This is a genomic window from Caballeronia sp. dw_19 (assembly GCF_018449515.1).
Taxonomy (GTDB): domain Bacteria; phylum Pseudomonadota; class Gammaproteobacteria; order Burkholderiales; family Burkholderiaceae; genus Caballeronia.
The window spans coordinates 1-193,240 of record NZ_JAAVUQ010000013.1; the positions used below are offsets into that span (position 1 = coordinate 1).

The following is a 193,240-nucleotide window of genomic DNA, read 5'->3' on the forward strand; positions in this document are numbered from 1 at the left end:
CCCCGGCATAGACCCAACCACTAACCCCAGAACCGACCACCTCAAACCCAAAGGCCCTAAACCCCGCCGGCGGCCCTCACATGCCTTGACGCCAACCTCCCGGCAATACCCATCGCGTCATAGATCAGCACGGCAAGCAATCCAACAATAACTCCACCCTGCAGGATAAAAGCAGTATTCGAGGTCTGCAGACCCGCAATAATGACATCACCCAACCCCTTCGCCGCCACGGTCGACCCGATAGTCGCAGTCCCCAGATTGATCACAACGGAAAGGCGCAGGCCCGCGAGAATAACCGGCAGCGCGAGCGGCAGTTCGACCGCGAACAACTGCCGCGCCGCGCTCATGCCCATGCCTCGCGCCGCGTCGATAGTCACAGACGGAATCTCTTTCAGACCCGTGATAGTGCTCTCGAATATCGGCAGGAGACCATAAAGAATCAACGCGACCAAGGTCGGCTTGACACCAAACCCGACCACGGGCACCGCAAGCGCCAGCACAACCACCGGCGGAAACGTCTGCCCGATATTCACTACGCTGCGCGCGAGCGGCAGGAATTCCACACCCGCCTCGCGCGTGACAAAAATCCCGGCAAGCAACGCAATCACCGCACCCACCAGACTGGCGGCGGCCACGATCGCGAGATGTGCAAGCGTGAGGTCCAGCAGGCTCGCCCGGTCATAAAGCACCGGCGCGCCGTTTTCAGCCAGCGGGGCAAGGAGCGGCTGGAACACATGCGGCTTGAACAGCAACGTGAGCAGTACGGCAAGTGCCAACGTACGCGCTATCCAGGCAGCTGATTTCATGCGGACCTCTCGGCACGCGCCAGGATCGATGCAAGCGATATACGGCCCTGCACTGCACCGTCCGCCGATGCAACCGGCAAGCTCTGCGCGCCACGCCAAAGCAACTCGGACAAGGCATCGCGAAGGCTCTGCGTGCCAGCAATCGCACTGCCCTCGGCGGCGCCCGCTTCGGCGATTTCACTAACAGGAATCAGCGACAGCAGCCGGAACGGCCGGTCGACGCCCGCCACCAATCGCTCGACAAAACCCGGCGCAGGGCGCCTCAATATCTCGGCAGGCGTAGCCGCCTGAAGCACGCGGCCACCGTCCATCACCACAATACGGTCACCCAGATGCAACGCCTCTTCCATATCATGCGTAACAATCACGACCGTGATCCCCAGACGCCGCTGAAGCGCAAGCAAGTCTTCCTGCGCCTTGGCGCGAATGATGGGATCGAGTGCACCGAACGGCTCGTCCATCAGCAAGATTGCAGGCTCCGCCGCCAGCGCCCGCGCCACTCCCACGCGCTGCTGCTGACCACCGGAAAGCTGATGGGGATACTTGTCCAGGTAGGCATCGGCGTCCAGATTGAAGAGTGCCAGCAACTCGCGCACACGCAGGTCGATCCTCGCCGCGCTCCACCCCAGCAAGCGCGGAACCGTCGCGATATTGCGAGCCACCGTCCAATGCGGAAACAAGCCGTTACCCTGGATCACATAACCAATCCCGCGTCGCAATGCCTCAGCCGACACGGTTGCGGTGTCGCTTCCGTCAATGCGGATCGTGCCGCTCGTGGGCGCGATCAGACGATTGATCATGCGCAGGAGCGTGGACTTGCCGCTGCCGGATGTGCCGACAAACGCGGTGATGGTGCCTCGTTCGATGGTGAGCGAGACGTCATCGACAGCGACGATATCGCCGAAACGCCGACTGATTTTTTCGATTTCGATCATACGTGGCGTCCTTGCGTCCTTTAGTGACGTCCTTTAGCGAGTTCGGTCACGGCGTTGAACACGATTGCCGCAGCGAGACCGAGCGCGATGGTCGGCACGGCGCCGAGCAGCACGAGATCAGTCGCCGCTTGCCCAAGACCCTGGAATACGAAAGTACCGAAGCCACCTCCGCCGATCAGCGCAGCCACGGTCGCCAGACCAATGTTTTGGACCAGCACGATCCGCACGCCCGTCAGGATGACCGGCAACGCAAGCGGCAGTTCAATCGCAAAGAGCCGCTGGCGCGGGGTCATGCCCATCGCCACTGCAGCTTCAACGCTCTCGTGCGGAAGCTGCGCAAATCCCACCACAACGCTTGCCGCGACCGGCAGCAGCGAATAGAGAAACAACGCAATTCCCGCAGGCGCGACGCCGATACCGCGAATGCCAAGTGCATCGAGCAGCGGGAACCGGGTGGCAAGAAGCCCTAGCGGAACCATCATCAAACCGTACATCGCGATACTCGGGATGGTTTGAATAATGTTGAGTACAGGTAACGCGACGGCACGCAGCGCCGACCACTTTGCGCACGCAACGCCCAGTGGCACACCGATCAGGACCGCCGCCGCAACCGACCCCGTGACGAGTTCAACATGGCGGGCCGCTTCGAGCCAGAAGGTATCGGCGTGATTCGCATACTCCTGCATCACCGACAACCCGCTCCATAAGCCACTGCCAAGAATGGCTGCAATAACGGCCGCGGCCAGTGCAAGCGCAAGAAGATGTTGCACCGGTCCGAACGAGAGCTTGGCGATAGCGTCGGTTACCAGCACCGAGAACGCGAAGAACAAGATCCAGAAACCACCCGCGGGCGACACCCGCGCCAACGGGTTATCGGCAGTGACGAGATGCGCAGGCACAAGGCCGAGCAGCACGCACAGCGTCAGGAGCAGGACAACGCCGACCACGAACCGAAGCGTCGGACGGCTGCGCAGCAACGCGAACAGCGCCCCTGCGGCCAGCACCGCAAGAAATGCCCATGCCTGCCCGGCTGTGAAGATGTCGGTCAACCCGAGACCTTTGCCGGACACAATCCGGTTCGCCCGAAACGTCACGAACGGTTCGAACACCAGCGCGAGCAAGGCTATCGCTGCGATCAGCGAACCGACCTTGTCGATACGCAAGGCGCTTGCACCCTGCTGCGCGCCGGCCGTGGCCGGCGTTTCATCGGTGCGTGCGTCGGCCCGTGTCCCGGCAATCATTTAACGAAGCCCTTCGATTTCAGATAGCTCGCCGCGACCGTTGCGGCCGGCTCGCCGTTGACCTGAATGCGGCTGTTCAACGTCTGCAAGGTCTTCAGATCGAGACTGGCAAATACCGGCTTGAGATAGCCGGCAATCTCGGGGTGCGCCTTCAGTACGCTCTCGCGAATCAGCGGTGTGGGTGCGTAGACGGGCTGCACGTCCTTGTTGTCCTCCAGCACGACCAGTCCCGCGGCCGCTATGCCGCCGTCCGTGCCGTAGACCATGGCTGCGTTGACCTTGTCGGTTTGCTCGGCGGCCGCCTTGATCGTCGCCGATGTATCGCCGCCCGAGAGCACGAGGAGTTGTTCAGGTTTCAGCTTGAATGCATAGGTCTTTTCGAACGACGGCAGTGCGGCCGCGGTATTGACGAACTCAGCCGATGCCGCGAGCTTGACCTGGCCGCCCGCCGACACCCACTTGCCGAAGTCCTCGAAGGTCTTGATCTTGTTGGCCTTCGCGACGGTTCCCAGCAGGGCTACGGCCCAGGTGTTGTTGGCCGGCGCGGGCGTCAGCCAGACAATCTTGTTGGCCGCGTAATCGAGCTTGGCGGCTTCCTCATAGCCTTTGGCCGCATTCTTCCAGAGCGGGTCATCGGCCTTGTTGAAGAAGAACGCGGCGTTGCCGGTGTATTCCGGATAGATGTCGATTTCACCTGTCGTGATGGCCTTGCGCACGATTGGCGTGGTCCCGAGGCCGATCTTGTCGGAGACCGCAATGCCATGCGACTTCAGCACCTGCGCAATGATGTTCCCAAGCAGATTGCCCTCGGTGTCGATCTTCGATGCCACGGTGACCGAGTCCGCTGCATAAGCGGTGGAAGCAGTGGACATGGTCAGGACGAGCGCGGCGGCGCCCCATGCCTTGATTGATTTTGCGATTCCCATGGGGATGTGGCCTCGGTTGAATAGTCGTTTTTTAAGGGGAACGGTTTCTTGGTCGCTTAAGCGCGGGTCGACATTATCGACCAAGTAGCAGTGAATCGGCTGCAATAGCTGAGGAGAGTAACGGTGCGCGAAACCATCACAAACCAAGAAATCCCGATTTGCAAATAGGTATCGATGGAAATGGTCTCGCTTTCCGCGCTTAGCCAAGCGCGCAACCCTCTGCATGCACCCGGCCATGAGAGAGCTGATAGGCGAGCGGCCAAGCAACGCGTTAAAGGTGATAACCAGGCGAGAAGCGAGACCTACTCTGTTGCTTGCCAGGCACGCAAGGTTTTCCGAGCGGCAATCTACCGGAACGACAAGCCCGTAATTAATTGCCTTGCTAACTATTTTGTGATTTAATCGATTCATGTTCGATCACTGCCTTTACTTCAACTCGGCTGCCCTCGCCCGTCTCGTGGAGCGGGAGTGGACTGTTGTCTATGCAGAATTCGGGCTGACGCCACCACAAGGATTTGTGCTTCGTGTCGTGCTGGCTACGCCCGGCTGCCTCAGCAGTCAGGTGGCGGAGATCCTGGGTATAGCGCGCCCTACCGCAACCCGGCTTATCGACAGTCTCTGCGAAAAGCAATTAGTCGAACGCCGTCAAGCCAAGGAAGATGGCCGGGAGTGGACAGTCCATCCAACTCCAACCGGTCTGGCGCTCGATCGGCCAATCAACAATGCCAGCGCCAGGATTGCACGGACCTTGCGCGCAAAGATCGGCCCGGAGTTGTTCGAGTCGGCGGTCGCGTCCATGCACGACGTGAGGAAGGCATTGGTGTAAGTTCAACGGCTTTTTTTAAAAGCAAATAGTTGTCTTGCTAATCATAATGGAGGCAAGCAAATGGATAACGAGTTGCATCGAATGGCCGTGGTCAAGAAGCGCATGGGGTGGCGATGGTTTCCGGCACGAGCCACCAGCGCCGCTGTAGCGGTCCTTGGATCAGCAGCGCTGATGGTCGCGCTTGCCTGTTCTGTCTCGAGCAGCCGTGCAAACAATGCGCGGTGCCTTCAGGCGTTCGCAAACGATGAGCACCGTAGTCTCGACGCTTTTTTCCAGGATCCGTCGATGCAGGATTCGCTTGTGCAAGCGATCGATCAATGTTCGCGTTGAACGTCGATCGATCACCCTCTTTGGCATGGAAGCGGCGCCGCGTACGTCAGACGCCGCTTCAGATGCTTTGCATATAGTCGCGGTCTTCGGCGGGTAGCGACGAAAGCCAGTTTTGTTCAGAACCGGGTTCCGGTAGAACATGGCCGTATTCGATCATCTGAGCCGGGGGCAGTTCGGATATGTAGGCCCAGACGTATCGCTTGGCAACCGCGGTGGTTTTCGAAATTGCGTCGACAATGCCCTCAAGCAACTCACGCTTGCGCTCTGCGCTGCGACCGGCGCGGATATGTCCGTGCACGAAAATCTGCTCCGAGCGAAGCGGACTTCCACCCACGAAGTGATTACCTTCCGGCACTTCGTTGAAAATCACCTGAGCGAAGAAAGACTGCGCGCCGGTGGCCTGATTGTGAATCCGGGTGATCTCTTCCGCGATGCGTTGTTTTGCATCGGCAGACAGGCGGCCGTTCGCAGCGGAAACAATATAGGTAGGCATATAGCCCCTCCTTGAGCAATAAAACCGGCTTTCGTTATTTCATCTTATCTATTGCATATACAACCATTTTGCAGAAGATAAAATTCAACGCCATACAGTTGCAGCTACAACTAATCTAACAAATAAAAACCCGACAAACTAGTTGTAGCTACATCTTATGGTTTGCAGTACCCGTCAGATACACGTGTTTACCCGGCAGTCGATGCAACAAACCGTCAGCCGGAACCACAAGCGTCACACCTGTCGCCCCACACCTTGAAGCGTTTCGAGCGCCTCCAACAGTCGCTTGCTGGCTGGCCCCTTCATGAATTTTTGAACTTCGCTTTCAACTTGCTTCTGCGCAACCTGCCAATGAGGCTCCGCACGCCGCAGCATTTTCAGCCCCTCCTTGCTTAAGGTAGCGACCTTGAAGCGGGCGTCTTCTTCGCTGCCGACCTTGACCCAGCCGGCATCGATCAGAACCTTGAGGTTTCTCGAGATAGTGGTCTTATCCAGCGCCGCTTCCACCGCGATTTCAGTGAAGGTCGCCGATCCAAGCCGCTCGAGCGCCCGGAGAAGGGAGAACTGCGTGATTTTTAATCCGATCGGCCGGAGCGCGTCGTCGTAGACGCTCGTCAAGGCGTTCGCCGAGCGGCGGAATTGTGTGCAGTAGCAGTCCGTGAACATGACACTCCAGAATCGATTAGCGGCGAATAATCACAAGCCGTTGCACCACCGCAATTAAGCACCCTCTTAGCACCGGGAAAACGCGGTTAGCGCCAAAATCAGATGCATATGCAACTTCTTTAGTATAGCTCGCATCTCGCGTGGTGCGTCAATGCGAGATTACAGGAGGTGTTTCGTCGATCAGAACGCGCGACGCCCGACCCGCCCGCTTATCGACATCGGGCGAAGGCGTCAATTCGTCTTCAGTGGGTTCTTACGTGTTGCTCAAGTTTTTCGCGCGGCCTTTGGGATCTTTCGAATTCCGCGAGCGAGGCTTGCTCGCGTTGCGCAATCGCATGCTTCATCGTCGATGCGTCGATGCGTCGATGCCTAAATGCGTCGATGCTCCACATCAAAGTACTGGTTCAAGCAGTTACCAGGAACTCGTCACGGTTCTTGTCTACGATCCAATGAGGCGCTCGACCGCGGCCAGACCAGGTCGCACCGCTCACCACGTCACGATATTTTGGCGCGCCCGTTGTAGCGGCCACCGCGGCAGTCGCCTTGACTTGAGTGTTGTGTCCCATGAGCTCGGCAAGCGAGATCTTATATTCGCCCATCTTGGCGACTATTTCAGCGAGGACGATTTCGGCCTGGCGCTGTCGAGCGATGTTCAATTGATCTTGAAGTGCTTCGCGTTGCGCGAGCAGTTCTTTAAGGGTGGGCATTTCCGTTTGCATTATAAAAAGTCGTTCTTTGAAGTTGTTTGGGTGTTCGACAGCGTATTGATCAACAAAGGTAAGCGCAGAGGCAATCGCATTTTGCTAACGGGTCACCGCTGCGTCTCGGCCGGTCTGGCCGCTGGGCGAACAGACCAAGCCTGCCAGACCGACGGTTGCCGGACTAAAGGCATACCGGCCTGCGAACTTCGTCGGGGTTTTCAGTAGTCATCACACCGTGAACGGCGGCACGCCGTATCAGCCGGCGACGAAAGAGGTGTTGCCTGCACGCAGGGGTGGTTCCCCAGGGGCCTCTTCGCTGAAACAGCGGCTAGTGTACGCGCATCACGCCGAGTCGCAGCGAAAACAACCACGTTGCGGGGCAATAAAATATAAATACCACGCCCGGCCCAACTGATCTAGCCATTGATATTAACGATATCTTACACGCGGCGTCAGACTCTGAATCGGGTGAAACAATTCGTTCGCGGCCATTCCGACTCGTTAAGAAACGTGGATTCGCAACGCGCGATCTTTCAGTTTGCCGAGCACAACGTATTGCAGGAGCAATACGCGCGCGGCAATATTCCGGGCCATTTCACGCTTCTGATCCGCCTTGATGTTCGTTACACCGGAAGCTTATTGAAAGCATACGGTGGCCGAATTAAATCGGCGGGACTACTGGATTCACACATTCGCTAATCGCTCGATAACCAGGTCAAGCAGCGCCCGCAGTCTTCCGAGCCGGCGCAGGTCGCGATGGTAACCGAACCAGACGTCGCGGCCAGGCGGTGTCTCTCCCAGATCGATGCGGTGTATGCCGGTCGTATTGTCCCCGAGCGCGCACGGGAGTACGGCGAGTCCGCCCCCCTCCGCACACATCCTGGCTTGTGCGCCGCGGTTGTTGCTGCCGAACGCCACGTGCGCTTTCGGCAGCACGCGTCTCGCCCAGTCGACGTCCGGCAGCGTTCCAAAAGCGCTGTCCATGGTGACGAGGCTATACCCGTCACCGTCGCCGGCCTGCGGCGGAACCATGTCGACCGGAGAGTACAGCGCGTAGTCCATGTGCATGAACTTCCGCTGAATCACATCTGCCTCGTCAAACTGCGTGATGCGAAACAGCAGATCCGCGTCGCGCCTTGCCAGATTGAACCGGCGGGAATCCGTCACGAGCTCGATGCTCACGCGCGGATTAGCCTTAAGGAATTCAGCGAAGAGCGGCGTCAGGACATGAATGCCAAACCAGTCCGACGATGACACCCGCAGCACGCCAGTAAGATGCGGCTCCTTGCCGGCCAAAGAGCGCTCGAACGCGAGTGCGTCCTCCTCCATACGCTCCGCGTGCATCAGTACGGCCGCTCCTTCGTCTGTCAGGACAAAACCGTCCGTGGTGCGTTGAAACAGGGTTTGGCCGACTGCTGATTCGAGGGCTCGCAGCCGCCGACCCATTGTCGGTTGTGTTTGACCGGTCTGCTTTGCGGCCGCGCCAAGCGAACCCGTGCGGGCAATCGCCAGAAAAATCCGAACATCGCCCCAGTCCATTTTTCCTCATGCATAAACGTTTGGTCGTCGTGCAATAACGTCGATTGTCGTAATTTCCCGCATGGACGAAGATGAATCAAGCAAATTCGATCAATCACCGGGATAAACACCATGAACATGCAAGCGTTGGTTCTGAGCCGCTATAACGGTCCGCTTGAACTGACGGAAGTCCCTCGCCCAAGCGCGCAACCCGGCCAGGTGCTGGTCCGTATTAAAGCGAGCGGCTTGAATCCGCTGGACATCAAGATTCGCGCGGGCAGCGCCGCGCATGCCAGACATCCGCTGCCGCTGGTGCTGGGTATCGATATGGCAGGCGTGGTCGAAGCGGTCGGGCAAGGCGTCGATCAGTTCAAGGTAGGTCATGAGGTGTACGGAATGACTGGCGGCGTCGGCGGTCTCCAGGGCTCACTCGCTCAGTTCGCAGCAGTAGATGCTCGACTGATCGCGTTGAAGCCTTCCAACCTGTCGATGAAAGAAGCCGCAGCGCTGCCGCTCAGCTTTATCACTTCTTATCAGGGAATCGTGGACAGAGCGCAGTTGAACGCTGGGCAAACGGTGCTTGTACAAGGTGGTGCGGGCGGTGTCGGGCACGTTTCGGTGCAACTCGCGCGAGCGTTAGGCGGTCACGTTTTTGCAACGGTGAGCAAGGGTGACGTCGAACTCATGGCGAGTTATGGCGCGACTGCTATCGACTATCGTGAACACACGGTCGAGCAATACGTTCAGGAACACACGGGAGGGGAAGGTTTTGATCTCGTGGCCGACACCGTAGGTGGGGCAACGTTAGACGCGTCGTTTTCGGCGGTCAGGCAATTCGGGCATGTCGTGAGCGCGCTAGGCTGGGGGACACACGCCCTCGCGCCGTTGTCATTCCGCGAAGCAACATACTCTGGCGTATTCACGCTCTCACCGCTGCTAACCGGCAAGCACCGTGAGCATCACGGAGAAATTCTGCAGGTAGCGACACGGCTGGTTGAGGCCGGAAAGCTCTCGCCCCGAGTGGACCCACGCAGTTTCGATCTGGCTAGCGCCGACCTCGCTTATCAGGCTATTGCGGCGGGAACCACCAAGGGAAAAATAGTCGTCGACGTTCAATAGCGGCATTGGATCAGGATGGATTGCCACGGCCGCGTAAAGACAAAACAGACTGTCGGGGTCGGCCGCTGAGTTCGTCTGAAGCTTAACCTGCACCGGGCCGCGCTCATGGGGCAGCCAAAAAAAATGCACTACCGCGATAACGTGACATCGACCGGTCGCGCGAATCGCTTGGCGCCGACCACGCACAGCACCACGGCCGTTGCGACAGCCACCATCGGCCAGCCGACCGGCTCGTGCAACAACGTCGCGGCAAGCACGAGCCCGAAGAACGGTTGCAGCAATTGCAACTGCCCCACAGCCGCAATACCGCCCTGAGCCAGGCCTCGATACCAGAACATGAAACCGATCAACATACTGAACAAGGAGACGTAGGCAAGCCCCATCCATGCCGAGCCACCCACATCGGCCCAGGACGATGGCATGGTGGCAAGCGCCAGCGGCGCCATGATAGGCAGCGACAACACCAGCGCCCACGAGATCACCTGCCAGCCGCCAAGCTTGCGCGACAGCCTGCCGCCTTCCGCATAACCAAGCCCGCAGACAACGATGGCCGCGAACATCAGGACATCGCCGACCGGTGACGCCCCCGTCCCCTGTGCCAGCGCAAATCCGGCGACAAGCAAGGCGCCAAAACCAGAAAACAGCCAGAACGCAGGGCGCGGACGCTCACCTCCGCGCAGCACGCCGAAGATCGCCGTCGAAAGCGGCAGCAAGGCAACAAAGACAACCGAATGAGCGGCGGTGATGTGTTTGAGCGCAAGGGCGGTGAGCAGCGGAAAGCCGATGACGACGCCGCACGCCACCACTGCGAGCGAAATCAGATCGCCTCTTTCGGGCCGCTTTTGCCGGAACATCAGCAAGAGCGCCAGTCCCAGCAAGCCAGCAATGCCAGCACGCGCGACCGTGAGAAAGACCGGGTCGAACGCCGCGACCGCTACACGTGTCGCGGGCAATGAGCCGCTGAAAATCAGCATCCCGAGGAAACCGTTCGTCCATCCGCTTGCCGTCTTGTCCATCATGTTCCCCTATTTTCAGCTAGCCAGTATCGGCCCTCAAGGCATGGATTTTCCAGAGACAGTGCACTACAGTTATGGAAAACTGTATGGGTTAAAAATCAGTACACATGGAAGACACCACCTTTTTTGCCACAGACGGCACGCTGGTCGAGCGTGTCATGCAGGCCATCCGGCAGCGGATTGCCGGACGCACCCTGGCGCCGGGCGCCAAGGTTCCGTCCATCCGGGGCTTCGCCGAAACCTTGCAAGTCTCGAAGTCCACCGTGGTGGAAGCCTACGATCGCCTCGCTGCCGAAGGGGTCATTCAGTCGCGCCGCGGTTCCGGCTTTTACGTCGCCGGCCACCTGCCGCCGCTGTCGCTCGCTGAGCTGGGCCCGCGCCTGGACCGCGTTGTCGATCCGTTCTGGGTGTCGCGGCAATCGCTGGAGGCCGGCGCGAATGCCCTTAAACCCGGTTGCGGCTGGCTGCCTGCATCGTGGCTGCCCGAGGCGGGGCTGCGTCGCGCATTGCGATCCGTCGCGCGCACCGACGCGGCCGTGCTGGCCGATTACGGCACATCCCTCGGGCTCCCGGCGCTGCGGCAATTGCTCGCCCGCCGCATGGCGGATCGCGGCATTGAAGCGGCACCCGATCAGATCATCCTCACCGAATCCGGCACGCAGGCCATCGACCTGTTATGCCGTCTGCTGCTCGAACCGGGCGATACGGTACTCGTCGATGACCCTTGCTATTTCAATTTCCTCGCCCTGCTGCGTGCTCACCGGGCCAAGGTCGTGAGCGTTCCCTATACGCCCGCAGGTCCCGATATCGACCTGTTCGCGCAGGCGCTCGCGGAGCATCGGCCGCGCTTGTACATCACCAATTCCGCGCTTCACAATCCGACGGGCGCAACGCTCTCGCCGGTCGTCGCGCATCGGCTTCTAAAGCTCGCGGACCAGTCAGGTCTCACGATTATCGAAGACGATATCTTCGGCGACTTCGAGCACGAATCCGCCCCCCGTCTGGCAGCTTTCGACGGCCTGGAGCGAGTCGTCCATATCGGCAGCTTTTCCAAGAGTCTCTCGGCGTCAGTACGTTGCGGTTTTATCGCGGTGCGGCGCGACTGGGTCGAACGATTGATCGATTTAAAGATTGCCACCTCATTCGGCGGCGGACGGCTTTCGGGCGAACTCATTCTCGGCGTGCTGAAAGACGGCACGTACAGAAAGCACATGGAGAACTTACGGGAGCGCTTGTCCCGTACGATGGGACAAACAAGCGCGCGGCTGGAAGCACTTGGTATAGAACCATGGATCGAGCCACGAGGCGGCATGTTTCTCTGGTGCAAGCTGCCCGAAGGACTGGATGCAACGGACGTTGCCCGCCGGGCGCTGGCAGACAACGTCATTCTTGCGCCGGGCAATGCGTTTAGCGTTGCGCAGTCCGCAAGCCAGTTCCTGCGTTTTAATGTCGCCCAATCGACAGACCCGCGCGTTTTTACTGTGCTCGAGGCAGCGATGCATGGGTGACGTTCGGGCGCTTTTAACGCATGCAATGCGAAGGGTGAACGTCACCGGCAACGCGTCAAGCCTGCGCCATCTTCGCCAGCGCTTCGCTGATCAACACGCGCGTCAATTCGCCTGCGGGCAGTTCACGCCCAAGCCGCGCCGCCTGCCCTGACCACAGGCTCGTGAAGTCGCCCTTGCCTGCCTGCTCGGCCTTGGCCTTGAGCGGTGCAAGCGCGGCGCCGGCAAGCGGAAAGGCGGGTGCCACAGCGGACAGCGGACCTAGTTCACGGATAGCCCGATTGATAATGCCGCGCGCCGGCCGGCCCGTGAATATGTTCGTCAACACAGTGGAATCATCCTGCGACTCGCGCAGCGCTATTCGATGCACCTCCGGCAGTTTCGCCTCGGGACAAAACAGATACGCGGTCCCCATCTGCACGGCCGACGCGCCCAGTGCGAACGCAGCGACAATTCCCCGTGCGTCGGTTATGCCGCCCGCGGCGATCACGGGAACAGAGACGGCATCAACGACTTGCGGCACCAGCGCGAACGTGCCGACCTGAGCGGCATAGTCCTGCGTCAGGAAATTTCCGCGATGCCCGCCTGCCTCAACGCCCATCGCAATCACGGCGTCACACCCATGCGCCTCAAGCCAGCGCGCTTCCGCGACAGTCGTTGCCGACGCGATGACTTTCGCGCCGGTCGCCTTCACGCGATCGAACAGTATTTTATCTGGCAGTCCGAAATGAAAACTCACGACCTCAGGTTTGAATTCTTCCACGACCGCGCAGAAGTCACTGTCGAATGGACGACGGCCTGCCGCGGGCGGTGTCACTTCGGGATCGAGTCCATACTCGACGTAATACTCCGCCAGACGCGCGCGCCATGCCATGCTGCGCGATACATCGGCTTGCGGCGGAACGTGACAAAAGAAATTGACGTTGATCGGGGAGCGCGTTTTCGACCGGATCAACGCGATGCCGTCACGCGCTTGCTCCACGGTGAGTAGCGCGCAAGGCAGCGATCCCAGGCCGCCTGCTTCGCATACCGCTATGGCCAATTCGGGCGTGCCGGGGCCCGCCATGGGCGCGAGAATAATAGGTGCGTCAATACCAAACAAGTCGAGAATCCGACGATTGCGCCAAGTACTCATGCTTCTTTTCTCCTTGATCATTGCGGTGCCTGAGTGCCTTGGATCCATCCATTGCACTCGGCTTGACCCACGCGCGGGCCGGCTCCATTACCGCGAAAAACGCGCTCCCAATGCCCGCTTTACTTTTCAATAGAACCTTTTGCTTTCCGCTTAAGGACGGCCTTTAGCCCACGCCGTCAGCAGCGCAAAGCTTAGCAAGCTTTCAAGGAGCGAGCGGCGCTTTGATGTGATAATTGCTATCACTTTTCCCGATATCGAGAGTCGACATGGACGCCGCCGATTTACGCATATTCGAGTCGGTCGCGCGAAACGGCAGCATGAATCGTGCAGCCCTGGAACTTCATACTGTTCAGTCGAACGTGACGGCGCGGGTTCGCTTGCTGGAAGAGGAATTGGGTGCACCCCTCTTTCACCGGCACCACCGAGGCGTAGAACTGACGGCTGCGGGGCGCAGGCTATTGCCTTTCTCCAGACAGATGGCGCGGTTACTCGACGACGCACGCAGCGCCGTCAAAGATGACGGCGTCCCGCGTGGACCGCTGGTTCTTGGCACGCTGGAAACCACTGCTGCACTGCGCATGCCCGACGTCCTCGCTTCGTTTGCGCTGGCTTATCCGCATGTGGACATGGTGGTGCGCACCGGGACCACGGCGAGCCTGATCGACGACGTGCTGCAGTACCGGCTCGACGGCGCGTTTGTCGCGGGTCCCGTGCGTCATGAGGACCTGTCCACCGAGGTCATCTTTCGAGAGGAAATGGTGCTCGTGACCGCGCGTCATATTCGCTCTATCGCTGAGCTTGCGGAGTCGGGCAGCGTGAAGACCATCGTATTCCGGATTGGATGTTCGTATAGAGCACGGCTGGACAGCGTCCTCACGCGGCATGGCTTGCAGGTCAGCACGCCACTGAAATTCGGCTCACTCGATGCCATGCTCGGTTGTGTGGCTGCAGGCGTCGGCGTGACGCTGCTGCCGAGAGGCGTAGTCGCCACGGCGTGGCGCGAGGGCCGCGTGGCAGTGCATGATATTGCGCCCGAAGAGGCTCGCGTTGACACGCTGTTCGTGCGTCGCCGCGAAGTATATTCGAGCACCGCGCTTAACGCCTTTCTCGCGATTGCGCGTCCGGTTGCAACCCCCACGCTCGTGCTTGCTTGAACGATATGGACGCGAGCGATCAGATAGCGGCTTCGCGTAGATGCGCTTTCAAGTGACCCCGCTCAGACGTGATTGCTGAAAACTTCCTTCGCAGCGAACAGGCCGTTGAGCGCAGCCGGGAATCCCGCATACACCGCCATTTGCATGATGGTCTCGACTATCTCGTCGCGGCTAAGACCCACGTTAAGCCCCGCGGCAATATGAACCTTAAGCTGGGGCGTTGCATTGCCCAACGCGGTGAGTGCTGCAATGGTGGCAATTTCACGAGCACGGATGTCCAGGCCCGGTCGCGAATAGATATCGCCGAATGGAAATTCAAACAGGTACTTCGCAAAGTCCGGGGCGATATCGGCAAGCGATTGGATGACCTTCTCCCCGGCTTCCCCGTCGATCTCCGACAACACCCGTTTGCCTCGTTCTAGGCGACTTTCCTGATCCGCTTGGCGTTCGATCGTGTTTTGCATTTTTCGGTCCTCAGTTGAGCATTGGCATAACCATCTATCTTGTTGTCGAGGACGAGAAGGCATGCCTGAAGTTCCGCCACCCTGAGTTGAACCTGATCGCGATGCTCCGTCAGCAGCTTGCACCGCGCTTCCTCAGTCACTGCACCCTGGGCGCGAAGCCCGGCATAACGCAGCATTTCCTGAATCGGCATGCCAGTCGTTTTTAGCCGGCCAAGGAACTCGATCCATGTAAGGATTGAAGCGTCATACATACGTTGACCGGCGCTGTCTCGCGGCGCGAACGGGAGCAATCCAATCCGTTCATAGTAGCGAATCGTATGGGCCGTGAGGCCCGTCTGCCCGGCGATGTCACCTATCTTCATGGCTTCGTTCTCGTTTCGACATAGAGCATGGTAGGACTTAGAGCGCACTCTAAGTCAAGCGCTTTCGGGCATTGTGCCGCTAACGCGGAATACAGGGCACTGGCGTTGCGTTAGGTGTGCGGGCTTAGTCCCGGAAAATCTCGAAAGCTCGCTTTGTCCTCGTCGGCCGCTCGTCACGAGGCGCAGAAAGTTCACGTACCATACGTCGTGCGCCGTACTGGCTGGTCCCGTTTCAATGTCGCTTTTTCGAATAATCTCTACAAAGACGCGCGCTATGGAATACGTCCTTGTTTTAATCGTCGGCGTGGCAGCCGGCATGTTGAGCGGCATTATCGGCACGGGATCGTCCATGATGCTGATGCCGGTCCTCGTGATCCTGTTTGGTCCCCAGCAGGCCGTCCCCATCATGGCAATCGGCGCGATCATGGGGAATTTCGGCAAGATCGTCGCGTGGTGGAGAGAGATTGACTGGCGTGCTTGCGGCGCCTATTGCCTGACCGCTGTTCCGGGCGCAGCGCTGGGGGTTCACACGCTGTTATTGTTGCCCGCCCGCGCAGTTGAAATAGCCCTCGGCGTATTTTTTGTAGCCATGATTCCCACGCGGCGATGGCTCGCGCGACGGTCGGTGAAGTTCAGCCTCTTGCACCTCGCGCTGATCGGCGGCCCAGTCGGATTTTTGACTGGCATTGTCGTCTCAACGGGTCCGATCACGGTGCCTGTTTTTACGTCTTACGGACTTGAACGAGGCGCTTTTCTCGCTACTGAAGCCGCCGGTTCGCTCGCCGTGTACGGGACCAAGATCGCTGCGTTCAAGGAGTTTGGTGCCCTGCCGGCGGGCGTCGTGTTTCAAGGTTTGATCGCGGGAACGGCGCTCATGACCGGATCGTTTTTCGCAAAGTCGATCGTCGTCCGCATGGCGCCGTCGACGTTCAAATTGCTGGTCGACGGACTCATGTTGTCGTCTGGCCTCTCCTTACTCCGGGCAGCGGCCGGCCAATAGCCCCCAAGCCAGCTTGGCTGGCTTGAAAACCGCACAAATAATGACGCTACTGACCTTATCTCGTCTTCGAACCGCTGCGGCGCTCACGTCCATGCTTACCGTCTATGGATGCGCCGCAGTACAGGAGACTCAGTGCGCTCCCGGCGAAGAGCGCGCGGTCAACGACGTAATGATCTTCGGCACGGCCAAGCCCGTCGGTATCGTTACGCCCGGAGAGTGGACGGAATTCCTGCGAACCTCAGTGACGCCCCGGTTTCCTCAAGGGCTGACGGTGTGGCAAGCCTCCGGACAATGGAAGGGCGCTAATACCACGATCGTTCACGAAGCCTCGTTTGTACTTAGCCTGGTCCATCCCGACAACGAGCCTAGCGAAGCTGCGGTAAAAGCGATCGGCAACGAATACAAAGCACGCTTTAGCCAGGAGTCCGTGCTCAGGATCAAGAGCCACGCTTGCGTTTCTTTTTAAGCCTTTTTAAGTGTCCCCTTAAGCGACAGCACGCAGTTGCGCTCCCAGGATCTTCAGCGATCTTACGAACTGCTACCTCAACTTAAAAATAGACCGCGTTCCGAGCTAGTCAAGATGGACATTCGGTCCCGCAGTTTCTGCGGCTCCGACGCGCGAGCGACTTGTTCAACCGGTATCGGTCTTATACAAGTTTCGCGAAACCGTCCGCGCTCCAGCGTTCGCTCCCTACGCCGTGATGAACGAAGAACAAGCCATCGGGATCATACTGATCTCCGCTCGAGATGTGCCGTCTTCACTTTTGAGAGTCATTTCAACGATGCCATTCAATACCACGCAGTCGTCATCCGATGAGGCATACGAGCCTGGGGCACCGCATCGCCGGCTGGCGCTGGGTGAAAACCGCCATGTCGTCACGCATGGCCTCAAGACCTACTTCTGGCAGGACATCTATCACATAGCACTGACAGTCGGATGGCCGCTCTTCTTCGCGGTCGCCGCGCTGCTCTTTCTCCTGCTCAACTTCGGGTTCGCGTTGCTATACCTGCTGGGACATCACGCCATTGCAAACCAGTCTCCTCCAGGTCTGCTAGGCGCGTTCTTCTTCAGCGTGGAGACACTTGCAACGGTCGGTTATGGCGACATGCATCCGGATACCATCTACGGCCACAGCGTCGCCACGTTCGAGATCTTCGTTGGGATGTCAGGCATTGCGTTGACGACCGGCATGATCTTCGCGCGGTTTTCACGGCCCCATGCACGTATTCTTTTCGCGAAACGCGCCGTGGTTCGTCCTATCGACGGTCGCATGACACTCATGGTCCGCGCCGCCAATGCGCGGCAAAACGTGATTGTGGAAGCGAAGGCCAAGATGCGCCTGATGCGTTCGGAGACCACTCCCGAAGGATTCTATTTTCGCAAGGTGCTTGACCTTCCGCTGATCCGCGAACAGCATCCGATCTTCCTGCTCGGCTGGAGCCTGATGCATGTCATCGATGAAGAAAGCCCGCTCTTTGGCCAGACGCTCGAGTCGCTCAAAGCGAGCAACGCCGAGTTGATGCTGATGGTGGAAGGCCTGGACGAAACCACGGCGCAGCCCATGCAGGCGCGTTATGCATGGCCGCCTGAATTGATTCTTTGGCAGCATCAGTACGTCGACCTGATGGTCGAGCGGGACGGTGAGACGCATCTCGACTACGGCAAGTTTCACGATGTCGTGCCGCTCTGACACGGATTGAGGTTCGCGACGCTTGAGCATCAACTGACCCGGTGGTTCATACGGTCACTGTCTCTGTCGCACCGATTTCCTGGCGGATAAGCTAATGCACGCTATTCCGCTTGATGGATCGCCATCTGATTTTTGCCACGGAAGGAACCGATGACTGCCGCTAACAAGACCGTCCGAATGTTGACCCGCTATAAAGCCTGGGCCAATGATCTCACCTTCTCCATGCTGAGGAACATGCCGTACGAAGAAGTTGTCCGGCCACGGCAGACACGCTTCGGAAATATGGTCCACACGCTGAACCATATCTACGTCATAGACGCCGTGTTCCAGGCCCATCTGCAGGGACGCGAACATGGTTACTCCGCACGCAATACGCCGAGTCATCCGTCTCTGGAAGAACTGTGGCAAGCGGTCCGGATACTGGACTAGTGGTATGTCGATTTCGCCGAGGGTCTATCGGCCGACGATCTCGACCGGTCAATTCACTTCAAGTTTATTGGCGGCGGCGAGGGTGTCATGACCTGCAACGAAATGATCCTGCATGTGGTCAACCACGGCACCTATCACCGCGGCTTTGTCGGCGACCTGATGTATCAGGCAGGGGTCACCCCATCCGCTACCGATCTTCCCGTGTTCCTGCGCGACGTGGCGCAAGAGGATTAACGCTGCCCGGTTTCCGGATAAGCGCCGGCGCATGGTTTATGAGCGGTCGGGACCCATCGTTCCCGCAGTTGCTTGCCGGTCTTCGCGCCGCGACCGTTCCTTCGATCAGGCGAGCGGGAAGCGCTTCCTGCGAGGCTGTTACATGGACCGCGATGAACTGCTTTCGCGCATTCTCGTATTGCAGCGTGGTAATGCATACCCTTCAATCCACGCCGCTTAGCGATCGCTAAGGCCGTCACTCGGCTTGCTTAGAGGATGCAGCGGCCCATCGTCGCTGCATCGCTTCTACAAGATGCCGCCACAAGAATTCAGCAGCCGGAGATAGCCGCCGGCCGACGCGCCGTATTGCCTGGCTGCTGAATTCGCGTGCGATCGGATGCTCCAGTTCGAGTGCAACCAGGCGCCCCGCTTCAAGGTATTGCCGCGCCGCATCCGTCGACATGAACGCCACGCCCAGTCCCGCTGCGGCAATGGCCTGGGCAGCCGAGAAAAGATCGCAGCGGTACGACGGCGTCAGGTTCAGCCGCTCTGCCCGAATGATGGCATCGAGATATTGCTGGGCGCCGAAGCGCTCGGGCATGAAGATAAGCCGCTGATCGCGCAACTGTTCAAAGCGAATGCGCCGCTCACCCGCCAACGCATGGCGTGGACTGACGAGCGCACAGAACTGCGCCGCGCGGAACGTGCGAGCGCGTATGGCGGGGTCGCTGCCGCCGCCCGCGCATAAGCCAAGATCGACGTCGTCATTGCGGACCATCGCGATGATTTCCGACGTCGCACCGCTACGCAGTTCCACCACGATGTCAGGAAACTGCAAGCTGAAGCGCTCCAGCACAGTGGCCAGCAGATTCTCGACGAACCCTTCGCCCACGCCAATGCCCAGCCGTCCGCGTCGCGGGCTCCTGAAATCTTCCAGTTGCGCCAGCATGTCGGCATCGCGGCGGCAGCTCTCGCGGAAATGTTCGACGAGGCTTAGCCCGATCTCGGTGAGCACTGCGCGCCTGCCGCGGCGCTCCAGCAGTACAACCCCGTGGTCGCGTTCGAGTTGCGCCACTTGCCTGCTGATCACGGAACCGTTAATGGCTAGCGCGTCGGCCGCGGCACGCACTCCGCCATGCAAGTCGATTTCATGCAGATAACGCAAGCTCCGGGCGCTAAGCAAATTCTCGCGGGCAGGCGTATTGTCTTTAGCCATATCGCTGTCTGTTGACATGCAGGTCAACATTATCGGTCAACGAACGTCATTGATTAGCGGATTTTGCAGCAGAATACTCCCCCATTAGATTTCTTACAGAGAGACACTCACGACCATGGAAAATACCAAGGGCTTTTGCTCACTAGACGACACGATGGATCTGCGCGATGAACTAAGCGATATCCGTCATCGCCTGCATCAGAATCCGGAGCTTGCGTACAAGGAGTTTCAAACCTCCGACCTCGTTGCGCAAAGCCTGGAAAGCTGGGGTTACAAGGTGACGCGGGGCCTGGGTGGAACTGGCATGGTCGCGTCGCTCACGGCGGGTACGGGGACCCGTGCCGTGGCCGTGCGCGCCGACATGGACGCGTTGCCGATTGCCGAGGAAACGGGTTTGCCGTACGCCAGTCGCAACGCGGGCCTGATGCACGCGTGCGGCCACGATGGCCACACCACCATGGTCCTGGGCGCAGCACGCCACCTCGCGCGCACTCGAGCATTCAACGGCACGGTTCATCTCGTGTTCCAGCCTGCCGAAGAGATCGGCGCGGACAGCGGCGCCATGCGAATGATTGCCGACGGTTTGTTCGAGCGCTTCCCCTGCGAGGCAATCTTCGGCTTGCACAATCATCCCGGCTATCCGACAGGCACGTTCATGTTCCGCAGCGGCCCCTTCATGGCGGCATCGGATACGGTCAACATCACCATTCACGGCCGAGGCGGCCACGCAGCGCGCCCGCATCTTGCCGTGGACCCGGTGGTAATCGGCGCGGGACTGGTGACTGCCTTGCAAACGGTGGTCGCGCGCAGTATCGACCCGATGCAAACGGCCGTCGTCACGGTCGGCGCTTTCAACGCGGGTCATGCCGCCAACGTGATTCCTGAGTCCGCGCGTTTGCAGATCAGCGTTCGTTCGTTCGACCCCGCTGTGCGCAAGCTGCTCGAAGCGCGTATTCGCGCGCTGACGGACGCTCAGGCAAGCGCCTATGGCGCACGCGTGGAGATTGAGTACGTCCCGGGTTATCCGGTCGTGATCAACAGCCAGGCCGAGACGGAATTCGCATTGCAAGTGGCGCGCGAACTGGTTGGCGACGACCGGGTTGTCGATAACTTCGGCCCGATCGCAGGCAGCGAAGATTTCGCTTATTACCTGCAGAAGAAGCCGGGGTGTTTCCTGCGCTTGGGCAATGGTGAAGGCGCGCCGATGCTGCATAACGCGTCCTACGATTTCAACGACGACAACCTCACCGTCGGCGCCGCCTACTGGACTCGTCTGGTCGAGCGTTTCCTCGCGCAGTAGGCTTCTCTCGGGTGAATCGGTAGCACTTCGGTAGCAATATCGGTAGTAACGCAAAGCTTGTGCACTGTGCGGTGCTTCGGCATCGCGCTTGGCCGTGCGCAAGACCCAAGCATTCACGGGACTTCCATGTCAGTCATTACAGCCCAGCCTGCTAAAGCGGGGTTGCTGCTTTCGGCGTTAGTGGTCTGCGAGAGTCGGATTTTCTCTTTATCACTATTAGCCACTGTGCGTGGCGGCACGTCATTTCTTTGTCCAAAGCGACAAAGAAACGAAGCAAAGAAAGCGCTTTCAACCACGCTACCCTAAGTGTCCACAGCGTGCAGTTTTCATTCATAGGTGCCCCAAAAGCACGGTGCTCGCCAGAACCACGGATGTGTGAAACCCTCTTTCTCGCGAATCCTGACACGAACACGCTTCGCCCCGTACGCTCTCGGGCAAGCACCATTGCTAAGGAACCCGCACGGCCTTACAGGTATTTACGGCTGCGGTTTTTTGACAGGTTACCTACCTGGTCTGTGCGACCGTATTCATTAGCCACAGCTTCATGCGTGTTTGTGTTTACTGCTTCAGTTTTTGTGAATTGGCTGCGCGTTCTGCACAGCTATTTTCGTCGGTTACGGCCACCCGCATCTTCGCGACCTCGTTTCCAGCAGGGTTGGCGACGTGGTTCGACATGCGTGAAAATTCGGTGGTTGGTCGTCCGCGGATAGCGCGGGGTGTCCCTTGGGCAGGTTCAATCACTGGTGGCGAAGCGTGTGGGTATCGGTGTTCGGAGAAAGAGGGGTTCACACATCCTGCGCTCTGGCGAGCACCGTGCTTTTGGGGCACCTATGAATAGAAACTGCACGCTGTGGACACTTAGGGTAGCGTGGTTGAAAGCGCTTTCTTTGCTTCGTTTCTTTGTCGCTTTGGACAAAGAAATGACGTGCCGCCACGCACAGTGGCTAACAGTGATAAAGAGAAAATCCGACTCACGCGGACCACCACGGCCGAAAGCAGCAACCCGGCATAGACCCCGACCACTAACCCCAGAACCGACCACCCCAGCATCAACCCAGACCGCCAACCCCTACCCCCAAAAAACCCGTCCACCGGCGCGAGCGAAAACCAATCCTCGTATGTGGATTCGTTGCGATCCTCTCCGATCGAGGTATCCAGACAAATGCTATCTGAGAAGATCGAGCCCCGCCACACCGGCTAAAGGCTCGCACACCAGAACAACCGAAGCTTAGTTCGAGGCCGGCGCCGGAGCCGACGCTGCCGGCTTATGCTTGCGCGGTATTGCGTGCTTCTTCGCTTGCTCATTTCGGAACAGCGGATCAGCAATCTTCTTCTGCTCATCGGACAGCGTAGCGTAAAGGGCACTGAACGACGCAGCCAGCTTCTGCATATTGTCCGCGTGCAACTGGGCCAACTCGGCGTAGGACTTCATGGCGTCGTCCGCATTCTCCGAAGGCAGCTTGTGCGCACGATCGCGGAAGGCATGATCGGTCCTGGCCGCGTTGTCGCGCATCGTTTGCGCAAAAGCGTCCCACTGTGGCGCTTGCTGGCTCGTGATCTTCATCTGCGCGTGCAGGTCGTCAATTCGTTTTTCCACAAAATCTGCGTGCTTCTGTGCATGGCTAAGGGGCGCCGAAGCGGCCGAAGAAGGCGCTGCGGTTGAATCGCTTGCCGCCGTGGTCTGCGCCCACGCGGAAGTCGTGAAGCAGGCAAGCGCCAGCAATGCAGGCGCAACAGCAATACGAATGGATGGTTTCATGTTGGGAGGCTTGAATTGAGTTGTTAGATTCGCGACGTTTTTATCAGAACGCGTTGTGGTCTTGTTGCCGGCCAAAGTACTCGATAAGCTCAGGTGCGCTCAACGAGGTTGGCGGGCTCGAGGCGGCGAGCTCAGTAACCAGGAGGATAACTATTCGGATAATAAGCAACACCCGGCGGCGGTGGGGGCGGCGGTGAGGAATACACCACCGGAGGAGGCGCCTGTGTGGCGGCCCCCACGATAGCCGCCCCCGCGACAACACCCAGCAACGCGCCGACGAGCAAGCCACCACCACCGCCCCCGCCACCGCCTCGATAACCGCCACGGTCACCTCCGTGACCACCATGGTATCCACCGCGACCGCCGCCGTTGCCACGGTGTTGCGCTTGCGCCGGTAGCACGGACGTTGCAGCGGCAATCGCAATAGCGACCGTCGCCAACCGGCGATACAACAAACTTCGGGAACGCTGCATCATTAAGCTCGTCTCCTTTCATTTAAGAGGTGAAGTGTCTGCATCGACAACCGCGGCAAGATCACCGATGAACGACGATCGGGGCCAAGACGACCGGCGATCAAATGCAGAGGAGGAATGAGTCCACCGTCATTGCGCGACCAGCTTAACCCCCATTACTTACAGTTCCATCGCGCTAAACCACCGGCAGCCCTCGTGCATCTGATAACCCGCGGTTCAAAAAAGTTTCCGAAGTACAGGCAATTGGCCGATCCATACACACTGAATCTCAAGGCCTGGTACGGATTCAATCTCACCATAAGCGCAAGAACCAAGCCAGCCCTCCTATAAAGGCGAACGGGCGTTCGTCCGCTCTTTTAACTCGCTAAGGAAATAAAAATTTCCACCTGAACTGCGGCGCTTTGCACCGTCCGGCGTAACGATGAATGAGTTCGCAAGCCCCTGTCAGCGACCTATAATCCTCGCAAGCGCTTGTTCGTTACAAGACGCGTCGGGCCGCCCCGGCCCTTCCTTGTCACTTAACTCCGTACTACGTAATTGGGGGGTAACGCCATGACCCGCAAATACATCGACTGCCGCGAGTTTCCTAGCGAAATGAACTGCACCATCGCGCTGTCTGCAGACTCCGACCAGGAACTTCTGGATGCCGCCGTCCAGCATGCCGTGTCCGTTCATAAACACACCGACTCTCCCGAACTGCGTACCCAGTTAAGTGCGCTGTTTCACCCAGGCACTCCGCCGGTCGAGTCCCCGCGAACCGCATGACTCTGCGTTGATCGATCAGAACCTCATTTCCGCTCGGCGCAATCAATACATTAATAAGTATGGCGAACAAGTTATAACCGGGCGCCGCGCATTTTAAGGGAGCACGTCATGGCAATCGACCAGTCAAAACTCGATGCATTCATGGGAGCGTTTGTCCATGATCTCGGCGCGGTGATGCATGCGGCCACCGTAGTAGTCGGTGATCAGCTCGGGCTTTATAAGGCGCTAGCCGCCAAGCCGCTAAGTGCGGAAGAACTCGCGCAGGCGACCGAGACGGACGCGCGTTATGTTCGCGAGTGGCTAAGCGCACAGGCTGCGAGCGGCTACGTCAACTACGATCCTGCCTCGGAACGCTTCAGCTTGAGCGAAGAACAGTCCTTTGCGCTCGCCGAGGAAGGCAGCCCGGCGTTCATACCCGGCGCGTTCCAGATCGCCGTCGCGCAGTTCAAGATCATCCCGAAGATGGTGAAGTCGTTCAAGACCGGACTGGGCGTTGGATGGCATGAGCACGATGTCTCGCTCTTTCACGGCACCGAGCGCTTCTTCCGTCCGGGCTATGCGGCGTATCTCGTGAGCAACTGGATACCGTCGCTTGGCGACGTGGAGACGAAACTCAAAAGCGGCGCACGTGTAGCCGATGTTGGCTGCGGACACGGCGCTTCCACCATCATCATGGCGCAGGCTTATCCGCAATCGACATTCGTGGGTTACGACTACCACGAAGGGTCTATCGAGCATGCCAGAGAGTCGGCGTCGACGGCAGGCGTGAGTGACCGCGTGAGTTTCGAAGTCGCGTCAGCCAGTGATTATCCGGGACGTAACTACGACTTTGTCGCCATGTTCGACTGCCTTCACGACATGGGCGATCCACTCGGGGCATCGCGTCACGTCTATGAAACCCTGGGAGATGATGGCACGTGGATGATCGTCGAACCCTTTGCCAACGATACGCTTGAAGAAAACCTGAATCCCGTTGGGAGAATCTTTTACTCGGCATCTACCTTGATCTGTACGCCGGCTTCCAGGGCTCAAGCGGGCGCCATGTGTCTGGGCGCGCAAGCTGGCGAGCGGCGGATTCACGACGTGGTCACAGAGGGAGGTTTCCGGCAGTTTCGCCGGGCGACGGCGACGCCGTTCAATCTCGTGTTCGAGGCGCGGCGATAAACCGTGCGCAGGGTTCCCGGCTTAGTGTGGCGAGAACCCTCTCGCATAGTCTTCTTTACTACTTTTTTGCGCCAGCCTTCGCGCCCTTGAGGGCAGCACGTTTCCTGGCCGCCGATTTCGCAACGGGCTTCTTTCGTGCACTCGATTCCGGCTTCTTTGCCAAACCCTCCCTGCTCCATTGCTCAAGCAGGATCTGCGTTTGCGTGCGCACGGTCGCCTTGAGCAAGTCGCCCTTCTCGGTGTCTATATCCTTCCATCCGAGTAACGCAAGCGTCGTGCGCGGCGCGACATGGAACATCAACAGTTGTCCGTGCAAGCTCAGCATCCGGATCAACGTAAGCTCATCGTCGGGTTTCGCGCCGGTGATGCGCGCGATCAACCTTGAGCCAACATCGTTCAAAGGCTGCCGCACGCGCCGCATCATGATCTCCGACGCAATGGTCGGCTCATGTCCTGCCTGTTCACGCGTAAAGAAAAGCCGCTGGTTGGACGTACCGCAAGCCTTCACGAACATACGGTCTGCAATGGCTTCCTGAATCCGAATGAAAGCATCGATGAGCACCGCAATATCACTGTCCTTGCTCAACACATCTGCTGCGTGCGTCACCACCGGCTCAAGCGTGACCCAGGACGAGTCGGCGAGATATTCCGCACACGCCCGATACACCCCTTCTTTATTCTCGAAGTAATACTGCAACGCGGGTGCATTGACCCCGGCGCGCGCGGCGATGTCACGCGTGGACGCGCCCTCGAAACCATGCTCCCCAAATGACTCGATCGCCGCTTCGATGATTCGCAGCCTTGTCTCGTCGCCTCGCACATATCCGCCGGCCGACGGACGGCGTAGCCGTTTTGTGTCGTTCATTCGTCCTTCTCCCTTCAACGAAACAAATATATCACTTGACACAATTCTACCAACTGGAATAATTGTTCCGATTGGAATAATTTGGATTAAAGATGTCAACAACCGCAGGCTCGCCTCCGCACGAAGTGCCGCAAGATTCCACCGCTGCGCCCACGCGGCGATCTGGAAAACGCCTGATCCTGGTGGTGCTTGGGATAGTCGTGCTTGTCCTCGCGGGAATCTGGCTTGCACGCTGGTGGACAGTCGGACGCTTTATTGAAAGCACTGACGACGCCTATTTGCAAGCCGACAGCGTCACTGTAGCGCCCAAGGTCAGCGGCTACGTGACCGATGTCTACGTAGGTGACAACGCCACGATCAAGGCCGGCGACCCGCTGGTCCGGCTCGATACCCGCCAGTACCAGGTCGCGCTCGACCAGGCACAGGCGACCATCGCTGCACGCGCCGCAGATATCCAGCGCGCGCAAGCTGACATCCTCCAGCAGCATGCCAACATCGAACAGGCCAAAGCGCAGCAGCAAGTCGCACGAGTAAGCGCCCAGCATGCACGCGACGAAGTCCAGCGCTACGCACCGCTCGCAGCCACCGGCGCTGAAACCAGCGAACGGCTGTCCGAGTTGACCAGCACACGCGATCAGGCACTGGCAACGCTGGCAGCCAATAAGGCCGCGGTCGACGCCGCCGAGACACAGATCGCCGCCACCACCGCGCAGATCGCCCAGGCGCGTGCCCAGCTTGACGCAGCAGAGGCAAGCGCGCGGCAAGCGCACCTCGACCTGCAGGACACTGTCGTGCGCAGCGTACTGGCCGGCAAGGTTGGCGACCGCTCGGTTCGAGTCGGTCAGTACGTGCAGCCGGGCACGCGGATGCTGTCGGTGGTTCCGGTGCAAAGCACCTATCTGACGGCCAACTTCAAGGAAACGCAGGTCGGCCACATGCGCGTCGGCCAGCCCGTGACCCTGCACGTGGATGCGCTGCCGGGCACCGATCTGCACGGCGTGGTGGACAGCTTTGCGCCCGGCACGGGTGCGCAGTTCGCGCTGCTGCCGCCTGAAAACGCCACGGGCAATTTCACCAAGATCGTCCAGCGAATTCCCGTGCGCATTCGCATTGAAACTGGGCCGGAGACACGCAGCGTGCTGCTACCCGGCCTGTCGGTTACCGCCGATGTCGATACGCGCTCCTCCCAAGAGGGCGACAAGCGCATCAAAGCCGAGAACGATCATGGCTGATGTGACCACGGCAGCCGCTTCCTCGCCCGCGGCGCCCGCGCCGGAAGCGGAGCGCGCGAGCGCGGCGGACTGGCTCGCGGTTGCGGCCGGCTCGCTGGGCGCGCTGATGGCCACGCTGGATATCTCTATCACCAACTCGGCCTTGCCGCAGATCCAGGGCGAGATTGGCGCAACCGGCACCGAAGGTACGTGGATCTCGACCGGCTACTTGATGTCCGAGATCGTGATGATCCCGCTTGCCGCATGGCTCACGCGTGTGTTCGGCTTGCGTAACTTCCTGCTCGTCAATGCCACGCTGTTCATCGCGTTCTCCATGATGTGCGGATGGTCGCACAGCTTGCCCATGATGATCGCCGGCCGCATTGGCCAGGGCTTCGCGGGCGGCGCGATGATCCCGACGGCGCAGACCATCATTCGCACCCGGTTACCGCGCTCACAGATGCCCGTCGGCATGACGATGTTCGGCCTGATCGTGTTGCTCGGTCCCCTGCTGGGACCGGTGCTCGGTGGATGGCTGGCGGAGAACATCAGCTGGAGCTGGTGCTTCTTTATCAACCTGCCTGTATGCATTGCGCTGATCACGTTGCTGATTGTCGGGCTGCCGTCGGACCGGCCGCACTGGAGCACTTTTTTCAAGGCGGATTGGGTCGGCATTATCGGCCTCACGATCGGCCTGAGCTCGTTGACCGTCGTGCTCGAAGAAGGTCAACGCGAACGCTGGTTCGAATCCAGCTTGATTGTCTCGCTGACCTGCGTGTCGCTGGCCGGCATGGTGCTGATCGCCATTTCGCAACTCACCGCGCAGCGGCCGATCATGCGTCTGAACCTGATGCGCAACCCGCGTTATGCAAGCGTGATTGTCATTGTGTTTGCGGTCGGCGCGGGGTTGTATGGCGTGTCGTATCTGCTGCCGCAGTTCCTTGGCATAGTGTCCGGATACAACGCGCAGCAATCGGGCGCCATCATGCTGATATCGGGCGTGCCCGCCTTTCTGATCATGCCCGTCCTGCCGCGCATTCTTGGCAAGCTCGACTTCCGCATGCTGGTGATCGCCGGACTGTTGTTGTTTGCGTTGAGCTGCATGCTCGATATCGACCTGACCGCCCAGAGCGTCGGCCACGACTTCTTCTGGTCCCAGTTGATCCGCGGCTTTGCGCAAATCCTGGCGCTGATGCCGTTGAATCAAGCGTCGATGGCAGCGGTGTCGCGCGAGGATTCAGGTGATGCCGCCGGTCTCTACAACATGGCCCGCAATCTTGGCGGCTCGGTTGGGCTCGCAATCATCGGGACCGTGATCGACCGGCGCACCACCTTCCATACCGCGATGATCCGCGAATCGCTCACGGCCAACTCGCTGGTCGGCCAGGAGCGCTTGGCGTCGAGCGCTGCGAGCTGGTTCGCACAAACCGGCGACATGGCCTACTCCAAAATGCGCGCGCTCGGCCAGATAGCTGCGCAGATCCATATGCAGGCTACCGTCATCACGTACTCCGAAACGTTCTATCTGCTCGGTCTCGCGCTGCTTGCCTGCGTGCCGCTCGCGCTCCTCCTGAAGACTCCACGCGGCCCCGTTTCGACGTCCGCCGGCCATTGACGGCAAAGACACTATCCACGATGTTCCCTCGCCCTACCGCTCCTCTGTTTCTTACGTTGCCGCTTACGCTGCTTGCGTCCGTCTGCGCCCTCTCGGCCTGCACCGTCGGCCCCGACTACGCCGGTGCACCCCAGGTCGCGCCCGACGCGGCGCATGCCTCCAACTTCGTGCGTACGCCCACGGTCGGCATTGTTTCGACACGCGCACCCAGTCAGTGGTGGCTGTCGCTCAACGACCCGCAATTGAACGCATTGATCGACGCCGCGCTCGCCCATAACCCGGACGTTCACGCGGCGCAAGCGCGTCTGCGCGAAGCCCGCGCGCAGTTGCAGCACCAAAAGGCGAACGGTATGCCCAACGCGTCTTTCGACGCCGCCGCGTTGCGTATGCGTGAGCCTAACCTGAGTTCGCTGTCATCGTCTCAGGGCAGCTCGGGCAGTTCATCTTCGTCCGGAGGAGGACCGCTACAGCTCTATACAGCGGGCTTCGATGCGACGTGGGAAATTGATCTGTTCGGCGGCACGCGCCGCGCGGTGGAAGCGGCTACGGCGGAAGCGGACGCGGTGGACGCCGACCTCGCCGACACGCAAGTGTCGCTTGCCGCGGAAGTCGCGCAGGCCTATGTGGATCTGCGCGATGAGCAGCAGCGCCTGACGCTTGCACAACGCTCGGCTGAACTCGAGCAGCAGATGCTCACGCTGACGCAGCAGCGCCGCGAGCATGGCACGGCGGCCGACGTCGATGTGGAACGCCTGACCACGCAGGTCGAGAACACCCGGGCAACACTGACGCCGTTGGACGCGCAAGTCGCCGAGTCGCTCGATCAGCTTGCCGTCTTGACGGGCCAGGCTCCAGGGGCGCTCGATCAGGAGTTGTCTGCGCTACGCCCGTTGCCGGCTTTGCCGGCGTCCGTGGCTATCGGCGACCCTGCTTCAATGTTGCAGCAACGGCCCGATATTCGCGCCGCGGAACGGCGGCTCGCTTCCAGTAACGCTCAGATCGGCGAGCACAAGGCTGACTTCTTCCCGAAGGTAACGTTGTTCGGCGACATCGGCTATACCGCCGCCGATCCCGGCCACCTTGTCCGCAAGAACAACTTCAGCTGGATTGGCGCGCCTTATCTGCAGTGGAACATACTGGACTTCGGCCGCACGCTCTCGAGCGTCCACAGCGCCGAAGCGTCGCGCGACGAGGCCGATGCGAAATACACGCATGCCGTGCTAGCCGCGTTGCAGGACGCGAATACTTCATTGTCGCGTTATGGGCATCAGCGCGAACATCTGGCAACGCTGCAGCAAGTGCAGGCGTCGGCGGACCGCTCGGCTACGTTGATGCGTCAACGTTATAGGGCGGGTGCATCGAGCCTGATCGACCTGCTCGATACCCAACGCACGCAGTTCAGCGCGCAGCAGAATGTAGTCTCTGGACAAGCTGAATTGCTGAAGGATTTTGTCTCTTTGCAGAAGAGCCTGGGACTCGGCTGGCGCGTACAGGGGTGACGCGAGCGCGTTGAGAACACCGCCTCTCCCTTACGCGGCTTTGGCGCGCCGGCCTCGATAGAATCGGGCCGGCGCTGCGCGGACCTAATCCTGGACGATGCCGGGAATGTCCACCTTGAGATTGACATCGGCTTCATAGTTGACCCCCTCGATCTCGAATCCGAACAGCCGCAGAAATTCGCGCTTATAGCCGGCGAAATCGGTGAGTTCGTAAAGGTTGTCGCTGGAGACCTGATCCCAGAGTTCCTCTACGCGAGCCTGGACTGCCGGACTGAGTTCCTTGTAATCCGCCCGCAACCGGCCCTCCTGATCCATGCACGGCGAGTCGCCATACAAGCTGTCTTTGTAGAGGCTATAGACCTGTTCGATGCAACCCTCGTGCGTCCCCTCTTCTTTCATGACCTTGAACAGCAAGGACAAGTACAACGGCATCATGGGGATGGCTGAGCTTGCCTGCGTGACAACCGCTTTCAATACCGAGACGCGCGCATCGCCACCATGATTCGAGAGGCTGTCGCGGATAGCCAGGACCTTTTGATCCAGGTCTTTCTTGGCAGCGCCTATGGAACCGTTCCAATAGATGTCATGAGTTATCTTCTCGCCCAGGTATGTGAACGCAGTGGTCTTCGCTCCCTTTGCCAGAACGCCCGCTGCACGCAGTGCATCAATCCACATCTGCCAGTCTTCACCGCCCATCACGGCCACGGTGTTGTCGATCTCGCTTTGCGTCGCCGGTTCCAGGCTGCTTTCCTTGACAACTTCCTTATCGGTATCGAGGCCGCGCAGCGTAATGGCCTTACCGACAGGTTTCAGCGTCGAGCTGAAGACCTCCCCGGTCTTAGGGTGCGTCCGCCGCGGTGACGCGAGGCTATACACGACCAGGTCAACCTGCCCGAGATCTCGCTTGATGGCATCGATTGTCTTCTGCTTGATCTCATCGGAAAAAGCGTCGCCATTGATGCTCTTTGCGTACAGCCCCTTCGCCGCCGCGAATCGAGTGAAAGCTGCGGTGTTGTACCAGCCGGGCGTGCCCGGCTTACTGTCTTCACCGGGACGTTCGAAGAAGACACCGAGGGTATCGGCGCCGCAACCAAACGCCGCCGTGATCCGGGCGGCAAGACCGTATCCCGTCGATGCACCGATCACCAAGACTTTCCGGGGTCCCCCCGAAATAGGACCTTGTGCCGCCACATAGTCGATCTGTTTTTCGACGTTCGCTTCGCAGCCGACGGGATGAGTAGTCACGCAGATGAAACCGCGCACGCGTGGTTTGACGATCATGAAGACCTCGCTTGTGGGGACGCCGGGATTGCGGTCGGGCGGCACGAAAAATTTCGAGTATTGTAAATGACGGGCGTCATGTCGGTACCCGCGCGCTTCATTACATGGTGGCCCATCGGGTTAAGATAGCGCTTCGTCCAAGCGGCGACAGGTGCGGCTTTCTACGGTATCCATGCAATGCATTCCAAAATATCGCGTCACTTGCGGCCTTCGTGAAAGCGTAACGCTTACATCATGATCTCTACCCAGTACATCAGCCGGATCAGCTTGCAGCGCGACAAGGTCGAGTCATTCGATCGCTACCCGTTCTCGCTGCCGGCGGTCCGGTCGCTGGAAACGCTTGAGCTGCATCCAAAGATGACTTTCTTCGTCGGCGAAAACGGCTCCGGCAAATCAACGCTCCTCGAAGCCATCGCTGTATCGATGGGATTCAACCCGGAAGGCGGCACGAAGAACTTTAACTTTGGTACCCGGGCATCGCACTCGGTGCTTGACGAATACCTGCGCATTGCCAAAGGAGTGAGACGGCCGAAGGACGGGTTCTTTCTGCGAGCGGAAAGCTTCTTCAACGTGGCCACCGAGATCGAAAACCTCGATGCTGAACCGTCGTTCGGTCCTCCGGTCATCAATTCCTACGGCGGGAATTCCTTGCACGAGCGCTCGCACGGCGAGTCTTTTTTGGCGCTGCTGATGAACCGCTTCTGCGGCAAAGGTCTTTACCTCCTCGACGAGCCTGAAGCCGCGTTGTCTCCACAACGGCAACTCACTGCACTTGCCAGGCTTCACGACCTGGCCCGCGACGAATCGCAGTTCATCATTGCAACTCACTCGCCCATTCTGATGGCGTATCCGGACGCGTGGATCTATGAATTCACTACGGAAGGCGTAACGCGCGTCAGCTACGAAGAAACAGAACACTTCCAGGTCATGCGGTCGTTCCTGGCCAACCCCGAACGCATGCTGCGCACGCTTCTGGGTGACGAGGAATGACATGGCCCGTCGAACGTTGCGGTTCGTCGATCGCGGCGCCCCGGGTTCGTATTCTTCAACTCCTGAGCTTATGAGGTTCTAACGTGGAACACATCATTTTCCGGACCGCTCTCTTGGTCGATATCCCTGCAATCGTCGCCTTGTTAGCTGACGATGAACTGGGTAGCCAGAGAGAAATCACTGGCACGCCGCTCGACCAAAGATATGTCGACGCATTCCAGGCTATAGAAGCCGATGTGAACCAGCGACTGGTCGTGGTTGCCGACGGCGACGAGACAATAGGCACGTTGCAAATTTCATTTATCCCCGGCATTGCACGCATGGGGTCGTGGAGAGGACAAATCGAAGCGGTTCGAATCGCCGCGCATCGCCGTGATTCCGGGCTGGGCCAGAAGATGTTCGACTGGGCGATCTCCGAATGCAGGTCGCGAGGTTGCAGCCTGGTCCAGCTCACGACCGACAAGAGCCGCACCGACGCCCACCGCTTCTATGAAAAGCTCGGCTTCAAGGCAAGCCACGAGGGTTACAAGCTCAGCTTGTAGAGCCTCCGGCAGCCCCGCCGCCTGAAACACCCACGCGCCTTCCGCACTCCTCCTGAACACAAACGCACGGGTATCCGTGCGTCTTCATTTCCGCTAAGACGGGGTCTTATCACGTATAGGCACGCAACAGAATTTGCTTGCCTAAATTGCTGCACGCGATAATATATTGGCATATGCAACTACATTCAATGTACTTGCAACGGGTCGATTCGCCCAGCCCGGCCGCCGTTATCCTATCAAGGCAAAGATATGCAGAAAAGATTTCTCTTGTTGTTGTGCGTGTCGGTACCGTCATTCATGATCAACCTGGACGCCAATATTGTGGCGGTGTCGCTGTCGTCGATTGCGCGTTCGCTCCATGCGGATTTCGCCGCCATTGAATGGGTGATCTCGGCTTACACGCTGGCGTTTGCCACGTTGGTGATGCCCGCTGGCGCGCTCGCCGACCGCTTCGGCAGAAAGCGCCTGTTGATCATCGGCTTGTTCGTCTTTACCACCGCGTCTTTCATCTGCGGCGCCGCTACATCAACGGTGGTGTTGAACAGCGCACGCGCGTTGCAAGGCGTCGGTGCCGCATTGCAGCTCAGCGCGGCGCTCGCGGTCCTCGCGCATGGATTCCAAGGGAAGGAGCGCGCCAAGGCGTTCGCATTCTGGGGCTCGGTGATCGGCGTGGCCATCATGCTCGGGCCCGTGGCAGGCGGATTGATCACGCAGTCACTGGGCTGGCAGTGGGCTTTCTATGTCAACCTGCCCGTTGGCGCAATCATGATTGCCCTGACGTATTTCGTAGTCGATGAATCCAAAGACCCGCACGCAATCGCCATCGACGTTTGGGGCGTGGTAACGTTCAGCGCGTTTCTAGGACTGCTGACCTGGGCGCTGATTTCAGGCAATCGCGAGGGATGGCTTAGTACTTCCGTCAGGGCGCGGCTGGTGGGCTCAGTCATGTTCCTTATAGCGTTCGTGATCGTCGAACTTAAGCAGGCGCGGCCCATGGTCGAGCTTGGCTATTTCATCAAGCGGACCTATCTCGGCGCGAATCTCGCCGGTGTGTCGTATGCGGTCGCGTTCCTGACCATGCTGACCTATCTGCCCTTCTTTTTCCAGAGCGCGCTCGGCTATTCGCCGCTCAACGCCGGCCTGCTGATGCTGCCGCTCGCTGTGCCCTTGTTCGGTGTGCCGCGCATTGTGTCCGTGTATCTCGATCATCGGATGTCGGGACGCATGCTGCTTGTTTGCGGCTTGTTGCTGGTCGCGGCCGGCTTGTTCGGAACCGCGCTGCAGATCCAGGCGTTCAGCTTTAGCGCGATCTTCCTCCCCATGCTGGTCGCCTCCACGGGCGCCGGGATTCTCAACGGTCAGATCGCCAAGGTCAGCATGACGGTAATCCCCGTGGAACGGGCGGGCATGGCGTCCGGTGTATCGGGGACCATGCGGTTCAGCGGCATTGTGGTGGGGTTCGCGGCGCTCGGCGCATTATTGTTTTATCGAATCCAGGCGAGCATTGAGAGAGAGTTGCCGGCACTTGGCGGTCACGACAAGCTGGAGATTACGCGCTCTATCGCGAATGGGAACCTGGCTTCCGCTGCGTCGCTGATTTCAGCGCATCAGGGCCTTGGATCGATCGCAAGAGCCAGCCTTGGCTACGGATACGAGGGTGTGCTGTTCGCGGCGTCCGCTGTTGCATTCGTGGCGAGCGCGTTGTGCTGGCTGTTGATTCGCGCCGATGAAACTGCGCCTCATCAGGATCGGCAGTCGGCTATGCGCCTGGATGTGTCAATAGACTAAGATAGCCTGACGATCTTTGAACCGTTATTTTCACGCGAGCCATGAACACTTCGAATAAACAGCACTCGTCTGCCGCCGTTTCGTTATGCAACGGCGCCGCGTTGCGCAAGGCCACGCGCAGGCTCTCGCAACTCTACGACAGCGTGCTTGCGCCTTGCGGCCTCAAGCTGTCGCAACATTCCACACTGGCGCATATCGATCGCGCAGGCGCGCCGAACATGAGCGATCTAGCCAGAGACATGGTGCTTGACCGCTCCGCGCTTTCACACAATCTCAAGCCGCTCGAGCGCGACGGTTTTATCGAATCACTTGCCGATGAAACCGATAAACGCGGTCGTTGCGTTGCCTTGACCCCCGCAGGAAAAAAGAAACTGGCCGAGTCCAAAGCGCTTTGGAATGAAGCGCAAATGCGCTTCGAAAACGCCTATGGCGCAGCCAGGGCGTCGAAGCTGCGCGCGCTGCTTGCGGAGGTTTATTCCGACGAACTGGAGCAATCATTCCTCGACGAATGATTGCAACGCGTCCGCTTGGGCGAAGCGCAAATGCCCTTCGCCCAAGCGGGCGCCATTATCGCGGAGAGAAAAAAACGAAGTCCGTTGAATCGATTAAACGGTTGGCAGATCTTCCAACGTTTTTTCAATCCGGCCCTCTTCAAAAGAGGTTTCAATGCCAATGTGCCCGTTAGCGTAAGGGATGGAGCTAACCTGCGGACCCAGATAGCTTCGCCCCCCGAGCTTGAACACCGTGCGCACCAGCTCGCCTTTCTCCAGGACCTTCACCACGCGGTCCACATCCACGACTTTGGGCGCCGAGGTCCAGTTGGCCGTCAATTCATCGATGTTGCCCCAACGTACGTGGGTAACGCGATCATTGGTCCAACGAACACCATCAATAGCAACAATAGACATGGCTGACTCCGTCTATTAATGAAGTACCTTAATGAAACGGCGACCGCGTCCGATAGCGCTTTTTCTTCTTGTATAGACCCTGGGGACGAACGGCTCGCGTGACACGGCTCACCGCGTTGCGGGCTTCGACAGGGAATCGCTATTGATCGATTCTTTCAATGCAGGCACCGCACGGCGAATGGGAAATAGATTGACATGGTTCAAGCGAATGTACAAGCGAGCGCCGGGGCAGCGCACCTGAGAATCGCGGACCCGGAAAAGGGGCTCGATAGCGCGGTTCAACAGCATCGTGCATTTCCCACCCGCCCTCATTATTCAATCGTCTGTTGAAGTTCAAGCCTGGCGCTGCGCGTATGTGTTTCCGGCATCTTCAGATAGACGAGCAAGGAGATGGCAGACCATGCCGTGACGTACCAGTAAAAATAGTGCTCGTGCCCGATCGACTTGAACTTCAGCGCGACAAATTCCGTGGTGCCGCCGAGGATGGCCGTGGTCAAGGCATAAGGCAGGCCCACAGCCAGCGCTCGAATGCGCACGGGAAACAGTTCGGTTTTAGCCAGCATGTGGACCGACGTAAAGCCGCTCAGCATGAAGAGCCCGCAAAAAGACAAGACAAACGCAACCAGCGGATCGTGCGTGGTTGCAAGCGTGCTGAAAATGGGCACGGAAAATAGCGTACAACTCAGCCCGAAAAAGATCAGAACGGGCCGGCGTCCGAGAATGTCGGAGGCGAGGCCAAAAAGCGGCTGCAACGGCATATACAGCAGCAGCGCCGCGGCTGAGACGAGCGTGGCCGTTTCCCTGCCGAGCCCGACGGTATTAACAAGGAACTTCTGCATATACACGGTGTAGGTGTAGAAACCCACCGTCCCGCCCACCGTAATTCCGACAGCCAATAAAAGTTGCCGCCAGTGAAGCAGCATTTCGCGGCTGATGGGTGGACCGTGCCGTGTTCCGCTGTGTTGGAACGCCTCGCTCTCCACCACGTTGCGTCGCATGTAGAGCGCAAACAATGCAAGTACGCCGCCAATCACAAACGGGATTCTCCACGCCCACCGGTCGATCTGCCCGACGGTGAACAGCAAGTGCTGCATGACCAGCAGCAGACCGAGCGCCAGCAACTGACCCGCCACCACGCTGACCTGCAGGAATCCAAGGTAAAAGCCCCGACGGTTCGCCGGCGCGATCTCACTGAGATAGGTGGCGCTCGTGCCGTATTCGCCACCCATGCTCAAACCTTGCAACAGCCGCGCAAGGATCAGGATGGCGGGAGCGAAAGCCCCGATAGTCGCGTAGCCCGGCGTAACAGCAATGATCAGCGATCCAATGCACATCACCGATACCGACCAGGTCAACGCCGACTTACGGCCACGGCGATCCGCATACAACCCGATCAACCAACTGCCGACCGGACGGGCCACATACCCTACTGCCGCGATTGCCGCGGCGTTCATCAACTGGACCGTGGCGTTGTCGCTGGGAAAAAACGCCTTGGCGAAGTAGATGGAAAAGATGCTGTACGCGAGAAAGTCGTACCACTCGATCAGGTTACCGGCCAGGCCCCCTGCAATGGATCTCAACAGCGCGGGCCGAGCCGAAGCTCCTTCCATTCGAGGGGCGCTCATAGTCAGTCTCCTTTTGTTTGTTATGCGGTGAAGCTCGCGTGTCCGCTGTCTTTGCGTCTTTACGGCGCGGCCGGCTTAGTCATCATGCGCGGCGTATTTTTTGTCGAGCTGGTCGTAGAACGGTTTGTCGACCAGCCGCTGGCGCTCGCTGAACGGCACCACGAGGTCCGGATCTTCGTCGAGCCTTCCTTGATCCTTGAGCACGTTCAAAGCCCGCTGCATGCCGCGTACGGCGCTCTGTAGCGGTGCGTTCGCGTAGAGCGCTATCCCGAAGCCAAGTTCCGCCAGTCTGGATTGCGGCAAGGTCGGCGTCTTGCCGCCAATCACGATGTTGATAAGCTGAGGCGCGTCGAACATCGCGGGCAGGCGTTGGATCTCCTCGATCGTTTCAACCGCCTCAATGAAAAGAACATCTGCACCCGCTTCGGCGAAACGGTGCCCGCGTTCGATGGCGGCATCGAATCCATGGGTCGCGCAGGCATCGGTACGGGCAACGATCAGCAGATTGGGGTCCTCGCGAGCATCAACCGCAGCGTGCAGTTTGCCGACCATCTCGCTCGTCGATATAACCGCCTTGCCGGCGAAGTGCCCGCACTTCTTGGGGCTCACCTGGTCTTCTAACTGGATGGCGTCGGCGCCCGCGCGTTCCAGGGTACGAACTGCATGACGCACGTTGAGCGCGTTGCCGTAGCCGGTATCGGCATCGACGATAAGCGGCAGGTCCACCGCGTCGCGGATACGCGCGGTATGGTCAGCCATTTCGTGCAGGCCGACAAACCCCAGATCCGGAAGTCCAAGAAACATGTTGGTCACACCGGCGCCGGTGATATACAACGCGCCGAAACCGGTATCGGCAGCAACGCGCGCGCTCAGCGCGTTGAACGCACCGGGCACGAGCAACGCGTGCCGGCTTTCGACCAGCGAGCGGAAGGCGCTACGACGTTCAGCAGATAGAAGCGACATGGTTGAACTCTCCGTGTTGAAGTTAGTGACGTTAGTGACATTGGCGATGTAAGGGGCAATTTATTCAAAATAATTAGCATGGCTGATCACTTACCGAGATCCGCAAACGTTAGCTGTTGTGGAGCACGACGTACGCAGTGGGCCGGTATACATCTTCAGTAGTCGCCACGGCAATAACTCGACCTTCAACGCTCAAAAACGATTGACTATATTGTCGCAAGAATGGTAGCAGGTACACTAGCGCTGCCCGTGTATTCCGCGCCATGCAACACCTGTTCCGTCCGTTCAATGTAGTACTGTCTGGCAATCGCTTTTGCACGTAACTGCTGCAACGAAATGACTGCAAAGCGACTGCAAAGCAACTGCTGCAGAGCATTTCGGTGTGACCCAAAAGTGATGGGTTTTGTGATGAATGACGGTCGCCTTGCCCCGCAACTGCTTCAAATTATTTTTTCGTAAAGATTTAGCATCCATTAAAAGACTGAGCCAGATTTATGCATGCCAGAAAATTTAAATTTTACGCAAAAAATGTTATTTTCGATCTTTTTCCATCATTGATTTTTGAAAAAAGATATGACCGCATGTTCAGGAATCTGGACGAACAGCAATGGACTTACATCCGCTCACGCGCCAATTATTATAATAAGCTTGAGCAGCAATTTGTCCTGAATGAAACGGCGAGTCGCAGCAGCGCGTTGCCTTTGCGCGGCAATCCAAGCGCCTACTACTATGATTTCAAAGAGATATCCCGGTACTTCGCGCGCTCCTTAAAATTTAACTATGTTTTCACGGACATTAAAGAAGCAGTAGATGAACCGACGCTTCTTAAAACCAGGCCACTCACTGAAGCCAATGAAAATTCCGTCATATTGAAGCTGGACAAAATGAGGCACTTCAATTTTATTGAAGACACGCGATCATTCGAAAGCAAAATCGACATGGCCGTTTTTCGAGGTGCGTGCTACCAGGAGCACCGAAAATCATTTGTCGCCAAGTATCACGATTTACCAATGGCCGACATTGGCGACACTGACGACTCCAGAAAAGGTCAACACGGTCATCGACCTTATATGAGTATTTCTGACCAGTTGAAGTACAAGTTCGTGATCAGTCTGGAAGGTAATGACGTCGCAACCAACTTGAAATGGATCATGCTTTCAAATTCCGTCTGCTTTATGCGCAGGCCGCGGGTGGAAAGCTGGTTTATGGAAGGTTCCCTGATCCCCGACCACCACTATGTACTTCTGGACGATGAATTTTCCGACCTGGAAGACAAAATAAATTATTACACCAAGCATACAGACAAGGCCATGGCGATAATCAAAAACGCCAATCGGTACGCCATGCAGTTTCTTGACACACGACGGGAAAAGCTTATTTCACTGCTGGTACTCAGAAAGTATTTCGATCTTTCCGGTCAGTGAAGGATCTGTCATATCGCAGACATGTTCGCCGCATGTCCATGCCGTGCATGCTCCGTCGGTCAGGACAGACGTTCTTCCAGTGAGACCCTGAGTCTGCCGGGCGTCACGCCGTAGACTTCCTTGAAGCCACGGATGAAATGCGCGGAGTCGGCAAAACCGCATTCATAGGCAATTACCGTGATGCGTTTTTCCGTATTGAGCAGTAGCCAGCGCGCGTATCGAAGCCGCATCGTCCGGTAAAACTCCTTGGGGGACACCCCCATTTCAGTCAGGAAATTACGTTCGAGTTGCCTGACGCTTGTACCCGTCATCTTCGCGATCACTGTGACGTTGAGCGGCGCCTCCAGGTTTTCCTCCATCAGCACAATAGCGTGCCGTACCAGCAGATCACCGACTGCCAGATAGCCCAGTGCCTTGCGGCGCTCCACAAACGACGTACCGCCGTGACGGCTCACTGTCATTTGATGAATCACCTTGGAGGCTCTGTCCGAGCCGCAGTGCAAGCTGATCAAACGCGTTGCCAACTCAATGACGGACACGCCGCCGGCGCACGTAATACGGTTGCCGTCGATCAGGTAGTCTGAATTGGCGATGACCCGCAAGTCCGGGAACATCGTCTTGTAGTCCTCCAGATGGAACGTGTGGACGCAAGCAACACGGTCCCGCATCAAGCCAGCTTTCGCCAGCACGAAACTGCCGGTGCACATACCGATCAGCGGCACGCCTTCGGCGTCAGCCTGGCGCAAATAATCCCAGTAGCGCCGGTCGACCTGTTCAAGTTTCGGCAGGAGGCCACCAATCACCACGAGGTAATCGAATTGCCGCGGCGAGCCCTGTACGGCATGCACCGGCACGGCTACTCCGCAACTCGCTTCCACGGTTTCATCGGCCATGCCGAGCAGCATCCATGCGCAACGCAGCGGACGGCTCTGGTCGCCGAGATCGGCTGCATGGCGCAACGCATCGCAGAAGCCCGCCAGCGAGAGCAGGGGGAAGGTGGGCCAGAGAAGAAATCCGATGTTGAGCTCGGCACCCGAGCGCGACGCGTTGGCCTCTCGTTTGACGCTGGCGCGATCGAGCCGATCGACGAGATCCCGGCCAAGCGACGGCTCCCGGCCATCGGGCAGTGTTTTTTCGCGTGCCATGACGTTCCCGCAAGGCGTTGGTGAGCCCGAGTATATAAGTCAAAAAATAGCCTTGCCCGCCATGTCGCATTTCTTCTATTTTTTTGCGAGTCGGTGCAATGCCAGCCATTTTTTCCTCCCTAAAGTCGCTCCTGTCACCTGTCCCCGATCGATCACTGGCAAGCGTCAGTGCACCATCGTCCAGCAAGCTGCATAACGAGGAGAGTCTCATGTCGGCTAGATTTCACGGCGCGCTATATGCCAATATCGGAGTAGGTCTGGTCATGCTCGGCTCGGCCAGCGCGTTCGCAGACGAAGTTGTCAAAATTGGACATGCGGCGCCGTTGACCGGCGCAAATGCCGAGTGGGGAAAAGACACCGAGAACGGCGCCCGCCTGGCGGTGGAGGAAATCAACGCGAAGGGCCTCGTGATCGGCGGCCAGAAGGTAACGCTTGAGCTGGATGCACAAGATGACGCGTCGGACCCGCGCCAGGGCACGCAGGTGGCGCAGAAGCTCGTCGACGACCACGTCGTTGCCGTGGTGGGCCACATGAATTCGGGGACCACGATCCCCGCGTCGAAGATCTACAGCGATGCGGGGATCGTCGAGGTCTCCCCTTCAGCGACCAATCCGGTTTATACGCAACAAGGCTTCAAGACCGCCTACCGGGTTGTCGCAACCGACGCCCAGCAGGGTCCGGCGCTGGCCGACTATGCGAAGAAAACGCTCGGGGCGAAGTCGGTGGCAATCGTGGACGACGCGACGGCCTACGGCCAGGGGCTGGCCAATGAGTTCGAGAAGCAGGCGAAGGCGGACGGATTGACCGTGCTCTCACACGATGCAACCAACGACAAGGCGGTCGACTTCCGTTCGATTCTCACCAAGATCAAAGGCGAGCATCCGGACATCATCATGTACGGGGGAATGGACGCCACGGGCGGTCCGTTCGCGAAGCAGGCGCAACAGCTCGCCATTGCAGCACGCGTGCTGGGTGGTGACGGCCTGTGCGCCGATTCGCTCGCGAAACTGGCCGGCGGGGCAGCAGACAACGTCGTGTGTTCGATCGCCGGCATGCCGCTTCAGGAAATGCCAAACGGGCCCGCTTTTGAGCAACGCTACGAAGCACGCTTTCATCAGCACGTGCAGCTCAATGCCCCGTTCGCCTACGACGCGGTGTACATCATCGTCGACGCAATGAAGCGCGCCAACTCGACCAAAGCCCCGGACATTCTTGCAGCGATGCCGAGCGCAGATTTCGTCGGCGTACTGGGCCGCACGCAGTTCGACGCGCACGGCGATCTGAAGCAGGGTGCGATCTCGCTGTATGACTACAAACGCGGCAAGCAAACGCTGCTCACCGTCGTGAAGATGTAGTGCTCGTGGACGTCCCTGTTCCAGGTGCGGGCGTAGTCGCCCTGACCGCCCCGCCGAAAGCGCGGATTGTACTGATTGGCACCGGCGGCACGATCGCAGGCCGCGGTGCATCGCCAGTCAACACGTCGGCGTACGACTGCTCCGTGCTGTCCATCGACCAGATTATTGGCGGTCTTCCTGACGCGGCATCAGTTGCCGACATCCGCACCGAACAGCTATTTCAGTGCGGCTCGGAGAATTTCGGCAGCGGGCAACTGCTGCAGCTGGGCAAGCGGATTTCGGCGTTGCTGAAACGGGATGACGTGGATGGCGTTGTCGTCACGCACGGCACCGATACAATCGATGAAACCGCTTATTTCCTGCATCTGACGCTCAAAAGCGCGAAGCCGGTAGTCGTGGTGGGCGCGATGCGTCCCCCCTCCGCGCTCAGTTCGGACGGACCGCTTAACCTCTATAACGCGATAGTCGTGGCGGCGAGTCCGTCAGCCCACGGCAAAGGCACGCTGGTTGTTGCAAACGATGAGATTCACACGGCGCGTGATGTTGCGAAGACCAATACGTTCAAGCAAGAAGCGTTCAGATCCCCCTATGGTCCCTTGGGATATATCGTCGACGGCAAGCCGGTCTTTTATCGATTGCCGGCGCGTCGGCATACGGTGCAAAGCGAATGGTCGATCGACGAGATCGACGAGTTGCCGGAGGTCGGTATCCTCTATGCACACGGCGGCATGAACGTCGCAATGGTCCGCGCCATGCTCGACTCTGGTGTTAAGGCGATCATCTATGCGGCGACCGGCAACGGCAATGTGGCGACCTCGGTAGTAGCCTCGCTGGTCGACGCGAGATTACGCGGCATTCACATCGTCCGGGGTTCGCGCACGGGAAGCGGCGTGGTCATCCGTAATGCCGCGCAGCCCGATGACCGCTACGACTGGCTGGTAACGGACGATCAGGTTCCGCACAAGGCGCGCATCCTGATGATGCTGGCGCTCACCGGAGAACAATGCACACGAAAACTTCAGAACGCGTTTTTGACGTATTGATTCGGTTTCCTACTGATTCCATAAGACCCTGACTACTGCACTATTCATAAGGTCTTGACCCAGCCAAGCGCATCATCCGCGAACTTTCGAAGCAGTCGGACAAGCTCGCCGACGTCTTTTTCTTCCCAGCCGGCAAGCAATTCTTCGATGATCTTCTGACGCGCCGCGTCCAGTGCGTCCGTCATGACCCGCCCCTGATCCGTAATGACAGCCGCGCGAACCCGGCCGTCATTCGGGCTTGCACACCGCGAAACAAGTCCGAGGCTTTCCAGCTTCGTGATCTGCCTGCTGACCGTGCTGTAATCGCGCCCCGCGAGTTCCGCCAACTCGACAATACCAAGCGGCCCCCGCCGCTCGATCCTTGCAAGCAGAGGGAAAAGTGCACGATCCAGATCGATCCCTGCCGCTTCAATAAGGGCAGCGTCCGGTTGCGGCCGATTAAGCACGCCCGTCAGGTCCAATAGTGCTTCCCGCAACTCGCGTATCTCTTTCCCCATCGCGATTCGATTCCTTGTCAATGTCTTTATATGTGTATAATACACATATATTGGATGATCCAATCCCAGATAAAGCGTACGCTCGGATACTTGGAAAAGGAGAGCAGATATGAAAGCAGCACTCGTTAAAGAACTCGGCGCGACGCCGGTTTATGCCGACTTCACCGAGCCGGCTGTCACCGAAGGCATGGCCCGTGTCGCGGTTGTAGCATCCGCGCTGAGTCATGTCACCAAGAGCCGGGCCTCGGGCAAGCACTATAGCGCCTCCGCGACGTTCCCTTTCGTGCCTGGGGTCGACGGCACCGGTGTTCTAGAAGACGGCACGCGTGTCTATTTCGTGCTCCCCGAAGCCCCCTTCGGCGGCATGGCCGACTATTGCATCGTCGAAAAGGCGCGTTGTATTCCCTTGCCGGCGGCGCTTGATGATGTGACTGCGGCGGCAATCGCCATTCCGGGCATGTCGTCATGGGCGGCGTTGGCTGAACGTGCAAAGCTGGTGAAGGGAGAGACCGTACTGATCAATGGTGCAACAGGCGTATCGGGGCTGCTCGCCGTGCAGGTCGCCAAGTATCTGGGCGCAGGCAAGGTCATCGCGACCGGGCGGAACGCGGCAACCCTTCAGTCTCTGAAAGCGCTCGGCGCTGATGAGACGATCAGTCTCATGCAGGATAACGATGCACTCGAAAGCGCGTTCCAGCAGCAGTTTCAGCAGGGCGTTGGCGTCGTGCTCGACTATCTTTGGGGACAAAGCGCGGAGCTGTTGCTGGCGGCCGGCGCCAAAGCTTTGCCGGAGGCGATGCCGCTCCGGTTTGTTCAGATCGGAGCCATGAGCGCGGCAACCATCACGCTGCCTGGCGCAGCGCTTCGATCATCGGCCATCGAACTCATGGGCAGCGGTATTGGCAGCATTCCAATGCCGCGCCTCCTTGGTTCGATCCAGCACTTGTTGAACGCCACGGTCCCCGGCGGTTTCAAGATCGCGACGAACGCGGTGCCCTTGTCTCAGGTCGAGGATCACTGGGCCAACGAAAACCAGGCGCGCACCGTATTTACGACCGGGTTTCAACCGTGACGCACGTGAGGCCGGCGTGAAGCGCAGACCACCAACCAAGAGATAGATGCGGCCACCCGACCCGGATCACCGGGAGCCGCTGGCCAGGCAAAACCTGCTTAATGCGCCGCGCCAACACCTGAGTAATGACCATGCCGCTGGTGTGCGTGGCGCCCCATAGCAAGGCGATGCTCGCATGGACTTCGCCGGCGCTGCGCATTCGCGGCGATTTCGCCACTCCCACGTTGCGTCGCGTCTCGGCGCGTATGGCGCCAGAGCCATCTGCAATCTCGTCCAGCGTCGTCATCATGCGTGCCGGGCGTAACATTTTAAGAAGGTCGGATTATTAGAAAGGATTCCTACTATTTCAGTACCAATCCGCCTGACGCTCGTTCAAAAACACGTCTCGCCGTGCACGACTTCCCCAATCCTCCAGACATTCGACCCGCGTCGATCATCCACATGCGATCTTCGCGCTCCAATAGAAAGGTGCGTCAGTAAGATCCCGCTCGCACGGTACGGGCACATTAACTGCTGCTCTGTCGGCTTGCCGCCGCCCAACGGAGGTACATTCTTTAAGCTGCTTTACCCTCAAAATTCTGCGCAATCGTACGAACTAATTTCGTCAAAAAATCAGACGAAATGACCGGAGAGTATTGTGATGTCCAAGCATACCGAGTTGCCATCGGAGACCGACAGAACCGATACAGACTTCAGCCTTGACGCCGACCCGGCGTTTGCACAACCGCCCGTAAGATTCGGACGGCTTGCGCTCTGGATTGCCTCGGCAAGCGCGCTGGCAATCGGAATCATGGGTACGGTCGCGTATGGTGTCTGGTTCAATCAGGATCAGCACGCCTACGCCGAAGCCATGGAACACGCGCGGCAGACGCTCTGGATCGTGGAACCGGCGCCAGAAGCGACTCCGTTGGTGCAACCAACGGCCTCATCCGGTTTCGTCGCGTCGCCCCTGGCTCCTTCTCGTCCGGTCACCGTCGCCAGCGCCGATCTGATCGCGCCCGTGTCCGCCACTCAGTTCAATCGCCGCACAGTGCCTTCCGACTCGGCCGCGCCCAAGCTCGCTGTCACCCGCCCTCTTCGAGCGAGTTGCTCTGCAAACGTGGAACACCGCCGTGCGATGTCGCGCGCCAAGTCCAACGGCAACCTGTTCACCCGCATGAGTTCATTTTTTCATCGCGTAAGCTACCGGCAGCATGGCACCGAAAGCCAGCGAGATATCTACGCCCATCCGTGAGCGGCAGCGGGCTTACAAACCTGTCCAACCGATGCGTTTCAGGCCAGGTCCGGCTACGATCGCCTGCGTTTCCTTCCTCTGCCTGCTGATAGGTCTGCTGTTCCTTGCCTTACAAATCCGCACGATCTTCTCGGACCAGCTGAAGCAGGAATACAGCGGGCTCGTTCTCGAAGGCATCGAACGGGCGGAAAGCGCCCGCAACCTGGTCCGCGTCTGGCAACAACAAGCCGACGACAGCATCGCGAGATCGGGACAATCGAAACACCCGGGACACCCGGAACAACCCGACGACTACCGGCGTGCGCGAATTGATCTCGCCGCCCGCATCGCGTCGCTCGCGGCGCTGGTGAACGCGAGCCCGTCGGCGGCACCGCGCGTCCCTCAATCCGCCCTGTTGCCCGACGCCAATCTCGACGATACCGACGCGCTGCTCGCCGTGGAATCCGTGTACTGGCGAGCGCAGCGCAACAACGACAGCGCCGACGCACGCACCCGCATAACGCGCGTGGCGAGTACGTTGATCGTGTTGTCGGCATGTGTATTCGGCGCGCTGATCACCGCTTTGGGTATGTATGCAAAGCGCACGCGCCAACTGGCGGGCGAGTCGCACAAGTTCGAGCATGCAGCGCTGCACGACGCAATGACCGGCCTGCCCAACCGGCGGAAATTGTTCGCCACGCTGGCGGAAACAGCAGCGGGCTTATCGAGCTCAGCGGGCAATCCGACGCTCCCCAAAATTGCCGTGATTTATATCGACCTGGACGGGTTCAAGCAGGTCAACGACTCGCTCGGCCATCGCGTCGGCGACGAATTCCTGATTGCCGTTTCAAAGCGCTTTCGCAAGACTGTGCGTCTGGTTGATGTGGTCGCCCGCTTTGGCGGCGACGAGTTCGTTGTGCTGGTCCGCGAGTTTTCGACCAATGCCGAATTAGAAGCGATTGCACAGCGCCTGATCGACTGCGTGCTTCAGACGGACGAGCAGATGGGCATTGGATTTGTCCGCGCCAGCGTCGGCATAGCGAGCTTCCCGAATCCGGTCAGGGACTACCATCAGCTTGTTGCCGCCGCCGACGCAACCATGTACCAGGTAAAGCGCAACGGCAAGAACGGCTACGCGTTCGCGACACGGGTGAGCTGAGCAGGATCGTGTCGGTCCCAACACCCCCGCACTTCGCGCGCGGCATCCCCCCGCTTATCGGCAGGAACACGCAGAATCTGAAGGCGCACATTTCCCGATGGCGCTTGTCGCGTGCCCTGCATGAGAATCGCGTAACGAGCGCTATCGACTAGCCTGCCCGTTCTGGCGATCAGCTTGGCTCGCCTGAGTAAAAACCGGCATCGTCCGCTGTTTATTCAAGAAAACTAAACGATACCGGCCAAAGACCCAACCGAGGAAACCCACGCGTGCCGTGTTCGCCGCGACCCAGACCATGCTCAAGAACTTTACGATTCGCCGCGGACTCACGATTACCATCGCCGGTTACACGCTCGCGCTCGTGGCGGTGCTGCTTGCAGCCGCTGCGTGCCTGCGCCAGAGCAACCAGGCGCTGGAACAGATGGTCGCCACCGATACCGTCGCCATCACGCATCTCAAGACGAGTTCGCAACGGCTGCTGCAAGTGCGCCTTGCGCTCGGCAGCTTCGAGACGCTGTTCATGCTCGGCAAGGCTGGCGACGACTTGCTGCCCAACGCGCGCAAGACGCTGAAAGCAAGCGATACCGAGTTCGATGCATACCTCGCCAAGCCGCGCGACCGCCAGGAAGAGCCGCTGGTGCAAGCCGCCAGGACCGCGCGCGATGCGTTGATCGCCAAGGCGCTCAACCTTGAATTCGATGCCCTCGCGCAGAACGACTTCACGACGTTCCGCACGCTCCAGGTTCAGACGGCGGACGGTTTATACGCCACCTACGATCACGCGATGTCCGCGCTGGAAGCGTTCCAGATCGCGCATCAGCAAGACCGTTATGCGCAGGCACAGGCTCAGTTCCACATGATGGCGACAGCAGCCGTAATTGTCGCGGCGTTGGCGCTGGTGCTGGGGTTCATCGCACGAGCTGCGTTGAGCGCAGCGGTGATGAAGCCGATTGAGTCGGCAATTCACCACTTCGAACAGATCGCCGCGGGCGATCTGACAGCGAGTATCGATGCCTCGCGCGACAACGAAATGGGCCGCTTGTTTGCGGCACTCGGCAAGATGCAGCAGGGGCTTGTAGGGACGGTGCAACAGGTGCGCGGCGGCACGGGCGCGATCTCGCACGGCGCGCGTGAGATTGCGGCGGGCAATATCGATTTGTCGCAACGCACGGAAGAACAGGCGGCATCGTTGCAGCAAACGGCATCGAGCATGGAGCAGTTAACAGCCACCGTCCGCCAGAACGCCGATAACGCGCGGCAGGCGAGCGAACTGGCCGTCGATGCATCGGCGACAGCTGTGCGTGGCGGCACCGTCGTGGGCAAAGTCGTTCATACGATGGACGACATCGCGACGAGTTCGACGAGGATTGCGGACATCATCGGGGTGATCGAAGGGATTGCGTTCCAGACGAATATTCTCGCGCTCAACGCGGCGGTGGAAGCCGCGCGTGCGGGTGAACAAGGGCGGGGTTTTGCGGTGGTCGCGGCCGAAGTGCGCAACCTCGCGCAACGCAGCGCCGGAGCCGCGAAAGAGATCAAGGAGTTGATCAATGCATCGGCGGACAAGGTGCAGGCCGGCAACGTGCTGGCGGGACAAGCGGGCCAGACCATGAGCGAAGTGGTCGCGGCGGTGAAGCGGGTGTCGGACATCATTAGCGAGATCAGCGCGGCATCGAATGAGCAGACCGGCGGCATTGAACAGATCAACCGCGCGGTCGCGCAGATGGACGAGGTGACACAGCAAAATGCGGCGCTGGTGGAAGAAGCGGCTGCGGCTGCGGCGTCGCTTGAGCAGCAGGCGGAAAAGCTGGATGTCGCGGTGGCGGTGTTTCGGGTTTAAGGGCTTTCACCTGCTACCGCAGCCACCGCAAACACCGTGCGGTAATAAGCACGCCCTTGCGCCAGGTGCGATTCAAAAGCGAATCCGCGGCTCAACATGTCGTTCATATCGGCGCGGGTGATTTTCATCACATAACTGTGCTCAGTCGTGACCAACCGGCAACTCCCCGACGCCTCCGATGCGCTGAACCACTTGCCCGCATCAGCATGACCCGCCGGGTAGGTGTGGCTGTCACGTTCCACTTGCCAGCGGCCATCGAGCAGGATCCAGAAGTCATCGCTCTTATCCGCCACTGAACAATCCGCGACCACCGTGCCCGCCTCCGCTTCCCACTCGCGCGAGTGATCGATGGTCCAGCGCAACTGTTCAGTATTGAGCCCCGTAAAAAACGGCGTCTTCCTGAGCAGATACAAATACGTCGTCGATGCTTTCATGGTCTTGCCCTCCGGTTCCGCGTGGCCCTGCTGACCGCACGCAGCGGTCAGCATAAGAAGCCCAAGCCAGGCGCCGCGAACAATACGCCCGGCCCTTGTCACGCTTATCATCGTGACACCTTCGCCTCAAGCAGATCGCCCATGCCGATGCGCTTCGCGAATTCAATCCGCACCCGCTCGGACACCTCCAGCACCTGCGCCGCGCCATCGCCGACAAAATCGATCACTGAGCGCATCGGCCGTGTGCCTTTCGCAAGCCCGACAATGCGCACGACTTCATCCGCGACCGCACAGGGATCAGCGTCAGGCGGTGTCAAAGACGTCAAGCGCTCGCCGATCTGGTCCATCACGCCGTCGTATCGGGCATAGGCTACGGCCGTGGCAGTGTCCGCTGGTTTGCCTGCGCTCGGGAAGTGGTCGGTGCCGCTGGTGAATGCGCCCGGCACGACAATCGATGTCTCCACGCCAAAGCGTGCAAGTTCATAAGCAAGCGTGACAGCGAGCGAATCCATGGCCGCCTTCGCCGCGCCATAAGGGCCCATGAACGGCGGGAAACCACCCTTGGTCGTGGTGCTGCTGATCCACAGCACCAGCCCGGATTCCTGCTTGCGCATATAAGGCAGCACCGCACGGTTGACGCGCTGCGCGCCGAACAGATTGGTGTCGAACACCTTCATCATTTCTTCCGGCGTGAATGCTTCCGTCGGACCGACCACCAGATGCCCCGCGTTCTGCATCACCACGTCAATCCTGCCTTGCTCGCGGATGATAGTCGCGGCGGCGGCATCGGCGGAATCCTGCGAGAGGACATCGAGTTCCAGCGGGATCAACGTGATCCCCTTTTCCGCCGATACGGCGCGCAGTTCATCGGCACGACCGCGATTGCGGCCCTCCACATCGCGCATGGTCGCGTACACAATGTGCCCCGCTTCGGCCAGCGCCAACGCGCTCAACTTGCCAATGCCCGTGCCTGCGCCCGTTACCAAAATGACTGATTTCATGGTGATTCTCCAAAACGTTTAGCTAAGCTGATGTTCTCAATTTATTAAGCAATACCGCCATTGGCGCGCAGGATCTGGCCGTTGACCCAGCCCGCATCCGGACCGGCGAGGAACGACACGACTGAAGCAATGTCTTCGGGCTGACCGAGGCGTTGCAGCGGCGGCATTTTCGCGAAGGTCTGGATCTGTTCTTCGGTCTTGCCATCGAGGAAAAGCGAGGTTGCGATCGGGCCGGGAGCAACCGCGTTCACCGTGATATTGCGGCCGCGCAGTTCCTTCGCGAACACATGCGTGAACGCTTCAACGGCTGCTTTCGTCGCGTTGTAGACGGCGTAGCCGGGCATGTTCAGGGCGAGCGTCGTGCTCGAAAAATTGATGATGCGGCCGCCGTCGTTCATCCGCGCCGCCGCTTCGCGCAGCGTGTTGAAGGTGCCGCGAACGTTGATGCCGAAGGTCTGCTCGTAAAGCGCGTCGGAGGTTTCGGCCAGCGGGACCGTCTTCAGCACGCCGGCGTTGTTCACCAGTACATCGACCTTGCCGAGTTGCTGCTCGGTCGCCTCGAACATGGCGCGGACTTCGTCGGCGTTCGCTACGTCGGCCTTGACCGCGATCGCTTTCGTGCCCTGCGTGGCGAGCTCCGCGACAAGCGCGTCGGCTTCTTTCGAACTCGATGCGTAGTTGATGACTACTGCAAAACCGTCGTTGGCGAGACGCCGCGCCACTGCTGCGCCAATGCCGCGCGATGCGCCCGTGACAATGGCTACCTGGCTGTTCTTGACCGTGTTCATGATTCGCTCCTTTGGGTGGTGAGTGCGTGGAATGAAGTATCGATCATTCACATTGATTGATAATTACTTTGAATTTGGTAATATCGTTCCATTTACTTTAACAATCACTGCTCGCGAGTCGCCCATGGACCGGTTTCAGGAAATGCAGGTGTTTATTCGTATCGCGGAGCGGAGCAGCTTTACGCACGCCGCCGACGACCTGCAGATACCGCGCGCCACTGTCACCAACCTGCTCAAGCGCATGGAGGAGCGGCTTGGGACGCGGCTGCTTGAGCGCACGACGCGCACGGTGCGCCTCACGCACGACGGCGAGGCGTTCTACCGGCGCTGCGTGCGACTGGTCGCGGACATGGAGGAAGCGGAGGGATCGTTCCGCAATGTCGCGCCGAAGGGTCTGCTGCGCGTGAATTTGCAGGGAACGCTTGCGCGGCATTTCGTGGTGCCGGCGCTGCCTGATTTCGTCGCGCAGTATCCGGACATCGAATTGCAGATTGGCGAGGACGACCGGTTGGTGGATCTGGTGCGCGAGGGTATCGACTGCGTGTTGCGCGCCGGAACGCTCCAGGATTCGTCGATGGTCGGACGCCGCGTCGCGCTGATGGAGCAGGTGACGGTGGCGAGTCCCGCTTATCTCCAGCAGTTCGGGGAGCCGGAGACGCTTGAGGCGCTGGGCGCGCATCGGGCGGTTAACTATCTGTCGAGTGGATCGGGGCGGGTGTTGCCCATGGAATTTTCCGTCGATGGCCACGTGATCGAGATTCAGCTCGCCGCGGTGGTGTCGGTCACTGGCGCGGATTTATACACGGGGTCAGCAGTCGCGGGATTGGGACTGGTCCAAGTGCCGCGGTATCGGGTGATAGGGGAATTATCGGCGGGGACGCTGAAGGTCGTGCTTGATGCGTTTCCGCCGCCCCCTATGCCGGTTTCGGTTTTGTATCCGCAGAACCGGCAGTTATCGGCGAGAGTCCGGGTGTTTGCGCAATGGGTCCGGGAGATTTTTGAAGCGGCGGGTTGAAGGGGTTGATTTGATTCGAACGATCGCGCAAACGCACCTCTTCCATGGCATGTAGACCGGCGGATGCGCGGTGGTCACGTTGAGCTGGTATTCCTCGTAGAAATCCGACAGCGCGGTATGCGGGGGTATGCAGCACGAACGGCTTCGGCTCGCTCAGCACGCTCGGCATGCGCGCCGCCGCCAATTCCAGCAACGCCACCGCCTGTCGCCATGACCTGTCGTAGCGGTCGCGCTCGGTCCTCACCGACGCTATCGGACATATTGGTACATTCGATTGAGAGTTGTCATTGCAAACTGGTATCGTAACTATCCGCCAAAAAGACGAACGGAGTCCGTATGAGCACGCCAATCGACACCCCCACACCTGAAGCCGCCAAATGCCCGTTCCACGGCGCCCCGAAGCAGGCCGCCGGCGGCGGCACCGGAAACCGCGACTGGTGGCCCACCCAGCTGCGCGTGGATCTGCTGAATCAGCATTCCAACCGCTCCACCCCCCTGGGCGAACGCTTCAACTATCGCGAAGAGTTCAAGAAACTCGACTACACCGCACTCAAGGCCGACCTCAAGACGGTGCTGAAAGATTCGCAGGAATGGTGGCCGGCCGACTGGGGCAGCTACGCGGGCCTGTTCATCCGCATGGCCTGGCATAGCGCCGGCACCTATCGGATGGTCGATGGCCGTGGCGGTGCGGGTCGCGGGCAGCAACGCTTCGCTCCGCTCAACTCCTGGCCGGACAACGTCAGCCTCGACAAGGCGCGCCGCCTGCTGTGGCCGATCAAGCAAAAGTATGGGCAGAAGATATCCTGGGCCGATCTGATCGTGCTGGCCGGCAACGTGGCGCTGGAGAACGCGAGCTTCCGCACATTCGGTTTCGGCGCCGGCCGCGAGGACGTGTGGGAACCGGACCTCGACGTGAACTGGGGCGATGAAAAGACCTGGCTGGTCCACCGTAACCCCGAAACCCTGGCGCAGAACCCGCTGTCCGCCACCGAGATGGGCCTGATCTACGTCAATCCCGAAGGCCCGAACGCCAGTGGCGATCCGGTGACGGCTGCGCCCGCCATCCGTGCAACGTTCGGCAACATGGCGATGAACGATGAGGAAATCGTCGCGCTGATCGCCGGCGGCCACACACTTGGCAAAACCCACGGCGCCGGTTCGGCTGAGCAGGTGGGCGACAACCCGGAAGCCGCGTCGCTCGAAGCACAAGGTCTCGGCTGGGCCAGCAGTTACGGCAAGGGTGCCGGCGCGGATGCGATCACGTCGGGCCTCGAAGTGATCTGGACCCAGACGCCGACCCAGTGGAGCAACCACTTTTTCGAGAACCTGTTCAAGTACGAATGGGTGCAGACGCACAGCCCCGCCGGCGCTATCCAGTTCGAGGCCAAGGACGCGCCGGACATCATCCCCGATCCGTTCGACCCGTCGAAAAAGCGCAAGCCGACGATGCTGGTCACCGACCTGACGCTGCGCTACGACCCGGAATTCGAGAAGATTTCGCGCCGCTTCCTCAACGATCCGCAAGCCTTCAATGAAGCGTTCGCGCGCGCGTGGTTCAAGCTGACCCACCGCGACATGGGTCCGAAGGCGCGCTACCTCGGCCCGGAAGTGCCGAAAGAAGACCTGATCTGGCAAGACCCGCTGCCGGCACCCGTTCACAACCCGAGCGCCGCCGACATCGCCGGCCTGAAGGCAAAGCTCGCCGAGTCTGGCCTGTCGGTCAGCGAGCTGGTCTCGGTCGCGTGGGCCTCGGCTTCGACCTTCCGCGGCGGCGACAAGCGCGGAGGGGCCAACGGAGCGCGGCTCGCGCTGGCGCCACAGAAGGACTGGGAGGTCAACAAGATCGCCGCCGGCGTGCTGCCGAAGCTGCAGGCCATCCAGCAGGCATCCGGCAAGGCGTCGCTGGCCGACGTGATCGTGCTGGCGGGCGTAGTCGGCGTCGAGCAGGCAGTCGCTGCGGCGGGCGTCAAGATCGACGTGCCGTTCGCGGCGGGCCGGGTCGATGCGCGCCAGGAGCAGACCGATGTGGAATCGGTGGCCGTGCTCGAACCGATCGCCGATGGCTTGCGCAACTACCGCCGCTTGCAGGGCGGTCCCACGACCGAGACGCTGTTGATCGACAAGGCCCAGCAGTTGACGCTGACCGCGCCGGAACTGACCGTGTTGGTCGGTGGACTGCGTGTGCTTGGAGCCAACTTCGACGGCAGCCGTCACGGCGTGTTCACCGAGCGCGTCGGCGCGCTCAGCAACGACTTCTTCGTCAACCTGCTGGACATGGGTACCGCATGGAAGGCTGTCGATGCCGCCGCCGAGTTGTTCGAGGGACGTGACCGCAAGAGTGGCGAAGTGAAATACACCGGTACCCGCGTCGACCTGGTGTTCGGCTCCAACGCCGTGCTGCGCGCGCTGGCCGAGGTCTATGCGAGCAGCGATGCGAAGCAGAAGTTCGTCGAGGATTTCGTCGCGGCCTGGACAAAGGTGATGAATCTGGATCGCTTTGATCTGGCCTGAGTCTTGACTTGTGTTCGGCCCTGGCGAGCCGTTGGCCGGGGCCGGATAGATCCCGGTGGTATCTGATCTATCGTGTCTACCTGTCCGCTACTGAATGGCGGGACTAACTCGAAGAGCGGCCGTCGAATGCGGCGCCGCGTGGGCGCACACGCCGTGGGGCCAGTACCAGTACTTACGCAACCTGGCTATGTTTGCGGGCACTCGTTCTCGTACCAGATATCGACCTGATGCTGCGCGGCCTCAAGATCGGCTGGGTAGTAAGGATCAAAAAACCATCCCGGATGGTAGCCCGCTTTTTCCAAGGCCGCCAGCTCACTCATATTGCGCTCGTGCGTAACGGGCGCCCTGTTCTTGATCTCGGTCAGATCGCGGCATTCCGTGGCGCTAAGGTGTGTCCCCGTGCCTGCCTGCATGCCCCCTGTGGCACATGCAGCGAGCAGGAGCACCAACGCGGGAAGCATCGGCCAAGCCCTGTTTGCGTTCGTCATTTTGCGTTTCCCTCCAATGAAGCAACGCTTATCACGCATGGTTTATTCCCGGCCGCAGGCTGGGGTGTCGAGCCGAGGCGCTTCCCACCCCTCCGCCTTCGCGAGCCTGTGATTGCAGGCAAGGGTCGACGACCGGCCAGTTGCGGCCTTCGACAGCGCCCCTAAATTGCCGACAATATAGCCCACGATCGCATCTTGCAGCGCGTGAAGCTACTGCGCCGTGGTCAATACGATGACGTGCCCGGCGAGGTCAGTCACTGATTGGCAGTCCGGCGACTAACGCGATTCCATTCGCTGCCTGCTTAGCTTGACGAACCGGCCTTTACTTCACATCGACTATCGGCGGGTCATCGGCCTTTGCCACCGTTCACGTGCCCGAATCTTGCGGGGATACCGAATTCATTGGACTGCGCCTCTCTAATAATCAATGACTTGCCAATTTATTTGGTCACGCGCCAGATGACGCGGTACCGAATAAATTGGACTTGCCGGATTTGTGACGCAAATTCGTTGGATTAGTCGGAAGGCGAGATTGCACCGGTTGCGAAAGGCTGCGGCGGCCGTGAAGCGACATTTGATGGGTTGATAGTCCCGTAGGAACCGCATGTAAATCAACGCCCGGCCGCACGCGTCGGACTGCTCTTCATTTTATGATTCTCGTGCGACCATTCTGCCACCCAATCGGCTCTTCGAATAAGGATAAACATGGCTGACCTCAATGCGGCTCTTATCGGCCTTCTCGGACTAATGGCGGGCGGATACGTCAATAACTTCCTCGCTGAGGACTACAGGCGCTTTCGCGACGGTCAAGCGCTCGCCGGCGCGCTCGCTGGCGAACTCGAATCGCATGCTGAGGCGTTCGATTTTATAAAGCGCGGCCTTGAGAACATGATTCCGGTCGCGGCCGATAAGGGGCTGGACCTGACCGAATGGCCGATTCCGCCAAGTCCACTGTTTGACGAGAACGCCGCGAAGATCGGTCTATTGGGTCCGCAATCAGCGAGGGACGTTGCTTACGTCTATGAGAACATTCGTGCGTTTCGCCAGAATTTCCATATGCTATCTAAGGACCATCGCAAGATGCCGAAAGAATGGGGTCCTGCGATGATCGGGGGGTGCCTCGCGGCAATACAGCGGGCTGAGACGAGAGGAAGGCCGCTGATCGAGACGTTAAAGAGCCACGCCGCAGAGGAGTACCGGAACCGTCCTGAGACGCGCGACCAAGTTAGATTCGCACTCAAATTCGGCGCGGCGGCGGTGTTCGTCCTCTTCGTGTTGTCTAGAATTTTCGGTTGATGAAGTCCTGCTCGCGTCCCGTGTATAGCTATGACCTTGCCGAACGGGACGCGGACTGCCGGAGCTAGAAGGCTGCGGGTGTCCGCGAACCTTCGTTACCGGCCCCTCTGGAAGAAGACCCGAAGCGCCCCGGATGGATCGAATCGTATGGCATCAATGGTCAACTCGTGCGGGTAAGTATGTACGGACCGGCGCGGCAGTCCAACTAATTTCGTGCGTTCGAGTCCAGCCGTTCATCCAGAAAAGATTGAACCGTAGTGCCGCTCTCGATGGCAGTTCGGACACAAGGCAATCGCATTCGCAACAGTATCCGTTCCGCCTTGTGCAAGCGGCGTCAGGTGATGCACTTCCAGATATGGCGTCCCGTCCAGACGCCTGAACGGCGCTTCGCGACCGCATTCCTGACAGACGCCCGCCGCCTGGACGAGCACTTCTGCAATCACATCGGCGTTTCGTCTAAAGGCACGCGTGGCGACCAGTACGGCTTCCGGATAGACAGGCGCTACATCGAGTCTGCGCCTGCGCGCCTCATCGCCGTCTCTCAAGGACGCCGCAATCTGTTCCGCAAGTGTCGCCGCTGGATCGCCTTCGATATGCTGCGCAACCTTGCCGATATAGTCAGCGTGAACCTTGCGGAGCTTCGGCTCAGGTCCAGGCAGATATTCAATGTGTTCCCAGAGCACAGACAGCGCACGTTGCAACGCTAACATTCCTTCCTTCTCAAATTGATCAAGCAAGAAACGCCAACCGTCCGCTGCAATCGTCGATCTTACCTTCGGTGCGCCGCGTTTCATCGAAAGGTAGTTGCCAATGTAGCCGAGGGCAACACGGTCGCCAAGGTCATAGCGTGCGGTCAGAGCCTTCTCAGCTTCCGCCTGGCTTAGCGAGCCCTGCAAGACTTGTTGTGCGAGCGCATAGGCGTCGGCGTAAGCCTCGGGAGAAACCGGCTTCGGCGCGCGCCGCTGTCGCTTTAGAGTCTCTTTTTCTGATTCGGCCATTCCATTCTTCCGGGGCATCTATCGACCAGATGCACTTTAAAGTGGGGACGGGGGCGGAAGATAGTCGGGGTGCCCCTCGGTGCGCTCACCACGCGCTGAAGCCCAGAAGTATTTCGCGTGATGCTTGTAAACGTCGGTGGCTTCTGATAGGTCGAATGCCAAACCTTGAACCAGACTCAACAGTAGGCGCATGATTTCGAGATTATCTTGATAGAACGTCTCAATCTCGTCATCGGTCGCCCACACAGGCGGCTCGCCTTCCTCGCTTTGTTGCTCCGGGGTATCCGCGCCCTCCGGCGTCACCGGTGCTTTTGGCAACTGCCGGTGCGCCAGATGTTGATGACGCATCGTCTTTAGCTTCTCCAGAACAGCAAAGGCTGGGCCGTTCACGCTGTACTTGCCGATCAATTCCAGTATCTGATCACGCTTTGGCGTGAGTGCTTCCCTCATGGCGTCGGGCGCGAACTTGGAGCAAAGGCCTGTGCGTCCCGCCCTGTATTGAATTAGTGCTTCGAAGAATTTCTTGTCCCGTAGACGATCCGCTATCAGGCTCATCCTCACAGCTTGTTTGTTGGTATCCCATACCCGGGTCAACGCCAGTAATAACTCACGACGCAGCGACAACCGAATGATCTGAAAGGCATGTGCCGCATAGGAAGTGCCGATACGTGCATGAAGGCCGATATCATATGCAGTGGGACGCCAAGTCTCATGGAACATGACCGCCAGTTCGATCTCCTGTCGAGCGGTGTCAACCATGTTCTTCAATCCTTCGATCTCTTGCTGGGCATCGTCCATCAGCGTCGTGTGCGAGTTAAATTCTGTTGATCATAGCTCGCAGACGCTCGCGCCGGTCGCCGCCAAGTGATTTGCGCGTTATCAGTGTTATTTGCCCTTCGCGGCGATGATGGCCCTAGCTGTGTCTCTCAACCTCGTTGTGTCTTTGGGATATAGCACTTCCAACGCATGCTCCACCAGCTCCAAGACATCCAAAACACGTTCATGCGTAACTTCGCCTTCGTGGCTACCAACATTGCCAACCCATTTTGCAGCCTCTAGGAATTCGCCTGTCTCGGGATGCGACCTATCAAAGATTCCAATGCGGTGGTGAAGTTTCCCTGGAGCGATGTCTTGCTCATCCATCAAACGCTCTAACGCAATGCGCATGGAGTTTGCCGCATTTCCCGGTGACGACCAGTAGGCGGAAAACGCTTGAGTGAGCGCATTGCGAACGCCTGGGGGGCACGTAGACGGAACCTCGATTATGGGAAGGGCGGGGAAGAAGAACTTTGGGTACAGCATTTCCTCGTGTTCAAATCTGTCCGGCAGTTCCACCTCTTCGTTACCGTACGCTCCGGCAACAACTACCCGATCATCACATCGGGTGCACCGCAGGGCCATCACATAGCGGCCGTACTCCATTTCGGGGTGATACGACTGATAGTCCATTGCCTGCACAGAATCGTAGGCGCCTTCGTGCCTCAAGCTGCCCTCCACAGCGTCCAGTGAGCCACCGCATTCCATACGAGTACACGGCCAACCAGGTGCTTTGCCCTGCGAGTGATAGGTTCGGAATAGATGTTTTTTCATGCAACCGCCGCGTTTGGTGGTGTCTATATGCACCTACGCTGGGCATTCTCCCATGATCTGCTGTAAGCGACGGTTTCATATCCACTTCCACGTGCGTAATTTTGCCCCGTGGGCGGCATCACAATCGCTGGCCGAAGCTGCCTGCTTAGCTGCCTCGATACTTCGCCGAGAATATGGCGTGTGTTCGCCGTGAACTAGCTTGTTGCCGCCGATTCCGGGAAATCCAATCAATTCCGTACTTTCGAGTCTAACTAACTCCGCGCCAGTCTAAGTAATTCCGTTTCCCGACAATCTGCACCGCTGCGAATGTCGGTTGACGAGAAAATCGAATGAGTCTTGCCGATCCGTGTCGGACCTTCGATGCGGCACGAAGACAACGGCAACTTTCAAGTTGCACGAGCATTCGCTCGACCGCTACCTCAAGCTCCGGGCGCCTTACCGGTGTGCCCGCTATCGCCTTCGCGCCCCGTGGCGGGCGGCGTTTCAGCCCCGGTTCGTTCGCCGACGTGGAGCAACGCGGGTGCAAAGAAGCAGCCCACGACTGCGGACAGGATAATGAAAATCGAGGCTGCATCAACCAGCAGTCCGAAACGAATAAAAATAAAGAAGCAGCATAAAAGATTCAGCAGATGCAGCAAGACGCCCAGAATGGCGGAACCCTTGGGGACCGTTCTTATGAACACCGCAAACCGCGATTGCGTGCGGGGCGCGTACCAGATGATCAGTAGACCGAACGCCATGATGAAAGCGCTCTCTGCCCATTTCAGCCAGGCGGGCCGGCGCAGGAAACGTCCCTCGACAATAGTCTCTATCACCTGCGCTTGAATTTCGATACCCGGCACCAGTTCCCCCAACGCGGTCGTGCGCATGTCAGTCACGCCGGTGCCGGTCAGCCCGACCAGCACCAGTTTGTTCCGGAACCGTTCCGGATCGACTGTCCCCTGCAGGACGTCGCGTGCCGACACATAGCGATTCAGCGTCGACCGGATGGACGCGAAATGCAACCAGATGTCACCGCCCGGCTGCGTAGGCACCTGCACATCCGCGACACCCACCGCCTGCACGCCCGACGTGTCGGCATAGACGTCGATTGCCGATGAACCCGTGGCGAGGCGGAGCATTTCCATCGGCAGACTGGGGACCAGTTTCTCCCCCAAGCCCATGATGAGCGGAATATGCCGGACGACGCCTTGTTCCAGCGCCACGCTCAGCATCGCCTGCCCGTGAGCCGCCGCCTGCAATTCCGGCAGGCTGGCGAGCACATAGTCGAACCGTTGCACGCGGCCTAGCGGGTCGGCGCCATGCACGAGGATCGGAGCGCTTCGCAGATCGGTGCTGGCGGCGAAGGTGGGATGATCGAGTGCCGCAGCACCCAGTATGGTCGGCGCCGCGCGCAACGAACGGGCGAGAATGGCTTCGTGACTGGGAAGCGCCCGCAAGCCGGCGGCGAGAGCCGCAGCCGTTTTCGGCAGATTGCCGGCCACCTTGTCGGGAGAGGTCTGATCCGGCTCCGGCATGTAGATGTCGAGACCGATAGCCAGTGGTTTCAGTGCCGCAATGGCATCGATCAGGCTCGCGAGCCTGTTCCGCGGCCAGGGCCATTGACCGACGGTTGCAAGCGTCTCATCGTCAATCTCGACAATGGTCACGGGCTGGGCAGCCGGAATTCGCGGGAACCGACGTTGATACTGGTCGAACAGAAGTTGCCGGGCCGTTTTAAAGGAATCAGGAAGCGCCTCGTCAAGCGCGGGCACGAAGGCCGGACGTGCTATGTCGCCAGGCCATTCGCTGGACAGGTTGACGAGGCTCAGGCCGAACAACATCGCCAGTGCAACCGGACGCCCCTGGGCCGCCTTAAGCAGATTCCTGATCCTGGCTAGCCATAGGTCGTAGTAGCGTTTCATCAGGGGAAAGGCCGTTCACCGTCGATGACTGACGCGGATCATTGGATGGTAATGACGACGCGCCGGTTCATGTGGTTGGGAACGCCATCTGCGGTGTGGACCAGTGGCTCGCGCTTGCCCCGGGCAGCGGTCTCTATCTGTTGGGCGGGAATGCCTTGCTTGATCAGGAACGCCGCAACAGTCTGCGCTCGCCGCCTGGACAGGTTGTCGTCGAATTCCTGCGAGCCCGCCAGATCTGTGTGACCGACTACCACGAGCTGTGGCGCAGGCCAGGTAGCCAGGACCGCTTTTAGCTGTTTAACCGTGGCGAACGACTCCGGAGCCAGGTCGGTGGCAGAGTCGAAGAGAAAGAAAATCGTAAATGTCATGGGCCGCGGAGGCCGGGCCGCCAGTAGCTCGGCATATCGTGTCTCCACCACGGATTGGCTATCCATCGTTTTTTCGATGGCACCGCCCTGGGTGACATCGACCCCGGCGTAAGCCTTGTTGATTGTTTGCTCTCCCGTGGCGCTGTGGACGATGACGGCTCCGACCTTGCCCTCCGGATCTGGCAATAAAATAATCTTGTCCGGCGGCGTGCTGCACCCGGACAGGAAAGCCAGCGTGACGAATGCCGCTGCAACTGCCTGGCCGTGACGCCGGATGACGGCCTTCACCGGGCACGCTCCCCGTTCCCGCCAACCTCGATGATAAATGCGGTGCCGCGTACGCCCAGCGTGGTAGTCGGCGTGCTGAAACGGACGGCATCCGGATTCGCCTTTGCCAGCTTTCCGGAAATCACTGACAGGGAGCCGCGTTTGATCGTGGCGTCGAGCACCCCGTCATGGGTCGTGGTATTGAAGGCGAATTTGTTGAGGTCGAGGATGGAATTGGCGCCGGCCGAGAGCTGGGTATCGTCACGCAGCGTGATACCCACGGAGGATTCCGGGCCGGTCACTATCCGATCGCTACCGTAAACCTCGCTGCCGATGGCCGCGCCCGAACTTGCTCCCGCCCGCTCGATCTGCACCGTGCCCTTGAGGGTCTTGACGACGCCGGCAGCATCGGCGGCAAGTGCATCGGTGACGGCCATGCACCCGCAGGCAAGAATCAAGGCATATTTGATGGCTTGGAGACGCATCGGTGGCACCTGATTGCTTGAACGTGCTTGAACGTACCTATGCGCTGCTTTGCGCGAGGAAGCGTGGCTCCCCCATGTCGACCCGGTATGGCGGGGGATCATTCCCCCGGCTGCTCGTAAAGTTGGGGCTTATGAAGGACCTGCAGAAATACTGCTCGTGGAAATCAGGTGAAGACTTTGTGCGGTATCGAACAGAGTATGGCCTCCAAGCCAAATGACTCTGTGCGCTTGCGCGCATATTGCCACCAGACACTTCTTTGGAGTAGCCGGTTTGCGGCTGCCACTTCACCGCGCACCAGCGCTATCACCCTACTACGCTACAGGCCAGACAACAGGGAAAAGCGGGTGCTCCATCGTCGCGCCTTCTGGCAGCGTCTGCGCGAGACCCGGAAATTCCGGCGAAGTACGCCAACGTCGCGGCGCATGCCGAACATCGTCTCCAATAAAGCGAATCGAGAACGCGCGCCGCCGTGTCTGCCCACTCACACCGCCAGACGCATGCAGCGTCAGCATGTTGAAACACACCATATCCCCCGGTTCCAGCGCCCACCCAATGATCGGATACGCCCCCCGGTCAGCTTCAATATCCGGCAGGTCTGCCAGACTGCCCTCTGGAAACCACTTCGCCTGATTGTCCATGAACGTACGCGGCATCAGCCACGGCCCAAGATGCGACCCCGCAACAAACTCCAGCCTCGATTCCTGCGAGACAGGATCGACTGGAATCCACATGCTGACGTTATCGCGGCCGGTGATGTTGTAGTAAGGCTGGTCCTGATGCCAAGGCGTACGCTGCCGGGTATTCGGCTCCTTCACCAGCAGATGATCGTGGTAAAGCCGTATCGTCTCGCTCCCCAACAGCGCCGCGGCAACCGCGGGTGCCGCCGAATGAAAAATAAACTGGCGATACGCATCGTTCTCCTGCCAATTGCAGAAGTCTTCGAAGAACCAGCCCGGATCGTCGGGACGGCTGGCAACCTTCGCACGCGGACTAGGCGCTTGCAGATTGCTATCGATACCGCCACGCAGCAAGGCGACTTCTTCCTGCGTGAATATCTGGCGGATACAAACCGCGCCATCGCGGTGAAAGTCTTCCACCAATTGCGGCGTGACGGCCCGCTCAAGACGGGCGGTTACGGTCTCCAACATGTCTGACTCCCTACGAGAAAAAATGGGCTGAGTCCTGACGCTCAATCGCCGTAAATATCGAAATTGAAGTACTTTGCAGCCACCTTTTGATACACACCGTCCTGACGTATCGCGGCAATGGCCTGGTTGATCTGCGTTTCCATCGGCGTGTCGCCCTTTCGTATGCCAATGGCAACATCGCCCGCTACGCGGCTGTCCCCCACCGGCTTGCCCACCAGCGCGAAGCCCTTGCCTTGCGGCGTCTTCAGAAAGCCAAAGTCGGCTTGCACGGCGGCCTGAAATGCTGCATCGAGACGATTCGTCACGAGGTCCTGATAGATCAGATCCTGCGTCTGATACGACACCACCGTCACATTCTTCGGCGCCCACTCCGCATTCGCATAGCTCTCCTGTGTCGAGCCCTGCACAACTCCCACGCGTTTGCCCTGCAACGCCTGCGCGGTAGGTTGAAGATTCGAGCCCGCGCGCGCAATCAATGCCGAGCTGCTGCTGTAAAGACGGTGGCTGAAGTCAATCTGCTGACGCCGCGCCGGCGTAGCCGACATCGCGGAGAGTATGGCGTCGAACTTGCGCGCCTTGAGCGCCGGGATCATGCCGTCGAAGTTCTGCTCGACCCACACGCATTTCTGATGGAGCTGCGCGCAGATCGCGTTGCCCAGGTCGATATCGAAACCCGTGAACGTTCCATCGGGCGCCTTCGACTCGAACGGCGGATAGCTGGGATCAACGCCGAAGCGAATAGCCTCTTTATCCTGTGCGAGAACAGCAAGGGGCAACATCGCCAGTGCGCAAAAGGCTGAAAGCGTTACGTGTTTCATGGAGTTCCCCGTCGGTGTTGAATCAATTTGAGCGGTCGGTGATCCGGCTTGCGTTCTATGCGATGTCGAGCGGTGCAGCGTTGCGCGAGACGATCATCCCCCGCAGCGCGAACACGAATGTGCCACACGGATGCTTCGCCAACACCGGATACCCGTGGGGGCGATGACGCGACTGGATCAGTTCGGCGCGGCTGGCGAGCATGTCGATGGAAGCAGTCATTCTCGTAAGTCCGTGATGAGCGTTGGAACTTGATCGGGTGACGCTACCGTAGCGCGACAGAAAACGGGACGGGAGAGCTAGAATCGTGAACATGGCAACCAGAGGTGAACACCCCGCGCAAACCCGTCTTTTATCATTGAGGCCGTATGAAACTTCATCAAATCCGCACGCTTATCGCCATTGCCGAAGCAGGCGGGGTGCGCGGTGCGGCGCGCGTTTTGAAAGCCTCCCCGGCGGCTATCACCAAGAGCCTGCGCCAACTTGAGGAAACGGTGCAGATGTCGCTGGTGGTGCGCACGTCGTCAGGCGTCACGCTCACGGAGAGCGGCCAGGCGCTCCTCGTTCACGCCCGATTGATCTACGGACAGATGACCCGCGCCCAGGAAGCCATGAACGCCCTGCGGGGCGCCACGCAGGGCAAGCTCACCGTAGCGGTCACCCCGTGGATCGCCATGACGTTCCTGGCGGACACGGTCACGCGCTTTTGCGAGCGCATGCCCGATATCCGCCTGGAATTCTTCGAGGGATTGTTGTCGATCGCCAATCCGCGCCTGCGCGACGGCAGCCTCGACTTCTTTATCGGCCGGCCGGAGCCTGGGGCGTTCGGTGTTGAATTTCAGTATCGGCCACTGTTTTCGTCGACTTGCGCGCTCGTCGCTCGCGAGGGACATCCGCGAGCGAATTGCCATTCATTGGCGGATCTCAGCGATCTGGACTGGGTGTTGACGTGGGATCCGTTGAGCGAAAATGCGCTTGTCGATAACATGTTCACCCGATACAACGTACCCGTGCCGCGAAAGATTCATCTGACGCATTCTCTTTCGATTGCCATTGCGTTGCTCAAAAAGACCGACATGGTCAGCGTATTTCCGTGGCCGCTCGTCGAGGTCAGCGCGGCCAAGGAAGGCCTGTGCGCCATTCCGTTGCGCGAGCAACTGGACGACGCAATGGTCAGCGTCATCTCGCGCAGCGGTCATCCCGCGAGCGCCGCAGCCGAGTGCTTTATAGAATGCATGATCGAAACGATTCGCGAGGGATGCGAATCGAGTTTGCCGGAAACACGCCACGTGCTGCAGTCAGTCGAACTGTTGATCTGATGGCGTGCCGGCAATTTGCGAATGGTTTGCAGGTCGACTGTCCGCTTCGGCCGGCCATTCGCAGACGCAACCAACGTCACGCAAAAAACGGCGCGCACCGTTAAGTGCGCGCCGTTGGTTCGGACGTGTCATGCCCGGCGGCAAACCGGGCAGCTCACATCAGAATATGTTGCGAAGACCGATTGCAACGCCGGTCTGGTTGTTGCGTCCCGGAAAGTCTGCTTGCGCCGCGCCGGTGCCACGGATGAAGTCGACCGTGCCATACACTTCTGTCCGCTTGGACAGCGAGTATTCGGCAAGCAGCACGCCTGAGTAGCGCACGCCGCGGCTAAGCGTGGTTCCGTCCGCGTCCAGCGCATTGCGTGAGTGGTCGTAGTAGGCCGCCGCGGTCAGCAGCAACGGCGGGGTGACCTGCCACGTGGCGCCTGTGTAGAAGCCATCGTCAATGCGGTTGGTATTCGTCACGGGCGCCGCGAAGTTGGCCGCCGGCGAGTTTGCAGCCGACATGAAGATGTCGACCATGCCGGTGTTGTCCTGCGAATGCAGCCAGCCCGCAAAGGTCTTGACCGTGCTGAATGCATAGACCGCGCTCACGTTGACAACATTGAACTTGTTGTTGTGTATGTCGCTGTTCTGCTGGAAGCCCGCATCCAGCGACAAGCCGCTGTAGGTGTACGAAGCAGTCACGCCGTACATGTTGCTCGCGCCAGTGCTGCCGGCCACGTTGCCGAAGCCGTACATGGCTTCAACATTCAGGCCGCCGAACTGGCCGTTGTACTTGACGGAGTTGTTCTGGCGCAGGCCGTAGCCGAGTGCGCCGGGCAACCAGCCGTCCTGATCGTAGTTACCCACGGTCAACGGGTCGTAGACGTTCCCTAACTGATCGAACAGCGGCGTGTTCTGGCGACCCACGGTGACGGTGCCATACTGGTTACTCGATAGCCCGACATAAGCCATCCGGTTGAAGAGCGTATTCGCGCTCGCAAACTGGCCGTTCCAGAGGTTGAAGCCGTCCTCCAGCCGGAATACCGCGGACAAACCACCGCCCAGATCCTCAGATCCCTTCAAGCCCCAACGACTGCCGGTGATCGGGCCGACGCCCATCGCTACCTGGCTGTTGTTGTTTGCATCGGCGTTGGTGAGATAGCGGACGCTTGTGTCGACGATGCCATATAGCGTGACCGAGCTTTGCGCGAAAGCGGACTGAGCAGCGATGGCGAGCAGCGCGCCGCCGATTGCACCGATTGCGCTGGTAGTTTTCTTCACAGAGTGTCTCCCCTATTGATTTGTTGGGCCAACTGACGGTATATGTGACGCCAGCAGTTCATGCGCGATTTTTGATCGCAAGCGCGATAATATTTCCTTCAAATTAAATCGGGATCTGTTTTCGAATGTTGTGTCTCCCGTTCACAACATCCGATTGACTTTTACTGGAACGCTCTTGAATACCGTTTCGTCCTGCAGCCATGGAATCACCCATAGGCATCTGACGCATCGCAGCACCAATTGACATTGATCTCAAAGCTACTGTTTCCGGTCGCCGTTAAAATGCGCTGTTAGCGCACGGACTTGCGTCGTGCGCCCGAATCTTTATGAGGTTGTCTGCGCGGTCGCGATGCAACTCAATATATGAAACACATGTCGACAAGACCGCCGGCTTGCATCAAGGTCCCCCGAAAGACGGGTCAGTCGACAATCAGTTTTAATCCGACAGGCAGTGACTCTCCGAACACGCGCCCGGTGTCCGCGTTATCGAGCATCACGACTTCGCGAACCATATTGACCCACGCCGGCGGTGCGTTCGCGGCTTCGAGTCGCCGCACGACAGTCTCGCGGACCGGCTCCGCCAGATCCCTTGAACGGTCGCCCGTCATACGCGCGATTTGCGCGGCGGCAAACACGGCGGGCTCAACCTTTCTCCAGTCCAGCGCGAGGATTGCGTCCAGCCATCGGGTCACCACGTCCGCCGGCACGACACCATGCGCGCTGCCATAGAACGGCCGGCGTGCACCGATGCGTCCAATTGCCCACCAGCCCTGGTGATTTTCCGAGGGCCGCTGAAGCCGGACCAGAAGCTCTTCCGCAATTTCAATCTTGCGATCAACGGGGATGCGTTCAAGCGACGCGGAAAGACGAAGCATGTCCGCATGGCCGACCTTCGCAGGATCGAAGGGCAGCTTGTGCCGCTTCGTGCCCGCAGCAGCCTGAAGCCAGGCCATTGCATCGAGCACCTGAAGCTGTGCATCCTCACGCAGGCCACCTGCCGCGCGACGCCATAACGTCCACCATTCGGACCACACCTGGCCCTCGTTGACGTACTGGATGCCGTCATCGAACAGCGACCAAAGCTGTTCGATGCGCCATTCATCGAGCGGATAGCCAAATCCCGGCCGCACGCAGTATCCCGCCAGATTCAACCATAGGCGCTCATGATCTGCGGAACGACGCCGCCGGCTAGCGCGCTCCCAGAGCGCCCCGAACAGTTCGCGAAGCAGTGCGCTATCCCAACTCTGACGCGGCCCCAGTAGCTGTTCTAGTCCTGCACGCAGACGCTTCACTTCCTTGGGATCGACATTCGCCGAGCGAGCGCCGAACGTGCGGTCGATGAGTTCAATCGCTTTGTCGAGTGACGGATTTCGACTAGCCGCGGAGATGTCGTGTTCAGCATCGTCACGGCGCAACTGGAACTCGAGCAGCCATCGTTGCGAAGCGTCATCGGTTGCGATGCAGTGCATCTCCAGCCGGCCGAGTTCCGTCAGCGACGTCGTGAGTCTGACCCGTCGCTCGCGAGGTCCGCTTGCGTCCTGCTGCTGCACCACCGTTGCGACCGGCGGCAAGCGGACGAAGTCGCCCGTCGTGAGGTCGACAAGGTCGCCTGGCTTCCAAGCCGTGTCGGCGACGGTGGAAACCAGATGGAAGCGCACCGGTGCCCCAAGCCGCAGTGCAAACACACGATCCTCGAGATGGACCTCGTGGCCTTCTTCGGTTCCGCGTGACAACAGGCACACGCCTCGCAATGCCTGCGCGTTGTCCTGCGCGTCGTTATCAAGGACGAGGAAGTAGCTGCGTGGCGAGCCGCCGCCAATACGCGGCGCGTGTCCCGCGCGGGCCAGGCCGTAAGCGACCGCGCCACGCGCGACAGCAACGTCGGGATGGTCGTTTTGCAACACATGCAGAGGCTGCCCGCGCCACGTACCCAGCGCGCTCGCCAGACGCCCGGAGAGCGCTTCAGCCCGGAAGACGCCACCATTGAGCAGCAAGGTATCGGGCATCGACGTTTGCACAGTATCCGATGCACCCAATGCATCGCGCGACTGCGCGTCGAGTCTTTTCAGAAACGCTGCGATGTGCCGCGTGATCGCCGCATCGGCCGCGTAGGGCAAGCCGAACTCGACGAGCGCGGCCCGCGACCGGCGGGGCAGTTCGTCCAGGCTGCCCATCGGAAAGAACCCTTCCACGATGATCTGCTCGACTTCCTGCCGGCTCAGCTCCGTCGTGCGTGCGCCGCCGACAAGCCGGGCCCCCGCACTAAGCAGCGTGATTGCGACGGAGTCGGGCGGCTGTGCGCCAAGCAATTGCTCCTTCGCGGCGCGGCATCGTTCGACGAGCTGGGACAGGCTCGCCGCCGACAGCCGCGTTTGCTCCTTGGCCAAACGCGTCTCGACCAGATGCGCGAGCGCAAGATCCATGTTGTCGCCGCCGAGCATCAAATGATTGCCGACGCCAATGCGAGTCAGTTGCGGCTCGCCGTCCTCAAAATGCACCTTGATGAGCGTGAGGTCTGTCGTGCCGCCGCCCACATCGCAGACCAGCACGAGGCGCGTCTGCGCGAGTTCGGCGCCAAGCGTCGCGCGATGATGAAACAGCCAGTCGTAAAAAGCAGCCTGAGGCTCTTCGAGCAGGCGCAGAGCGGGCAGTTTCGCAATACGCGCGGCCTCAAGCGTGAGCGCGCGCGCGCCGTCATCGAACGATGCGGGAACGGTTAGCACTACGTCCTGATCTTCGAGCAACGCGTGCGGAAAACGGCGGTTCCACGCGGCACGCACGTGAGCCAGATAGCTGGCGCTCGCGGTCACCGGCGAGACCTTGCCGGCTTCATCGTCCGCGCCCCACGGCAGAATCGGTGCAAGACGGTCGACCGACGCATGCGAGAGCCAACTTTTCGCGCTGGTCACGAGGCGTCCCGGCACCTGCGCGCCGAGCGTGCGAGCCAGATGTCCAATCACGGCCGGCTGCGTATCGTGCTTGTTGGCTCCGCTCCACGGTAATTGCAGATCGCCAGGCGCAAGCTCGCCCGGCGCCGGGTGATAGCGCACGGACGGCAACAGCTCGCGCGCGCCGACCTCGCCAAGACCCACAAGCTGATCGATATCGAAGATGCTGATTTCGTCAGACCCCGCCTCGACGTACGCAACGACCGTATTGCTCGTGCCGAGATCGATGCCGACGATGGTTCGCTTCATCGCGCTCAGGCGTTCGCGCTGCCGCGCACATCGAATTCGACTTTCCAGCGCTCGTTCGTGCCGCGCGGCACGGCTTCGAGTTCCAGTGTGCCGGCTTCAGTGATCCGTGCATGCAGCTTCACCGGCACGACTTCGCCGGGCGTACGTCCTTCGGGCGGCAGCGTAGCGTGGATTTCCTCCAGCTCCTGCAACTCGTCGGGCGACCAGTAGTCGAGCATCGTGCCGACCTGATCTTGCCGGCGTACCGACGAACCGAAGAAGCGGAAGTGCACGGGCTCCCCGACCACGAGGCCGAATTCCTGAGCCGGCAAGGCCGCGTCCGTGCCTTCTTCCATACCGAAGGGCGCGAGGCACAATGCCTGGACAGGTGGCTCCATACCGGGCACGGCCGGCATGGCTGACTCGATCGCAATATAGTAAGCGCGCGCCGTGCCGCCACGAATGCGCACGCCCTTGCCGCGTTTCACGTAGCCGTAGTACGCCGCGCCGCGCGCGACCGCGAGGTCGAGATCGGCGCCGCCCAAAAGGCGTGCTGGCGCCGCGCCTTCGGCTGCGAGCCAGCCGTTAAGGCCATCGAGAATGCGTTCGACGAGCAGCGTCGACTTGAACACGCCGCCGTTGAACAAGACCGCCGTGGGATGCAGGAAGCTCGCGTTCTCGACCGGCACGTGCTGCAGTCCGTCGAGATCGGCGAGCGCTGCGACCTGTCGGCCGAGGAATGCAGCGAGATGCCGCGTAATGCCCGCATCCTGCGCATACGGGAGGCCGAGCTGCGTCAGGCCGCCTCGTGCTCGGGTCACCGGCCGCGCCGATGCATCGACTTGTGGGAAGAAGCCATCGAGAATCGTCTGCGTGAGCTCGGCTCGGGTCAGTTCGGTGCGGATCGAGCCGCCAATGAGTTTCGATCCACGGCTCGGCACGATCAGCGGCACGGTATCTGTACTGCGGTCGGTTAACAGCGTTTCCTTGGCTGCCCGGCACGCATAGGTGAGCGCGCGCAACTGCCACGGATCGGCCTGCGTTCCCTGGGCAGCCAGCTTGCGCGCAACCCCATGCGCCAGCGCCAGATCCATGTTGTCGCCGCCCAGCAGGATGTGTTCGCCAACCGCGACACGATGCAACTCAAGATTGCCCTCACGTTCGATAACCGCGATCAACGACAGGTCGGTCGTGCCGCCGCCCACGTCCACGACCAGGATGATGTCGCCGACCTTCACTTGCTTGCGCCAGGCGCCGTCGCTTTTCTGGATCCAGCTATAGAGCGCTGCTTGCGGTTCTTCCAGCAGCGTCATGCGGGCGTAGCCAGCCGCTTGCGCTGCCTCGGCGGTCAATTCCCTCGCGGCCGGATCGAAGGAAGCGGGAATGGTGACCGTGATTTCCTGTTCGCTGAACGGTGCATCGGGATGCGCGTAGTCCCATGCTTCACGCAAATGCGTGAGATAGCGAACCGAGCTTTCAAGCGGTGAGACACGCGTGACTTCAGGCGGCGCGTCGCTTGGCAGGATCGCCGCGCGACGGTCCACGCCCGAATGACCGAGCCAGCTCTTGGCGCTCGACACCAAACGAATCGGCGTCCCTGCGCCTCGGCTGCGTGCCATTTCACCGACTGCGAAGTCGCGTTCGGCGGTCCACGGCAAGGCCAGGTCACCCGGCGCCAGTTCGCTCGGATGCGGCAGGTAGAGAAACGAGGGCAGCAGGTCCGGTGATTCGATGGCCCCCGGTGCGGTGAGCTGCGTGATCGGCAGCACGCCCTGACTGGTTCTCTCGCCGTCACTGGCGGAGAGGTCGACATACGAGAGGGCACAATGGGTAGTGCCCAGATCGATGCCGATCGAATAGCGCGCCTCCGTCATAGTTCCACCTCGGCCTGTGCGATCACGGTTGCGTCGTGGGTCTTTGTCAACATCGGGAGCCGGACATCTTCTACTCGCCAGCCGCGGTGACTGAGGTTGCCGCTGAACGGCGGCTTGCCGACCACGTTGCCTGTCAGCCTGATTGCAGTTGCGTCGAAGCCATCGGCGAGCGTCACGCGGCTGCCTTCGGCCTCTTCGCGCACCGGACGAATCGTGAAATGCTCGCGCAGCGTCGCGCGGCAACCGTCGTGCACAAGCCTCGCGGCGGCGCCGATGTCCGCATCGGAATAACCTGCAATGTCCTCTTCGACAAAGTCAACAAAGCGCGCGCCGCGCTGGAGAAGTCCGAGAAGCTGAAGCGCTGCGTCCGGGCTTGCCGCCTTGATCGTGGGAGCGGCCGCTGCTGCGGGTTGGGGCGCGGTGACTGGCGCCGCCACTACTGCCCCGTCGCGCAGCCGACGCACTTGGGCTGCGAATTCGCGGTCACCCAGGACAGCGAAAAATGTTCCGACGGCTAGGGAAAGTCTGCCGAAGAAAGACAGGTTTGATTCGGTCATACAAAATTGCTCCTGTAGGCTCGCTTGAACAACGAGCTATCCTGCCGGCCGCTGGACAAGGCGTATTGAAAGCCTTGAAGGGCGAACGCCGGCATTTAATTCGTCAGCCCGATGGGGGCTAAAACCCGTATTTTGCCTTGATGTGGCCGAGAGCCGTTCAATATGCGAATGGTGGCCGTCTATTGTCGCCATTGCGACGCGCCGCATGAAGGGCCATACGGGGTTGGGATTTGGTGCATGCGTAAGGCCGGCAGGGCGCGGTTTCGGTCGCTGGAAACGAACGATCGACTGATGCCCGGTTTGGCGGCTAGTCGCCTTCGAAATCATCGGCCGCCTTACGATTCCGGCGCTCTTCGTTGGCACGGCGAGCGCGCACGCGCTGGCGCCACAGGACGGTAATGACCTCCCCCGTGGTCGCGCCAGCGGGGATTTCGTTGCGGATGAGATTCGGCACCATCGGCAGGCCAAGCCGCTGCCTTCGCAGAGCCCGGGCTATGGCCGTGCGGCACTCCTGCCCGTGGCAATCCCATTCGTCACGCATTTTTCTGCAGTAACGGCACTCGTTCATGGCAAATAGTTTAACTGTAAACCCTGATGGCCGGGACCGTCAGGAGTTGCAGACGGTCAGGGCCATCACGTGCCAGGCCTTCGCATACAAAGATTTACCGCGGATCGACAGACACGTATTCGCGTCGGCGACTCCCCGTCATGCCGGGGAAATCCGGGTTAGCGTTAGTTAAAGTATTGACTCCCGTTGCCGATATTCAATCTAAGCACTGCCCCCGTTCAATTCGCCTTGTCTTTGCGACTTTCCGCTTCAGAGCCGCCACCATGGTTATGCCATTGGCTCTTTCGCGATGCAGGTTCCAACGGTTAGCTTTCAGGTGCGTCCAAAGTGCCCATTGACGCCGGGTCGTTCCATCCCGCAACCAAAAAGTAAACCTCAAGTGCGACGAATTGAGCTTGCCTCCCTTCTATCTGTCCTGCTCAGCGTCATTCTCATGTCGTTGTATGGTTGTCACCAGCAAGACCACACCTCTTCGAACCCGACCGTGCCGCCCCGGACCACCATCACTGCGCTGATATGGGCTCCAGATTGGCCAGAAGAAATGCTTCAGATTGCCGCCGAGTTCAGCAAGCTCAATCCGGACATACGCGTGAATGTGCAGTTCATGATTGGCAATTCAGTCGAAGAAAATATCAAGCCCCGGATCGCCTCCGGTAACTTGCCGGATCTGGTCAGTGTCAACCCTAACGCCTATGCGGCTGAATTGGCCGATCAAGGCATCCTGGCGGACGTCGGCGAAACGTCAGCATGGAACAACATGCTCGACCCTCTCAAGGGAGACTGGACGAGTCGCCAATCCAGAAAGTTTGGAATCTCCGGCGGAGTGGCGACGACGCTGATTTATTACAACCAGGACATGTTCGCGAAGGCCGGGATCACGGAACTGCCGACCAATTTCCGCGAATTCCTGATGGTTTGCGATAAGCTCAAACGTGCGGGTTTTACACCTATCATGTGGAACGGCGGCTTCCCGAACATGCTCGGCAACGGTCCCTTCAGTTTCGGCTTTGCCAACAATGTGGTGGCACGCGACCCGGATTGGAAGATGAAAATCTCTGACGGCACGCTCGATTTGAACACGCCTCAGGTAGCCGATATCTTTGCGAAGATTCTGCTGATTGCAGACCGCGGATACGTACAAGAGGGGTTCATGGCGACGGACTACGATGAAGGCATACGTCTGTTCAAGGAAGGCAAGGTTGCGATGGCTTTCCACGGCAGTTGGGCAGCCGGCCTTTTGTTGCGCGGCAACCCCTTCGAGGTTGGCGTGTTTATTCCCCCCTGGAACGCGCCTGGCAAGCGGGTGGTGCCTGTGATTGGCAGTGAAACCGGGTTTGCGGTGTGTGAGACGCCCAACAAAGTCGCCGCCACTCGCTTTCTGGAATTCATCACCGGGAAGGGATTCTCCATTCTCCAAAGAAAACGTCAGAACATTCCGCCATTCAAGCAAGTCGACGAAACAATGGTGAGCAATCCAAAGATTGCCGACTACACGAATAGGGTCAGCCATTTTTCCGTGACCGCCAGCCCGTACTATTCTGTCCTACCCTCCAACTCGATCGAGCGGTTGCATCAGTTGATGCAGGATGTGTTGTTCAAGAAGATCACGCCCAGGCAGGCGGCAAAACTCCTGGACGAATCTGTCAAGAACGAAGCAAAGATGCACTACAAATGAGCTCAATCATCGGTTCGCTGCGAAGCGTTTTCGAATACCTCTCCCTGGATCTGCTGCGCCGGGTCGAAATTCGCTACCGGCTAATCACCGCATTCATTTTGCTCTCGCTGCTGCCCATACTTCTTTCGGGATACTTATCGTATGTCGAGTCGAGTGCGGCGATTAGGGAGAAGGCAGAGATATTTTCGAAAGAGGTGGTCAGGCAGCTATCCAAGAACGTCTTGTTGCGGATGGAGCAGATCGAGACGGAAAGCAGCTTCCTTGTGCTCTCCGATCGGGTTCAAGGTGCGTTGACAAGGGTCGCAAACGGCAGCGCAAAAGAGCAGAGCGAGGCTCGCCGGGATATGACCCGGCTACTCCTGGAGCACTACGGATCGATTGATTTCATCAACCAGAAATACCTGCTCGACAAGAACAACCGCATCATGGACACCCAGGCGTTCGCGCAACTGACCCAGGGTGTGACGCATTTGGTCAAGCAGGCGCCCGATCATAATGGACACCCCTATTGGGGCAGTTACGACAACGGTGTTGGGCAACAAAACCTGGGGATGGTGCGGGCTATCATTGGCAAGAGCAACAATCGGCAGATCGGCAATCTGGTTCTGGTCGTTCGCCCCGAATATTTCTCGACAATTTTTAATGACGTCGCCTTGGGGAGTGGAACGGAAATCTACGTTCTCGATGCCAGCAGCAACAAGCTGATTGTCCGTGCCGACGACACATCCGCGACTACCAGTGAGACGGCTGAACCTGGCCTGATCGATCAAATCGCGCATAACGAACCCTATGGCCAGCCGAGTGGTTTCGTCGCCTTCGAGGGCAAGCGCCGCGCGCGCTACTTTGCCGCGTACTCAAGGATTCCCGGCACGACCTGGTTTGTGGTCAGCACAATTCCCGAAACAAAGCTGACGGCACAGGCACAGTCGGTGCGCGACCAGATCGTGCTGGTCGGCATCTCGGGCTTCTTGCTTTCGATCTTCCTCGCCTACTTTATCTCCCACAGCATTTCGGCACCGCTTAAGGAACTGGTGCGAAAGATGCACGATACAGGCAACGATGCGGGAGCCCAGGCTGAAGAAGACGCACAGGCGCTCACCGATGCCGACAGTCAAGATGAGTTAGGCAGACTGGCGCAGCGGTTTGAAAGAATGCGCGAGGCAATCAAGCAGAAGATCCAGAAGATCAACGAGATCAACTCCTCCCTTGAACAGACCGTCATCGAGCGAACGGCGGAACTCGTTACCAAGGAGCACGAGTCGCGCACGTTGATCGAGAATTCGCCTGACACGATTACCCGCTACGACCGGGACCTCCACCGCATTTATGCCAATCCCGCGTTCTGTACCTCGGCGGGGTGCAGCCTCGGCGAAGCGCTCGGCAAGCGCCCTTCAGAAAACCCCGGCGGCGCTAATGCGCTGATCTACGAGATGAAGATTCTAGACGTCATTTCAAGCGGGGAAAGTTCGCAGTTCGAACTGAAATGGGTCAGTCGCGACGGACAGGAACAGTGCACCCATATCCGCCTGACTCCGGAGATTGACCGGTCAGGCAAGGTGAGTTCCGTGCTGGCCGTTGGTCGCGATTTATCGGACCGGATGGCATTCGAGGCAACGATCTGGAAACAGGCCAATTTTGATGCGCTGACCCACCTTCCGAACCGTCAGATGTTTCATGACCGTCTCGACCATGAAGCCAGAATGGCGCGTCGCTCCGGAAAACGTATGGCCTTGATGCTGATCGACCTGGATCGATTCAAAGAGGTCAATGACTCCCTGGGACACGACACCGGGGACATCCTGCTGATCGAGGCGGCCAGACGCATCACGTCGAGCGTGCGCGAATCGGACACTGTTGCTCGTCTCGGCGGTGACGAATTTACTGTCATCCTGCCCAACCTGGACGACATCGAAAGCATTGACCGGATCGCAAAGACTATCATCGACAAGCTGGCCGAACCCTTCAAGCTCGGCCCGGACGAGGCTTTCATATCGGCCAGCGTCGGCATCACGCTTTACCCCGACGACACCAGCGAACTCGATGTCCTTTTCAAGAATGCTGACCAGGCCATGTATGCGGCCAAAAACGCCGGGCGCAATCGTTTCAGCTACTTCACGCCCGACTTGCAAGTGGCGGCAGAAAAGCGCCGGCGTCTCATGAGTGATCTACGCGCCGCCCTGCCCGGCGAGCAGTTCCAGATCTATTACCAGCCCATCGTCGATCTGGCGACTGGGGAAGTCTACAAAGCCGAGGCACTGATCCGCTGGCTGCACCCTGAACGCGGCACGATCAGCCCGCTGGATTTCATTCCATTGGCCGAAGACACCGGACTCATCGTTCCGGTCGGAGACTGGATGTTTAAACAGGCTGTGCAGCAGGCCCGGCAATGGCGCAGCCGATTCCATCCGTCTTTCCAGATCAGCGTCAACGTGTCACCGGTGCAGATTCGTCAAGACAGCCTCCTGTGTACCCAATGGCCCGACTATCTGAATCAGGAAGGGATGCCGGGGCAGAGTGTTGCGATTGAAATAACCGAGGGGCTGTTACTGCATGCCGAATCGAAGATCGACGAGAAGCTGCTGACCTTCCGCGATGCGGGGATCCGGATCTCGATCGACGACTTCGGGACGGGTTACTCGTCGCTGGCATATCTCAGGCGCTTCGATATCGATTACCTCAAGATCGATCGTTCATTCGTGCAGAACCTCGCGTTTGATGGAGACAATCAGGCGCTTTGCGAGGCGATGGTCGTACTCGCTCACAAACTGGGATTGAAAGTCATTGCGGAAGGGGTGGAGACGACAGAGCAACGGGATTTCCTCTTCGCCGTGGGTTGTGATTTTGCCCAAGGTTTTTTATATTCCGAGCCCGTTCCACCTGATCAATTTGAGGCGTTGGTATGGCCGGCTCTCACGGAGAGGCCTACCCATCATACGGCTGCTGCGAGCAGCATAGCCGACGCATGAAACACACGTGCCCGGCAACAATCGATAAAGAATCGCCCCCCGCCGGGCACGCCTGACGTTCCGTTGCAAAGCGTCAGTTACAACCTGCCATCACGACAAATGATGCACCTCTTGCAAGCCGAATACCGGCGTTGGAATCCCCTCCATCCGCGCCTTGAGTTGCAGCGATAAATACTGCGAGTAGTGGCGCGATTGATGCAGGTTACCGCCATGGAACCACAACGCCTGCTGCTGCGTAGGTTTCCACATGTTGCGCTGCTCGCCTTCCCACGGCCCCGGGTCCTTGGTCGTATTCGATCCCAGTCCCCACACCTTGCCCACCTTGTCCGCCACCTCACGCGATATAAGATCCGCGGCCCAGCCGTTCATCGACCCATAACCGGTCGCGTACACGACCAGATCCGCTTCCAGTTCGCTGCCGTCGCTGAGCACGACCGAATGCTCTTTCAACTCGACTACATCCACGCCGCTCTTCAGCTTGATCTTGCCGTCCGCGACGAGGTCCGCCGCGCCCACATCAATGTAATAGCCCGATCCGCGCCGCAGATATTTCATGAAGAGGCCTGAGCCGTCATCGCCGAAATCAAGCATGAAACCGCGTTTCTCCAGCCGGTCATAAAACTCGGCATCACGCTCCTTGATCGCGTTGTACACCGGGATCTGGAACTCGTGCAGGATCTTGTATGGAATCGATGCAAACGTCAGGTCGGCCTTCATCGTGGTCATGCCCGCCGCCACTGCGCGCTCGGAGTAAAGATCGCCCAGCGCCAGGTCCATCAGCGTGTTCGACTTGACTATGTGCGTGGACGAACGCTGAACCATGGTCACATCCACGCCCGCTTCCCACAGCGCCCCGCAAATATCGTGCGAAGAATTATTCGCGCCAATCACCACGACCTTCTTGCCCTTGTAAGCATCCGGTCCCGGATGTTTCGACGAATGATGCTGCTCGCCCTTGAACACATCCATGCCCTTGAACTTCGGCAGATTCGGTTTGCCCGACATGCCGGTGGCGAGCACGAGTTGCTTCGGCCGCAGCGTCAGTTTTTCGCCGTCGCGCTCGACTTCCACGATCCATTCGCCGGCGGCTTCGTCGTATCGGGCAGATGTACAGGTCGTCGATCCCCAGTAGTTCAGCTCCATCACCTTTGTGTACATCTCCAGCCAGTCGCCTATCTTGTCCTTCGGCGAAAACACCGGCCAGTTGTCCGGGAAAGGCAGATACGGCATATGGTCGTACCAGACCGGATCATGCAGGCACAGCGTTTTATAACGAGCACGCCAGGCGTCCCCGGGGCGCTCGTTCTTATCGATAATGATCGCCGGCACACCCAGTTGCCGCAGCCGCGCTCCCAACGCAATGCCACCCTGCCCGCCGCCGACGATCAGGCAATACGGCTGCTTCTCATAACCCAGCGTCTCCAGTTCAGCCTCGCGATTCTCCTTCCAGCTGGTGCGGTCCGTACGCGCGCCGTGTTCAGCGCCCATCGACCGCCTGAACCCTTTCGGTTCTTCGTGGCCTTTGAGTTCAGTCATGGTCGTGAGCAACGTCCAGATCTGCCCGTCCTTCACGCGGATAAAACCCGTGCCGCGCGCGACTCCCGTCTCGAACGTGATCCACGCTTGCGTCACGCCGTCCGCTTCGGTCGCCGTTTCGTTATCGGCAATCTTCAGCTTTGATGGCTTGACCGTGTTCAACTGCGAATCGAGCATCGCGGCAATCTGCTCGCGGCCTTCCATCGTCTTGATGTTCCAGGTGAACGCGACAAGGTCGCGCCAATAACCATCGGGCTGGAATAGCGCAATGGCCGCCGCGGTGTCGCCGCTTTTTAACGCGGCTTCGAATGTCTCCAGGATGTTGCTGATGGTTTGATTCGGATTCTGTTCAGACATGGTCGCTCCTCCATGAGATACGGATCACTAAGTATCGGTTAAGAAAGACGGGTCTGTGCCCGCTAAAATGAAAGCGCTTATCTACTGCTAACGCCTGTGCGGCGCCACTATTCCAAACTTCGCTATCCGCCGATACAACGTCGCCCGCGATAAACCCAGCGCCTGCGCCGCCATGACGGGCCGCCACTTTGCATCGGTCATCGCAGCAAGTATGCGGGCGCGTTCCAGTGTTTCGCTTTCAGACAACGCGGGTTGCGTTACCGGTTTAGCGGCTTCGCGGGGTGTAGGCACCGGGCTTCTGGAAGCGCGTAGAACAGGCGGCCTCACACGCGCATGCAGCGGTGATCCCGAGCCCGCCAACCTGAACGAGATGAGATCGCGTCCGGGGCGTGCATCGAGCAGGCGTTCGGCGCGGATATCGAAGAGTTCGGAGACGTGGCGCGGCAACTGATCCAGCGCCGGCACACATTCCTTCGCGCGCCGGTTAGCGGCGATCGCGTAGCCGCGTACATCGAAGGCGATGAGTATTTCCGGCTGCGCCTCAACGTAATGCCGGCTGCGGTGCGCGAGCAACACCCAGCAATGCGTGGTCGCGTTAAGGAAGAAACCGTCCTCGATCAACAGCGCACTTTGCCGCACGATATGGTTGACCAGCCGCTGACTCTCGCGCTCTTCGGGCGAGCGCACCGCCGACGCATCCAGCACGCCGATCAACTCGCCTTGCACGCCGAAGATAGGCGATGCGCTACAGGTCAGCGTGGTGAACGCCGCGCGAAAATGGTCGGTCTTGTGGACGGTGATCGCCTCGGCGTCGAGCAACACCGACGCAACGCCGCATGTCCCCTCTTCACGCTCGGACCAGCACGAACCGGGATACAGACCCGCGCGCTTGAATTCGTGGCGGCGATCACGATCCACCCGGTAGTCGATGGTCACGCCCGCTGCATCGGTCAGCATCACGCAGTAGTCGGCTTCGCGCACCGTTTCATGCAGTCGCGAAAGACATTGGCCCGATGCCCGCAGCACGGTTTCTTCACGTTGTTGAATGTCGCGCAATTCGGGAACGGTCAGGATGCGCGGACCAACAGTCGCCCCCGGATCGAGATGATATTGCTCCAGCGATCGCCGGTACGATGACGCCAGCCGCGACGCATCGGCACCCGGGCTGATCATGCGGCCTTCTATCACGTTGCGCACGCGATCGATGTGTCTGGTCTGCGAAACATACGGCATGAAGAGCCTCCGGCGGATTCGGTGCGCTCGCGTCATTCACGACACGCTGCAACCCGAAAACTTAAACGCATGATGACGTTTTAGCATGCGTATTCGGGGAGATCACACCGCAGTGCACCATCGAGGTTGATGAGACATTTGTCTCAATCGACGGCGACGTTATCGACGTCGCGTTTCGTCGAGCGCAGCCATCTTCCGGTAGAGCGTGTTACGCGATACGCCAAGCATTCGCGCCGCCGCCGAGACGTTACCGGCGTGTGTCTCAAGCGCTGCCGCGACGGCCGACAACGCGAGATCGTCCAGGCGCGCGCTGTCCTTCACCGGCCTCGACAATGTCCTGGTGTCGCGTTCGTCATCGAAGAAATCTTGCGGCAGATGATCAAGGCCGATGCACGTTTCATGGTCATCGAGCATCGCACACGCGGTCCTCAGCACGTTCGCCAGTTGCCGAAAGTTTCCTGGCCACGAGTGGCGGGTGAACGCGGCCAGCACCTCGGGTGAAACCCTGATGGGCGTGCCGCTCGGACGCTCGGCACGAAGGATCTTTTCAACGGTCACGGCGAGATCGGTACGCTGGCGCAACGGCGGCAACGTCACAAGCAGACCGTTGATCCGGTAATAGAGATCCTCGCGGAATTCGCCAGCACTGACGCGCTCGCGCAGATTGCGATTGGTCGCGCAGATCAACGCGAAATCCACGGGCACTGCGCGCGTGCTGCCGAGCGGCGTCACCGTGCGCTCCTGCAGCACACGGAGCAAACGACTTTGCAATGAGAACGGCATATCGCCGATTTCATCGAGGAACAAGGTGCCGCCATCGGCTTGCAAAATCTTGCCGCACGCACCACGCTTCGATGCGCCCGTGAACGCCCCTTCCTCATAACCGAACAACTCCGCTTCTATCAGCGTGTCCGGGATCGACGCACAATTCAACGCAACGAATGGCCCGTCGCAACGCGGCGAGTCACGATGCACCGCGCTCGCCAGGACGTCTTTGCCAGTACCCGTCTCGCCGCCAATCAGGATCGGAATATTTTTACCAATCACCTTGCGCACCCGTTCAACGAGCGCCGCAACCTGAGCATCGCCGGTCATCAGGTAACGCAGGTCGGAGAGTTTGGGTTGGGGTTCGGGGACGCGTTTGCGAGGGACGACGTCGGTGACATCGCGGCTATCTGTCGAGAGCGAAACGGCGGTCGAGCGCCGCAGATCCGCGCTGGCAAATACGTTGACGCCGCTGTGCAGGCAGAGCGAAATCGTGCGCTCGACGGGCGTGCCCACACCGCTGCGCATCCGGTCGAACAACTCGCCGCACGAGACGTTGAACAACGATGACAAGGTATGCGCGCGCAACGAGGCCAGCGGCAAGCCAAACTGAAATTGTGCGCTGCGATTAGCCGATAGAAAGCGCCCATCGGCCCTGAACGCAGCAATGCCTTCCATCAACGTGCCGATAAACTCGGGCCGCCCGTGAAAATGGATTCGCAATGCTTCAGGAAAGGCGCTGGTGAACAAATGGTTCTCGATCATCTGCGCGGACATCTTGGCAAGCGCCATGGTATGACGGCTGTGGCCGCGGCAATCGCCGGTAACGTCGAGAACACCTAGCAACTCTCCGAATGGATCAAGAATCGGCACGCTGGAGCACGCAAGAAACCGGTTCGCGCGCAGGTAATGCTGGTCGCCGAGCACCATGGTGGCGTCGCCTGCGGCAATGGCTGTGCCAATTGCGTTGGTGCCCTGCTGCTGTTCGCTCCATAGGGCGCCCGGACGCAACGCGACGCGATCGGCACGAGCGAGGAAATCGTCGTCGCCGAGCGAATGCAGGATCAGCCCTTCGGAGTCGGTCAGTACGACCATGCTGTGCGTATTGGCGATCTGCCCGTAGAGCGTTTCTATGACGGGCAGCGCATGCGTGGAGAGCGCGCGATTCTGCTCGCGCTTGAGCCGGAGCTCCGCTTCGCCGAGCACGCCGTAGTCGGGCCGCATGGTGTCCGACAGGCCGAAGCTGCGGGAACGTTCGTGCGATTGCCTGATGATATCCAGCCCTTCCATACGGCCGGCATGATTGCCGGCCAGCAGCGCGGATCGGCTTGATCCGCTTGAACGGTCGATAGAAACCGGGTTCATAACCATTGTCTCCTCCGCCAGCATTCGCGGAAGGAGTCGGTCGTCAGCTCCGCCCGTCGCGTGGTCGATCGAGACAATGTACCACTGCTACAGCGTTCAATCCCGCGTTTAACCCGTCACGCGCTCGACCGGATGATGCTCGAGCCAGGCAGATTCGGTGTCGTCGAAAAGGCGCGACCGTGTGAGAAAACGCAACCCGCTGGGGCGTTCCAGCGAAAACATGCCGCCATTCCCCGGCACGCAATCGATGATCAACTGCGTGTGCTGCCAGTATTCGAATTGCGATTCGCTCATGTAGAACGGCACGCCGGCTAGCTCGCCGAGCTTGACGTCCGACGAACCGACCATGAATTCGGCGACCGGGAAACACATGGGGGCACTGCCGTCGCAACAACCGCCCGATTGATGGAACAACACCTGCCCGTGTTCGGCCTTCAGCTTATCGATCAATTCGATCGCCGCCGGCGTGGCGACCACGCGCGAAACTTCTTCTTCGGTCATAAGGGTTTCCACTGAACACACACTATGGCGAGCCGCAGCGCGGCCCGCCATTCAGATCACGCAACAACCGCTTTGATCAGAAGAAACCGAGCGGCTTTTCGCTATAACTCACCAACAGGTTTTTCGTCTGCTGATAGTGGTCGAGCATCATCTTGTGATTCTCCCGGCCAATACCCGATTGCTTGTAACCACCGAACGCCGCATGCGCCGGATAGGCGTGATAGCAGTTCGTCCACACACGTCCGGCCTGGATGTCGCGGCCGAAACGGTAGGCTCGCGTACCATCGCGCGTCCACACGCCCGCACCGAGGCCATAAAGCGTGTCATTGGCGATTTCCAGCGCCTGCGCTTCGTCCTTGAACGTCGTTACCGACACCACCGGCCCGAAGATTTCCTCCTGGAAGATGCGCATCTTGTTGTGACCGCGGAAGACGGTCGGCTTAACGTAGTAGCCGTTCTTCAACTCACCATCGAGCGCGTTGCGTTCTCCGCCGATCAGGCATTCCGCGCCTTCCTGCTTGCCGAGATCGATATACGACAGGATCTTTTCAAGCTGCTCCTGCGAGGCTTGCGCGCCGATCATCGTCTTCGAGTCGAGCGGATGTCCCTGGCTGATTGCCGCTACGCGCTTGAGCGCGCGTTCCATGAAGCGATCGTAGATCGACTCTTCAATCAGCACGCGCGACGGGCACGTGCAGACCTCGCCCTGATTCAGCGCAAACATGGCGAACCCTTCGAGCGCCTTGTCGAAATAGCTGTCGTCCGCGTTCATGACATCGGCGAAGAAAATGTTCGGGCTCTTTCCGCCGAGTTCGAGCGTCACCGGAATCAGGTTCTGGCTGGCGTACTGCATGATCAGGCGGCCAGTCGTGGTCTCGCCGGTGAACGCGATCTTGGCAATCCGCTTGTTCGATGCCAGCGGTTTGCCCGCCTCCAGCCCAAAGCCGTTGACCACGTTCAGCACGCCGGCCGGCAATAGATCCTCGATCAACTCGATCACCACCAGCAGCGAAGCGGGCGTTTGTTCGGCGGGCTTCAGCACGACGCAATTGCCGGCAGCCAGCGCGGGCGCCAGTTTCCATACCGCCATCAGGATCGGGAAATTCCACGGAATGATCTGTCCCACCACGCCTAGCGGCTCGTGGAAGTGGTATGCGACCGTGTCCTCATCGATTTGCGAAATCGAGCCTTCCTGGGCACGCACGCAACCGGCGAAATAGCGGAAATGGTCGATGGCCAACGGAATGTCGGCGGCCATTGTTTCGCGTAGCGGCTTGCCGTTGTCGATGGTTTCCGCCACCGCGATGCGCGTCAGGTTCGCTTCCATCCGGTCGGCGATTTTGTTCAGGATGTTCGCTCGCTCGGCGGGCGAGGTCTTGCCCCAGGCGGTCTTGGCTTTGTGCGCTGCATCGAGCGCGAGTTCGATATCGGCTTCGCGCGAGCGCGGGATGGATGTGAACGCTTCGCCCGTGATTGGCGAAATATTATCGAAATACTCACCACCTACCGGCTTGACCCATTGACCACCGATGAAGTTGCCATACTGTTTTTTATACGGGAAGTCGGTGTTCAAAAATTGCATCTCGGCGTGATTCATGTGCGTGCTCCTCGCATGTCGGTGAGAATGACCGCCGCGACCATGATTGCCGCGACCGGTGGGACCATGCTTGCGAGATGCGTGCCAATGGCTGTCTTGCACGTGGGCACGGGCGGTGCGGGTTTTCCGCTTGTGCACGAGGATGACCGGGCGTTCCGTTTTGGAACACCTGCGTCGGGATTCGTGTTGAAACGGAACAGTGACGCGCAGCGGATTTGTTGTGCAAACTATGGACGGGCCGTTCATTACGAGTGGTCGGGGTCAGTGCTGGGGCGGTGGTTTCGGCGGTAGTGGTCGGGGTCAGTGCCGGGGTGGTGCTTTCAGCGGTAGTGGTCGGGGTCAATGCCGGGTTGGTGCTTTCGGCCGTGGTGGTCTGCGAGAGTCGGATTTTCTCTTTATCACTATTAGCCACTGTGCGTGGCGGCACGTCATTTCTTTGTCCAAAGCGACAAAGAAACGAAGCAAAGAAAGCGCTTTAACCGCTCTACCCTAAGTGTCCACAGCGTGCAGTTTCTATTCATAGGTGCCCCAAAAGCACGGTGCTCGCCAGAGCGAAGGATGTTTGAACCCCTCCTTCTCGCGAATCCTGACACGAACACGCTTCGCCCCCAACGCTCTCGGGCAAGCACCATTGCCAAGGAACCCGCACGGCCTTACGGGTATTTACGGCTGCGGTTTTTTGACAGGTTAGCTACCTGGTCCGTGCGACCGTATTCATAGGCCACAGCTTTATGCGTGTTTGTGTTTACTGCTTCAGTTTTTGTAAATTGGCTGTGCATTCTGTACAGCTATCTTCGTCGGTTACGGCCGCCCGCATCTTCGCGGCCTCGTTTCCTGGCGGGTTGGCGGCGTGGTTCGAGGCGCGTACACATTTGGAGGGAGGTCGTCCGCGGATAGCGCGGGGTGTCCCTTGGGCAGGTTCAATCACTGGTGGCGAAGCGTGTGGGTATCGGTGTTCGGAGAAGGAGGGGTTCACACATCCGGCGCTCTGGCGAGCACCGTGCTTTTGGGGCACCTATGAATAGAAACTGCACGCTGTGGACACTTAGGGTAGCGTGGTTGAAAGCGCTTTCTTTGCTTCGTTTCTTTGTCGCTTTGGACAAAGAAATGACGTGCCGCCACGCACAGTGGCTAATAGTGATAAAGAGAAAATCCGACTCTCGCAGACCACTAACGCCGAAAGCACCAACCCGGCATTGACCCCGACCGCTAACCCAGAACCGACCATCCCCGGCATCAACCCTGCCCACTAACCCCCGCTCCCAAACACCATCAGCCCCTCCCCAGTGCGAACGAAAGCCAACTTCCAAATTCACCCCGTCTGCCGCTCAACAATATGAAACCCAACATCGACCACGTTCGCTTCCTTCTCGCCTTTCAACCGCGCTAACAAACAGTGCGCCGCGCTCACGCCAATGTGCGTGCCGTCCACGCCCACGGTCGTCAACTGCGGACTCGTTTCCGACGCAAACTCCAGATCGCCGAAACCGCAGATGGCCAGTTGCGACGGCACCTCGATACCCCTGCGTTTTGCCTCGCCAAGCACGCCGATAGCAAGCAGATCCGAGCCGCAGAAAACCGCATCGAGCGCGGGCACCCGCTCAAGAAGCTTCGGCAATGCGGCCTTGCCGATCAATACAGAACTGGGCGGCGCGACAATCACATCCGCTATATCGTGAATTCCCGCGCGCGCCAGCCGCTCGCGAAAACCGGTGATACGTGCGATCGCGCGATCATCATTGGCCGACACCAGGCCCGGATGCAAAACCCCTCGCGCGAGGAACCGCTCCGCAACCGCAACGCCCACCTGGTAATGCGAGAAACCGACAAGCATATCAATCGGCGTTTCCGTCATGTCCCACGTTTCCACAATCGGAATGCCAACATTGCGCAACCGTTCACGCAACGAATCCGTATGCGCCACGCCCGTCAACAACACCCCTTCAGGACGCCGGCTCAAAACGGCATCAAGCAGCGTTTCCTCACTAGAATCGCTGTAACCGCTCAACGCAAGCAGCACCTGATAACCGGCCTTCGACATGGTCTCGCTGAACACCTGAATGGTCTGGGAGAACAACGAGTGCGCGATGGTCGGGACAATCGCCGCAATCAACCGCGACTTCGACGATGACAACCCGCCCGCCAGCCGGTTAGGCACGTAACCAAGCTTCTGCACAACCTGACGTACGCGCTCGAGCGTTTCCGGCGCGACTGATTCCGGATTGTTGAAAACACGCGAAACCGTAATGGGCGAGACGCCAGCGGCGGCCGCGACGTCGGTGATGCGCAGCCCTTTCGGACCGCCGCGCGACCGCTTGACGGGCACGGCCGGCGCTTCGTCCTGAGCATCGATGGAATAAGCTGTCGGCTTGTCGTCCGGCATGGTTCGCTTGGTTGCAGTAGGGCCTGACACCGGTATCGTAGTCAACGCCGATCGAGCCTTGTCATAAGAACGATACCGCTGAGCCCTACGCCGCTTCCGCCCTCCGCCCATTGGCCACCCCCTGCATACCGTCATGGCGATCGCGCCGAATCAAAACCAGCGTGACGACGCCGAACGTAAAGAGACACGCAGCGGGAATCAGCATGGGCGTCTTCGTGCTGCCGCTCACCTGCCGGACCCATGGCACCAGATTCTGCGCGATAAAACCGCCCACATTACCAAGCGAATTGATCGCCGCGATCCCGGCTGCCGCACGCGCACCGGTCAGGAACTTCGACGGCAGCGTCCAGAAACACGGCAGGAGCAAATACATGCAGGGCGCGCCAAGACTCAACGCAATGAAACGCAACGTGTTGGTCGGCAGGAACACGCTACCGAGAAAGAACACCACGCCGAGTACCGACGCACAAAGCATCGCGATCATCGTGCGGTCGGCAGCGCGCAACTTCGACGGCAACCACGCGAGCACGATAGTCGCGAGCAGCCACGGCACGATATTGATCAGGCCGTTGACGGTATTGCTCACACCGAACCCCTTGACCAGTGTCGGCAACCAGTAGCTCACACCATACACCGACATGGACAGCATCATGTAATACAGCGCCATGCCAATCACGCGTGGTTCCGTCAACACGCTCAGAAACCTTGTCTTGCCCGCTTCGGTTTGTGCCGCGAGGGCGCGTTCGTTATCGAGGGTATCGGCCAGCCATTTCTTTTCGGCATCCGAAATGAATTTCGCTTTGAGCGGAGACGCAGGCAAATACAACAGCACGACAGCGGTCAGAAGAAGAGAGGGTATGCCCGTGACAATGAACACAAGCTGCCAGCCTTGCAGACCAAGGAGTCCACCCTTGTCCAACAGCCAGCCGCAAATAGGCGCGCCCACCATGTTCCCCAGACTGCTGCCCACTGTGAAATACCCCAGCATCCGCACCCGATGCCGCGATGGAAACCACAAGGTCAGGTAATAAATCACGCCAGGATAAAGCCCGGCTTCGGAAGCACCGAGCAGGAAACGCAGCACGTAGAACGTGGTGGCGTTTTTCGTGAATGCGAGGAGTACGGTGACAATGCCCCACGTCAGCATGATCCGCGCGATCCAGCGGGGCGCGCCGTACTTGTGCAGCAGCACGTTGCTCGGCACTTCGAAGATCAGATAGCCGATGAAAAACAAGGACGCGCCAAGCCCATACGCCACTTCGCTCAAACCGAGAGTGCCCAGCATCTGCAGCTTGGCAAAACTGATATTCGAACGGTCGATATACGCGATCAGATAGAGCAGGCCAAGCAGCGGCATCAGCCTGAATGCCAGCCGGTTGATCAATGGCATTTCATCTACCGCATGCGGAACAGTACTCACCGTGTCTCCTGCGCTCGCTGCGTGCCGGCGAGCCGTTATAGGTCCGACGTCGATACGTTGTTATTTTTTTGCCCGCCATTGCGCGTAGGCCGCCAGCGTTTCCTCATTCGGCGGATAGGTCCCGCGCAGCGGCCTGCCTTCATCGATACGTTGCGAGATGAAGATTTCCAGTTGCTCCTGTTCGCTCGCATCGCGCGCCACGTCTTCCGCCATTTCGCGCGGCACGATCACGACACCGTCCACATCAGCGACAACAATATCGCCCGGATACACCGCCACGCCGCCGCACGCGATCGGCACGTTCATATCCACCGCGTGATGTTTCGCCAGATTCAGCGGCGCGCTCGCACCCGCACACCACAGCGGCAAGCCCAGTTCCGAAATCGTGCCGCTATCACGCACCGGTCCATCGGAAACCATGCCCGCCACGCCGCGCTTCGCCAGCCGCAGCGCGAGAATCGATCCCACCGATGCCACCGTGCGGTCCCCGCGACAATCCTGAACCAGCACGCTGCCTGGCGGCGCACTCTCCACCGCCTTGCGCTGCGGATGGTCGGGGTCCTGGAACACACCCACGTGATCGAGGTCTTCACGCGCCGGAATATTGCGCAGCGTGAATGCCGGTCCAACCAGGTTCGGTGCGCCCGGCGCAGGTTTGACGAGCGGCGCGACGCCTTGCAAAAATACGTTGCGCAAGCCGCGTTTGAACAACTGTGTGGTGAGCGTAGCCGTGCTGACGTGGCGCAACAGTTCCAGCGCGGCGGCGCTGACGGGGGTATCGGATGGGTTCATAAGGCGTGCTCTGAATAAGGTTAGTGGATCTCGGGTTCGTCGCGATGCGCGCCCGTCGTTGCGGCCACGGTCTCTGACGATGCAGCTACCGGCTCTTCCAGGAAATCGAAGTCGCAGCCCTTGTTCGCCTGCGTGACGTGAAGCTGATGCATCACGCCAAAACCGCGTTCGAACGGGCGCTTCGGGGCCTTCCACGACGCCTTGCGGGTGGCGAGTTCTTCATCGCTGACATCGAGATGCAGGCGTCGGTTCGGCACATCGAGTTCGATCATGTCGCCGTCCTTCACCAGCGCAAGCGGACCACCAACGAACGATTCCGGCGCCACATGCAACACGCACGCGCCGTAGCTCGTGCCGCTCATGCGAGCGTCCGAGATCCGCACCATGTCTCTCACCCCCTGCTTCAGCAGCTTCTGCGGAATCGGCAACTGGCCCCACTCCGGCATGCCGGGCGCGCCCACCGGACCTGCGTGTTGCAGCACGATCACGGACTCGGCGGTGATATCGAGTTCGTCACTGTCGATGCGCGCCGCCATATCCGCGTAATCCTTGAATACGACGGCCGGTCCGCGCGCCTTCAGCAGATGTTGCTCCATCGCGGCCGGCTTGATGACCGCGCCATCCGGTGCGAGATTGCCGGTCAGCACCGCGAGGCCATCGCGTTCCACCAGCGGATTGGCGCGCTTGCGGATCACGTCTTCGTCGAAGATCTCCGCGCCCGCGATGTTCTCGCCGAGCGTCGTCCCGCTCACCGTCATCTGCGTGCCGTCGATCAGGCCGCCCAGTTCCACGAGCAATGCGCGCAAACCGCCTGCGTAGAAGAAGTCTTCCATCAGGTATTTGCCGGCCGGGCGCAGGTTGGCGAGCACCGGCGTGATGCGCGCGAGTTCATCGAAGCGCGCGGTTGTCAGGTCGATACCCGCCCGGCGTGCCACCGCCACCAGATGCACGATCGCGTTCGTGGAACCGGACATGGCGAGCACGGTGGTGATGGCGTTATCGAAGGATTTCGCGCTCAGGATGTCCGACGGTTTCTGGTCGGTCCAGACCATCTCCACAATCCGCTGTCCGGTCAGCGATGCAAACTGCGCGTGGCGCGAATCGACTGCGGGTATCGATGAAAAGCCGGGCAGAATCAGGCCGAGCGATTCAGTGGCCGTGGTCATGGTCGATGCGGTGCCCATGGTCATGCAGTGACCGGGCGAGCGCGCAATCCCGCTTTCGATGCCCTTCCACTCCTCTTCCGTGATCTTGCCCGCACGCAGTTCGGCCCAGTATTTCCACGTGTCCGAGCCGCTGCCGAGCGTGCGGCCGTTCCAGTTGCCGCGCAGCATCGGACCAGCCGGCAGAAAGATGGTGGGTAAATTCATGCTAATTGCGCCCATCAGCAGGCCGGGTGTGGTCTTGTCGCAGCCGCCCATGAGCACGCAGCCGTCGAACTGATATGACTTCAGCAACTCCTCGGTTTCCATCGCGAGGAAGTTTCGGTAGAGCATGGTGGTGGGCTTCTGGAACGGCTCGGCGAGCGTCATCACCGGCATCTCGACCGGGAAGCCGCCAGCCTGCCACACGCCGCGCTTGACCTCTTCAACGCGCTGCTTGAAGTGCGTATGGCACGAGTTGAGCTCGCTCCACGTGTTGACGATGGCAATCACCGGCTTGCCCATGTAATCGGATGGGTGATAGCCCATTTGCGCGGTGCGCGAACGATGTCCGAACGAGCGCAGGTCGTTCACGCCATACCAGCGGAAGCTGCGTAATTGCTCAGGGGTCTTGCGGGGGACCGTGGGGTTCGACGACACGCTTATTCTCCTTGGTAGCGTTACCAAACGCTTTTGCATGAGCGAATGGTAGCGCTATCATTCAAGAACATCCGTAGGGGATTACACCAATAAGCGGATAGTTCTTCGCAAATGAAATCTGGGCCGGTGCAAAGAAACCTGTCCTCGGCTTTTCGGGCAAATAATCTGGCCCGGAGAGATACCGGGCTCGAAAAAACGGTGCGACGTATGCTTCTTCGCACCCTGTTTTAGCTTCCTTGATTCCTTCCGGTCCCAGGCGGCTCAGGTCACTGTCGAAGCCGCTAAAAGCGCCTGCGTATAACCATGCGCAGGCGCTTGCAACACTTGCAGCGTGTCGCCGCTTTCCACTATTTCCCCTGACTTCATGACCACCACCCGATGAGCCATTGCGCGCATCACGGCGAGATCGTGCGTAATGAATAAATAGCTCAGCGTGTACTTCTTTTGCAGCCGCGTGAGCAACGCGAGGACTTGCTGCTGGATCGATACATCGAGCGCGCTGGTGGGTTCGTCGAGGACCAGCAATTCCGGTTCGACCGCCAGCGCCCGTGCAATTGCAATCCGTTGACGCTGCCCGCCGGAGAATTCGTGCGGATAACGCGGCATGACGTCGGCGGGCATGCCTACCTCTTCCAGCAACGCAGCCACGCGCTGCCGCCGCTCGGCGGGCGTCACTTCCGGACGATGCAAAGCGATCCCTTCGCCCACCACTTGTTCAATCGTCATTCGCGGCGAGAGCGAGCCGAACGGGTCCTGAAAGACAACTTGCAAGCGCTTCGATGCCATGCGCCGCGAGCTTGTGCTTTTCAGTGTGGAAAGCGGCTGCCCGTCGATATGAATAAACCCTTCGGCCGGCTGTTGCAAGCCGAGAATAGTGGCGGCGAGTGTCGATTTTCCGGAACCCGATTCGCCCACGATGCCAAGCGTTTCGCCGCGCTTTAACGTAATGTCGATATTTTTCAGCGCGCGAAACGACGACCGCGTGAACGTCGACTTCCAGCCCTTCGACGGCATCCGGTAATCGACCGCAAGCCCCTGCACTTCGAGCAGGCGTCGCGCATTCGATGCAACCGGCTCGACATCGCGCGCAGGCTCGCTATCGAGCAAGCGTTGCGTATAAGGATGCTGCGGATTCGCGAACAGTTCAGCGGTCGAATTGGTTTCCACCAGCACGCCCTTCTCCATCACCGCCACGCGCTGCGCGAAGCGCTTCACGAGGTTCAAGTCGTGCGTGATCAGCAGTACCGCCATGCCTCTGTCCGCCGCTTCCTGCTCCTGCAACTCAATCAGCAAATCCACAATTTGCTGCCGCACGGTGACGTCGAGCGCGGTCGTGGCTTCGTCGGCGAGCAGCAAACGCGGACGGCATGCAAGCGCCATGGCGATCATCGCGCGTTGCCGCTGGCCGCCGGAAAGCTGATGCGGAAAACTGTCGATACGTCGTTCCGGTTCGGGAATTCCGGTACGGCGCAAGAGCTCGATACCTCGCTCGCGCGCCGCGTTCGGCCGCATGCCCTCATGCAGCCGCAAGCTTTCGGCAATCTGCTTGCCGATGGTAAATAGCGGATTGAGCGCGGTCATCGGCTCCTGGAAGACCATGGCGACGTCGCGGCCGCGAATGCCGCGCCATTGCTGCTCGCTTTTACGCAGCAGGTCGTCGCCGTCGAGCAGGATCCGGCCGCTCTGCCGTGCGTCTTCGACCAGTCCGAGAATCGACAAAGCCGTCACGCTCTTGCCCGATCCGGACTCACCGACCAGTGCAACACGCTCACCGCGTGCAATAGAAAGATTCAAATCCTGGACGACGGTTTTATCGCCGAAGCGGATGGAGAGGTGGTCTAGTTGCAGTAGGGCCTGAGTCACTTTTGCGCGCCTCCGAATGCAGAACCGCGCTTGCGGGTATCGAGCGCATTGCGTAACGCATCGCCCATGAAGGTCAGCAATAACAACGTCACCACGAGCGTCCCGAACGCCGCGCCGGATATCCACCACGCGTCCAGATTGTTCTTGCCCTGTGCAAGCAGTTCGCCCAGGCTCGGCGTGGGCGCGGGCACACCCAGCCCCAGAAAATCGAGGCTGGTCAGCGCAAGAATGGCCGCGCTCATGCGAAACGGCAGGAAGGTGATCACCGGCGTAAGACTGTTCGGCAACACGTGACGCCACATGATCTGCGCATTCGACAAACCCATTGTGCGAGCCGCCTTCACATAATCGAGCGACCGGTTACGCAGGAATTCGGCGCGTACGTAGTCCGACAGCGTGAGCCATCCGAACATTGAAAGGAGGATAAATAACAGCCAGAGCGTAGGTTCGAATATCGAGGCGAAAATGATCAGCAAATAAAGATCCGGCATGGAGCTCCATATTTCGATCAGCCGCTGCCCGATCAGATCGGTCCGTCCGCCGTAGAAACCCTGCACTGCGCCCGTCAGGACGCCCAGCAAGACGCCCGAGACGGTGAGTGCGAGCGCCATGAGCACAGAGAGCCGGAAGCCGTACAGCAAGCGCGAAAGGACGTCGCGGCCGAATTGATCGGTGCCTAGCCAGTTCGCCGCTGAAGGCCTCGCCGGATTCGGAGAATTGGCGAAATAATCGACCGTGTCGTAGTGAAAACGGACCGGTGGAAAGATTGCGAAATTGCCGTTCGATTCAAGGCGCTCGCGTATGTAGGGATCGAGATAGTTTGCGCGCGCGGGAAAATCTCCGCCGAAGGTCTTCTCCGAATAGTTCTTGAAAATGGGAAAATAATATTGACCCTCGTACTGGATCACGAGGGGCTTGTCGTTCGCAATCACCTCGCCGAGCAAGCTGATCAGGAACAGGGACGCGAACAGGATCGTGCTCCAGTAGCCCAGGCGTTGAGCCTTGAAGCGCAACCATATGCGCTTGCCGGGGGAAATCGACGGCGGCTGGGCTTGCGAGGCGAGCCCGCCGGCTGTCTCAGCGGTCCAGGCGGTCGAACTGGATACGGGGGTCGACGAGGACATAGCAGACGTCCGTAATTAGCTTGGTCACGAGACCAATCAGGGTGAATAAATAGAGCGAACCCAGCACGACGGGGTAGTCGCGGCGGATCACCGAGTCGTAGGAAAGCTGGCCCATGCCGTCGAGCGAGAACAGCGTCTCGATCAGCAGATTGCCGTTCAGGAACGCGCCGATAAACGCAGCGGGCAAGCCAGTCAGCAGCGGGATCATTGCGTTGCGCAGCACGTGTTTCCACAGTACGTCGCGTTGCGGCGCGCCTTTTGCGCGCGCGGTCAGCACGTACTGCCGGCTGATTTCCTCAAGGAACGTGTTCTTCGTGAGGAAGGTGACGATCGCAAAATGGCCGACCACGGCCGCCGTGACCGGCATCGCGATATGCCACAAGTAGTCGAGTACCTTGCCCGCGATACTGAGTTGGTCGAAGTCATCGGAGGTGAGGCCGCGCATGGGAAAGACTTGCCACAAGGTGCCTCCGCCAAACAACATCAGCAGCAGCACGCCGAGCACGAAACCGGGTATGGCGTAGCCGGTCAGCACCAGAATGGTCGTGACGGTATCGAAGCGTGAACCGTTGCGCACGGCCTTCGAGATCCCCAGCGGCACTGCAATGAGGTAGGTCAGCAGCACGGTCCAGAGGCCGAGCGTGATGGACACCGGCAGCTTCGACCGGATCACGTCCCATACGCTTTGATGCTGGTAATAAGACTGCCCCAGGTTGAAGCTCGCATAGTTTCTCAGCATGAGGAAATAGCGGACTAGCGGCGGTTTATCAAAGCCGAACTCTTTCTTCAATTGCTCGACTTGCTGCGGGTCTACGCCCTGGCTGCCGTGATACCCACCCCCTCCGCCGGCTTCGCCGCCTTGATTTCCGCCGTGGCGCATTTGCACCATCACCTGTTCAACCGGTCCGCCCGGCACGAACTGCGTGACAACAAACGTAAGCGTGAGCACGCCGATCAGCGTGGGGATCATCAACAATAAACGTCTGAGAATATAGGTTGTCATGGTGCTTGGGTCGATGTGAACTGAGCAGAGTTTGGCTTCACGAACCAGTAACTGATCAACCAGTCCTCGGTACCGTACGAGCGCGGAATGACCTCCGGATGTCCCATGCGCGACCGGTAGCCGACACGCGAATTTGGCGCGTAATACTCCGGCACGAGGTAGTAATCGTTGATCATTACCCGGTCAAGTGCGCGGGTTGCCGTTTCGAGTTCGCCCAGCGTTTGAGCCTTGAGCGCCGCATCGATCATGGCGTCGACGGCTTTCGACTTCGCACCGGGATAATTCTCCGAGCCGGTCTCCGATGCCGCTGCACTGCCAAAACGCCGCGTCAGTTCATTGCCGGGAATCGTGACCGGATCATATATATGGGTGATCATGTCGTAGTCGAACGTGCTCACGCGCTTTTCAAAGAGCGCGCTGTCGAGTTCCCGCATGCGCGCCTGAATGCCGAGCGTTTGCAACTGCCGCACGTACGGCATGATGATCCCGTCCATGCCCGGCTGGTTGTCGATAATTTCTATGGTCATGGGCGTGCCCGCTGCATTGCGCAACGCCCCGTCGCGATAATGCCAACCTGCCTTATTCAGCAACGCTTGAGCTGCGCGCAAATTGCCGCGCAGCGAGTTCGGCGGCAACGTGTTGGGTGGCTGGATCATTGGACCGAATACAGCGGGCGGGAGGCTCGATCTATACGGTTCGAGAAGCGCGAGTTGCTTCGCGTCGGGCAGACCGGTCGCGCCAAAAGGACTGTCCTGGAAATAGCTGCCCGTACGACGGTATTGATTGTAGAAGTAGAGGCGGTTCAGCCAGTCGTAATCGAACGCCATGGTCAGCGCCTGACGCACGCGACGGTCCGCGAACTGCGGCTTGCGCATGTTGAAAATCAGGCCTTGCATTCGCGCCGGACCATTCGGAAAAGCTTCTTTCCTGAGCGTCCCGTTATTGAAATTCTTGCCGACATATTTGCGCGCCCACGAGGACGACGAATACTCCACGCGCATATCCACGCGGCCCGCCTTGAAGTCTTCGCGAGACGAATACGCGTCTGCGAACAAGCGAAACGTAATGCGCTTGAAACGATACATGCCGCGCCGCGAAGGCAGGTCCGCCGCCCAATAATCCGGATTGCGCGTGTAGGTAATCTGCTTGTCGTTCTTGCGCTGTTCGATCAGATACGGGCCGCTGGCGATCGGCGGCACGTTCGCAATCTGATCGAACGGCGGGCGCGTGCCGTCCGCTTTCATGCCCCACTTCGGCGAGAAAACGGGCAGGTCGCCCGCGATCAACGGGGCATCGCGGCGCGCTTCCTTGAAGTCGAAGCGCACGCTCAGTTTATCAACCACGGTAGCGCTCGAAATATTTGCGAACTGCGAGTTGAAGATTGGCGAAACCTTCGGGCTTAGCAGCGTGTCCAGCGAATACTTGACGTCAGCGGCGGTAATCGGATCGCCGTTGGAAAAGCGCGCGCCGGGATTGATATGGAACGTCGCGGACTTGCCATCGGCGGCCACTTCAACGTCGTCGGCAATCAATGCATATTGCGAGGCCAGCTCGTCCCAGCTCCGCTGCATCAGCGTGTCGAACATCAGGTTCTTCAGGTCGGGCGCAGGGGCGCCGCGGATGAGAAACGGGTTCATCGAATCGTAGCTTTGCGCTGCATCGTAGTTCTGAAAAATCATGTCCCCGTCATTCGGCGCACCGGGATCGGCATAGTCGAAATGCGTGAAATTCTCCGGGTATTTAGGCGCGTCGTACTGCGCGATCGATGCCTTTCCGAACGCCGGACTCGCGAGCACAAGTCCGGCCAGCAACATCAAACGGAACAGCGGTCCTGCGTCAGTCATCGTCGCTCGCTTGGGTCTTGAACGAGAACTCCACTTCACCCACGTAGGGCTGCGGGTTTTTCTCACATTTATATTGTTTTCCCGCGGTCATGACCGCTTCGTTGAAAACAGTCGTAGGCGGTGTCACGCGAACGATCTGCACGCCGCTCACCTGGCCATCGGTTCCTATGGATAGGCGCGCGATCACGCTGGCCGAAATACCCTGCTCCAGCGCCCGACGCGGAATCTGTGGCTGCACCGACTGGCAATGGCCCCGGCCATCGACTACGCCATGCAAGCCGGGAGCCGGCGCGGGCGCAGCACCGGTTGCAGCAGTCGGTGTGGATGGCGTGGCGTTCGCCGGTCCGGTCGCCAATGCGGGCGCATTCGCTGACGGATCGGCCGCTGCGGGAATCTCGGCTTCCTTCGGCGTCGCTGCAGGCTTCGCGGGCGGTGGCTTGGGCACAGGCTGCGGCCTGGGCGTGGGCTGCGGCTTCTCGACAGGTTTCGGCGCGGGCGGCGGTTCGATCTTCTTAACCTCGGGCGGCGGCGGTGGCGGTGGTGGCGGCGGAGCCATGCGCACGCGCATCTCCTTCGGCGGCGGCGGCGCGTCGGGTGTGAAGTTCACGTGCGAGATGCCCGCGATCATCAGCAACTCGACGACGAGCGCCGCGCCGACGGCCAGCTTCATCGGAATGTGATGCTCGCGCGCGACGCTCTTCGACGCCCACAGCGCTCCGCTCAACGGCTCGCGCGGCGTGTTTATCAGGTGGACTGGCGCGTTCATGCTGCTGGATTCGTCGCCAGTGCCACAGAGCTGATGCCGGCTGCGCGCACCAGGTCCATGACATGAATGATGTTCTTGTAGCTCGTGCCTTCATCGCCGGAAATTGCCACATCGACCTTCGTGGAGTCGCCCAGCAAGCCCTTCAAATGCGCCGTGAGTTCGTCCTCGGTGACCTGCCTGGCGTCGAGGTAAAGCTCGTCCGTCTTGGTGATGCCGATCGTGACCTTGATGGTCTGCTGCAACTGCTCGGCGGTGCTCGATTGCGGCAAGTCCAGCTTGATGCCCGCGCCCTGAATCATCTTGAGCGTGGCGAGCATGAAGAAAACCAGCAGGAACATCATGATGTCGATCATCGGAATGATCTCGATGCGTGCCTTCTCTTCCGCGCCCAGGTAATGACTGCGGTGATTTCTACTCATCTCAAACCTCTTCTAATTCGATACAGCGGCACACAGCCGGCAGCGCAGGCAACGCTTACGCAGCGATCTCAGGACGGATGTCAGCCGTGCGGCTAACCGGCGCGGAAAAACGCGACACCAGCAGCGACTTGATCAGATCGAACTGATTCACCGTCATGCGAATGCGCTTGTTGAAGTAGTTGAGGAAGATCACGCAAATAATCGCGATCACCAGACCGCAGGCCGTTGCCGTCAGTGCATGGCCGATACCGCCGGTCACGCCGTTCGGGTTGGACGCACCGCTTTCGCCCAGCACATTGAACGACTCCACCATGCCGATGATCGTGCCGAGCAGACCGAGCAGCGGCCCGAGCGTCACGGCCGTGTCGAGGACCCACAGGTTGCGGTCGAGGCGCGGCATCTGGAACATGATCGTTTCTTCGATCTCGCGTTCGACCACGGCTTCGGCGCGGCCATTGACCTTCATCGCGCTGCGCACAAGTTCAGCCTGCACCGTGGTTTCGTAGTGCTTCACGACCTTCGCTGCGTCCTCAGGATGATTCGCCTTGAGCAGCTTGAGATCGTGCTCGATGGTCTTGCCGGCGCGCACGGCTTTCGTGAAGAACACCAGACGCTCAATGATGACGGCCATGCCGAGCAAGAAGATGACTCCCAGAAGAGGGATAAGGCCCATCGACTGGACGGAATAGTTGATCAGGGTTTGCAGCACTGCGGTCTCCGGTTGAGGACAAAAAAATGCTAATCAGTTTGGGAATAACGGTGTTTTCTCTTTACCGCCGCCGACATTGAACGTTGGCGAAAAGCGCAAGGCACTAAGCAACCGCCATGCCAACCGAAACTGAATTTTTGTCCAACCTGATCTTAGGATTGCAATAACGCCTTGATTTTACGGCGCATTAAGAAATCATCGAATCGCACCCATGCAGCTGAAAATAGAGCGTGCCATTCGCCGCTCTTAATAACACAAAGCCACACGACTGCAATCACGGTTTTTTTAGCTGCTCCCAAAGACGGGATCACGTTATTCGTGCAAACAACTCCCCAATTTTGGGCGAACGAAAGCAATTTGTAATATTATATTATTGCATATATGCTTATTCTGATCACCAGAAATACCATTCAATTTCCGCGCTCGGCCCGTAGACGCTTATCCCTTTAGGGGTGGGCCTTCTACGGCACTATCACATAAGCGTATAGGTTATGCTTATACTCTGCACCGGCAACAAGATTTAGCCGATTTATTCCGCATCACGTCCCAATGCACTACACATTCTTACTTTTCCCTTTCTAGGTGCATTTAATGCACCATTAGTATAAATCTCGATAATAAAAATATCTTCAATACATCAACACGAAACAGTAATTTTGTGGTAATAAAATTGAAATGTTCATAACTTGATAATGATTTGGCACAATTTTTAAAATAACAAAAAAGTGCATCATTTCAATTTCTTACAGCAGAATTAAATAGCAAAATCCTGCCTTCATCGATTATCTCTTGCGCAAATTGGCACAACTCGTGCTCTTGATGCTGCCGCTTCATCAACGGCGTTATTCAACACCTATTTAGATTGCGCCTTGACTGCCGATGCTCACCGGCGTGCACCAGCGACGGACCTCAAACGAAGTGCGAAGCAACACGCCGGCGATATCGCGTGACCGTTCGGGCAATCCGCCGGGAACGACATGGTTCATTCGATCAAATATGCTCACTGACAAGAGGGAGAGCACGTGAAACAGAAGAGATTGGTAACGGCGATCAAGGGCATTATTGGCGCCGAACTCGTGCTGAGCGCCGCGTTTATTCCGATGGCGTACGCACAAAGCAGCGACCAGAGCACAGCAGCAGGTACTACGGGCACCACTACGGTCGGAGCGCCTGCCGCTGCGACCAAGCTGGAGAAAGTCGAAGTCACGGGCTCGTTGATCCGCACCTCGGACAAGGTCGGCACGGCTGAAGTCCAGACGATAACTACTAAGGATATCGAACAAAGTGGCTACACGACCGTGGCCGATTTCCTGCGCGGCATTTCCGCCAACTCAGGCAGCAGCTGGTCACAATCGACCACCAACACGACCGCGCCTGGCGGTGCAGGCATCGCGCTGCGCGGCCTCAGCGAAAAATACACGCTGGTGCTGGTCGACGGCCAGCGCGTGGCCAACTACGCGAACGCGGTGAACTTCACCGACACCTTCTTCGACGTCAACTCGATCCCGCTGAACATCATCGACCGCGTTGAAGTCGTGAAGTCGGGCGCCGTGTCGCAATACGGCTCCGACGCCATTGCGGGCGTGGTCAACATCATTACGAAGAAGACGTATCAAGGTCTTCAGATCGACGGACAGCTCGGCAAGGCGCAACACCCGGGCGACGGACAAGGCAACTTCAGCGTGCTCGGCGGCTTCGGCAATCTCGGCACCGACCGCTACAACATTACGGGCGCGGTGAGCTGGTACCGCGACACGGGTTCGAAATTCGGCGACCGCGACGCCACGAGCGATCAGTCCTTCGCCGGCCGCGATGGCGGCCCGACCGCGCCGCTGACCAACCAGCAATCGTTCTGGACCACGCCGGGCGGCAAAGTTCCCCTGACTCCTTGCCTGCCGGGACAAACCACTGACCGTACGGGCAACACTTGTGTGATCAGCACCGCTAACGCCTTGTCGCTCATGCCGGCCACCACACGCCTTAACGCCAAGCTGCGCGGCACGGTTCAGGTCACCGACGACATCCAGGCCTATGCCGACTTGTGGGCAAGCCGCAATGAAACGGTCCAGGCGCTCGGCTATACCGGGATGACCTCGTCGTCGAACGTATGGGATCCGACGACCAATTCGATCCTGCCACTGAACCGCACCGTGCCGGCTTCCAACCCGTACAACCCGTTCGGCGTTGCGACCCCGCTCAGCTACATCTTCCCGACCTCAATGGTCGGCGTGGATGCGGTATCGACGTACTGGAAGGCATCGACAGGCGTGAAGGGCTCGTTCACCACGCCGAAGTTCGGCGACTGGGACTGGAAACTCGATGCAGGCCACTCGCAAAGCACGGTCAGCAGCACGTACTTCAACTCGCTCAACGTAGCAGGCATCCAGAACGTGCTGAACAACGGCACGTATAACTTCGCCAACCCGTCTGCTACGCCGAACGGTTTGAACGGCCTGTTCCAGAACGACTACCAGTTGTCCATTTCGAAGCTCGATGCTGTGTCGGCACAAGCTTCCACGGGCAATCTGTTCACGCTGCCCGCAGGCAACGTAGGTCTTGGTCTGGGTACGGAGTTCCGCCACGAAAGTTCGGTGATCAATCCCCGCACGTATTCGAGCCTGGGCATTGTGGCGCCGGCCAACATCCAATCGGTCGACGGCTCGCGCAACGTGGCAGCCGTGTTCTATCAGGTTGATATTCCGATCTTTCGCGCGCTGACGTTCACGCAATCGGGACGCTACGACCACTACAGCGACTTCGGCGGCGCGTTCTCCCCAAGCTTCGCGCTGCGATACCAGCCGGTTCAGGCACTGACCGGATTCGCTTCGTACAGCCGCGGTTTCCGCGCGCCGACGCTGGTTGAAAACTCGCAAGCGTCGTATATCGGTCGTCAGACGCTGAACGATCCGTTCGCACCGGGTGGTCCGGCTAACATCGCGGCCACCGAATTGTCGAACGGCAATCCGAACCTGCAACCGGAACGCACGAAGAACTTCAACCTTGGCTTCGCGTTGTCGCCGGACAGCACGACGGATATCGGCGGCGGCTTCTACAAGATCACCATCGACGGCGTGATCGGCACGTCAGATCCGCAAGCGCTGCTCAACGCGAACAATCCGGCCAGCGTGGTGCGCAATCCGGACGGGTCGCTGGGCTATATCAAGATGCCTTTCGTGAACCTCGGCTCGCTCGATACCGATGGCTTCGACTTCAACTGGCGCAAGACGCTCGGCACCGCGTTCGGCAACTTCACGCTGGCCGGCGACTGGCAATACGTGTGGCACTACAAGCTGCGCTCGCCGGGTGCCGACACGCAAGATCTCGCGGGCAACAACCTGGCTCTGAACCAGCCGTTCGGCGCATCGAATCCGCGCTGGAAGGGCAACACGAGCTTGTCGTGGGACTATCGCCGCTTCCTCACGACGCTCTCGTGGCAGTACACGGGTCCGTACGCGAACACGATTGCGTCGTCCAACGACGACCGCGGTTCGTACGGCGTGGGTTCGTATAGTCAGTTCAACTTGTACACAAGCTATCGCGGCTTCAAGAACTGGACCGTTTATGGCGGCATCAACAACGTGTTCGACAAGCGTCCGCCGTTCGACGTCGTATGGACGGAAGGCCAGAACCAGAGCGGTTATGACTCGTCGCTGTACAGCGCAATTGGCCGCACGTTCCAGATCGGCGCTACATACCGCTTCAAATAAGCTCTAGCTTTTTATAGCGCTTGAATCTGTCCGGGGCACGAAGGTTTTCGTGTCCCGGACAGTGCGTTTATGCCCCTGCTTTTTGCTCAACCGCAATCCCAAGTACGCTTGAACGAGCGAAACCCATGGCTTCTTCAGCTTAGCCCTGGGCAGGCTCGAACGGTACGGCCTCCCGGCTGGCCATCATCGTGATCCATTGCTCAAATGCCATGACGGCGTCATCGCCGGCGCGATCGGCATTGATCACTAGCGCGTAGTCGGCGGCGCGCCATGTTGGCGCTGCAATCGGACACACGAGGCGCCCCGCGGCAAGGTCGCGCCCTATCAGCGGCAGCGATGCCAGTGTTACACCCAGACCCTCCACGGCTGCGGCAAGCTGGAGGTTCACGTGGTCGAACTCGGCATGACGGGCAGCCCGCAGGTCGGGCGCACCGGCTTCCTGAAGCCAGTGCGCCCAGGCTGTGCGCGTACTGGCGGAATGCAGCAGGGTGTGATGGCGAAGATCTGTCACTTCCTGTATCGGATGCTGGCGCAGCAGTGCAGGGCTGCAGGCGGGCAGACGCAAGTCGGCCATCAGCGTGCGCGACACGACGCCAGCGCCTTGTTCGGGTCCGGAGCGAACCCCGATGTCGAAGGCGTCGCCGATATAGCGCAACTTGCGCGATGTGGTCGACACCCGCACGTCGATGTCGGGGTAACGCGTCTGAAAGTCGGCCAGACGCGGCAGTAGCCAGCACAGCGCGAAACTCGCCGGCACATTCACACGCACGATGCCCGATACCCGGCGCGTAAATTCATCGTGGCGCAGCCGCGCCGCCGCGGCGCCCAGGCGCTCGAACGCGTTGCTCACATCGTTCAGCAGCGCAGCGCCTTCATCGGTAAGCACAACGCCGCGCGGGCGGCGCTCGAACAACGGCAAGCCGAACCAGTCTTCCAGCAACCTGATCTGCTTTCCGACGGCCCAGTGGGTGACATGCAAATCGGTTGCGGCGCCGGCGAAGCTGCCGTGACGGGCTACCGCTTCGAAATTGCGCAACGCGTTAAGTGGCGGCAGCTTGTCGCGATCCTTTTCAGTGCCTTTGTCTCTATTCATGGCGTGACTTTTTTTCTCCGTTGACGCGATATTAGCTCAATTGAACTGCATCGTCGTCCGGTCATAAAATTGCCACATGGAGCCTGAACGCGCCACGGCGACTTGCCTTTCCGGGTTGCCTCGTGAGAAGAGAATTTATATGCCCTTGCCACTTCTTTCCCTATTGCCCGCACAGCAGGTCGATTCCGCCGGCCTGCCGGTCGCCCCGTCACGCTCTCGCGTGCTCTGGCTTTCATGCGTCGCGCACGCGATGCACGATGGCTACACAGACATGATCTATGCGTTGTTACCCGTTTGGCAGGCCGACTTCGGTCTTGATTTTGCCGCCCTGGCTATCCTGCGCGGTATCTATGCCGGCACGATGGCCACGCTCCAACTGCCTGCCGGGCGCCTGGCGCAATGGCTGGGCAGTCGGGCCACGCTGGCCCTCGGCACCCTGTTGGCTGCGCTCGGCTATGCGGTTGCGGGGATGTCAGGCGGCCTGCTCGGCCTGTGCGTGGCCTTGGCTATTTCGGGCAGCGGTTCGAGCACGCAACACCCCATCGCCTCGGGCGCCGTCTCTCGTATCTACGGGCGCAATGCCAGAGGACCTCTAAGCATCTACAATTTTTCCGGAGACCTCGGTAAATCCGCACTGCCAGCTGCCATTTCGCTGCTCGTGACCATGATGCCGTGGCGTCATGCGTTGTGGATTGTGTCTGCATTGGGCTGCGTAATTGCCGCGGTCATCGCGCTATTTTTCCCGTCAATACCGCGCGACGCACCGGTGGACGTAAATGCGCCTGGCCACGGTCGCAGCACCGTGGGAACAGGTTTTTCCCTTCTGTTCGCGATTGGCGTGCTCGACACAGCCGTGCGTATGGGGCTGCTCACCTTCTTGCCGTTCTTGCTCAAGACAAAAGGCGTCTCGCTGCCGATGGTGGGGACCGCGCTGGCGCTGGTCTTTATCGGTGGTGCGGCCGGCAAGTTCGCTTGCGGCTGGCTTGGCGCACGCATGGGAGTGATAGGCACGGTGCTGGTCACCGAGGGCGGCACGGCGGCCTGCATCGTCGCCGTGATGTTTCTGCCACTGGCGCTCACCATGGTGCTGCTGCCGCTCCTGGGCATGATGCTCAACGGCACCTCCTCCGTGCTTTATGGAACAGTTCCGGAAATGGCGGCCCCCGAGCGTACTGAGCGCGCATTCGCGTTGTTTTACACGGGGACGATAGCGTCGGGTGCGATCTCACCGGTCATCTATGGCTTTCTTGGCGACCGGATCGGCGTACACGGCGCTACTTTTGCCACGGCTCTGACCGCGTTGGCGATCTTTCCGCTGGCGATCGCACTGCGCTCGCATCTGGCACCCGAGGAAAGACCGTGAGCACAGGCCGCGATAATTATCAGGTACATCCTCAGCATGACAACCATTCAACAAGGAAATACTCCACCCATGGCAAATACATTGGTTATCACCGGAGCGAGCCGCGGGATCGGCGCAGCGACCGCGAAGCTTGCAGCCAGGCACGGCTTTGCGGTGTGCGTCGGTTATCGAGCCGACGTGGAGGCTGCTGAGCGCGTGGTAGCCGACATCAAGGCTGCGGGGGGCAGCGCGATCGCCGTCCACGTGGATGTCGCAAATGAGGAGGACGTGATCGCACTCTTCGAAACAGCGGAGCGCAACTTAGGCCCTATCGTTGGGCTGGTCAACAATGCGGCCATGAACGAGCGCCACAGCCGGGTAGAGGATTACTCACACGCCCGGTTACAACGCATATTCGCGGTGAATGCAATAGGTCCATTCCTGTGTTCGCGAGAGGCGGTTCGCCGGATGGCAACGAGCCACGGAGGGGCGGGCGGCGCCATCGTCAATGTATCTTCCTCCTCAGCCCAGATGGGCTCCCCCAACGAATACGTCGATTACGCCGCGACCAAGGGCGCACTGGAAACAATGACGATCGGCTTGTCAAAGGAGGTCGCGCGCGACGGCATTCGTGTGAATGGCGTGCGTCCCGGCCATATCTACACCGACATACATGCCAGCGGCGGCGAGCCGGGGCGGGTCGATCGCCTGAAGAGCACCATCCCGATGGGTCGCGGCGGCCAGCCGGAGGAAGTGGCTGAGGCCATCGTCTGGTTGTTAAGTGACAAAGCGTCGTTCGTGACAGGCGGCTTTGTTAATGTTAATGGAGGGAAATGAACAAGGCATCAGTGCTGCAGAAGCATCGCCATGTTCTGATGCCGTGGCCGGTCCAGGCGAACCACGGCTCGAACTCGATCTGGGGACCAGCGAGCATCCGTTTCGAAACAGAATGCTACTCATGGTCTGGCTCCCGACTGAAGCTGATGTCTGAATTCATTTGATATCCTCAGCGCGATGACACGAGAGCTCGCGGCCATCCACCACCCGCAGCTTTGGTTCTTCGGCTCGGCAGCGGCCGATGGCATACGGACAGCGCTGATGAAACGCGCAGCCTGACGGCCGCGCCTGCGTTGTGCTCGGGAATTTCCGCTAGCAACGCTTCGGTGTACGGATGATGTGGCGCAGCGAAGATATCGGGCACGCGATTGGTTTCAATGACCTTGCCCGCATACATCACCGCGACACGTCGAGCGACTTCCGACACGACGGCGAGGTCGTGCGAAATCAGTACAAGCGCCATGCCCCGCTCCTTCTGCAAACTGACGAGCAGTGCATTGCCTGCAAGAGATAAATCCTCGCCGAAACAGCGGTCAAGACGTCCATCTGGGCCACCGTCGAAACGGCTATTCGAGCGCGGCTCCAATCGCCTCGGAACGACGAGCTTTGCCGGCAGAAGTCGCTGGTGTCAGCCTCGAAACGCTCGAAGATGACACTCCCGCTATACACTGACACCCTTTCAATGCCGCCAACGCCATGTCTGCAGAACAACCAACTGACGAGCAGCACAAGAACGCGACCCCATTTAAACGCGAGCCGGTGCCTGATTTACCCCGAAAACTGCCGACCGGGTCTAACGGCATCGAACCGGCGGTCGCCACCGGCTTTTGCGGGTTGATGCTTGATGCCGGTGCCTGGGCTTTCACGCGTGACAAAAGCGGAGACTTCTTCCCCGCGCTCACGCCCATTTGCATGGTTGCGGGCGCTATCCTTACCACGATCAGTGTCGTATTGTTCGGTCTTGTCTGGCTCAGGCGCCAACGCGCTTTGCGCTCAAAATGATCGTACTTGGCTGGTGTGGCGGGCTCACCTTGTCTGGAATAAATCGATCGTGCCGGTTCATGACACGTCCAGCGCGGTGCCGCGACATCGACATTCGGTAGTTGCGCAGGTTTGTCCCCAGCCGCTTGCCGCGCGCCAGAGCGTGCTTCGTCACGAAGCTGCCAAGCGAGGTTCGCGGTGCCGGCCGCCGGGTTCGAATCCGGAAGATGACAAACGGCAATACCCCGCAGTATTTTGCGCTGCTATCCTTCGCCGCATCCTCTTCATGCCGGGCCGGCGCCTTCCCGACCGCGTTCCACGACGCGCATCAATCTCAAAGCCGGCGAGAGGTATGACACCCGTTTCATATCTCGTGGGAGTACCGCCATGCTGCGATCGTTCGACCAACTCTGTCAGCCGGCCGACAAGGACCTGCTGGTCGCGGCCGACGGCGGGCACGCGACGCTCACCGGCGGCGGCACCTACTCGATGCCGTGGCACTGGCACGATTGTCTGATGTTCATCCTGCCGAGTCACGGCGCCGTCGAGCTTCGGCATGAAGACCAGCGCGCGGGCACCTGGCTGTCGCAGGATCGCTTCGCAGTCGTGCCCCCGGGGCGGGCGCATCAGACCCGGGCGGGATGCGCGACACACACGCACGTCGCTGTCTACGTGACCGAGGACGCGCTGCGTAAGCTCGATGCCGGGGTCGGCTCACTCGGTGAATTCCGCCGTCGCACGCGCATCCCTCTCCTCATGCGCCGAACCTCCTCGATCCGTGCGCTACAGGAACTATCGCTGCGCAACGACATGGGGACCTATGGCGGCCCAACCATGCGCCAGGCACTGTCGTCGGCCTTGCTGATGCAGTGCATCGGCGAGGTCATTGCCGGCAAGACGGTGCCGGGGGCTTCGCCGGGAGAGCACGGCATGGCGCTGGTTGCCGACCTCGAAGCCTTCGTGACCCGCCATGCCGATCAGGACATTCCGCTCGACGCCCTGGAAGAACGCTTCGGCATCTCCCGCCGTCACATTACGCGTCTGTTTCGCGAAGGCACCGGCCTCTCGATCGGCGAGTTCCAGCAGCGCATGCGTTACGAGAATGCCTGCCGGCTGCTCGCCGAAACGGACCTGCCGGTCGGCGAGGTGGCGTTCCGAGTCGGCTTCGAAAGCGGTGCGGCCCTGGCGCGCGCAATGCGCCGCATCGGCGGCCATTCGCCCTCTGACCTGCGCACGAGAATGGCCCGTTCGGTCAAAAGCTAGGGCCCGCTCGAGCGCGCGGCGCGCCGCCGATCCCCGTAATCTGACCGGATGGAAACACACTCCCCGGTCGGCGGGGCTCATACCGTCATGCCCCAGCGCCACACAGTCGAACTCGTCAGCGTGTTCGCCGCCGGTCCCGGAGGCGGAAACCCGGCGCCCATCGTGGTCGATGCCGCCGGCATGTCCGACGCGCAAATGCAGGAGGTGGCCCGGCACTACGGCCACGAAAGCGGCTTCGTCTTCCCGGCGCCGCCCGGCTCCGAGTGCGATTTCGAGTTTCGTTTCTGGGTTCCTAACCACGAGATGTCGATGTGCGGACACGCCACGGTCGGCGCGGTCTGGCTGCTCCATCAAAGTGGGCGATTGCAGCGCGACCGGCTGACCATCCACACCCTCAGCGGCCAGGTCGGGATCCGCATCACCGGACACACGGCCGAGGGCGCCGCGGTCGAGATTTCCCAGCCCGTGGGCCGTATCGAGCCATTGGAGGAGGCGCAACTCGGCCGGGACGAAATCCTCGACGTGCTCGGCCTCAGCGGCGCGCAACTGGCGCCCCTGCCGATCCAGAACGCCTGCACAAGCCGGGTCAAGACGCTGATTCCGCTCGCCAGCACCACCGATCTCGACGCCCTTCAGCCGCGCTTCGAGAAAATCGAGGCACTGTGCGAGCGGATCGGCTCGACTGGCCTCTATCCCTATGCCACCTTCGACGCGGGCCGGCAAATCTTCGACGCCCGGCAGTTTCCGCGCGCCTCGGGTTATCCGGAAGACGCGGCCACCGGGATCGCGGCCTCCGCGCTGTCTTTCGGTCTCCTCGCCAATGGCATGGTGGAAGCGTCCGCGCGGACCATCACGATCCGCCAGGGACGCGCGATGAAACGCCCGTCGCAGATCTCGATACGCTTCAGTCTCGACCACGGCCGCCCGGATGGCTGCTGGCTGGGCGGTCCGGTTCGCTTCGAAGCGCACGGCGGAGCCCCATCATGACGATCGATATCGCCAGCCGGCTGGCGCAACTGGGCATGACGCTGCCGCCTGCGCCGTCGCCGCGAGGCGCCTACGTCGGTGCGGTGATCCACGATGGCATCGCTTACATCAGCGGCCAGGTCAGCCGTGTCGGCGAGGAGGTTATCGCCGGACCGGTCGATCGCGATACGCCGCCCGAGCTCATCCGGCGCGCGGCACGGGTCTGCGTGCTGCGCGCCCTGAGCGTGCTCGTCGCGACGCTGCCGGTCACGGCGGCGGCCGACCGCATCCTGTTCCTGCGCGGCTTCGTCAATGCCGTGCCCGGCTTCGTGAACCACAGCCAGGTCATGGATGAAGCCTCGACCCTGCTCCACGAAATCTTCGGCGAAAACGGCCGGCATGCGAGATCGGCACTCGGCGTTGCCAGCCTGCCGGGCAACGGCTTGCTCGAAATCGAACTCACTGTCGCGTTGACGCCTGTGTCTGGTCCAGGTGACGCGGGAACGCTCCGGCATCCGCATCAACGCCGGTCATAACGAAACGCCAGGCCATAACAAACACCGGACCGCCGTGGAAACGCCAGGCCCGGCACGATTCCCTTACCGTGGAGGAAGAACCATGAATCGCCGTCAACTGCTGCAACTCAGCCTGGCAGCCGCGCCTGCCATCCTGCTGTCCCGTTCCGTCCGGGCTGCCGACGCCGAACTGGTCGTCGGCTCCAACGTAGGCGCGCCGCCGTTCGCGTTCAAGCAGGGCGACACCTATACCGGCTTCGACGTCGAAGTCTGGAACGAGATCGCGAAGGGGCTGAACCGCCGATGGCGCCTGCAACCGATGGAGTTCGGCGCGCTGATCCCGGCGCTTCAGACTCGCAACATCGACGTAATCGTGTCTCAGCTATTCATCAAGCCGGAGCGCCAGCAAGTTATCGATTTTTCCGATCCGTACTATAAAAGCGGCCTGATCGCGCTGACCCGCATCGACAATGACACCATCCACACGCCGGCCGATCTTGCCGGCAAACACATCGGCACCGAAACGGGCACGCTCGCGGTCGGCTACGTCAAGGAGCACATCAAGGACGCGACGCTCGAGCAGTTGCCCAGCATCAACAACGCGCTGCTTGCGCTGGAGGCCGGCCGCACCGATGCAGTCATCTACGACAAACCCCTGTTGCTCTACTACGCCAACAACGCCGGCAAGAACAAGGTAAGGGTCGTGCTGCCGGCTCTGGAGGGCCTCGACGTCGGCATCGGCTTCCAGAAAGGCAGCCCGCTGGTCGCCGCGGCCAACCTTCAGCTCGCCGCCATGAAGGCCGACGGACGGCTCCAGGCGCTCAACCGGAAATGGTTCGGCGAGGCGTCGTCATGAGCTTTGACTGGGCGGCGGTCATTGCCGCGCTGCCGGACCTGCTGCAAGGCCTTCGGCTCACCCTCCTGATCGCGCTGGCCGGGCTGGCCGGGGGCGTCGTGCTCGGCATGCTCGCGGGCGTGGCGCTGACCTACGGCGGCCGGCTAGCCGTCGTCCCGGCCCAGATCTACGTTGCCTTGATTCGCGGCACGCCGATCGTGGTCCAGGTGATGTTCGTCTACTTCGCACTGCCGATCATGATGGATATCCGTATCAGTGCGACCAGCGCCGCCATCATCACCCTGATCGTCAACGCGGGCGCGTACAACGCGGAGATCATCCGCGGCGCGCTCGACGGCGTGCCGGCCGGACTGCGCGAGGCCGGTCTCGCGATGGGGCTTCCGTTTCACAGCGTGCTGGTTCACGTCATCACCCCTATCGCCTTTCGGCGCGCACTGCCGGCAATGGGCAACCAGTTCGTCAACCTGGTCAAGGACACGTCGATCTTTCTCGTCATCGGCGTCGGCGAACTGACCCGGCGAGGGCAGGAAATCATGGCCGAGAATTTTCGGGCGGTCGAGATCTGGACTGCGGTCGCGGTCATCTACCTGCTCGTGATCAGCATGCTCGCGCTGGGTCTGCAAGTGCTCGAACGGAGAGTACGCCTGCCATGAGCATGATCGAATTTCAGCAAGCCTCGAAGCGCTTCGGCTCCCACGTCGTTCTGCATCCGCTCGACCTCGCGATTGAACGGGGAGAAGTCGCGGTTATCGTCGGGCCGTCCGGGTCTGGCAAGTCGACGATGCTACGTTGCATCAACGGACTCGAAAAAATCAGCGACGGCGACCTGCGCGTCGACGACATCAGTGTGCTGGGTTCCGCGCGCGACGTCAGGCGCATCAGGCTCGAAGCCGGTATGGTGTTCCAGCAGTTCAATCTCTTTCCGAACCTGACGGCGATGCAGAACGTCATGTTCGGACCGATCCGGGCGCGCGGCCAAACGCGGGCGGAAGCGCGCGAGATCGCCACCGCGCTTCTGCAGAAAGTCGGTCTGTCCGAGCGGATGCATCACTATCCGTCGCAGCTTTCCGGCGGTCAGCAGCAACGCGTCGCAATTGCGCGGGCACTCGCCGTCCAGCCCAAGCTGATGCTGTTCGACGAGCCGACTTCGGCGCTCGATCCGGAATTGCGCCAGGAAGTCCTCAAGGTCATGCAGACGCTCGCCAGCGAGGGCATGACGATGGTCGTCGTCACTCACGAAATGGGCTTTGCGCAACGCGTCGGTTCCCGCCTGCTCTTCATGGAAGCCGGCCGCGTGGTGCACGACGGCAATCCCGTCGAGATGCTGTCGGCGTCGCCGGGAGAACGCTTCCGCGAGTTCCTGCAGCACGTTCATTGATCCCCTCGCTTTTTCACAACCGCACGCCATGGGAGTCTGCAGCCAAGATGATCTCTTCACATTTCGAAAGCGACTACGGCTTTCGCAGGGACAGCGTCCGGCACGGCAACTGGCGCGAGGCGCCCTGGAATGTGTGGGCCTTTCGCCATGTCCACGAGTTGATCCCGACGGCGCGAATCCCGGCCGCGCCCGGTCTTCCCGAAGAACCCAAGGTCGATGCCGGCGCGCTGACCGAACATGAATTCGTGCTCGACGGCGAACGCCGCACGGTAGCGGCGATTCTGCGGCAGACCTCGACCGATGCCATCACGGTAATGCGAGCCGGGCGTTTCGTCGCTGATTTTCACGCGCCGCACTTTACCCTGCAGAGCCGCCACATCCTGTTTTCGGCTAGCAAGTCAGTCGCGGGCCTGCTCGCCGGTGTGCTCGTCGGCGACGGTCTTCTGGACCCTGAAGCCCCGGTCGCGCATTACGTGCCGGAGCTCGCGCATTCAGCGTTTGGCGACGCCCGCGTAAGGCACGTACTGGATATGCGCACCAGCCTCGCGTTCAACGAAGACTATCTCGATCCAACCGGCGTTTATGCCCGCTACCGCCGGGCAGGCCTGCTGGATCCACGGCGAGACGGTGAGCAACCGGAGACCGTGATCGGCTTCCTCGCTTCGCTGCCCAAAGGTGCGGGGGAGCACGGCGGTCCTTTCCATTATTGCTCCCCCAACTCGGACGTGCTCGGCCTTGTGATCGAGCGTGCCTCGGGCGAACGCTACGCGGACTTCGCGTCCAAGCGTCTGTGGCAGCCACTGGGGTTACGGCAGGACGGCTGCGTGACGGTGGACCTCGCCGGCACCGCGCGCTCGGGCGGCGGCCTGTGCATGACGGTGCGCGATCTGGCGAGAATCGGCGAGTTGGTACGCCTCGGCGGTACCGTCGGCAAGCGCAGGCTGATACCCGCGGACTGGATGAAAGATACGCTCTCGGGCGGGAGCGCCGAGGCATGGCGACGGGGAACCTTCTCAGCCTGGCTGCCGAACGGCAAGTACCGCAACAAGTGGCATCAGGTCGGCAACGCCAGCGGAGCCTGCTTCGCGATCGGCATCCATGGCCAGTGGCTATACGTCGACCCGTCACGGGAGACGGTGATCGCCAAGTTCTCGTCACAACCGGAACCGGCCAATAACGATGTCAAACTGCTGAACCTCGCCTTGTTCGAAGCGATCGCGGCGATGAAGTGAGGCCGCGGCGCAGGCTGTCGTATCGGCGCGCGAGCAAGTAAGCAAATTGGGGTGCAGAAGCGGGAGCGTCTGTTGTCGCATCAGTACACACCTCGCTCGCCAGGCACCTTGGATCGCCAGCATAGAGCCGACACATCGTTCCGCTGGACGGATCGGAGTTAGCCATGACGAGCCCTGGCATGACAGTGTCCGAGGCCAGCCAAGTCACTGGCATCGACGCGATGATCGACGTCTTACCGACCCAGCGCTCGGCTCGACCTAGCCCGGGTCCACTCAAGCAAGGTGTTCCACGACAAAGTCGACGAAGCTTCGCAGCTTGGGTGTCATGTAACGATCCGGAAGATAAACCAGTTGCAGTGGCGCTCTCGAAAAGTCCTCTTCCGGGAACAGTTGGACTAGTCGGCCTGACGCTATGTCGTTCGCCACCAGGAAGTCCGGCAGCATGACAATGCCAATGCCGCCCAGCGCGGCCATCAGGAGCGCCGGACCGTTATTTACCGTCAGTTGCCCCGACACCGAGATAGTGCAGCTCTTGGGCTTGTCGAAGCGCCATTCACGCTCTGGCTGAATGTAGTGGAAGCAGAGACAATTGTGCGAGGCTAATTCCTCGGGACTGCTTGGCGTGCCCTGTTCCGCGAGATAGGCTGGGGACGCGCAAACGATCCGGCCGAGGCCCCGCAGTGGCCGCGCAACCAACCCTACATCGCCAAGTTTGCCGAAGCGAAACACGGCATCGAATCCTTCATCCGCCAGATCGACCAGCCTGTCGTTTAGCATCAGTTCGACTTCCACCCGTGGATACGCCTTGAAGTAGTCCGCGAGCAAAGGCAAAAGCAGATGAGATCCCAGGGACACAGGTGCGCTTACCCGCAAGCGACCTCGCGGCTCTGAGCGCATTTCACGAGCTTCCGTTTCCGCACCATCGATTCTAGTAAGGATATCTATGCATTGGTCATAAAATGCCTTGCCTATCTCGGTCAAGCTGTGACGCCGTGTCGTGCGATTCAGCAGCCGTGCGCCGAGCCGTCGCTCCAGTTCCTGGATGTGGTTGCTGACCATCGTCGTCGACATACCACTTGCTTCAGCCGCTGCGGTAAATCCCCCCTTATCAACGACCCGCACAAAGACTTCCATACCCGTCAGACGATCCATTAACAACCTCTGCTTGATAAGCCCTAATCCATAGTGCCATTTTACCCAGTCTGGAAGTTAAATTAACCGTCAATAGTCGCCGGGTTCGTTCCTTCAACATTGCGCACCCGGCCCTCTCGCATTCAACGGCTGCTCCCGGCGAGACGCGGCAGCGACACTCTGGAACGGCCAATCCTAAGCGATTATCAAGCGAGGGCGGATAGTCCTTGAACCAGAGCCCTCTTTATCTCAAGCCGTCAAAGTCATTAAATGCAATCCATCAAGCGCCGCCACATCGGCGGCGGCAGGTTAACGACAAAGGATGGATTCATGGCCGTTTACACAATCATGGGAATGACCGGGAATGTCGGCACAACGGCAGCGACCAAGCTGCTCGCCGATGGAAGCGAAGTTCGAGCCATCGTTCGCCGCGAGGAAAAGGCGGCAGCGTGGCGCGCGCGAGGCGCGCAGGTCGTCGTAGGAAACCCCTACGACGGTGATGCGTTGAAAACCGCTTTTGACGGCGTGGACGGCATCTTCATCATGACGCCGACCTGGTTCGAGTCCGAAGACATGTTCGCAGAAAACACTGCTGCACTGAAGGCATTGAACGAAGCCCTGCGTGCGGTATCCCCCACGAAGGTCGTGCTGCTTTCTTCAATTGGGGCTCAACATTCCCACGGCACCGGCGCAATTTTAAAGCTGCACCACATGGAGCGCGCCTTCGCAGACTTGCCCGCCGTCACCTCGATCCGGGCGGGATGGTTCATGGAGAACTACGCTGGATTGATCACCTCTGTGCAGGAGACCGGCGTGCTGCCGAGCATGCTCAACCCGCTCGACCGCGAGGTGCCGATGATTGCCACCGCCGATATCGGTATGACTGTCGCTGCCGTTCTGCAGGCCGACTGGAGCGGGCAACGCATCGTCGAACTCGAGGGCCCTCGGCGATACTCTCCTCAAGATATCGCTGCCGCTTTGGCGACGGTCCTTGGAAGACCTGTAACAGCCCAGGTACAGCCCGAGTCGCAATGGCTTTCGACCTATCGCTCGTGGGGACTCACTTCCCGATCGGCCGACGCGATGGCCGAGATGCTAAATGGTTTCAACACCGGCTGGATTGCCTTTGAACGCCCTGCTACCGAAACCACGCGCGGAGGCACCTCGCTCGAAACTGCGCTCGCCGGAATGATTAGTAAGTCCATCGCATGAACACGATACGCAACGTCGGCCGTATGCCTGTACACCACGCGTGCTGCGCCATGCGGATTCCGTCCCGGTTCCTTTCGCGCGGGTGTGGCGACATCGATTTACACAAGGATTTCAGATGACAATTGGCAAACGCTTGATTAGTGCCGCCCTTGCAGCCCTGATAGCTTCATTCGTGTCCTCTCCGCTGCTCGCCCAGCAGTCGAAGGGAAAGATTCTTATCGTACTTTCAAGCGAGCATGTACTGCCGCTGAAAGATGGCAAGACGTTCGAGACCGGGTATTACCTCAACGAACTTACCGTACCGGCTCAAAAGTTCGCTGAGGCCGGATACGAACTTGTCTTCGCCAATCCCAAAGGTAACGTCCCGGCAGTGGACCAGTCGTCCGTCACCACAGATTACTTTGGTGGAAGCAAGGACGCGCTCGAATCGGCCCAGCGATTCCAGGGCACGCTGACCGGGCTCGCCCATCCGCTCACCTTGAACGAGGTCGCTCATCAGGACCTGAGCCAGTACAAAGCGATCTTCGTCCCGGGCGGTCCCGCCCCGATGATCGATCTCATGGCAAACGACGATCTGGGTTCCATTCTCCGATACTTTCATGCGCATCACCGCACGACGGTGCTCCTTTGCCACGGTCCGGTCGCGCTGCTGTCCGCGACGCGCGACCCTGCTTCGAACCAGGCAGCGCTGCAGGCTGGCAATGTCGGCCAAGCTCGCAGCCTGGCCGCAAAATGGCCGTATCGAGGTTACAGGATGACCGTTTTCAGCGACGAAGAAGAATCCATCGCGGCGAAGAACGTCTTTCATGCAGATCCTCTATTCACGCCGCAGCAAGGACTGGAAACCGCGGGAGGCAAGGTGTCGACGGTGGCGGGATGGAAATCGAATGTCGTGCAAGACCGGGAACTGATCACCGGACAGAATCCGGCATCCGATGCTGCCCTGGCCGATCTCACTCTGCAAACCCTGTCGGCTCGGAAGTAGCGATCGACACAGGCCCGTCTGCCTCCTCGATACAAGTTGTTCGACCTCGAACGCGGCCGGGTAACGACGAGATCACAGCTATTTCTCATGCTGCGGATCGTGGCGGCAAAGCATCTGCGCAGGACTTCCCGGCGTGAGAACCAAGCAGCTCCTCAGTCGCTTTTGACTGCCGGGCACTGCGCCCCCGGCCCAGCGTTTGGTTCGAATGAAATGTTCATTCACCTGACGATCAAGCCAAGCGTTAAACACTTGCCAGCCTATGGTCAATTATCTACGGGCCGGTTTTGATACCTTCCTGGTGGATATGGAGTATTAAAATGCAATCCTTAATAAATTTTTCAGCATGTCGCGAAGGCGGTTCCGTGAACAATTACAACGGCTGGCGCCGCCCTCGCATACTCGCGGTTATCCTGGCAGCTTTTCTGTGCCTGGGCGTCATGGCACTGGCAACATCCCAGTCCGCGTTCGCCGATCAGGTTGATACTGACCTAGCCAGCCGCTCGAATAAAATCCACTGGCCCACTTCGTTGGGCCCCGAACAAGCTGACCTTTTCTCGCACAACGAGATCATGATCGATGCGCCGTGCCAGACGGTATGGAATCACATCGTCCGTGCCCGACGTTGGCCGCAGTGGTATCCGAATTCTCATGACGTACGAATCTCCGGTGGCGGGTCAGTCCTGCGAGCCAGTACGCAATTCGGCTGGAAAACATTCGGGGTACATATCGATAGTACGGTTGCCGAATATTCTCCTGAAACACGCCTCGGGTGGTTCGGTAAAGGCCCGGACGTCACCGCATACCACACGTGGCTGCTCACCCCCTCGCACGGGTCTTGCCACGTCGTAACGGAAGAGGCAACCAAGGGACCCGCAGCGGTAGCCGGACGCAAGTCGGACCCTGCCGTGCTGCACCGGGGCCACGAATTGTGGATCACGCGGCTGAAAAAACTATCGGAAGGCTGAGGGGTATTGTCGTGACACCTGCGCATCGACGAACTCGGTCAGCGCAGTGCCCACCTATGCTCTGGCGACGGCTGACTCGAGCGCGCATTGATGGTCGCAAGTCAGCCGTAGTCGTGTGTGTTGCGAGCCGGGTCGTCACTATCAGGGACAATCTGCAAGTGCTCGATCGCGGCATCGACGAGTTGTTCGGCGTCACTTACGCCTTCAGCCGCCTTGGCGAGGCCCGAGAGGCGTCCGTCAATCAGCAACAACGCTAGTCCGTGGACATAAGCCCATGCGGCGGTCATTGCGACAGCCTGCGTCGCGTCCGGCCGCACCGTCACCTTTGCTTCGCCCTGCGTTTGCTCCGGATCGTCGCCGAAGACGCCGGCAAGGCCACGCATCGAAACCTGCCGCCCCTCGATCAGCGACGGCCGCGCCTGATCGAGCAGTTCGTTGCGCGACATGAGCCGGAACAGATCAGGGTCGTTCACCGCGAAGCTCACGTAGCCGCGCGCGATCGCCTTGCGTCGCGCCTTGCCGCGTTCAATACCCGTTGCGTGCTGGGCCATCGTCGCGGCCAGCCGCCGGTGACCGGTCGCAGCCAGTTCGCTCAGCACGCCCGCTATGTCGCCGAAGTGGTGTTGCGGCGCAGTGTGTGACACCCCGGCCTCGCGCGCAATCGCCCTCAGTGTCAGACCGCGCAGCCCGTCTCGCCGCAACACCGACTCCGCGGCCTGCAACAGCGCTTCGGGCAGCGCGCCGTGGTGGTAAGGCTTGTCGCGCGCCGGGCTGATCGGCGGTGTTTCCGCCGGCGTTCGCGCCGGCGTCTTGCGGTGTGCTGACGCTTCACTCATAACGATGAATCTGCTCCGATAGATTTTTACAATGAAAAGATATCTTGACCTCGCGGGACGATGAAGTCAAAATCTTTCCACTGGAAACATACGGAGCCGACGACATGAACCAGCTTGCCCAACCGCTTTCATACCGCTCGAATCATCCGCCGATCGACTTCGAAGCGGACTGTGGACCATTGTTCATACGCGGCGCGTTACCGGCCGGGCTGGAAGGCGCGCTGGTGCGCAATGGCCCGAATCCGCACCATCCGGATGCCGCGCAACACTGGTTTGCGGGGCACGGGATGGTGCACCGTTTCGAATTCTCGAATGGCGATGTTACATACCGGAACCGCTGGGTTCGCACGCAGAGATGGTGCGCGGAGCGGGCAGGCGCCGCCGCGGACGTCCGCGGTCTGGGCGCCGCAGCCCCGCAAGGCCTGGCATTCGACGACGGTGTCGCCAACACGAATGTGCTGATGCATGGTGGCCGGCTGCTCGCGCTGGAAGAAGCACATCCTCCGGTTGAGCTCGACGTGGCGACGCTGGGTACGCGCGGTCAGGTCGACTTCGGCGGCGTATTGCGGGGGGCGTTCACCGCGCATCCAAAGTGCGATCCGCGTACCGGCGAGTTGCTGTTTTTCAGCTACGGCGGAGCTGACGGACTCGGCGCGGAAATGACCGCCGGCAGCATCGATGCGAATGGCCGTGTGACGCGCGTGTGCCGGTTCGATGCACCTTACGCAAGCATGGTCCACGATTTCGCGTTCACGTCGCGTCATCTGCTGTTTCCGGTGGCGCCGCTGACCGCGAGCGCAGCGCGCGTGAAGGCCGGCGGTCCCGCCTATGCGTGGGAACCGGAGTTCGGCACGTTCGTCGGTCTGATGCGTCGCGACGGAAGCGGCGAGATTGAATGGTGGCAGGGTCCTGTGTGCTTCGTCTTTCACGTGATGAACGCATGGGAGCGTGACGATTGCATTCACATGGACGTGATGCAATTCGATGCGCCGCCGAATTTCCCCTGGCCGGATGGCCGCGCAATCGGGGATGTCGGCCATGCGCGTCTGTGCCGCTGGACGTTCGATCTGCGTCGCCCTGAGCGCATCGCAACCAGTGAGGTGATCGCCGATGCGACGGGCGAGTTTCCCCGCGTCGACGAGCGCTTTGCCGGCGCGCAGTATCGTCACGGCTGGCTTGCGGGGCACGCCGAACAAGGCGGCGGTCTCTTTACGCGGATCGTGCATATCGACCACGAACGCGAATCGCGGAAGGACGTCTACGTGCTGGACGATGACGACGCGACATCGGAGCCGGTGTTCGTGCCGCGGGAGGCAGGGTCGGAAGAAGGCGACGGCTGGATTCTCGCGGTGGTGTTTCGTGGTGTGCAGATGCGCAGCGATCTGCTGGTGTTCGATGCGCGGCATGTTTCGGCAGGGCCGCTCGCAACGGTCGAGATTCCTCACCGCGTGCCGAACGGTTTTCATGGTAACTGGATCGCGGCGCGCGACCTTGCGCTGGCGCGTGGATGACTGGACACTCTGGAGCTCGAGATGAATCTTCTTTTGGCGTTTGCCCCTTTTATCGCCTTCGCAGTGATTGAGCGCCTGGCCGGTGTGCCGGCGGGACTCGCGGCCGGCACGATCATCGCCGCCGTCTTGCTGGTGCGCGATCTCGCGACGGGCCGCCGCGTCAAGCTGCTGGAGGTCGGTACGGTCTTGCTGTTCGGCGCGCTTACGGCTTATGCGCTCACGAATAATGTGCAATGGTCGATCGCCGCGGTTCGGCTGCGCGTCGATGCGGGGTTGATGTTGATCGTGCTGGCGTCGATTGCTTTGCGGCAGCCGTTCACGCTGCAGTACGCACGCGAGACCGTTGGTCGCGAGCACTGGGACAGCCCGGATTTCGCGCGCATCAACTACGTGATCAGCGCGGTGTGGGCCATTGCATTCGGCGTGCTCGCGATGGCTGATATCGTGATGGCTTACGTGCCCGCGCTGCCACATTCGACGGGAGTCATCGCGACGGTAGTGGCACTTGTCGCGGCGATGAAGTTTACGTCATGGTATCCCGAACAGCAGGCGGCTAAGCGCGCGTGAACCAAGGAGTTGCGCCGACACGTCGGGCGTCGCCAGCCTCTGTAGGTAATTGACCGCACCAAGCAATTAACTCCAATATCTTTAAGCGCAAAGCAGCGCGAACTCACCGCTGGCGCGCCAGCACGGTAGCGATCACCGCTACCCCTTCAGACTGAAACGCGCAAAATATTGATTTCACGGCTTTCGGTGAACTATTATGGGTATGTACCCGTATTCCCCGAACGCAACGAAAGCCGTTCGTAATTTGTATACCGGCGCGTCCGATCGTCCGCGATGCAGCACGATTGCCTGTCCGCTGTTAGGCCCACTCACGGGAAATAACGGCAGATCGAAAGCTGCTTTCGACATACGAATACACATGCTCCGATTACCGCCGCGCTGCTGACAGTCTTCGTGCAACAAACGCGCGCCGCCGCGCTCGCTGCACTGTGCATCGAACAATGACATCGAGAGCTTGCGTGGATAAAACTGCTTACACGTTCGGCCCATTCCGGCTGAGTCCCGCAGAAGGCTCGCTTGTCCGCGATGGGCAGCGGGTCTCCCTTGGGCAGCGTGCGTTCGAAGTGCTGGTGTTACTGGTCGAGCGCGCCGGCGAGGTTGTCAGTAATGCGGAGATCGTGACGCGCGTCTGGCCGACGACGATCGTCGATGAGAACAATCTCCGCGTCCACATCACGTCGCTGCGCAAGGCTCTCGGCGAGAGCCAGAATCGGGGACGATACATCCTCAATGTGCCAGGCCGAGGATACCGCTTTGCAACGCAGGTCGAACGCCACAAGCCGGTACCCGATCAGCGCACCCTTCCTGCTGAATTACCTCTGCCACTGACGCGGCTGGTCGGGCGCGATCCCTTCGTCAACGAGATCAAGAAACTGGTCAGCGGGAATCGGTTCGTGACCATTGTGGGCGCGGGCGGTATCGGCAAGACGAGTGTAGCGCTCGCAGTCGCCAACGTACTCAAGGGCTGCTACAGGGACGGCTGTTTCTTCATCGACCTTGCCATGCTGAGCGATCCCGAACTGGTGTCGACTGTGGTCGCCGAAGCGTTGCGCGTACCGGTTGCGTCGGAGACGTCGCTCTCGGCGATCGTCAATCACCTTCAACATCGCCACGTCGCGCTGGTCTTCGACAACTGCGAGCACGTCATCGACCGGGCGGCGGAAGTGGTCGAAGCGGTGCTGCGGACCGCGCCCGATGTCCATGTTCTGGCCACCAGTCGGGAACCGCTGCGTGCGGAAGGCGAATCCGTCCGTCAGCTTTCGGCGCTCGAGGTGCCGCCCGAACTTGACACGCCGATGACCGCCGAAGCCCTGATCCGGTTTTCCGCCGCCGAACTCTTCGTGGAGCGGGCGGCGGCGGTCGTAAGCGATTTCACCCTCACCGATGCGCAGGCCCCGCTGCTCGCGGACCTGTGCCGCAAGCTCGAAGGTATTCCGCTCGCGATCGAGCTTGCAGCCGCGCGCATCGACATGTTCGGACTCGCCGGTCTCGTCGAGGAACTTAGCGACAGTTTGGCGCTCCTGACCAAGGGCCGCCGAACCGCGCAGCCGCGACACCGCACGTTACGCGCGACGCTCGACTGGAGTTTCGGATTGCTAAACGATGCCGAGAAAGCCGTATTCGGCCGGCTTGGCGTTTTCAAGGCGACATTCACGCGCGAATCGGTCGTAGCGGTCCTTCCAGATGACATATTCGATGCAGAAAGGGTCAAGGAATCGCTGAACAATCTCGTCGCAAAGTCGCTGGTCGTGCTGCAGTTTTCGAATGGCAGGGTATGTTTTCGCCTGCTCGACATGACGCGTGCGTACGCGCTGGAGAAACTGCATGACGACCCTGAGGCCAACCTCCTTCGTCAACGGCACGCGAGGCACTTTTATGAACGGGTGAGCGAGCCGGCATTCGAGCAAAGCATGAACGACGTGAACTGGCTGACCAGTTTCCGGCAGGTCGCCGCTGAGATCCGCATCGCGCTCGAATGGTGTTTTAGCGAAAGTGGCGACAGGAACCTGGGACTACTGCTGACCGCAGCGTCGTGGTTCGTTTGGGACAATCTGTCGCTGGTCGACGAATACATGTCGTATGGCCGACGAGCGCTCACCTTCATCGGTGCCCCGTCGAAACAGACGCTACGGGCCGAAGCCAAGATTCTCATTGCGATCGGCAAGGCGCTCTACAACACCCAGGGCAGCGCGCCGGAATTGCCCATACTCTATGGTCGAGTGGACGAAATCGCAGAACAGCTGGGTGACGTGGAAACGCGAACCATGGCCGCTCTTGGCACCTGGCGGTATCACCAGGGTCTCGGGCAACACGACGCGGCGCTGGTCGAAGCCGAGACGTACGCCAATCTGCATCCGGACACGCTGGGGCAAAGCATCTATATGACGATGCGAGGCATTACCCACGTTTATCAAGGCGATCTGCCGGCGTCGAGGGAATGGCTTTCGTCTGCATTGTCGGCTTCGGCCTCAGTGCCGGACAGCCAGCGAACACAGTTCCTGTATGTACCGCAGGTGATCCATCACGCAATGCTCGCGCGCGTGTTCTGGCTGGAGGGCAATTCGACACGTGCGGTTGAATTGGCGGACGAAAGTGTATCGGTGGCGATAGCCAGCAAGCACACGCTGTCCATTTGCTTTGCTACGGCGATGGGGGCGTGTCCCGTTGCGCTATGGGCAGGTGAACTGGCAATGGCCAGCCGCAACCTGGTGCTTCTGGAGGAGCATTCCGCCGCGTTGGCCGTGTCGTTCTGGCATCGGTTTGCTGAGGCCTATCGACGCTTTCTGACCACCACGTTTGCCGCGCTCGCCATGCCCATCTCGCGCCGGCGCTGCGATGACACGCAATGGGGCTATCGGCATTTCGAGGAATACAGCGTGCTCGCGGAAGGATTCGCATCGCCGCAGTTGATTGAGCGCGCCTGGTCCACGAACCCGATCTGGTGTTCGGCGGAAATCCTGCGCCTCGAAGCCTGCAAGCTACTTCGCGAGCGCGACACGACCGCTGTCAGCAGCGTGATCGAGATGCTGGCCCGCTCACTTGCAATCGCGCGCAAACAAGGCGCACTCGCCTGGGAGTTGCGCAGCGCGACGACGCTTGGCGGGATACTGCGCGATCAACTCAGGTTCGACGAGGCGCGAGCTTCGCTTGAGTCTGTGCTCGAACGGTTTCCCGACAAGTCTGCAACGCCGGACTATCAGGCTGCGTTGCAGCTGCTCGACAACTGCGCGCCGTAGTTCGCGGGCCCGTGAGTCGACGCCATCCGAAGAGTGGCAGCGCAGGCGTCCAGACATGCGACGCCAGCCATCACGCTCAGTTCACCACAAGCGCCGACGGATGCTGCGCAAGCGGCGTGACGTGGACGGAAGTCATGAACCGGTAGAGCGGCAACGCGGTGAGCAACGTGTGCAGTTCATCGTGCGATTCGACATCGAACACACTGTAATTCGCGAACTCCCCGGTCACGCGCCACAGGTGTCGCCACTTGCCCTCTGTCTGCAATCGCTGCGAGAAAGTTTTTTCCGCCGCTTGCAAACGCTCAAGCTCGGCCGGGTTCGTGCCTGCGGGAATGACAACCTGCATATGGACGAGATATAACATGGACACCTCCAACAGCGAGCCCGCCAACAATCTGATGCTATGCCGAAGCGTTATGCACTCACTACAGGGGAGTGACCCGACATCAAGTGATACAGGACGATGCCGTACTCCGAAGCGGATTGCTGGTTCTGACCGGTCAGCAATTTACCGTCGATGACAACGCACGGCGCATCGGTGCCCGCCTCCTGATAGCGCGCTCCCGTTTCTTCGAGCACCTTCTGCGGATAGCGCGGAATGAAACCCGCGCCGAAGAGACGCTCCAGTTCGCGATCGCCGGCAGCCGGATACCCCGTGACGCGCCGGCCGCGAATCAGTTCGGGAATATTGCCGAGTGCGATCGCTCCGTGACAGATCGCGGCGACGATCTTTTCACGCATCCAGAAATGCTCCAGCACTTTCGCGAGGTCCTTGTTCGGATAGAGGTCGAAGGTCGCGCCTTGTCCGCCGGCCACGTGAACGGCGTCGTACTGATCCAGTTCGACATCCTGCAGGGCGAGGGTCGTCGCAAGCCTCGCCATCAGCGAGGGATCGGACAGAAATCCCTTGCTGACCAGGTCGTGAGGTTCCGTCGTACCCTCCGCATAGGGATCGCTATAGGGAGACCAGCCGACCTTGCCACCCTTCGGACTGGCAAAATCCACCTCGACATCACGTTCGATGAGGTGCCAGTAAGGATGGGTGATTTCCGACAACCAGGCCCCGTTCTCGAAACTGGAAATAACAAAAAGGGCTTTCATGGCGCGCTCCTTGAATGATGATGTCGAGGGTATCCCGCTACGCAACGTGTCGCAATGATCGACTCCGGCGCAACAGGTCAATGACAGCTATGGATTTTCTTAGTATGACTACTCTTTCGTGGCGCGTATTGCTACCCGACCACGACTTCGCTCACTTGAACCACCGGAACGAGATCAGTGAAATTGATGATGTCACCAAAAATCGCATTGCCATGAAGCGCCATGCCGCCCTGGAACACATCCACCGATTCACAGAAAACGTGGCACATCGCGACATAGGGCGCCGGCATTTCGGGCGCTCCGCCGGCGAGACCTTTGTCGATCGTGTAGTACGCGCAAGCTTCCGCCAGCTTGGCCTTGACCATCGGCATATGGCGGTCCCGGTAATACTCATGATCGAACCGGGCTGCGGCCATGTTCGGGTACATCACGCTAACCTTGATCATGACGCGCTCCTTCAGCGGGAATGGCAGGGACCCATTGGGCAGAAATGTGACGGACGCCACATCACAAGGTCACGATGAGCCAATTCTCGTGCAGCCGGAACACTAGCAGCAACTAAAGCGTTGCTAAAGGTTGCTAACGCCCTTCAATGCATGCCACCCGCCGCCGGCATGTGAATAATGAGCGCGCCATTTCATCAGGCTTGGTCCACGCCGTCCTCGTTCTGCGAGGACAACTCGCGGCCAACCTTGATGACGACATTAAGCGCATGCCGAAGCCGAACCGCCTCCGCTGCGCCAAAGCTGTCTTCGAAGCGCTGATGGATCTCTTCCCACAGCGGCATCGCTTTGGCCAGCATGCGCCGGCCGGCCGCGGTGAGGTCGACGACACGTTCACGCCGGTCTTCGCCAATATCGAGCCGCACGAATTTATCGCGCTGGAGAGGCCGCAGATTTCGTCCCAAGGTAGAGCGGTCCATAGCAAGCACGTTGGCAAACTGATTTTGCGTAATCGGACCAACGGCCGCGAGGCGCGCAAGAATGGAAAACTGGGTCATCTTCAAGCCTGTGGGGCGGAGCGCTTCGTCGTACGCGGCGCTGAGTACTCGCGCCGCGCTGCGAAGGGTCGAGCAATTGCACTGCAAAGCTTTCATATCGATTTCCTGAGCACGATCGTTCGAGTATAGATAAATCCGTGCATATGCTCCATTCCCGTTGTGTCGCACCCGCAACCCTGCGTTAGCAGCAATTTATATCGATTTATTCGCGAATTCCGCTGCAGCGACCCATCATCAAATTGCGGGCGACGGTGCGAGCCGGACGCTCCTCGCGGGTTTTGAAGGTCGCGCTGCCGGAACAGGAGGCTGTCATGTCTTACGCGCCGATACTCACCGAATCGCAGCTTGAACGGGTTCGCGTCTTCACGAAACCGCGACAGGCCGCAGCCGATGAAGTGCTTTATGACCCTGACGACGACACGCCGCCGGTGTACGTCGTGATAGACGGCAATATCCGGATCATCTCGTTCGCGGGTGGCATCGAGCAAACGGTGACGACCTACTCAGCAGGCCAGTTTTCCGGGGAATTGCTGATGATTGCCGGCAGGCGATCGATCTACCGATGCCAGGCCGTCACGTCATCGAGCCTGCTCGAACTGAGCGCAGAAAATTTGCGCACGTTGATCGGCAAGGATGCCGAGCTAAGCGACATCTTCATGAAGGCGTTTCTCGCACGTCGTCTCAAGTTGTCCAGCGATGGTCATAGCAACGTGCTCATTCTGGGCTCACGTTATTCCCCCGGGACGCTCGCGCTTAGAGAATTCCTGACGCGAGACGGCCATCCTTTCGCCTACGTCGATCTCGACACCGATCGCACGGCTCAGGAAATGCTCGATCGCTTCGGCGTATGCAGCGACGACGTCCCTGTCGTGATCTGCAACAACGGAAAAGTGCTGAGAAATCCAACGCCGCGCGAAGTCGCCGAAGCGCTGGGTTTCAACAGGAATATCGACGATTCCCAAGTGCGCGACATCGTGGTCGTAGGCGCCGGTCCCGCAGGACTAGCGGCCGCGGTGTATGCCGCATCAGAGGGGCTCGACGTGCTCGTGATCGAGCGTGCTGCGCCCGGTGGACAAGCTGGCTCCAGCTCGAGGATCGAAAACTACCTCGGTTTTCCAACCGGGCTGTCCGGTCAGGAACTGGCGACAAGCGCGATCGCCCAGTCGGAAAAATTCGGTGCAAAGATCATGGTGGCACGCAACGTCGCACGCCTGAACTGCAATGAACGCCCCTACCGGCTCTCACTCGATGACGGCCAACAGATCCTCACCCACGCCATCGTGCTTGCCACCGGCGCCACGTACAACCAGCCGGCGCTGCCAAACATCGATCGCTTTACGGGTCGCGGCATTTACTACAACGCCACCTTCATGGAAGCCCAACTGTGCAAGGACGAGCCCGTGGTCGTCATCGGCGGCAATTCCGCCGGGCAGGCCGCCGTGTTTCTCGCACAGAACACTGCGGGCGTACAGATGCTGATCAGGTCGCATGGTCTGGCGGACACGATGTCGCGCTATCTGATCCAGCGCATTGAAGAAAATCCGCTCATTCACATGCACTTCAACAGCGAGCTCGCCGGCATGAGCGGCGATGACCACCTTGAAGAGGTGTCGTGGCTCGACAAGGCGACTGGCGAAGTGACCACGCAGCCGGTCCGCCATGTCTTCGTCATGACAGGCGCGTCACCAAAAACCGGATGGCTTGCCGGCTGCCTGTCGCTCGACCGACAAGGGTTCGTGCTGACGGGCCGCGATCTGGAAAATGCCACGCCGCCGCAGCCGTGGACGCTCACGAGACGTCCCTACATGCTCGAAACCAGTCTGCCAGGGGTGTTCGCCGTGGGCGACGCGCGTGCGGGAAACGTGAAACGCGTTGCATCGGCGGTGGGAGAAGGTTCCATCGTCGTGCACATGGTGCATCAGGTGCTGGCGGGAATTTAACCATGCCGCTCGCATGAGCCGCTCATTGACCACTCTTGTTCGATAACACGCCTGAATCGCGAGACCGGCAAACACGTTTCTGCGACCCAGGCAATTGCTCAACCCGCCGAGGAGGCTTGAATCATGAAAACCGCAAAGGAACTGCTGCTAGCGTACATCGATGGAAGCGCGCGCGAATCCGCTGCGCTCTTTGCCGAGAATGGCGCGCTCGAGTTGCCCTATCTGTCCGATCTGGGGGTTGAGCCGCGTTATGAAGGGCCAGCGAACATTGATGCATTCCTAACCTTTCTGCATGAACGGATGTACCCGGGTTTTCGTTTCGTTGATGTACAGATTTATATCGACACGCCCGAGCAGGCTTTTGGCGAATACACGATTCATCACCAATCGGGCATTTCCGGCAAAACGGTCCACCAACGCTTCTTTGGGCACTGCACCGCCGCGAACGGCAAGATCGTCCTGCTGCGCGAAGCACTCAACGTATTTGCCGCAGCGGACGCGATGTTCCCCGGCGGCCTGGCAGACGTTGTCGACAGGACGAGCGAACGATGAACCTCTCCTCTTCTCAAACGGATCATGTGATTCAGGCCGCACAAGCAGCCGTCACGACGACATTGCGCTCTCGCGCTGCCGCCGTCCTCGGCGCGCTGTGCCTCACGTTGCCTGCGTCCCTGCCTTCGGTGGCGGCCCAGCAGCGCGACGACGCCGTACCGCTCGACGCCGCCACCGAACACACGATCAAGACGCTGTATCGCAGTCTCATTGATGCGGAAAATCGCCACGACATAGAGGCCGTCCGGCCGTTCGTCTGGAACTCGTCCACAGCCGTATTCGTCGCGAAAACTGCGACGCCTGGCGAAGGGGGATGGGCGGGTTTCTGGGGTAACGATACGGTCCTCCAGCATCTTCAAGACATCTATAAAGGGCCGTTCTACATTGCCCCCGACTATGCTGGCGAAAGAGAAGTCGCGCTGTCGGCGGACGTTGTTCAAACCTATGTGCCGGTCAAGATCACCGTGGCGTATGCGGGACAAACCCCTGTACCGAAACCGTTCCTGATGATCCTCGAGTGGGTGCGAACCGGATCCGGCTGGAAAATGGCCACGGACATTGCTTTGCCGATTCCCTCCTGACACCGTCCGTCGAGGTCACGTGAATGTCCCGCGCTAGTCTATTCCGGACATCGCTACCCACGCCTCCTCCAATTCCCGGACTATATGTATGCCAGACCTGCCCGTAAGCGCTCCGGGCAACGTATTAGCGCCAGTTGATAGCGGCAGCCATGCCGGCGGTCAGATCCCGGAAACAGGCCAGTCGAACCCGACCGGCCTGCAGTCCGCGCAGGTTCAGGTCAGGAAACCCTTCGCCGTCCCATTGCATCGGTCACTACTGCATCATCGCGTGCTGAACCGCCGCCTTCTTCAAACGGCGGCTGATGGCGAAAACCCGCGCTGCCGGACACCACCGCGATGATGGCGCCGACCACCAGCGCCGCAAACGAATACCACGTCGCGCGGGCAATGCCACGCGCGGCCGTCTGCGCCGTTTGCATCGCGTCCTGCTGCGCATCGGCGCCGGCCGCCGCCGACGCTGCTCCCTCCACCGCTGCCTGCGCCTGCTGCCTGGCGGAATCGGCGAGCGATCCAGGCGGTTGATTACCCGCCGCCGCCCCGACGGTCGCAGTCGTCGCCGCGACGTTACCCGCCACGCTGACCGCCCCGCCAATAATCGATGTCATGCCATAGAGAAGCAGCAAGGTCATCACAGCCCACGCAAGCAAACCGTGAAGCCATCCGAGCACCGGCGCGCAACGCCCCGCAAAGTACGAACCGATAAACACGGCAAGAACGGTTGTAACAATCACCCACACGCCCGAGCCGAATCCAAAGACGCGCCCGGGATTTGGCTGCGACATGGGCGCGAGAAGAGACGCGCCTATCGCGGTCCCCAGCACGCTCATGATCAAATAAACGATCAACGACAGGATCACGCCGGCTATGACCGCGCCCCACGCGATACGGGGCAAGCCATCTTGAGTAGTCAGGAGTCGCATAGGTGTCCCCTCTGAACGGGAAGTCGATTGTCGAACGGATTGCCGACGACATTGCGCCGGGCAACCGCTCTCTGCAATCGCCGTTCCCACACTTTAGGGTCGGCTCAAGCTGGCATCTTCGTTGCAAGGTGTTACATACGAACCACGAACGCGCGATCTCGTTCGGTTCATCTGCTTGCAGAGCAGCAACATCCGCTTAATGCCGAGGGAATCGTGCACATCCTGTTTATTGACGACCATAAGGATTCAGCCGACGCGTTTGGCGCGATAGCGTCCGGCCTGGGGCACAAAGTTCAAGTTGCGTACGACGGCCACACCGCGATGGAGTTGATCCAGGCGCAGAGTTTCGATGTCGTTTTCTTCGACATCGAATTACCCGATGCCGATGGCCGGGAGCTATGCCGGCGCGTACGCAACGAAGGTGCGTCCCGCGACGCGTGTGTAATCGCGGTCACCGGCAGGACCGATCTTGGGGACAAGGACCTTGAACCGTTCGACGGTTATCTGCACAAGCCGATCAGCGCGGGCGCTTTGGAGCATGCGCTGAAATTCTCCGAAGGCTGAATCAGCGCATGGCGTTTTTTCGACCCTCGGCGTTCGTCGCAACGGCGATTGCATCGAGATTCTGCGGATACGGGAAGTTCAAACCGAGCAACTGCCGCATTGTCGGGCTGGCGTCCTTGACGAACGTTTCGCCGACCATCGCGCGCAAATCTTCCATCGGCTTGACGAATTTCGGCAGGTATTGAATCAGCACCGCGCTGCGATCCTGCGTGCTGTGGTTTGGCATCGCGCAATGCCAGGTCGCACCGAAGAAAACAATCGCGTCGCCGGGCTCCGCTTCCATGCGCTCGCAGCGCTCGAAGAAGGCATCGCCCTCGCCGGGATAACGCAATTCATGCTGCGTGTGCGGCACAAAAGCCGTCGCACCGGTTTGCGCCGTGAACGGATCGAGTGGAATGGTCACTTGCGCGTTGAGTGGAAAACTCGTGTTGATGCCAACGGGAAATGTCGTCGCCGCATGAAAATCCCAGTACGGGTAATCGATATGCGGCTCCTGTCCGGGACCGTCCGGCAAGATCCGGTTCGCTGCGATCGACCCCATGATGAAGTCGTCACCGAGAAAGAGCCGCATGGCCGCGACAATAGCGGGCTGTTCGGCCATCTCCGAAAACACGTCGCCTTTGGCAAGCAGATTCCACACGCGCCGCTGTAAATGCAACCGCTGATCTTCGGCCGCCTGTCCCTGAAAATGCGTGACCGTCTGCGCGCGGTCCTGCGAATGCGCCATCACCACGCGGCGCGCTTCTGCCACCTGCACTGCGCTGAACACGCCACGAATACGCACCGCGCCCGGTCCTCGCAGCAGCGCTTCAACGACTCCTTCAGGCGTCACCGCGCCGGCTTCCATGCTGTCCACAGCAGTCTCCCTGGACGAGTTCACGCAGCACTCCGGCTGCTAATGCACACAAGCATAGAAGACCGCTTTCACCAATGCAACGAAAATTTCACACGTTAATTCGGTGGAATTTAATTTCTATTTTAGAAAACCATAGCCGATGCGGCCCGCAGACGTACTTGATGGAAATCCATCATTTTTTTGAGTGAGCAGCAAGCGGTGGTCATCTATCGTTGTCTCAACAAGAAGGCCGTCCGGCGGTTGGACCTGACGGGAAGTGCTCAGACATCGCTTAAACATTGCTTGAAACATTGCTTGAAACACTAAATAAGCAGGAGACAACCCATGTCCTCGACTCCCGGCGTCAGCGGCGGCGATGCGGCCAAGCCCGGCCTCACCGACCCAAAGCTCGATGAGCGTATCGGCCAGCAGTGGTATCAGCCGCGCATTCCCCGCGCCGTTCTGAAAGAGTTGATGAAACGCAGCGACGCCGAAGGCCTCCGCAACTTCGTGCCATGGCTGTTGGTGCTGGTAGCGTCGGGTTGGGTGGCGGCGTTCTGTTGGGGAACGTGGTGGGCGGTGCCGGCCTTCCTGGTCTACGGCACGATCTATTCGTCCAGCGACGCCCGTTGGCACGAACTCGCCCATGGCACGCCGTTCAAGACCCGCTGGCTCAACGACGCCTTCTATCACCTGTCTTCGTTCATGACGATCCGCGAAGGCTACTGGTGGCGCTGGAGCCACGCGCGGCATCACACGCACACGTACTTCCAGGAGCGTGACCCGGAAATCCAGGTCGCACGGCCGACGCAGGTCTTGCCGATCATTGTCGATTTCTTCGGACTGCTAGGTAGTTCGCTAGAGATCCGCAAGGTCATCCGGCATGCGTTCGGCCGTGTAGATGCCACCACCGACGCGTTCCTCCCCGCCACCGAAAAGCCGAAGATGATCTGGTCATGCCGCATCTATCTGCTTGTGGTCATCGGCACGATCGGACTTGCCATCGCACTCCGTAGTTTCCTGCCGCTGATGTTCGTGTGGACGCCCCGTTTTTACGGCGGCTGGCTGCATCAGTTGCTCGGCCTGACGCAGCATGCGGGGCTCGCGGTCAACGTGAAGGACCATCGGTTGAATACACGCACGGTGTACATCAATCCGGTCTTCCGCTTTCTGTATCTGAACATGAACTACCACCTCGAACATCATCTCTTGCCGATGGTGCCGTTCCACGCGCTGCCGCGTTTGCATGAAGTCATCAAGGATCAGCTTCCGCCCGCTTATCCGAGCCTTTACGCGGTGTATCGCGAGATGGTGCCCGCGTTATGGAAACAGCGCTCCGAGCCAGACCATGTGATCGAACGCAAGGTGCCGGTTGAAAGCGGTCCGCACGGAACATTTGCGACCCAGTCGGGCATCTGAACAACTTTAACCACCCGGAGGCTTTTGTGGCCGTTGAAACGAATAACATCGAATGGGTCGTCGCCTGCGCTGCCAGCGAGATCGCCGAAGAAGACGTAATCCGTTTCGATCACGCAGGCGCGAGTTACGCGGTGTATCGGATCGCTGAAGGGTTTTTTGCATCGGATGGCTGGTGCACCCACGAACGCGCCCACCTCGCCGACGGCTTCGTGCTCAATCGGGAGATCGAATGCCCTCTGCATCAGGGACGTTTCGATATTCCCACAGGCAAGCCCAAAAGCCCGCCCGTCTGCGTGCATTTGAAGACTTACCCGGTGCGTATTGAAGGCGGCGAAGTGCTGCTCGGCGTACCGCCGCAAGCGACGGCCGCGTCATGAAAAACCGGGCCGCCATGGTGATTATCGGCGCCGGGCAAAGCGGAGCGCGCGCCGCCCATGCGTTGCGCGATAACGGCTGGGACGGCGAGATCACGCTGCTCGGTAACGAAGGGGTTGCGCCTTATGACAGGCCACCGCTCTCCAAGGCCGTGTTGCTCGGTCAGAAAACCACCGCGCAGTGTGCGCTGTATGACGATACGTTTTACTCCGAGCAACGCATCGACCTGCGTGTCGATGCAAGCGTTCAAGAGATCGACCGCGCAGCGCGCAAGGTGGTTTTGAAGGACGGCCATACCGTCGCTTATCAGCGCCTGCTGATCGCGACCGGCGCGGCGCCGCGTCGCTTGAACGTGCCCGGTGCAACGCTTGAGGGCGTACATGTCTTGCGTACGGCAGCAGACGCCGCAAGCGTAGCCGGCGAGTTGTTGCCGGGACGGAAGATCGCGATCGTGGGAGCAGGATTTATCGGGCTGGAGATCGCGGCGACGGCGATTGCAAGAGGCTGTGAGGTGATCGTAATCGAAGCGGCAGCGCGTGCACTCATGCGCGCCGTGCCGGAGATTGTCGCGGCGTATCTGGTGGAACGACACAGGCAGATGGGCGTGGACGTGCGCTTCGCCGTGCAAGTCGACCGGATCATCGGATCAAACATGAAACGCGTCACGGGCGTAAAGCTCTCGGACGGTACGACCATCGCGTGCGATTGCGTGATCGCCGGCATTGGCGTAAAGCCGCGCACCGAGCTGGCGGAAGCGGCGGGTATCGACGTAGCAGACGGCATCGCGGTGGATGACACGCTGCGCACCAACGATCCACACATCTTCGCAGCCGGCGATGTCTGCTCGTTCCCGCACCGGCTGTTCCGCCGGCGCATGCGACTCGAATGCTGGAAGAACGCGGAAGACCATGCGCGCATTGTCGCGCGCAACATGCTGGACCGCGGCGAGACTTACTCCGAAGTCCCGTGGTTCTGGTCCGATCAATACGACATGACCATCCAGATTGCGGGCATGCCCGCGTTCGGCGTGACGACCGTCGTACGCGAGACGAGCGCCGCATCGCGGGTCTTCTTTGCACTGGATCGCGATGGCGTGCTGGTCGGCGCGAGCGGCGTGGGCCAGGCAAGCGAGATCGCGCGTGACGTGCGCGTAGCACAGGAGTTGATTGCGCGGCGTGCGTGCGTTGAACCTTCCTTGCTCTCGGATCGCAGCGTAAAGCTCAAACCTCTCCTTGCCGTGGAGGCGCTATGACGCAACGGCTCGACATCTATCAGTCGCTATGGGCAATGGAGCGCCGTCATACCGATGGTCATGAACGTTCACTTGAAGACAACATAGCGATGATCGCGCAAGCGGGTTTCAACGGCGTCAGCGCTTCTTACGCATCGCGCGATGATGTGCGTCGGCTTAGCGGTTTGTTAAGACCGCTCGGCCTGCAAGCAGAAGCACAATGTTTTCCGCGTACGGTAGATGACCTGCAACCGATCCTTGAAATAGCCACCGAGTTCGGTGTGCATCACATCGACTTGCAGCCCGATGTACGCCCACGTCGCCTCGATGACGCGCTCAAGTTAATCGATGGATGGACGCGACTCGCCGAGCAGGTGGATTTTCCGGTGTATATCGAAACGCATCGGGACCGCATGACAACTGACCTGCATTTCACGCTCGATCTGCTCGATGCCCGGCCGGATCTGAAACTGCTCGGCGACATCTCGCACTATCTGGTCGGACGTGAATTCGCGCTGCCCGTGTCCGATGAAAACCACGCGGACATGCACCGGATTCTCGACCACTCGTGGGCATTTCACGGCCGTGTCGCGAGCCGTGAACAGGTGCAGATAGAGATCTCATTCGAGCCTCACCGGATCTGGGTAGATCTGTTTCTTGACTGGTGGCGTTATGGCTTTGCATCGTGGCAACGGCGTGCCGGTCCCGACGACACCCTGGTCTTCACGTGCGAACTCGGACCCAAGCCTTACGCAATCATCGGTCGCGATGGCAACGACACGACCGATCGCTGGGCCGAATCGCAGTTGATGCGCGACTGGATTCGGGAACTCTGGAATGGCCTGAGCTGCCAGGAAAAACCCGCACAGTTAGCGCTTAGTCGCTGAGCGGAAGGTTTTCGCGTAACAACACCGTGACCGGAATTTGCTGCGGCAACGCCACGCCGGGATCGCGATGATAGTGCCGCAAGATGATTTCGATGGAACGCATTGCTTCGGCGGCCGGGTTCTGGTCGAGCACCGCGTCAAGCGTTCCTTCAATGAGCAAGCGCCGCGAAATGTCGTTGAGTTCGTGGCCGACGAACACTGTCGAGCGAACCCGGTCGAGTGCCTGGAGCGCCGCGCCGACGCCTTCATCGCCGACTGAAATGTTGTAGATCCCGCGCAGGTCGGGATAACGCCGGAAGGCGTCGCGAGTGAGGCTTTCGGTGACCGCCGATTGCTCGCGGCTCTCGACGGTCTCCACGATGTCGCAGTTAGGGAAACGCCGCCGCAGTACCGAACGGAAACCGCTTTCGCGTTCTTCGTGGCCGAGGAAATCATGCATGCCCGTCATCACGAGCACCTTGCCGCCCGCATCGCCGAGAAAGCGGCCCATCAACTCGCCCGCGACGCGTCCGGCGCCGCGATTGTCGATACCCACGTACGCAAGCCGTCCCGTTCCCGGCAGGTCGCTGGCGAGCGTGACGACCGGCATCGCGCGGCTGACCAGACGCAGTGCCGCCGTGATGTCGGGATGCTCATACGCGACGATGATCAGCGCGTCGGCCTTCTGCGTCGCGCGGCTGATGGTCTCGACCACGCGCGCCGGTTCGAGGTTATCGAAGTAGGTCACTGCGCAGATCACGCGCTGCGCTTCGAAGGTCTTCTGGGCAATTTCGAAACCCTGCTTGAGATAGACGTAATACGGCGCAACGGGTTGTTGCAAAAGGATTGCTATGCGCAGCCATCGCACCGATACCGCGTCGAGCGCCCGATCGATCTTGAGCTTGCGCGCCCATTCGAGGACGCGCCGTTCCTTCTCGCGCGAGACGCCGCCGCGGCCGTTGAGCACGCGGTCCACGGTTGCCTCGCTGACGTCGGCGGCCTTGGCGATGTCGGCCATGCTCGTTTTGCGGCGGTTGGTCGGGTCGGGCATGAGCCTTATACGGTTTAGGGGATGAACCACGGGACTGGACTGATGATCGCACTCGCCAATGGTGTTAGTGGTCGGGGTTTATGCCGGGGTGGTCGGTTCTGGGTTAGTGGTCGGTTCTGGGTTAGTGGTCGGTTCTGGGTTAGTGGTCGGTTCTGGGTTAGTGGTCGGTTCTGGGTTAGTGGTCGGTTCTGGGTTAGTGGTCGGTTCTGGGTTAGTGGTCGGGGTCTATGCCGGGTTGGTCGGTTCTGGGGTTAGCGGTCGGAGTCAGTGCCGGGTTGGTGCTTTCGGCCGTGGTGGTCTGCGAGAGTCGGATTTTCTCTTTATCACTATTAGCCACTGTGCGTGGCGGCACGTCATTTCTTTGTCCAAAGCGACAAAGAAACGAAGCAAAGAAAGCGCTTTCAAACACGCTACCCTAAGTGTCCACAGCGTGCAGTTTTCATTCATAGGTGCCCCAAAAGCACGGTGCTCGCCAGAGCTCCGGATGTGTGAACCCCTCCTTCTCCGAACACCGATACCCACACGCTTCGCCACCAGTGATTGAACCTGCCCAAGGAGCACCCCGCGCTATCCGCGGACGACCGACCACCAAATTTGTACGCGCCTCGGACCTCGTCGCCAACCCTGCTGGAAACGAGGTCGCGAAGATGCGGGCGGCCGTAACCGACGAAGATAGCTGTACAGAACGCGCAGCCAATTCACAAAAACTGAAGCAGTAAACACAAACACGCAAGAAGCTGTGGCCTATGAATACGGTCGCACAGACCAGGTAGCTAAGCCGCGAAGAACCGCAGCCGTAAATACCCGTAATGCCGTGCGGGTTCCTTAGCAATTGTGCTTGCCCGAGAGCGTACGGGGCGAAGCGTGTTCGTGTCAGGATTCGCGAGAAGGAGGGGTTCACACATCCGGCGCTCTGGCGAGCACCGTGCTTTTGGGGCACCTATGAATGAAAACTGCACGCTGTGGACACTTAGGGTAGCGTGTTTGAAAGCGTTTTCTTTGCTTCGTTTCTTTGTCGCTTTGGACAAAGAAATGACGTGCCGCCACGCACAGTGGCTAATAGTGATAAAGAGAATATCCGACTCTCGCAGACCACTAACACTGAAAGCAGCAACCCGGCATAGACCCCGACCACTAACACCGAAACCACCACCCCGGCACTGCCCCCCGACCACCCCAGCATAAACCCCAACCACTACCCCTTAGCCCCTAAGAACCCGCACAAACCCCAAACCCGAGTGCGAACGAAATCACCTCGGCCGTGTCTTCGAAAACGTGATCGTTTCGAACAACTCGTAAGTCGCAGTCGGCGTCTGGTCGGCGCCGGGCGCGTGATAGTAGTTCATCGTAATGGACGTCTTGCCACCCGGCTTCCCCGGATCATGATCAAACACGGCAATGCCGTAACCCGTACCGGTATCACGCTGCGCCGACCAGATCGCGTCCTCCAGCGCATCGGCGGGCTGACGCACGAACGTATTCGCCGCGGTCCCCGCTACTGGCCGGTTAGGCTTGGTAAACACCTTTGCCTGCACTTTGCCCGTTCCAGCGTCCAGCCCATAGACATCCAACGGCGCACTCGTGCCGCCACCACCCAGGATCAGGTGGATCGTGCCCTGACTCGTATCGAAGGCGCCATCAGCAGGATTCGACGTAACGACCGGCCGAGGCTGCAACGTATCCACCGGTTCGCCCGTCAAGGCGTCCATGCCCGCATGGTGATTACATCCACGCACAGGGAAGCTGCGTTCGTAGTCATGGTCATGGCCGCAGAGAACGAGATCGACGCCATAGCGGTCGAACAAGGGCAGCCACGCCTCCCGGATACCCTTGTCGGAGCCATTGCCAGTCTTCGATGAAGTCAGCGCGTCCTGATGCATCTGGACGACGATCCAGTCGATATCCTTATCCGCGGCCGCCCGGCGCAATGTCTCCCCGAGCCAGCGCGTCTGCTCGCCGCCGCTGTAGCCACGAATGTAGAGCGATGTCCCCGGGGCGATCGGCGGCTTGCCCGTACTTGCCGCCGGCACCAGCGGGCTCGGACCCGCGACGAAAGCAGCCGCGTCCTGATAGATCACATCGTCGGCATCGAGCGAGACAAACAGCACGGAACTCACGCGAAAGCTGTACCAGCGACCGGGAAAACGCGTGCCGTTCTCCGGCAGCGTATAACGCGCCAGATACGATTCGAGGCCTTGCTCGCCGTTGTTGAATTCCACTTCATGGTTGCCCGGGCAAGGCATCCAGGGGCGATTGGCAGCCGAAGCCTGCGCATTGTTGCCGAAGTCACGCCATACCTCGGGCTGATGCGCCGGGTTCAGGTTGGCATAACAGAGGTCGCCGTTGAGCAAGTGAAACAGCGGCTGAAACCGCTCCACTGCCTGCACGGCAAAGCGGCTCTGCGGCGACGAGAGCACCCAGCCGGTATTCGGCGTGGCGAGATCGCCATAGCTGGTCCAGCGAAACGGGGCACGGCCGTGCGGGGCAGTCCGGAAACTCGCCGTGAAGGGGTGAGCCGCGTTGCTGTCGTTGTCGGCGGTGACTTCGTACTCGTAGTTGACCGCGGGTTTCAGTCCATGAAGGCGCGCGTGATACGTGCAGACAATCTCGCCGTTGAGTCCATCGGTATAAGTACGCTGAATGCCATGCACCGTCATCCTCGTCTCGCCGGCACGGCCAAAGCGTACTCTCGGATTGACCGCCGGAGCCAGCGAGGCCCACGAGATCACCACCTCGGCCGACGGCTCCTTGCCCCACGTCAGGTGGATTTGCTCGGGCGTGCCGTCCGGGCTCGCCGCAGCGGCCCGGCTAGCTGAAGCCAGACCGCCCGCAGCCGTTGCCAGTCCGGATGCACCGGCAAGCTTGAGAAAACCACGCCGCGAAACACTCGCGCCCTGCTCGGCCGACGGAAGATCGTCAATGTTCTTGTTGGACATGTCTGGTGTTCCAGTCCTTGAGAGGATAAGCCAGCGAAAGGCATCCACGGCGGCGCAGAGAGCAGACCGGCCCGAAGCACTCCATTATTGCCAGATGTGTTTACCAGGCCATGACATGGTCGCGGTAATTCGTTTTCGGCGTGAAATCTGTATTATCCCGCCAGCGGTTGATGTGGCATTGACGTGCCATTGACGTGGCATTGGCGCGGCATTTCCCGCTGGCTGGACACGCTGGACACCACCGAACGTGGTGCCGGCATATCCCGCTCACGCTAATCATTCGGTCGAACCGCGCTTTTTGCGCATTAAATAACAGGGACAAAAATGCCCGAGCATACTGCCGTCGACCAGCGTGGCTTTCGCCGCATAATTCGTCGCAACATTGCGTTGCCGATCGGCGCAGGCTTGACCACCGCCGCGGTATTCGTCGCCCTTCTGTTCTATCTGCTGTCGGCCATGGACTGGCTCGACCATTCAGAACGCGTGGTCGCGGATAGCAACGATCTGATCAAGATCGCCGTCGATCGCGAGTCCGGCATGCGGGGCTACCTGATCACCGGCGACGAGTCTTATCTCGCGCCTTATGAACTCGGTCGAGCCAGTTTCGCCGCGAAGCTGGCCACGTTGACCGATCTCGTCAGCGACAACCCGCCGCAAATCGAACGTCTGAAACGTATCGGCGCGCTGGAGGCGCAGTGGGACGGGATTGCCGGACAGCTCATTACCCTGCGTCGTGCGAACCAGGATTTCCAGGGCGTCATGCGCACCGGCAAAGGGAAGCTTGAGTTCGATGAAATGCGCCGTGAGTTCAACGCCTTCATGGATGTCGAGTTGAACTTGCGCTGGGAACGTACGGCGACGGTCAGGCGCGTCACCATCACCGCCGTGGCCGCTTTTCTCGGCATCAGCCTTTCGCTCAGCTTGCTACTCGCCGTGCTCGGACGGCGCGAGCTAACGAACCTGTCGACCACCTACGACCGTGCACTGCGGGCGCAGACTGAACACACCGAAACCCTGCAACAGCAGGCATGGATGCGCACCGGCCAGAGTCTGCTGGCGGAAAGCGCTGCCGGGCAACAGGCGCTGCCGCAACTCAGCCGTGCAATGCTTGAATTTCTCGCCCGGTACCTCGGCGTGGCGGTAGCGGCACTTTATGTCCGCGATGAAACCGGCACGTTGCGGCGGACCGCCGCCTACGGTTTCAGCCGCGAAAACGAAGAGCATCCGCAAGCCTTCGAGGGCACGCAGACGCTGGTCGGCCAAGCTGCCACGGACGGACGGCTGATCCAAGTCGACAACGTCCCTGACAACTATCTCAAGGTCACATCGGGACTGGGAACCAGTGCACCGAAGAGCGTAGTCATAGCGCCGATCGAGAACGGCGGCATGGTCAATGGCGTCGTGGAACTCGGGTTCATGAAGCCGGTATCGGCGCGGGACATCGAGTTATTGAAGCTGATAGCAGGAAACATGGGGGCGTCGGTTGAAGCGGCGATGTATCGCGAACGGCTGCAGGACACGCTAGAGGAAACGCAACGCCTCAACGAGGAAATGCAGCTTCAGCAGGAAGAACTGCGCACCGCGAACGAGGAACTGGAAGAGCAAACTGCCGCGCTCGAAGAATCGCAATCCAATTTGGGCAATCAGAAAACGGAGCTCGAATCGATCAACGAGCAGCTCACCTTCCAGGCCCTTGCACTCGATCAAAAGAACGAGGAGCTCAGCCATGCTCAAGCAGAACTGGAGCAGCGCGCGGACGACCTGCAGCGTGCCAGCCAGTACAAGTCAGAATTCCTGGCAAACATGTCGCACGAGTTGCGCACGCCGCTCAACAGTTCGCTGATCCTCGCCAAACTGCTGTCGGAAAACCCGGGTGGAAATTTAAGCGCCGAGCAAGTCAAGTTTGCCAATACGATCTATTCAGCCGGCAACGATCTGCTCAACCTCATCAACGACATCCTCGATATCTCCAAGGTCGAGGCCGGCAAGCTCGAACTCGCGCCGGAAGATGTATCGATGCCCCGTCTGGTTGAATCGTTGAAGCGCACCTTCGAGCCGCTCGCAGCTCAAAAGCAATTGAAATTCGCCGTCGATATAGCGGCAGATATGCCGCCGTCCATATTCACCGACTCGCGGCGGCTGGAACAGATTCTCAAGAACCTGCTGTCGAATGCGTTGAAGTTCACCGACGCCGGAACCATCAAGCTCGCCTTGGGTCTGGACAGCGGCAATCGAGTACGCTTTACCGTAACAGACTCGGGTATCGGCATTGCGCCGGAACACCAGCAGACGATTTTCGAAGCGTTCCGTCAAGCCGATGGAACCACCAGCCGACGCTATGGCGGCACCGGCCTGGGCCTGTCCATCTCGCGCGATCTCGCAACGCTGCTAGGCGGCGCAATCCGCGTCAACAGCGCGCTCGGCGCAGGAAGCACGTTCGAGCTGACGCTACCCACGCACTGGACAGGCGCCAGCGAGCCGATGGAAAGCGTCCGTGCATTTACGGCACCGGCTCCAGCGCCCGTCGTCGTCGCACCGGCTCAGCCGCCGGCCTCCGGGACGCAAGACGTGGCAGCGTATGACGACGATCGCGCGAACTGGACGCCTGGCCGCCGATCAGTGCTGGTGATCGAAGACGACCTTTCATTTGCAGCCATTCTGTTCGAGCTTGCCCATGAAATGCAGTACGGCTGCCTAGTCGCACAGACTGCCGTTGAAGCGCTGCAACTCGCCGCGCAGTACCTGCCTGATGCCATTCTTCTCGATATCGGCTTGCCGGACCGGTCGGGCCTCGCGCTGCTGCAGCAGTTGAAAGACGGCCCGCTCACGCGTCACATTCCTGTGCACGTAGTGTCGGCGGTTGATCGCAGCGAGGCAGCACTGCATCTCGGCGCAATCGGCTATGCAATCAAGCCGACTACGCGTGAGCAACTGAAGGACATCTTCCACAAGCTGGAGGAAAAGTTCACGCAGAAGGTCAAGCGCGTGCTGCTGGTTGAAGACGATGCACGCCAGCGCGAAAGCATCGTGCAACTCATTGCAGACGACGATATCGACATCACCGCCGTCGAGTTTGGCGAACAGGCACTGGCGCTGCTGCGAACGACTATCTTCGACTGCATGATCATCGACCTGAAGCTGCCCGACATGCAGGGTGGCGAGTTGCTGCGAAAGATGTCGAGCGAAAGCATGTGCTCTTTCCCGCCGGTAATCGTTTATACCGGGCGCAACCTGACGCATGCGGAAGAAGCCGACCTGCTGAAATATTCGCGCTCGATCATCATCAAGGGCGCGCGCTCGCCTGAACGATTGCTGGATGAAGTAACCCTGTTCCTGCACAAGGTCGAGGCGGACCTTTCATATGAACGACAAACCATGTTGAAGGCGGTGCGTAGCCGGGATCGTGCATTCGAGGGGCGGCGCATCCTGCTGGTCGACGACGATATCCGCAACATCTTCTCGTTGAGCAGCGCGCTCGAACATAAGGGCATGACGGTGGAGATCGCGCGCAACGGGTTCGAAGCGATCACCAAGCTGAACGAAACGCCGGACATCGACCTTGTGCTGATGGATGTCATGATGCCCGGCATGGACGGACTTGAGGCCACGCGCCGGATTCGCACCGACCCTCGCTTCGCCACCCTGCCGATCATCGCGATCACAGCGAAAGCGATGAAGGACGATCAGGAACAGACTCGTGTAGCGGGGATGACGGACTATCTCGCCAAGCCGATCGACCTGGACCGGCTCTATTCGCTGCTGCGCGTGTGGCTGCCGAGTCTCGAACGGATGCGTAGCTAAGCTGAGTTGAAGAACGACCGCGAAGGCCCATGACAAGAATTTACAGTGTTGCAGTTCGCGCGGTGATATTGTCATTGACGATGGCGGTTAGACGCCCGTCATCAACGTAAGATATACCCTCGTTGTCGTGCACTCGAAATGGGCGTGTTCGTCGACGAGGCTGAAAGAGGAAGAAGTGTCGCCGGTGGAAGATGCCGCTGAAGATTCCAACCGCGACGTCCTTTAATATGCGTGAACGTGAAATAGTGCGCGTTCATGTTCAATATATACGGTGATTGATATGGGCTTTCTGGATGAGGTAGGTAAGGTCGCGGGTGCAATCGCGGCAGTGGAAGCGACGGACAAGGTCGATCCGGATGCTTCAATTCTGACGAAAGGGATTGCGGCCGTCGCCGGCTTTAAAGGCGCCGGCGCTCTGGAGTCGCTGGTAGAAAAGAAAGAGGACGAAGCCAGTCCGGATGACGCGGACAGTGCCGGAACACAGGCCTGATTTCCTGTCGCACCAGGCCAGCCGCTGCGCAAAGGGCTGGCCTGGTGCATAGCGTTCACTCGTCGCGCTGCATCATGCGGCGCTCGCCGTCATGCTGACTAATTCCTTACTGGCGCAGACGGCTTCCCGCTGAAATATTCCCACCGCAACCGGCCGCCACGCGCCGAAAATATTCCTCTCATCTACTCCGTATTCGTCGTACGTTCCCGAACTTCGATTCACCGCGCCGGTTCATTTCCTGCAACGTCTGGATTTTTCTTATAACGCGGTTCAACAGCCGAACGAACGCGCCTTAAAGCCGAAACACCTCGACCGCCTCACTTAACGTTCTCGCCTGACTCTGCAGGGATTGTGCCGCGGCGGCGGCTTCCTCGACGAGCGCCGCGTTTTGCTGCGTGCTCTGGTCCATGGTCGCGACCGCCAGATTGACCTGCTCGATTCCCTTGCTTTGTTCGCCCGCCGCCGCGGATATCTCCGTCACGATCTGGCAAACGCGTTCGACCGCGCTCACCACGCTGCCGATAGTCGTCCCTGCGCTTTCCACCAGCGTCGATCCGGCGTCGATATGCGCGCTCGAGTCCTGAATGAGCATCTTGATCTCCTGGGCCGCCGCCGCACTGCGCTGCGCGAGACTGCGTACCTCACCGGCCACGACAGCAAAACCCCGACCCTGTTCGCCGGCACGCGCCGCTTCGACGGCCGCGTTCAGCGCCAGGATGTTCGTCTGAAAAGCGATGCCATCGATCACGCTCGTGATCTCCGAGATTTTCTTCGAATGAGCGGCAATGCCTTGCATCGTCGTTACTACATTGCTGACGACGGCTCCCCCCTTGACCGCCATTGCCGATGCTTGTGTCGCCATTTCTCTCGCTTGCCGGGCGCTCTCGAAGCTCGCTTTCGCCGTCGCCGTGATTTGCTCCATGCTGCTTGCCGTGGTTTCCAGCGACGCCGCCTGTTGCTCTGTTCGAACCGAAAGATCGTTGTTGCCGCTTGCGATCTCCGTCGCGCCGACGTTGATCGATTCGGTGCTGGCGCGCACGGTCGTCACCGTCTCAACCAGCGATTGCTGCATCTGTTCGAGCGCACGCAATAGCGCGCCCATCTCGTTGTCGCGGCCGGTATCCACGGGATTCGTCAGGTCGCCCGCAGCGATCCGTTGAAACTGGCGAATCGCTTGCCCCACCGGTTTGACGATTGCGTTAAGCAATGCATGACGAGCAAATGTACCGATGATCACGGACGCGAACGCCGCCGCTGCGAGTAGCCAGAGCATCGTGTGGAAGCGGTCTTGAGCGCTGGTATAGCGCGCCTTCTGACGCTCGGTGAGAACACCTTCCAGTGCGGCCACTTGCGCGCCGAAGTTGTTGGCCAGCGCTTCTGTTTCAGCGCCTTGCAGGGATTTGTAGGTCGAGAAATCGCTTTTACCCAGCGCGTCGAAAGAGGCTTCCAGACCGTCATGCAAGTACTTCTGACGTGCAGCGACAAAGCGGGTGCGCAGCGCCGTTTCAGTATCGTCCGCCGATGCGGTCGCGAGATACGCCCGCACCTCCTCGTCCGATTGACGCAGGTCACCATGCGCGCCCTCAAGCAGCGCCGGCTGAACATCGCCTAGTCCGTAAAGCGCCGCAAAGCTGCCCAGCGCGAGACGCGCATGCATTACATGTTCATAGCTGCTTTTGATTTGAAGAAGCGAGCGCGTGTCTTCCGTGTACATCTTTTCAATGGCTGCATTACTGGTTTGAAGCGCGACGCCAGCCAATGCGCTAACCGCAATCAACAGCGCGGCAAAAACCGTCAATACAAGCGTGATGCTGGTACGCAAGCTGATGTGACTAAAGAGGCGCGAATATCCCGAAAGATGGGATACGGTGGGCGTTTTTGATATTTTCATCCGATTGTCTCCGACTCGTCATGTACCTTCTATCGAAGGTATATCGGCGGGCCGGAGGCAAGACTGGAGGGGTCATCGGTGAATAAATCAAAGCGGCCCAATTAGCGGGATTTAGCTCGGTTATAAGCGCTTTTTTCCACTAACGAATAGCCTCCGGGGACAGACTATGTCGTTCTCCGGATAGAAATGGCTTGCGCGAACAGGTCATCGCCCTAGCCCTTCGTGGCCCCGAACGTCAGCCCGGCAACAAAGTGCCGCTGCATCGCGAAGAACATCATGACCGACGGCAACGCCGCTAATATGGATCCCGCCGAGACCAGGTTCCACGCCGTCACCCACTGGCCTTTGAGCGCGGCGACGCCCACGGTAATGGGGGCCGCCTCATCTCCCGTGGTGAGGCACAGCGCCCAGAAATAGTCGTTCCACACGAATGTGAAGACCAGGATTGCCAGTGCGGCCAGTGCCGGACGAATCAACGGCAGGACGATACGAAAGAACACCGTCCACTCATTCGCGCCTTCAATCCTCGCGGCTTCGACCAGCTCGAACGGCAATTGCTTGATGAAATTTCGCAGGAACAACGCGCAAAAACCGGTCTGAAACGCGACATGAAACAGGATCAGCGCGCCGACGGTATTGAAGATGCCCAACTGCAAGGACAAGTCCCGCACCGGGATCATCAGGATCTGGATAGGCACGAAATTCCCCGCGACAAACGCTGCGAATAACGTCGTGTTGCCGCGAAACGAATAGATCGCCAACGCAAAACCGGCCATGGAAGCCAGCACGATCGAGCCAATTACAGCAGGCACCGTGATGAGCACGCTGTTCCACAAATAGTGGAGCATCGGTGACGTCGTCAGCGCGTCGCTGTAGTTGGCGATCAGCGAGAAGTGGCGCGGCCAGCCCCAATAATTGCCTTCGACGAGTTCATCGGAGGAACGAATGGACGTCACCATGACTGCTATCAGTGGCAACAACCAGATCACCAGCGCGACCGGTAACGATAACTTGTAAAGCGCCCGGTTCACGGGCTTCCACTTGGCGACGGGCATTGGAAACATGGCGCGCTCCTGGCTTATTGCTCGGTGCGCAACATTCTGCGCAAGTGATAAACGATGTACACCATCATGATCGTGAACAGCACCACGGCGATCGCGGCGGAATAGCCGATGCGGTAATACTTGATCGCCTGGTCGTACATGTAATAGGCCAGCACGGTGGAGCTTTCGAACGGGCCGCCGCCGCTCATGACGGCGATCAGGTCGAAGCTGCGCAAGGCGCCGATAATCGTGACCACGATCGCCATGAAGGTCGTTGGACGGAGCTGCGGCAGGACGACGTGCCACAGCATGGTCCAGCCCTTCGCGCCTTCCATGCGGGCGGCTTCTATCTGCTCGGAATTCAGCGATGTCAGTCCGGTCAGGTACAGGATCATGCAGTAGGCAGTCTGCGGCCAAAGTGCGGCGAAGATAATGCCGAAGGTCACGTAATGCGGATCGCCGAGCACCGGCACGCCATGCCCGAGAATAAGCTTCAGCAGGCCGAAGGTCGGGTCGTAGAACCAGCTGAACATCAAGCCGACCACCACGCCTGACAACACGAACGGCGCGAAAAACAGCGACTTCACCATGCGAATGCCACGCACGGCCTGGTTCAGGTACAACGCGACGGCGAGACCCATCGGCGGCGCCAGCAAGAACAGGATCAGCCACAAGACATTGTTCTTCAGCGCGGTATAAAACGTGGGCGCGTGGAACAGTTCGATGTAGTTATCGAAGCCGACAAAGGTCTTCTCCGTCATCCCGTCCCAGTTGTAAAAACTGAGCCGAAGGCTGGAGAAAATCGGCCAGATCACGTAGATCGCGACCATGATGCAGGCCGGCGCAAGGAACAGGAACGCGGCCAGCCGCTGCTGCCGTGCCGCGGCCGACATCCTTCTGCGGCGCTTTGTTTTAATCCCTGGAACGCTGAGGGTTTCGGACATGAGGTTCTCTCCTGATCGCCTGGGCGGCTCGTGATGATCGCGAGCCGCCGTCTCACCCTACTTCTTGTAGATACGCTTACGCGTGGCTTCGAGCTGCGCCAGGATCGCGTCAAGTTGGGTCGGGTCAGACACGAACTGCTGCATGCCCTTCATGCCTTCGTCGGCCATCTCCTTGGTCATGTCGCGGTCGTAGAACTGAGCGATACCCCCCTTCGTCTGCGAGAGGATCTGGAAGCCGATCTTCGAGATGGGATCATCCGGTTCCGGCGACTTGCTGTTGGCCGGCAACGACCCCAGTCCCTTCGCCAGTTGCGCGCTAATTTCCGGTGTTTCCACGAATGCCAGGAACGTATGCGCGTCCGCCTTGTTCTTCGCCTTCGACGGAATATGCAGCGACTCCACCGGACCATCTTCAGCGGTCGGCACCTTACTGTCGATAATCGGGAACTGGAAGAAGCCCATCTGCGGCTTGATGTTCTCCGGGAATCCGCCGGTAATGAACGTGCCCATCAGCATCATGGCCGCCTTGCCCTGGAACAGGAACGGCTGCACCGCGTCAAGGTCGTAGGACAGCGAGTTGTCGATGAATATCTTGTCATCGATCAAGCCCTTCCACGCGGTGTAAACCTTCTTCACGCGCGGGTCCGTGTAGGCTACATCGCCTGCCATCAGCTTCTGATGAAACGCGTTGCCGTTGATGCGCAGGTCGAGGTAATCGAACCATCCAGCGAGTGTCCACGCATCGCGCCCCGCCACCGCAACCGGTGCAATGCCCGCTGCTTTCAGCTTCTTGCAGGCGTCGAGGAATTCGGGCCACGTCTTGGGCTCTGCTGTAATGCCGACCTTCTGGAACAGGTCCTTCCGGTAGAACATGCCCCAGGCGTAATACACCGTCGGCGCCGAATATTGCTTGCCGTTGTACGTGGACGATTCTTTCGTCGACGCGTACATAGCGTTCCAGCCGTTCTTGTTCCAGTCAGGCGTCAGGTCTTCGAACAGGCCACGCTTCGCGTAATACGCCATGCGCTCGCCGTTGTGCCAGTTGACAATATCGGGGGCGACGGTTGTGAGCCAGCCGGGCAGTTGCACCTTGTAGGCTTCTTCATCGACGAAGGTCGCCTTCACGTCAATATCCGGATGCGCTTTCTTGAAAGCATCAAAGGTCTGCTGCCAGACCGCGCGCTGGCTTGCCCCTTTAAACGCAATGTTCGCAGTCAAGGTCCCCGCTTGCGCGATGCTGGTCGTAGCCATTGCGACGGCCAGCGCCACACCGGTCAGTCCGTGACGAATCAAGGTTCTCATGCGTGTCTCCTCATTGATGAGTGTTGTTTGCTTAGCTATGCTCTATAAATCGCGACGCCCTGCGGTTCCACTTCCTCCTGCCCGACTATAAAATTCACGGCGGCCGGAATCCTGTACGGCGTCGTGTTGTAGTTGAAGACGTAGGTCAAGCCACCACGCCGGCTGATCCGGATACCCTCGGGCAGCGGTGCGGCATCGAGTCCGGCTGCTTTCGCCACATTCAGGAAGATGTCCTGCGTAAGCGTTTCATCGAAGAGACTGGCAAGGTAAAGTACCGAACCGTTACGGACGATAGCGGGGTGCCCATCGGCGAACGTCGCTTCAATCTGCACGCCATTGTTCGTCTCGATGAAGTCACGCCAGTGACGCGCCTCGCCGCGTTGATCCACTTTTTCGGTTACGTTCGGCCGCATCGATTCAACGCGCCACACTCGGATGGGGATGAGCTTCGCGACGCCCTCACCCGGCGGCAACGCGGCGGGAATCGTCAGATTGACGGTCTTCGATCCCGTGCGAGGACCAAGCACCACCTGCGCACCGCTTGCCGCGAGCCTGTCGGCAAACTCCTCGGACACCACCGGCAGCGGCGGCGCGACGATCATCTTGTAGCCGTCCAGTGGTGCATCTACCGGAATCACATCAACGTCGAGTCCAAGGCTACGCAACGCGCTGTAGTACTCGAACGCAAAGCGCGGATAGTGAAAGTCAGCACCTTGTGGATGAATTTCGAATAACCATTTTGCTTCGTAATCCCAAACGAGTGCAACTTTGGTGGAAACCTTTGATTCACCATCTGCCTCCAGCACATGCTCGATTTCCTTCGCCACTACCGACGCTTCCACGCCGCCCATATCGGGCCGGTTATCCGGCGTGTTCAGACCCGCGTGCATCTGTTCCTGCGCGAACGGCGCTTGCCGCCAGCGAAAATACGATACACAACCGGCTCCATGCGCGAATGCTTCCCAACTCCAGAGACGCACCATGCCCGGCAGCGGCGCGGGGTTCCAGTGCGCCCAGTTCACCGGCCCCGGTTGCTGCTCCATCACCCAGAACGGCAGCTTCGACATGCCGCGATACACATCGTGATTAAACGATGCGAAGTCGGGATGCCCTGTGCGCAGCCACTTCGCCTTGATCGACCGATCGAACCACTGCTCCTCCAGCGCGCCGAGCGGATAACTGTCCCACGTTGCTATATCCAGGTCCGCAGCCACCTTGTAGTGATCGAACTCGGTGAACAACTGCATGAAGTTGTGCGCGACTGGCCGTTGGGGTGAATGCGCGCGAATGATGTCGGCCTGCATGCGGTTGTAGCGCACGACCTCGTCCGAAGCGAAACGCCGGTAGTCGAGCCGATGTGTCGGATGCGCTTCCGTCACAGTCCCAACGGGCAGATCGATTTCGTCGAAGCTGCGGAACTCCATGCTCCAGAAAACCGTGCCCCATGCCGCATTGAGCGCGTCGATGGTGTCGTAGCGACGCTTCAGCCATCCTCTGAAACGCTGCAACGCGGCAGGCGAATAACTCACGACGGTGTTATGGCAACCGAACTCATTGTCGGTTTGCCAGAACGCCACGGCGGGATGCTTGCCGTAACGCTCGGCCACTGCCGTGCAAATCTTCTGCGACGCTTCGAAGTACGACGGCGATGAAAAATCGTAATGCCGACGCGAGCCGAATGCGCGCGCACGACCATCGGCGCCAATGGGCAGGATGTCCGGATGACGATCGATCAGCCACTTCGGCGGCGTCGCGGTCGGCGTGCACATGACGACCTTCAGGCCCGCGTCGGCGAGCACATCGATTGCGCGATCCAGCCAGTCCCAGTTGTATTCACCTGGCGCAGGTTCGATACGGCTCCATGCAAACTCCGCAATCCTGACGCGGTCGATACCCAGCGCTTTCATGCGCGCCGCATCGTCTTTCCACATCGATTCGGGCCAGTGTTCCGGGTAATAGCAGACTCCAAGATGCATACGGTGCGCTCCTACGCAAAGTGTTCAATGGCAGCCGATGTGACGGCAAAGCCGTCCTCGGTGAAGAGATGACAGGACGCGGGCGGCACGTTAAAGACGACGTTCTCGCCTTGCCGTGGGGTCTTGTCGCCGGGTGCTTTGGCGATCAGCACCGCACCGCCCGGTTGATCGAGATGCAGATAGCTGTGCTCGCCGAGTTGTTCGACCAGCGACACGGTGCGGGCGATTTGTTGAATCGAACCATCGTTTGCGGCTGGTTCGAGATGCTCGGGACGAATGCCGAGCGTGACCGCTTGGTCCGGTCGCAAGGCCTCGCCGTTGGCGTGAACCTGCAGTCGCTCGTTCGTTTCGTCGAGGACAATCGATACGCTTTCCGCGCCGCCCAATACCACTCGCGCGGGGAGGAAGTTCATTCGCGGCGAGCCGATAAACCCCGCGACAAAGCGGCTTCTCGGCCGGTGATACAACTCGAGCGGCGCACCCACCTGCGCGATGCTGCCGTACTTCGCCGTGTCCGCACCTGCGTGCAGCAGGACGATCTTGTCGGCGAGCGTCATGGCTTCTATCTGATCGTGAGTGACGTAGACAACGCTGGCGGTATTGAACTGTTTGTGCAGGCGCGCAATCTCGACCCGCGTTTGACCGCGCAAGGTAGCGTCGAGGTTGGAGAGCGGTTCGTCGAAGAGAAACACACTCGGACTCCGAACGATTGCCCGGCCAATCGCCACGCGTTGCCGTTGGCCGCCGGACAACTCTTTCGGCCTGCGTTCAAGCAACGCTTCGAGTTGCAGCACGCGCGCGGCCTCCTTCACTTTCTGGTCGATCACGTCCTTCGGCGTCTTCGCGAGCGTCAAGCCGAACGCCATGTTCTGGTAGACGGTCATGTGCGGAAAGAGTGCGTAACTCTGAAAGACCATCGCCACGCCGCGCTGTGCAGCAGGCACTTCGTTGACGAGTTTCCCGTCGATATACAGGTCACCGTCCGTGATGTCTTCCAGACCCGCGATCATGCGCAGCAAGGTGGATTTGCCACATCCCGAAGGGCCGAGGAATACGCAGAATTCGTGCTCGCCGATCTCCAGATCGACATCGCGAATCACGAGTGCGTGATCGCCGTACGCTTTTTGAACCGATCGTAACGAGATGCTCGCCATGCCGACGTCTCCGTGTTTTACCGGGGAGACAACGGAAGGTTAAGCGCTTAACCTTCTGCCTGTGAAAAAACGATCCGTGTTTGGGATCGCTTTGACCGGCTGTCTCCGTCTATGTTTTTTAACTGCATTGGGTCTCAAATCTAGCGGCGTCGGCCGATTTACACAAATGCCGGGAAGCCATCCCAAAATATGGACAGCGAGATGGATATTTGGACGAAGCGGCCAAGCGCCCGATAGTTCACCGAACTTAGCCGATGTTGTGCTCCCGTTAACCCTTGCCCTGAGATTTCGATGACTACGTTGGCCGAAGTCGCTATACGCGCCGGTGTCACGCCGGCAACCGTGTCCAACGTGCTGCGCAAGCGCGGCAAGGTGGGCGCCGCGACACGTCAGCGAGTGCTCGACGCGGTGGAGGCGCTGGGGTACCGGCCGCACCTGACCGCACGGGCGCTGGCTGAAGGGAGCGCACCTACTCTTGCGTTGATGGTGACCAGTATCGCGAACCCGTTTTATCCCGAGTTCGCGCTGGCGGCAGAACGGGCTGCGCGCAAGAACGGACGTTTTCTGATCGTATGCAATACGAACGAAGATCCCGTGATCAGCCGTGCGTATCTGGATCAGATTGCGGGGACCTTGTCGGAAGGCGTGCTCGTGATGAACTCGCGAATCGCTTTCGACGATCTTCACACCACGCGCGCACGCGGCACACCGGTCGTGCTGTGCATGTGGGAACGTCCGGAGGTATCGCCGGGATTGCCGTGCGTCGCCGTCGATTTTTTCGCTGCCGGCGCACTGGCCGCACAGCATCTGCTGGACCTCGGGCATACACGGATTGGCGCGATCATCGGGAGTCAGCCGGATGGTGTTCAGGCAGCGCGATACGCCGGCTTTTGTCACACGCTGAAGGCTGCGGGCGTGGCGCATCCGGCGCAAGAAGCGCGTTTTACTCGCGACGCCGTCCAGGGCGGCTACGAGGCCGCGTGCGAATTGCTGACGGAGCATGAGGACCTGACCGCGATCTTCGCGACCAACGACCTGCCTGCGTTAGGCGCGATGCATGCCGCTGCTGATCGGGGCATGCGCATTCCCGACGACCTGTCAGTGATTGGGATTACTGACATTCAACTGGCACGCGAATCACGACCGGGGTTATCGACGGTTGCGGTCCCTACCGATGCCGCCGCTGCCATGGCCGTTGAGTTGCTGGAGGCGTTGATCGAAAGCGGCGGCCACTGCGAGACACCCATGCGCGTGGCGCCGCCACCCGTGCTGGTTCAAAGGGCATCGACGGGACCGGTGCGTGGTTGAAGCGCTATCACGATCGGGCGGAGCGCTTTACGCTTTCGTTACGCCATGAAGTTGTCGAGCACCAGCTTGTGCGAGTGGCCGATCCACACTGCCGCGTCGCGATGGTCCCGCAACGAATCTCCCGTATTGGGATGGAGAAAAACGTCCAGCGCACCGTGGTTCAGGGTCAGCCATTCGACAATATCGGCAAATTGCGCACGCTCGAAAGCGAGCTGGTACGACCATTTCGGATGCGGGCCGACAGGCTTCTCGTGGAACCGGCCGAGTTGCAGCGCATCGCCGAAATGCGTCGCGATTTCCTCGCGGAATTGCCAGGCGGTGTCGCGAGTGGTGGCGTCGAAGTAGACGTGAGCATGCCAGGTTTGGATGGGCGAGGTGGCGGGAAGGGTCATGGGGGTGGGTTTGGTTGCACCGGTGGAGGGGTGGGGAATCTCCTGCCGGGCGCAGTGGTCGGCCTAGTTTGGATATTCTATTACCTCGATGCCCATCCTGCTCGCGCTAGCTTTCAATGCGATGTTGTACCTTGCTTCTCCCATGCGAGGCGCACTAAAGGCCTGCTACCGGTCGACGTCCTCACGCGTCGTCAGCCGGGCTTGTCCCTCTGGCGTGAAATACGTGCCATAGCGCACAAGTCCTCCTTGTTGCAATTCGCAGGTCATCGTGAAACTGAGCAGCATGCCCTCTTCCGGATCGGCGGAAGCTATATCGATCGATTTCAAACGTGGCTCGTACTTGAGCAATGTGTCCTCAATCTCGCGCCGAAGCGTATGTGCCGAGGCCGGCATGTGCCGATAAATCTTCGACAGATCACCCAGCCCGTAGTCAGGCAAGTGTAAAAGGCCGTTACGACGGCTATTCAGAATCCGCTGGATATTGTCCCGCACCGACAGGAACGTTTGAGTGTTCCTATCGTGCAAGCCGATAGGATCGCCGTTAGCGAAATGGCCCGTCACCACTTCGAAGAGCCCAGGACCGCCGCGCGTCATGCGATGGTTCCGCTGGTGCTCGCTGCGACTTCATCGAAATCGACGCTGATTCCGCTGTCGTCGGAATATGAAAGCCTGATCGCGTCAATCGCGGTCGCTTGCGACACGCGCATCAGCAACTCCCGCGAAAGCACAGGCAGAATCTGCTGATCCAGCAGACTATCGATATTGCGTGCCCCCGAATCCGGCAACTGGCACGCACGCACCAGTTCGCCTATCAGCGCATCGTCGCAAATAAGCGGCACATTGAACTTGCGCTCGATGCGCTGCGCCACCTTCGCGAGCTTCATGCGTACGATCGTGGTCATCGCATCCGAAGAAAGCGGCCGGTACACAACCGTCTGAAAGCGGCCGAGCAGCGCCGGCTGGAAGTGCTCGACAAGCGTCGGCCTGATCGCCTCCATCAGCATGCCGGTGGTGACCTCGCCGCCGGCTTCGACCACCGCTTCCTGCGCGGCCATGATCTGGTCGCTGCCCAGATTCGATGTCATCACAATCACCGTATTGCGAAAGTCGATCACGCGTCCTTCACCGTCGCGCATGAAACCGCGATCGAATACTTGATAGAACACGTTCAACACATCGCGATGCGCTTTCTCCACTTCATCGAGCAAAATCACGCTGTAGGGACGCCGGCGCACAGCTTCTGTGAGCACACCGCCTTGCCCGTAACCGACATAACCCGGAGGCGAGCCTTTGAGTTGAGAAACCGTATGTGCTTCCTGATACTCAGAGAGATTGATCGTAAGAAGCGCGCGTTCGCCGCCGAACATCAAGTCGGCAAGCGCTCGCGCCGTCTCGGTTTTTCCCACGCCCGATGGTCCGACCAATAGAAACACGCCAAGCGGTGCGTCCTCGGACTTGAGCCCCGCTTTGGCCGCACGCAGGCTCTTGCCGAGTGCTTGCAATGCATCGTCCTGACCAACCACCACTTGCCCGAGTCGCGCTTCCAGTTCAAGAAGCGTGGCGAGTTCATCCGATAACAAACTACCCACCGGCACGCCCGTCCAATCCGCGATCACCCGTGCAATCGCGGCTTCATCGACTTCTGCGTAGATCAACGCGCCGTTGCCGTGTTGGGCGAGTTGGTCGTGCGCCTGTTTGATCGACGGCTGCAAGTCGCGCCGGTGGGTTTCGTCGGTTGCAGCATGCCACCGTGCGCGTAACGCGAAGAGCGTCAGGATCGCGTCCTTTTGTTGCGCGAATTCAACTTCCAGTTGCACCAACTCGCGCGTGAGAGTTTCCAGCCGTGTATCGATGGAAGCAAGACGCTGCGCATATTCCACCGACGTCGCACCTTCATCGTGCAGCAATGCCGCGCGTTCCACTTCGAGCGCTGCGTGTTCTGCCCGCCGGGTGGAGATGGCGATCGGGGTTGCGTCGAGACTCATGCGCACGCGCGCGGCCGCCGTGTCCAGCAGATCGACGGCCTTGTCCGGCAACTGACGGCCAGTGAGATATCGACGCGATAAACGCACTGCCGCGCTCACCGCGGCGTCGGTGATATGCACGCCATGATGTTGCGCGTAGCGCTCCTTCAAACCGCGCAGCATCAGGCACGCGTTGTCGTCGTCGGGTTCATCGACCTTGACCATCTGGAAACGGCGTTCAAGCGCGGCGTCACGTTCGAAGTATCGTTTGTATTCGGACCAGGTGGTGGCGGCAATCGTGCGCAACTCGCCTCGGGCAAGCGCGGGCTTCAGCAAGTTCGCGGCATCCGCGCCACCCGCTGTGTTGCCCGCGCCAATCAACGTATGCGCTTCATCGATGAACAACAAAATCGGCGTGGACGATTGCTGAACGGCCTCGATCACATTCTTCAGCCGCTGCTCGAACTCGCCTTTCACGCCCGCGCCTGCTTGCAGAAGACCAAGGTCAAGCGTCAGCACGCTGACATTGCGGATGGCCGCCGGCACATCGCCTTCGATAATCTTCAGCGCGAGCCCTTCAACAAGCGCGGTCTTGCCTACTCCCGGTTCACCCACGAGGATCGGATTGTTCTTGCGGCGTCGCGCGAGGATATCGACCATCTGGCGGATTTCGACTTCGCGCCCGAACACCGGATCGATCTTGCCGTCGCGGGCTTTCTGCGTAATGTCGATGGTGAAACGCTGCAGCGCGTCGGATGGCGCTTGTTTCGGTACTATCGTCGCAGGCTCTTCAGCGTTCGTGCGCATGGCATCGGAACCCGCCACTCTATCTGCCGACGCTCCCGTCTGTCCTTCGATCGACACGCGATCTAACTCGGGCTTCAAACGTTCTATCTGAACCGCCGACACGCTCAACAACTGCCAGGCATCCGGTGCACGCAGCAGATGCGGCATATCAGCGAGCACGGCCAGCAAGTGAGCCGAGCGGATGGCAGGCTGATCGCCTTCAAACGAAGCGCGCAACCAGGCGGCTTCCAGTATCTGTCCAAGCCGATGCGACAACCCCGGCTTGCCCCGCAGTTCACGCGGCAACCGGTCGATGCTTTTTAGCAAGCCGTTCCAGATGCCGTCCATATCCAGCTCGTAGCGCCGCGCGATGGCTACCAGATCGCCGTCGCCGAGTTCCAGTAACTTGATCAGCCAGTGCTCGATCTCGATCTCTCTATGCGCGCGGGTCTCGCACAGGCTCGCTGCATCAGCAAGTGCACGGGCGCAGTGGTCGTTCAGGCGGCGCAGGAATGGAGAGAGGTCGCGAGCGGTCATGGGGGAGTCATCGAAGAGAAGATTAAACGCACGAACCTGCGAGAGAGGCTCGTGCGAACAAACCGGTTCGAGAAGACATTGGTTGCCATCCGTTACCAGTCGCAAAAACTCAAACGCTTACGAGCGTTCGTTCCAGCTATCGGCATGGATGATGTTGCCGTCCTTGTACGCCCACGTGATCTTCTCGTAGCGAAGTTCGATGTTTTCCAGATGGTTATGCTTCTCGTACGACGGGTCCTTGATGTCGTGCATCTTGGGCTTCACGCTCACCACTTTCACGTTGTCGAGCTTCGTGTTGAAGTACTCTTTTTCCTTGCCGGCGTCATCGATCTTGTACCACTTGATCTCGATCGATTTGAGCGTCTGACCGCTCGTCACAGCCTTGTAAAGGTACGGCGTCGATGCGTCCGTTTCCTTCGTGAACGTGACTGCGCTGTGCACACGCGTGCCGGTCAACTTGCCGGTGTTGCCATCGGTCGGAATGTGAATGCCGTGCTCGAACGCAACCACTTCAACGCTGCCTTCGCGACCGGTAACGGTGACGGAACCCTTGACGTCCGCGCCGCCATCGTCCTTGATCCACATGTATGACGGAATTGCCATTTTCTTTCCTCTTCTAATTAAATGAGCAGGCCACATTGCCTTCATGACCCTCGGGAGGTGTCCCGTTCTTACGATCGTCACGACAGTCCGGAACGAGCGTAATTTCGACGCGACGGTTCGCAGCGCGCCCCGCCTCTGTTTCGTTGCTGGCTTTAGCGCGTGTGTCGCCATAGCCTTGAATCGCGAATCGTGTGGGGGAGATACCGGATGCGTCGGCCAGCCAGTCGCGCACCGACCCGGCCCGCGCTTCGGAGAGCAACTGATTGCTTCGCGGATCGCCCACGGAATCGGTATGACCGGCAATCAATACCCGCTTGGACGGATGCGCTTTAATCAATTCAAGCGCGCCGACCAGTACCCGGTTCGAGCCGGGGTTGAGCACGGCGCTACCACTGTTGAATAGCGACAAGCTGCTGAGTTCGATCATCGATGCCGGTGGTTCAGGCGGCTGATAAGCGGCAATCAAGGTATTGAGTACGGGAAGCAGCGGTGCCGCGCGATAGAAGCCCAGGCCGAGCCTTGGAGGCACGCCATTGCTTGCATACGCGGCGAGTTGGTCCCGGTCGCGCTTGATGATATTGAGCCCATCGACACGTGCTGCGTCCCGGCTCGCCGGGATCGCCCGATAGCGTGCCATGTCGTTGCTTACACGCTCGACCAGGTTGCGGTTCTGCCATGCAGAGGCGGCGGCCGCCGCACAAAACAGCGCAACGAGCGCAACAAACCCGTGGGCGAGCGCGCGCGGTAACGCACGATGCGTTTGTTGTGCGGCAATGCCCCTGACGAGCGGTTCCGGCAGCGGATAACGAGCGCTCGCGTCGGTTATCCCGTCCGTATTCGTAGGCAACACGAGCCCGGTTCGATCGAAGCCATACCGCGCAAGTAGTGAATTCGTCGCCGGTTGACCCTCGACTGCGATCACACCAAACGCGCGAACGTGGACTGCGCGCGTTGATCGTTGATCGTCAGAAAGCGCTGGCATCAGGGCGGCCGTCGCCCAACGTGTCACGATATCCAGCCGAGCCGCACGACGCGCGCGGGCTTCGCGGACCTCGGGAATCGCCATGCCCGCATATTGCGTAAGACGTGCCGAGATCAGCTCAGGCAATGCGGCCACGTTCACGTCATGCCCGCCTGACGTTCCGAACCACGGGCACTCGTCGGCGGTAGGACGCAGTTCGTTCGCATACACCGCGACACAAACCGGCAACGGATAACCGACCGCGCGGCCGGCTTCATCGATTGCCGAGCGCCAGCGCCGAAGGCCGCCGATCAACGTTGCCTGATCATTGGCCGCGTCTGCATCGACCAGATACGCAAGCGCGTCGGGTCCTTGACCGTCGCGCCAGCGTTTGAGCGAATCGGCGAAGTGCGCGAGGCGACTCGGATCACTTACGCGTACCCAGATCGCCGTCTCGGTCACGCGGATGGCTTCCTGACCTAACTCGCGACCGAACGCGCTGGCGACAAGCGTGCTGGTTGTCCCAACCACCAGCACGAGCGGCGTATTGCGCTTGATATCTGCGGGCAGTCCACTGAGCGCACCGTCGATCTTGCGCAGGACTTGCTGCGTCGCACCCACGCGTGCAATCATGCGCCGCGTCGCGACAACGATCGCCGCCGTCACACTCAGCACGACGAGCACGCCCGCGAATACGTTCCAGCCGATCGACCACGGTGAACACAGCACCAGCCACACAATGGCGAGCGTTGCGATCCATGCAAAGATCGATCGATACGGATAGCCGGTGGGTGAATGGATCGCCGAATGGGTCACGGTACGTCCCGTCAAACCGGAATACGCGCGATCGACGCGGTGAGCCACTGCCCCAGCGCCAGATACACGAGTCCAGCAACGAGAACAGCACCTATCACCCAGCCAAGCGGCGAGACGTTTGTGCTCCAGCGGCGCGAGGCATCCTGCGTGAGCACCACTGTACCCGAGGTATCTACACTCCCGGCTTGACCGATGCGCTGGTCGAGCGCACGCATGAGTTCCAGGCGCGCATCGGCGCCGCTCAGTGCGAACTTGCCCTTGAACCCAAGTGCGAGCACGGTGTTAAACATGTGCAACAGGGCAAGTTTAGGTCTTGGTTCCGCGAGCCGCTGCTGGATCTTGTCGATGAGTTCGTAGCCTGCATCATTGCTTTTGAATTGCTGCACCTGGAGCGGTTCGCGCTCCCATGCGTCGCGCTCCGTTCCCTTCAAATGGGCAAGGGCCGTTTCGTCCAGCAGCGCGCATTGAGCGTAAGTTGCATCTCGTACGACATCGGGAAGGTGACCTGCCGCCCTGAGTTCGCGCCCGAGCGCATCGACTTGCGCGACGCATTTCGCCCTGAACGACACGAAAGTGAGAGATGACGCGTCATCGGCAAGGCTCGCGACAGTAAACGCGGTGTCGCGAAAGGCGTTCGGTAATAGCGCTGTGTATTTGTCGGGCGAAGTAGTTATCTCGTTCATGTCGGCAGCACCGCGTAGAGTTCAAGGACGACATCGGGAATGGACGACGGCACATAGAACTGGCACGCGCGCGCCGCGATCATCCGTTTGAACGCAGGGTGAGCACTGTCGAGCGCAAAATACTGGCTTTCGATGCGAATTGGGATCGCGGCCGGCAAGCGCGACATGACGCGCAACGGAATGCCCGGCATCGCCGAATTCACGATCTGCTCGACCTCATCCGGCGCACCCGCCTTGCACAATCGCGGCAACTGTTCGAGCAACACGTGCGCCGGCAGTGACGACTGCACCGACAGGTAATAGTCGGCGCCATCGGTCAGGCGCTCGTCGTTGATCTTGCCTGCCCACATCGTGTGTTTCGGACGTTCCAGCGTAATCGGCACGACACGGGACGGAATGACGGTATCAAGCAGCACGCGAATAAGCGATTCCAGTTCCGCGAACATCGGCTCGGGCGCGTGGTGATCGTAGGCGGGAATGGCCTGCAGCGTCTCGGTGGTGGAGAACGTCAGCAAAGAGCCGGCCAGGCGCGCCAGCACACCGTAGAGCCGCTCTGGATGCTGTCGGGGCGCCGCGCACAGCCGCGCGAGGTCCGGCCAGGTGCTGTTCACGCTGTGAAGCAGCCAGAAGAGCGATACATCGGACACAGCGTAGTCGGCGATCTGATCCGAACGCTCCCGGCGACGCACCGCGAGACTCGCGCTTTTTGCGCTGAGGATCTCGGACAAACGCTTCACGCGTTCCATCAAGCGCTCGTTCGCTGACAGGAACAAACACGGCGGCACGAACGCTGGATCGAACTCGAACAATCCCTGCGTGTTGCGCAGCAGACGCCCGATCGGGCACGTGACATAACTATCCGGCGCTTCGAAGTCAAAGAGCAATGCGAGTGCGTGTCGCTCGACGCTCAGCTCCTCATGACCTTCGCCGTTGATATCGGCGACGTTCAAATATTCGCGCACGAAACGGCGCGGCCGCGCGTGACGCTCGCCTTCCTCGATGCAATTTCCGCCTTGCGCATCGATCAGGGGCAGCCCGATCGACACCACGACGCCATCGACCGTGGTCGATATGTCGCTCAGTTGACGCGGAACCGGCAAGCGATCCGCCGTCTCCGAATCGATAAACGTACCATCGGGCAAACGCACATCGATTGCGTTGAGTTGCAGTCGGTTGACGCCCAGCGCTTGCTGGTCGAATACGACGCGGCTTAAACCCCACGGATCGGCGCTGATCATTCTCGCAACCCGCTCGTCAGCGAACTGATTCCACATCGCCTGTTGCTGGAAATGCTGGGGCGTCATGAACACACCCTTGGCCCACAGCGGTCTGGTTATTTTCATTCTTTATTTTTGTGTTTCTTTTATGCGCGCAGAGAGGCGCTGCACGGTAGCAACCGTGCAGCGCGACTGACTCTATTGATGCGTTGCTTTCTAAAACCGCGAGCTAATGCTTAACGCTTCAGCTTTTCGCCTTGGGCATCTGCGAAACCAGCGATAAATTCAGATCCATGCCTTCAATCTGGAAGTGCGGCACGATGAAGAGCTTCACGCGGAAAAATCCCGGGTTGTCTTCAATGTCTTCTACCGTCACCTTCGCCTCGCGCAGCGGATGCGATGCCTGCAGCGAATCGCCCGGATCGGTCATCTCGGTGACGAGCGTCTTGATCCACGTATTCAGTTCGAGTTCGAGCACGCGCCGGTCTTTGGTCGTGCCGATGTTCTCGCGCTGAATCAGCTTCAGGTAATGCGCAATGCGCGAGAGCAGGAAGATGTACGGCAGGCGCGCGTTGACGCGGCTATTCGCCGTGGCATCCTTCGTGTCATAAATCGCCGGCTTCTGTGCCGAGTGCGCCGAGAAGAAACACGCGTGATCGTGGTTCTTGTAATACGACAGAGGAATGAAACCGAGATTGGCGAACTCGAATTCGCGCGTTTCCGGAATCAACACTTCGGTCGGGATCTTCGCCTGATTGCCCGTTCCGAGGTCATACAGGTGAATCGGCAAATCACCAACCAGACCGCCCGCTTGCGGACCGCGAATCTGCACGCACCAGCCGTTATCGATAAAGCTCTTCACCATGTTCGCCGCGAACGCGAACGAAGCGTTGGCCCAGAGATATCGGTTGTGATCCGGTCCCTTGACCGCTTCCGTGTAGTTGAATGCGCGCACGGGCACCGTATCTGGACCGTAGGGCAAACGCACGAGGAAGCGCGGCAGCGTCAAGCCGATATAGCGCGCGTCGTCCGATTCGCGGAAGCTCTTCCACTTCAGATATTCAGCACGATCAAAGTAATTGCCGATGTCACGAATGCTCGCGACCTCTTCCATCGATTCCTTGCCGAAGAACTTCGGCGCAACAGAGCCGATAAACGGCATGTGAGCAGCAGCCGAGACCTTTGAAATATTACGCAGTAACGCAATATCCTGCGGGCTGCGGTCGAACTCATAGTTCGAGATCACAGAACCAATCGGCTCGCCGCCCGGGGTGTCGTATTCCTGGATGTACGTGTGAAGATACAGGCCGCTTTGGATGATTTCCGGCGTGTCTTCGAAGTCCTGGCGCAACGCGTCCTTCGATACATCCAGCACTTCAATCTTGACGTTCTTGCGGAAGTCCGTGCCGTCGACGAGAAACTTGAGACCGCGCCATGCAGATTCGATTTGCTGGAATGTCTCGTTGTGCATGATCGCGTCGAGTTGCTCGCTAATCTTGCGATCGATGCTCGCCATGTGATGGTCGATCAGGCTCTTGTCCAGACGGTCCACGTGCTGGGACGATTCGGCGATCATATCGAGGAACACGCGCAGCGCTTGCGTTACGCGCTCGTCAGCCGACGATTCGGATAGGGAATCGGGGTTGTGAAAGGAGCCAACCGAGCGAGCGGAGGCAACCGTATTCAAATTGATCTTGTTAAAGAGATTCGCGTAGACGTTCTCTTCAACGATTGCCGTAGCGGCAACGGGTTTATCCAGGACGAGCGTTTCCGCCGCAGCCTCGTGGATGCGGGATTCGTTTTTTGCCATGATGTGTCTTCTCGATAAAACGGGTTATTGGACTGACGACGCAGCGGACAACGCAGTTGACTACGCGGCCGACGGCGCGGATTCAGCGATGCCTTGAAGCTCCGCGCGCAAGCTGGCGGACATCGTCGGGTCTAACAAGATTTTTTCGAGTTCACGGCGGAACGTGGCGTTATCCAGCAGGTTTGATTTCAGGTCGCGTAGGAGATTGCGTGCCGACATCAAAGTACGAAGTTCGGGGACGCGAGCGGCGACTCGCTCAGGGCGAAAGTCCTCCATCGACTTGAAGTCCAGGTCGACGGGCAGTTCGCTGCCGTCGCCGGCCAGTGTGTTCACCACCGATATTTTGGCTTTTGGATTCAGGTCGGCCAAAACCGAATTGAAGTTGTTTTTATTGACCGAAACCTTGACGCGCTCGCCGAGTGCCAACGTGTTTTGGCCGTTGCTGTAATCACCCATCACCAGCAGTTTTAGCGGCAGTTCAACCTTCTTCGATGCCCCGCCCGTGTGAAGGTCAAGCTTGATATTGACGCGTGCTTTAGGCACTTCATTCTGAAAACTTTCGGCCATTTTGCTTCTCCGTTTTTTGGTCTTTATTTGGTTAGCACAACCAATCTCGCGAAAAACGGTAACACGTGATTCGGATAAAAATCCACCGAAACCCTACTAGGACAAATCCGATTTTTGATTTGCGACCATTCGTTACCAAAATCACTTTCCTCTTTGCCCAGGTTCAACGATCATCCACGAGTTTGACTGTTCAGCGAACCAATGAGGTCGAACGTTTCGCGTTTTGCATCGGTACACGCCGTGCAAAACAACGCAGACGGTGACCTTGCAGAGCAAATCGAGGGCCTTAAAAAGATGGCAGAAACTGATCAGGGAGCGGGATCGCAACGCTCGTCCGGCGCACTCATAACGGGTCGGCAGGCGTATCACGTTGACGTGCCGAGCGCGACGAACGCGAAGGACCTGTCCGTGGTGTCCTATCATCTGCGCGAGGCCATGAGTGAGCCCTACGAGATCGTGGTCCAAGTGACGCACCCCGAGCAGCTCACGCGCGCTGACTTCCTCGGCCGCGATGCGCACTTCACGATCACCGCCGAAGACGGCTCGCAGCCGCGCATATACACCGGCATCCTCGTCAGTTTGATACGGACCAAGAAGACGAAGGACGAGTTTCACTACACCTTCGTCATTAAGTCGCAGATCGCACGTTTGGGCCTCGTGCACGCAAGCCGCGTGTTTCAGCACCAGAGCGGGCCGCAGGTCATCGAATCAATTCTGCTGCGCGATAAGTTCATGGACCATCAGTTTGTCTTCAAGCTGCGCCGTGACTATCCCATCCATGATTTCCGGCTGCAGTACCAGATGTCGGATCTTGACTATATTCGCCTGATCTGCGAGCAAGAAGGAATTTTCTTCTATACAGAACAAGGAAAGCATGGTGACGTGATCGTGTTCGGAGACGATATCGATCACTACGTCTATACGCCTCAGTTGAAGGTGCCGTACCGGGAGAACGCCGGGCTTGAGGCGGGGATTGAAGCGGTGTTCGCGCTGGAGACGCACGCTGAAGTGGTGCCGCAATCAGTGATGGTCGCCGACTACAACCCGCTGATTGCATGGGAGCGCTTCAAGGACGAAGCCAACGTCGCGATCAACGATACGACGACCTACGGCACACCGTATATCTACGGCACGAATCATCTGAATCAGGCTGGCGCGCAGTGGGAAGCTCAGTTGCGCCACGAGGCGGCCATTGCGTGGCAGGTGGTCTACCACGGCAAAAGCAATGTGCTGGAGTTGCGGCCGGGGCGCATTCTGCGCATCGATGAACCCCTGCCCGATGCGCCCAGTGGGCAGGTGATTATCGAGGTGACGCATTCCGGTGGCCGGGGCAAGGCTTACACCAATTCGTATAAAGCGATCCCGTCCGACCGACGTTTTCGCATGAAAATAGACGAAAGCAAGTGGCCGAAGATCAGCGGTGCGCTCAGTGCACGCGTCACGTCGCCGAACAAATACCCGTATCCGTACATCACGAAGTTCGGTCATTACACGGTTCGGCTCGACCTCGATTTCGATGCCTGGAATCCGGGTGGTGAAAGCGTGCCGCTGCGGTTGGCAAAGCCCTTCGCGGGCGGGCTGCAGACCGGCTTCCACTTCCCTGTGCTTGATGGCACGGAAGCGGTCATCATGGCCCGCGATGGCGACCCGAATAAGCTCTTCATCTCGCAGTTCCATCACACGAGTCTGCAGACCGACCTGATCACGAATCAGGATCGGTGGATGTCGCGCCACGTTATTCGTACGCAGAGCAATAACAAGCTGCGTATGGAGGACTGGAAAGGTGAGGAACATGTCAAGCTTTCGACAGAGCATTCGGGAAAGAGCCAGTTAAGTCTTGGACATCTGGTCGATAGCCAACGGCAGAAGCGCGGCGAAGGTTACGAGCTAAGGACATCGGGTTGGGGCGCGATCCGCGGCGGAAAGGGCTTGTTCATCTCCGCAGATGATCAGCCTGCGGCCAACGGCCAGCAGCTCGAAATGGCTGCTGCAAAAGGGCTGCTAGAGCAGGCGCTGAGGCAAATGCAAGGGCTTGCAGAAGCGACGCGTGCCGCGCAAGCGCTAGCGGCCAACCTTAATGAGCAAAAGGCACTTCTCAATGGAACGCTGAACGAGCTGAAAAATGCTGGAATCCTGGTGAGCGCACCAAATGGCATTGCCTTAGCGTCGGGCACACATTTGCAGTTGTCTGCAAGTCTCAATCTCATTGCGACCGCCGGTGGCAACGCTGATATCGGTGTGGTCAAGCGTTTTACGGTGGCTGCTGGCGAAGCCATATCAATGTGCGCACATAAGCTTGGGATGAAGCTATTCGCGGCGAAGGGAAAAGTCGAAATTCAAGCGCAGAGCGACGCCTTGGACCTCCTCGCAGACAAGCACTTATGTGTGGCGAGCGTTAGCGAGGACGTGTTGATAGCAGGATGCAAGAAGGTCGTCATGGCAAGCGGCGGCGCCAGCATCAAGATTGAGAACGGTAGTGTCGAGATCTCCTGTCCGGGTGACTTCAGGATCAAGGCTGCGTCCTTCACCTTCGATGGACCCGATAGTTTCGAAGCTCCGCTGCCCACGTTGCCCGACAGCACCTTGAAGATAACCACGTCATATACCACTTCGCGCTAAGACCATGATCATCAGCCCTCCGTTCCTGCCTGAAAGCGGCGCAAGCACGCCGAGTACGACTGTGATTGATCCAATGATGGATGCAGCCGACAAACTCGAACTCGCCCACGGCATTTATCCACTTGCAATGGATCGTCGCCGGCACATGGGCGTGCATTTGTCTCCGGTCCTGCTCAACGAAAAGGTGCGCGCGATTGCCGATGGCGACGTCGTCGCTTACCGGGTGTGCCAGCACGCCATCGAAGGCAGTCCTGGTTCAGCCGACAGCAGCGCGGGTTTCGTTTTGCTCAAGCACTCGACAGAAACGGGCGATGGCCGCGTACTGGCGTTCTATTCGCTGTATATGCATTTGCTGGAGTTTGATCGGTATAAGGACTACGGAACCTCGCAGAGCATTCTGCCGGCATTCATGCAGGTTTGCTCGCCTGGACCAGATATGGAGCCGCCCGTCGCGCCTCCGGCGCAATCAGGGACGGCCGGCCAGAGGGTCTATCGCAAGGACGTCCTCGGGCTAACGGGAAAATGTCATGGTCAACGCCATGTGCACTTCGAAATCTTTATGACGAAGCATGACTTCGATGCCTATTTTGACGCGACGCCGTTGGGGAAAACGCAACTCACCACGCCCACAAAACCCGACTGCTGGGGCAGTACCTATTACGTCATCAATGACGCACACGCCTTTTTTCGCGTGCCGGTCAACGACGCCATGGATCGCAATAACAAGTTGCACGGCATCGCGTTCCCACCGCTGACTGATGGGAGTTTGCCGGCAAACCACACGCTGTATGTCGAGGCTTACTTCCATCTTGGTCAGCGCTGTACCCGTTCGTGGCTCGATAAGGGTGACGGTCATCCCATCCGGCTGACCGGCTCTCCTGTGACTGATTCGACGAGTGACTACGAATACGATCTCTACAAGCGAGCAACTGCGCTTTATCCGACCTGTCCCAGTGACGGCTACGAGATGCTCAGGTTTGGCCGGATACTCGGCACGCCGGCCAAGTTGCAGGATCCAGCCAGCCGTACAACGTGGATATCCGTCGTGTTCGACGAAGAGGGTACGCAGGGCTATGTGAATATCGCTGAAGAAACGATCCAGAAACTGTCCGATGCCGATTTTCCATTCTTTACTGGATGGAAGAAACTCAGTGCAGGTGAAGGGCCTTTCGATGCTGATGGTTTGTGCGATATCAATTCGTTGAAAACATTGCTAGGCGACGTCGAGGCGGAATCTGTTGTGTCCGATGGGAGCGTCGAGGGCACGGCCAATGCCAACGAGCGCGTCAAAGAAGAACAACTTATCGCTTACGTGACATCACATGCCGATGCGCGCACGCAATTGCGCGGCTTTGTGTGCGAAGCGCCGAGCGAATGGGACGGCGCAAACCACGAGGCGCGGTACGCCAAGCTCAAGCAACCCGGTGAGTTCTACCGGAACAATCCCGACGGGTATACGGACTTCATGCGTCTGTTGGATCAGTTTCAATTCTGGGATAGCACGAAGCTGCCACCTGGTGAAAAACTGTGGTTCTTCCATCCGCTTGAGTTCATTCGCCATTTCAGGAAATGTGGGTGGTTGAGTTTGGACGAGTACGCAATGACGTTTCCCCGGCACATGTTTTACACACAGACGGGAAATCCTCGGCTTGCGATTACTGAATCGAACCCAACGTACTCAATCGGAAAACTAGAAGCAGGCGGCCGGATTGCCGCCCATGCGGTCGCGCTAAATAAATGTATTGGGAAATATTTGGGGAACAGCAAGCAGCGAATCACCATCTTCCTCGCTCAGGTGCTTTTAGAAACGGCTCAATGGAGAAATCTCACCGGAGCAAAAAGACTCATGCACGAATGGGGCTTTGGTCAGTATTCGACCGCTAACCCTGCGACCAAATACTACGGCCCCTTCTACGGCCGCGGGATCATGCAATTGACTTGGGCCGGAAATTATAAGCAATATGGTGAATTCCGATCACTACCCAGCAATACCGGCGCGTACACCGAACGTCTCTCGGGCGTGCCTCCGCGAATAACGCCAACGTCACGTCACTATACTGCGAATCCTAGCGACGGAGGGCATCTAGTACCGTGGTTTCCGCGGTACGATCCTGATTCGGTCGGCGAAGAGATTGATAAAGCGTGTGATTCTGGTGGATTTTATTGGGTATCCAAACCGTTCTCAGAGGGAATTAATATCAGCAGGGTTTCTGACAGACCATATTCTGCCTCTAACATTGGCTTCATTAACCGCCTGGTCAATGGTGGCGGTAATGGATATTATGAGAGGCAAGCGTATTCTTTGTATATTCATATGAGACTGTCTGACGTCATCGATGGCACTTTAGACGCACTGGTTGCGCCGCCATCGCCTAAAAATCGCATCCGCGTAAATTTCGATTCGCCCGAGTGAGAAATGATGAAAATATGTCGTACTTTAAGGATCATATTAATCCTATTTTTATTTCACGACTCATGGGCATTGGCAACTACACTTGAATTCTCACCGGACCCGAAAATTCGTGTATTCCTGTCGATTAACGGAAATACACTCTCCTACAGAATAGTTGGACAACACGTAGTTGTTGATCAAATAGTATTTGAAACTGAAAAGAAAATTCATTTAGAAATTGAAGATTACAATTTTAGCGGGAAAAAAAATATTTCGGTCTGGTATATTGACGATGGAATGGGCACTACTACAATTCACAGAGTTTTCCTGTATTCGATCAAAAAGAAAAATTTTGTTGAATATTTTCCCGTATGCGGAGATCAATTTATTAACTTAATAGTTGATAAAAAAACGAAGACTTTGAGAAGCACTTACTTTGCAGACAACATACCAAAACTGTGCTCTTCTCGGCTACCCAGGAAGGTAAATTGATTTTTGCATTTTAACCAGCGTAGGCGCCATCACTGCCAGATGAACATAGCCGGAGCGTGACAATTTGCTAAGCATCTTGTCGTCGTTACTTATTTCCATAAATTAATCAGTCGATCCACCATAAAACCGGCGTGACTCAAATAGCCGGAACGTTGAGCCCGTCTTTCGGTCGGTCAGTGGCGCCTGTGGCTGGCGCACGTCAGCATATTTGTTACACATATTTATATGTGTAACAAACGAAGCATGCCCACGACGGGTGGACTGGTGCGTCAAACGGAGAATAAGCAATGATTCGTAACGTCATCGTATTAACTGCATTGCTCTCGAGTGCGATTGCCCATGCGCAATCGTCAGTTGATGCTGTTCCTCTCAGCGGTTATGGAATGAACGTTGCTAGTCCAAAAGTGAAGGAGCAATGTGGCTTGTCGATAAGCACTCCCGTTTTGAAAAGTATCTCTGATCAAATTATCGGATTTGGTTGTACAGGCTCTTTTGAAAACGGTGAGCGCGCCGTCATGGAAATGGATTTTCAATATGATCCGAATTTCGATACCCGAGGTGGCGGTAACATTAGCTTTGTGGTCGAAAAAATCGGTCTCTATAAAAAAATAGCTGCTGGGGGGGACAGCGTGTTTCAGTTGAAGCCCGGCGATAAAGTGCCGACCCTAGCGTCAGACTTCGCATACAAAAAATCAAACTGTGGCAACCCGGTAACCAAAACACGTGTAATGCCTATTCAAGGCGCCAACTGGCGCGGCTGGATCGCAGAGGAGACGTTCGCTAAAGCACGTGGCAGTTGCAAACCAGCTAAGGAATATACGTCCAGTTATCGCTGCATCCATGTCATGGTTGGAAATACCAGCATGAATGCGCAACTAGATGGCGTGTGTCTTCTACGCAAGCGTGAATTGACCTTGAAACATGGGTTCAGTTACGACCTTTTTATGAATATGCTCAGGACGCTCCGTTTCACCGATGAATGATTTGAGAAAAATTGCAGCGTGGATTTCACTGATTTCTTTGGCTGCGTTGCTGCTCTTCGGTTCCGCGATGGCGCATGAATCGCAGACTGACTACCGCGCCGGCGGTAATCATTTGGATGTAACAAGCAACGGAAAATTGCATACGTGCTTGTTGGACAGAAAAATTGGTATTGCAGTAGAAAGCTTCGACAAATCAGCAGTAATGGTCTCCGATCGAGGGTATGTATCCACAGCGGCATTGAATCGATGTACGTCCGACATCCCCGTACATGTTTCGCTGATTCCGTCGGGTGTTGGAGTTCTCGCTGATATAAATTTGAGGAAACGTTTATATGTTTCCGTCGATTTTGTAAGTGTGCAACCTTTCACATATTTAGCTACGGTTGCTCGCCTAAACAGCTCACGTAATATGGTTACTTTGGACGGAGCATACATTTCCGGAAAAAAATTATCCGAATCGCAAAGATATTCATTCGGAAGTTCTGGCGACGCGGGTTCTGCTGTGATTTCACCCGATGGTAGGTATGTAGCTCCATCAGGGAAAATAAATTGTGGTCCGTACGGAAGTCCTGGAGTATGGGATATAGCAAAGAACAAGCGCGTTGTAACGGACGATGATTCGTGTTCTGCTTTGTTTGAAGTTAAAGGAAATAAATGAAGAACCCCATCCGCGTCGGTGACGCACTGGAAAACGGCGGCCGCGTGACAAGCGGTTCCCCGGACATGGATTTCGCGGGTCGCCGTATCGCTCGCAAAGGCGACTCAGCCCTTTGCGACCAGCATGGTGAGACGACCATCGCCGAAGGCCATTCGTTTTTCAACGACAAAGGCAAACCAATCGCCTTGCATCATCATCGATGCGTGTGCGGTTGCCGTCTGCTCTCATCCCTCCACAACGTGAACATCGCTTAAACGTGCCGGTCGACCTCACTCCTGGCGGTCCGCCCAGCCAATATCCTAAGCGCCGGCTGAGCCGTGTGTGGTGGATTGTGATCTGGGCGTTGTTCTGTTCGATTGGTGCTGGTCTTGCCCTTCTTTTGTGGCCCACTGCGATGCCGGCGCAAGGCGCCCGGTTCTGGTTTTGCGTTATAGGTGCGCCCAATGCAGCGTTCCTGATGGTCCTCGGCTGTGCGCGGGCAACGTACGAGACTACATATCTACGTGCGCTTTATCGCAATCAGCATCGTCAAAAATGGCGTCGTGCGCGCATTGCTCACGCGCAAAGGCCGCTCTACGTATTAGCGCACGCTTATTATCTGCCGCTGGCCGATGGCACTCTGGCGACCACGATCGTCGCGGGTAAAACAGTCATGACAACACAGTCGCCACGGAACGGGGCCGGACATATTCTCCACTCCCGCTTGACAGATATCGAACCGATCGCCGAACCCGGCCCCGACGACGAAAACGACTCCTTCAACGGGGATAGCGCGGTCGATACCGCCCGTCCGCCGACAGTTGCACAAGCGAAACCGGACGGCTTCCACCACGTTGTCACGAACGTGCTTACGCCTCTTGTAGATACGCTTTACACGCTTTCGCGACTTGGGAAGAAGTACACGCCCGTCGTACGTCTCGCTACCGCCGATGCCAACACCGCAGCGATACGCCTAGACCATGTTCGCAAAGCGCTGTCTCAACTCGGTTTACCATCGATCGAATGCGATGTCGCAGCGTCCAACAAGGGATTGACGCTCATCGATGACTGGCTCGATGAAGGAGAAAAACAGCCCCTGCTGGTGATAGCAGCTGAGTGGTACGACACTCCGCCACCATCAGGAAGCACAGAGGGCGGTGTCGCGATGTTATTTGGGGTGGATGCGTCGATCGGTTCTCTTACTGCGGTCGGCACGATGCATCGGCCCGTGATGACGAACCTCGATATCCAAAGCAGCGCAATTCAGGCGCTTGCGACAGCTGCGCTTTGGGGTCACGCGCCTCCTCCGGAAGTCCGTCACGCGTGGGTAAGCGGCCTTGATTCAAACTACGATCAACCGCTTGCAGCCGCGCTTAAAGGTGCATCGTTTTCAGGTCTTGCTGACTCGTCCGCCATACATGAACCGGACCGGATCATTGGTCACATCAGTTCAGGGGCTGCTTGGCTTGCCATCGCAGCAGCCCTCGAATCAGAGGTTGAAGGTCCGCAACTTATTCTCGATCAAACCCAGACGGTCCAATCGGCCATCCTCTACGCGCATCCGTCCCTTAAGCATGAAAATCGAGCCGAACTTGAAGAACATTAAAGAGCTGTCGCATCCCGATCCAGTCGATCAGCCCGTTTCTGACGTGCCGAAAATTGGGGTTTGGGGCATTGCGCTAGTGGTCGCCGTGCTTGCCTGTCTTGCACTATGCGTCGTCTGGTTCGCTAGCAACTGGGTACACATCTCTCGTCTTGAAGAGAAGCAGGTCGCCACGCTTTGGATCCTTGCTACTGCCTCAGTGCTTTTCCTGCTCACCCTATTTGGCTCGCGTACCGGCGCGTTCTACGCTGCCGGCGCCGTTTTCGGTGCGCAAACCGGAGTTACAGCGGCGTCGCCGACGGTCAGCGGCGATGGAACGATGCACGAGCTTCGTGAGCAACTCAGTTCGGAATTGGGCTGGCGTTGGCGCTATCGCCGCCCGTGGTTACTGTTGACTGGCGATGACCCAACCATTGGACGGATACTGCCCGCCGCTACCGCCCATAGATGGCTCATCACGGACGATGCAGTGCTTCTTTGGAACAAGACTGGCCCCGATAGCCGACCAGATGACGATTGGCTTCGAGAGCTATATAAGCTTCGCCGCAATCGCCCGATTGATGCGGTGGTACTTGTTCTAGATGGCAGTACCGATCTGACGCTGCAACGGCGCAGCACGAATGCGCACAGCGTGACCCTTTCGCGCATCGCCAACGTGCTGCATTGGTCTGCGCCGGTGTACGTGCTCGATGTCGCTAAAACGGATGCCTTCAACAACGGTCGCACAGCCTTACTCGGGTGTGAATTCGCGCCTGACGCCAACGAGCGTTCGATCGAATCGAGCTTGCTTGAGTTGCGTAGCCGTATCGGGCATATGAGCGTTGGGCAATTGATTCGGAGCTTTAAAGACCGGTACAGTAATCAACTGTCGCAACGACTCGATACACGTAGCGCGCCGCTCGCCGCGTTGATCGCGTCATTGGCAAATCGCAAGGCGCGGCATCAATCCGTGAGCGGTGCGTTCTTCGCACCTTTTCCGGTTGCCGTTGATGCAGGCGTGGTCGTCGATTCAAACGCGCTCACCAGCGCCGATCTGCCGCTATGGAACCACCTGGCGACAATCGTACGCAAGCAACGTGGCCGACGTATGGGCTGGCATCCGATCACTGTGTTCTCGACCATCGCACTGACCGTCATCGGCCTATGGATCGCGGGCATGGTGCTGTCAGGCATGACGAATGGCCGTGACCTGATCGAAGCACGGCAGACGATCCAAACGTTCAAGAACGCACCCGATCCCGCTGCACGTTTGCAAGCGTTGCTCGCGCTGCAACAGCAGATCGGCCGCTATGAGCCGCGTGTGACCCATCAGCCGCCGTTGTGGAGTCGCTTCGGCCTAAATCAGGACACATCGGTCGTTGCCGCGCTCTGGGCGCCCTATGCCGCCGCGAGCCAATCGATCTTGATCACACCCATCCAGCAAAACCTTGAAGCGACGCTGGTCGACCTCAGCCAGATGCAAACTGATTCACTCGACGACCACGCCAACGCTGCCGCTTTGGACGGTCATAAAGCACTCAAGACGTACTTGATGCTCGCCGATCCAAGCCGTGTCGACGCAGGGTTCATCACTCCGCAACTCATGCATTACTGGAGCACGAACGCAAACGTTTCCGTCGGCGCGAAGCTGGATATCTCTGAACGACTGGCGGGGTTCTATGCGCAACACCTGAAAGCCCACGACGCATGGCGCATCCAGCCGCGTGCCGAACTGGTGAACGCATCGCGTCAGACGTTGTTGTCGGTGATCGGCACGCGTAATTCCGAGGACACGGTTTATCAGAGCGTGTTGGCAGGAGTCGGCAACAAGTACCCGGACCAGACGCTTGCATCACTTACGGCAGGCACCGATACGCGCGGACTCATCCGTACGAGCGTCACCGTTCCGGGCGTCTACACGCGGCAAGCGTACGAGGGCTACGTCGCAGCGGCCATCACTGAAGCCGCCAAGAGCCGCGATATCACGCGCGATTGGGTGCTCGCCAACAATGACCCATCCGCGAGCCCCGTTGACCCTGCGCAAGCCTCATCAACCGATGCGCTCGAACTCGCCCTCACCACGCAGTATTTCAACGATTACGCCGAACACTGGCAGGCGTTCATGAACGCGCTGCAGTGGCGATCCGCGCCGAATATCCCTGCTGCCATCGAACAGATGAAACTGCTCGCCGATGCGCGTCAATCGCCGGTTATCGCGTTGATGAAGTCACTCGACTACCAAGGCACGGCGGGTATGCGTCAGGCGTCGTTGTCGGACACGTTGGTCGCCAAGGCGCAGAATATCTTTGGCAAGAAAGATGATCCGCAAGCAGCAGCAATCGCCAGCGACGCGGGACCGCTATCGGCGTCGTTCGGACCCGTGCTTCGCTTGATCGGACAGATCAGTGAAACGTCAACACCTAAAGGCGCCATACCGCCAAGCGATGTCAGCCTGCAGCGCTACCTCGAACGCGTCACCGCGCTTCGACTGAAACTCCAGCAACTGAGCAACGGCACCGATGGCGACGCCCAAGCCCGCCAACTCGCGCAAGCGCTCTTCCAGGGCAAGGGCTCAGAACTCGCCGATACCCAAGCGTACGCGCAACTCATCGCCGCGAGCCTCGGCGCGCAATGGTCCGGCATGGGCGACGCACTCTTCGTGCGCCCCGTCGCGCAAGCCACGCAGATCGTGTTGCAACCGGCGCAGGCAAGTCTGAACGATGCATGGCGACAATCGATCGTCGCGAACTGGAACAGGTCATTTGCGGGTCGTTATCCATTCGATAACACCGACAACGACGCATCCATTCCAGAGCTGGCCCGCTTTCTCAGACCGCAAGGCGGATTGATATCGGCGTTCCTGAGCTTGCAACTTGCAGGTGTGCTGGAATTGCAGGGCGACCAGTGGGTGGAAACCAACACGCGCGGTGGCGCATTGCAATTCGATCCCGCTTTCCTCAAAGCGGTGAATACGCTGCAGCGCATCGCGGGGCATTTGCTCGCACAAGGCGAGCCGCAGTATCGCTTCGAGTTCAAGCCGATTCCGACGCCGGGCATTACTGACACCGTTTTGACCATCGATGCGCAGAAGCTGCACTACTACAACCAGCGCGAGACGTGGCAAGGTCTGGTCTGGCCGTCGAACGACCCCGAGACCAAAGGTACGCGTTTGCAATGGCAGACCGAACAGGCCGGCACGAACAAGAACTTCGAGTTCGGCGGCCGGTGGGCACTCGTGCGGATGCTCGAACGCGCGAAAGTCGAGCCGATGGACAGCGCGACGTTCCAGCTTACCTGGCAGGCAGCGCCCGACACGCGAATGATGCGCGTGGCCGCGCTCGCGTCACCGGGCGCGGTTTCATCGACTTCACCGGCTGCGCAAAAGCCAACACACCGCCCCGCTGACGACTGGAACGGTTCAGCGCAGGAGCAAAGCGCATCGACCGAACACCCGGTACTCGATAGCCTCGTCACGCAGGAACCGCTCACCGCAGCACCCGCCAACCTGACTTACCCGCTGAGCTATCTGATGCGCACGGATGTTGGTAAAGGACCGCTCGAACTGCTCGCATTGAAGGGATTTGTTTTACCGAACCGTATGTTCATCGACAAACCGGCACGCGTGGCGAACATCGGTGCGTCCGCCAGCCCGCCGCCGTTGCCTAATGCCGCCCGTGAGGCCGCCAAACACGCCGTCACGCCGCTGCCTGACCTTGCTCGGGACGCCGCCCTATGAATTCCTTCGTATCGCCACAGGCCGCTGTTCCCGCCATCACGACCGTCCTATCGCCAGGAGCCCGCACCGCATGATCACCTTCTCGAAGCTCCTCAACGCGCTCTTCGGCACACGTACACCGTCCGACCTCGCCCGCTCTTCGCAATCGCAATGGGACGCGTGGCTGCAGCCAATCATCGAGCTGCACCCGGGCGATGTCGCGACCGAGGCCGCGCACGTCGGCGAAGACCCCGGTTATGACGACGGTTTCCTCGCGATCAAGGAGCAAGTGGCGAAATTGTCGGACGTCAATGACACGCTCATTATCGAAACCGCTGAACGGCTTCTGAAGGATTCGGCGAAGGACGCGCGCGTGGCTGTTTATTACGTCTATGGCCGCATGCGCCGCGATGACGCCCAAGGTGTGGCCGAAGGCTTTGAACTGTTGTCGGCGCTGATTGATCGTTTCGATATGGACTTGCTCCCGGCACGAGCAGAAACGCGCAAGTCCGCGCTCGAATGGCTCGCGGGCGCAACCTTCGCTGACCGGCTTGATCGCGTGCAGGGGCTCACCGGGGATTTGCTGGAGCGTGCGTTGTCGGCACTGGCGCTCATCACCGAGCGCACCGCCGAGTGGCCGGACAACGCGCGGCCGCAACTCAGCGGGTTGTATCGGCGCTTTGAGGGGCGGATTGAATCGCCGAGTGCTGCGGACAACTTGCCGAAAGCCTCTCCGTTTGGGGTAAGCACAGCCGCGATACCGCCCTCATCGACTGAAGTGTCATCAACGCGCGACCTGCTCGACCGTGCCCGTCAAATGGCAACGTTCCTGCGCGAACAACCACAAGGGTATCTCGCCGCCTATCGCCTGATGCGCTGCATCCGATGGGACACGCTCACCGAAGTGCCACCGTGCGACCCCACGAGCAAGACGCGCCTGGTTCCCCCACGCGCCGAACTTCGCGCGCAACTCAAGCGTTTGCTGATGCAAAAACAATGGCTCGAACTGCTCGATCGCGTCGAACTCGCGTTCGCTGAAGGCGCGAACCACTTCTGGCTCGACCTGCAATATTACGCATTCGTTGGACAAGAACAGGCGGGCGGCGAATACGCGCCCGTGCGTGATCTGGCGGCAACCGACTGCGCGCTGATGCTCGAACGCCTGCCCGGTTTCCACTTGCTGTCTTTCTCCGATGGTTCGCCTTTCGCCGACGACTCCACACTCGAATGGATCGCCCGCTACGCGACCGTTCGGGACATCGATCGCGGTGAAATCGTGATCCCTGTCGCCGCGCAATCGGCCAGCACGGACTGGGCTGAAACCGAAGCGAAAGCCAATTCGCTTGCCATACAAGAAGGCCTCGATTCCGCTTTCTCGTGGCTGCAACGTTTGCCCGCGCAGGACGGCGATCGTGATCGATTCGTCAGGCAGTTGGTCATGGCGCGCGTCGCCGAGCGAGCCGAACGTCCGGACACGGCGCTGCACCTTTTATCGAGCGTGGATACCGCAGCGCGCCGCTTCGAGTTGGCGCTATGGGAACCCTCGCTCGCGTTCGAAGCCAAGCAGCACCTGATGCGGCTGCTCAAAGTCCGTATGACGCGCAAGGACGCCGACAAACCCGCACTTGCTCAGCGCATCGAGACGTTGATCGGCGAGATGACCGTGATCGATGCTGCCCGCGCCGTTGCACTCGACTAGCCCATACAAGACCTTCAAAAACCCACCCCGTGACCAAGCCCTCGAACAGTCCCAACGACAACGACGTCCTGCGCTACTACGAAGCCGAAATGCGCTATCTGCGCGAGGCCGGTAAGGAGTTCGCGCAAGCCTTCCCTGACCGCGCGAAGATGCTCAACATTGACCGGATCGGGGACCGCGATCCGCACGTCGAACGCCTGTTCGAAGGCTTTGCGTTTCTCGTCGGCCGACTGCGCCAGAAGCTCGACGACGAACTGCCGGAGCTCACAGAAGGTCTCGTCAGCATGCTCTGGCCGCATTATCTTCGGATGATTCCGTCGCTGTCGATACTCGAAGTCACGCCCACGGAAGGTTCGCTGCAAAGCCATGAAGTGCTCGCAGCAGGCCTTGAAGTGCTGGCCGATCCGATTCCCGTCGATGACGAGCGCGTCGAGTGCGTCTATCGCACCACGCAAGCGGTCGACTTGTATCCCGTCAAGCTCACCGAAGCGAACGCTTACTCACGCGAAGACGGCCGCTCGGTGATCAGGCTCAGACTGCAATTGCAGCCGCAGATACCGCGCGCGCAGATGCACATACCGCGTCTGCGGCTTTACCTGAATGCGGATCGACCGGTTGCACTTAGCCTTTACACCGCATTGACCGCAGCCCCGCTCGCGGTTCATGTTCGCATTCCGGGTTATCCCGAGGACCGGCCGGGACTGCCGCAAACCATGCAAGGGCTGCGCGTGGAGGCGGCCGGATTCAAGGCTGACGAACGCCTGTGGCCCAAAGCCGATAATGCGTTCGGTGGCTATCAACTGCTGCTTGAATATTTCACGTTCCCCGAGAAGTTCATGTTCGTGGATCTCGTGGGGCTCGACGTGCAATCGATTCCCCAAGCCGCCCCGTACTTCGATGTGGAAATCGTTCTTGCCCAGCCCTACCCGGATGACATGCGCTTCACAGCAGAAAACGTCCGGCTCTTCTGCACGCCGATCATCAATCTGTTCACGATCCAGGCTGACCCACTCACGGTCTCGCATTTCGAAACGGAGTATCGAGTGCATACGGTGAAGGCACGAGGTGATTTTGTGGAGGCGTATTCGGTCGATTCCGTCGTCGGCTTCGAAACGTCCAACGGTACGCGTTTCGAGTACGCGCCATTTGCGTCGTTCCGCCATCGCGGCGGCATGTTGCGCCATGAGATGCCCGAGCGATATTTCCATACGCGTTCACGGCGGGGACCCTCAGGACGATTCGACACGTGGGTTGTATTAGGCGGCCATGCGTGGGAAGGCGAGACCACGCTGCCCGAGGAAACACTATCACTGACGGTGACCGGCACCAACGGCATGCTGCCACGCAAGGGCCTGCGCGAAGCAAGTATCAACCGCACGCGCGGCGGCTTTACGAACGTGGCATCGGTGAGAAACCTCACCGCGCCGACCTTGCCAGTTTATCCGCCGACAGGTGACCGCTTTCATTGGCGCGTGCTTTCGCATCTCGCCCCGAACTATCTGTCTCTACTCGATGCAGAAATCCTGCGCGGCAGTCTTGCGCTTTACGACTGGACCGATGGCGAACTGAACCGGCGGCGTATCGATGCAATTATCGACGTCAAGCATCGCCCCCTGCAAAAGCTCGTCAAGGGCGGCTTGCTCCGCGGCGTGGAAATCGAAGTGACGCTCAACAGCGACAAGTTCGCGGGCGATGGCGATCTCGCGTTGTTCGGCGAAATGCTCAATCGCTTCCTCGCGTTGTACGCGACGATGAATATCTATACGAAGCTGGTGGTCATTTCGTTGCCGAGTGGACGCCGGATAACGTGGCCCGATAACAAAGCCGAGGGCGCACCGTTTTGAACGCGCCCCATCGAGAATTTCCGGTGCTTGACGAGCGTGCGGAGCGTGCGCTGCTGACCGCTTTGCTGCACGACGCGACGCGCATGAACTTCATGCGCTTTTGCGAATTGATTGAACTCGCCGCGCCGAATCTGCCGTCGCTCGGCTCAACAGACTCGCTAAAAAACGAGCCGGTACGTTTTCGCTCGCGTGCTCGACTCGGGTTTCCAGGCAGGGAAATCGATGCGGTTGAATTCGACTACGACGATGCGTTGAAACCACCCGCGATCCGTACGACGTTTCTGGGGCTATACGGCGTCGACGCGCGCATGCCGTCGTATTTCATCGATGAAGTCGCGCAGAACCGTGACGGCGCTGAATCGCTGTCTGGGTTTCTTGACATGTTTCATCACAGGATTGCGACGCAGTTTTATCGGACGTGGCGCAAGTATCGGTTTCCAGCGGGGTTTAAAAAAGGTGGTGACGATGATGTCTCGCGCTGCCTGCTCAGTCTCGTCGGATTGGGGATCGGACATCCGGCGATCGAGCAGACGGTCGGCACACGCAAACTGCTTTCAATGCTGGGACTCGCCAGCCAGCGCACTCGCACGGCCGAGGGGCTTGCCGGCGTGTTGCAACACGCTGTGCCCGACGCGACGATTACGGTTACGGAGTTTCATCCGGTATGGATTCAGTTAAACCAGTTTGAGCCAACTGCGCTGGGTGAGAACTGCGTGCTGGGGCGTGGCTTCTACGATCGAGGCAATTGTGCGCGGGTCGTGATCGCACCAACGACAACCGAATCGGTGTTGGGCCTGACGCCTGGACATGAGGTACATGCTGAAATCATGGCGCTGCTGCGCTTTTATCTTGGCTACGAAGCGAACGCGCATCTGGAAATGCACGTCTCGCCGGACTTGATGCCGAGAGCGGATATCGCTTCCGATCAGGTTCGCCTTGGCTACACAAGCCAGCTGCAGCAGGTCAAGCGACCCTACGAAACGGGTGCAATCACGCGTGTGCAACTCGGCACGTGGGACGGTCGAACCGCGAACACACGTACAACACATTAAAACAATGGAACGCAGCATGAATCCCACGATGATCCGACAGATGCAACTCGCCGCTGCGGCGTGCGCCATTCTTACTTTCGCGGGATGCGGCGTGGCCCAGTCCGTGAAAACCGGAACCGTGGACGCGGCAAAATGGGCGTTCACCACGCAGGTGAAAACCATGAACCTCGACTTCGTCAGTCGGTCGTCCTCGAATACAAACGGCACCGGGCAATCGTTGTCGACTGTAGTGCGAATCTATCAGTTGAAGACACCGCAAGCGTTCGATCAACTCGACTACGCGCAATTGCAGACAAATGATCTGGATGCGCTGAAGGCTGACCTGCTTGGATCGACGGATCTCGTGCTTCGGCCTAACGCGAACGCCAGCATCAGTGAGCCGATGAGCGACGACGCAGAGTACGTCGGCATCGTTGCGTTCTTCCGCGATGATGGAAGGGATGTGAAATGGAAGTTGGTGTTACCGAAGAAACAGTGGAAGAAGACCGATCCCGTGAAGGTCGAGGTTCGAGACAGCTCGTTAAGTGTTGCTGGTATCGGCGACGAGGCTGTCACGCGGCACCGCGCACCGCAAACGGCAAGTCCCGGCGCGGCACAACCCGTTAGCCCGAGCTCGACGCCGCCGGTCAAGCCGGCAAGCAGAGCCGCGCCCGTAAGAGATGACTGGGCGCGTCCGGCCTGATCGCGCGTCGATTAACCTTCGGTCGGACAAACGACTGCCCGGTTAATCGACCGGACCTCTGGAACTACGACCACCACTCAATTTAAGCGGCCAAAGCGGTCGCCATCTTCGACGCCGCCCTTCACTTCGCCGTAGGCATCGCAAACTCAGCCCCCTTCTCCGTGCTTTCCGGCCACCGCTGCATGATCGACTTTTGCCGCGTATAGAACCGCACGCCTTCTTCGCCGTACGCGTGCATATCGCCGAACAGGCTACGCTTCCAGCCACCGAACCCGTGCCATGCCATCGGCACGGGAATAGGCACATTGATCCCGACCATCCCCACTTCAATCCGTCGCCCAAATTCACGCGCAATGTGCCCGTCACGCGTATAACAAGCAACCCCATTACCAAACTCATGCGCGTTGATCAAATCAACCGCTTCGGTAAAGTCCTTCACCCGCACACACGCCAGCACCGGCCCGAAAATCTCTTCCTTATAGATCCGCATCTCAGGCGTCACGTGATCGAACAACGTACCGCCCGTGAAGAAACCTTCTTCATGCCCCGGCACCTTCAAACCACGTCCATCGACGACCAGCGAAGCACCCTCTTCCACGCCCAGCGCGATGTAACCTTCAATGCGTTCCAATGCCTGACGCGTGACGATCGGGCCCATTTCGGCATCGGCCTCCATGCCATTCTTGACGATCAGCGTACGCGCCCGCTCCGCCAGCCGCGGAATCAGTTTGTCGGCCACATCACCCACCAGCACAGCCACCGAAATCGCCATGCAACGCTCGCCCGCCGAGCCATAACCCGCGCCAACCAGTGCATCGATCGCCTGATCGATATCCGCATCCGGCATCACGACCATGTGATTCTTCGCGCCGCCAAGCGCCTGCACGCGCTTGCCATGCTGCGCGCCAGTCTGATAAATGTAATTCGCGATCGGCGTTGAACCCACAAAGCTGATGGCCTTCACATCGGGATGCACGAGCAGCGCATCGACCACGACCTTGTCGCCTTGCACCACGCTGAACACGCCATCGGGCAGCCCAGCTTCCTGCAACAACCCCGCCATGAACAACGCCGCCGAAGGATCACGCTCGCTCGGCTTCAGCACGAACGCATTACCCGCAGCGATAGCGACCGGGAACATCCAGCACGGCACCATGCACGGGAAGTTGAACGGCGTAATGCCCGCCACCACGCCAAGCGCCTGACGCGTCGTCCAGTTGTCGATACCCGTCGATACCTGCTCGGTATAGTCGCCCTTCAAAAGCTGCGGAATGCCGCAAGCGAATTCGATTACATCGATACCCCGCGACACTTCGCCCTGCGCGTCGCTGAACACCTTGCCGTGCTCGGCGGTGATGATCGCGGCGAGCTCGTCGCGATGCTTGTTCATCAGTTCCAGAAAACGCAGCATGACGCGCGCGCGCCGGATGGGCGGCGTCTCGCTCCAGGCCACAAACGCTTTCTTCGCGCCGGCGACGGCGGCGTCCACATCGGCGACATCGCCCAGACGCAGCGTGCGTGCTTCCTTACCCGTCGCGGGATTGAAAATCGGCTGGGTACGCGTGCCAGTGCCGGGAACACGGCGGCCCTGGATAAAGTGGCCGACGTCCGCGCGATCGCTGAAGCTCTGCATGATGTGACACCTGAATGAGATGGGAGTCTTCAGAGTGTAAGAACGTCAGACGCGTCTGCAAAGGCGCTATGATTGAAATGATTGTTTTCTATGGTGAACAATGAAGATATGGAAACGCAACGCGTCGAGGCGCTCTGGACTCATCTCTATTGGCTGACCATTCTCGCGCAGCAAGGCAGCTATACGCGCGCCGCCACGCGGCTGGGCGTGAGCAAGGCGGCAATGAGCCAGCGGATTGCCGAGCTGGAACGCGCGGCAGGCGTTTCGCTGGTGCAGCGCACAACGCGCAGCGTGCGCCTGACAGAGGCGGGGCAACGTCTGGTCGATCAAACCCGCGATCAATATGAGGGGATTGCGCAAAGTTTCGCGGGCGTGCGCGATTCGGCGGGTATCGCTCGCGGCGAGCTGCGCATCACCGCTCCGGTGGCGTTCGCGCGGCAGCAACTCGTGCCGCATCTGTCAGCCTTTCTTCGAGCGAATCCGGAAGTACGCGTGCAGCTCGAAGTGTCGGACCGCATTAGTTCGCTTGCCAGCGAGGGTTTCGATCTCGCGATCCGCCATAGCGCCGCCGCGCCGGAAACGCATGTTGCCTGGACTCTGTGCGCAACCCACTCGGTGATCGTGGCAACGCGCGCGTACCTGCGCCGGCGCGGCACACCCGCCTCGCCGCAAGATCTGGCCGCGCATGACTGCCTGTTCTATCCGCGCGCGCAAGAGGCGCCTGCCTGGACATTCGAACGCGCGACGGGACGCAAGACGGCGGCCGAGCGCGTGACGGTGCCCATCAACGGGCCGTTTTCCGCGAACAATAGCGAGACCCTGCGCGACGCCGCACTCGATGATCTCGGCATTGCGCTGCTACCGGATTTCAGCGCGCAAGCCGCGCTGCGCGCCGGGCAGTTGATCAAGGTGCTGCCAGAATGGCAACCCAAGGGGGGGTTCGCAGAGCAGCTTTATGTGGTCCGGCCGTACGCGTCGCACGTGCCGCGTGCAGTGACCGCGTTTGTCTCCTATCTGCGCAAGACCTTCGAAAACGGTTTCTCCGATTAGCTTCCACGCCCGAAAGGTCGTCGCGCTCACTCATTGCGCAGCGAGCTAACGGCTGGTCGCCCGATTGTCGATCCAGTTGACGATATCGGTGTGGTAAGTGCGCGGCGCTTTTGCAACCGTGCGCACCGCCAGACTCGCCAGCGTCTGCGCTTCAAGCACTTCATTCATGCGCTTCTCGGCGTCCAGCATCACAGCGTGAATAGAGCACGTGCCGCTTGTCGCCCATTTGGGCGCGGTATCTCCGAAGATTGCACAGCGTGCGCGAATTTCGCGGCAATCGAAAAGCGGCTTAGGACCATCGACAGCCTGTACAACGTCAAGCACGGTGATCCGTTCAGCCGGCCGCGCGAGCGTGAATCCTCCACGCGCCCCCTCCGTGGCGACGGTCAAACCCGCCTTATGAAGCTTGGTGAAAAGCTTGGCGACGTAATCAACCGATAACCCTTGCAGCTCGGCCAGGTCACGTACGCTCGCCTCGCCCACGCCGGCGGGCGGGTCGGTCAAATACAAAAGGCAGTGCAGCGCATATTCGACGCCCGAACTGATATGGCTCATCTTATCTCCGACTCGATAAATCCTAGTTTCCACATTCTATTCAATCAGTCGGTGACGAGCAACGTCAATCTCGACACTTCGTCACATTTATCTTATATGCGCTGTTTAAAGCATAATTCATGGATATCCAATCCGTCGCACCACGATCATCTGAAAAAATATCGACGAAGTATGCGCTTGCCAAACATAACTACGACATCTATAGTCGTAGTTATGCGAATAACAGGCCTCAGATCTCGATCCTGAAAATCACAACGCATGGCATCGAAGTGAAATGACCTGATCAATGAATGGAACTGAAAAATGACTGATAGCGGCAAGAGAATATTGGTAGTCGGGGCCGGTTTCGCCGGCATGTGGAGCGCGCTGGGTGCGGCTCGCCTACTGGACATCGCAAACAAGTCGGGAGAGCGAATCGAAGTGGTCTTGATTGCGCCCGAGCCAATGCTGCACGTCCGGCCGCGTCTTCACGAATCCAATCCACTAGGCATGAAAGCGCCTTTGCTGCCGCTCTTCGAGGCAACCGGGGTTCGCTTTGTCCAGGGCAGCGTGAGCGACATTCGTGCGGCGGCCCACGAAGTCGCGGCGGTCGGCGCGGACGGAAACACATTCGCGGTCCGGTATGACAAGCTTGTGCTGGCTAGCGGAAGTTCGCTCTTTCGTCCTCCGCTGCCCGGCCTCGCTACGGCCGCGTTCAGCATCGACCAGATCGGGGACGCTGCGCTTCTCGAAGCACATCTCGGCAAGCTCGCCGATCAATTTGATACGCCCGCGCGCAACACGGTGGTCGTGGTGGGCGGCGGATTTACGGGCATCGAGATAGCGACTGAGCTTCCGGAGCGCTTGCGGTCCGTGCTGGGGAGCACCGCGTCCGTGAATGTGATCGTGATAGAACAAGCCGATGCAGTAGGCCCGGATCTTGGCCTCGGTCCCCGGCCTGTGATTGAGCAGGCGTTGACTGAACTCGGCATAACGCTGCGTCTGGGCACAGCAGTGAGCGCCATCGATACCGATGGGATCGTCACATCGACCGGCGAGCGCATCGATACAAAGACGGTGATCTGGACAGCGGGCATGCGGGCCAACGCGCTCACGAAAAAGCTTGACGCCGAGCGCGACCGGCTTGGTCGCTTGCATGTGGATGCGGATCTGCGTGTGTTGGGAACAGAAGACATCTTCGCCGCCGGCGATGTCGCCTTCGCCGCTACCGACGACGCGGGAAATCACGCGCTCATGTCATGCCAGCACGCGATGAACATGGGCCGGTTCGGGGGCCACAATGTGGCGGCTGATCTGGTCGGCGTGGAGCTTTTGCCTTATCGGCAGCCGGTATATGTGACGTGCCTCGATCTCGGATCGTGGGGGGCGGTTTATACCGAAGGCTGGGATCGCCAGATCAAGCTCGTCGGCCCGGAAGCGAAAGCGCTCAAGCGGCAGATTTGCACCGAGTGGATCTATCCGCCTGCTGCCGATCGCGAAGCAGCATTCGCCGCGGCCGATCCCGCGGTCTCGGTAGTCGCTTAGGCTGGCAGCCGGCGTCGCTGCGCCTTCAGCACTTCATCGGCGCGCAATCCCGTCAACTGCTCATATAACGCCGGCGCAGTAGCGCCCTCTGTGTTCAGCAGCAGCACGCTCGACCGTTCATCGAGCCCGAGCGCAGCGAGATCTTCCGCGCTGCTGCTCGCCTGGATAAGCCCGGCAAGACCCGCCGCGCCCGACTCCCCCGCCACGACAGGCACATCGCGCTCAGCACCCTGGGCGAAGATCCGCATGGCATCGACGGCGGCATCGTCGGAAATGGTCATGAAGAAATCGGCGAGAACGGCCAGGAAACGCCACGCAAGCGGCGATGCCTCTCCGCAAGCAAGGCCAGCCATGATCGAGTCGACAGAGCCGGTAGCGAGCGCTGCCCGTCCTCTGACCGCGCTTTGAAACAGGCAATCCGCCTGGCCCGGCTCGACAATCACGCAAAGCGGCCGCCGCTCGCCGAAGCGTTCGGCGAAATAACTGACGACGCCAGCCGCCAGTCCGCCCACGCCACCCTGAATGAACACGTGCGTATAAGGATCTTCGCCACCTTGCTCGATTGCCTCGGCGGCGATCGTCCCGTATCCCTGCATCACATCGCGCGGGATAGTTTCATATCCGTCGTATGAGGTATCAGAAACGACGTGCCAGCCGTGCTCTTCTGCCAGGCGCGAGGCCTCCTTCACCGACTCGTCATAGTTGCCGTCGATCTGCACGATCTGCGCACCCAACTGTTCTATGGCGATACGCCGTTCATCGTTCACGTGGCGATGCAGCACGATCACGCACCGGCAACCAATACTGCGCGCAGCCGCGGCCAATGCACGGCCGTGATTGCCATCGGTCGCGCTGATGACCGTGAAGTCCTGCAGCAACGCCTTGTAATGCCCAGCGGTTAACTTCGCCGGAACGAAGTCCTTCTCAGGCCAAAGGCGTCGAATCAAACGGATCAGCGCAATGGGTGCACCCAGCGCCTTGAAGCTGCCAAGCGGGGAACGATGGCCTTCGTCCTTCACCCTGATCGATCCAACCCCCAGTCGGGCAGCAAGATCCGGCAGAGCCCACAACGGTGTCGGACCGGCGTTCAATCCATCCCATGTCGATAACCACGCGCGGCTTTCGTCGGCGGCTTGAATGTTCAGGATGCCGCGAAGCGATTCGTCGTAACGCCCACGGCGCGCGCTGGTGTTATGTTGCAGCATCAAACTTTCCTCTGGTTCGGGTTCTGGTCAGGGACGACCGGCAGTTTCGTGCGCACGATCTCAGCCAGATAACGCGCGCCAATGGGCAAGACAGCGTCGTTGAAATCGTAGCGGGCGTTGTGAAGCGGCGTTGCACCCGGCTCGCCCTCGGCGCCATTGCCGATGAACGCAAAATTTCCAGGCACCACCTGAAGGAACGCGCCGAAGTCTTCCGAGATCATCATCGGGGCAACGTTGCCGTCTACATTCGCCGCGCCCACGATCGCCGTTGCGGCCGTGATCGCTGTCGGAACGCATTCCGGCGTATTCACCGTGGGAACAAACTCATGCGTGTATTCGAACGAACATTCGGCGCCGTGCGCCGCGCAAATACCCTCGCTGATGCTGCGCATCCGGCTCTCGAGCAAGCGCTGCACGTCAGGCGTGTAGCTGCGTGTATCGCCCTTGATGATCACGTGTCCCGGAATCGCGTTGCGAATGCCATCGGTGAACAACTCCGTGCAGGAGATCACCGCAGGCACACCGGGATCGACACTCCTCGATACAACCGTCTGCAAAGCCAGCACAATCTCTGCGGCAATCACAATTGGATCGATGGTCATATGCGGTCGCGCAGCATGGCCGCCGCGACCGTTGATACGGATAACGAAGTTATCTTCACTCGCCATGATGCCGCCGGCCCGCGTTGCGATGGCGCCCGCCCGCAAGCCTGGAATGTTGTGAACACCATAGATTTCATCTACAGGAAAGCGCTCGAACAGTTTGTCGGCGATCATCGCCTTCGCGCCCTTGCCATGTTCTTCGGCGGGCTGAAAGATGAAACGCACGGTCCCGTTGAAATCGCGCCGCTCGCATAAGAGCTTCGCTGCACCGAGCACCATGCTCATGTGACCATCGTGTCCGCAAGCGTGGGACTTGCCGGCGCGAGCGGACGCATGACTGCGCTCCGGTGCTTGCTCATGGATGTTGAGCGCATCCATCTCCGCACGTAGACCAATCACACCACGACCGTCGCCGCAGGACAGGCTCGCGACGAATCCCGTTCCGCCGATCCCCCGTGTTACCTCAAGCCCGAAGCCCTCAAGTACCTCCGCCGCGAAGGCGCTCGTCTCGTGTTCCTCGAAACCCGTCTCGGGCGCGCGATGAAAGTGGTGTCGCCACTGCGTCAATTGATGATCGAAGTCCAACGCCGCGCTGCTTGTTTTCATGGTGTTTCTCTCCGTGTCCGCTCGATTCCTGCTGTGCTCCAGTATAGGAACCGTCGACTGAGAAAAAATCTCATTTAGATGCCGATGACCGATAATTCCGTTCTATTTTCAGCCCTTAAACTCGACAAACGCTGCGTTCATCCCAGGACACCCCATGGCACTCGACCGGCTGGACGTTCGAATCCTCAACCTGCTGCAAGAGAACGCGGCTACGCCGCTACGCGTGCTTGCCACCGAGGCCAATGCATCGGTCGCAACCTGTCAGCGCCGGATCGCGCAGTTGCGCTCGGACGGCGTGTTGCTGAAGGAGGTCGCTATTGTTGATCGCATGCGGGTCGGCAGGCCGCTGACCGTGTTTGTATCGGTGGAACTGGACAAGCAGAACGACTCGCTATTGCGCGCGTTCGAGCGCCGCATGCTGGCGGAAGGCGATGTGATGGCCTGCTACGAAGTGTCGGGCGAGTTCGACTTTCTGCTGATCGTGAACTCGGCGTCCATGGAGCGGTATCACGCGTTCACGCGGCGGTTGTTTTCGTCGAACAACAACGTGCGCAACTTCAAGAGCAACTTCGCGATGAACTGCTCGAAGTTCGAGACGAAGATTCAGATCGACGACCCGGAAGAGGCTGACAGCGGATCGGCTTGAGCGTTGCTTCGCCGACTCCGCCGGTCGTCAACGCTTGAGCGTAGTTCAACCCTTTGCCGTTCGCGTCAAGCCCGCCTCAATCCCCCGACGAACGCCGCTATACGATCGCAAGCCTGCGCGAGCCGGGTTTCATCGACGACAAAACCCAGCCTCACGTAACCGTTCGCCGTCTCGCCGAATGCGCTGGCATCGAGTAGCGAAACGCCTTGCGCGCGGAATAACTGCCAACTGAAATCGTAGGCATCCAGGCCCGTGCCGGTCACGTCCACCATCATGAACATGCCTGCCTCGGGCAACAAACAATGCAGGCCCGGCACATCGCGAAGACGATTGAACACGACGTCGCGCCGCCGCCGGTAAATCTCGCGCATGTCCGCCACGATCTGCGCGCGGTTCTCGAGTGCGGTCAACGCCGCTTCCTGAATAAAACCCGGCAGGCCGTAGAGCATGCAGAGCGCAAGCCGTCCGAGATGTTCGATGAGCGTCTTCGGTCCGATCACCCAGCCCACGCGCCAACCCGGCATGGCGTGCGACTTGGACAAACTGCCAAGCGTCACGGTGCGCTCGGCCATCCCCGCAAGCGATGCAATACTCACGTGCTCGCGCTCAAAAGTCAGGTCTGCATAGACCTCGTCGGAGACGATCCAGAGATCATGCTTCTGAGCCAGTTCGGCGATACGTTCAAGGTCTTCACGCGGCATCACCACGCCGGTCGGATTGCAGGGCGTGGCGAAGAAAATTGCTTTCGTGCGAGGGGTGATCGCTGCCTCAAGCGCCGCGCAGTCCAGATGAAATGCTCTCGCAGGATCAACGGCCACGGGTACCAGCGTGGCGCCCGATGCGCGGACGCTGGCCTCGTAGGTCAGGTACATCGGCTCGGGCACGATGATCTCGTCGCCGGCTTCGCACAGGCACAAGGACGTAGCGAAGAGCCCGTTCTGCGCGCCCGCGACCACGATCACATTGCTCGCATCCACGCTCGTGCCGGTCTGACGCGCGTGATCCCGCGCAATGGCCGAGCGCAGCGGCTCGCGCCCGATCACTTCCGCGTAATGCGTGTCGCCGGCGCGCAGCGCCGCCACCGCACGATCGACGATCACTTCGGGCGTAGCGAAGTCTGGATCACCAACGCTCAGGATGATGACGTCCTCGCCGTTCTGCAAAGCCTGCTGCGCGGCGTGGTGGATTTCCCATGCAGCCGTGCGCTTGCCTTGCAGGCGCTCGACGAGGTTCGAATACTTCATGCGCTCACTCCCTGAAGCGTGCCGAATGATCCGGCACGCGATGATTTCAATTCGATCGAATCAATTATAAAGTCCGCCGGAACGCAAACGTCAAGCGCCTGCGTCAGCGCCCCTTCGGGCTTTCGTTCTCTCACCGGCAGTCTCCGCGCCCAGGTTCGCCGCGAGATAACTCAACAACGCCTGGATGCGCAGCGAACGCCCCTTGCGCGTAGGCACCAGTGCGATGACCGGCGCGCTGCCGAAATCCCATTCGCTCAGGAGCCTCACCAGCTTGCCTGCCGCGACCGCGTCCGCCACATCCCATTGCGAGCGCAGCACGAGCCCAAGGCCCTCTTCCGCCCAACGGCGAGCGACGCTGCCATCGTTCGTGGTGAACGCCGGCGTGACGCGCAGCGTGGTGGGTGATGACGGCTTCCTGCTCGCGTCCGACTTGCGCCGGCGCACACGCCAAAGCGTCACGTCCTCATCGTTCTCGCGAATACAGATGCAGTCGTGTTCGAGAATCTCGCGCGGCTCGCGCGGATAACCACGTGCCGCGATATAACCCGGGCTCGCGCACAACCAGCGTTCGTTCGCGAGCAATGGCCGCGCGCTCCAGGACGAGTCGCGGACAGTGCCGATCTGGATCACGATATCGGCGGCATGGCTTTGGGGCCACGGTGTTTCGAGCAGGTCGAGTTGCAGGCGAATCCCCGGGTTCGCGCGGGCGAACCGAGCCAGCAGCGGCGCAATATGCACGCGTCCAAAACCGAACGGCGCGGCAATCCTAATATGCCCGGCGAGTTGCGCGGTCTGATCGCGGAAGGTGTCCGGCAGTGCCTCGATAGCGCTCAGCAACCCTTGTGCTTCGCGCGCCAGCCTTGCGCCGTCCGCAGTCAGCGACATATGCCGTGCATCGCGGGTAGCGAGCGTCACGCCCAGCGCTTTCTCCAGCTTCTTGAGCCGCATGGAGAGCGCCGATGGCGTCACGTTCAGGACGCGCGCCGCCGCGCTCAGGGATTCCGAGCGCGCGAGCATGGTGACGAGCCTGAGGTCAGCGAGTTCCATCGTTCAATTTTGCTTAAGGATAGATGTGGCTGATTTTAAACACAGCTTAGGGTTTCATTAGTAAAGTTGCTTCCATCATGCCAAATCAATCTACCCCAACTTATCCGAAAGCGGTGCTGTTCGACCTGCTGACCGCCCTGCTCGATTCATGGAGCCTGTGGAATCGTGCAGCCGGCAGTGAAACCGCGGGCCGCGCGTGGCGCGCGGAATACTTGGCGCTGACCTACGGCTGCGGCGCCTACGTTCCCTATGAGGAACTCGTACGCCAGGCCGCGTTGCAGGTCGGCTTGCGTGAATCGGCCGCCCGCGTGCTGGAAGCGCAATGGCTGCAACTTGCGCCCTGGAGCGGCGCGAAAGAAGTGCTGCGCAAGCTCGCGCCGCATTGCCGGCTGGCGATCGTGACCAACTGCTCAAAGCGTCTCGGCGAGCAGGCTGCGGGTCTGTTCGATATCGACTGGGACGTGATCGTGACCGCCGAAAGCGCGGGCTTCTACAAACCTGACCCGCGGCCGTATCAGATGGCGCTCGACCGGCTAAAGGTCGATGCGAAAGATGCGGCGTTCGTCGCGGGTTCAAGCTATGACATGTTCGGCACGGCCGTGACCGGCTTGCGCACGTACTGGCATAACCGCGTGGGTCTGGAGCGCGTGCCAGGCGCGCAGGCGCCCGAGATCGAAGCACCTACGCTTGACGCGCTGCTACCTTGGCTACGCGGATTCAACTTATCGAAGGGAGCGTCCACGTCATGACTCTGGATCAGATCGAAACCCCTGCCGCGTTGATCGACCGGCCGCGCATGGAGCGCAACATTGCCCGTATGCAAAGCCGGATGGACACGCTCGGTGTTGCGTTCCGTCCGCATGTGAAGACGACGAAGTGTGTGGAAGTCGCGCGGGCGCAGCGCGATGCGGGCGCCCGTGGCATCACGGTGTCGACGCTCAAGGAAGCCGAGCAGTTTTTCGCGGCAGGCTTCAGCGACATCCTGTACGCGGTGGGTATCGTTGCGTCGAAACTGCCTCGCGCGCTGGCGTTACGGCGCGCGGGATGCGATCTCAAACTGATCGTCGATAACCTGGAGGCTGCGCAAGCTGTTGCCGAGTTCGGCCGCGCTTATGGTGAAACCTTTGAGGTGTGGATCGAAATAGATACCGACGGTCATCGTTCCGGCGTCCAGCCTGATGAGTCTCGCTTGCTCGATATCGGGCGGATGCTGCATGGCGATGGTGAGCCTCATGGCGCGCGTCTTGGTGGCGTGATGACCCATGCGGGGTCGAGCTACGATCTCAACACGCCCGACGCGCTGGCGGCGCTTGCGGAACAGGAACGGGCGGGTTGCGTGCGTGCTGCCGGGCGCTTGCGCGACGCGGGTTTGCCGTGTGATGTGGTGAGTGTTGGTTCCACGCCGACCGCGCTTGCGGCGCGGCATCTTGAAGGCGTCACGGAGGTGCGGGCGGGCGTGTATGTATTCTTCGATCTCGTCATGCGCAACGTTGGTGTCTGTGCGACGGATGATCTGGCGCTCAGCGTGTTGACGACGGTCATTGGTCATCAGGTTGACAAGGGCTGGGCTATCGTCGATGCCGGCTGGATGGCGATGAGTCGTGATCGCGGCACGGCGAAGCAAACGCACGACTACGGTTACGGGCAGGCTCGCATGCTCGATGGCGCACCGCTTGATGGATATATGCTCACGGGCGCGAACCAGGAGCATGGCATTCTTGCGAACGTGGATCATCGTGGCGGGGATGTTTCCGTACATCTGCCGGTTGGTACGCGGCTGTTGATTTTGCCGAATCATGCATGCGCTACCGGGGCGCAGTTTCCCGTTTATTACGCGCGCTCGGAGGAGGGTGAGGTGGTCGTGTGGGGGAGATTTTATGGTTGGTAGGACGGGGCCCGCTGGGAGCGGGGTTGGGGCGTTAAGAGGTTGGTCGGTCGGAGTTGGTGGTGGGGTGGTCGGTTTTGGGGTTAGT

The 193,240-nt window shown here is 59.4% G+C and carries 163 protein-coding genes and 2 pseudogenes; 75 read left to right on the forward strand and 90 right to left on the reverse strand.

The features are described 5' to 3' along the window. Nucleotides 1–56 precede the first annotated feature (56 nt). The 4 genes from HB376_RS18625 to HB376_RS18640 are packed head-to-tail and all read right to left on the reverse strand — an operon-like array spanning nucleotide 57 to nucleotide 3,854. Nucleotides 57–806, reverse strand: coding sequence for an ABC transporter permease (locus HB376_RS18625; protein WP_213765144.1), 750 nt, complete (start codon nucleotides 804–806; stop codon nucleotides 57–59). Further along, complete coding sequence (locus HB376_RS18630) at nucleotides 803–1,741, reverse strand: ABC transporter ATP-binding protein (RefSeq protein ID WP_213765145.1); 939 nt, start codon at nucleotides 1,739–1,741, stop codon at nucleotides 803–805. The genes HB376_RS18625 and HB376_RS18630 overlap by 4 nt, the downstream gene beginning before the upstream one ends. Before the next feature lie 20 nt (nucleotides 1,742–1,761). After that, nucleotides 1,762–2,982, reverse strand: coding sequence for an ABC transporter permease (locus HB376_RS18635; RefSeq protein WP_213765146.1), 1,221 nt, complete (start codon nucleotides 2,980–2,982; stop codon nucleotides 1,762–1,764). Beyond that, the gene (locus tag HB376_RS18640; protein WP_255631436.1) at nucleotides 2,979–3,854 is read right to left on the reverse strand and encodes an ABC transporter substrate-binding protein; all 876 of its coding nucleotides are present in this window, start codon (nucleotides 3,852–3,854) and stop codon (nucleotides 2,979–2,981) included. The genes HB376_RS18635 and HB376_RS18640 overlap by 4 nt, the downstream gene beginning before the upstream one ends. Nucleotides 3,855–4,317: 463 nt before the next feature. On the opposite strand from HB376_RS18640, the gene HB376_RS18645 reads away from it, so the two are divergent. Continuing rightward, the gene (locus HB376_RS18645) at nucleotides 4,318–4,734 is read left to right on the forward strand and encodes a MarR family winged helix-turn-helix transcriptional regulator (RefSeq protein WP_213765148.1); all 417 of its coding nucleotides are present in this window, start codon (nucleotides 4,318–4,320) and stop codon (nucleotides 4,732–4,734) included. 388 nt (nucleotides 4,735–5,122) lie between these two features. On the opposite strand, the gene HB376_RS18650 is transcribed toward HB376_RS18645, so the two are convergent. From HB376_RS18650 to HB376_RS18665, 4 genes are all read right to left on the reverse strand, one after another. Further along, complete coding sequence (locus tag HB376_RS18650) at nucleotides 5,123–5,557, reverse strand: tautomerase family protein (RefSeq protein ID WP_213765149.1); 435 nt, start codon at nucleotides 5,555–5,557, stop codon at nucleotides 5,123–5,125. 234 nt (nucleotides 5,558–5,791) lie between these two features. Continuing rightward, nucleotides 5,792–6,223 carry a MarR family winged helix-turn-helix transcriptional regulator gene (locus HB376_RS18655; RefSeq protein WP_213765150.1) on the reverse strand — a complete coding sequence of 144 codons (432 nt, stop codon included), beginning with the start codon at nucleotides 6,221–6,223 and terminating at the stop codon, nucleotides 5,792–5,794. Nucleotides 6,224–6,627: 404 nt separating this feature from the next. Further along, complete coding sequence (locus HB376_RS18660; protein ID WP_255631426.1) at nucleotides 6,628–6,942, reverse strand: H-NS histone family protein; 315 nt, start codon at nucleotides 6,940–6,942, stop codon at nucleotides 6,628–6,630. A gap of 666 nt (nucleotides 6,943–7,608) precedes the next feature. Continuing rightward, the gene (locus tag HB376_RS18665; protein ID WP_213765151.1) at nucleotides 7,609–8,463 is read right to left on the reverse strand and encodes a LysR family transcriptional regulator; all 855 of its coding nucleotides are present in this window, start codon (nucleotides 8,461–8,463) and stop codon (nucleotides 7,609–7,611) included. A gap of 111 nt (nucleotides 8,464–8,574) precedes the next feature. Here HB376_RS18665 and HB376_RS18670 point away from each other — a divergent pair, with 111 nt between their 5' ends. Continuing rightward, on the forward strand, nucleotides 8,575–9,561 hold the full coding sequence (locus HB376_RS18670) for a zinc-dependent alcohol dehydrogenase family protein (protein ID WP_213765152.1): 987 nt from the start codon (nucleotides 8,575–8,577) through the stop codon (nucleotides 9,559–9,561). Nucleotides 9,562–9,689: 128 nt separating this feature from the next. Here HB376_RS18670 and HB376_RS18675 read toward each other — a convergent pair whose 3' ends face one another. Continuing rightward, nucleotides 9,690–10,577 (reverse strand): DMT family transporter, encoded by an 888-nt coding sequence (locus HB376_RS18675; protein WP_213765153.1) that lies wholly within the window; start codon nucleotides 10,575–10,577, stop codon nucleotides 9,690–9,692. 107 nt (nucleotides 10,578–10,684) lie between these two features. Between HB376_RS18675 and HB376_RS18680 the strand changes: the two genes are divergently transcribed. After that, nucleotides 10,685–12,085, forward strand: coding sequence for a PLP-dependent aminotransferase family protein (locus HB376_RS18680; protein ID WP_255631427.1), 1,401 nt, complete (start codon nucleotides 10,685–10,687; stop codon nucleotides 12,083–12,085). Nucleotides 12,086–12,140: 55 nt separating this feature from the next. Here the strand turns inward: HB376_RS18680 and HB376_RS18685 are convergent, their stop codons facing one another. Beyond that, complete coding sequence (locus HB376_RS18685; protein ID WP_213765154.1) at nucleotides 12,141–13,217, reverse strand: nitronate monooxygenase; 1,077 nt, start codon at nucleotides 13,215–13,217, stop codon at nucleotides 12,141–12,143. Nucleotides 13,218–13,483: 266 nt separating this feature from the next. Between HB376_RS18685 and HB376_RS18690 the strand changes: the two genes are divergently transcribed. Further along, a complete protein-coding gene (locus HB376_RS18690; protein ID WP_213765155.1) occupies nucleotides 13,484–14,371 on the forward strand; it encodes a LysR family transcriptional regulator in 888 nt (295 codons plus the stop codon). A 62-nt stretch (nucleotides 14,372–14,433) separates the two neighbouring features. Here HB376_RS18690 and HB376_RS18695 read toward each other — a convergent pair whose 3' ends face one another. Together HB376_RS18695 and HB376_RS18700 are read right to left on the reverse strand one after the other, a co-directional pair. Beyond that, a complete protein-coding gene (locus HB376_RS18695) occupies nucleotides 14,434–14,835 on the reverse strand; it encodes a carboxymuconolactone decarboxylase family protein (RefSeq protein WP_213765156.1) in 402 nt (133 codons plus the stop codon). Next, nucleotides 14,790–15,197 carry a MerR family transcriptional regulator gene (locus HB376_RS18700; RefSeq protein WP_213765157.1) on the reverse strand — a complete coding sequence of 136 codons (408 nt, stop codon included), beginning with the start codon at nucleotides 15,195–15,197 and terminating at the stop codon, nucleotides 14,790–14,792. The genes HB376_RS18695 and HB376_RS18700 overlap by 46 nt, the downstream gene beginning before the upstream one ends. Before the next feature lie 274 nt (nucleotides 15,198–15,471). Between HB376_RS18700 and HB376_RS18705 the strand changes: the two genes are divergently transcribed. From HB376_RS18705 to HB376_RS18720, 4 genes and pseudogenes are all read left to right on the forward strand, one after another. Further along, nucleotides 15,472–16,197 carry a sulfite exporter TauE/SafE family protein gene (locus HB376_RS18705; protein WP_213765158.1) on the forward strand — a complete coding sequence of 242 codons (726 nt, stop codon included), beginning with the start codon at nucleotides 15,472–15,474 and terminating at the stop codon, nucleotides 16,195–16,197. Nucleotides 16,198–16,288: 91 nt separating this feature from the next. Then, complete coding sequence (locus HB376_RS18710; RefSeq protein ID WP_255631428.1) at nucleotides 16,289–16,663, forward strand: DUF3574 domain-containing protein; 375 nt, start codon at nucleotides 16,289–16,291, stop codon at nucleotides 16,661–16,663. Between the two features lie 316 nt (nucleotides 16,664–16,979). After that, on the forward strand, nucleotides 16,980–17,888 hold the full coding sequence (locus HB376_RS18715; protein ID WP_213765160.1) for an ion channel: 909 nt from the start codon (nucleotides 16,980–16,982) through the stop codon (nucleotides 17,886–17,888). Between the two features lie 177 nt (nucleotides 17,889–18,065). Continuing rightward, nucleotides 18,066–18,551: pseudogene (locus HB376_RS18720) on the forward strand (DinB family protein). A gap of 235 nt (nucleotides 18,552–18,786) precedes the next feature. On the opposite strand, the gene HB376_RS18725 reads toward HB376_RS18720, so the two are convergent. Next, a complete protein-coding gene (locus HB376_RS18725; RefSeq protein ID WP_255631429.1) occupies nucleotides 18,787–19,746 on the reverse strand; it encodes a LysR family transcriptional regulator in 960 nt (319 codons plus the stop codon). 115 nt (nucleotides 19,747–19,861) lie between these two features. Here HB376_RS18725 and HB376_RS18730 point away from each other — a divergent pair, with 115 nt between their 5' ends. Next, on the forward strand, nucleotides 19,862–21,046 hold the full coding sequence (locus HB376_RS18730) for a M20 aminoacylase family protein (protein ID WP_213765162.1): 1,185 nt from the start codon (nucleotides 19,862–19,864) through the stop codon (nucleotides 21,044–21,046). Nucleotides 21,047–22,274: 1,228 nt separating this feature from the next. On the opposite strand, the gene HB376_RS18735 is transcribed toward HB376_RS18730, so the two are convergent. Both HB376_RS18735 and HB376_RS18740 read right to left on the reverse strand, forming a co-directional pair. After that, nucleotides 22,275–22,805: a Spy/CpxP family protein refolding chaperone gene (locus tag HB376_RS18735; protein ID WP_213765163.1), complete on the reverse strand. Its 531-nt coding sequence runs from the start codon at nucleotides 22,803–22,805 to the stop codon at nucleotides 22,275–22,277. A 131-nt stretch (nucleotides 22,806–22,936) separates the two neighbouring features. Continuing rightward, on the reverse strand, nucleotides 22,937–23,281 hold the full coding sequence (locus HB376_RS18740; protein ID WP_213765164.1) for a hypothetical protein: 345 nt from the start codon (nucleotides 23,279–23,281) through the stop codon (nucleotides 22,937–22,939). 549 nt (nucleotides 23,282–23,830) lie between these two features. Between HB376_RS18740 and HB376_RS18745 the strand changes: the two genes are divergently transcribed. Then, nucleotides 23,831–24,043 carry a DUF1059 domain-containing protein gene (locus HB376_RS18745; RefSeq protein WP_213765165.1) on the forward strand — a complete coding sequence of 71 codons (213 nt, stop codon included), beginning with the start codon at nucleotides 23,831–23,833 and terminating at the stop codon, nucleotides 24,041–24,043. Nucleotides 24,044–24,151: 108 nt separating this feature from the next. After that, on the forward strand, nucleotides 24,152–25,207 hold the full coding sequence (locus HB376_RS18750; protein ID WP_213765166.1) for a class I SAM-dependent methyltransferase: 1,056 nt from the start codon (nucleotides 24,152–24,154) through the stop codon (nucleotides 25,205–25,207). Nucleotides 25,208–25,265: 58 nt separating this feature from the next. On the opposite strand, the gene HB376_RS18755 is transcribed toward HB376_RS18750, so the two are convergent. After that, nucleotides 25,266–26,072, reverse strand: a complete 807-nt coding sequence (locus HB376_RS18755) for a CerR family C-terminal domain-containing protein (protein ID WP_213765167.1) — start codon at nucleotides 26,070–26,072, stop codon at nucleotides 25,266–25,268. Nucleotides 26,073–26,164: 92 nt separating this feature from the next. Here HB376_RS18755 and HB376_RS18760 point away from each other — a divergent pair, with 92 nt between their 5' ends. Genes HB376_RS18760 through HB376_RS18770 form a run of 3 tightly spaced genes read left to right on the forward strand, consistent with a single transcriptional unit; the run spans nucleotide 26,165 to nucleotide 30,397 of the window. After that, the gene (locus tag HB376_RS18760; protein ID WP_213765168.1) at nucleotides 26,165–27,304 is read left to right on the forward strand and encodes an HlyD family secretion protein; all 1,140 of its coding nucleotides are present in this window, start codon (nucleotides 26,165–26,167) and stop codon (nucleotides 27,302–27,304) included. Next, the gene (locus HB376_RS18765) at nucleotides 27,297–28,898 is read left to right on the forward strand and encodes a DHA2 family efflux MFS transporter permease subunit (protein WP_213765169.1); all 1,602 of its coding nucleotides are present in this window, start codon (nucleotides 27,297–27,299) and stop codon (nucleotides 28,896–28,898) included. The genes HB376_RS18760 and HB376_RS18765 overlap by 8 nt, the downstream gene beginning before the upstream one ends. A 20-nt stretch (nucleotides 28,899–28,918) precedes the next feature. After that, on the forward strand, nucleotides 28,919–30,397 hold the full coding sequence (locus tag HB376_RS18770) for an efflux transporter outer membrane subunit (protein ID WP_213765170.1): 1,479 nt from the start codon (nucleotides 28,919–28,921) through the stop codon (nucleotides 30,395–30,397). Between the two features lie 84 nt (nucleotides 30,398–30,481). Here HB376_RS18770 and fabV read toward each other — a convergent pair whose 3' ends face one another. After that, on the reverse strand, nucleotides 30,482–31,678 hold the full coding sequence (gene fabV, locus HB376_RS18775) for an enoyl-ACP reductase FabV (protein ID WP_213765171.1): 1,197 nt from the start codon (nucleotides 31,676–31,678) through the stop codon (nucleotides 30,482–30,484). 234 nt (nucleotides 31,679–31,912) lie between these two features. On the opposite strand from fabV, the gene HB376_RS18780 reads away from it, so the two are divergent. The 4 genes from HB376_RS18780 to HB376_RS18795 all read left to right on the forward strand — a co-directional run bounded on the left by HB376_RS18780 (nucleotide 31,913) and on the right by HB376_RS18795 (nucleotide 35,510). Then, complete coding sequence (locus HB376_RS18780; protein ID WP_213765172.1) at nucleotides 31,913–32,668, forward strand: AAA family ATPase; 756 nt, start codon at nucleotides 31,913–31,915, stop codon at nucleotides 32,666–32,668. 83 nt (nucleotides 32,669–32,751) lie between these two features. Further along, complete coding sequence (locus HB376_RS18785) at nucleotides 32,752–33,210, forward strand: GNAT family N-acetyltransferase (protein WP_346730524.1); 459 nt, start codon at nucleotides 32,752–32,754, stop codon at nucleotides 33,208–33,210. Nucleotides 33,211–33,459: 249 nt separating this feature from the next. After that, nucleotides 33,460–34,998 (forward strand): MFS transporter, encoded by a 1,539-nt coding sequence (locus tag HB376_RS18790; protein ID WP_213765173.1) that lies wholly within the window; start codon nucleotides 33,460–33,462, stop codon nucleotides 34,996–34,998. A gap of 41 nt (nucleotides 34,999–35,039) precedes the next feature. Beyond that, a complete protein-coding gene (locus HB376_RS18795) occupies nucleotides 35,040–35,510 on the forward strand; it encodes a MarR family winged helix-turn-helix transcriptional regulator (RefSeq protein ID WP_213765174.1) in 471 nt (156 codons plus the stop codon). Nucleotides 35,511–35,603: 93 nt separating this feature from the next. On the opposite strand, the gene HB376_RS18800 is transcribed toward HB376_RS18795, so the two are convergent. From HB376_RS18800 to HB376_RS18810, 3 genes are all read right to left on the reverse strand, one after another. Further along, nucleotides 35,604–35,906 (reverse strand): hypothetical protein, encoded by a 303-nt coding sequence (locus HB376_RS18800; protein ID WP_213765175.1) that lies wholly within the window; start codon nucleotides 35,904–35,906, stop codon nucleotides 35,604–35,606. A 311-nt stretch (nucleotides 35,907–36,217) separates the two neighbouring features. After that, a complete protein-coding gene (locus tag HB376_RS18805; RefSeq protein ID WP_213765176.1) occupies nucleotides 36,218–37,531 on the reverse strand; it encodes an MFS transporter in 1,314 nt (437 codons plus the stop codon). Nucleotides 37,532–37,606: 75 nt separating this feature from the next. Next, complete coding sequence (locus tag HB376_RS18810; protein ID WP_213765177.1) at nucleotides 37,607–38,494, reverse strand: oxaloacetate decarboxylase; 888 nt, start codon at nucleotides 38,492–38,494, stop codon at nucleotides 37,607–37,609. 494 nt (nucleotides 38,495–38,988) lie between these two features. Here HB376_RS18810 and HB376_RS18815 point away from each other — a divergent pair, with 494 nt between their 5' ends. Beyond that, nucleotides 38,989–39,918 (forward strand): glycosyl transferase family 90, encoded by a 930-nt coding sequence (locus HB376_RS18815; protein ID WP_213765178.1) that lies wholly within the window; start codon nucleotides 38,989–38,991, stop codon nucleotides 39,916–39,918. Nucleotides 39,919–39,977: 59 nt separating this feature from the next. On the opposite strand, the gene HB376_RS18820 is transcribed toward HB376_RS18815, so the two are convergent. Next, entirely contained in the window at nucleotides 39,978–41,063 is a 1,086-nt protein-coding gene (locus HB376_RS18820; protein ID WP_213765179.1) for a GlxA family transcriptional regulator, read from the reverse strand. 263 nt (nucleotides 41,064–41,326) lie between these two features. On the opposite strand from HB376_RS18820, the gene HB376_RS18825 reads away from it, so the two are divergent. Together HB376_RS18825 and HB376_RS18830 are read left to right on the forward strand one after the other, a co-directional pair. Next, nucleotides 41,327–42,418, forward strand: a complete 1,092-nt coding sequence (locus HB376_RS18825) for a branched-chain amino acid ABC transporter substrate-binding protein (protein ID WP_255631438.1) — start codon at nucleotides 41,327–41,329, stop codon at nucleotides 42,416–42,418. A 5-nt stretch (nucleotides 42,419–42,423) separates the two neighbouring features. Further along, on the forward strand, nucleotides 42,424–43,461 hold the full coding sequence (locus tag HB376_RS18830) for an asparaginase (RefSeq protein ID WP_346730530.1): 1,038 nt from the start codon (nucleotides 42,424–42,426) through the stop codon (nucleotides 43,459–43,461). Nucleotides 43,462–43,505: 44 nt separating this feature from the next. Here HB376_RS18830 and HB376_RS18835 read toward each other — a convergent pair whose 3' ends face one another. Further along, on the reverse strand, nucleotides 43,506–43,958 hold the full coding sequence (locus HB376_RS18835; protein WP_213765182.1) for a MarR family transcriptional regulator: 453 nt from the start codon (nucleotides 43,956–43,958) through the stop codon (nucleotides 43,506–43,508). 109 nt (nucleotides 43,959–44,067) lie between these two features. On the opposite strand from HB376_RS18835, the gene HB376_RS18840 reads away from it, so the two are divergent. Continuing rightward, nucleotides 44,068–45,030 (forward strand): zinc-binding dehydrogenase, encoded by a 963-nt coding sequence (locus HB376_RS18840; RefSeq protein ID WP_213765183.1) that lies wholly within the window; start codon nucleotides 44,068–44,070, stop codon nucleotides 45,028–45,030. Here the strand turns inward: HB376_RS18840 and HB376_RS18845 are convergent. Next, on the reverse strand, nucleotides 45,008–45,319 hold the full coding sequence (locus HB376_RS18845; protein ID WP_213765184.1) for a hypothetical protein: 312 nt from the start codon (nucleotides 45,317–45,319) through the stop codon (nucleotides 45,008–45,010). The genes HB376_RS18840 and HB376_RS18845 overlap by 23 nt on opposite strands. Nucleotides 45,320–45,670: 351 nt before the next feature. On the opposite strand from HB376_RS18845, the gene HB376_RS18850 reads away from it, so the two are divergent. The 3 genes from HB376_RS18850 (at nucleotide 45,671) to HB376_RS18860 (ending at nucleotide 49,239) form a co-directional block, all read left to right on the forward strand. Beyond that, complete coding sequence (locus HB376_RS18850; protein WP_255631430.1) at nucleotides 45,671–46,264, forward strand: hypothetical protein; 594 nt, start codon at nucleotides 45,671–45,673, stop codon at nucleotides 46,262–46,264. Beyond that, nucleotides 46,224–47,402 carry a GGDEF domain-containing protein gene (locus tag HB376_RS18855; RefSeq protein WP_213765185.1) on the forward strand — a complete coding sequence of 393 codons (1,179 nt, stop codon included), beginning with the start codon at nucleotides 46,224–46,226 and terminating at the stop codon, nucleotides 47,400–47,402. Before HB376_RS18850 ends, HB376_RS18855 begins: the two co-directional genes overlap by 41 nt. Nucleotides 47,403–47,673: 271 nt before the next feature. Continuing rightward, nucleotides 47,674–49,239: a methyl-accepting chemotaxis protein gene (locus tag HB376_RS18860; RefSeq protein ID WP_346730525.1), complete on the forward strand. Its 1,566-nt coding sequence runs from the start codon at nucleotides 47,674–47,676 to the stop codon at nucleotides 49,237–49,239. On the opposite strand, the gene HB376_RS18865 is transcribed toward HB376_RS18860, so the two are convergent. The 3 genes from HB376_RS18865 to HB376_RS18875 all read right to left on the reverse strand — a co-directional run bounded on the left by HB376_RS18865 (nucleotide 49,236) and on the right by HB376_RS18875 (nucleotide 51,462). Further along, a complete protein-coding gene (locus HB376_RS18865; RefSeq protein ID WP_255631431.1) occupies nucleotides 49,236–49,673 on the reverse strand; it encodes a hypothetical protein in 438 nt (145 codons plus the stop codon). The two genes, HB376_RS18860 and HB376_RS18865, sit on opposite strands and share 4 nt — an antisense overlap. 107 nt (nucleotides 49,674–49,780) lie before the next feature. Further along, nucleotides 49,781–50,674 carry an SDR family oxidoreductase gene (locus HB376_RS18870; protein WP_213765187.1) on the reverse strand — a complete coding sequence of 298 codons (894 nt, stop codon included), beginning with the start codon at nucleotides 50,672–50,674 and terminating at the stop codon, nucleotides 49,781–49,783. Nucleotides 50,675–50,718: 44 nt separating this feature from the next. Then, on the reverse strand, nucleotides 50,719–51,462 hold the full coding sequence (locus tag HB376_RS18875; RefSeq protein ID WP_213765188.1) for an SDR family oxidoreductase: 744 nt from the start codon (nucleotides 51,460–51,462) through the stop codon (nucleotides 50,719–50,721). Nucleotides 51,463–51,586: 124 nt separating this feature from the next. Between HB376_RS18875 and HB376_RS18880 the strand changes: the two genes are divergently transcribed. After that, nucleotides 51,587–52,477, forward strand: a complete 891-nt coding sequence (locus HB376_RS18880; RefSeq protein ID WP_213765189.1) for a LysR family transcriptional regulator — start codon at nucleotides 51,587–51,589, stop codon at nucleotides 52,475–52,477. Between the two features lie 336 nt (nucleotides 52,478–52,813). Continuing rightward, nucleotides 52,814–54,988 (forward strand): catalase/peroxidase HPI, encoded by a 2,175-nt coding sequence (gene katG / locus HB376_RS18885; RefSeq protein WP_213765190.1) that lies wholly within the window; start codon nucleotides 52,814–52,816, stop codon nucleotides 54,986–54,988. Between the two features lie 185 nt (nucleotides 54,989–55,173). Here the strand turns inward: katG and HB376_RS18890 are convergent, their stop codons facing one another. Further along, nucleotides 55,174–55,476, reverse strand: a complete 303-nt coding sequence (locus HB376_RS18890; RefSeq protein ID WP_213765191.1) for a DUF4148 domain-containing protein — start codon at nucleotides 55,474–55,476, stop codon at nucleotides 55,174–55,176. Between the two features lie 705 nt (nucleotides 55,477–56,181). Here HB376_RS18890 and HB376_RS18895 point away from each other — a divergent pair. Then, nucleotides 56,182–56,772 carry a hypothetical protein gene (locus tag HB376_RS18895; protein WP_213765192.1) on the forward strand — a complete coding sequence of 197 codons (591 nt, stop codon included), beginning with the start codon at nucleotides 56,182–56,184 and terminating at the stop codon, nucleotides 56,770–56,772. Nucleotides 56,773–57,005: 233 nt separating this feature from the next. Here HB376_RS18895 and HB376_RS18900 read toward each other — a convergent pair whose 3' ends face one another. The 9 genes from HB376_RS18900 to HB376_RS18940 all read right to left on the reverse strand — a co-directional run bounded on the left by HB376_RS18900 (nucleotide 57,006) and on the right by HB376_RS18940 (nucleotide 64,571). Then, complete coding sequence (locus HB376_RS18900) at nucleotides 57,006–57,770, reverse strand: HNH endonuclease (protein ID WP_255631432.1); 765 nt, start codon at nucleotides 57,768–57,770, stop codon at nucleotides 57,006–57,008. Between the two features lie 36 nt (nucleotides 57,771–57,806). After that, nucleotides 57,807–58,568, reverse strand: coding sequence for a hypothetical protein (locus tag HB376_RS18905; RefSeq protein WP_213765193.1), 762 nt, complete (start codon nucleotides 58,566–58,568; stop codon nucleotides 57,807–57,809). 87 nt (nucleotides 58,569–58,655) lie between these two features. Then, nucleotides 58,656–59,360 carry a DUF4145 domain-containing protein gene (locus HB376_RS18910; protein WP_213765194.1) on the reverse strand — a complete coding sequence of 235 codons (705 nt, stop codon included), beginning with the start codon at nucleotides 59,358–59,360 and terminating at the stop codon, nucleotides 58,656–58,658. Between the two features lie 419 nt (nucleotides 59,361–59,779). Further along, nucleotides 59,780–61,264 carry a CHASE2 domain-containing protein gene (locus HB376_RS18915; protein WP_213765195.1) on the reverse strand — a complete coding sequence of 495 codons (1,485 nt, stop codon included), beginning with the start codon at nucleotides 61,262–61,264 and terminating at the stop codon, nucleotides 59,780–59,782. Nucleotides 61,265–61,302: 38 nt separating this feature from the next. After that, a complete protein-coding gene (locus tag HB376_RS18920) occupies nucleotides 61,303–61,920 on the reverse strand; it encodes an OmpA family protein (RefSeq protein WP_213765196.1) in 618 nt (205 codons plus the stop codon). Continuing rightward, the gene (locus tag HB376_RS18925) at nucleotides 61,917–62,384 is read right to left on the reverse strand and encodes a FecR domain-containing protein (protein WP_213765197.1); all 468 of its coding nucleotides are present in this window, start codon (nucleotides 62,382–62,384) and stop codon (nucleotides 61,917–61,919) included. The genes HB376_RS18920 and HB376_RS18925 overlap by 4 nt, the downstream gene beginning before the upstream one ends. Nucleotides 62,385–62,696: 312 nt before the next feature. Next, on the reverse strand, nucleotides 62,697–63,533 hold the full coding sequence (locus tag HB376_RS18930; RefSeq protein WP_213765198.1) for a phytanoyl-CoA dioxygenase family protein: 837 nt from the start codon (nucleotides 63,531–63,533) through the stop codon (nucleotides 62,697–62,699). Nucleotides 63,534–63,574: 41 nt separating this feature from the next. Next, on the reverse strand, nucleotides 63,575–64,351 hold the full coding sequence (locus HB376_RS18935) for an ABC transporter substrate-binding protein (protein WP_213765199.1): 777 nt from the start codon (nucleotides 64,349–64,351) through the stop codon (nucleotides 63,575–63,577). A 55-nt stretch (nucleotides 64,352–64,406) separates the two neighbouring features. Continuing rightward, nucleotides 64,407–64,571: a hypothetical protein gene (locus HB376_RS18940; RefSeq protein WP_213765200.1), complete on the reverse strand. Its 165-nt coding sequence runs from the start codon at nucleotides 64,569–64,571 to the stop codon at nucleotides 64,407–64,409. Nucleotides 64,572–64,717: 146 nt separating this feature from the next. On the opposite strand from HB376_RS18940, the gene HB376_RS18945 reads away from it, so the two are divergent. After that, nucleotides 64,718–65,668: a LysR substrate-binding domain-containing protein gene (locus HB376_RS18945; protein ID WP_213765201.1), complete on the forward strand. Its 951-nt coding sequence runs from the start codon at nucleotides 64,718–64,720 to the stop codon at nucleotides 65,666–65,668. A 159-nt stretch (nucleotides 65,669–65,827) separates the two neighbouring features. On the opposite strand, the gene HB376_RS18950 is transcribed toward HB376_RS18945, so the two are convergent. The 5 genes from HB376_RS18950 to HB376_RS18970 all read right to left on the reverse strand — a co-directional run bounded on the left by HB376_RS18950 (nucleotide 65,828) and on the right by HB376_RS18970 (nucleotide 73,109). Beyond that, a complete protein-coding gene (locus HB376_RS18950) occupies nucleotides 65,828–66,934 on the reverse strand; it encodes a porin (protein WP_213765202.1) in 1,107 nt (368 codons plus the stop codon). A 419-nt stretch (nucleotides 66,935–67,353) separates the two neighbouring features. Next, the gene (locus tag HB376_RS18955) at nucleotides 67,354–70,131 is read right to left on the reverse strand and encodes an Hsp70 family protein (RefSeq protein WP_213765203.1); all 2,778 of its coding nucleotides are present in this window, start codon (nucleotides 70,129–70,131) and stop codon (nucleotides 67,354–67,356) included. A gap of 5 nt (nucleotides 70,132–70,136) precedes the next feature. Further along, complete coding sequence (locus tag HB376_RS18960) at nucleotides 70,137–71,984, reverse strand: Hsp70 family protein (protein WP_213765204.1); 1,848 nt, start codon at nucleotides 71,982–71,984, stop codon at nucleotides 70,137–70,139. After that, on the reverse strand, nucleotides 71,981–72,541 hold the full coding sequence (locus tag HB376_RS18965) for a DUF2760 domain-containing protein (protein WP_213765205.1): 561 nt from the start codon (nucleotides 72,539–72,541) through the stop codon (nucleotides 71,981–71,983). The genes HB376_RS18960 and HB376_RS18965 overlap by 4 nt, the downstream gene beginning before the upstream one ends. Before the next feature lie 307 nt (nucleotides 72,542–72,848). Next, nucleotides 72,849–73,109, reverse strand: a complete 261-nt coding sequence (locus HB376_RS18970) for a hypothetical protein (protein WP_213765206.1) — start codon at nucleotides 73,107–73,109, stop codon at nucleotides 72,849–72,851. Nucleotides 73,110–73,542: 433 nt separating this feature from the next. Between HB376_RS18970 and HB376_RS18975 the strand changes: the two genes are divergently transcribed. Continuing rightward, entirely contained in the window at nucleotides 73,543–74,784 is a 1,242-nt protein-coding gene (locus HB376_RS18975; protein ID WP_213765296.1) for an extracellular solute-binding protein, read from the forward strand. Further along, on the forward strand, nucleotides 74,781–77,750 hold the full coding sequence (locus HB376_RS18980) for an EAL domain-containing protein (protein ID WP_213765207.1): 2,970 nt from the start codon (nucleotides 74,781–74,783) through the stop codon (nucleotides 77,748–77,750). Before HB376_RS18975 ends, HB376_RS18980 begins: the two co-directional genes overlap by 4 nt. 90 nt (nucleotides 77,751–77,840) lie before the next feature. Here HB376_RS18980 and HB376_RS18985 read toward each other — a convergent pair whose 3' ends face one another. The 16 genes from HB376_RS18985 to HB376_RS19060 all read right to left on the reverse strand — a co-directional run bounded on the left by HB376_RS18985 (nucleotide 77,841) and on the right by HB376_RS19060 (nucleotide 99,229). After that, nucleotides 77,841–79,643, reverse strand: coding sequence for an NAD(P)/FAD-dependent oxidoreductase (locus tag HB376_RS18985; RefSeq protein ID WP_213765208.1), 1,803 nt, complete (start codon nucleotides 79,641–79,643; stop codon nucleotides 77,841–77,843). An 87-nt stretch (nucleotides 79,644–79,730) separates the two neighbouring features. After that, nucleotides 79,731–80,876 (reverse strand): GAF domain-containing protein, encoded by a 1,146-nt coding sequence (locus tag HB376_RS18990; protein WP_213765209.1) that lies wholly within the window; start codon nucleotides 80,874–80,876, stop codon nucleotides 79,731–79,733. A gap of 159 nt (nucleotides 80,877–81,035) precedes the next feature. Then, nucleotides 81,036–82,931, reverse strand: coding sequence for a sigma-54-dependent Fis family transcriptional regulator (locus tag HB376_RS18995; RefSeq protein WP_255631439.1), 1,896 nt, complete (start codon nucleotides 82,929–82,931; stop codon nucleotides 81,036–81,038). A 183-nt stretch (nucleotides 82,932–83,114) separates the two neighbouring features. Then, nucleotides 83,115–83,507 carry a DUF779 domain-containing protein gene (locus tag HB376_RS19000; RefSeq protein WP_213765211.1) on the reverse strand — a complete coding sequence of 131 codons (393 nt, stop codon included), beginning with the start codon at nucleotides 83,505–83,507 and terminating at the stop codon, nucleotides 83,115–83,117. Between the two features lie 76 nt (nucleotides 83,508–83,583). Next, the gene (gene adh / locus HB376_RS19005) at nucleotides 83,584–85,104 is read right to left on the reverse strand and encodes an aldehyde dehydrogenase (protein ID WP_213765212.1); all 1,521 of its coding nucleotides are present in this window, start codon (nucleotides 85,102–85,104) and stop codon (nucleotides 83,584–83,586) included. 1,312 nt (nucleotides 85,105–86,416) lie between these two features. Then, complete coding sequence (locus tag HB376_RS19010; protein WP_213765213.1) at nucleotides 86,417–87,487, reverse strand: LacI family DNA-binding transcriptional regulator; 1,071 nt, start codon at nucleotides 87,485–87,487, stop codon at nucleotides 86,417–86,419. Between the two features lie 85 nt (nucleotides 87,488–87,572). Next, complete coding sequence (locus HB376_RS19015; protein WP_213765214.1) at nucleotides 87,573–88,907, reverse strand: MFS transporter; 1,335 nt, start codon at nucleotides 88,905–88,907, stop codon at nucleotides 87,573–87,575. 60 nt (nucleotides 88,908–88,967) lie between these two features. After that, nucleotides 88,968–89,699 carry a ribonuclease activity regulator RraA gene (locus HB376_RS19020; protein WP_213765215.1) on the reverse strand — a complete coding sequence of 244 codons (732 nt, stop codon included), beginning with the start codon at nucleotides 89,697–89,699 and terminating at the stop codon, nucleotides 88,968–88,970. A gap of 20 nt (nucleotides 89,700–89,719) precedes the next feature. Beyond that, nucleotides 89,720–91,501, reverse strand: a complete 1,782-nt coding sequence (araD, locus tag HB376_RS19025) for an L-arabinonate dehydratase (RefSeq protein WP_213765216.1) — start codon at nucleotides 91,499–91,501, stop codon at nucleotides 89,720–89,722. A gap of 261 nt (nucleotides 91,502–91,762) precedes the next feature. After that, nucleotides 91,763–93,364 carry a dipeptide ABC transporter ATP-binding protein gene (locus HB376_RS19030; RefSeq protein WP_346730526.1) on the reverse strand — a complete coding sequence of 534 codons (1,602 nt, stop codon included), beginning with the start codon at nucleotides 93,362–93,364 and terminating at the stop codon, nucleotides 91,763–91,765. Further along, nucleotides 93,361–94,488, reverse strand: coding sequence for an ABC transporter permease (locus HB376_RS19035; protein ID WP_213765217.1), 1,128 nt, complete (start codon nucleotides 94,486–94,488; stop codon nucleotides 93,361–93,363). The genes HB376_RS19030 and HB376_RS19035 overlap by 4 nt, the downstream gene beginning before the upstream one ends. Beyond that, nucleotides 94,442–95,491 carry an ABC transporter permease subunit gene (locus HB376_RS19040; protein ID WP_213765218.1) on the reverse strand — a complete coding sequence of 350 codons (1,050 nt, stop codon included), beginning with the start codon at nucleotides 95,489–95,491 and terminating at the stop codon, nucleotides 94,442–94,444. The genes HB376_RS19035 and HB376_RS19040 overlap by 47 nt, the downstream gene beginning before the upstream one ends. Continuing rightward, complete coding sequence (locus HB376_RS19045; RefSeq protein WP_255631440.1) at nucleotides 95,488–97,305, reverse strand: extracellular solute-binding protein; 1,818 nt, start codon at nucleotides 97,303–97,305, stop codon at nucleotides 95,488–95,490. Before HB376_RS19045 ends, HB376_RS19040 begins: the two co-directional genes overlap by 4 nt. Nucleotides 97,306–97,327: 22 nt before the next feature. After that, nucleotides 97,328–98,101: an energy transducer TonB gene (locus HB376_RS19050; protein ID WP_213765220.1), complete on the reverse strand. Its 774-nt coding sequence runs from the start codon at nucleotides 98,099–98,101 to the stop codon at nucleotides 97,328–97,330. Further along, nucleotides 98,098–98,520, reverse strand: a complete 423-nt coding sequence (locus tag HB376_RS19055; RefSeq protein WP_213765221.1) for a biopolymer transporter ExbD — start codon at nucleotides 98,518–98,520, stop codon at nucleotides 98,098–98,100. Before HB376_RS19055 ends, HB376_RS19050 begins: the two co-directional genes overlap by 4 nt. A 55-nt stretch (nucleotides 98,521–98,575) precedes the next feature. Next, nucleotides 98,576–99,229 carry a MotA/TolQ/ExbB proton channel family protein gene (locus HB376_RS19060; RefSeq protein WP_213765222.1) on the reverse strand — a complete coding sequence of 218 codons (654 nt, stop codon included), beginning with the start codon at nucleotides 99,227–99,229 and terminating at the stop codon, nucleotides 98,576–98,578. Between the two features lie 1,022 nt (nucleotides 99,230–100,251). On the opposite strand from HB376_RS19060, the gene HB376_RS19065 reads away from it, so the two are divergent. Then, nucleotides 100,252–102,936 (forward strand): TonB-dependent receptor, encoded by a 2,685-nt coding sequence (locus HB376_RS19065; protein WP_213765223.1) that lies wholly within the window; start codon nucleotides 100,252–100,254, stop codon nucleotides 102,934–102,936. Between the two features lie 139 nt (nucleotides 102,937–103,075). Here HB376_RS19065 and gcvA read toward each other — a convergent pair whose 3' ends face one another. After that, the gene (gene gcvA, locus HB376_RS19070) at nucleotides 103,076–104,029 is read right to left on the reverse strand and encodes a transcriptional regulator GcvA (RefSeq protein WP_213765224.1); all 954 of its coding nucleotides are present in this window, start codon (nucleotides 104,027–104,029) and stop codon (nucleotides 103,076–103,078) included. Nucleotides 104,030–104,168: 139 nt separating this feature from the next. Here gcvA and HB376_RS19075 point away from each other — a divergent pair, with 139 nt between their 5' ends. Both HB376_RS19075 and HB376_RS19080 read left to right on the forward strand, forming a co-directional pair. Then, complete coding sequence (locus HB376_RS19075; protein ID WP_213765298.1) at nucleotides 104,169–105,392, forward strand: MFS transporter; 1,224 nt, start codon at nucleotides 104,169–104,171, stop codon at nucleotides 105,390–105,392. Between the two features lie 69 nt (nucleotides 105,393–105,461). Continuing rightward, entirely contained in the window at nucleotides 105,462–106,208 is a 747-nt protein-coding gene (locus HB376_RS19080) for an SDR family oxidoreductase (protein WP_213765225.1), read from the forward strand. 240 nt (nucleotides 106,209–106,448) lie between these two features. On the opposite strand, the pseudogene dppD reads toward HB376_RS19080, so the two are convergent. Continuing rightward, nucleotides 106,449–106,701 (reverse strand): annotated as a pseudogene (gene dppD, locus HB376_RS19085) (dipeptide ABC transporter ATP-binding protein DppD); the annotation flags it as partial. A 203-nt stretch (nucleotides 106,702–106,904) separates the two neighbouring features. On the opposite strand from dppD, the gene HB376_RS19090 reads away from it, so the two are divergent. The 8 genes from HB376_RS19090 to HB376_RS19125 all read left to right on the forward strand — a co-directional run bounded on the left by HB376_RS19090 (nucleotide 106,905) and on the right by HB376_RS19125 (nucleotide 113,399). After that, on the forward strand, nucleotides 106,905–107,210 hold the full coding sequence (locus HB376_RS19090) for a hypothetical protein (RefSeq protein WP_213765226.1): 306 nt from the start codon (nucleotides 106,905–106,907) through the stop codon (nucleotides 107,208–107,210). A gap of 366 nt (nucleotides 107,211–107,576) precedes the next feature. Beyond that, a complete protein-coding gene (locus HB376_RS19095; protein ID WP_213765227.1) occupies nucleotides 107,577–108,452 on the forward strand; it encodes an AraC family transcriptional regulator in 876 nt (291 codons plus the stop codon). An 87-nt stretch (nucleotides 108,453–108,539) separates the two neighbouring features. Beyond that, entirely contained in the window at nucleotides 108,540–109,439 is a 900-nt protein-coding gene (locus tag HB376_RS19100; protein WP_213765228.1) for a PhzF family phenazine biosynthesis protein, read from the forward strand. Further along, the gene (locus HB376_RS19105; protein WP_213765229.1) at nucleotides 109,436–109,954 is read left to right on the forward strand and encodes a RidA family protein; all 519 of its coding nucleotides are present in this window, start codon (nucleotides 109,436–109,438) and stop codon (nucleotides 109,952–109,954) included. Before HB376_RS19100 ends, HB376_RS19105 begins: the two co-directional genes overlap by 4 nt. Nucleotides 109,955–110,036: 82 nt before the next feature. Further along, entirely contained in the window at nucleotides 110,037–110,789 is a 753-nt protein-coding gene (locus HB376_RS19110; protein WP_213765230.1) for a transporter substrate-binding domain-containing protein, read from the forward strand. Beyond that, nucleotides 110,786–111,442 (forward strand): glutamine ABC transporter permease GlnP, encoded by a 657-nt coding sequence (glnP, locus tag HB376_RS19115; protein WP_213765231.1) that lies wholly within the window; start codon nucleotides 110,786–110,788, stop codon nucleotides 111,440–111,442. The genes HB376_RS19110 and glnP overlap by 4 nt, the downstream gene beginning before the upstream one ends. Further along, nucleotides 111,439–112,167 (forward strand): glutamine ABC transporter ATP-binding protein GlnQ, encoded by a 729-nt coding sequence (gene glnQ / locus HB376_RS19120; RefSeq protein ID WP_276572813.1) that lies wholly within the window; start codon nucleotides 111,439–111,441, stop codon nucleotides 112,165–112,167. The genes glnP and glnQ overlap by 4 nt, the downstream gene beginning before the upstream one ends. Nucleotides 112,168–112,214: 47 nt before the next feature. Next, the gene (locus tag HB376_RS19125) at nucleotides 112,215–113,399 is read left to right on the forward strand and encodes a serine hydrolase (RefSeq protein WP_213765232.1); all 1,185 of its coding nucleotides are present in this window, start codon (nucleotides 112,215–112,217) and stop codon (nucleotides 113,397–113,399) included. 273 nt (nucleotides 113,400–113,672) lie between these two features. Here HB376_RS19125 and HB376_RS19130 read toward each other — a convergent pair whose 3' ends face one another. Next, nucleotides 113,673–114,551 carry a LysR family transcriptional regulator gene (locus tag HB376_RS19130; RefSeq protein ID WP_213765233.1) on the reverse strand — a complete coding sequence of 293 codons (879 nt, stop codon included), beginning with the start codon at nucleotides 114,549–114,551 and terminating at the stop codon, nucleotides 113,673–113,675. A 249-nt stretch (nucleotides 114,552–114,800) separates the two neighbouring features. On the opposite strand from HB376_RS19130, the gene HB376_RS19135 reads away from it, so the two are divergent. From HB376_RS19135 to HB376_RS19145, 3 genes are all read left to right on the forward strand, one after another. Then, nucleotides 114,801–115,742 carry an NmrA family NAD(P)-binding protein gene (locus HB376_RS19135; RefSeq protein WP_213765234.1) on the forward strand — a complete coding sequence of 314 codons (942 nt, stop codon included), beginning with the start codon at nucleotides 114,801–114,803 and terminating at the stop codon, nucleotides 115,740–115,742. A 115-nt stretch (nucleotides 115,743–115,857) separates the two neighbouring features. Beyond that, a complete protein-coding gene (locus tag HB376_RS19140) occupies nucleotides 115,858–116,727 on the forward strand; it encodes a type 1 glutamine amidotransferase domain-containing protein (RefSeq protein ID WP_213765235.1) in 870 nt (289 codons plus the stop codon). Between the two features lie 362 nt (nucleotides 116,728–117,089). Then, a complete protein-coding gene (locus HB376_RS19145) occupies nucleotides 117,090–117,692 on the forward strand; it encodes an SRPBCC domain-containing protein (RefSeq protein WP_213765236.1) in 603 nt (200 codons plus the stop codon). 101 nt (nucleotides 117,693–117,793) lie between these two features. Here the strand turns inward: HB376_RS19145 and HB376_RS19150 are convergent, their stop codons facing one another. Continuing rightward, a complete protein-coding gene (locus HB376_RS19150; RefSeq protein ID WP_213765237.1) occupies nucleotides 117,794–118,528 on the reverse strand; it encodes a WHG domain-containing protein in 735 nt (244 codons plus the stop codon). Between the two features lie 104 nt (nucleotides 118,529–118,632). Here HB376_RS19150 and HB376_RS19155 point away from each other — a divergent pair, with 104 nt between their 5' ends. The 3 genes from HB376_RS19155 (at nucleotide 118,633) to HB376_RS19165 (ending at nucleotide 123,842) form a co-directional block, all read left to right on the forward strand. Then, nucleotides 118,633–120,039: a carotenoid oxygenase family protein gene (locus HB376_RS19155; protein WP_213765238.1), complete on the forward strand. Its 1,407-nt coding sequence runs from the start codon at nucleotides 118,633–118,635 to the stop codon at nucleotides 120,037–120,039. A gap of 21 nt (nucleotides 120,040–120,060) precedes the next feature. Then, on the forward strand, nucleotides 120,061–120,606 hold the full coding sequence (locus HB376_RS19160) for a hypothetical protein (RefSeq protein WP_213765239.1): 546 nt from the start codon (nucleotides 120,061–120,063) through the stop codon (nucleotides 120,604–120,606). A 458-nt stretch (nucleotides 120,607–121,064) separates the two neighbouring features. Then, nucleotides 121,065–123,842 (forward strand): winged helix-turn-helix domain-containing protein, encoded by a 2,778-nt coding sequence (locus tag HB376_RS19165; RefSeq protein WP_213765240.1) that lies wholly within the window; start codon nucleotides 121,065–121,067, stop codon nucleotides 123,840–123,842. A gap of 76 nt (nucleotides 123,843–123,918) precedes the next feature. On the opposite strand, the gene HB376_RS19170 is transcribed toward HB376_RS19165, so the two are convergent. The 4 genes from HB376_RS19170 to HB376_RS19185 form a co-directional block, all read right to left on the reverse strand. Next, the gene (locus HB376_RS19170) at nucleotides 123,919–124,206 is read right to left on the reverse strand and encodes a muconolactone Delta-isomerase family protein (RefSeq protein WP_213765241.1); all 288 of its coding nucleotides are present in this window, start codon (nucleotides 124,204–124,206) and stop codon (nucleotides 123,919–123,921) included. A gap of 50 nt (nucleotides 124,207–124,256) precedes the next feature. Beyond that, nucleotides 124,257–124,943, reverse strand: a complete 687-nt coding sequence (locus HB376_RS19175; protein WP_213765242.1) for a type 1 glutamine amidotransferase domain-containing protein — start codon at nucleotides 124,941–124,943, stop codon at nucleotides 124,257–124,259. 131 nt (nucleotides 124,944–125,074) lie between these two features. Beyond that, nucleotides 125,075–125,389 carry an EthD family reductase gene (locus HB376_RS19180; RefSeq protein WP_213765243.1) on the reverse strand — a complete coding sequence of 105 codons (315 nt, stop codon included), beginning with the start codon at nucleotides 125,387–125,389 and terminating at the stop codon, nucleotides 125,075–125,077. Nucleotides 125,390–125,583: 194 nt separating this feature from the next. After that, nucleotides 125,584–126,039 (reverse strand): MarR family winged helix-turn-helix transcriptional regulator, encoded by a 456-nt coding sequence (locus tag HB376_RS19185; RefSeq protein ID WP_213765244.1) that lies wholly within the window; start codon nucleotides 126,037–126,039, stop codon nucleotides 125,584–125,586. A 215-nt stretch (nucleotides 126,040–126,254) separates the two neighbouring features. On the opposite strand from HB376_RS19185, the gene HB376_RS41640 reads away from it, so the two are divergent. The 3 genes from HB376_RS41640 (at nucleotide 126,255) to HB376_RS19200 (ending at nucleotide 129,016) form a co-directional block, all read left to right on the forward strand. Continuing rightward, nucleotides 126,255–127,883, forward strand: a complete 1,629-nt coding sequence (locus tag HB376_RS41640; RefSeq protein WP_213765245.1) for an FAD-dependent oxidoreductase — start codon at nucleotides 126,255–126,257, stop codon at nucleotides 127,881–127,883. Between the two features lie 123 nt (nucleotides 127,884–128,006). Continuing rightward, nucleotides 128,007–128,435, forward strand: coding sequence for a nuclear transport factor 2 family protein (locus HB376_RS19195; protein WP_213765246.1), 429 nt, complete (start codon nucleotides 128,007–128,009; stop codon nucleotides 128,433–128,435). Next, nucleotides 128,432–129,016 (forward strand): hypothetical protein, encoded by a 585-nt coding sequence (locus HB376_RS19200; protein WP_213765247.1) that lies wholly within the window; start codon nucleotides 128,432–128,434, stop codon nucleotides 129,014–129,016. Before HB376_RS19195 ends, HB376_RS19200 begins: the two co-directional genes overlap by 4 nt. A 218-nt stretch (nucleotides 129,017–129,234) precedes the next feature. On the opposite strand, the gene HB376_RS19205 is transcribed toward HB376_RS19200, so the two are convergent. Continuing rightward, nucleotides 129,235–129,936, reverse strand: a complete 702-nt coding sequence (locus HB376_RS19205; protein WP_213765248.1) for a YrzE family protein — start codon at nucleotides 129,934–129,936, stop codon at nucleotides 129,235–129,237. A gap of 213 nt (nucleotides 129,937–130,149) precedes the next feature. Between HB376_RS19205 and HB376_RS19210 the strand changes: the two genes are divergently transcribed. Next, complete coding sequence (locus tag HB376_RS19210) at nucleotides 130,150–130,500, forward strand: response regulator (RefSeq protein WP_213765249.1); 351 nt, start codon at nucleotides 130,150–130,152, stop codon at nucleotides 130,498–130,500. A gap of 1 nt (nucleotide 130,501) precedes the next feature. Here the strand turns inward: HB376_RS19210 and HB376_RS19215 are convergent, their stop codons facing one another. After that, nucleotides 130,502–131,380, reverse strand: coding sequence for a phytanoyl-CoA dioxygenase family protein (locus tag HB376_RS19215; protein WP_346730527.1), 879 nt, complete (start codon nucleotides 131,378–131,380; stop codon nucleotides 130,502–130,504). A gap of 300 nt (nucleotides 131,381–131,680) precedes the next feature. Here HB376_RS19215 and HB376_RS19220 point away from each other — a divergent pair, with 300 nt between their 5' ends. Genes HB376_RS19220 through HB376_RS19235 form a run of 4 tightly spaced genes read left to right on the forward strand, consistent with a single transcriptional unit; the run spans nucleotide 131,681 to nucleotide 135,247 of the window. Beyond that, on the forward strand, nucleotides 131,681–132,754 hold the full coding sequence (locus HB376_RS19220; RefSeq protein ID WP_213765250.1) for a fatty acid desaturase: 1,074 nt from the start codon (nucleotides 131,681–131,683) through the stop codon (nucleotides 132,752–132,754). 26 nt (nucleotides 132,755–132,780) lie between these two features. Beyond that, nucleotides 132,781–133,131 (forward strand): Rieske 2Fe-2S domain-containing protein, encoded by a 351-nt coding sequence (locus tag HB376_RS19225; RefSeq protein WP_213765251.1) that lies wholly within the window; start codon nucleotides 132,781–132,783, stop codon nucleotides 133,129–133,131. Beyond that, entirely contained in the window at nucleotides 133,128–134,381 is a 1,254-nt protein-coding gene (locus tag HB376_RS19230; protein WP_213765252.1) for an FAD-dependent oxidoreductase, read from the forward strand. The genes HB376_RS19225 and HB376_RS19230 overlap by 4 nt, the downstream gene beginning before the upstream one ends. Beyond that, nucleotides 134,378–135,247: a sugar phosphate isomerase/epimerase gene (locus tag HB376_RS19235; RefSeq protein WP_213765253.1), complete on the forward strand. Its 870-nt coding sequence runs from the start codon at nucleotides 134,378–134,380 to the stop codon at nucleotides 135,245–135,247. Before HB376_RS19230 ends, HB376_RS19235 begins: the two co-directional genes overlap by 4 nt. Here the strand turns inward: HB376_RS19235 and HB376_RS19240 are convergent. Beyond that, entirely contained in the window at nucleotides 135,237–136,244 is a 1,008-nt protein-coding gene (locus tag HB376_RS19240; RefSeq protein WP_255631434.1) for a LacI family DNA-binding transcriptional regulator, read from the reverse strand. The genes HB376_RS19235 and HB376_RS19240 overlap by 11 nt on opposite strands. A 1,283-nt stretch (nucleotides 136,245–137,527) precedes the next feature. Beyond that, complete coding sequence (locus tag HB376_RS19245; RefSeq protein ID WP_213765255.1) at nucleotides 137,528–139,213, reverse strand: fibronectin type III domain-containing protein; 1,686 nt, start codon at nucleotides 139,211–139,213, stop codon at nucleotides 137,528–137,530. Between the two features lie 324 nt (nucleotides 139,214–139,537). On the opposite strand from HB376_RS19245, the gene HB376_RS19250 reads away from it, so the two are divergent. Both HB376_RS19250 and HB376_RS19255 read left to right on the forward strand, forming a co-directional pair. Then, a complete protein-coding gene (locus HB376_RS19250) occupies nucleotides 139,538–143,014 on the forward strand; it encodes a response regulator (RefSeq protein WP_213765256.1) in 3,477 nt (1,158 codons plus the stop codon). Between the two features lie 280 nt (nucleotides 143,015–143,294). Beyond that, a complete protein-coding gene (locus HB376_RS19255) occupies nucleotides 143,295–143,504 on the forward strand; it encodes a hypothetical protein (RefSeq protein WP_158937921.1) in 210 nt (69 codons plus the stop codon). Between the two features lie 292 nt (nucleotides 143,505–143,796). On the opposite strand, the gene HB376_RS41645 is transcribed toward HB376_RS19255, so the two are convergent. The 6 genes from HB376_RS41645 to ugpC form a co-directional block, all read right to left on the reverse strand. Continuing rightward, nucleotides 143,797–145,395, reverse strand: coding sequence for a methyl-accepting chemotaxis protein (locus HB376_RS41645; protein WP_213765257.1), 1,599 nt, complete (start codon nucleotides 145,393–145,395; stop codon nucleotides 143,797–143,799). 212 nt (nucleotides 145,396–145,607) lie between these two features. After that, nucleotides 145,608–146,459, reverse strand: a complete 852-nt coding sequence (locus tag HB376_RS19265; RefSeq protein ID WP_213765258.1) for a carbohydrate ABC transporter permease — start codon at nucleotides 146,457–146,459, stop codon at nucleotides 145,608–145,610. A gap of 14 nt (nucleotides 146,460–146,473) precedes the next feature. Then, nucleotides 146,474–147,331 (reverse strand): sugar ABC transporter permease, encoded by an 858-nt coding sequence (locus tag HB376_RS19270; protein ID WP_255631444.1) that lies wholly within the window; start codon nucleotides 147,329–147,331, stop codon nucleotides 146,474–146,476. A 108-nt stretch (nucleotides 147,332–147,439) separates the two neighbouring features. Beyond that, nucleotides 147,440–148,684, reverse strand: a complete 1,245-nt coding sequence (locus HB376_RS19275; RefSeq protein WP_213765260.1) for an ABC transporter substrate-binding protein — start codon at nucleotides 148,682–148,684, stop codon at nucleotides 147,440–147,442. A 35-nt stretch (nucleotides 148,685–148,719) separates the two neighbouring features. Beyond that, on the reverse strand, nucleotides 148,720–150,660 hold the full coding sequence (locus HB376_RS19280) for a beta-galactosidase (RefSeq protein ID WP_213765261.1): 1,941 nt from the start codon (nucleotides 150,658–150,660) through the stop codon (nucleotides 148,720–148,722). 11 nt (nucleotides 150,661–150,671) lie between these two features. Continuing rightward, a complete protein-coding gene (ugpC, locus tag HB376_RS19285; protein ID WP_213765262.1) occupies nucleotides 150,672–151,814 on the reverse strand; it encodes a sn-glycerol-3-phosphate ABC transporter ATP-binding protein UgpC in 1,143 nt (380 codons plus the stop codon). A 291-nt stretch (nucleotides 151,815–152,105) separates the two neighbouring features. Here ugpC and HB376_RS19290 point away from each other — a divergent pair, with 291 nt between their 5' ends. Beyond that, the gene (locus HB376_RS19290) at nucleotides 152,106–153,122 is read left to right on the forward strand and encodes a LacI family DNA-binding transcriptional regulator (RefSeq protein ID WP_213765263.1); all 1,017 of its coding nucleotides are present in this window, start codon (nucleotides 152,106–152,108) and stop codon (nucleotides 153,120–153,122) included. A gap of 38 nt (nucleotides 153,123–153,160) precedes the next feature. On the opposite strand, the gene HB376_RS19295 is transcribed toward HB376_RS19290, so the two are convergent. From HB376_RS19295 to tssB, 9 genes are all read right to left on the reverse strand, one after another. Further along, nucleotides 153,161–153,514 (reverse strand): DOPA 4,5-dioxygenase family protein, encoded by a 354-nt coding sequence (locus tag HB376_RS19295; RefSeq protein WP_213765264.1) that lies wholly within the window; start codon nucleotides 153,512–153,514, stop codon nucleotides 153,161–153,163. Nucleotides 153,515–153,679: 165 nt separating this feature from the next. After that, complete coding sequence (gene tssE, locus HB376_RS19300) at nucleotides 153,680–154,108, reverse strand: type VI secretion system baseplate subunit TssE (protein ID WP_213765265.1); 429 nt, start codon at nucleotides 154,106–154,108, stop codon at nucleotides 153,680–153,682. Further along, a complete protein-coding gene (gene tssH, locus HB376_RS19305) occupies nucleotides 154,105–156,801 on the reverse strand; it encodes a type VI secretion system ATPase TssH (RefSeq protein ID WP_213765266.1) in 2,697 nt (898 codons plus the stop codon). Before tssH ends, tssE begins: the two co-directional genes overlap by 4 nt. Before the next feature lie 117 nt (nucleotides 156,802–156,918). Continuing rightward, nucleotides 156,919–157,404 carry an Hcp family type VI secretion system effector gene (locus HB376_RS19310; RefSeq protein WP_213765267.1) on the reverse strand — a complete coding sequence of 162 codons (486 nt, stop codon included), beginning with the start codon at nucleotides 157,402–157,404 and terminating at the stop codon, nucleotides 156,919–156,921. A gap of 13 nt (nucleotides 157,405–157,417) precedes the next feature. Continuing rightward, nucleotides 157,418–159,229 (reverse strand): OmpA family protein, encoded by a 1,812-nt coding sequence (locus tag HB376_RS19315; RefSeq protein WP_346730528.1) that lies wholly within the window; start codon nucleotides 159,227–159,229, stop codon nucleotides 157,418–157,420. Then, the gene (locus HB376_RS19320; protein WP_213765268.1) at nucleotides 159,193–159,864 is read right to left on the reverse strand and encodes a DotU/TssL family secretion system protein; all 672 of its coding nucleotides are present in this window, start codon (nucleotides 159,862–159,864) and stop codon (nucleotides 159,193–159,195) included. The genes HB376_RS19315 and HB376_RS19320 overlap by 37 nt, the downstream gene beginning before the upstream one ends. Next, the gene (tssK, locus tag HB376_RS19325; RefSeq protein ID WP_213765269.1) at nucleotides 159,861–161,207 is read right to left on the reverse strand and encodes a type VI secretion system baseplate subunit TssK; all 1,347 of its coding nucleotides are present in this window, start codon (nucleotides 161,205–161,207) and stop codon (nucleotides 159,861–159,863) included. Before tssK ends, HB376_RS19320 begins: the two co-directional genes overlap by 4 nt. Nucleotides 161,208–161,325: 118 nt before the next feature. Continuing rightward, on the reverse strand, nucleotides 161,326–162,891 hold the full coding sequence (tssC, locus tag HB376_RS19330) for a type VI secretion system contractile sheath large subunit (protein WP_213765270.1): 1,566 nt from the start codon (nucleotides 162,889–162,891) through the stop codon (nucleotides 161,326–161,328). Nucleotides 162,892–162,951: 60 nt separating this feature from the next. Further along, nucleotides 162,952–163,458, reverse strand: coding sequence for a type VI secretion system contractile sheath small subunit (gene tssB, locus HB376_RS19335; RefSeq protein ID WP_213765271.1), 507 nt, complete (start codon nucleotides 163,456–163,458; stop codon nucleotides 162,952–162,954). Between the two features lie 294 nt (nucleotides 163,459–163,752). Here tssB and vgrG point away from each other — a divergent pair, with 294 nt between their 5' ends. From vgrG to tssJ, 11 genes are all read left to right on the forward strand, one after another. Continuing rightward, nucleotides 163,753–166,077: a type VI secretion system Vgr family protein gene (vgrG, locus tag HB376_RS19340; protein ID WP_213765272.1), complete on the forward strand. Its 2,325-nt coding sequence runs from the start codon at nucleotides 163,753–163,755 to the stop codon at nucleotides 166,075–166,077. Between the two features lie 4 nt (nucleotides 166,078–166,081). Further along, complete coding sequence (locus HB376_RS19345) at nucleotides 166,082–168,490, forward strand: peptidase M23 (protein WP_213765273.1); 2,409 nt, start codon at nucleotides 166,082–166,084, stop codon at nucleotides 168,488–168,490. Nucleotides 168,491–169,248: 758 nt separating this feature from the next. Continuing rightward, nucleotides 169,249–169,944, forward strand: a complete 696-nt coding sequence (locus HB376_RS19350) for a hypothetical protein (protein WP_213765274.1) — start codon at nucleotides 169,249–169,251, stop codon at nucleotides 169,942–169,944. After that, nucleotides 169,937–170,602 carry a hypothetical protein gene (locus HB376_RS19355; RefSeq protein ID WP_213765275.1) on the forward strand — a complete coding sequence of 222 codons (666 nt, stop codon included), beginning with the start codon at nucleotides 169,937–169,939 and terminating at the stop codon, nucleotides 170,600–170,602. The genes HB376_RS19350 and HB376_RS19355 overlap by 8 nt, the downstream gene beginning before the upstream one ends. Next, the gene (locus HB376_RS19360) at nucleotides 170,599–170,856 is read left to right on the forward strand and encodes a PAAR domain-containing protein (RefSeq protein ID WP_213765276.1); all 258 of its coding nucleotides are present in this window, start codon (nucleotides 170,599–170,601) and stop codon (nucleotides 170,854–170,856) included. The genes HB376_RS19355 and HB376_RS19360 overlap by 4 nt, the downstream gene beginning before the upstream one ends. 2 nt (nucleotides 170,857–170,858) lie before the next feature. Continuing rightward, a complete protein-coding gene (locus HB376_RS19365; RefSeq protein ID WP_213765277.1) occupies nucleotides 170,859–172,187 on the forward strand; it encodes a hypothetical protein in 1,329 nt (442 codons plus the stop codon). Beyond that, complete coding sequence (locus HB376_RS19370) at nucleotides 172,174–175,899, forward strand: ImcF-related family protein (protein ID WP_213765278.1); 3,726 nt, start codon at nucleotides 172,174–172,176, stop codon at nucleotides 175,897–175,899. The genes HB376_RS19365 and HB376_RS19370 overlap by 14 nt, the downstream gene beginning before the upstream one ends. A gap of 70 nt (nucleotides 175,900–175,969) precedes the next feature. Next, the gene (gene tssA / locus HB376_RS19375) at nucleotides 175,970–177,577 is read left to right on the forward strand and encodes a type VI secretion system protein TssA (RefSeq protein WP_213765279.1); all 1,608 of its coding nucleotides are present in this window, start codon (nucleotides 175,970–175,972) and stop codon (nucleotides 177,575–177,577) included. 29 nt (nucleotides 177,578–177,606) lie between these two features. Further along, nucleotides 177,607–179,421 carry a type VI secretion system baseplate subunit TssF gene (gene tssF / locus HB376_RS19380; protein ID WP_346730529.1) on the forward strand — a complete coding sequence of 605 codons (1,815 nt, stop codon included), beginning with the start codon at nucleotides 177,607–177,609 and terminating at the stop codon, nucleotides 179,419–179,421. A gap of 83 nt (nucleotides 179,422–179,504) precedes the next feature. Continuing rightward, a complete protein-coding gene (tssG, locus tag HB376_RS19385) occupies nucleotides 179,505–180,473 on the forward strand; it encodes a type VI secretion system baseplate subunit TssG (RefSeq protein WP_213765303.1) in 969 nt (322 codons plus the stop codon). A gap of 16 nt (nucleotides 180,474–180,489) precedes the next feature. Beyond that, entirely contained in the window at nucleotides 180,490–181,155 is a 666-nt protein-coding gene (gene tssJ, locus HB376_RS19390; RefSeq protein WP_255631435.1) for a type VI secretion system lipoprotein TssJ, read from the forward strand. Nucleotides 181,156–181,276: 121 nt separating this feature from the next. Here tssJ and HB376_RS19395 read toward each other — a convergent pair whose 3' ends face one another. Continuing rightward, a complete protein-coding gene (locus HB376_RS19395; protein ID WP_089164015.1) occupies nucleotides 181,277–182,788 on the reverse strand; it encodes a CoA-acylating methylmalonate-semialdehyde dehydrogenase in 1,512 nt (503 codons plus the stop codon). Between the two features lie 108 nt (nucleotides 182,789–182,896). Between HB376_RS19395 and HB376_RS19400 the strand changes: the two genes are divergently transcribed. After that, the gene (locus HB376_RS19400) at nucleotides 182,897–183,838 is read left to right on the forward strand and encodes a LysR family transcriptional regulator (protein WP_213765280.1); all 942 of its coding nucleotides are present in this window, start codon (nucleotides 182,897–182,899) and stop codon (nucleotides 183,836–183,838) included. A 45-nt stretch (nucleotides 183,839–183,883) separates the two neighbouring features. Here the strand turns inward: HB376_RS19400 and HB376_RS19405 are convergent, their stop codons facing one another. Then, the gene (locus tag HB376_RS19405) at nucleotides 183,884–184,393 is read right to left on the reverse strand and encodes an Rrf2 family transcriptional regulator (protein WP_213765281.1); all 510 of its coding nucleotides are present in this window, start codon (nucleotides 184,391–184,393) and stop codon (nucleotides 183,884–183,886) included. A 303-nt stretch (nucleotides 184,394–184,696) separates the two neighbouring features. Between HB376_RS19405 and HB376_RS19410 the strand changes: the two genes are divergently transcribed. After that, the gene (locus HB376_RS19410) at nucleotides 184,697–185,917 is read left to right on the forward strand and encodes an FAD-dependent oxidoreductase (RefSeq protein WP_213765282.1); all 1,221 of its coding nucleotides are present in this window, start codon (nucleotides 184,697–184,699) and stop codon (nucleotides 185,915–185,917) included. On the opposite strand, the gene HB376_RS19415 is transcribed toward HB376_RS19410, so the two are convergent. Beyond that, nucleotides 185,914–187,122: a diaminopropionate ammonia-lyase gene (locus tag HB376_RS19415; RefSeq protein ID WP_213765283.1), complete on the reverse strand. Its 1,209-nt coding sequence runs from the start codon at nucleotides 187,120–187,122 to the stop codon at nucleotides 185,914–185,916. The genes HB376_RS19410 and HB376_RS19415 overlap by 4 nt on opposite strands. After that, a complete protein-coding gene (locus tag HB376_RS19420) occupies nucleotides 187,122–188,330 on the reverse strand; it encodes a M20 aminoacylase family protein (protein ID WP_213765284.1) in 1,209 nt (402 codons plus the stop codon). Before HB376_RS19420 ends, HB376_RS19415 begins: the two co-directional genes overlap by 1 nt. Before the next feature lie 154 nt (nucleotides 188,331–188,484). Here HB376_RS19420 and HB376_RS19425 point away from each other — a divergent pair, with 154 nt between their 5' ends. Next, on the forward strand, nucleotides 188,485–188,976 hold the full coding sequence (locus tag HB376_RS19425) for an Lrp/AsnC family transcriptional regulator (RefSeq protein WP_213765285.1): 492 nt from the start codon (nucleotides 188,485–188,487) through the stop codon (nucleotides 188,974–188,976). Nucleotides 188,977–189,041: 65 nt separating this feature from the next. Here HB376_RS19425 and HB376_RS19430 read toward each other — a convergent pair whose 3' ends face one another. Together HB376_RS19430 and HB376_RS19435 are read right to left on the reverse strand one after the other, a co-directional pair. Continuing rightward, on the reverse strand, nucleotides 189,042–190,220 hold the full coding sequence (locus HB376_RS19430; protein ID WP_213765286.1) for an aminotransferase class I/II-fold pyridoxal phosphate-dependent enzyme: 1,179 nt from the start codon (nucleotides 190,218–190,220) through the stop codon (nucleotides 189,042–189,044). 90 nt (nucleotides 190,221–190,310) lie between these two features. Continuing rightward, entirely contained in the window at nucleotides 190,311–191,267 is a 957-nt protein-coding gene (locus HB376_RS19435; RefSeq protein ID WP_213765287.1) for a LysR family transcriptional regulator, read from the reverse strand. Nucleotides 191,268–191,344: 77 nt separating this feature from the next. Between HB376_RS19435 and HB376_RS19440 the strand changes: the two genes are divergently transcribed. Both HB376_RS19440 and HB376_RS19445 read left to right on the forward strand, forming a co-directional pair. Continuing rightward, nucleotides 191,345–192,016 (forward strand): HAD-IA family hydrolase, encoded by a 672-nt coding sequence (locus HB376_RS19440; RefSeq protein WP_213765288.1) that lies wholly within the window; start codon nucleotides 191,345–191,347, stop codon nucleotides 192,014–192,016. Beyond that, nucleotides 192,013–193,155: a DSD1 family PLP-dependent enzyme gene (locus HB376_RS19445; RefSeq protein WP_213765289.1), complete on the forward strand. Its 1,143-nt coding sequence runs from the start codon at nucleotides 192,013–192,015 to the stop codon at nucleotides 193,153–193,155. Before HB376_RS19440 ends, HB376_RS19445 begins: the two co-directional genes overlap by 4 nt. The last annotated feature ends 85 nt before the right edge of the window (nucleotides 193,156–193,240 follow it).

Bases quoted from the DNA above. Each gene is read 5' to 3' on its own strand.
- HB376_RS18625 (WP_213765144.1), bottom strand. From the start codon at position 806: ATGAAATCAGCTGCCTGGATAGCGCGTACGTTGGCACTTGCCGTACTG.
- HB376_RS18630 (WP_213765145.1), bottom strand. From the start codon at position 1,741: ATGATCGAAATCGAAAAAATCAGTCGGCGTTTCGGCGATATCGTCGCT.
- HB376_RS18635 (WP_213765146.1), bottom strand. From the start codon at position 2,982: ATGATTGCCGGGACACGGGCCGACGCACGCACCGATGAAACGCCGGCC.
- HB376_RS18640 (WP_255631436.1), bottom strand. From the start codon at position 3,854: ATGTCCACTGCTTCCACCGCTTATGCAGCGGACTCGGTCACCGTGGCA.
- HB376_RS18645 (WP_213765148.1), top strand. From the start codon at position 4,318: ATGTTCGATCACTGCCTTTACTTCAACTCGGCTGCCCTCGCCCGTCTC.
- HB376_RS18650 (WP_213765149.1), bottom strand. From the start codon at position 5,557: ATGCCTACCTATATTGTTTCCGCTGCGAACGGCCGCCTGTCTGCCGAT.
- HB376_RS18655 (WP_213765150.1), bottom strand. From the start codon at position 6,223: ATGTTCACGGACTGCTACTGCACACAATTCCGCCGCTCGGCGAACGCC.
- HB376_RS18660 (WP_255631426.1), bottom strand. From the start codon at position 6,942: ATGCAAACGGAAATGCCCACCCTTAAAGAACTGCTCGCGCAACGCGAA.
- HB376_RS18665 (WP_213765151.1), bottom strand. From the start codon at position 8,463: ATGGACTGGGGCGATGTTCGGATTTTTCTGGCGATTGCCCGCACGGGT.
- HB376_RS18670 (WP_213765152.1), top strand. From the start codon at position 8,575: ATGAACATGCAAGCGTTGGTTCTGAGCCGCTATAACGGTCCGCTTGAA.
- HB376_RS18675 (WP_213765153.1), bottom strand. From the start codon at position 10,577: ATGGACAAGACGGCAAGCGGATGGACGAACGGTTTCCTCGGGATGCTG.
- HB376_RS18680 (WP_255631427.1), top strand. From the start codon at position 10,685: ATGGAAGACACCACCTTTTTTGCCACAGACGGCACGCTGGTCGAGCGT.
- HB376_RS18685 (WP_213765154.1), bottom strand. From the start codon at position 13,217: ATGAGTACTTGGCGCAATCGTCGGATTCTCGACTTGTTTGGTATTGAC.
- HB376_RS18690 (WP_213765155.1), top strand. From the start codon at position 13,484: ATGGACGCCGCCGATTTACGCATATTCGAGTCGGTCGCGCGAAACGGC.
- HB376_RS18695 (WP_213765156.1), bottom strand. From the start codon at position 14,835: ATGCAAAACACGATCGAACGCCAAGCGGATCAGGAAAGTCGCCTAGAA.
- HB376_RS18700 (WP_213765157.1), bottom strand. From the start codon at position 15,197: ATGAAGATAGGTGACATCGCCGGGCAGACGGGCCTCACGGCCCATACG.
- HB376_RS18705 (WP_213765158.1), top strand. From the start codon at position 15,472: ATGGAATACGTCCTTGTTTTAATCGTCGGCGTGGCAGCCGGCATGTTG.
- HB376_RS18710 (WP_255631428.1), top strand. From the start codon at position 16,289: ATGCTTACCGTCTATGGATGCGCCGCAGTACAGGAGACTCAGTGCGCT.
- HB376_RS18715 (WP_213765160.1), top strand. From the start codon at position 16,980: ATGCCATTCAATACCACGCAGTCGTCATCCGATGAGGCATACGAGCCT.
- HB376_RS18725 (WP_255631429.1), bottom strand. From the start codon at position 19,746: ATGGCTAAAGACAATACGCCTGCCCGCGAGAATTTGCTTAGCGCCCGG.
- HB376_RS18730 (WP_213765162.1), top strand. From the start codon at position 19,862: ATGGAAAATACCAAGGGCTTTTGCTCACTAGACGACACGATGGATCTG.
- HB376_RS18735 (WP_213765163.1), bottom strand. From the start codon at position 22,805: ATGAAACCATCCATTCGTATTGCTGTTGCGCCTGCATTGCTGGCGCTT.
- HB376_RS18740 (WP_213765164.1), bottom strand. From the start codon at position 23,281: ATGATGCAGCGTTCCCGAAGTTTGTTGTATCGCCGGTTGGCGACGGTC.
- HB376_RS18745 (WP_213765165.1), top strand. From the start codon at position 23,831: ATGACCCGCAAATACATCGACTGCCGCGAGTTTCCTAGCGAAATGAAC.
- HB376_RS18750 (WP_213765166.1), top strand. From the start codon at position 24,152: ATGGCAATCGACCAGTCAAAACTCGATGCATTCATGGGAGCGTTTGTC.
- HB376_RS18755 (WP_213765167.1), bottom strand. From the start codon at position 26,072: ATGAACGACACAAAACGGCTACGCCGTCCGTCGGCCGGCGGATATGTG.
- HB376_RS18760 (WP_213765168.1), top strand. From the start codon at position 26,165: ATGTCAACAACCGCAGGCTCGCCTCCGCACGAAGTGCCGCAAGATTCC.
- HB376_RS18765 (WP_213765169.1), top strand. From the start codon at position 27,297: ATGGCTGATGTGACCACGGCAGCCGCTTCCTCGCCCGCGGCGCCCGCG.
- HB376_RS18770 (WP_213765170.1), top strand. From the start codon at position 28,919: ATGTTCCCTCGCCCTACCGCTCCTCTGTTTCTTACGTTGCCGCTTACG.
- fabV (WP_213765171.1), bottom strand. From the start codon at position 31,678: ATGATCGTCAAACCACGCGTGCGCGGTTTCATCTGCGTGACTACTCAT.
- HB376_RS18780 (WP_213765172.1), top strand. From the start codon at position 31,913: ATGATCTCTACCCAGTACATCAGCCGGATCAGCTTGCAGCGCGACAAG.
- HB376_RS18790 (WP_213765173.1), top strand. From the start codon at position 33,460: ATGCAGAAAAGATTTCTCTTGTTGTTGTGCGTGTCGGTACCGTCATTC.
- HB376_RS18795 (WP_213765174.1), top strand. From the start codon at position 35,040: ATGAACACTTCGAATAAACAGCACTCGTCTGCCGCCGTTTCGTTATGC.
- HB376_RS18800 (WP_213765175.1), bottom strand. From the start codon at position 35,906: ATGTCTATTGTTGCTATTGATGGTGTTCGTTGGACCAATGATCGCGTT.
- HB376_RS18805 (WP_213765176.1), bottom strand. From the start codon at position 37,531: ATGAGCGCCCCTCGAATGGAAGGAGCTTCGGCTCGGCCCGCGCTGTTG.
- HB376_RS18810 (WP_213765177.1), bottom strand. From the start codon at position 38,494: ATGTCGCTTCTATCTGCTGAACGTCGTAGCGCCTTCCGCTCGCTGGTC.
- HB376_RS18815 (WP_213765178.1), top strand. From the start codon at position 38,989: ATGCATGCCAGAAAATTTAAATTTTACGCAAAAAATGTTATTTTCGAT.
- HB376_RS18820 (WP_213765179.1), bottom strand. From the start codon at position 41,063: ATGGCACGCGAAAAAACACTGCCCGATGGCCGGGAGCCGTCGCTTGGC.
- HB376_RS18825 (WP_255631438.1), top strand. From the start codon at position 41,327: ATGCTCGGCTCGGCCAGCGCGTTCGCAGACGAAGTTGTCAAAATTGGA.
- HB376_RS18835 (WP_213765182.1), bottom strand. From the start codon at position 43,958: ATGGGGAAAGAGATACGCGAGTTGCGGGAAGCACTATTGGACCTGACG.
- HB376_RS18840 (WP_213765183.1), top strand. From the start codon at position 44,068: ATGAAAGCAGCACTCGTTAAAGAACTCGGCGCGACGCCGGTTTATGCC.
- HB376_RS18845 (WP_213765184.1), bottom strand. From the start codon at position 45,319: ATGATGACGACGCTGGACGAGATTGCAGATGGCTCTGGCGCCATACGC.
- HB376_RS18850 (WP_255631430.1), top strand. From the start codon at position 45,671: ATGTCCAAGCATACCGAGTTGCCATCGGAGACCGACAGAACCGATACA.
- HB376_RS18855 (WP_213765185.1), top strand. From the start codon at position 46,224: ATGGCACCGAAAGCCAGCGAGATATCTACGCCCATCCGTGAGCGGCAG.
- HB376_RS18865 (WP_255631431.1), bottom strand. From the start codon at position 49,673: ATGAAAGCATCGACGACGTATTTGTATCTGCTCAGGAAGACGCCGTTT.
- HB376_RS18870 (WP_213765187.1), bottom strand. From the start codon at position 50,674: ATGAAATCAGTCATTTTGGTAACGGGCGCAGGCACGGGCATTGGCAAG.
- HB376_RS18875 (WP_213765188.1), bottom strand. From the start codon at position 51,462: ATGAACACGGTCAAGAACAGCCAGGTAGCCATTGTCACGGGCGCATCG.
- HB376_RS18880 (WP_213765189.1), top strand. From the start codon at position 51,587: ATGGACCGGTTTCAGGAAATGCAGGTGTTTATTCGTATCGCGGAGCGG.
- katG (WP_213765190.1), top strand. From the start codon at position 52,814: ATGAGCACGCCAATCGACACCCCCACACCTGAAGCCGCCAAATGCCCG.
- HB376_RS18890 (WP_213765191.1), bottom strand. From the start codon at position 55,476: ATGACGAACGCAAACAGGGCTTGGCCGATGCTTCCCGCGTTGGTGCTC.
- HB376_RS18895 (WP_213765192.1), top strand. From the start codon at position 56,182: ATGGCTGACCTCAATGCGGCTCTTATCGGCCTTCTCGGACTAATGGCG.
- HB376_RS18900 (WP_255631432.1), bottom strand. From the start codon at position 57,770: ATGGCCGAATCAGAAAAAGAGACTCTAAAGCGACAGCGGCGCGCGCCG.
- HB376_RS18905 (WP_213765193.1), bottom strand. From the start codon at position 58,568: ATGGACGATGCCCAGCAAGAGATCGAAGGATTGAAGAACATGGTTGAC.
- HB376_RS18910 (WP_213765194.1), bottom strand. From the start codon at position 59,360: ATGAAAAAACATCTATTCCGAACCTATCACTCGCAGGGCAAAGCACCT.
- HB376_RS18915 (WP_213765195.1), bottom strand. From the start codon at position 61,264: ATGAAACGCTACTACGACCTATGGCTAGCCAGGATCAGGAATCTGCTT.
- HB376_RS18925 (WP_213765197.1), bottom strand. From the start codon at position 62,384: ATGCGTCTCCAAGCCATCAAATATGCCTTGATTCTTGCCTGCGGGTGC.
- HB376_RS18930 (WP_213765198.1), bottom strand. From the start codon at position 63,533: ATGTTGGAGACCGTAACCGCCCGTCTTGAGCGGGCCGTCACGCCGCAA.
- HB376_RS18935 (WP_213765199.1), bottom strand. From the start codon at position 64,351: ATGAAACACGTAACGCTTTCAGCCTTTTGCGCACTGGCGATGTTGCCC.
- HB376_RS18940 (WP_213765200.1), bottom strand. From the start codon at position 64,571: ATGACTGCTTCCATCGACATGCTCGCCAGCCGCGCCGAACTGATCCAG.
- HB376_RS18945 (WP_213765201.1), top strand. From the start codon at position 64,718: ATGAAACTTCATCAAATCCGCACGCTTATCGCCATTGCCGAAGCAGGC.
- HB376_RS18955 (WP_213765203.1), bottom strand. From the start codon at position 70,131: ATGAAGCGAACCATCGTCGGCATCGATCTCGGCACGAGCAATACGGTC.
- HB376_RS18960 (WP_213765204.1), bottom strand. From the start codon at position 71,984: ATGACGGAGGCGCGCTATTCGATCGGCATCGATCTGGGCACTACCCAT.
- HB376_RS18965 (WP_213765205.1), bottom strand. From the start codon at position 72,541: ATGACCGAATCAAACCTGTCTTTCTTCGGCAGACTTTCCCTAGCCGTC.
- HB376_RS18970 (WP_213765206.1), bottom strand. From the start codon at position 73,109: ATGAACGAGTGCCGTTACTGCAGAAAAATGCGTGACGAATGGGATTGC.
- HB376_RS18975 (WP_213765296.1), top strand. From the start codon at position 73,543: ATGTCGTTGTATGGTTGTCACCAGCAAGACCACACCTCTTCGAACCCG.
- HB376_RS18980 (WP_213765207.1), top strand. From the start codon at position 74,781: ATGAGCTCAATCATCGGTTCGCTGCGAAGCGTTTTCGAATACCTCTCC.
- HB376_RS18985 (WP_213765208.1), bottom strand. From the start codon at position 79,643: ATGTCTGAACAGAATCCGAATCAAACCATCAGCAACATCCTGGAGACA.
- HB376_RS18990 (WP_213765209.1), bottom strand. From the start codon at position 80,876: ATGCCGTATGTTTCGCAGACCAGACACATCGATCGCGTGCGCAACGTG.
- HB376_RS18995 (WP_255631439.1), bottom strand. From the start codon at position 82,931: ATGGAAGGGCTGGATATCATCAGGCAATCGCACGAACGTTCCCGCAGC.
- HB376_RS19000 (WP_213765211.1), bottom strand. From the start codon at position 83,507: ATGACCGAAGAAGAAGTTTCGCGCGTGGTCGCCACGCCGGCGGCGATC.
- adh (WP_213765212.1), bottom strand. From the start codon at position 85,104: ATGAATCACGCCGAGATGCAATTTTTGAACACCGACTTCCCGTATAAA.
- HB376_RS19010 (WP_213765213.1), bottom strand. From the start codon at position 87,487: ATGCCGGACGACAAGCCGACAGCTTATTCCATCGATGCTCAGGACGAA.
- HB376_RS19020 (WP_213765215.1), bottom strand. From the start codon at position 89,699: ATGAACCCATCCGATACCCCCGTCAGCGCCGCCGCGCTGGAACTGTTG.
- HB376_RS19035 (WP_213765217.1), bottom strand. From the start codon at position 94,488: ATGTCCTCGTCGACCCCCGTATCCAGTTCGACCGCCTGGACCGCTGAG.
- HB376_RS19040 (WP_213765218.1), bottom strand. From the start codon at position 95,491: ATGACAACCTATATTCTCAGACGTTTATTGTTGATGATCCCCACGCTG.
- HB376_RS19045 (WP_255631440.1), bottom strand. From the start codon at position 97,305: ATGTTGCTGGCCGGACTTGTGCTCGCGAGTCCGGCGTTCGGAAAGGCA.
- HB376_RS19050 (WP_213765220.1), bottom strand. From the start codon at position 98,101: ATGAACGCGCCAGTCCACCTGATAAACACGCCGCGCGAGCCGTTGAGC.
- HB376_RS19055 (WP_213765221.1), bottom strand. From the start codon at position 98,520: ATGAGTAGAAATCACCGCAGTCATTACCTGGGCGCGGAAGAGAAGGCA.
- gcvA (WP_213765224.1), bottom strand. From the start codon at position 104,029: ATGAATAGAGACAAAGGCACTGAAAAGGATCGCGACAAGCTGCCGCCA.
- HB376_RS19075 (WP_213765298.1), top strand. From the start codon at position 104,169: ATGCCCTTGCCACTTCTTTCCCTATTGCCCGCACAGCAGGTCGATTCC.
- HB376_RS19080 (WP_213765225.1), top strand. From the start codon at position 105,462: ATGGCAAATACATTGGTTATCACCGGAGCGAGCCGCGGGATCGGCGCA.
- HB376_RS19090 (WP_213765226.1), top strand. From the start codon at position 106,905: ATGTCTGCAGAACAACCAACTGACGAGCAGCACAAGAACGCGACCCCA.
- HB376_RS19095 (WP_213765227.1), top strand. From the start codon at position 107,577: ATGCTGCGATCGTTCGACCAACTCTGTCAGCCGGCCGACAAGGACCTG.
- HB376_RS19100 (WP_213765228.1), top strand. From the start codon at position 108,540: ATGCCCCAGCGCCACACAGTCGAACTCGTCAGCGTGTTCGCCGCCGGT.
- HB376_RS19105 (WP_213765229.1), top strand. From the start codon at position 109,436: ATGACGATCGATATCGCCAGCCGGCTGGCGCAACTGGGCATGACGCTG.
- HB376_RS19110 (WP_213765230.1), top strand. From the start codon at position 110,037: ATGAATCGCCGTCAACTGCTGCAACTCAGCCTGGCAGCCGCGCCTGCC.
- glnP (WP_213765231.1), top strand. From the start codon at position 110,786: ATGAGCTTTGACTGGGCGGCGGTCATTGCCGCGCTGCCGGACCTGCTG.
- glnQ (WP_276572813.1), top strand. From the start codon at position 111,439: ATGAGCATGATCGAATTTCAGCAAGCCTCGAAGCGCTTCGGCTCCCAC.
- HB376_RS19125 (WP_213765232.1), top strand. From the start codon at position 112,215: ATGATCTCTTCACATTTCGAAAGCGACTACGGCTTTCGCAGGGACAGC.
- HB376_RS19130 (WP_213765233.1), bottom strand. From the start codon at position 114,551: ATGGATCGTCTGACGGGTATGGAAGTCTTTGTGCGGGTCGTTGATAAG.
- HB376_RS19135 (WP_213765234.1), top strand. From the start codon at position 114,801: ATGCAATCCATCAAGCGCCGCCACATCGGCGGCGGCAGGTTAACGACA.
- HB376_RS19140 (WP_213765235.1), top strand. From the start codon at position 115,858: ATGACAATTGGCAAACGCTTGATTAGTGCCGCCCTTGCAGCCCTGATA.
- HB376_RS19150 (WP_213765237.1), bottom strand. From the start codon at position 118,528: ATGAGTGAAGCGTCAGCACACCGCAAGACGCCGGCGCGAACGCCGGCG.
- HB376_RS19155 (WP_213765238.1), top strand. From the start codon at position 118,633: ATGAACCAGCTTGCCCAACCGCTTTCATACCGCTCGAATCATCCGCCG.
- HB376_RS19160 (WP_213765239.1), top strand. From the start codon at position 120,061: ATGAATCTTCTTTTGGCGTTTGCCCCTTTTATCGCCTTCGCAGTGATT.
- HB376_RS19170 (WP_213765241.1), bottom strand. From the start codon at position 124,206: ATGTTATATCTCGTCCATATGCAGGTTGTCATTCCCGCAGGCACGAAC.
- HB376_RS19175 (WP_213765242.1), bottom strand. From the start codon at position 124,943: ATGAAAGCCCTTTTTGTTATTTCCAGTTTCGAGAACGGGGCCTGGTTG.
- HB376_RS19180 (WP_213765243.1), bottom strand. From the start codon at position 125,389: ATGATCAAGGTTAGCGTGATGTACCCGAACATGGCCGCAGCCCGGTTC.
- HB376_RS19185 (WP_213765244.1), bottom strand. From the start codon at position 126,039: ATGAAAGCTTTGCAGTGCAATTGCTCGACCCTTCGCAGCGCGGCGCGA.
- HB376_RS41640 (WP_213765245.1), top strand. From the start codon at position 126,255: ATGTCTTACGCGCCGATACTCACCGAATCGCAGCTTGAACGGGTTCGC.
- HB376_RS19195 (WP_213765246.1), top strand. From the start codon at position 128,007: ATGAAAACCGCAAAGGAACTGCTGCTAGCGTACATCGATGGAAGCGCG.
- HB376_RS19200 (WP_213765247.1), top strand. From the start codon at position 128,432: ATGAACCTCTCCTCTTCTCAAACGGATCATGTGATTCAGGCCGCACAA.
- HB376_RS19205 (WP_213765248.1), bottom strand. From the start codon at position 129,936: ATGCGACTCCTGACTACTCAAGATGGCTTGCCCCGTATCGCGTGGGGC.
- HB376_RS19220 (WP_213765250.1), top strand. From the start codon at position 131,681: ATGTCCTCGACTCCCGGCGTCAGCGGCGGCGATGCGGCCAAGCCCGGC.
- HB376_RS19230 (WP_213765252.1), top strand. From the start codon at position 133,128: ATGAAAAACCGGGCCGCCATGGTGATTATCGGCGCCGGGCAAAGCGGA.
- HB376_RS19235 (WP_213765253.1), top strand. From the start codon at position 134,378: ATGACGCAACGGCTCGACATCTATCAGTCGCTATGGGCAATGGAGCGC.
- HB376_RS19240 (WP_255631434.1), bottom strand. From the start codon at position 136,244: ATGGCCGACATCGCCAAGGCCGCCGACGTCAGCGAGGCAACCGTGGAC.
- HB376_RS19245 (WP_213765255.1), bottom strand. From the start codon at position 139,213: ATGTCCAACAAGAACATTGACGATCTTCCGTCGGCCGAGCAGGGCGCG.
- HB376_RS19250 (WP_213765256.1), top strand. From the start codon at position 139,538: ATGCCCGAGCATACTGCCGTCGACCAGCGTGGCTTTCGCCGCATAATT.
- HB376_RS19255 (WP_158937921.1), top strand. From the start codon at position 143,295: ATGGGCTTTCTGGATGAGGTAGGTAAGGTCGCGGGTGCAATCGCGGCA.
- HB376_RS41645 (WP_213765257.1), bottom strand. From the start codon at position 145,395: ATGAAAATATCAAAAACGCCCACCGTATCCCATCTTTCGGGATATTCG.
- HB376_RS19265 (WP_213765258.1), bottom strand. From the start codon at position 146,459: ATGTTTCCAATGCCCGTCGCCAAGTGGAAGCCCGTGAACCGGGCGCTT.
- HB376_RS19270 (WP_255631444.1), bottom strand. From the start codon at position 147,331: ATGTCGGCCGCGGCACGGCAGCAGCGGCTGGCCGCGTTCCTGTTCCTT.
- HB376_RS19275 (WP_213765260.1), bottom strand. From the start codon at position 148,684: ATGAGAACCTTGATTCGTCACGGACTGACCGGTGTGGCGCTGGCCGTC.
- HB376_RS19280 (WP_213765261.1), bottom strand. From the start codon at position 150,660: ATGCATCTTGGAGTCTGCTATTACCCGGAACACTGGCCCGAATCGATG.
- ugpC (WP_213765262.1), bottom strand. From the start codon at position 151,814: ATGGCGAGCATCTCGTTACGATCGGTTCAAAAAGCGTACGGCGATCAC.
- HB376_RS19290 (WP_213765263.1), top strand. From the start codon at position 152,106: ATGACTACGTTGGCCGAAGTCGCTATACGCGCCGGTGTCACGCCGGCA.
- HB376_RS19295 (WP_213765264.1), bottom strand. From the start codon at position 153,514: ATGACCCTTCCCGCCACCTCGCCCATCCAAACCTGGCATGCTCACGTC.
- tssE (WP_213765265.1), bottom strand. From the start codon at position 154,108: ATGACGCGCGGCGGTCCTGGGCTCTTCGAAGTGGTGACGGGCCATTTC.
- tssH (WP_213765266.1), bottom strand. From the start codon at position 156,801: ATGACCGCTCGCGACCTCTCTCCATTCCTGCGCCGCCTGAACGACCAC.
- HB376_RS19310 (WP_213765267.1), bottom strand. From the start codon at position 157,404: ATGGCAATTCCGTCATACATGTGGATCAAGGACGATGGCGGCGCGGAC.
- HB376_RS19320 (WP_213765268.1), bottom strand. From the start codon at position 159,864: ATGAACGAGATAACTACTTCGCCCGACAAATACACAGCGCTATTACCG.
- tssK (WP_213765269.1), bottom strand. From the start codon at position 161,207: ATGAAAATAACCAGACCGCTGTGGGCCAAGGGTGTGTTCATGACGCCC.
- tssC (WP_213765270.1), bottom strand. From the start codon at position 162,891: ATGGCAAAAAACGAATCCCGCATCCACGAGGCTGCGGCGGAAACGCTC.
- tssB (WP_213765271.1), bottom strand. From the start codon at position 163,458: ATGGCCGAAAGTTTTCAGAATGAAGTGCCTAAAGCACGCGTCAATATC.
- vgrG (WP_213765272.1), top strand. From the start codon at position 163,753: ATGGCAGAAACTGATCAGGGAGCGGGATCGCAACGCTCGTCCGGCGCA.
- HB376_RS19345 (WP_213765273.1), top strand. From the start codon at position 166,082: ATGATCATCAGCCCTCCGTTCCTGCCTGAAAGCGGCGCAAGCACGCCG.
- HB376_RS19350 (WP_213765274.1), top strand. From the start codon at position 169,249: ATGATTCGTAACGTCATCGTATTAACTGCATTGCTCTCGAGTGCGATT.
- HB376_RS19355 (WP_213765275.1), top strand. From the start codon at position 169,937: ATGAATGATTTGAGAAAAATTGCAGCGTGGATTTCACTGATTTCTTTG.
- HB376_RS19360 (WP_213765276.1), top strand. From the start codon at position 170,599: ATGAAGAACCCCATCCGCGTCGGTGACGCACTGGAAAACGGCGGCCGC.
- tssA (WP_213765279.1), top strand. From the start codon at position 175,970: ATGATCACCTTCTCGAAGCTCCTCAACGCGCTCTTCGGCACACGTACA.
- tssG (WP_213765303.1), top strand. From the start codon at position 179,505: ATGAACTTCATGCGCTTTTGCGAATTGATTGAACTCGCCGCGCCGAAT.
- tssJ (WP_255631435.1), top strand. From the start codon at position 180,490: ATGAATCCCACGATGATCCGACAGATGCAACTCGCCGCTGCGGCGTGC.
- HB376_RS19395 (WP_089164015.1), bottom strand. From the start codon at position 182,788: ATGCAGAGCTTCAGCGATCGCGCGGACGTCGGCCACTTTATCCAGGGC.
- HB376_RS19400 (WP_213765280.1), top strand. From the start codon at position 182,897: ATGGAAACGCAACGCGTCGAGGCGCTCTGGACTCATCTCTATTGGCTG.
- HB376_RS19405 (WP_213765281.1), bottom strand. From the start codon at position 184,393: ATGAGCCATATCAGTTCGGGCGTCGAATATGCGCTGCACTGCCTTTTG.
- HB376_RS19410 (WP_213765282.1), top strand. From the start codon at position 184,697: ATGACTGATAGCGGCAAGAGAATATTGGTAGTCGGGGCCGGTTTCGCC.
- HB376_RS19415 (WP_213765283.1), bottom strand. From the start codon at position 187,122: ATGCTGCAACATAACACCAGCGCGCGCCGTGGGCGTTACGACGAATCG.
- HB376_RS19420 (WP_213765284.1), bottom strand. From the start codon at position 188,330: ATGAAAACAAGCAGCGCGGCGTTGGACTTCGATCATCAATTGACGCAG.
- HB376_RS19425 (WP_213765285.1), top strand. From the start codon at position 188,485: ATGGCACTCGACCGGCTGGACGTTCGAATCCTCAACCTGCTGCAAGAG.
- HB376_RS19430 (WP_213765286.1), bottom strand. From the start codon at position 190,220: ATGAAGTATTCGAACCTCGTCGAGCGCCTGCAAGGCAAGCGCACGGCT.
- HB376_RS19435 (WP_213765287.1), bottom strand. From the start codon at position 191,267: ATGGAACTCGCTGACCTCAGGCTCGTCACCATGCTCGCGCGCTCGGAA.
- HB376_RS19440 (WP_213765288.1), top strand. From the start codon at position 191,345: ATGCCAAATCAATCTACCCCAACTTATCCGAAAGCGGTGCTGTTCGAC.
- HB376_RS19445 (WP_213765289.1), top strand. From the start codon at position 192,013: ATGACTCTGGATCAGATCGAAACCCCTGCCGCGTTGATCGACCGGCCG.